This window comes from Pseudomonas sp. MH10 (assembly GCF_034353045.1).
In the GTDB taxonomy this organism is placed as follows: domain Bacteria; phylum Pseudomonadota; class Gammaproteobacteria; order Pseudomonadales; family Pseudomonadaceae; genus Aquipseudomonas.
In genome coordinates this window covers 4,067,106-4,297,791 of the sequence record NZ_CP133783.1, presented here as the reverse complement: position 1 = coordinate 4,297,791, position 230,686 = coordinate 4,067,106, and the positions used below count along the sequence as shown (strand labels likewise).

201 protein-coding genes, 2 tRNA genes and 7 pseudogenes (2 of these 210 only partly in view) are annotated in these 230,686 nt (G+C 56.2%); 115 read left to right on the top strand and 95 right to left on the bottom strand.

What is annotated here, in order from left to right:
- The 3 genes in view from trpC to RHM59_RS19155 are tightly spaced (at most 32 nt apart) and all read right to left on the bottom strand, a layout consistent with a single transcriptional unit that may run on beyond the window.
- A protein-coding gene (trpC, locus tag RHM59_RS19165; RefSeq protein ID WP_322285220.1) for an indole-3-glycerol phosphate synthase TrpC crosses the window boundary here: on the bottom strand, positions 1 to 361 show its start. It extends 464 nt beyond the left edge of the window; 361 of the gene's 825 nt are visible here — the first part of the coding sequence; it begins with the start codon at positions 359 to 361; its stop codon lies beyond the left edge, outside the window.
- Entirely contained in the window at positions 358 to 1,407 is a 1,050-nt protein-coding gene (trpD, locus tag RHM59_RS19160; RefSeq protein ID WP_322286727.1) for an anthranilate phosphoribosyltransferase, read from the bottom strand. Before trpD ends, trpC begins: the two co-directional genes overlap by 4 nt.
- A gap of 32 nt (positions 1,408 to 1,439) precedes the next feature.
- Entirely contained in the window at positions 1,440 to 2,039 is a 600-nt protein-coding gene (locus RHM59_RS19155; RefSeq protein ID WP_322166361.1) for an aminodeoxychorismate/anthranilate synthase component II, read from the bottom strand.
- Between the two features lie 407 nt (positions 2,040 to 2,446).
- Here RHM59_RS19155 and estP point away from each other — a divergent pair, with 407 nt between their 5' ends.
- Positions 2,447 to 4,387, top strand: a complete 1,941-nt coding sequence (estP, locus tag RHM59_RS19150) for an esterase EstP (protein WP_322285219.1) — start codon at positions 2,447 to 2,449, stop codon at positions 4,385 to 4,387.
- A gap of 117 nt (positions 4,388 to 4,504) precedes the next feature.
- Here estP and trpE read toward each other — a convergent pair whose 3' ends face one another.
- The 3 genes from trpE to rpe form a co-directional block, all read right to left on the bottom strand.
- A complete protein-coding gene (gene trpE / locus RHM59_RS19145; RefSeq protein ID WP_322285218.1) occupies positions 4,505 to 5,980 on the bottom strand; it encodes an anthranilate synthase component I in 1,476 nt (491 codons plus the stop codon).
- 68 nt (positions 5,981 to 6,048) lie between these two features.
- Positions 6,049 to 6,867, bottom strand: coding sequence for a phosphoglycolate phosphatase (locus tag RHM59_RS19140; protein WP_322166364.1), 819 nt, complete (start codon positions 6,865 to 6,867; stop codon positions 6,049 to 6,051).
- Complete coding sequence (gene rpe, locus RHM59_RS19135; protein ID WP_322285217.1) at positions 6,864 to 7,538, bottom strand: ribulose-phosphate 3-epimerase; 675 nt, start codon at positions 7,536 to 7,538, stop codon at positions 6,864 to 6,866. The genes RHM59_RS19140 and rpe overlap by 4 nt, the downstream gene beginning before the upstream one ends.
- Before the next feature lie 416 nt (positions 7,539 to 7,954).
- Between rpe and RHM59_RS19130 the strand changes: the two genes are divergently transcribed.
- Both RHM59_RS19130 and RHM59_RS19125 read left to right on the top strand, forming a co-directional pair.
- A complete protein-coding gene (locus RHM59_RS19130; protein ID WP_322285216.1) occupies positions 7,955 to 10,435 on the top strand; it encodes an N-acetylmuramidase family protein in 2,481 nt (826 codons plus the stop codon).
- On the top strand, positions 10,425 to 10,934 hold the full coding sequence (locus RHM59_RS19125) for a hypothetical protein (protein ID WP_322285215.1): 510 nt from the start codon (positions 10,425 to 10,427) through the stop codon (positions 10,932 to 10,934). Before RHM59_RS19130 ends, RHM59_RS19125 begins: the two co-directional genes overlap by 11 nt.
- An 842-nt stretch (positions 10,935 to 11,776) precedes the next feature.
- Here the strand turns inward: RHM59_RS19125 and RHM59_RS19120 are convergent.
- The 9 genes from RHM59_RS19120 to RHM59_RS19080 all read right to left on the bottom strand — a co-directional run bounded on the left by RHM59_RS19120 (position 11,777) and on the right by RHM59_RS19080 (position 23,787).
- Positions 11,777 to 13,207 carry a hypothetical protein gene (locus tag RHM59_RS19120; RefSeq protein ID WP_322166369.1) on the bottom strand — a complete coding sequence of 477 codons (1,431 nt, stop codon included), beginning with the start codon at positions 13,205 to 13,207 and terminating at the stop codon, positions 11,777 to 11,779.
- Between the two features lie 84 nt (positions 13,208 to 13,291).
- Complete coding sequence (locus RHM59_RS19115) at positions 13,292 to 14,440, bottom strand: iron-containing alcohol dehydrogenase (protein WP_322285214.1); 1,149 nt, start codon at positions 14,438 to 14,440, stop codon at positions 13,292 to 13,294.
- Between the two features lie 170 nt (positions 14,441 to 14,610).
- Positions 14,611 to 15,984 carry a sigma-54 interaction domain-containing protein gene (locus tag RHM59_RS19110; protein ID WP_322285213.1) on the bottom strand — a complete coding sequence of 458 codons (1,374 nt, stop codon included), beginning with the start codon at positions 15,982 to 15,984 and terminating at the stop codon, positions 14,611 to 14,613.
- 99 nt (positions 15,985 to 16,083) lie between these two features.
- Positions 16,084 to 16,908, bottom strand: a complete 825-nt coding sequence (locus tag RHM59_RS19105) for an ABC transporter permease (protein ID WP_322166373.1) — start codon at positions 16,906 to 16,908, stop codon at positions 16,084 to 16,086.
- Between the two features lie 11 nt (positions 16,909 to 16,919).
- The gene (locus tag RHM59_RS19100; RefSeq protein ID WP_322166374.1) at positions 16,920 to 18,167 is read right to left on the bottom strand and encodes an ABC transporter permease; all 1,248 of its coding nucleotides are present in this window, start codon (positions 18,165 to 18,167) and stop codon (positions 16,920 to 16,922) included.
- 89 nt (positions 18,168 to 18,256) lie between these two features.
- Positions 18,257 to 19,303: an ABC transporter substrate-binding protein gene (locus tag RHM59_RS19095; RefSeq protein ID WP_322166375.1), complete on the bottom strand. Its 1,047-nt coding sequence runs from the start codon at positions 19,301 to 19,303 to the stop codon at positions 18,257 to 18,259.
- A 64-nt stretch (positions 19,304 to 19,367) separates the two neighbouring features.
- On the bottom strand, positions 19,368 to 20,492 hold the full coding sequence (locus tag RHM59_RS19090; RefSeq protein ID WP_322166376.1) for an ABC transporter ATP-binding protein: 1,125 nt from the start codon (positions 20,490 to 20,492) through the stop codon (positions 19,368 to 19,370).
- A 260-nt stretch (positions 20,493 to 20,752) separates the two neighbouring features.
- Entirely contained in the window at positions 20,753 to 21,382 is a 630-nt protein-coding gene (locus RHM59_RS19085) for a response regulator transcription factor (protein WP_322166377.1), read from the bottom strand.
- Positions 21,379 to 23,787, bottom strand: a complete 2,409-nt coding sequence (locus tag RHM59_RS19080) for a PAS domain S-box protein (RefSeq protein ID WP_416195101.1) — start codon at positions 23,785 to 23,787, stop codon at positions 21,379 to 21,381. Before RHM59_RS19080 ends, RHM59_RS19085 begins: the two co-directional genes overlap by 4 nt.
- Positions 23,788 to 23,954: 167 nt before the next feature.
- On the opposite strand from RHM59_RS19080, the gene RHM59_RS19075 reads away from it, so the two are divergent.
- A complete protein-coding gene (locus RHM59_RS19075) occupies positions 23,955 to 24,932 on the top strand; it encodes an alpha/beta hydrolase family protein (protein ID WP_322285211.1) in 978 nt (325 codons plus the stop codon).
- A 311-nt stretch (positions 24,933 to 25,243) separates the two neighbouring features.
- Here the strand turns inward: RHM59_RS19075 and RHM59_RS19070 are convergent, their stop codons facing one another.
- Genes RHM59_RS19070 through RHM59_RS19060 form a run of 3 tightly spaced genes read right to left on the bottom strand, consistent with a single transcriptional unit; the run spans position 25,244 to position 27,725 of the window.
- Positions 25,244 to 26,011, bottom strand: coding sequence for a TerB family tellurite resistance protein (locus RHM59_RS19070; RefSeq protein WP_322285210.1), 768 nt, complete (start codon positions 26,009 to 26,011; stop codon positions 25,244 to 25,246).
- Positions 26,012 to 26,680: an N-acetylmuramate alpha-1-phosphate uridylyltransferase MurU gene (gene murU, locus RHM59_RS19065; RefSeq protein ID WP_322166381.1), complete on the bottom strand. Its 669-nt coding sequence runs from the start codon at positions 26,678 to 26,680 to the stop codon at positions 26,012 to 26,014.
- 19 nt (positions 26,681 to 26,699) lie between these two features.
- A complete protein-coding gene (locus RHM59_RS19060; protein ID WP_322166382.1) occupies positions 26,700 to 27,725 on the bottom strand; it encodes an aminoglycoside phosphotransferase family protein in 1,026 nt (341 codons plus the stop codon).
- Positions 27,726 to 27,855: 130 nt separating this feature from the next.
- Between RHM59_RS19060 and RHM59_RS25570 the strand changes: the two are divergent.
- The 12 genes and pseudogenes from RHM59_RS25570 to RHM59_RS19005 all read left to right on the top strand — a co-directional run.
- Positions 27,856 to 28,051, top strand: a pseudogene (locus RHM59_RS25570) (hypothetical protein); the annotation flags it as partial.
- A gap of 71 nt (positions 28,052 to 28,122) precedes the next feature.
- Positions 28,123 to 30,669 (top strand): annotated as a pseudogene (locus RHM59_RS19055) (LPS-assembly protein LptD); the annotation flags it as partial.
- The gene (locus RHM59_RS19050; RefSeq protein WP_322166384.1) at positions 30,650 to 31,990 is read left to right on the top strand and encodes a peptidylprolyl isomerase; all 1,341 of its coding nucleotides are present in this window, start codon (positions 30,650 to 30,652) and stop codon (positions 31,988 to 31,990) included. The pseudogene RHM59_RS19055 and the gene RHM59_RS19050, both read left to right, overlap by 20 nt.
- The gene (gene pdxA, locus RHM59_RS19045; RefSeq protein ID WP_322166385.1) at positions 31,987 to 32,973 is read left to right on the top strand and encodes a 4-hydroxythreonine-4-phosphate dehydrogenase PdxA; all 987 of its coding nucleotides are present in this window, start codon (positions 31,987 to 31,989) and stop codon (positions 32,971 to 32,973) included. Before RHM59_RS19050 ends, pdxA begins: the two co-directional genes overlap by 4 nt.
- Positions 32,973 to 33,779: a 16S rRNA (adenine(1518)-N(6)/adenine(1519)-N(6))-dimethyltransferase RsmA gene (gene rsmA, locus RHM59_RS19040; protein ID WP_322166386.1), complete on the top strand. Its 807-nt coding sequence runs from the start codon at positions 32,973 to 32,975 to the stop codon at positions 33,777 to 33,779. The genes pdxA and rsmA overlap by 1 nt, the downstream gene beginning before the upstream one ends.
- A gap of 145 nt (positions 33,780 to 33,924) precedes the next feature.
- Positions 33,925 to 34,305, top strand: a complete 381-nt coding sequence (apaG, locus tag RHM59_RS19035; protein WP_322166387.1) for a Co2+/Mg2+ efflux protein ApaG — start codon at positions 33,925 to 33,927, stop codon at positions 34,303 to 34,305.
- Entirely contained in the window at positions 34,305 to 35,186 is an 882-nt protein-coding gene (locus tag RHM59_RS19030) for a symmetrical bis(5'-nucleosyl)-tetraphosphatase (RefSeq protein WP_322184707.1), read from the top strand. The genes apaG and RHM59_RS19030 overlap by 1 nt, the downstream gene beginning before the upstream one ends.
- Before the next feature lie 36 nt (positions 35,187 to 35,222).
- Positions 35,223 to 35,552, top strand: coding sequence for a thiosulfate sulfurtransferase GlpE (glpE, locus tag RHM59_RS19025; protein WP_322166389.1), 330 nt, complete (start codon positions 35,223 to 35,225; stop codon positions 35,550 to 35,552).
- A gap of 279 nt (positions 35,553 to 35,831) precedes the next feature.
- Positions 35,832 to 37,754 carry a PrkA family serine protein kinase gene (locus tag RHM59_RS19020; protein WP_322171194.1) on the top strand — a complete coding sequence of 641 codons (1,923 nt, stop codon included), beginning with the start codon at positions 35,832 to 35,834 and terminating at the stop codon, positions 37,752 to 37,754.
- 139 nt (positions 37,755 to 37,893) lie between these two features.
- Positions 37,894 to 39,165, top strand: coding sequence for a YeaH/YhbH family protein (locus RHM59_RS19015; protein ID WP_322166390.1), 1,272 nt, complete (start codon positions 37,894 to 37,896; stop codon positions 39,163 to 39,165).
- The gene (locus tag RHM59_RS19010) at positions 39,162 to 40,724 is read left to right on the top strand and encodes a SpoVR family protein (RefSeq protein ID WP_322166391.1); all 1,563 of its coding nucleotides are present in this window, start codon (positions 39,162 to 39,164) and stop codon (positions 40,722 to 40,724) included. The genes RHM59_RS19015 and RHM59_RS19010 overlap by 4 nt, the downstream gene beginning before the upstream one ends.
- 116 nt (positions 40,725 to 40,840) lie before the next feature.
- Entirely contained in the window at positions 40,841 to 42,070 is a 1,230-nt protein-coding gene (locus RHM59_RS19005; protein WP_322166392.1) for a multifunctional CCA addition/repair protein, read from the top strand.
- A gap of 89 nt (positions 42,071 to 42,159) precedes the next feature.
- Here RHM59_RS19005 and folK read toward each other — a convergent pair whose 3' ends face one another.
- Both folK and folB read right to left on the bottom strand, forming a co-directional pair.
- Positions 42,160 to 42,666, bottom strand: a complete 507-nt coding sequence (gene folK, locus RHM59_RS19000; RefSeq protein WP_322166393.1) for a 2-amino-4-hydroxy-6-hydroxymethyldihydropteridine diphosphokinase — start codon at positions 42,664 to 42,666, stop codon at positions 42,160 to 42,162.
- A complete protein-coding gene (folB, locus tag RHM59_RS18995; RefSeq protein WP_322166394.1) occupies positions 42,657 to 43,010 on the bottom strand; it encodes a dihydroneopterin aldolase in 354 nt (117 codons plus the stop codon). The genes folK and folB overlap by 10 nt, the downstream gene beginning before the upstream one ends.
- 74 nt (positions 43,011 to 43,084) lie before the next feature.
- Between folB and plsY the strand changes: the two genes are divergently transcribed.
- Positions 43,085 to 43,654 (top strand): glycerol-3-phosphate 1-O-acyltransferase PlsY, encoded by a 570-nt coding sequence (plsY, locus tag RHM59_RS18990; protein ID WP_322166395.1) that lies wholly within the window; start codon positions 43,085 to 43,087, stop codon positions 43,652 to 43,654.
- A gap of 34 nt (positions 43,655 to 43,688) precedes the next feature.
- Here plsY and tsaD read toward each other — a convergent pair whose 3' ends face one another.
- Positions 43,689 to 44,714: a tRNA (adenosine(37)-N6)-threonylcarbamoyltransferase complex transferase subunit TsaD gene (gene tsaD / locus RHM59_RS18985; protein ID WP_322166396.1), complete on the bottom strand. Its 1,026-nt coding sequence runs from the start codon at positions 44,712 to 44,714 to the stop codon at positions 43,689 to 43,691.
- A 196-nt stretch (positions 44,715 to 44,910) separates the two neighbouring features.
- On the opposite strand from tsaD, the gene rpsU reads away from it, so the two are divergent.
- The 5 genes from rpsU to RHM59_RS18960 all read left to right on the top strand — a co-directional run bounded on the left by rpsU (position 44,911) and on the right by RHM59_RS18960 (position 53,335).
- Positions 44,911 to 45,126 (top strand): 30S ribosomal protein S21, encoded by a 216-nt coding sequence (gene rpsU, locus RHM59_RS18980; RefSeq protein WP_002551877.1) that lies wholly within the window; start codon positions 44,911 to 44,913, stop codon positions 45,124 to 45,126.
- 375 nt (positions 45,127 to 45,501) lie between these two features.
- Entirely contained in the window at positions 45,502 to 47,448 is a 1,947-nt protein-coding gene (gene dnaG / locus RHM59_RS18975; protein ID WP_322285209.1) for a DNA primase, read from the top strand.
- Positions 47,449 to 47,515: 67 nt separating this feature from the next.
- Positions 47,516 to 49,366 (top strand): RNA polymerase sigma factor RpoD, encoded by a 1,851-nt coding sequence (rpoD, locus tag RHM59_RS18970; protein WP_322166398.1) that lies wholly within the window; start codon positions 47,516 to 47,518, stop codon positions 49,364 to 49,366.
- 133 nt (positions 49,367 to 49,499) lie between these two features.
- Positions 49,500 to 53,243 carry an EAL domain-containing protein gene (locus RHM59_RS18965; RefSeq protein WP_322285208.1) on the top strand — a complete coding sequence of 1,248 codons (3,744 nt, stop codon included), beginning with the start codon at positions 49,500 to 49,502 and terminating at the stop codon, positions 53,241 to 53,243.
- 15 nt (positions 53,244 to 53,258) lie between these two features.
- Positions 53,259 to 53,335 (top strand) — tRNA-Ile (locus RHM59_RS18960).
- Between the two features lie 411 nt (positions 53,336 to 53,746).
- Here RHM59_RS18960 and RHM59_RS18955 read toward each other — a convergent pair.
- A complete protein-coding gene (locus RHM59_RS18955; protein ID WP_322166417.1) occupies positions 53,747 to 54,448 on the bottom strand; it encodes a GntR family transcriptional regulator in 702 nt (233 codons plus the stop codon).
- Between the two features lie 179 nt (positions 54,449 to 54,627).
- Between RHM59_RS18955 and RHM59_RS18950 the strand changes: the two genes are divergently transcribed.
- The 5 genes from RHM59_RS18950 (at position 54,628) to RHM59_RS18930 (ending at position 60,940) form a co-directional block, all read left to right on the top strand.
- Positions 54,628 to 55,461 carry a fumarylacetoacetate hydrolase family protein gene (locus RHM59_RS18950; protein ID WP_322166418.1) on the top strand — a complete coding sequence of 278 codons (834 nt, stop codon included), beginning with the start codon at positions 54,628 to 54,630 and terminating at the stop codon, positions 55,459 to 55,461.
- 80 nt (positions 55,462 to 55,541) lie between these two features.
- Positions 55,542 to 56,462: a VOC family protein gene (locus tag RHM59_RS18945; protein ID WP_322184701.1), complete on the top strand. Its 921-nt coding sequence runs from the start codon at positions 55,542 to 55,544 to the stop codon at positions 56,460 to 56,462.
- Positions 56,463 to 56,575: 113 nt separating this feature from the next.
- Positions 56,576 to 58,195, top strand: a complete 1,620-nt coding sequence (locus RHM59_RS18940; RefSeq protein ID WP_322285207.1) for a bifunctional 3-(3-hydroxy-phenyl)propionate/3-hydroxycinnamic acid hydroxylase — start codon at positions 56,576 to 56,578, stop codon at positions 58,193 to 58,195.
- A gap of 68 nt (positions 58,196 to 58,263) precedes the next feature.
- Complete coding sequence (locus RHM59_RS18935) at positions 58,264 to 59,625, top strand: outer membrane beta-barrel protein (protein ID WP_322166421.1); 1,362 nt, start codon at positions 58,264 to 58,266, stop codon at positions 59,623 to 59,625.
- A gap of 58 nt (positions 59,626 to 59,683) precedes the next feature.
- Entirely contained in the window at positions 59,684 to 60,940 is a 1,257-nt protein-coding gene (locus RHM59_RS18930; RefSeq protein WP_322285206.1) for an MFS transporter, read from the top strand.
- 25 nt (positions 60,941 to 60,965) lie between these two features.
- Here the strand turns inward: RHM59_RS18930 and RHM59_RS18925 are convergent, their stop codons facing one another.
- Positions 60,966 to 61,865 (bottom strand): LysR substrate-binding domain-containing protein, encoded by a 900-nt coding sequence (locus tag RHM59_RS18925; RefSeq protein WP_322285205.1) that lies wholly within the window; start codon positions 61,863 to 61,865, stop codon positions 60,966 to 60,968.
- A gap of 113 nt (positions 61,866 to 61,978) precedes the next feature.
- On the opposite strand from RHM59_RS18925, the gene RHM59_RS18920 reads away from it, so the two are divergent.
- The 4 genes from RHM59_RS18920 to RHM59_RS18905 all read left to right on the top strand — a co-directional run bounded on the left by RHM59_RS18920 (position 61,979) and on the right by RHM59_RS18905 (position 66,818).
- On the top strand, positions 61,979 to 62,554 hold the full coding sequence (locus tag RHM59_RS18920; protein WP_322166424.1) for a nuclear transport factor 2 family protein: 576 nt from the start codon (positions 61,979 to 61,981) through the stop codon (positions 62,552 to 62,554).
- 113 nt (positions 62,555 to 62,667) lie between these two features.
- Positions 62,668 to 64,002, top strand: a complete 1,335-nt coding sequence (locus tag RHM59_RS18915; protein ID WP_322285204.1) for an MFS transporter — start codon at positions 62,668 to 62,670, stop codon at positions 64,000 to 64,002.
- 54 nt (positions 64,003 to 64,056) lie between these two features.
- Positions 64,057 to 64,452, top strand: a complete 396-nt coding sequence (locus tag RHM59_RS18910; RefSeq protein WP_322285203.1) for a hypothetical protein — start codon at positions 64,057 to 64,059, stop codon at positions 64,450 to 64,452.
- A 653-nt stretch (positions 64,453 to 65,105) separates the two neighbouring features.
- On the top strand, positions 65,106 to 66,818 hold the full coding sequence (locus RHM59_RS18905; RefSeq protein ID WP_322285202.1) for a GGDEF domain-containing phosphodiesterase: 1,713 nt from the start codon (positions 65,106 to 65,108) through the stop codon (positions 66,816 to 66,818).
- A gap of 15 nt (positions 66,819 to 66,833) precedes the next feature.
- On the opposite strand, the gene RHM59_RS18900 is transcribed toward RHM59_RS18905, so the two are convergent.
- Together RHM59_RS18900 and RHM59_RS18895 are read right to left on the bottom strand one after the other, a co-directional pair.
- Positions 66,834 to 67,145 carry a cupredoxin family copper-binding protein gene (locus RHM59_RS18900; RefSeq protein ID WP_322166429.1) on the bottom strand — a complete coding sequence of 104 codons (312 nt, stop codon included), beginning with the start codon at positions 67,143 to 67,145 and terminating at the stop codon, positions 66,834 to 66,836.
- 10 nt (positions 67,146 to 67,155) lie between these two features.
- On the bottom strand, positions 67,156 to 68,121 hold the full coding sequence (locus RHM59_RS18895) for a metallophosphoesterase family protein (protein WP_322285201.1): 966 nt from the start codon (positions 68,119 to 68,121) through the stop codon (positions 67,156 to 67,158).
- Positions 68,122 to 68,277: 156 nt separating this feature from the next.
- Here RHM59_RS18895 and RHM59_RS18890 point away from each other — a divergent pair, with 156 nt between their 5' ends.
- The 14 genes from RHM59_RS18890 (at position 68,278) to RHM59_RS18825 (ending at position 82,212) form a co-directional block, all read left to right on the top strand.
- Complete coding sequence (locus RHM59_RS18890) at positions 68,278 to 68,790, top strand: sigma-70 family RNA polymerase sigma factor (protein ID WP_322286726.1); 513 nt, start codon at positions 68,278 to 68,280, stop codon at positions 68,788 to 68,790.
- Positions 68,783 to 69,538, top strand: a complete 756-nt coding sequence (locus tag RHM59_RS18885) for an anti-sigma factor family protein (RefSeq protein WP_322285200.1) — start codon at positions 68,783 to 68,785, stop codon at positions 69,536 to 69,538. The genes RHM59_RS18890 and RHM59_RS18885 overlap by 8 nt, the downstream gene beginning before the upstream one ends.
- A gap of 36 nt (positions 69,539 to 69,574) precedes the next feature.
- Positions 69,575 to 70,222: a glutathione S-transferase family protein gene (locus RHM59_RS18880; RefSeq protein ID WP_322285199.1), complete on the top strand. Its 648-nt coding sequence runs from the start codon at positions 69,575 to 69,577 to the stop codon at positions 70,220 to 70,222.
- Positions 70,223 to 70,573: 351 nt separating this feature from the next.
- Complete coding sequence (locus tag RHM59_RS18875; protein ID WP_322285198.1) at positions 70,574 to 71,341, top strand: class II aldolase/adducin family protein; 768 nt, start codon at positions 70,574 to 70,576, stop codon at positions 71,339 to 71,341.
- A 46-nt stretch (positions 71,342 to 71,387) separates the two neighbouring features.
- Positions 71,388 to 71,849, top strand: coding sequence for an Lrp/AsnC family transcriptional regulator (locus RHM59_RS18870; protein WP_322166436.1), 462 nt, complete (start codon positions 71,388 to 71,390; stop codon positions 71,847 to 71,849).
- A gap of 231 nt (positions 71,850 to 72,080) precedes the next feature.
- Positions 72,081 to 73,760: a flavin monoamine oxidase family protein gene (locus tag RHM59_RS18865; RefSeq protein ID WP_322285197.1), complete on the top strand. Its 1,680-nt coding sequence runs from the start codon at positions 72,081 to 72,083 to the stop codon at positions 73,758 to 73,760.
- Between the two features lie 11 nt (positions 73,761 to 73,771).
- Positions 73,772 to 74,572: a carbon-nitrogen hydrolase family protein gene (locus RHM59_RS18860; protein ID WP_322285196.1), complete on the top strand. Its 801-nt coding sequence runs from the start codon at positions 73,772 to 73,774 to the stop codon at positions 74,570 to 74,572.
- 65 nt (positions 74,573 to 74,637) lie between these two features.
- Positions 74,638 to 76,971 carry a pyrroloquinoline quinone biosynthesis protein PqqF gene (pqqF, locus tag RHM59_RS18855; RefSeq protein ID WP_322285195.1) on the top strand — a complete coding sequence of 778 codons (2,334 nt, stop codon included), beginning with the start codon at positions 74,638 to 74,640 and terminating at the stop codon, positions 76,969 to 76,971.
- Between the two features lie 208 nt (positions 76,972 to 77,179).
- Complete coding sequence (pqqA, locus tag RHM59_RS18850) at positions 77,180 to 77,254, top strand: pyrroloquinoline quinone precursor peptide PqqA (protein WP_003422658.1); 75 nt, start codon at positions 77,180 to 77,182, stop codon at positions 77,252 to 77,254.
- Positions 77,255 to 77,310: 56 nt separating this feature from the next.
- Complete coding sequence (gene pqqB / locus RHM59_RS18845; protein ID WP_322166440.1) at positions 77,311 to 78,222, top strand: pyrroloquinoline quinone biosynthesis protein PqqB; 912 nt, start codon at positions 77,311 to 77,313, stop codon at positions 78,220 to 78,222.
- Between the two features lie 8 nt (positions 78,223 to 78,230).
- Positions 78,231 to 78,986 carry a pyrroloquinoline-quinone synthase PqqC gene (pqqC, locus tag RHM59_RS18840; RefSeq protein WP_322166441.1) on the top strand — a complete coding sequence of 252 codons (756 nt, stop codon included), beginning with the start codon at positions 78,231 to 78,233 and terminating at the stop codon, positions 78,984 to 78,986.
- Positions 78,983 to 79,258 (top strand): pyrroloquinoline quinone biosynthesis peptide chaperone PqqD, encoded by a 276-nt coding sequence (pqqD, locus tag RHM59_RS18835; protein ID WP_322184686.1) that lies wholly within the window; start codon positions 78,983 to 78,985, stop codon positions 79,256 to 79,258. Before pqqC ends, pqqD begins: the two co-directional genes overlap by 4 nt.
- A gap of 7 nt (positions 79,259 to 79,265) precedes the next feature.
- Positions 79,266 to 80,402, top strand: a complete 1,137-nt coding sequence (gene pqqE / locus RHM59_RS18830) for a pyrroloquinoline quinone biosynthesis protein PqqE (protein ID WP_322286725.1) — start codon at positions 79,266 to 79,268, stop codon at positions 80,400 to 80,402.
- Complete coding sequence (locus RHM59_RS18825; RefSeq protein WP_322285194.1) at positions 80,368 to 82,212, top strand: S9 family peptidase; 1,845 nt, start codon at positions 80,368 to 80,370, stop codon at positions 82,210 to 82,212. Before pqqE ends, RHM59_RS18825 begins: the two co-directional genes overlap by 35 nt.
- 22 nt (positions 82,213 to 82,234) lie before the next feature.
- On the opposite strand, the gene RHM59_RS18820 is transcribed toward RHM59_RS18825, so the two are convergent.
- From RHM59_RS18820 to RHM59_RS18810, 3 genes are all read right to left on the bottom strand, one after another.
- Entirely contained in the window at positions 82,235 to 82,396 is a 162-nt protein-coding gene (locus RHM59_RS18820; RefSeq protein WP_322166444.1) for a YqaE/Pmp3 family membrane protein, read from the bottom strand.
- An 84-nt stretch (positions 82,397 to 82,480) separates the two neighbouring features.
- Positions 82,481 to 83,110, bottom strand: coding sequence for an aminotransferase class III-fold pyridoxal phosphate-dependent enzyme (locus RHM59_RS18815; RefSeq protein ID WP_322285193.1), 630 nt, complete (start codon positions 83,108 to 83,110; stop codon positions 82,481 to 82,483).
- Positions 83,107 to 83,805, bottom strand: coding sequence for an MOSC domain-containing protein (locus RHM59_RS18810; RefSeq protein WP_322166446.1), 699 nt, complete (start codon positions 83,803 to 83,805; stop codon positions 83,107 to 83,109). Before RHM59_RS18810 ends, RHM59_RS18815 begins: the two co-directional genes overlap by 4 nt.
- Before the next feature lie 103 nt (positions 83,806 to 83,908).
- On the opposite strand from RHM59_RS18810, the gene RHM59_RS18805 reads away from it, so the two are divergent.
- Entirely contained in the window at positions 83,909 to 84,826 is a 918-nt protein-coding gene (locus RHM59_RS18805) for a LysR family transcriptional regulator (RefSeq protein ID WP_322285192.1), read from the top strand.
- A 251-nt stretch (positions 84,827 to 85,077) separates the two neighbouring features.
- Here the strand turns inward: RHM59_RS18805 and RHM59_RS18800 are convergent, their stop codons facing one another.
- From RHM59_RS18800 to bioB, 10 genes are all read right to left on the bottom strand, one after another.
- The gene (locus tag RHM59_RS18800; RefSeq protein ID WP_322285191.1) at positions 85,078 to 86,856 is read right to left on the bottom strand and encodes an acyl-CoA dehydrogenase C-terminal domain-containing protein; all 1,779 of its coding nucleotides are present in this window, start codon (positions 86,854 to 86,856) and stop codon (positions 85,078 to 85,080) included.
- Positions 86,857 to 86,980: 124 nt separating this feature from the next.
- Positions 86,981 to 88,777 carry an acyl-CoA dehydrogenase C-terminal domain-containing protein gene (locus RHM59_RS18795; protein ID WP_322285190.1) on the bottom strand — a complete coding sequence of 599 codons (1,797 nt, stop codon included), beginning with the start codon at positions 88,775 to 88,777 and terminating at the stop codon, positions 86,981 to 86,983.
- 89 nt (positions 88,778 to 88,866) lie between these two features.
- On the bottom strand, positions 88,867 to 90,156 hold the full coding sequence (locus tag RHM59_RS18790) for a diguanylate cyclase (protein WP_416195028.1): 1,290 nt from the start codon (positions 90,154 to 90,156) through the stop codon (positions 88,867 to 88,869).
- A 216-nt stretch (positions 90,157 to 90,372) separates the two neighbouring features.
- Positions 90,373 to 92,178, bottom strand: a complete 1,806-nt coding sequence (locus RHM59_RS18785) for a phenylacyl-CoA dehydrogenase (protein WP_322166450.1) — start codon at positions 92,176 to 92,178, stop codon at positions 90,373 to 90,375.
- Positions 92,179 to 92,435: 257 nt separating this feature from the next.
- Positions 92,436 to 92,771 carry a pyrroloquinoline quinone biosynthesis protein PqqE gene (locus tag RHM59_RS18780; RefSeq protein WP_322285189.1) on the bottom strand — a complete coding sequence of 112 codons (336 nt, stop codon included), beginning with the start codon at positions 92,769 to 92,771 and terminating at the stop codon, positions 92,436 to 92,438.
- Between the two features lie 944 nt (positions 92,772 to 93,715).
- Entirely contained in the window at positions 93,716 to 94,396 is a 681-nt protein-coding gene (gene bioD / locus RHM59_RS18775; protein ID WP_322166452.1) for a dethiobiotin synthase, read from the bottom strand.
- Positions 94,397 to 94,411: 15 nt separating this feature from the next.
- Positions 94,412 to 95,233 (bottom strand): malonyl-ACP O-methyltransferase BioC, encoded by an 822-nt coding sequence (gene bioC / locus RHM59_RS18770; RefSeq protein ID WP_322285188.1) that lies wholly within the window; start codon positions 95,231 to 95,233, stop codon positions 94,412 to 94,414.
- Positions 95,226 to 95,972, bottom strand: a complete 747-nt coding sequence (locus RHM59_RS18765) for an alpha/beta fold hydrolase (RefSeq protein ID WP_322184680.1) — start codon at positions 95,970 to 95,972, stop codon at positions 95,226 to 95,228. The genes bioC and RHM59_RS18765 overlap by 8 nt, the downstream gene beginning before the upstream one ends.
- Positions 95,965 to 97,155 (bottom strand): 8-amino-7-oxononanoate synthase, encoded by a 1,191-nt coding sequence (gene bioF / locus RHM59_RS18760; RefSeq protein ID WP_322184678.1) that lies wholly within the window; start codon positions 97,153 to 97,155, stop codon positions 95,965 to 95,967. Before bioF ends, RHM59_RS18765 begins: the two co-directional genes overlap by 8 nt.
- A gap of 121 nt (positions 97,156 to 97,276) precedes the next feature.
- Positions 97,277 to 98,335, bottom strand: coding sequence for a biotin synthase BioB (gene bioB, locus RHM59_RS18755; protein ID WP_322285187.1), 1,059 nt, complete (start codon positions 98,333 to 98,335; stop codon positions 97,277 to 97,279).
- A 100-nt stretch (positions 98,336 to 98,435) separates the two neighbouring features.
- On the opposite strand from bioB, the gene RHM59_RS18750 reads away from it, so the two are divergent.
- The 3 genes from RHM59_RS18750 to rarD all read left to right on the top strand — a co-directional run bounded on the left by RHM59_RS18750 (position 98,436) and on the right by rarD (position 101,285).
- Positions 98,436 to 99,170 (top strand): ComF family protein, encoded by a 735-nt coding sequence (locus RHM59_RS18750; protein ID WP_322285186.1) that lies wholly within the window; start codon positions 98,436 to 98,438, stop codon positions 99,168 to 99,170.
- Between the two features lie 155 nt (positions 99,171 to 99,325).
- Positions 99,326 to 100,300 (top strand): serine/threonine protein kinase, encoded by a 975-nt coding sequence (locus RHM59_RS18745; protein WP_322184671.1) that lies wholly within the window; start codon positions 99,326 to 99,328, stop codon positions 100,298 to 100,300.
- Between the two features lie 85 nt (positions 100,301 to 100,385).
- Positions 100,386 to 101,285, top strand: a complete 900-nt coding sequence (gene rarD, locus RHM59_RS18740; protein ID WP_322184669.1) for an EamA family transporter RarD — start codon at positions 100,386 to 100,388, stop codon at positions 101,283 to 101,285.
- A gap of 379 nt (positions 101,286 to 101,664) precedes the next feature.
- Here rarD and RHM59_RS18735 read toward each other — a convergent pair whose 3' ends face one another.
- Positions 101,665 to 102,183, bottom strand: a complete 519-nt coding sequence (locus RHM59_RS18735; RefSeq protein ID WP_322166460.1) for a glycine cleavage system protein R — start codon at positions 102,181 to 102,183, stop codon at positions 101,665 to 101,667.
- Positions 102,184 to 102,496: 313 nt separating this feature from the next.
- Here RHM59_RS18735 and RHM59_RS18730 point away from each other — a divergent pair, with 313 nt between their 5' ends.
- Positions 102,497 to 104,674, top strand: coding sequence for a malate synthase G (locus RHM59_RS18730; protein WP_322285185.1), 2,178 nt, complete (start codon positions 102,497 to 102,499; stop codon positions 104,672 to 104,674).
- 103 nt (positions 104,675 to 104,777) lie between these two features.
- Here RHM59_RS18730 and RHM59_RS18725 read toward each other — a convergent pair whose 3' ends face one another.
- On the bottom strand, positions 104,778 to 105,224 hold the full coding sequence (locus RHM59_RS18725; protein ID WP_322166462.1) for a response regulator: 447 nt from the start codon (positions 105,222 to 105,224) through the stop codon (positions 104,778 to 104,780).
- Positions 105,225 to 105,473: 249 nt separating this feature from the next.
- On the opposite strand from RHM59_RS18725, the gene RHM59_RS18720 reads away from it, so the two are divergent.
- Together RHM59_RS18720 and RHM59_RS18715 are read left to right on the top strand one after the other, a co-directional pair.
- Positions 105,474 to 107,408: a putative nucleotidyltransferase substrate binding domain-containing protein gene (locus RHM59_RS18720; RefSeq protein ID WP_322166463.1), complete on the top strand. Its 1,935-nt coding sequence runs from the start codon at positions 105,474 to 105,476 to the stop codon at positions 107,406 to 107,408.
- A complete protein-coding gene (locus RHM59_RS18715) occupies positions 107,405 to 108,112 on the top strand; it encodes a 3'-5' exonuclease (protein ID WP_322166464.1) in 708 nt (235 codons plus the stop codon). Before RHM59_RS18720 ends, RHM59_RS18715 begins: the two co-directional genes overlap by 4 nt.
- A 459-nt stretch (positions 108,113 to 108,571) precedes the next feature.
- Here RHM59_RS18715 and RHM59_RS18710 read toward each other — a convergent pair whose 3' ends face one another.
- Positions 108,572 to 110,800: a TonB-dependent siderophore receptor gene (locus RHM59_RS18710; RefSeq protein WP_322285184.1), complete on the bottom strand. Its 2,229-nt coding sequence runs from the start codon at positions 110,798 to 110,800 to the stop codon at positions 108,572 to 108,574.
- A gap of 254 nt (positions 110,801 to 111,054) precedes the next feature.
- On the opposite strand from RHM59_RS18710, the pseudogene RHM59_RS18705 reads away from it, so the two are divergent.
- The 13 genes and pseudogenes from RHM59_RS18705 to RHM59_RS18645 all read left to right on the top strand — a co-directional run.
- A pseudogene (locus RHM59_RS18705) lies at positions 111,055 to 111,180 on the top strand (RNA polymerase subunit sigma); the annotation flags it as partial.
- A 5-nt stretch (positions 111,181 to 111,185) separates the two neighbouring features.
- Positions 111,186 to 111,458: pseudogene (locus tag RHM59_RS18700) on the top strand (TonB-dependent siderophore receptor); the annotation flags it as partial.
- A 74-nt stretch (positions 111,459 to 111,532) separates the two neighbouring features.
- Positions 111,533 to 112,672: a PepSY domain-containing protein gene (locus tag RHM59_RS18695; protein WP_322285183.1), complete on the top strand. Its 1,140-nt coding sequence runs from the start codon at positions 111,533 to 111,535 to the stop codon at positions 112,670 to 112,672.
- Positions 112,669 to 112,866: a hypothetical protein gene (locus tag RHM59_RS18690; protein ID WP_322285182.1), complete on the top strand. Its 198-nt coding sequence runs from the start codon at positions 112,669 to 112,671 to the stop codon at positions 112,864 to 112,866. The genes RHM59_RS18695 and RHM59_RS18690 overlap by 4 nt, the downstream gene beginning before the upstream one ends.
- Before the next feature lie 177 nt (positions 112,867 to 113,043).
- Positions 113,044 to 115,185, top strand: a complete 2,142-nt coding sequence (tssI, locus tag RHM59_RS18685) for a type VI secretion system tip protein TssI/VgrG (RefSeq protein ID WP_322285181.1) — start codon at positions 113,044 to 113,046, stop codon at positions 115,183 to 115,185.
- Entirely contained in the window at positions 115,182 to 115,733 is a 552-nt protein-coding gene (locus RHM59_RS18680) for a DUF4123 domain-containing protein (RefSeq protein WP_322285180.1), read from the top strand. Before tssI ends, RHM59_RS18680 begins: the two co-directional genes overlap by 4 nt.
- A 1-nt stretch (position 115,734) precedes the next feature.
- On the top strand, positions 115,735 to 119,433 hold the full coding sequence (locus tag RHM59_RS18675) for a hypothetical protein (protein ID WP_322285179.1): 3,699 nt from the start codon (positions 115,735 to 115,737) through the stop codon (positions 119,431 to 119,433).
- Positions 119,430 to 120,494 carry a hypothetical protein gene (locus RHM59_RS18670; protein ID WP_322285178.1) on the top strand — a complete coding sequence of 355 codons (1,065 nt, stop codon included), beginning with the start codon at positions 119,430 to 119,432 and terminating at the stop codon, positions 120,492 to 120,494. Before RHM59_RS18675 ends, RHM59_RS18670 begins: the two co-directional genes overlap by 4 nt.
- Positions 120,491 to 121,564: a hypothetical protein gene (locus RHM59_RS18665; RefSeq protein WP_322285177.1), complete on the top strand. Its 1,074-nt coding sequence runs from the start codon at positions 120,491 to 120,493 to the stop codon at positions 121,562 to 121,564. The genes RHM59_RS18670 and RHM59_RS18665 overlap by 4 nt, the downstream gene beginning before the upstream one ends.
- Entirely contained in the window at positions 121,561 to 122,229 is a 669-nt protein-coding gene (locus RHM59_RS18660) for a hypothetical protein (RefSeq protein WP_322285176.1), read from the top strand. The genes RHM59_RS18665 and RHM59_RS18660 overlap by 4 nt, the downstream gene beginning before the upstream one ends.
- Complete coding sequence (locus RHM59_RS18655) at positions 122,226 to 123,212, top strand: hypothetical protein (protein WP_322285175.1); 987 nt, start codon at positions 122,226 to 122,228, stop codon at positions 123,210 to 123,212. The genes RHM59_RS18660 and RHM59_RS18655 overlap by 4 nt, the downstream gene beginning before the upstream one ends.
- Before the next feature lie 77 nt (positions 123,213 to 123,289).
- On the top strand, positions 123,290 to 124,363 hold the full coding sequence (locus RHM59_RS18650) for a hypothetical protein (protein WP_322285174.1): 1,074 nt from the start codon (positions 123,290 to 123,292) through the stop codon (positions 124,361 to 124,363).
- A gap of 81 nt (positions 124,364 to 124,444) precedes the next feature.
- Complete coding sequence (locus RHM59_RS18645) at positions 124,445 to 125,074, top strand: glutathione S-transferase family protein (protein WP_322184638.1); 630 nt, start codon at positions 124,445 to 124,447, stop codon at positions 125,072 to 125,074.
- Between the two features lie 204 nt (positions 125,075 to 125,278).
- On the opposite strand, the gene RHM59_RS18640 is transcribed toward RHM59_RS18645, so the two are convergent.
- Together RHM59_RS18640 and RHM59_RS18635 are read right to left on the bottom strand one after the other, a co-directional pair.
- The gene (locus RHM59_RS18640) at positions 125,279 to 125,779 is read right to left on the bottom strand and encodes an ATP-dependent zinc protease (RefSeq protein ID WP_322166477.1); all 501 of its coding nucleotides are present in this window, start codon (positions 125,777 to 125,779) and stop codon (positions 125,279 to 125,281) included.
- Between the two features lie 144 nt (positions 125,780 to 125,923).
- Positions 125,924 to 126,454 carry a DUF2780 domain-containing protein gene (locus RHM59_RS18635; RefSeq protein WP_322285173.1) on the bottom strand — a complete coding sequence of 177 codons (531 nt, stop codon included), beginning with the start codon at positions 126,452 to 126,454 and terminating at the stop codon, positions 125,924 to 125,926.
- A 222-nt stretch (positions 126,455 to 126,676) separates the two neighbouring features.
- On the opposite strand from RHM59_RS18635, the gene RHM59_RS18630 reads away from it, so the two are divergent.
- The 3 genes from RHM59_RS18630 to RHM59_RS18620 all read left to right on the top strand — a co-directional run bounded on the left by RHM59_RS18630 (position 126,677) and on the right by RHM59_RS18620 (position 128,817).
- Complete coding sequence (locus RHM59_RS18630; protein ID WP_322285172.1) at positions 126,677 to 127,267, top strand: fasciclin domain-containing protein; 591 nt, start codon at positions 126,677 to 126,679, stop codon at positions 127,265 to 127,267.
- Between the two features lie 240 nt (positions 127,268 to 127,507).
- Positions 127,508 to 128,146, top strand: a complete 639-nt coding sequence (locus tag RHM59_RS18625; protein WP_416194826.1) for a sigma-70 family RNA polymerase sigma factor — start codon at positions 127,508 to 127,510, stop codon at positions 128,144 to 128,146.
- Positions 128,143 to 128,817, top strand: coding sequence for an anti-sigma factor domain-containing protein (locus tag RHM59_RS18620; protein ID WP_322166481.1), 675 nt, complete (start codon positions 128,143 to 128,145; stop codon positions 128,815 to 128,817). Before RHM59_RS18625 ends, RHM59_RS18620 begins: the two co-directional genes overlap by 4 nt.
- 80 nt (positions 128,818 to 128,897) lie before the next feature.
- Here the strand turns inward: RHM59_RS18620 and fdhA are convergent, their stop codons facing one another.
- From fdhA to RHM59_RS18580, 8 genes are all read right to left on the bottom strand, one after another.
- On the bottom strand, positions 128,898 to 130,097 hold the full coding sequence (fdhA, locus tag RHM59_RS18615) for a formaldehyde dehydrogenase, glutathione-independent (protein ID WP_322166482.1): 1,200 nt from the start codon (positions 130,095 to 130,097) through the stop codon (positions 128,898 to 128,900).
- Positions 130,098 to 130,243: 146 nt separating this feature from the next.
- Complete coding sequence (gene purU / locus RHM59_RS18610; protein ID WP_322166483.1) at positions 130,244 to 131,101, bottom strand: formyltetrahydrofolate deformylase; 858 nt, start codon at positions 131,099 to 131,101, stop codon at positions 130,244 to 130,246.
- Positions 131,102 to 131,218: 117 nt separating this feature from the next.
- Positions 131,219 to 131,851, bottom strand: coding sequence for a sarcosine oxidase subunit gamma (locus RHM59_RS18605; protein WP_322285171.1), 633 nt, complete (start codon positions 131,849 to 131,851; stop codon positions 131,219 to 131,221).
- Between the two features lie 192 nt (positions 131,852 to 132,043).
- Entirely contained in the window at positions 132,044 to 135,061 is a 3,018-nt protein-coding gene (locus tag RHM59_RS18600; protein WP_322285170.1) for a sarcosine oxidase subunit alpha, read from the bottom strand.
- Positions 135,058 to 135,372: a sarcosine oxidase subunit delta gene (locus tag RHM59_RS18595; RefSeq protein ID WP_322285169.1), complete on the bottom strand. Its 315-nt coding sequence runs from the start codon at positions 135,370 to 135,372 to the stop codon at positions 135,058 to 135,060. The genes RHM59_RS18600 and RHM59_RS18595 overlap by 4 nt, the downstream gene beginning before the upstream one ends.
- Positions 135,373 to 135,386: 14 nt before the next feature.
- Positions 135,387 to 136,637: a sarcosine oxidase subunit beta family protein gene (locus RHM59_RS18590; RefSeq protein WP_299833178.1), complete on the bottom strand. Its 1,251-nt coding sequence runs from the start codon at positions 136,635 to 136,637 to the stop codon at positions 135,387 to 135,389.
- A gap of 15 nt (positions 136,638 to 136,652) precedes the next feature.
- A complete protein-coding gene (gene glyA, locus RHM59_RS18585; RefSeq protein WP_322166488.1) occupies positions 136,653 to 137,906 on the bottom strand; it encodes a serine hydroxymethyltransferase in 1,254 nt (417 codons plus the stop codon).
- 767 nt (positions 137,907 to 138,673) lie between these two features.
- Positions 138,674 to 139,402 (bottom strand): TraX family protein, encoded by a 729-nt coding sequence (locus RHM59_RS18580; RefSeq protein WP_322285168.1) that lies wholly within the window; start codon positions 139,400 to 139,402, stop codon positions 138,674 to 138,676.
- Positions 139,403 to 139,496: 94 nt separating this feature from the next.
- Between RHM59_RS18580 and RHM59_RS18575 the strand changes: the two genes are divergently transcribed.
- The gene (locus RHM59_RS18575; RefSeq protein ID WP_322166491.1) at positions 139,497 to 140,540 is read left to right on the top strand and encodes a low specificity L-threonine aldolase; all 1,044 of its coding nucleotides are present in this window, start codon (positions 139,497 to 139,499) and stop codon (positions 140,538 to 140,540) included.
- 133 nt (positions 140,541 to 140,673) lie between these two features.
- On the opposite strand, the gene RHM59_RS18570 is transcribed toward RHM59_RS18575, so the two are convergent.
- Complete coding sequence (locus tag RHM59_RS18570; RefSeq protein ID WP_322166492.1) at positions 140,674 to 140,976, bottom strand: cell division protein ZapA; 303 nt, start codon at positions 140,974 to 140,976, stop codon at positions 140,674 to 140,676.
- Positions 140,973 to 141,206, bottom strand: coding sequence for a hypothetical protein (locus RHM59_RS18565; RefSeq protein ID WP_322166493.1), 234 nt, complete (start codon positions 141,204 to 141,206; stop codon positions 140,973 to 140,975). Before RHM59_RS18565 ends, RHM59_RS18570 begins: the two co-directional genes overlap by 4 nt.
- A gap of 243 nt (positions 141,207 to 141,449) precedes the next feature.
- On the opposite strand from RHM59_RS18565, the gene RHM59_RS18560 reads away from it, so the two are divergent.
- A complete protein-coding gene (locus RHM59_RS18560; RefSeq protein ID WP_322184626.1) occupies positions 141,450 to 143,075 on the top strand; it encodes a methyl-accepting chemotaxis protein in 1,626 nt (541 codons plus the stop codon).
- 98 nt (positions 143,076 to 143,173) lie between these two features.
- On the opposite strand, the gene gbcB is transcribed toward RHM59_RS18560, so the two are convergent.
- Complete coding sequence (gbcB, locus tag RHM59_RS18555) at positions 143,174 to 144,274, bottom strand: glycine-betaine demethylase subunit GbcB (protein WP_322166495.1); 1,101 nt, start codon at positions 144,272 to 144,274, stop codon at positions 143,174 to 143,176.
- 349 nt (positions 144,275 to 144,623) lie between these two features.
- On the opposite strand from gbcB, the gene gbcA reads away from it, so the two are divergent.
- From gbcA to RHM59_RS18535, 4 genes are all read left to right on the top strand, one after another.
- A complete protein-coding gene (gbcA, locus tag RHM59_RS18550; RefSeq protein WP_322166496.1) occupies positions 144,624 to 145,922 on the top strand; it encodes a glycine-betaine demethylase subunit GbcA in 1,299 nt (432 codons plus the stop codon).
- 525 nt (positions 145,923 to 146,447) lie between these two features.
- Entirely contained in the window at positions 146,448 to 147,212 is a 765-nt protein-coding gene (locus RHM59_RS18545; RefSeq protein ID WP_322166497.1) for a transporter substrate-binding domain-containing protein, read from the top strand.
- 59 nt (positions 147,213 to 147,271) lie between these two features.
- On the top strand, positions 147,272 to 148,420 hold the full coding sequence (locus RHM59_RS18540; protein WP_416194737.1) for a methyltransferase: 1,149 nt from the start codon (positions 147,272 to 147,274) through the stop codon (positions 148,418 to 148,420).
- A gap of 430 nt (positions 148,421 to 148,850) precedes the next feature.
- Positions 148,851 to 148,926: transfer RNA gene (locus RHM59_RS18535), tRNA-Thr, on the top strand.
- A gap of 189 nt (positions 148,927 to 149,115) precedes the next feature.
- On the opposite strand, the pseudogene RHM59_RS18530 reads toward RHM59_RS18535, so the two are convergent.
- Positions 149,116 to 149,307 (bottom strand): annotated as a pseudogene (locus RHM59_RS18530) (tyrosine-type recombinase/integrase); the annotation flags it as partial.
- 7 nt (positions 149,308 to 149,314) lie between these two features.
- Here RHM59_RS18530 and RHM59_RS18525 point away from each other — a divergent pair.
- Both RHM59_RS18525 and RHM59_RS18520 read left to right on the top strand, forming a co-directional pair.
- A pseudogene (locus RHM59_RS18525) lies at positions 149,315 to 149,494 on the top strand (terminase); the annotation flags it as partial.
- Positions 149,491 to 149,922: pseudogene (locus RHM59_RS18520) on the top strand (tyrosine-type recombinase/integrase); the annotation flags it as partial. The pseudogenes RHM59_RS18525 and RHM59_RS18520, both read left to right, overlap by 4 nt.
- Before the next feature lie 9 nt (positions 149,923 to 149,931).
- On the opposite strand, the gene RHM59_RS18515 reads toward RHM59_RS18520, so the two are convergent.
- Entirely contained in the window at positions 149,932 to 150,828 is an 897-nt protein-coding gene (locus RHM59_RS18515) for a hypothetical protein (RefSeq protein ID WP_322285167.1), read from the bottom strand.
- Positions 150,829 to 150,902: 74 nt separating this feature from the next.
- On the opposite strand from RHM59_RS18515, the gene RHM59_RS18510 reads away from it, so the two are divergent.
- A complete protein-coding gene (locus tag RHM59_RS18510; RefSeq protein WP_322285166.1) occupies positions 150,903 to 151,625 on the top strand; it encodes a restriction endonuclease in 723 nt (240 codons plus the stop codon).
- Positions 151,625 to 151,849 carry a restriction endonuclease gene (locus RHM59_RS25565; RefSeq protein ID WP_369124689.1) on the top strand — a complete coding sequence of 75 codons (225 nt, stop codon included), beginning with the start codon at positions 151,625 to 151,627 and terminating at the stop codon, positions 151,847 to 151,849. Before RHM59_RS18510 ends, RHM59_RS25565 begins: the two co-directional genes overlap by 1 nt.
- 114 nt (positions 151,850 to 151,963) lie before the next feature.
- Here the strand turns inward: RHM59_RS25565 and RHM59_RS18505 are convergent, their stop codons facing one another.
- The 5 genes from RHM59_RS18505 to RHM59_RS18485 all read right to left on the bottom strand — a co-directional run bounded on the left by RHM59_RS18505 (position 151,964) and on the right by RHM59_RS18485 (position 156,265).
- Positions 151,964 to 153,343 carry a hypothetical protein gene (locus tag RHM59_RS18505; RefSeq protein WP_322285165.1) on the bottom strand — a complete coding sequence of 460 codons (1,380 nt, stop codon included), beginning with the start codon at positions 153,341 to 153,343 and terminating at the stop codon, positions 151,964 to 151,966.
- Between the two features lie 898 nt (positions 153,344 to 154,241).
- Positions 154,242 to 154,529: a type II toxin-antitoxin system RelE/ParE family toxin gene (locus tag RHM59_RS18500; protein WP_322166502.1), complete on the bottom strand. Its 288-nt coding sequence runs from the start codon at positions 154,527 to 154,529 to the stop codon at positions 154,242 to 154,244.
- Positions 154,519 to 154,758, bottom strand: coding sequence for a type II toxin-antitoxin system RelB/DinJ family antitoxin (locus tag RHM59_RS18495; RefSeq protein ID WP_322166503.1), 240 nt, complete (start codon positions 154,756 to 154,758; stop codon positions 154,519 to 154,521). The genes RHM59_RS18500 and RHM59_RS18495 overlap by 11 nt, the downstream gene beginning before the upstream one ends.
- A 566-nt stretch (positions 154,759 to 155,324) precedes the next feature.
- The gene (locus RHM59_RS18490; RefSeq protein WP_322184610.1) at positions 155,325 to 155,666 is read right to left on the bottom strand and encodes a hypothetical protein; all 342 of its coding nucleotides are present in this window, start codon (positions 155,664 to 155,666) and stop codon (positions 155,325 to 155,327) included.
- A 218-nt stretch (positions 155,667 to 155,884) separates the two neighbouring features.
- Positions 155,885 to 156,265 carry a hypothetical protein gene (locus RHM59_RS18485; protein WP_322285164.1) on the bottom strand — a complete coding sequence of 127 codons (381 nt, stop codon included), beginning with the start codon at positions 156,263 to 156,265 and terminating at the stop codon, positions 155,885 to 155,887.
- Between the two features lie 294 nt (positions 156,266 to 156,559).
- On the opposite strand from RHM59_RS18485, the gene RHM59_RS18480 reads away from it, so the two are divergent.
- The 5 genes from RHM59_RS18480 (at position 156,560) to RHM59_RS18460 (ending at position 161,556) form a co-directional block, all read left to right on the top strand.
- Positions 156,560 to 156,832: a hypothetical protein gene (locus tag RHM59_RS18480; RefSeq protein ID WP_322166506.1), complete on the top strand. Its 273-nt coding sequence runs from the start codon at positions 156,560 to 156,562 to the stop codon at positions 156,830 to 156,832.
- 429 nt (positions 156,833 to 157,261) lie between these two features.
- On the top strand, positions 157,262 to 158,278 hold the full coding sequence (locus tag RHM59_RS18475; RefSeq protein ID WP_322285163.1) for an iron ABC transporter substrate-binding protein: 1,017 nt from the start codon (positions 157,262 to 157,264) through the stop codon (positions 158,276 to 158,278).
- 130 nt (positions 158,279 to 158,408) lie between these two features.
- Complete coding sequence (locus RHM59_RS18470; RefSeq protein ID WP_416194828.1) at positions 158,409 to 159,911, top strand: ABC transporter permease; 1,503 nt, start codon at positions 158,409 to 158,411, stop codon at positions 159,909 to 159,911.
- Complete coding sequence (locus RHM59_RS18465) at positions 159,908 to 160,960, top strand: ABC transporter ATP-binding protein (protein ID WP_322166508.1); 1,053 nt, start codon at positions 159,908 to 159,910, stop codon at positions 160,958 to 160,960. Before RHM59_RS18470 ends, RHM59_RS18465 begins: the two co-directional genes overlap by 4 nt.
- A gap of 122 nt (positions 160,961 to 161,082) precedes the next feature.
- A complete protein-coding gene (locus RHM59_RS18460; protein WP_322285162.1) occupies positions 161,083 to 161,556 on the top strand; it encodes a DUF805 domain-containing protein in 474 nt (157 codons plus the stop codon).
- A 56-nt stretch (positions 161,557 to 161,612) separates the two neighbouring features.
- Here RHM59_RS18460 and RHM59_RS18455 read toward each other — a convergent pair whose 3' ends face one another.
- The 7 genes from RHM59_RS18455 to RHM59_RS18425 all read right to left on the bottom strand — a co-directional run bounded on the left by RHM59_RS18455 (position 161,613) and on the right by RHM59_RS18425 (position 170,583).
- Complete coding sequence (locus RHM59_RS18455; RefSeq protein ID WP_322285161.1) at positions 161,613 to 162,581, bottom strand: zinc-binding alcohol dehydrogenase family protein; 969 nt, start codon at positions 162,579 to 162,581, stop codon at positions 161,613 to 161,615.
- Between the two features lie 128 nt (positions 162,582 to 162,709).
- Positions 162,710 to 163,492: a helix-turn-helix transcriptional regulator gene (locus tag RHM59_RS18450; protein WP_322166511.1), complete on the bottom strand. Its 783-nt coding sequence runs from the start codon at positions 163,490 to 163,492 to the stop codon at positions 162,710 to 162,712.
- Positions 163,493 to 163,657: 165 nt separating this feature from the next.
- Complete coding sequence (locus RHM59_RS18445) at positions 163,658 to 164,929, bottom strand: OprD family porin (RefSeq protein ID WP_322166512.1); 1,272 nt, start codon at positions 164,927 to 164,929, stop codon at positions 163,658 to 163,660.
- Positions 164,930 to 165,137: 208 nt separating this feature from the next.
- Positions 165,138 to 165,341, bottom strand: coding sequence for a hypothetical protein (locus RHM59_RS18440; RefSeq protein ID WP_322166513.1), 204 nt, complete (start codon positions 165,339 to 165,341; stop codon positions 165,138 to 165,140).
- A gap of 142 nt (positions 165,342 to 165,483) precedes the next feature.
- Positions 165,484 to 166,590: an agmatine deiminase gene (gene aguA / locus RHM59_RS18435; protein WP_322285160.1), complete on the bottom strand. Its 1,107-nt coding sequence runs from the start codon at positions 166,588 to 166,590 to the stop codon at positions 165,484 to 165,486.
- Between the two features lie 5 nt (positions 166,591 to 166,595).
- Entirely contained in the window at positions 166,596 to 167,474 is an 879-nt protein-coding gene (gene aguB / locus RHM59_RS18430; protein ID WP_322166515.1) for an N-carbamoylputrescine amidase, read from the bottom strand.
- Positions 167,475 to 167,670: 196 nt separating this feature from the next.
- Complete coding sequence (locus RHM59_RS18425; protein ID WP_322285159.1) at positions 167,671 to 170,583, bottom strand: aminotransferase; 2,913 nt, start codon at positions 170,581 to 170,583, stop codon at positions 167,671 to 167,673.
- Between the two features lie 311 nt (positions 170,584 to 170,894).
- On the opposite strand from RHM59_RS18425, the gene rfbB reads away from it, so the two are divergent.
- From rfbB to rfbD, 4 genes are read left to right on the top strand one after another with little or no spacing between them, the layout of a single operon-like run.
- Entirely contained in the window at positions 170,895 to 171,977 is a 1,083-nt protein-coding gene (gene rfbB / locus RHM59_RS18420) for a dTDP-glucose 4,6-dehydratase (protein ID WP_322184606.1), read from the top strand.
- Positions 171,974 to 172,849, top strand: a complete 876-nt coding sequence (gene rfbA, locus RHM59_RS18415) for a glucose-1-phosphate thymidylyltransferase RfbA (RefSeq protein ID WP_322285158.1) — start codon at positions 171,974 to 171,976, stop codon at positions 172,847 to 172,849. Before rfbB ends, rfbA begins: the two co-directional genes overlap by 4 nt.
- Positions 172,846 to 173,391, top strand: a complete 546-nt coding sequence (gene rfbC, locus RHM59_RS18410) for a dTDP-4-dehydrorhamnose 3,5-epimerase (RefSeq protein WP_322166519.1) — start codon at positions 172,846 to 172,848, stop codon at positions 173,389 to 173,391. Before rfbA ends, rfbC begins: the two co-directional genes overlap by 4 nt.
- Positions 173,388 to 174,281: a dTDP-4-dehydrorhamnose reductase gene (gene rfbD, locus RHM59_RS18405; RefSeq protein WP_322285157.1), complete on the top strand. Its 894-nt coding sequence runs from the start codon at positions 173,388 to 173,390 to the stop codon at positions 174,279 to 174,281. The genes rfbC and rfbD overlap by 4 nt, the downstream gene beginning before the upstream one ends.
- Positions 174,282 to 174,426: 145 nt before the next feature.
- Here the strand turns inward: rfbD and RHM59_RS18400 are convergent, their stop codons facing one another.
- Complete coding sequence (locus tag RHM59_RS18400) at positions 174,427 to 175,371, bottom strand: GlxA family transcriptional regulator (RefSeq protein ID WP_322285156.1); 945 nt, start codon at positions 175,369 to 175,371, stop codon at positions 174,427 to 174,429.
- A 194-nt stretch (positions 175,372 to 175,565) separates the two neighbouring features.
- On the opposite strand from RHM59_RS18400, the gene choX reads away from it, so the two are divergent.
- From choX to RHM59_RS18380, 4 genes are all read left to right on the top strand, one after another.
- Positions 175,566 to 176,513, top strand: coding sequence for a choline ABC transporter substrate-binding protein (gene choX / locus RHM59_RS18395; RefSeq protein ID WP_322166522.1), 948 nt, complete (start codon positions 175,566 to 175,568; stop codon positions 176,511 to 176,513).
- 96 nt (positions 176,514 to 176,609) lie between these two features.
- Entirely contained in the window at positions 176,610 to 177,497 is an 888-nt protein-coding gene (locus RHM59_RS18390; RefSeq protein WP_322166523.1) for a 3-keto-5-aminohexanoate cleavage protein, read from the top strand.
- Positions 177,498 to 177,655: 158 nt separating this feature from the next.
- The gene (locus RHM59_RS18385) at positions 177,656 to 178,621 is read left to right on the top strand and encodes an L-carnitine dehydrogenase (RefSeq protein WP_322285155.1); all 966 of its coding nucleotides are present in this window, start codon (positions 177,656 to 177,658) and stop codon (positions 178,619 to 178,621) included.
- A 154-nt stretch (positions 178,622 to 178,775) separates the two neighbouring features.
- Complete coding sequence (locus tag RHM59_RS18380) at positions 178,776 to 179,246, top strand: thioesterase family protein (protein WP_322166525.1); 471 nt, start codon at positions 178,776 to 178,778, stop codon at positions 179,244 to 179,246.
- 63 nt (positions 179,247 to 179,309) lie between these two features.
- On the opposite strand, the gene fba is transcribed toward RHM59_RS18380, so the two are convergent.
- The 7 genes from fba to tkt all read right to left on the bottom strand — a co-directional run bounded on the left by fba (position 179,310) and on the right by tkt (position 185,806).
- On the bottom strand, positions 179,310 to 180,374 hold the full coding sequence (gene fba, locus RHM59_RS18375; RefSeq protein ID WP_299828244.1) for a class II fructose-bisphosphate aldolase: 1,065 nt from the start codon (positions 180,372 to 180,374) through the stop codon (positions 179,310 to 179,312).
- Positions 180,375 to 180,499: 125 nt separating this feature from the next.
- A complete protein-coding gene (locus RHM59_RS18370; protein ID WP_322166526.1) occupies positions 180,500 to 180,826 on the bottom strand; it encodes an MliC family protein in 327 nt (108 codons plus the stop codon).
- A 53-nt stretch (positions 180,827 to 180,879) separates the two neighbouring features.
- Positions 180,880 to 181,077, bottom strand: coding sequence for a hypothetical protein (locus RHM59_RS18365; RefSeq protein WP_322166527.1), 198 nt, complete (start codon positions 181,075 to 181,077; stop codon positions 180,880 to 180,882).
- 98 nt (positions 181,078 to 181,175) lie between these two features.
- Entirely contained in the window at positions 181,176 to 181,400 is a 225-nt protein-coding gene (locus RHM59_RS18360; protein ID WP_322166528.1) for a hypothetical protein, read from the bottom strand.
- A 29-nt stretch (positions 181,401 to 181,429) separates the two neighbouring features.
- On the bottom strand, positions 181,430 to 182,593 hold the full coding sequence (locus tag RHM59_RS18355) for a phosphoglycerate kinase (RefSeq protein ID WP_322166529.1): 1,164 nt from the start codon (positions 182,591 to 182,593) through the stop codon (positions 181,430 to 181,432).
- A gap of 15 nt (positions 182,594 to 182,608) precedes the next feature.
- Positions 182,609 to 183,664, bottom strand: a complete 1,056-nt coding sequence (epd, locus tag RHM59_RS18350) for an erythrose-4-phosphate dehydrogenase (RefSeq protein ID WP_322166530.1) — start codon at positions 183,662 to 183,664, stop codon at positions 182,609 to 182,611.
- A 144-nt stretch (positions 183,665 to 183,808) separates the two neighbouring features.
- The gene (gene tkt, locus RHM59_RS18345; protein WP_322166531.1) at positions 183,809 to 185,806 is read right to left on the bottom strand and encodes a transketolase; all 1,998 of its coding nucleotides are present in this window, start codon (positions 185,804 to 185,806) and stop codon (positions 183,809 to 183,811) included.
- Between the two features lie 245 nt (positions 185,807 to 186,051).
- On the opposite strand from tkt, the gene RHM59_RS18340 reads away from it, so the two are divergent.
- From RHM59_RS18340 to RHM59_RS18325, 4 genes are all read left to right on the top strand, one after another.
- Positions 186,052 to 187,071: a metalloregulator ArsR/SmtB family transcription factor gene (locus RHM59_RS18340; protein WP_322166532.1), complete on the top strand. Its 1,020-nt coding sequence runs from the start codon at positions 186,052 to 186,054 to the stop codon at positions 187,069 to 187,071.
- Complete coding sequence (gene metK, locus RHM59_RS18335) at positions 187,068 to 188,258, top strand: methionine adenosyltransferase (RefSeq protein WP_322285154.1); 1,191 nt, start codon at positions 187,068 to 187,070, stop codon at positions 188,256 to 188,258. Before RHM59_RS18340 ends, metK begins: the two co-directional genes overlap by 4 nt.
- A gap of 195 nt (positions 188,259 to 188,453) precedes the next feature.
- Positions 188,454 to 190,130, top strand: a complete 1,677-nt coding sequence (gene ligB, locus RHM59_RS18330; RefSeq protein WP_322285153.1) for an NAD-dependent DNA ligase LigB — start codon at positions 188,454 to 188,456, stop codon at positions 190,128 to 190,130.
- A 39-nt stretch (positions 190,131 to 190,169) separates the two neighbouring features.
- Complete coding sequence (locus RHM59_RS18325; protein WP_322184600.1) at positions 190,170 to 190,580, top strand: DUF1090 domain-containing protein; 411 nt, start codon at positions 190,170 to 190,172, stop codon at positions 190,578 to 190,580.
- Positions 190,581 to 190,687: 107 nt separating this feature from the next.
- Here RHM59_RS18325 and RHM59_RS18320 read toward each other — a convergent pair whose 3' ends face one another.
- The 3 genes from RHM59_RS18320 to RHM59_RS18310 all read right to left on the bottom strand — a co-directional run bounded on the left by RHM59_RS18320 (position 190,688) and on the right by RHM59_RS18310 (position 192,463).
- A complete protein-coding gene (locus RHM59_RS18320; RefSeq protein ID WP_322171254.1) occupies positions 190,688 to 191,140 on the bottom strand; it encodes a cytochrome c in 453 nt (150 codons plus the stop codon).
- 86 nt (positions 191,141 to 191,226) lie between these two features.
- On the bottom strand, positions 191,227 to 191,613 hold the full coding sequence (locus RHM59_RS18315) for an MAPEG family protein (protein ID WP_322166537.1): 387 nt from the start codon (positions 191,611 to 191,613) through the stop codon (positions 191,227 to 191,229).
- Positions 191,614 to 191,623: 10 nt separating this feature from the next.
- Complete coding sequence (locus tag RHM59_RS18310) at positions 191,624 to 192,463, bottom strand: DMT family transporter (RefSeq protein WP_322171257.1); 840 nt, start codon at positions 192,461 to 192,463, stop codon at positions 191,624 to 191,626.
- 225 nt (positions 192,464 to 192,688) lie between these two features.
- On the opposite strand from RHM59_RS18310, the gene RHM59_RS18305 reads away from it, so the two are divergent.
- Entirely contained in the window at positions 192,689 to 193,852 is a 1,164-nt protein-coding gene (locus RHM59_RS18305) for an MFS transporter (protein ID WP_322166538.1), read from the top strand.
- Positions 193,853 to 193,907: 55 nt separating this feature from the next.
- Here the strand turns inward: RHM59_RS18305 and cysQ are convergent, their stop codons facing one another.
- Positions 193,908 to 194,702, bottom strand: coding sequence for a 3'(2'),5'-bisphosphate nucleotidase CysQ (gene cysQ / locus RHM59_RS18300; RefSeq protein ID WP_416195100.1), 795 nt, complete (start codon positions 194,700 to 194,702; stop codon positions 193,908 to 193,910).
- Positions 194,703 to 194,752: 50 nt separating this feature from the next.
- Positions 194,753 to 195,319, bottom strand: coding sequence for an ADP compounds hydrolase NudE (gene nudE / locus RHM59_RS18295; RefSeq protein ID WP_322166540.1), 567 nt, complete (start codon positions 195,317 to 195,319; stop codon positions 194,753 to 194,755).
- 99 nt (positions 195,320 to 195,418) lie between these two features.
- Between nudE and yrfG the strand changes: the two genes are divergently transcribed.
- On the top strand, positions 195,419 to 196,081 hold the full coding sequence (yrfG, locus tag RHM59_RS18290) for a GMP/IMP nucleotidase (protein ID WP_322166541.1): 663 nt from the start codon (positions 195,419 to 195,421) through the stop codon (positions 196,079 to 196,081).
- A gap of 147 nt (positions 196,082 to 196,228) precedes the next feature.
- On the opposite strand, the gene lysM is transcribed toward yrfG, so the two are convergent.
- On the bottom strand, positions 196,229 to 196,675 hold the full coding sequence (lysM, locus tag RHM59_RS18285) for a peptidoglycan-binding protein LysM (RefSeq protein ID WP_322166542.1): 447 nt from the start codon (positions 196,673 to 196,675) through the stop codon (positions 196,229 to 196,231).
- 162 nt (positions 196,676 to 196,837) lie between these two features.
- On the opposite strand from lysM, the gene RHM59_RS18280 reads away from it, so the two are divergent.
- The 3 genes from RHM59_RS18280 (at position 196,838) to RHM59_RS18270 (ending at position 200,992) form a co-directional block, all read left to right on the top strand.
- The gene (locus tag RHM59_RS18280; protein WP_322166543.1) at positions 196,838 to 197,725 is read left to right on the top strand and encodes a LysR family transcriptional regulator; all 888 of its coding nucleotides are present in this window, start codon (positions 196,838 to 196,840) and stop codon (positions 197,723 to 197,725) included.
- A gap of 94 nt (positions 197,726 to 197,819) precedes the next feature.
- Complete coding sequence (fdhD, locus tag RHM59_RS18275) at positions 197,820 to 198,659, top strand: formate dehydrogenase accessory sulfurtransferase FdhD (RefSeq protein ID WP_322166544.1); 840 nt, start codon at positions 197,820 to 197,822, stop codon at positions 198,657 to 198,659.
- Entirely contained in the window at positions 198,656 to 200,992 is a 2,337-nt protein-coding gene (locus tag RHM59_RS18270; protein ID WP_322184598.1) for an FdhF/YdeP family oxidoreductase, read from the top strand. The genes fdhD and RHM59_RS18270 overlap by 4 nt, the downstream gene beginning before the upstream one ends.
- A 104-nt stretch (positions 200,993 to 201,096) precedes the next feature.
- Here the strand turns inward: RHM59_RS18270 and RHM59_RS18265 are convergent, their stop codons facing one another.
- Both RHM59_RS18265 and RHM59_RS18260 read right to left on the bottom strand, forming a co-directional pair.
- A complete protein-coding gene (locus RHM59_RS18265; protein WP_322166546.1) occupies positions 201,097 to 201,528 on the bottom strand; it encodes a thioesterase family protein in 432 nt (143 codons plus the stop codon).
- A 31-nt stretch (positions 201,529 to 201,559) separates the two neighbouring features.
- A complete protein-coding gene (locus tag RHM59_RS18260; protein WP_322184597.1) occupies positions 201,560 to 203,494 on the bottom strand; it encodes a RecQ family ATP-dependent DNA helicase in 1,935 nt (644 codons plus the stop codon).
- Between the two features lie 204 nt (positions 203,495 to 203,698).
- Between RHM59_RS18260 and RHM59_RS18255 the strand changes: the two genes are divergently transcribed.
- Positions 203,699 to 204,442 carry a hypothetical protein gene (locus tag RHM59_RS18255; RefSeq protein WP_322166548.1) on the top strand — a complete coding sequence of 248 codons (744 nt, stop codon included), beginning with the start codon at positions 203,699 to 203,701 and terminating at the stop codon, positions 204,440 to 204,442.
- Between the two features lie 209 nt (positions 204,443 to 204,651).
- The gene (locus RHM59_RS18250) at positions 204,652 to 205,782 is read left to right on the top strand and encodes a hypothetical protein (protein ID WP_322166549.1); all 1,131 of its coding nucleotides are present in this window, start codon (positions 204,652 to 204,654) and stop codon (positions 205,780 to 205,782) included.
- Positions 205,783 to 205,888: 106 nt separating this feature from the next.
- Here the strand turns inward: RHM59_RS18250 and RHM59_RS18245 are convergent, their stop codons facing one another.
- Both RHM59_RS18245 and hslO read right to left on the bottom strand, forming a co-directional pair.
- Positions 205,889 to 207,433 (bottom strand): phosphoenolpyruvate carboxykinase, encoded by a 1,545-nt coding sequence (locus tag RHM59_RS18245; protein ID WP_322184596.1) that lies wholly within the window; start codon positions 207,431 to 207,433, stop codon positions 205,889 to 205,891.
- 175 nt (positions 207,434 to 207,608) lie between these two features.
- Positions 207,609 to 208,511 (bottom strand): Hsp33 family molecular chaperone HslO, encoded by a 903-nt coding sequence (gene hslO, locus RHM59_RS18240; protein WP_322166551.1) that lies wholly within the window; start codon positions 208,509 to 208,511, stop codon positions 207,609 to 207,611.
- Positions 208,512 to 208,620: 109 nt separating this feature from the next.
- On the opposite strand from hslO, the gene RHM59_RS18235 reads away from it, so the two are divergent.
- Entirely contained in the window at positions 208,621 to 209,436 is an 816-nt protein-coding gene (locus RHM59_RS18235; RefSeq protein ID WP_322166552.1) for a phosphatase PAP2 family protein, read from the top strand.
- Here RHM59_RS18235 and RHM59_RS18230 read toward each other — a convergent pair.
- The gene (locus tag RHM59_RS18230) at positions 209,433 to 209,840 is read right to left on the bottom strand and encodes an RNA-binding S4 domain-containing protein (RefSeq protein WP_322166553.1); all 408 of its coding nucleotides are present in this window, start codon (positions 209,838 to 209,840) and stop codon (positions 209,433 to 209,435) included. The genes RHM59_RS18235 and RHM59_RS18230 overlap by 4 nt on opposite strands.
- 121 nt (positions 209,841 to 209,961) lie before the next feature.
- Here RHM59_RS18230 and RHM59_RS18225 point away from each other — a divergent pair, with 121 nt between their 5' ends.
- Genes RHM59_RS18225 through rimK form a run of 3 tightly spaced genes read left to right on the top strand, consistent with a single transcriptional unit; the run spans position 209,962 to position 212,145 of the window.
- Positions 209,962 to 210,744, top strand: coding sequence for an EAL domain-containing protein (locus tag RHM59_RS18225; RefSeq protein ID WP_322166554.1), 783 nt, complete (start codon positions 209,962 to 209,964; stop codon positions 210,742 to 210,744).
- Between the two features lie 16 nt (positions 210,745 to 210,760).
- Entirely contained in the window at positions 210,761 to 211,243 is a 483-nt protein-coding gene (locus RHM59_RS18220; protein WP_322166555.1) for an ATP-dependent zinc protease, read from the top strand.
- The gene (gene rimK, locus RHM59_RS18215; protein ID WP_297835389.1) at positions 211,240 to 212,145 is read left to right on the top strand and encodes a 30S ribosomal protein S6--L-glutamate ligase; all 906 of its coding nucleotides are present in this window, start codon (positions 211,240 to 211,242) and stop codon (positions 212,143 to 212,145) included. The genes RHM59_RS18220 and rimK overlap by 4 nt, the downstream gene beginning before the upstream one ends.
- A 125-nt stretch (positions 212,146 to 212,270) precedes the next feature.
- Here the strand turns inward: rimK and RHM59_RS18210 are convergent, their stop codons facing one another.
- Both RHM59_RS18210 and ompR read right to left on the bottom strand, forming a co-directional pair.
- The gene (locus RHM59_RS18210; RefSeq protein ID WP_322166556.1) at positions 212,271 to 213,584 is read right to left on the bottom strand and encodes an ATP-binding protein; all 1,314 of its coding nucleotides are present in this window, start codon (positions 213,582 to 213,584) and stop codon (positions 212,271 to 212,273) included.
- A gap of 173 nt (positions 213,585 to 213,757) precedes the next feature.
- Complete coding sequence (ompR, locus tag RHM59_RS18205; RefSeq protein ID WP_322166557.1) at positions 213,758 to 214,498, bottom strand: two-component system response regulator OmpR; 741 nt, start codon at positions 214,496 to 214,498, stop codon at positions 213,758 to 213,760.
- Between the two features lie 240 nt (positions 214,499 to 214,738).
- On the opposite strand from ompR, the gene RHM59_RS18200 reads away from it, so the two are divergent.
- The 3 genes from RHM59_RS18200 (at position 214,739) to gshA (ending at position 219,233) form a co-directional block, all read left to right on the top strand.
- Entirely contained in the window at positions 214,739 to 217,063 is a 2,325-nt protein-coding gene (locus RHM59_RS18200; protein ID WP_322166558.1) for a Tex family protein, read from the top strand.
- Positions 217,063 to 217,446, top strand: coding sequence for a PaaI family thioesterase (locus tag RHM59_RS18195; protein WP_322166560.1), 384 nt, complete (start codon positions 217,063 to 217,065; stop codon positions 217,444 to 217,446). Before RHM59_RS18200 ends, RHM59_RS18195 begins: the two co-directional genes overlap by 1 nt.
- A gap of 200 nt (positions 217,447 to 217,646) precedes the next feature.
- Positions 217,647 to 219,233, top strand: a complete 1,587-nt coding sequence (gshA, locus tag RHM59_RS18190; protein ID WP_322184593.1) for a glutamate--cysteine ligase — start codon at positions 217,647 to 217,649, stop codon at positions 219,231 to 219,233.
- Between the two features lie 93 nt (positions 219,234 to 219,326).
- Here gshA and argA read toward each other — a convergent pair whose 3' ends face one another.
- Together argA and argE are read right to left on the bottom strand one after the other, a co-directional pair.
- Entirely contained in the window at positions 219,327 to 220,625 is a 1,299-nt protein-coding gene (gene argA / locus RHM59_RS18185) for an amino-acid N-acetyltransferase (protein ID WP_322166562.1), read from the bottom strand.
- 131 nt (positions 220,626 to 220,756) lie between these two features.
- Positions 220,757 to 221,914 carry an acetylornithine deacetylase gene (gene argE, locus RHM59_RS18180; protein ID WP_322184592.1) on the bottom strand — a complete coding sequence of 386 codons (1,158 nt, stop codon included), beginning with the start codon at positions 221,912 to 221,914 and terminating at the stop codon, positions 220,757 to 220,759.
- A 161-nt stretch (positions 221,915 to 222,075) separates the two neighbouring features.
- Here argE and RHM59_RS18175 point away from each other — a divergent pair, with 161 nt between their 5' ends.
- Complete coding sequence (locus tag RHM59_RS18175) at positions 222,076 to 223,443, top strand: inorganic triphosphatase (protein ID WP_322285152.1); 1,368 nt, start codon at positions 222,076 to 222,078, stop codon at positions 223,441 to 223,443.
- A 297-nt stretch (positions 223,444 to 223,740) separates the two neighbouring features.
- Here RHM59_RS18175 and RHM59_RS18170 read toward each other — a convergent pair whose 3' ends face one another.
- Entirely contained in the window at positions 223,741 to 224,211 is a 471-nt protein-coding gene (locus tag RHM59_RS18170; RefSeq protein ID WP_322285151.1) for an Lrp/AsnC family transcriptional regulator, read from the bottom strand.
- A 129-nt stretch (positions 224,212 to 224,340) separates the two neighbouring features.
- Here RHM59_RS18170 and RHM59_RS18165 point away from each other — a divergent pair, with 129 nt between their 5' ends.
- The 5 genes from RHM59_RS18165 to RHM59_RS18145 all read left to right on the top strand — a co-directional run bounded on the left by RHM59_RS18165 (position 224,341) and on the right by RHM59_RS18145 (position 228,497).
- Positions 224,341 to 224,688 carry a hypothetical protein gene (locus RHM59_RS18165; protein WP_322166565.1) on the top strand — a complete coding sequence of 116 codons (348 nt, stop codon included), beginning with the start codon at positions 224,341 to 224,343 and terminating at the stop codon, positions 224,686 to 224,688.
- Between the two features lie 116 nt (positions 224,689 to 224,804).
- Positions 224,805 to 226,589, top strand: coding sequence for a GspE/PulE family protein (locus tag RHM59_RS18160; RefSeq protein WP_322285150.1), 1,785 nt, complete (start codon positions 224,805 to 224,807; stop codon positions 226,587 to 226,589).
- Positions 226,590 to 226,725: 136 nt separating this feature from the next.
- Complete coding sequence (locus tag RHM59_RS18155) at positions 226,726 to 227,646, top strand: SPFH domain-containing protein (RefSeq protein ID WP_322166567.1); 921 nt, start codon at positions 226,726 to 226,728, stop codon at positions 227,644 to 227,646.
- Positions 227,647 to 227,655: 9 nt separating this feature from the next.
- Positions 227,656 to 228,105 (top strand): NfeD family protein, encoded by a 450-nt coding sequence (locus RHM59_RS18150; RefSeq protein WP_322285149.1) that lies wholly within the window; start codon positions 227,656 to 227,658, stop codon positions 228,103 to 228,105.
- A gap of 71 nt (positions 228,106 to 228,176) precedes the next feature.
- Positions 228,177 to 228,497, top strand: a complete 321-nt coding sequence (locus tag RHM59_RS18145) for a DUF2388 domain-containing protein (protein ID WP_322166569.1) — start codon at positions 228,177 to 228,179, stop codon at positions 228,495 to 228,497.
- Between the two features lie 75 nt (positions 228,498 to 228,572).
- On the opposite strand, the gene gcvH is transcribed toward RHM59_RS18145, so the two are convergent.
- The 3 genes from gcvH to RHM59_RS18130 form a co-directional block, all read right to left on the bottom strand.
- The gene (gene gcvH / locus RHM59_RS18140) at positions 228,573 to 228,956 is read right to left on the bottom strand and encodes a glycine cleavage system protein GcvH (protein WP_322166570.1); all 384 of its coding nucleotides are present in this window, start codon (positions 228,954 to 228,956) and stop codon (positions 228,573 to 228,575) included.
- A gap of 45 nt (positions 228,957 to 229,001) precedes the next feature.
- Complete coding sequence (gene gcvT, locus RHM59_RS18135) at positions 229,002 to 230,084, bottom strand: glycine cleavage system aminomethyltransferase GcvT (protein WP_322166571.1); 1,083 nt, start codon at positions 230,082 to 230,084, stop codon at positions 229,002 to 229,004.
- A 154-nt stretch (positions 230,085 to 230,238) separates the two neighbouring features.
- Positions 230,239 to 230,686, bottom strand: partial view of an iron ABC transporter permease gene (locus RHM59_RS18130; RefSeq protein ID WP_322285148.1) — the end only. 1,169 nt of this gene lie beyond the right edge of the window; only the last 448 of its 1,617 coding nucleotides appear in the window; the start codon falls outside the window, past its right edge — the gene reads right to left on this strand; its stop codon occupies positions 230,239 to 230,241.

The following is a 230,686-nucleotide window of genomic DNA, read 5'->3' as shown; positions in this document are numbered from 1 at the left end:
TCACCGGCAGGGAGCACGCCGCGCGGGCTTGTTGCAAATACACGTCGGCGCCCTGAAAGAAATCGACGTCGGTCAGCACCGACAGGCACGTAGCGCCACCGGCCTGATAGCTCTTGGCGATTTCCGCTGGAAAGAACTTTTCGCGGATCACGCCTTTGCTCGGCGACGCTTTCTTTATTTCGGCAATGACCGCAGGTTGTTTCTTCTTCGCCTGCTTGATCAGCGCATTGGCGAAACCCCGTGGCGCATCGGCCAACGCCGCTTGGCGCTCTAGCTCAGCGAGACTGACCAAAGCGCTGCGCGCGGCGATTTCTTCGACCTTTCGGGCGAGAATCTTTTCCAGAACCGTCGGCACACTCATCCTTCGTTCTCCTGTCTGAATACCGCAGTAAAGGCACCCAACTCTTCCAGTTTTTCCCGGGCCAGCCCGGTGTGCAGCGCATCGTGGGCCAGCTCTACGCCTTGTTTCAGCGTGTAGGCATGATCCGCCGCATAGAGCGCGGCGCCGGCATTGAGGACGATCATTTCGGCGGCTTTCTGACCGTTTTCAGTCTTGCGCCGACCCAATGCATCGCGAATCAACTCCAGCGAAGCAGCCGGGCTTTCCACGGTCAGGCCAAACAGACTTTGGCTTTTAATGCCCAGGTCTTCCGGCTGCACCCAATATTCGGTGATCTCGCCATTCTTCAGCTCGGCGACAAAAGTCGGTGCTGCCAAACTGAATTCATCCAGACCGTCTTGAGAGTGCACGACCAAGACATGCTTGCTGCCCATGCGCGACAACACTTCGGCCAACGGCCGGCATAACGCTTGGCTGAACACCCCAACCACCTGATGGCGGACACCAGCCGGATTCGTAAGCGGGCCGAGCATATTAAACAGGGTGCGCAGACCGAGGTCGCGTCGTGGGCCAGCAGCGAACTTCATCGCGCGGTGGTGGGACTGAGCGAACATGAAACCAATGCCAACGCTATCAATGCAGCGAGCGACTTGCACCGGGGTCAAGTTCAGATAAATGCCAGCCGCTTCGAGCAAATCAGCGCTGCCGCTTTTGCCGGATACTGCGCGGTTACCGTGTTTGGCCACCGTACAACCCGCTGCCGCAACCACAAACGCCGAGGCGGTGGAGACGTTAAAAATATTGGCGCCATCGCCGCCGGTGCCGACCACATCGACCACACCGTCGAGAGTCTTGAGTTCAACCTTGTCGGCCAACTCACGCATAACGGTGACCGCGCCGACGATCTCGTCGATGCTTTCGCTCTTCATGCGCATGGCCATCATGAATGCGCCGATCTGCGCCTCAGTGCATTGGCCGGTCATGATTTCACGCATGACGTCGCGCATTTCTTCCGTGCTCAAATCCAGCTGGTTAACGATACGACCCAGCGCGCCTTTGATATCCATAGCCATAACCTTACTCATAACCTTGAAGCCTCTTAAACCTGGCGAGTGCCGCCGGTTTGTTTGAGGAAGTTGGCGAACAGCTCATGGCCCTGCTCGGTCAGAATCGATTCGGGGTGGAATTGCACCCCTTCGACATTCAGCGTCTTGTGGCGCAAGCCCATGATTTCATCAACCGAGCCGTCTTGGAGTTCGGTCCATGCCGTCAACTCAAGGCACGCGGGCAATGTCTCGCGTTTGACCACCAGCGAGTGGTAACGGGTGACCGTCAACGGATGATTCAAGCCTTCGAACACACCAAGGTCTTCATGGATCACCGGACTGGTCTTGCCATGCATCACCTGCCGAGCACGCACCACGTCACCGCCAAACGCCTGACCAATGGCCTGATGCCCGAGACAAACACCGAGCAATGGCAACTTGCCGGCGAAGTGTTTGATCACTTCCAGCGAAACGCCCGCTTCAGTTGGGGTACAGGGGCCAGGGGAAACCACGATGCGTTCGGGGTTCAAGGCTTCAATTTCGGCAATAGTCAGCTCGTCGTTGCGGATCACTTTGACCTCTGCACCCAACTCACCCAGGTATTGCACGACGTTATAGGTAAACGAATCGTAGTTATCGATCATCAGCAGCATGTGATTAACCTCTTGAAGTACTGACTTTTAAAGCAACCCCTGGACGTTATCCGCTGGCTCGGCGCATGCACGCTGGTCACTGAAATCCATCCAGCGCAGGTGCTTTGGCAAGTCAATCGAAGGGCTGTAGGTACAAGTCCGGCGTGGCCGGGAGGACACAGTCAGGCGCGCCAACGCCAACGGGCGTGAGCCTTGATAACGCGCATCAAGAATTTACTGACGATTAACAATGGAGGAGGTCTCATTTTCATACGTCCGGGCACATTAGCTTACCCAAGCACCGGGTGCAATATCGCCGTAGTGACGGGCCATTGAGCATTTAGCAACGACGTGAGGCGCAAGGCGGCCAAAGCTTTGCTACTTTCGTAGAGGTATAACTAAAACAACGACAAAAGGGGATCATAACAATGAATAAACAGGCGCTGTCCCTGCCGTTCGCCGCATGTATTCTTTCCCTGGCTTGCTCTCACGCTTTGGCAGCCCCTTCTCCCTACTCCACCATGTTGGTATTTGGCGATAGCCTGAGCGATTCAGGGCAATACCCTGACCTTACCGGCCCAAATCTCTCAGGTTTGCGTTTCACCAACCGCACCGGCCCAACGTTTCAAGACGGCAGTGGCGAGGCCTATGGACCGGTTTCGACCACGTTGCTCGGTGTGAAGCTCGGTATCGCGCCCCGCGACCTCTTGCCATCCACCTCACCGGTCAACGCCCTCCTCGGTTTAAAGGACGGTAATAACTATGCCGTCGGGGGTTATCGAACGGACCAGATTTATGACTCGATCACTTACACCTCTGAAGTGGCGATTCCTGATGACCAGCCCGGCGGCGGCACGGTATTGCGCAGCAAGGACGGTTACTTGGTGGCGAACAACTTCCGCGCCGACCCCAACGCGCTGTATTTCCTGTCCGGTGGCGGCAACGACTTTTTTCAAGGACTGGTCGTCGATGCCACCTCCGCAGGCGTTTCGGCAGACCAACTGGCGAACAGTGCCCAGGCCCTGCAGCAAGCGGGCGCGCGTTACATCATGGTCTGGCTGTTACCTGACCTTGGCTTGACACCCGCGTCGTTTGGCACGCCAGCGCAAACGCCCAGCTCTCAGTTGAGTGCCGCGTTCAACTCCGAACTGGTTAATCGCCTGTCCCAGATCAACGCCGAAATAATCCCGCTGAACATTCCGCTGCTGATTCAGGAAACCTTGGCCAACCCTGCACGGTTCGGCCTAGATGCCAGCCAGAACCTGGTTGGCACCTGCTTCAACGGTGATGGTTGTACGGAGAACTTGGCCCACGGCCTAGACAGCGCAACACCTGATCCCACCAAGCTGTTGTTCAACGACAGCGTGCACCCGACGATTGCCGGGCAGCAGTTGATCGCCGATTACGCCTATTCGTTACTGTCTGCGCCGTGGGAAATAAGCCTGCTGCCGGAGATGGCCCTCGGAACGTTGAATGCCCATCAAGATGAACTGCGCAGCCAGTGGTTGGCCGACGAGGGTAACTGGCAAACCGTTGGGCAATGGCGCGCCATCGTTGCCGCTGGCGGTGAGCGCATGAACTTCGACGACCAGAACAGCGCCGCCAGTGCAAACGGTCATGGTTACAACTTGACCGTCGGTGGCAGCTATCGATTTGCCGACGATTGGCGTGCGGGGGTTGCGGCAGGCTTCTACCGGCAACGGCTGGAAGCAGGCCCCCGAGATTCCGACTATTCACTCAACAGCTATTTAGCCACTGCGTTCCTGCAATACCACGCCACCCACCTGTGGGCAGACGCAGCGCTGACCGGCGGCAAACTCGACTATCAGGACGCCAACCGTAAGTTCGCACTGGGCGTAGCCGAAGGCGAAGAGAAAGGCGATACCGATGGCAAGTTGTGGGCGTTCAGTGCTCGCTTGGGTTTCGACCTCGCCCACGTCAGTAGCGCTTGGCACTTGTCGCCGTTCATCAGCGCCGACTATGCCCATGTCGTAGTGAATGGCTATTCGGAAGACAGCGACCGCTCTACAGCGCTGACCTTCGATGATCAGCGACGCAATTCCCGGCGTCTCGGTGCAGGGCTTCAAGGCAAGGTTCAGGTAACGTCGTCGACACAACTGTTTGCTGAAGCAGCCCATGAACACGAGTTCGCCAATAATCAGCAGGACGTGACCATCGCGCTCAACAGCCTGCCAAACATCGACTTCACGCTGAACGGTTACAAACCAGAAAGCAGCATCAACCGCGCCAGTCTTGGCATTAGCCAGAAGCTGACTCAGGAGGTGTCATTGAGGGCGAATTACAACTGGCGCAAGGCCGACGACGTGACCCAGCAAGGGGTTGGTTTGGCGGTGAGTGTGGACTTTTAACAGAGAGGATTTCAGCCTTTGGGACCGAATTTATTCGGGAAACAGGCGGCGTGGTCCGTGTGACCCGCCGCGTTGTTGCTTTCCCGAATGAATTCGGTTCCACAGGGAATTGGGGTATTAAGGCTCCTGCTCAGCCAACGCTACGGCGCGGAACATCGCCCGGCGTTTGTTGAGGGTTTCTTCCCATTCAAGCCTTGGCACTGAGTCGGCAACGATACCGCCCCCAGCCTGAACGTGCAGTTCGCCGTTTTTGATCACTGCCGTGCGGATCGCAATGGCGGTGTCCATATTGCCGTTCCACGCGAGATAACCTACGGCGCCGCCGTACACTCCACGTTTTACCGGCTCAAGTTCGTCGATGATCTCCATGGCACGGATTTTCGACGCACCGGACAAAGTTCCCGCAGGCAGAATCGCGCGCAGAGCGTCCATTGCCGTCAGACCACTTTTCAGCTGCCCGGTCACGTTGGAGACGATGTGCATAACGTTGGAATAACGCTCGATGACCATCTTTTCGGTCAGCTTGACCGAGCCGATTTCCGACACCCGACCGGTATCGTTGCGCCCCAAGTCGATCAGCATCAGATGCTCGGCGATCTCCTTGTGGTCAGACAGCAGGTCCAGCTCCAGCGCCAGATCTTCTTCTTCGTTGGCGCCGCGCGGGCGCGTGCCAGCAATCGGGCGAACGGTGATCAGATTATCTTCGACCCGCACCAGCACTTCCGGCGAACTGCCCACCACGTGGAAGTCACCGAAGTTGAAGAAGTACATGTACGGCGTTGGGTTGAAGCAGCGTAACGCACGATACAAATCAATCGGCGCCGCTTTGAAATCAATCGACATGCGCTGTGACGGAACCACTTGCATCACGTCACCGGCAAGGATGTATTCCTTGATGGTATCCACTGCCCGCTCGTAATCCGCTTGGGTAAAACTGGAGCGGAAGATCGGGTCTGGCGCTTGCGGGCGGGTCAGGTCCAGCCCGCGACGGGGCGTGATCGGCTGACGAAGTTTTTCCATCAGCTCTTCAAGGCGCGCCTGACCGTTTTCGTAAGCGTTGGCCTCAGCCGGATCGACCAACACAATCGCGTGCATCTTGCCCGCCAGGTTGTCGAACACCACCACGGCGTCGGACACCATCAGCAAGATATCCGGTACCCCCAATGGGTCCGGGTTCGGGCATTTGCCCAGGCGTTTCTCGACATAGCGCACGCAGTCGTAGCCGAAATATCCCACTAACCCGCCGTTGAAACGCGGCAGTCCGGGGATAGTTGGTACGTTGTAGCGCGCCTTGAACTCTTCGACAAAGGCCAGCGGGTCTTCGCTTTCCAAGTGTTCGATTTCAACACCGTCCAGGGTCACGCTGATCTGTTCTTCGTGAACACGCATCACCGTACGGCATGGCAAGCCGATGATGGAATAGCGCCCCCACTTCTCGCCGCCTTGTACGGACTCCAGTAAGTAGGAGTTTGGCTGGTCGGCCAGTTTCAGGTAGATCGACAGCGGGGTGTCGAAGTCGGCAAGGGTTTCGTAGGCAAGCGGGATACGGTTGTAACCGGCAGCAGCCAAACGCAGGAATTCTTCGCGGATCATGATCAGCCTCGTGGCTTGAGGTAAACGGTCAGGTGTGCAAACGCGCCGGGGAGCCGGCCAGAATCAAGTCAGACGCGCCAACGCCAACGGGCCAGAGCCTTGATGACTTTCATCCAGAGTTTGCAGGTAACCACCACGATGGAATCTCTTTTAGGGGGGCAATTGAGGTCGGCCAACGTTAGCTCAGCCGCCGGATCTAAGCAACCGGGGAGCAGCTTGCGCAGGTCGTCGATGACCAACGCCGGCAATTCTTCTTCAATAGGCCGGCCGTGGTTGTAGCCATAACTTAGTGCTACACACGCAACGCCAGCCGCTTTCGCCGCCAGCACATCGTTGCGCGAGTCGCCGACAAACAGCGATTGGGAAGCCGGAACACCGGCCATCTTCATCACGAAAAACAAGGCCGCCGGATCAGGCTTCTGTTGTGGCATGGTGTCACCGCCAATGATCCAGCGGAAAAAACGCCCCAATTTCAGCTCGTCCAACAGGGGCGCGACGAAGCGCTCCGGCTTATTGGTGATCAGGGCCATCTCAACACCCTGCTTCTGCATCCACTTCAAGGTCTCGCGTACGCCGGGGTAAACCCTTGTCAGCGCATGACTGCCGGCATAGACCTCCATGAAAATCGCCAACGCAGCCTCGGTGTCGGCTTCACTGACGGCCGAATGGTCAAAATCATTGGCCAGCGCCCGGCGTACCAATACCCGCGCGCCGTTACCGATCCAGACTCGCACCGATTCGATACCGACCGGGGAACGTCCCAACGTGAGCAGCATGCTATCGACGGCGGCGGCCAAGTCGGGCACTGAATCGACCAACGTTCCATCCAGGTCGAACATTACCAACTTGGGCAAACGGCCGGGAAACAGCTGCTCGAAGCCACTCATGGACGAGCCAACGCCAATTCTGCACGCATTTTCTGAATGACTTCCTTGTAATCCGGAGCATTGAAAATCGCTGAACCGGCTACGAAAGTGTCAGCACCGGCAACGGCGATTTCCCGAATGTTATTCACGTTCACACCACCATCGATTTCCAGGCGAATGTCATACCCCGACGCCTCAATCAACGCCCGCGCTTCACGGAGTTTGTTTAGGGTGCCGGGAATGAACTTCTGCCCGCCAAAACCTGGGTTGACGCTCATGAGCAAGATCATGTCGACCTTGTCCATCACGTACTCAAGCAGGTTAAGCGGCGTGGCCGGATTGAACACCAGCCCCGCCTTGCAGCCACCTTCACGAATCAACTGCAATGAGCGGTCTATGTGCAGCGTGGCTTCTGGGTGAAAGGTAATGTACGTGGCGCCGGCTTCAATGAAGTCGCCAATGATGCGATCGACCGGGCTGACCATCAAATGCACATCAATCGGCGCAGTGATGCCGTACTTGCGCAGCGCGGTACACACCATTGGCCCGATGGTCAGGTTCGGCACGTAGTGATTGTCCATCACATCAAAGTGCACGGTGTCGGCGCCAGCGGCTAAAACAGCGTCCACTTCCTGGCCCAGGCGGGCGAAGTCGGCGGAGAGAATCGAAGGAGCAATAACGAAGGGCTGCATGACGCACCTTTTGAGCATAATCACGGTGGCGCGCATTGTACCTCATGAGTGATCGCCGGCACCTGAAGCAGTGCAAGAGCCGATGAATGCACTATCGACACGCGCTTATCTGTTGGGAGTCGCTCCACAGGAGCAAGCGAATGGTACGGAGGATAGAAACCGCTTTCTTGGCCTTTTCGCTGTAGCCGTATCCTTTAAGCAATTACCCACGGGTAAGCGGGAATTGCCCTACGCGACTGGTCGGTTGCGGACTATATATATCTATTTTTTGCTACTGGACACTCGTCGGGCCTCTCCCCCATGAAGACCGGCCCATGTCCAATATTCCAAAAACCAGCGTCAGTGAACTCTTCCAATTCCCGATCCGCAAGGCGGATGGCAAACCCTTTGCTGACGCCGAGCAACTGCATCAACTGTTGGAGAAAGAAACGTCGGGGTTCTACTTATTGAGCAAAAGCGGCTTCTGGCACGGCGGTATTCATATCAGCAATGAAAGCGCCCCGCACTGCGTCCACAACGAACCGGTGCGCTGCATCGCCGACGGTGAAGTGGTCGCTTACCGCTTGAATGCCGACTACCTCGATTCCCAGTTCGAACAGGACGCAAGTTGCCTGCAACTGAAATACTCCACCTCGTTTTGCTTGGTCCGCCACACTTATCAGTCACCGCCCAATCCCGAAGAAGGGCCCGACCACGGCAAGCAAAACAGCCTGACCTTTTACAGCCTGTACATGCACCTGCTGCCCTTTGAGCGCTATCCGAATGATGACCCGACCTACGCCAACCGCGTGCAAGTCGGTTTCGGCGACCGCGCAGCCCGCAATGTGCCCTTGGGTGAACCCGGCAGTAAAAAGATCGGGGTGATCCTCGCTGGCAGCGTGTTCGACATTCTTGAAGAGCGAGAAGGCGCCGAAGGCTATCGCTTTGCCAAAGGCCGCCTTGTCTGGGCACCACCCGACGGTCCATTCAAACCCGGTGCAGAACTCTGGTTCGCCAGCCACCAACACGGGCAACCCATCACCCCAGATAACTGTCGGTTGCTGTTGGCCAAGGTGCTGCCACCTGCGCGAGCCCGACCTGTGTATTGGCAAGGCATGGTTGAAGCCCGCGTGCGGCAGTTCCACGGGTTGGACATGCATCGCGCGCCTGAGAATAACGAACCGGGCGCCAGCTACGGCGTGCGGGAACAGTTACCCTCGGGCTATACCTTTCGTTTTGATAACGCACACACCGTGTTGGTCAACGCACCGGATGGCACCCGACGGCCCATGGCGCGCTGCACCATTGCCCCGACCACCATCAGAGGCGAGCCTCTCATTCAAGCGTTTTGGGCCTACGTGGATGAGATTGAGCTGGAGTTTCCGCGCACTGAGCCGGTCGGTCTGGACAGCGTTATCGTTCCCGAAAAACCGATCCCGATCAAAGCTGGCGCCCCGGTGGGCTACCTTGGGTTGTACGAAACACCCGCCGAAACCGGCAAGACATCCAAACACCAAGTGCATTTGGAAGTCTTCACCTGCGACCCGAACCTCGACGCTTTTCTCAGCAACGAAGCCGGTCTCAAACACGGCAAGCAATACCTCCACGTACCCAAACTGCAACCGGACATCGTGGCCCAAGACACCGAAAGCGAGCTCCGGAGATTTCTGTTTCAAGACCATGTGTTTGACCTGAACAAGTTGCCGGTCGTAAAAGACAAAGACGGCGCCCTGGCCTACAAGATTAACGTCCAGGAAAAGGTCCCTACCCCCAAAGCGCCGATCCGTAATTTTGAAGCATTGATCAGTAAACAAGGAGTACAGGACGGCACAACCAAGGCCCAGATCGTCAGTCAACACGACTTCAAGGCGCTTGGCTTCAAGATCGTTGAGCAAGGTGCCAATAGCTGCAGCCCTTTGATTTCGGGGAAGGTGTGTAATTTCTATAAACACCTGCACGCTTTGGCCGACGTCAATCACGACGGAAACGTCAGCGCTGAAGAACTGCGGCTGACACTGAGAAACCCCGCGTTCAGAAATCGCTGGTCAAAACTCATCACCCACCACCACACCGAATGGCAAACCACCGCCGACGCTGCCAACTGGCAAGCGTTTCGGGACCGTCTGAGTCACGACCCTGAGTGGCTAAGGCATGAGAGTGAGCGGATTAATAATTTGGTGTTTTGGGATGAAGTGGCGGAGAAGGTTGGGCTGCCGGAGGATGGGCGGGTTTCTTATTTTCATCCGGTGGAGTTTGTTGGGTGCCTGCAAAATAGAAAATTGCATCCGGTAATTTCAATAAATAATCGAAATATAGAAATTTCGTTTCTTGATTTTTATGACAACTCAGTAATAGATGAGGAAGATTATATTAATGCTGCAACAAGACTTCGCTGTGAAGTTGAAGCAATAAAAGCTGTAGCCATTACAGAAACAGGCAGCTCAGGTAGCTATTTTATTAATGGGCGTGACGATAAAGTTCCAACAATACTGTTCGAAAGACACTATTTCCATAGGCTCACCGGAGGCCGATTTGGTGAGACGCATCCTGAAATCTCCCAAAAAACAGGGGGAGGATACGGCCGTTTTTCCGCTCAATACGAAAAGTTGCTAAGCGCTTACTCCTTGGATCCGAACGCTGCCCTTAAATCGGCATCTTGGGGGAGGTTTCAGATTATGGGAGATAACCATTTGCGCGCCGGATACTGTACCGTCGAGGCATTCGTAAATGATATGGGATTGTCCGAGAGGAAGCACTTGGAAGCTTTTGTTAACTTTATCTTATCTGACCCTGTACTTTCGGCTGCCATTATTGAAAAGGACTGGTTGAAGTTTGCTAGAAAATATAATGGCGCCAATCAGGTCGGTTATGATGGCAGGATATCGGAAAACTATGAGTTAATTAAAAATGCAAAGTAAATATCATTTGAGCATTTTGACTGCGGGGCTAATATTCTGCTCAGGCACAAACGGATTGGAACAAAAGATATGCACCGGGCAAAGTGTTTCTATATTCCAGTGTGAGATCAGCAATGGAAAGAATTTAGCGTTGTGTGGTGTCTACGATCAATTAGCTGGGCTTCAAGGTCTTCAATATGTATTTGGTAAAGCGAATGATGTGGAGTTGATTTATCCTGTTGGAAAGGTTACGACAGGAGATTTCAAATTTAATTATTATTTTAGATCTGGAGTTGAATACTTAAAGGTTAGCTTCCGCAATGGATCAGTCAAATATAGTATTTTTAGCAATTCGGACCAGAATCAACCTCCGGGCAATAGTTCCGGAATCGAAGTGTTTGACGATCAAAAGCATTCGTCTGAGGTTCAAATTTTATGCAGTAAAATATATGCAAATAAATTGCGAAATCTTTCGAGATTGAAGTGCGATGAAGACGATGCTCTAGGCTGCAACAACTAACCCTGCTACCGAAGGCTAAATCGCCGAATGGTAACCATCGAGCAGGTGGATCGGAGACTACCCACGCCCAACAGCAACATTTATTTGATATTACATGTCCAGATTACGTAATCGCGCTATCAACAATTACAACAGATGGACAGCTGGCGAGGAGGCACGCTCTGAATGGGATAAGCTCCTGCCTACCATCAAAGATATCTTAGTCGACTTCGTGTACCAAGGTTTCACAATAGTATCGAAGATTTGATAACTTATATCGAAAACACCCCTACACTAAAGCAATATAAGCCCGGGCGACAACGGGCTAATTACCTTCGGAAAAATCGAGGAGCCAACTTATAATGCGTATCAAATTATATTTGATCGATGGCGCTTTTTTTTGCAGTGGCGTATCCCGCTTTCGGTTCAGACTTTGAAAGCGAGGCCTGCAAGAATGTAATCAATAGTTGGCAGTTTTGACCTGCGCAGTGGCGAAAAAGACGAGGCCAATAGCAGGCTCAAAGAAAGCTATCAGGAGCTTACAGTCAGAGTTAAATCACAATATAAAAATCATCCGAAATCAAGATTATTTATCAATGATAAAAAATCTCAACTGGCATGGATACCTCTAAAAGACAAAATTGTGCGCTTGGGGGGGTTGAGATAGAGACAGATAGCTAGGCATACAACTGCACCTCAAGAATGAGTGACGAGCGACGATATTACTTGAATGCAATTTCTCCCATGCTGCCGTAGCGTCTATCACCGACCTTGTTAACCGGTTATACGGACGCACCCCCAACACGTTGGCTCCTACAGGGGATCGTGCTTATCTGTAGGAGCCAACGTGGCGAAGGGTCAGTTCAATCACCCACTGTCTCAGGCACCGCACGCACAACCGGCTTCACCACCACCGGCTTGGCATCAACCGCGCCGACATCCTTGGTAAAGGTCTTGTCGTTCTCGCCCTTGAAGAAGTTTTTACCGTAAATCAGCAGGCACAGCACCACGCCGATGGCGAAGGCCCAACTGGCGCCTTTGACTGCCAACACCGCGCCGATTACCCCGGCTATCCCGAGGTCACGCTGGCTGCGGGCTTCGAGGATGCCCAGACGCACGCTGACATAACCTTGAATCAACAAGGTCAGCGCCAGCGCCACGCCCAAAATGGGTTGCACCAGTGTCACCACCGGCAGCAACAACAGACCAGTATTGGTCCCCCAGCGAAAGGAGCCGACGCCGCCGTAAATCGACTTCATCGCCTTCGGCCCACCTTTGAAACGCTCGATCACCACCACCAACATGGCCGCCCATTTCGGCCCGCACATGGCCACGTCTGGACCGAATACGCTCATCAACGCGTTACGCGCTCCGAATATCAGGTGCGCACGGTCGGGGTTGTAGTCCACGTTTTCATCGGTTCGAATCTGCTGCGCTTCGTCGAGCAGCACCTTGGCGCTGAGCACGTCGCCGAAAACGATGATGTACACCGCCAACATGGTCGGGAACGCGGTAATGAACATCGACAGCGGCGGCATACCCAAGCCAAAGATCGTGTAGTTATTCCACAGCCCCATGAAGTCAGGTTTGCTGAAGCCCCACTGAATGGTCGGCCATGGCGCTTCATGGAACAGCGGCGCGATGACCACCGCCAGCAAGATGATCGGCAAAATGCCGAGCTTGGCGAAATTCCACCAGAGTTTGTTGCGCAGTTTCAGCGCTTGGAAGTGCTGGGAGAAGATCAGGTAGAACGCGATACCGATGGTGATCGAGATAGTCCACGGCAGTACGTCGAACTTGCCGCCGACCTGAAACACCGCGCTGACCGCGCTCAAACCGGCGCCCATGATGATCCCGGATTTGATCGCCGAGGGCACGTAAGCCACCACCTTCTTCGCCATCCCTGTTGCCCCTAGGGCGATGGAAAACACCCCGAGCATCATCTGAAACGCAATCAATGCGTGCACACGCTCGGGCCCCATCGGGAAATGCGCGCAATAAGCCATCAACAACGGCACCGCTGGCGTGATCCAGCCGGGCACGGTCGGGTCACCCAATAGATGGTGAGTGAGGTACAGCAGCCCATTGAGCATGACCACCGCCAACGCCACTTCAAAAGGCATGCCCAGCAGTTCGGTCATCAGCGGGATGGCTGCCAAGTCCACCGCGCACATCAACAAGCCTTGGAGGTAGTCCGGCATCTCGAAGTTGTAGTGAATGAACGGCAAACGCACTTTGAACGGACCCAGCGGGATGTACGGGCTTTCGAGACCCGGTTCGGAAAGGTTGGACATGAACGGCACCTGTCTTATTGGTTTTAGTTGCGGTGTACGGCAGACGCCCGAAGCCAAGGGCTCGGGCGTCATTCGGGCGATCACTCAGTAAGCGGCGCGGTAGATTTTTTCGATGTCGGCGGCGGTGAGTTTGCGAGGGTTATTGCGCATCAACCGGTCGATTTTGCTGGCTTCTTCAGCCATGGCTGGAATGGCGTCTTCTGGCACATTGAAGGCGCGCATCCCAGATGGAATGTCCACGGCGATGCACAAATCGGTCATGGCCTGAACAGCTTGATCGGCGGCGTCTTTGTCGCTGAGGTGCGCCGTCCGCACGCCCATGGCTTCGGCGATATCGCGGAAGCGTTCGACGCAGGCCATCTTGTTCCAAGCCATGACGTACGGCAGCAACAAGGCATTGCTGACGCCGTGGGCAATGTTGAAACGCCCGCCCAACGGATACGCCAGCGCATGCACCGCGCCGACACCGGCATTACCAAATGCCATGCCGGCCATCAGGCTGGCGGTGGCCATGTCTTCGCGGGCGGCCAGGTTGGTCGGGTTGGCGTAAGCCTTGGGCAGCGCCTTGGCGATCAGCTTGATCGCACCAATGGCCAGCGCGTCAGTAATCGCCGAGCTGTTGACCGATAAATACGATTCGATAGCGTGGACCAACGCATCAACACCGCTGGCCGCCGTCACGCTACGAGGGCAGCTCAGGGTCATGATCGGGCTGACCAACGCGACGTCCGGCAGCAAGTAATCGCTGACGATGCCTTTTTTCAACTGCGCTTGTTTGTCCGAGAAGATCGCCACGTTGGTCACTTCAGAACCGGTGCCGGCCGTGGTCGGAATCGCAATCAGCGGCGGGCCTTTGCGCTTGACTTGATCGACGCCGAACAGCTCGGTCAACGGTCCATCGTGGTTGGCAAAGGCTGCGACGCCCTTGGCGATATCAATGGCGCTGCCGCCGCCGATGCCGATCAAGCCGTCATGGCCGCCTTCGCGGTAAGCGCGAGTGCAGTCTTCAACGATGGAGATTTCCGGCTCGGGTTTGACCTGATCGAAAATGCCGTAGCGGCGGTCGCCAAGGTGGGCGAGAGCCAAATCGACAGTACCCGATTTAACCAAGATGGCATCGGTAACGATCAGCGGGTTGTTGATATTCAAGCGGGTCAGCTCAGCGGCCAGTTGCTCAATAGCAGCGGGACCGGTGATCAGTTTGTTGGCGATTTTGAACGCAGAGATACTCATCGGCTCGTCCTTTATTAGTTGTTTTGCGCGAGGGCGTGCCGGATGAATTGCGAAAGCTGTGCCAAAACCCGCAGAACCCCGCAGGACAAGGGTTCGCGCAAATAACAGACCACCAGAAAGGACGACAGCGATTAGCTTTCTAATCGCTAAAAGGGCCGTTGATTGGAATTCTAATCAGAACGTTCCCAACGCTTCATCTTCTGCACCACGGTTGCCTGGCTGACGCCCAGTGCTTTAGCGGCTTGCCGCGTGGTCTTGTGTACTTGCAGCGCGGTACGAATGGCGGCGCGCTCGGCATTTTCCAGCACCTTTCGCAGTGGAAGGCGGCTGTCATCGGTGTGCAGGGGATTGAGGTTGAGGATTTCTTCGGGCAAGTCCAGTGCTTCGATGATATCGGCATGACTGGTAACCACCAGGCGTTCGACGATATTGATCAGCTCCCGAATATTTCCCGGCCATGCGTAATCGCATAGCACATCGAAGGCTTCGAGGCTCAATTGCACCTGCCGCTGATAACGGGCGTTAAAACTGTCCAGGTAGTAATGCAACAGCGGTGCAACTTCTTCACTGCGCTCGCGCAACGCCGGAATCACAATGGGCACTACGTTGAGCCGGTAATACAAATCGGCCCGGAAGCGCCCTTCTGCTACCAGTTGTTTGAGGTCGTGATGGGTGGCGCTGATGATGCGAACGTCCACTTCCTTGAGCTCCAGACCGCCCACCGGGATAAAGCGATTCTCTTCGATCACCTTGAGCAGTTTGACCTGCACCGCGAGCGGTAAATCGCCAATCTCATCGAGAAACAAGGTGCCGTGGTGGGCTAATTCCAGCAAACCGCGCTTGCCCTTGGGACCAGCGCCGGTGAACGCACCGGGGGCGTAACCGAACAGTTCGGCTTCGATCAGGTTTTCCGGCAACGCACCACAGTTCAGCGCCAAGAACGGCTCTTTGGCGCGGTCGCTGGCGTTGTGGATAAAGTGTGCGACCAAGGTTTTACCAACGCCGGTTTCGCCTTGAAGCAACACCTTTACCGAACTGTTGGCGACTTGCCGGGCCAAGGCGAAAACTCTGCCGGACACTTCTTGATCGGCCATCAGCGGCGAGTGCAGCAGGTTATCGCGCTGACCGGCGTGAAGTTTGGCGGTGCTGTTACGTAGTTGCTTGAGCTGTTGCAGCTCCTCGCGCTCGTGCTTCATACGCAGCAATTCGGTCATGTCCCGCACCGTACTGACGACATAGCGAATGCTTTGGTCTGCGGCGAGAATCGGCGTGGCGCTTACAAGCAATTTCTTGCCCTGATGCAGGCTTTGCATCACCGACATCGGCTTGCCTTCCTGCAACACGCGCAGTGACGCCGACTGGGAAATCACCCCTTCCTTGACCAGCTCCTGCATCGGTCGACCAATCAAGTCCGCGCTGTTGAGACCTGTCAAACGCTCGTAGGCCTTATTGACCTTCAGCGTCTTGCCGTCGCCGTCCGTGATGTAGACACCATCGTGCAACGCATTGAGCAGCTCTTCGAAACTGGCGTCGTTGACGTTCACCTGAGGCTCCATGGCGCGGACGGAAAGGTGAGGATGTTACCTCAACCTTTCGCCAACAACTTGGCTTCTACAGAGGCGAAGCGTTTATACAACGACGACTCAAACCTCCTGCGTCCTCATTTTCTCACTGCGACCACGCAGCCATTCCAGCACCAGCAACAGCACCACCGAGAACGCAATCAGCAGCGTAGCAGCAGCGGCAATCGTCGGGCTGAGGTTTTCGCGGATGCCGCTGAACATTTGCCGAGGCAAGGTGGCTTGTTCGGGACCGGCGAGAAATAGCGTGACCACCACTTCATCGAACGAGGTCGCGAACGCAAACAATGCCCCGGAAATCACCCCCGGCGCGATCAATGGCAAGGTCACGCGACGGAACGCCGTCAACGGTGAGGCGCCCAGACTCGCGGCGGCTCGTACCAGATTATGGTTAAACCCCTGCAAGGTCGCCGACACCGTAATGATCACGAACGGGACACCCAATACGGCGTGGACCAAGATCAACGAGATGTAGCTGTTGCCTAAGCCCAGCGGCGCAAAGAACAGATAGCTAGCAACGCCGACAATCACCACCGGCACGACCATCGGCGAAATCACCAGGGCCATGACCAACGCTTTGCCGGGGAAGTTGCCACGGGTTAAACCGATGGCGGCCAAGGTGCCGAAGCCCATGGCCAGAACCGTGGCAGCCGGGGCGACGATCATGCTATTCCTCAGCGAACGCATCCATTCTGCCGAGGTAAAGAAATCCTGATACCAGTGCATGGAAAAGCCTTGCAGTGGATAGACCAGAAAACTTCCAGAGTTGAACGACAGCGGAATGATCACCAGCACCGGCAACACCAGAAACAGCAGCACCAGCCCGCAAAGAATGCGCAGAACGTAAAACCAGATCCGCTCGATGGGCGACGTGTAAGGGCTCAGCATGTTGACTCTCCTCAGCTCAAGCGCATACGGCTGGCGCCGACAAGCCAGCTATAAATCAGATAAAGCACGACGGTCGCCATTAGCAGCAAACCGCCCAGCGCCGTGGCCATGCCCCAGTTAATGCTGGTGTTGGTGTAGAAGGCGACGAAGTAGCTGACCATTTGATCGTTGGGGCTACCGAGCAGTGCCGGGGTGATGTAGTAACCAATCGACAAAATGAACACCAGCAGACAACCCGCGCCAACACCAGCGTAGGTCTGCGGGAAATACACCCGCCAGAAACTGATCATTGGGTGGCAACCCAGGGAGATTGCGGCGCGCATGTAGGTGGGTGAAATACCCTTCATCACGCTGTAAATCGGCAAGATCATGAACGGCAGCATGATGTGCACCATCGAGATGTATACCCCAAGTCGGTTGAACACCAACTCCAGCGGTTTATCGATAATGCCCATAGACATCAACGCGCTGTTGATCAATCCGCTTGATTGCAACAACACGATCCAGGCCGCGACTCGGACCAGAATTGACGTCCAAAACGGTAACAGCACCATGATCATCAGCAGGTTGCTTTGTCTTGATGGCATGTTCGCCAGCAGGTAGGCCAGGGGATAGGCCAACAACAGGCAGACAATGGTGATCACCAGACCCATCCAGAAAGTGCGGGCGAAAATGTCGAGGTAAATCGCTTGATCAGGGGTCGCGGGCGCCACTTCACCGAGGTCATCGATGCGATGGTCAACGGCGGCCAACAAGTAAAAGGGGGTAACACTACTGGTGTTACGACGGATCGCTTGCCAATACGCGGGGTCACCCCAACGCTCATCGATCGCTTCCATCGCGTCTTTATAAGAAGCCGGTTCGGTGGCGAACGGCAAGGCGCGGGACGTTTTGGTCAGCAAGCTGCGATAGCCGGCTAGTTCCATGTTCAGCCGCTTGGACAGATCGCCCAGGGTTTGATTCTTGCGGGCATCCGCCAGGTCGATGCTCAGTGCTTTATATACCGGTTCCGAGGGCAGGCTTTTGCCGTCCCATTGCGCAACGGCGGCAACGGTGTGCGGCATGGCGTTGACGACTTCAGGGTTACCGACGCTCTTGTACAGCAGCGCAACAATCGGCACCAGAAACACCAGCAACAGAAACAGCACCAATGGCGCGATCAATGCCTGAGCCTTCCAGCGATTAACCCGTTCTGCACGAGCCAGACGCTGTTTCAGGGTGGGGCTGGCGCCTTCGGTGAGGGGCACTGCGATGGCCATAACGAACTCCGAAAATCTTTGAACAATGGATGCGGCCCTCCACCTTGCGAGGGAGGGACCGCACCTGGATCTAACTCAACGCAAACTGCTTACTTGGCAGCCCACGCAGTGAAACGCTGCTCCAGTTGCTCACCGTTGTCAGCCCAGAAGGCGACGTTGATTTGCACTTGGTCCTTGATGTTTTCCGGGGTGGTCGGCATATCTTTCAGAATGCCTTTGTCCAACAGCGGTACGGCGGTGGTGTTGGCCGGGCCGTAGGCAATGTTTTCGGAAAAGGTCTTCTGCTGTTCCGGGCTAAGCGAGTAAGCGAGGAACTTTCTTGCCGCATCGGCACGGGATTTCTCCAGGCCTTTTGGAATCGCCCATGAATCGAAATCGTAGACGCCGCCGTTCCACACCACTTTCAGGTTGCTTTCTTTTTGCACTGCAGCGATACGGCCGTTGTAGGCCGAGCTCATGACCACGTCACCCGACTTGAGGAACTGTGGCGGTTGAGCGCCGGCTTCCCACCATTGGATGGAAGGCTTGAGTTCGTCGAGCTTTTTGAACGCGCGGTCCTGACCGTCTTTACCAGCCAGCACTTTGTAGACGTCTTTCGGTGCAACACCGTCTGCCATCAGAGCGAATTCAAGGGTGTACTTGGCGCCCTTACGCAGGCCACGCTTGCCTGGGAATTTCTTGGTGTCCCAGAAATCGGCCCAGCTGGTTGGCGCGGTGGTCAGTTTGTCAGCGTTGTAAGCCAACACGGTAGACCATACGAAGAAGCCTACGCCGCAGGTCTGAATAGCGCCTGGCACGTAGTCTGATTTCTTGCCTGGAAGGCTGGCCGGATCGATATCTTCGTACAAGCCTTCGTCACAACCAAGCGACAGCTCAGGCGATTCGACTTCTACCAAGTCCCAGGACACACTTTTGGTGTCGACCATGGTTTTGATCTTGGCCTGCTCGCCGTTGTATTCACCCGCAATGATCTTGCCGTTACCGGCCTTTTCCCACGGAGCGTAGAAGGCTTTTACCTGGGCGTCCTTGTTGGCACCACCAAAGGAAATAACGGTCAGATCCGGTCCTGCCGCCATGGCATTGGCCGCGCACATCATGCCTAGCGTAATAGCGGTGAACTTCAAAGATTTAAGCATTTATTGTTCTCTCCACAGTGTGCAGTGTTGGTTATACCTGGGGCGATTCATTCGCCTCTGACAGTTAAAGCGCTTCCAGCAAAGGATCGAGTGCGCGAACGTGCTCGATCTGCCATCCAATTGGCACAACATCGCCCACAGTCAGCCCCGGATCGAGTTCCGCGACTGGCTGCTTAACGAAGAAGTCTGTTTTTCCTGCAACTTCCAAACGCACACGAACGTGGTCGCCCAGATAAATGAATTCCGCGACGCGGCCAGAGAATCGGTTTACGCAGTTTTCACTGTGGCCGTTCACGCGGACACGCTCAGGGCGCACCGACAAGGTCACCGGATCACCGATTTCGCCGACATTGACCGCCAACGCTTCGACCTTCTCGCCACGGGCCAGGGTCACGACGCAGCGATCACCGGAACGGCTGACCAAGTGGCCGTTGAGCCGATTGTTTTCGCCAATGAAGTTAGCAACAAAAGTGTTTTTCGGCTCTTCATAGAGCGTGCGGGGCGGTGCGATTTGCTGGATTTCACCCTGATGGAATACCGCCACCCGGTCCGACATGGTCAGCGCTTCGCCTTGGTCGTGGGTCACGTAAACCACGGTGACGCCGAGACGCTGGTGAAGGTGCTTGATTTCCATCTGCATGTGTTCACGCAGTTGCTTATCCAAGGCACCCAACGGCTCATCCATCAGCACCAACTGCGGTTCAAACACCAACGCACGGGCCAACGCGACACGCTGTTGTTGACCACCGGAAAGCTGCGCCGGGTAACGATGGGCGAAGGCGTCGAGTTGGACCATGCTCAAGGCGCGCTTGACCCGATCACTCAGATCAGACTTGTTAAATCCACGCACCGACAACGGGAACGCGAGGTTCTCCGAAACCGTCATGTGTGGAAACAGCGCGTAGTTCTGGAACACCATGCCGATGTCGCGTTTGTGTGGCGGAACGTTGTTGATCGCACGCCCCGCCAGTTTGATTTCGCCCGCAGTGGGCGTTTCAAAACCAGCCAACATCATCAGGCTGGTGGTTTTGCCGGACCCGGAAGGCCCGAGCAGCGTGAGGAACTCGCCTTTACGAATTTCCAGATTGAGGTCTTTGACGATCAGGTTTTCGCCGTCGTAGCTTTTCTGTACTCCACGGAAGCTGACCAGAACATCACTCAACCCAGCGCTTGAATCGACGTCGCTCATTACCCACACCTTTGTTTTGTCTGCCGTGGGTCAAGACTAGATCAGGCTGTAGTTCCGGCAAATCGGCGAGCAAGAGAGATTGCTGTAGGGATTGCCCTACAGTGATGGCGCAAATAAGCATGTCTACTCGCGGGCACCTGTAGGAGCCAACTTGTTGGCGAGTGTTTAGCCTTGTCTCAGGCAGGTCCTCTCGCAAACAAGTTAACTCCTGCAGAAAAGCGCTAGCACCTTTAAGGGTCGTTTTTAGACATGCCCCCCAGTTACAACAACTTATGCTCCAGCGCATATTTCACCAAATCAGCCAACGACGTGATGTGCAGCTTCTGCATCAACCGCGCTTTGTGGGTGCTGATGGTTTTGCTGCTCAGGGCCAGTTGCTGGGCGATGTCATTGACGTTGGCGCCTTGGGCTAAACGTTCGAACACTGAGAACTCGCGCTCCGACAATAACGAGTGCAACGGTCGGTTATCGGTCAGGCCGACTTCGAAGACCATGCGGTCCGCAAGGTCTGGATCGATGTATCGCCCACCGGCAGCGACCCGGCGAATGGCCGTCAGCAGCAACGCGGGGTCGCTGTCTTTGGTGGCATAACCGGCAGCACCAACTTTCAGTGCTCGCGCCGCCATCTGTGCTTCATCGTGCATCGACAGCACCAAAATCGCCGGCGGATTGTTGAGCGCACGGATCCGTGGGATGGCTTCGAGGCCGTTGACGCCGGGCATTGAAATATCCAGCAGCACCACTTCGCATTCCACATGGCGCAAAGCTTCCAACAACTGTTCGCCGTTGCTGGCCTCGCCCACGACCACCAAGTCCTTCGCCAACCCGATCAGCTGTTTGAGCCCTTCGCGGACGATGGCATGGTCTTCGGCTACTAATACACGGATCACTGTTCTCGCTCCTGCCCAACGGTTTTAGATAATTCAACGGCCAGCGGAATATAGGCGCGCAAGGTTGTGCCCTCACCCGACTCGCTCTCTAGCTGCAATGTGCCGCCCAGCATCAGCACCCGCTCTCGCATACCCACCACGCCAAACGAGGTCGGCCTACCCTGCTCAGGTACAAAACCGCGCCCATCGTCGGCGACGGTCATGCACAACACGCCATCTTCCAGCGTCAGGCTCAGCTCAACCGTGTGTGCCTCGGCATGTCGCATCACGTTCGTCAGCGCTTCCTGAAGAATACGAAACAAGCCGATGGCCTTGGCATCGCTCAGCGCCGGCAGGTTGTCCGGGACCTCTACCAGGCAGGGAATCTGGGTTCGGGCTTCGAACCGTCGCGCTTGCCACTCAATGGCTGACGCGATGCCTGCGTCGAGAATCGGCGGACGCAATGCGGTGGCCACGTCGCGCACCAACTGGAACAGCTGGGATATCAGCCGCTTCATGCTGTTCAGTCGGTCATGCAGGCCAGGATCAAGGTCAGCGTAGGCCAATTCGCACATGGAGGTTTCCAGCTTGAGCACGGTCAGCATCTGCCCGAGCTCGTCATGCACTTCACGGGCAATCCTCGCCTTCTCTTCTTCGCGCACACTTTCCAAGTGCGCCGACAACTCGCGCAACTGCTCGCGGGAGCTGGCCAACTGCAACTCGATAAGCTTGCTGTCGGTAATGTCCCAAACAATGCCATCCCACACCATCCGGTCATCGTCCAGGCGGCGAGCGATGGCCTTGATTTCCGCCCAACGCTCGTCACCCTCCCGGGTCAGAATCCGCCCCTGCCAGGACCAATCGCTGTCGCTGTCCAAGGATTGATCTTGCACCACGTGGTAACCGACCCGGTCATCGGGGTGCACCAAACTGCGCAATCCCATGCTTGGGTCACGCAATGCAGCGGGTGCATAACCCACTAGGGTTTCACTGCCCTCGCTAATGTAGGCGAATTCCGGTTCGCCGCCGACTTGAGCGCGCTCCAGGCGAAATACCAGCCCCGGCACGTTAGCCGCGATGCCCTGCAACCGAGCTTCGCTTTCCTGCAGCGCCGCCACGGCACGTCGTCGATCGGTGACATCGGTGAGGAATACGACCAAATATTCGGCGTCCCTGAAGCGCATAAAGCTGAGAGAGACATCAACCGGCAAAAAGCTGCCGTCGGCGCAGATGCAGTTGGTTTCAAAGCTCTGCGGGCTTTCTTCGGTGGAGCGAGCGCGCTTCCACAGGTTCAGCCAACGGTCCATGTGTAGACCGGGTTCGAAATCGATCAGCGGCCGATCAACAACTCCGCCCACGGCATACCCCAGCATCGCCTCGGCGGCATGATTGGCGTAGCGCACATGGCTGTCCCAATTGACCCAAAGAATGCCAACGGTGCTTTGGTCGATGGAAAACTGCGTCAAGCGAAGGGCTTTTTCGCTGGCTTGACGCCGTGCGATGTCTTCACGGGCGGCGCCAAGGCTGTGCTCCAATGCGTGTTGCTGACGACGCTGCCAGATGACAATCGCAAAGCAGGCGAGGAACAGGACGGTTACCAGCAACGTCAGGTTTTGCCAAAAGCCGGGAGACTCGCTCAACCGTGGGTATTTAGGCTGCATCCAGCGCGAGTGAAGTTGTTCAAGGTCACGGGCTGGGATCGCATGCAGGGCGGCCGTAACAATGCCCGCCAACTCTGGCCAGTCTTTACGCGACGCGACGCGCAACAACTGGGGCAAGCCAATGTCACCCACCACCGCGAGCCCGATAAAATCCGGTTCGACTGACAGCCGGCTTAGCTGCGCCTCGTCGACTACGGCGTATTTGGCCTGTTGGCTCAGCAGCAACTGCAACGCTTGACGCTCCTGCGGAACACCCTGCAGGTTGAGATGGGTGTAGGTGCTGCGCAGATAGTCGGCTACCAGGCTGGGCATTCGTACTGCCACCCGATCACGGTTGTCGAGTTTTTCCAGATCGACCCCGCCCCCGCCGCTGCGCTCACCCACGATCAGATTCGGCACGCGCATGTAAGGGTCGGAAAACAGCCACAACCGCAAACCAGCAGGCGTTTGAGTCAAACCGGGCGCCAGATCGACAGCACCTTGTTCGAGCGCAGCATCCAGCGCCGCTTGATCGGGGTAATTGCGCCACAGCAATTCTACCTGCAAGGTTTTTTCCAGCGCCTTCATCAGGTCGACGTTGGCACCGGACAATAACTGCAGTCGTTTATCCACCTGGGCATAGGGCGCTTGCAACACCAGCCCAATGCGCAACTGACCTCGCTGATCGAGCCAGGCACGTTGCTCCGGGCTCAATACCGCAGCGGCCGCAACCGGCGGGGGCGCGGCATGAACCAGAAACGGCAGGCCCGTCATGAGTAGACTCATAACGTAAAAAAAGCGTCGGCCCACCCACCAAGCGCGCATCAATCGAATCATAAACGTGTCATTCCATTGCTCCATGAATTACTGCCTTGCTGCGGTACCGCCCAAACGCCTGACAAACGCTGATCAACCCATTAGGCTGCCAGCACGTTTCTGGCCTGGAATATCCGATGTCCTACACCTTTCGCGCATCGCTTCCTACATTGTGCTTGGCGCTGATTCTACCGTGCGCTCTGCCCGTGATGGCGGCTAGTCCAGCACCCGACAAAGATTCGGCCACTAAAACCGCGCCGCCGCCGGAACGTCAACTGCTGCTTGAGCGCAGCCAGGAGGACGCGGCAGCCCTGCAACGGCAACTTCCGCCAGCAGAGGTGCAGCAATTACAAGCGGGTGACGAGACTTTTCTAGCCTTGTGGAAACCGGCCAACATCGATCAGCCCAAGGGCGCGGTGATTATCATCCCCGGTGCAGACGAGTCAGCCGATTGGCCCCAAGTAGTCGGCCCATTGCGACGCAGATTTCCTGATGAAGGCTGGGGTAGCTTAAGCCTCACACTGCCAGATGCGCCAAACAGCGGCAGTTTGCCGCGGGTTGAGGAGACCGTAGCTACGGCACCGGCTAAAGACGCCAAAGTGGTCGCAGCGCCAAAAAGTGCGGAACCCGAGAACACTGCCGAAGCCGATGCGGCTGCGAGCGTGGCCCGTGCGGCGGCGGCGGATGAGCAGGCCAAGGCCGAAGCAGAGCGGATTTTCGCCCGCATCGAAAGTGGCGTCGCGTACGCACAACAGCAAAAAGCGCGCAGCATTGTGTTGCTCGGGCATGGCAGCGGGGCTTATTGGGCTGCCCGTTTCTTGGGTGAACGGCCTTCGCCGCTGATACAAAAACTGATATTGGTCTCAGCGCAAGAGCCTCTGAACGCCAAGCCATCTTTGAGCGAGTTGGCGACCACGCTCAAAGTCAAAACCGCTGATTTCGTCTACAAGGATTTCGCGCAAAACCTTGATGCCGCGCAGCAACGCCTACAGGCGAGCAAACGCTCGAAAAACATCAACTATACCCAAGTAGCCCTGACCACACTGCCGGGAGATAACGCAGCACAACAGGAACAACTGTTCCGCCGCGTTCGGGGATGGTTGGAGCCTAAATAACTGGGCACCCAGTTCCCTGGGTCACGCATTCGACGCCGCACTGTTTGCCCCGTGTCAGAACTGAAGCCTTCCCGATAAATTCGGTCCCGCCGTTTTGACGCTGCACGGATTTTTTTAGGAGCTGCCGAAGGCTGCGAACGGATGTTTGGCCTTGTGTCCCACCCACCCCTTCAAGTCTAAACATACAAGTAGGCTTGCCAACGAAAGCGTCAATGCGGGCGACCCAGGTTTCAGGTCGACATCAGCGGCGCGATTACCGGCCTCTTCGCAGGCAAGCCTGCTCCCACAGTATCTACGATGGCTTGTGTTCCCTACCGAAAGTCCCGCCGCTCACGAATCAAGGTATAGGCCTGGTGCAACTCTTGAGTTCTGTCGGTCGCCTCTCTTACCTGCACAACATCGGCACCATTGCCTGCAGCTTTGTCGGGATGATGGCGACTGAGTAGGCGTCTGTAAGCATGCTTGATCTGAGCAGGCTCCGCATCCGCCTCCACGCCCAGCAAACGCAACGCTTCTTGATAAACGTCAACGCTGACGGCGAGCGGCTTTTTCAGCGGGTCGTATTCGCTGGCCAGTGCTTGAACTTTTATTGCCGTCCAGCCTAGCCACTTGCCCCACAGCACAATCAACTCGCGCTCCTCCCGCGAAACCTTGCCGTCGGCCCAGGCCATGCGCCAGCACGCACGCAATAATCCTTCGGCCGCATGCGGCTGGGTTTTCAGTCGGCGCAAATAGCTGCGTAGCCGGTCACGTCCTTTTTTGCCGCGATTGAACGCTAGAATTGCACGCTGCTGAGCCGGTTCACTCAAGTCCATTCGACGCATTTCTTCGCGCGCCTGCTGGATGTGACCATCGACAACCCGACCATCGTTCTTCGCCAAACGACCGAGCAGAATGAACAGCAGCTCGTCATCACGGGGTACAGCGCGGCCCCCTAGGCGCTGACGCAAATGGGCCCAACTGTGCAGCGCCAAACGTCGGTCCAACGCCTGACCGAGCAGCGCACCGAGCAGCGCTCCCGGAATACTGGCAATGGCAAACCCGGCACCCGCACCGATCACGGTACTTGGCCACAGCATCTAGCGACTCACCGCAAGCAATCGCTCAACTTCGGCAAGGCGTTCATGGGTTCCGACATCAACCCAGCGGCCGAGGAAATGCTCACCCGAGACCAAGTCATGGGCCATGGCCGATCGCAACAAAGGCGCCAACTTGAAAGCCCCCGCCTCGCAACCATCGAAGAGCTGCGGATGCAGAATGGCCATGCCACTGTAGGTTAACCTCGGAGCGGTCTGACTGGGCTCAACTCGGCCTTCCACCAGCGCAAAATCCCCGGACAAGTGATGTGCGGGATTGTCCACGAGCACCAAGTGCGCCAATCCGGCAATGGGACGATGCAACTTCACAAAGTCGTAATCGGTCCAGATGTCGCCGTTGACGACCAAAAACGGCTTGTCGCCGAGCAAGGGCAAGGCGCGAAAAATCCCGCCTCCGGTTTCCAACGGCTCGCCTTCTGGCGAATAGCTAATGCTCAGTCCGAACCGCTCCCCGTCGCCGAGGCAGTCCTCGATCTGCTGGCCGAGCCAGGCATGGTTTATCACAACCTCGGTAAAACCCGCCGCGTGCAAGGCCCGCAGGTGGTATTCAATCAATGGCACATCCCCGGCACGCACCAACGGCTTGGGCGTATGCAGGGTCAGCGGGCGTAGGCGTTCGCCCTTGCCCGCGGCGAGAATCATCGCCTTCATGCGTTCAATACCTTCATCTTCATACAACAGCTCCAACGGGTTGACGCAGGCTTGCCAACAGCGCTCCCAGCTCAGCCAACTCCGGTCGTCGTGCCAGGACCGCTTCTATATAAGCAAAGAAACGGGGCACATCGGCCAGGTAGCGGGGTTTGCCGTCACGGTGGCAAATACGCGCAAAAATACCGATCACCTTCAAATGCCGCTGCACGCCCATCAAATCGCTGGCCCGCAGAAATTCCTCAAACGTTTCTTGCACCGGAATACCCACCTTCGACGCGTCCTGCCAATACTTCAGCAGCCACCCCTGCACCCGCTCCTCGGGCCAACTCAGAAATGCATCCTTGAACAGACACGTCACATCGTAAGTGACCGGCCCATAGACCGCGTCCTGAAAATCCAGCACGCCGGGATTAGGTTCACTCAACATCAAATTGCGTGGCATGTAGTCGCGGTGCACCAATACCTTGGGCTGCGCTAATGCACTGTCGATCAAGCAGTCGCTGGCTCGTTGCCACAACGCCAACTGCGCCACGTCCATTTCGATTCCCAGATGACGCTTTACGTACCATTGAGGAAACAACTCAAGCTCGCGACGCAGCAATGCAACGTCATAACTGGGCAGCGGCGCGTCCATGGGCAACTGCTGATAGGCCAACAACGTGTCGAATGCATCGGCGAACAATTCGTCTGCATTTTGCGCATTGATCACATCGAGATAGGTCTTGCGACCCAGGTCGTTGAGCAAAAGAAAGCCGCGCCTAAGGTCTTCGGCATAAATTTTCGGAACATTAATTCCTGATTTACTTAATAAATCGGCGATATCCACGAACGGTTTGCAGTTTTCCTGGGGAGGAGGAGCATCCATGACAATAAAAGTTCGTCCGGCACCCTCCCAACGGAAATACCGTCGAAAACTGGCGTCACTACTGGCCGCAGTCAACGTGGCCGGGGGTACGGCGCCCCAACCTTGAGCTGTAAACAGCGCTGGCAACTGCTCATCGAGCCAAACTTTCAGGTGTTGCAGGCGTACATCTTGATCTGGCATTACAAGGGTCTCCGACGGCGCTAGCCGTCAAGCGGGTCATGCTTTATTATCCGACATCTTTTTCAGCCCATCGAGAGGCGTGCGGCCCCCCCGCGAGGCCGATGGCGCGCAGGAAGCCCGGATTAATAAGATGGCATTGAAATCCCACGCGTTTCGTAAAAAATTTCCGTTGCTCATAACCGGCAGTTTGCTGGCGATGCAACCTTTAGCCACCCAATTCGTGGTTGCCGCGGAACAGTATGACTGCTCAGTCTCTGCTTCGGGCACCTGGGATTGCGCGCCGAAAGTGAACGCTGTTCAGCTGCCACCGCGCCCCGTGCATAGCGTGGACGGTATCAGTACGAACGGCCAAAGCCCTCCGGACGGCGGCTCAACGGGTGGCGAAAAAGCCCCCATCACGCTTGTTACCGAAGCCAAAGGCTATGGTTTGAAGTCGCGCAGTGCTGACTACAGCCACCTCGATTGGGTTCCTCGAGAAAAACTGACCCCTGCGCAATTGGCTGAAACCGGCCCTTATTGCTCGGGTGCGTACGTCGAGCCGATCCGTCCTGGCATGAACGACAAGACGAAAATGAGCGACGCGCCGATGTTTGTCGGTGCCAAAGCCTCTCGTTATGAGCAGGAAGCTCAGGTCGCGACGCTGGCCGGTGACGTTGTATTGCGTCAGGGCAGCATGCAGGTCCAGTCCCAAGAAGCCAGCCTGTATCAAGCAGAAAACCGTGGCGAACTGAACGGCGATGTCCGTTTGCGTCAAAACGGTGCCTTGATAGTCGGCGACCACGCTCAGATTCAGCTCGATACGGGTGAAGCCCAAATCGACAACGCCGAATACGTGATGCACAAGTCCAACGTGCGCGGTAGCGCTCTGTACGCCAAGCGTGCCGAGAACGCGATCATCCGCCTCAAGGACGGTACTTACACCACCTGCGAACCCAACAGCAACGCTTGGGAAATCAAGGGCAATAACATCACGCTGAACCCGGCCACCGGCTTCGGTACAGCGACCAACGCCACACTGCGGGTCCACGACGTACCGGTGTTCTACACCCCGTATATCTACTTCCCGATCGATAGCCGTCGCCAGTCAGGTTTCCTGCCACCGTCCGTTTCAAGTGGTGGTAATTCAGGCGCAATGTTGGTCACGCCGTACTACTTCAACCTGGCGCCGAATTACGATGCCACGTTGTATCCGCGCTTCATGACCAAGCGCGGCACAATGCTCGAAGGCGAGTTCCGCTACCTCACCAAGTCGAGCGAAGGCACGATTGGGGGCGCGTTCCTCAACGACCAGGACAATGATCGTAAGCTGCAGACTGACGCCAAAGACACGCGTTGGATGGTCCATGTTCAGGAGAAAAGCGGTCTTAACTCTCGCTTGACTACTGACGTCGATTACACCGACATCAGCGATCCGTACTACTTCCAGGATCTGCAAAGCGATGTCATTGGTGTCGAGAAGCGCGACTACATCAACCAGCAAGGTGCAGTGAACTGGCGTGGTGATAACTACACCGCTCGCTTGAACCTGCAGGGTTACAAGCTGGCCAGTGTTTCCGACATCACGCCGTATAACCGTCTGCCGCAGATTACCTTTAATGGTGCGCTGCCTTATCACCCAAGCGGATTGGATTTTGCGTATGAAACAGAAGCCGTGCGGTTTGAACGAAACCTGCAAAACGGTGACTATTTCGACAAAGATGGTTTCGGCACATCTCGACTAGATAACAACGTTTTTGGCCTCGCTCGAGCAGAAGGCGACCGTCTGAACCTTGCGCCGTCCATGAGCCTGCCGATGAGCTGGACTTACGGCTTTATCACGCCGAAGCTCAAGTACGTGTATACCAAATATGATCTGAATTTAAGCGGTCTAGGCCAGCAACAGATTATCGATGGCCAAACGGCCGCTGCAGCAGCGAACACTAAGTACTTGAGTGGCCAGTTCAATAGCTCTATTGACCGTAGCATTCCGGTCTTCAGCGTTGACAGTGGTCTGTACTTCGACAGAAATACCCAATGGTTTGGTAAAAACTATCGCCAGACCCTGGAACCTCGCCTGTTCTACCTGAACGTGCCGTACAAAGATCAGAGTGACATCCCGATTTTCGACTCGGGTGAAACGACGTTCAACTACGGATCACTGTTCCGCGACAACCGTTTCGTGGGTACCGACCGCATCGGCGACGAGAACAAACTGTCCCTGGGTATCACTAACCGATGGATTGAAGACAACGGCTTTGAACGCCAGACCTTCAGTATCGGTGAAGCGGTGTACTTCAAGGATCGCAAGGTACAATTGCCGGGCATCGATTACGCCACTCGCGCGGACTCTACAGCCGGCCGTTCACCTTACGCCCTTGAGTACGCTTACCGCTTCAACCACGACTGGCGTGCAACATCCGATTTCAACTGGGATCCGGACAGCAAAAAAACCCGTTCTGGCAGTGCGATGATGCACTACCAACCTGAAGACAACCCAAACAAGGTTGTTAACATCGGCTATCGCTATCGCAACGACCAGATTCGCTACGACCAGAACACCGGTACGTGGAAAGTGGGCGGTGGGGATCTCGGCACACCAGGGCAACCGGGTTACATCAAGGATTACTACAAGATTCAGCAGCATGACTTCTCGGTCATCTGGCCGGTTGCTCCGCAGTGGAACGTAATCAGCCGCTGGCAGTTCGACTACAACCGCAGCCGTACGCTTGAAGCCTTTGGTGGTTTTGAATATGACAACTGCTGCTGGAAACTGCGTTTGATCGACCGCTACTGGGTTGACTACAACGAATTCAGCCAGGACATCACTCAGAACGAAAAAGGCGACCACGGCATCTTCTTACAAGTCGTGCTGAAAGGACTTGGCGGTGTTGTTGGCCAAAAAGTTGAAAGCTTCCTCGACAAAGGCATCCAAGGTTATCGTGAACGTGAAGACCAAGCTTTCTAACTGTCTGCGCCCACTGATGTTGGGCGCGTTACTCCTGGGCACCTCGGCGCACGCCGAGGTGCGGTCCCTCGACAAGGTCGTGGCCATCGTCGATAACGACGTGATCATGCAGAGCCAACTGGACGAACGTGTCAAGGAAGTACAGCAAACCATCGCCAAACGTGGCGGCGGTGTGCCTCCAGCGAACGTGCTGGATTCGCAAGTGTTGGAACGCCTGATCGTTGAGAACCTGCAGCTGCAAATCGGCGATCGCTCCGGTATTCGGATCACCGACGAAGAGTTGAATCAGGCAGTAGGCACTATCGCCCAGCGTAACAACATGTCGGTGGATCAATTCCGCGCAGCCCTGACCCACGACGGCTTGTCTTATAACAACGCTCGTGACCAGATTCGTAGGGAAATGATCATTAGCCGCGTACGTCAACGTCGTGTGGCTGAACGTATCCAAGTGTCAGAGCAAGAAGTGAAAAACTTCCTCGCTTCCGACATGGGCAAGATGCAAATGTCCGAGGAATATCACCTCGCCAACATCTTGGTCGCCACCCCGGACAGTGCCTCTTCGGACGCCATCCAGGCTGCGGCCCGTCAAGCTCAGGATATTTACCAGCAGCTCAAACAAGGCGCTGACTTCAGCCAACTGGCCATCGCCAAATCCAAAAGCGATAACGCCTTGGACGGCGGTGATATGGGCTGGCGCAAAGGCGCTCAACTGCCACCACCCTTCGACACCATGCTCAGCAACATGGCGATTGGCGATATCACTCAGCCCACGCGCACTCCCGGCGGTTTTATTATTTTGAAACTGATGGAAAAACGCGGTGGCCAGGGTCAAGCACAGATGAAAGACGAAGTTCATGTTCGCCACATCCTGATCAAGCCGAGCGAAATTCGTAGCGAAGACGAGACCCATCGCCTCGCCGAGCGTCTGTATGAGCGCATCAAAAATGGCGAAGACTTTGGTGAGCTGGCCAAAAGCTTCTCTGAAGATCCGGGCTCGGCACTCAACGGTGGTGACCTGAACTGGGTCGACCCGAACCAATTGGTACCGGAATTCCGCGCCGTCATGGCCGACAGCCCGGTAGGCGTGTTGTCCAAACCGTTCAAGTCTGCTTACGGCTGGCACATCCTGGAAGTCCTTGGCCGTCGCGCTACCGACAGCAGTACAGAAGCGCGTGAAGAGCAAGCGAAGACAGCGCTGCGCAACCGTAAATATGATGAAGAGCTGCAAACCTGGCTGCGTCAGATTCGTGACGAAGCCTACGTTGAAATCAAGCTTCCTGCTGCTGATCAGCCCGACCAGGCTGACCAGGTCACAAAGTGAAAGCAAAGCGCTTCGCTCTGACACCCGGCGAGCCGGCCGGCATAGGTCCAGACCTGTGCCTGTTGCTCGCCTCGCAACCTCAGCCGCACCCCCTGATTGCCATTACCAGCCACGACCTACTCATCGAGCGGGCCGTGCAACTGGGTGTGGCTGTCAATTTATTGCGGGTAACGCCTGATGCCTGGCCTGACCTGCCCGCCCCGGCTGGCAGCCTGTATGTATGGGACACCCCGCTGAATGCAACCGTTGTCACCGGAGAGCTGAACAAGGCCAACGCAGCGTTCGTGCTGCAAACCTTGACCCGCGCCGGACAAGGCTGCATCAATGGCGACTTTGCCGGGATGATTACTGCTCCGGTACACAAGGGTGTGATCAACGAATCCGGGATCGCTTTTTCAGGCCATACCGAGTTCCTGGCCGAGCTGACTCACACCGAACAGGTCGTGATGATGCTCGCCACCGGTGACTTGCGCGTTGCGTTGGTGACGACCCACCTGCCGTTGCGCGATGTCGCCGACGCAATCACCTCCGAGCGCCTCGAGCGGGTCACACGAATCCTGCATGCCGATCTGGTCAATAAGTTCGGCATCGCCCAACCGCGTATTCTGGTCTGCGGTCTTAACCCCCATGCAGGGGAAGGCGGTCACCTGGGCCGTGAAGAAATCGACATTATCGAACCTACCTTGGAGCGCCTGCGCGGCGAGGGCCTGAATTTACGGGGTCCATTACCTGCCGACACTCTGTTTACCCCCAAATATCTGGAGCACTGCGATGCAGTGCTGGCGATGTACCACGACCAAGGTTTGCCTGTACTGAAGTACAAAGGTTTTGGCGCCGCCGTCAACGTGACCCTCGGCCTGCCGATCATCCGCACGTCGGTGGATCATGGCACCGCATTGGATCTGGCTGGCAGTGGCAAGATCGATACCGGCAGCCTGAAAGTCGCCCTGGAAACCGCCTATCAGATGGCCGAGACTCATTAATGACCGAGTTATTTCAACACAAGGCGCGCAAGCGTTTTGGACAAAACTTCCTGCATGACGCTGGCGTGATCGACAAAATCCTGCGAGCCATTCGTGCTAAACCGGAAGACCGTTTACTGGAGATTGGTCCGGGCCAAGGCGCTCTGACCGAAGGCCTGCTGAGCAGCGGGGCGCAACTGGACGTGGTTGAGCTGGACAAGGACTTAATCCCGATCCTGATTCATCAATTCGGCAGCAAGCCCAACTTTCATTTGCATCAGGGCGATGCGTTGAAGTTCGACTTTACCAGCCTGAATGCAGCACCCAGTAGCCTGCGCGTGGTGGGTAACCTCCCGTACAACATCTCGACACCTCTCATCTTTCTACTGCTGCAAAACGCAGGTTTGATCCGCGACATGCATTTCATGTTGCAAAAGGAAGTGGTCCAGCGCATGGCCGCGGGTCCTGGCGGTGGTGATTACGGCCGCTTGTCGATCATGGTTCAGTACCATTGCCGAGTTGAACACCTGTTCAACGTCGGGCCCGGCGCATTCAATCCGCCGCCGAAAGTCGACTCGGCCATTGTTCGCCTAGTGCCTCATGAAGTCTTGCCGCACCCGGCAAAGGATCACCGTGCCCTTGAACGCGTTGTCCGCGAAGCCTTCAATCAGCGCCGCAAAACCCTGCGCAACACCCTCAAAGCGCTGCTTACCAATGACGAGATCATTGCTGCCGGCGTCGACGGCAGCCTGCGGCCTGAACAACTGGACCTTGCAGCGTTCGTCCGCCTGGCGGACAAACTGAGCGATCAACCTATCGCAGAGTAGAGTCCAAGGCGTCTTGGAGACCATTCACAGGCACATTGCTAGTAAGGATGGTTTTTTATCTCGGCTATTTATGCCGAGAATGCCCTAAACTGAATTTCTCCGGTATTGTCCGGCTTTTTCCGCTTTTGCTTTTAGGGCCCATTGCATGTCCGATCCTCGCTATCAAGTCGACGTCAGCGTCATTACGCGCTTTCTCGTAGAGCAGTCGCAACCCGAGCAAAATCGTTTCGCGTTCGCGTACACAGTCACCGTGCACAACAGCGGAGAGTTACCGGCCAAGTTGCTTTCACGGCATTGGGTAATCACCGACGGTGACGGTCATGTCGAGGAGGTTCGTGGCGATGGCGTAGTCGGTCAGCAACCCCTGATCAAATCCGGGCACAGCCATACCTACAGCAGCGGCACCGTCATGATGACCAAAGTCGGCAATATGCAGGGCAGTTATCAAATGCTGGCCGAAGACGGCAAGCGCTTCGACGCCGTAATTGCACCCTTCCGCCTCGCCATGCCCGGCGCCCTGCACTGATGGCGGTGTATGCCGTCGGCGACCTACAAGGTTGTCTGGAACCGCTGCAGTGTTTGCTTGAACACGTTGCCTTTGATCCGAGCAAGGATCGCCTCTGGCTGGTAGGGGATTTGGTCAACCGTGGCCCGGCGTCGCTGGAGACCTTGCGTTTCCTCTACGGCATGCGCGATTCGCTGGTATGCGTTTTGGGTAACCACGATCTGCATTTGCTGGCTGCCGCTCACAACATCGAGCGGCTAAAAAAGAATGACACGTTGCGCGAAGTGCTCGAAGCGCCGGACCGCACTCCGTTACTTGAATGGCTGCGCCAACAGAAACTGATGCATTACGACCCGGTCCGTAAAATTGCGATGGTTCACGCGGGTATTGCGCCGCAATGGACGCTGAGCAAAGCCCTCTCGTATGCCCAAGAAGTTGAAACCGCTCTGCGCGATGACAACCTGTACGAGCCGTTTCTCGATGGTATGTACGGCAATGAACCCGCTAAATGGCAGCCCAGCTTACAAGGCATAACTCGCCTACGGGTCATCACCAACTATTTCACCCGCATGCGCTTTTGCACCAGCGACGGCACCCTCGACCTTAAAACCAAGGAAGGTGTCGGTACCGCTCTTCCAGGTTATGCCCCTTGGTTCAGCCACCAAGAACGCAAGACCCGCGGCCAGAAAATAATTTTTGGCCATTGGGCAGCACTTGAAGGTAAATGCACCGAGCCCGGTCTATTTGCCCTCGACACCGGGTGTGTCTGGGGCGGCGCAATGACGCTGCTTAACGTCGACACGCTAGAGCGCCATAGCTGCGAGTGCGACGCGAAAGGGCTGGCCGATGCCAATCCCGTGTCATCAAAGCGTGTTGGTCTACACATTATTAGCAAGGGTTAGAATCCACTTCTTGCGCAGTCCTCAGGAGCCCCGGCCATGACCGAATTCAAACGTATCCCCCCTGCACAAGCCCACTCGCTGCTTGAAGACGGCGCAGTGCTGGTCGACGTCCGCGATCAACAAACCTTCGCGGCCAATCACATTCCTGGCGCGCAGCATCTGGACAACCATTCCATCGCCGACTTCATCGCCAAGGCAGATCTGGATAAACCGCTGGTTGTGGTCTGCTATCACGGCAACTCTAGTCAAAGCGCCGCCGCCTACCTAGTCGGTCAAGGTTTCTCTGACGTTTACAGCATGGATGGCGGTTTTGAATTGTGGCGAAACACCTACCCGGACGAAACCGCTCAGGGCACGTTGGAATAATTTTTTTATCCCCGCCGATCCCGCGCCCTGAGCGGGCTCGCGAGCAAACGGACGAACGGTTAGCCCGACTAATCAATCAATACTCGTGGATGTCTGTGATTCCGAACTATCCTTAGCCTAGGCCATCCGAATCAGGGGAGAGCCGGTACACCGGCGCGCGGGTCATCGGTGGTAACTTTATGGTGTTCTGGGGGGTAAATGGCAGCTGGAGTTTTCAGCTGCATGCCAGCATCGACTGACGATCCGCCGCCGGCTCAACGTATCGAGCGAGGTGACGTCATGAGTATTTTTAGCCACTTCCAACAACGCTTCGAATCAACACGTCAAGAAGAGCTCTCGCTGCAGGAGTATCTTGAGCTTTGCAAAAGTGATCGTAGTGCCTACGCCTCTGCGGCAGAACGTCTTCTGCTGGCCATTGGTGAACCCGAGTTGCTCGATACGTCGGCCAACTCTCGGCTGTCGCGCATCTTTTCCAATAAAGTGATTCGTCGCTACCCAGCGTTCGAAGACTTCCATGGCATGGAAGAGTGCATTGACCAGATCGTCTCTTACTTCCGCCACGCTGCTCAGGGCCTGGAGGAGAAGAAACAAATCCTCTATCTGCTCGGCCCGGTGGGCGGCGGTAAGTCCTCGCTGGCAGAAAAACTCAAACAGCTGATCGAAAAAGTACCGTTCTACGCCATCAAGGGTTCTCCGGTATTTGAATCTCCGTTGGGCTTGTTCAATGCCACCGAAGATGGCGAGATCCTCGAAGAGGATTTCGGTATTCCCCGACGCTACCTCAGTACGATCATGTCGCCGTGGGCGACCAAACGTCTGGCTGAGTTCGGGGGCGACATCAGCCAATTCAAAGTGGTCAAACTGTACCCATCGATTTTGAATCAAATTGCCGTAGCGAAAACCGAACCCGGCGATGAAAACAACCAGGATATTTCTGCGTTGGTCGGTAAGGTCGATATTCGCAAATTGGAAGAATTCCCACAAAACGACGCCGACGCTTACAGCTACTCGGGCGCACTCTGCCGGGCTAACCAAGGCCTGATGGAATTCGTCGAAATGTTCAAGGCGCCGATTAAGGTCTTGCACCCTCTGCTTACCGCCACCCAAGAAGGTAACTACAACAGCACCGAAGGGCTCGGGTCGATCCCGTTCACCGGCATCCTGTTGGCCCACTCCAACGAATCGGAATGGCACAGTTTCCGCAATAACAAGAACAACGAAGCCTTCATTGACCGGATTTACATCGTCAAAGTGCCGTACTGCGTACGGGTCAGTGATGAAATTAAAATTTATGACAAGCTGCTCTTCAACAGCTCCCTGGCCAAAGCCCACTGCGCGCCCGACACCCTGAAGATGCTCGCGCAATTCACCACGCTGTCACGTCTCAAGGAGCCTGAGAACTCGAACATCTATTCGAAGATGCGCGTTTACGATGGCGAAAACCTGAAAGACACTGATCCGAAGGCCAAATCGATTCAGGAGTACCGCGACAACGCAGGCGTGGATGAAGGCATGAATGGCCTGTCAACGCGCTTCGCGTTCAAGATTTTGTCGAAAGTCTTTAACTTCGATCCGCACGAAATCGCGGCCAACCCCGTGCATCTGCTGTACGTACTGGAACAACAAATTGAGCAGGAACAGTTCCAGGCCGAGACCCGTGAGCGGTACCTGCGCTTTATCAAAGAGTATTTGGCGCCGCGGTACATCGAGTTCATCGGCAAGGAAATCCAGACCGCATACCTGGAGTCCTACAGCGAATACGGACAAAACATTTTTGACCGCTACGTGCTTTATGCAGACTTCTGGATTCAGGATCAGGAATATCGTGATCCTGAAACCGGTGAAATTCTTAACCGAGTTGCGCTGAACGAGGAGCTGGAAAAAATCGAGAAACCGGCTGGCATTAGTAATCCGAAGGATTTCCGCAACGAGATCGTTAACTTCGTGCTGCGTGCCCGCGCCAATAACAACGGCAAAAATCCTACCTGGCTCAGCTACGAAAAATTGCGGGTCGTCATCGAGAAGAAAATGTTCTCGAACACGGAGGATCTGCTGCCGGTCATCAGCTTCAACGCCAAGGCCAGCAAAGAGGATCAGCAAAAGCACAACGATTTCGTTACTCGGATGGTCGAGCGTGGCTACACCGACAAACAGGTACGGCTGTTGTCTGAGTGGTATTTGCGGGTCAGGAAATCGCAGTAAGGCAGCGGCAAGCGACACCTTGCAAGCCACAGGCACGCGCATGCGGGCGTGCTTGCGGTCATTGCGGTTGACCGCTTGTCTTTAAGCTTCCAGCTCGCAGCTTGAAGCTTGTAACTTAATGCTGCCCGGAGGGCCACGTATGAGTTATGTGATCGACCGACGTCTCAATGGCAAGAATAAAAGCACGGTGAACCGCCAGCGCTTCCTGCGGCGTTACCGTGATCACATTAAAAAAGCAGTCGAAGAAGCCGTCAGCCGCCGTTCCATCACCGACATGGAACACGGCGAACAAATCAGCATCCCCGGTCGGGATATCGATGAACCGGTTCTGCATCATGGTCGCGGCGGCAAACAAACCGTTGTCCACCCCGGCAATAAAGAATTTACCACCGGCGAGCACATTGCCAGGCCTCAAGGTGGCGGTGGCGGGAAAGGGCCTGGCAAGGCGAGCAATTCCGGCGAAGGCTCCGATGAGTTCGTGTTCCAGATCAGCCAGGAAGAATTTCTCGAGTTCATGTTCGAAGACCTTGAGCTTCCCAACCTGGTAAAGCGCAACCTAACCGGTACCGACACGTTTAAAACCGTGCGGGCGGGCATCAGCAACGAAGGTAACCCGTCGCGCATCAACATCATCCGCACCCTGCGGTCTGCCCATGCACGGCGCATCGCACTCTCTGGCAGCAGCCGTGCTAAATTGCGTGAATCAATCACCGAGCTGGAACGCATGAAGCGTGAAGAGCCGGACAATTTCGGCGATATTCGCGACTTGGAAGCTGAAATAGAACGGTTGAAAACCCGTATCCACCGGGTCCCTTATCTGGACACTTTCGATCTCAAATACAACCTGCTGGTCAAACAGCCGAGCCCCAGCTCCAAAGCCGTCATGTTTTGCCTAATGGATGTTTCCGGCTCCATGACTCAAGCGACCAAGGACATCGCTAAACGTTTTTTCATTCTGTTGTATCTATTCCTCAAGCGTAACTACGACAAAATCGAAGTCGTGTTCATTCGCCACCACACCAGCGCCCGCGAAGTGGATGAAGAGGAGTTTTTTTACTCACGAGAAACCGGCGGCACCATTGTTTCCAGCGCACTGAAACTGATGCAGGAAATCATGGCCGAGCGCTACCCCACCAACGAATGGAACATTTACGCGGCCCAGGCTTCCGACGGCGATAACTGGAACGACGACTCACCGATCTGTCGCGACATCTTGGTCAAGCAGATCATGCCCTTCGTGCAGTACTACACTTACGTGGAAATTACCCCACGCGAACATCAGGCGCTGTGGTTCGAATATGAACGTATCAGCGACGAATTCCCCGACACGTTTGCCCAGCAACAGCTGGTATCTGCCGGTGATATCTATCCGGTATTCCGAGAACTCTTCCAGCGCAGGTTAGTGACATGACCGCTAGAGAGCAGAAGCGTCAACCGCTGTCCACGGGTTCAGAATGGACGTTCGAGCTGATCCAGGCCTACGACCGGGAAATCAGCCGCATTGCCGAACGTTATGCGCTGGACACTTACCCCAACCAGATCGAGGTGATCACTGCCGAGCAGATGATGGACGCTTATGCGTCTGTCGGCATGCCGCTGGGCTATCACCATTGGTCCTACGGCAAACACTTCCTCAGTACCGAGAAGTCCTACAGCCGAGGCCAAATGGGCCTGGCGTACGAGATCGTGATCAACTCCGATCCCTGCATCGCTTACTTGATGGAAGAGAACACCATCTGCATGCAGGCATTGGTGGTGGCACACGCCTGTTACGGGCATAACAGCTTCTTCAAGGGCAATTACCTGTTCCGCACCTGGACGGACGCCAGTTCGATTATTGATTATCTGGTGTTCGCCAAGCAGTACATCATGCAGTGCGAGGAACGCCATGGCATTGATGCAGTGGAAGATTTACTGGATTCCTGCCACGCACTGATGAACTACGGAGTTGACCGATACAAACGTCCCTATCCGATTTCTGCCGAGGAAGAACGCCGTCGGCAGAAAGACCGTGAGGAACATTTGCAGAAGCAGATCAACGATCTGTGGCGCACCATTCCGAAAAGCGCAGATAAAAATAGCGACAAGGATAATGCTCGCTTCCCCGTCGAACCTCAGGAAAACATCCTCTATTTCATCGAAAAACACGCGCCACTGCTTGAACCGTGGCAGCGTGAAGTGGTGCGGATCGTTCGCAAAATTGCGCAGTATTTTTACCCACAGCGTCAGACTCAGGTCATGAACGAGGGCTGGGCAACCTTCTGGCACTACACGCTAATGAATGATCTCTACGATGAAGGCCTCGTCACCGATGGTTTCATGATGGAGTTCCTGACGTCGCACACCAGCGTTGTTTATCAGCCCGGCTTCGATAGCCCCTACTACAGCGGTATCAATCCTTACACCCTAGGGTTCGCAATGTACCGGGATATTCGACGCATTTGCGAGCATCCCACAGATGAAGACCGGCACTGGTTTCCGGACATCGCTGGCAGCGATTGGCTGGCCACGATCAAATTCGCCATGAGCAGCTTCAAGGACGAGAGTTTTATCCTGCAGTACCTGTCGCCCAAGGTGATTCGCGACCTCAAGCTGTTCAGCATCATGGACGACGATCAGAAGGATGACCTGCTGGTTCCGGCCATTCATAACGAACCCGGCTACAAGACGATTCGTGAAACCTTGGCAGCTCAATACAACTTGGGAAATCGCGAACCTAACATACAGATTTACAGCATTGATCGGCGCGGTGACCGCTCGCTGACGCTACGTCATCAGCAGCACGACCGTAAACCGCTGGGCGACTCCACTGACGAGGTGCTCAAACACCTGCACCGCTTATGGGGCTTTGATATTCACCTGGAGACGTTACAAGGCGATCAGATCATGAAAACCCATCACGTCCCACCGAGAGGCGAACACGCCGATAGTGAATATCCCCGGCTCGATTTGGCGGTCGTTCACCTATAAGACTTGAGTTGCGAGCTTCAGGCGCCAAGCCTCAAGCGTGTAGCTCGCTCTTTTCACTTTTGCCTCCGTAAGTAACGACTCAAAGGTTTATCCTGTCGCGCTTACGGAGGTTTTTTATGCAGATTTATAAAGTAGGGGGCGCGGTGCGGGATCGCCTTCTCGGTAAAGCGGTCGCCGACATTGACTGGGTCGTCATCGGGGCCACTGCCGATGAAATGCTTGCTGGCGGGTATCGCCCGGTTGGCTCGGACTTTCCAGTGTTCTTGCATCCCAAGACCGGGGAGGAATACGCCCTCGCCCGCACTGAACGCAAAAGCGGCGTTGGCTACGGCGGCTTCACCTTTCATGCGAGCCCCGAGGTCACACTTGAAGAAGACTTAGTCCGTCGCGACTTGACCATTAACGCGATTGCCGAAGATGGCGAAGGGAATTTAACTGACCCTTACCACGGCCAAGAAGACCTAAAAGCCCGTATTTTACGCCACGTTTCTCCGGCATTCGCCGAAGATCCATTGCGGGTACTGCGTGTCGCTCGCTTCGCAGCACGTTACGCCCCAGACGGTTTCACCATAGCGCCCGACACCTTGTTACTGATGCGACAGCTCAGTGAGTCGGGCGAATTGCAGGCATTGACGGCGGAGCGTAGCTGGAAAGAAATCTCCCGCGCGCTGATGGAAAATCAGCCACAGGTGTTCATTCGGGTATTGCGCGAATGCGGCGCACTGGAGGTGCTATTTCCTGAGGTAGATGCGCTATTCGGCGTACCGCAGCCAGCCGCTCATCACCCCGAAATCGATACCGGCGAGCATATTCTTAGCGTCCTTGAACAGTCGGCTGCTCACCAACAGCCGTTGAGCGTGCGCTGGGCTTGTCTCCTGCATGACGTGGGCAAAGGGCTGACACCCGAGAGCGAATGGCCACGGCATATTGCGCACGAACACACCGGGCTGCGCCTGATAAAAGCCGTGAACACCCGCTTCAAAGTGCCGCGCGATTGCCAGGAGCTGGCGCTGCTGGTCGGTCAGTACCACACCCATGGTCACCGAGCCCTTGAGCTAAAGGCTTCAACCTTGCTTGAGCTGCTGCAAAGCTTCGATATCTACCGTCGGCCACAGCGCTTTGAGGAGTTTATTGCCGCCTGCGAGATGGATGCGCGAGGTCGCCTGGGGTTCGAGCAGCGCGACTATCCGCAGGCGGACTATCTGCGCGGTGCCGCTGACGCAGCGCGAAGGGTGACTGCGCAGCCGTTGCGTGATCAGGGTTTTGAAGGGCCGCAGCTGGGTGAAGCACTAAAGCGTGAACGCCTGAACGCAGTCAAAGCCTACAAAAGCTCTCAAAATCTGTAGAAGCCCACGTTTTGGCGAGACGGTTTATTTGAAACAAAACGCCGCCTATTCGCCAACAAGTTGGTTCCTACAGGGTGTTGTCAGACGAATCAGGGGGTCAATTGCTGCCCGCGCCACTCAAACGAAACAGGCGCTAATGCCTGGTCGATATTCGCCTCTCGCCACAACGCCTCTAGCGTCTTGTTGACACCCGGGTGCACACGCTCCGGCGCTATCAACGACAGTGGCCATAGCACAAATGCATTTTTGAGGATTTCCGCACGAGGCAGAATCAAACCATCGAAATTGCCGACCAGCTCACCAAAAAGCAGCACGTCGATGTCCAGTGGCAAGCCCTTGCGCTCAGGGGCATAACGGCCATTGTCCGCCTCGATGAATTTCAAACGACGGTCCAATTCCATCAGCGGCAGATCGGTATACGCCGTAACCACCAGATTGAAAAATGGACCGCTTTTGATCCCCACAGGCTGGCTTTCAAACACCGGGGAACAGGTCATGCCCTGCAAAAAACTGTCGAGTGCCTCAAGCCCTGCGTGCAGGTTTTTTTCACGCTCGATATTGCTACCGAGGCCAAGGAATATCTGAGTTAGCGGCATCCGCGCTCGATCTCCACGCCCACACCAGACGCTGCCGAAACGGCGCCGGGCTTGGTCAATTTGAGGTGCATCCAAGGGATTTGAAACTCACTCATCAGCACCTCAGTAAGACGCTCGGCGAACGTCTCCACCAACTGAAATTGTGCCTGCTCGGCGAAGGCCTGTATTCGCGCTGAAACGCTGGCGTAGTCGAGCGCCTTGCTGAGGTCATCACCTGCCGCAGCAGGCCGATTGTCCCAGGCGAAGCTCAGGTCGAGACGCAGGCATTGGCGAATGCCACGCTCCCAGTCGTAGGCGCCGATGACCGTATCGACTTCCAGACCCTCGATAAAAACTCTGTCCAAGCACTGTTCTCCGCTGCACGACAAGGGCGCGATGCGCCGTTAGAATCAGGGCAAACTCGCCCGGAGTGGTTTGCATGTTTTGGTTACTGGCGATTCTCGCCTACCTGCTTGGCTCACTGTCCTTCGCCATCTGGCTCAGCCAACTCACCGGCAGCCCAGACCCCCGCGCCAGTGGTTCGGGTAACGCCGGCGCGACCAACATGTTGCGCCTGGCGGGGAAAAAACTTGCGGTTTTAACTCTCATCGGCGACCTGTGCAAAGGCTTGCTGGCGGTTCTCGCTGCCAAACTGCTAGGGCTCGACCTGCAAGAACAAGCATGGATAGGACTGTGTGCGGTACTCGGTCATCTTTTTCCGGTGTACTTCCGCTTTCGCGGCGGAAAGGGCGTTGCTACAGCTGTCGGCATGTTGCTGGGACTCTATCCACCCGCCGCAGCCCTCGCGATATGCGCCTGGCTGCTGGTAGTGTTCCTGACCCGTACCAGCTCACTCGCCGCGCTGATCGCGCTCCCACTGACCTTGCCGGTACTGGCATGGCAGGAGCCGCAAGCGCTGCTCCCAATGAGCTTCCTGACCGTGCTCATCGTATGGCGCCATCGCGGTAATTTACGCGACCTGCTTGCAGGGCGCGAACGGCATTTCTGAATGTGTCGGATGAACCGGGCTCATGCCAACCCCCTCACAAACCCGTCAACTGCTCCATTGGCCACCGCGCCTGCACGCTGATGCTCAAATCCTCTTTTTGCCCAGCCTGTAAACGCTGGCACCCGGCGAACGCAATCATCGCGCCGTTATCGGTGCAGAACTCAGGCCGCGCATAGAACACCTCGCCATGAAGCTCGCCCAGCATTTTCTCCAGCGACACGCGCAATGCCTTGTTGGCACTCACGCCGCCAGCGATGACCAGCCGCTTTAGACCCGCCTGCTTGAGGGCTCGTTTGCACTTGATGGTCAAAGTCTCTACCACCGCATGCTGGAAGGCCAGGGAGATGTCGCAACGGGTTTGCTCACCGTCGTCCCCAGCGCTTTGGCGTTGCTGCCAAGTGTTCAGGGCGGAGGTTTTCAAACCACTGAAACTGAAATCCAGCCCCGGCCGATCGGTCATGGGCCGCGGAAATACAAACCGCCCCGGCACACCCTGACTGGCCAGCCGCGCGATTTCCGGACCGCCTGGGTAATGCAGACCCATCATCTTCGCGGTCTTGTCGAACGCCTCACCCGCAGCATCGTCCAGCGTCTCGCCCATCAGCTCGTACAGGCCAATGCCGTCCACCCGAACCAACTGGGTATGACCGCCCGACACCAACAACGCGACGAACGGAAATTCCGGCGGTCGCTCTTCCAGCATGGGTGCCAGCAGGTGTCCTTCCATGTGGTGCACGCCCAAGGCGGGAATGTCCCAGGCAAACGCCAGCGCCTGAGCGCAAGAAGCGCCCACCAAAAGAGCGCCCACCAGACCCGGACCTGCCGTATAGGCAATGGCATCGATATCGGTCGCCACACAGTCGGCGTCAGCCAATACCTGACGGATTAATGGCAGCATTCGCTTGACGTGATCCCTCGACGCCAGCTCGGGCACAACGCCACCGTAGGCGCGATGCAAATCAATCTGGCTAAATAATGCGTCAGCCAGCAGACCTTTTTCACTGTGGTAAAGTGCGACACCCGTTTCATCGCACGATGTCTCTAATCCCAGTACTAGCATGGGTTTGCGCCTTGTAGAGGCTGAATTGAAGGGGCGCATAATAAGCGTCGCTCCAAGCGCCGACCAGCGCTTTTCGATCAGAGGCTTTGCATTCCTCTCAATGAGGGGTTAACATCCGCAACCCTTAAAAACCGACGTACTTAAGTGCAGTTTTGCACCAGACGTTGACCCCGGTAATGAAAGAAGGTAGCTCTGGATGCCAGCCGTCAAAGTTAAAGAGAACGAACCCTTCGACGTAGCTCTGCGTCGTTTCAAGCGCTCCTGCGAAAAAGCCGGTGTTCTGGCTGAAGTTCGTAGCCGCGAATTTTACGAGAAGCCGACTTCTGAGCGTAAGCGTAAAGCAGCAGCCGCTGTTAAGCGTCACGCCAAGAAAGTACAGCGCGAACAGCGCCGCGCCGTTCGTCTGTATTAATTTACAGACAACCGTCGCAAGCTTCTGCCACGCCCGGCCTTCAAAGCCGGGCTGCCGGCAGTTGCATAACAAGCCTCATGCTTCACTGACAGAGGCTGTCTAAGCCGCAGGTGCATGCCAACTGCGACTCAGACAAATCCCGTCAAGACACGTCAGCTCTGATTTCCGACAAGGATTCAGGTTGTATTGATCACGTCTACACTGACGACGACCAATGCACATGACGAGCACGCCTAATTGATCTTCGTAAGGAGTTCAATCAGGCAGCGTCTCCCAATGTCAGCTTAGTGAACACACTGGCCCGCAATGGCCGCTGTTGTTACGTTTTAGTTTCGCCACGATTTTTCTGGCGGGCAGTCTGATGATGAGAACGCCATGGCAGGGCTAATTCCCCAAAGCTTCATTGACGACCTTCTGAACCGCACCGACATTGTCGATGTTGTCAGCTCACGTCTACAATTGAAGAAAGCCGGGAAGAACTACAGCGCCTGCTGCCCGTTCCACAAAGAAAAAACCCCATCGTTCAGTGTCAGCCCCGACAAACAGTTTTATTACTGCTTTGGCTGTGGCGCAGGCGGCAATGCATTGGGCTTCATGATGGACCACGACAACCTGGATTTTCCTCAGGCCGTCGAAGAACTTGCTAAAGCCGCCGGCATGGAAGTGCCGCGCGAACAGAGCGTCAAAGGGCAAAAGCCTCGTCAGCCGACCGACTCACCGCTTTACCCTCTGCTAACGGCGGCCGCCGAATTTTATCGTCAGGCCTTGAAAAGCCATCCGACGCGCAAAGCCGCCGTGGATTATTTGAAAGGTCGCGGCCTGTCCGGTGAAATCGCTCGCGATTTCGGCCTTGGCTTTGCTCCACCCGGCTGGGACAACCTGCACAAACACTTGAGCAGTGACACGCTTCAGCAGAAGACCATGATCGATGCGGGCCTGCTGATCGAAAATGCCGAGACCGGCAAACGCTACGACCGCTTTCGTGACCGCGTGATGTTTCCCATCCGCGACAGTCGCGGACGCGTCATCGCTTTTGGCGGCCGGGTATTGGGCGATGACAAGCCCAAGTACTTGAACTCACCGGAAACACCTGTATTTCATAAAGGACAGGAGCTGTACGGCCTTTATGAAGCACGGAAGTACAGTCGTAACCTTGATGAAATAATCGTCGTCGAGGGCTACATGGACGTCATCGCCCTCGCCCAACAAGGCTTGCGCAATGCCGTTGCTACGCTTGGCACCGCGACCAGCGAAGACCACTTGAAAAAGCTTTTCCGGGTCGTGCCTAACGTACTGTTTTGTTTTGATGGCGACCAGGCAGGCCGTAATGCCGCTTGGCGAGCGCTAGAGGCAGCACTGCCCAGCTTGCAGGATGGACGCCGGGCGCGTTTTTTATTTCTGCCCGAAGGTGAAGATCCAGACACGCTGGTCCGCTCCGAAGGGACAGACGCGTTCAAGGCGCGAATCAATCAGCATGCACAACCGCTGGCTGACTATTTTTTCGAGCAGCTGACCAAAGAGGCCGATCCGCGCTCGCTGGAGGGGAAAGCCCACATGGCAACCCTGGCCGCGCCGCTGATCGACAAGGTACCGGGCGCAAACTTAAAAACGCTCATGCGTCAGCGCCTGACTGAAATTACCGGGCTCAACACTGAGGCCATGCATCAACTGGTACAGAGCGCGCCGCAAGAAGCACCTCCCAGTTATGACCCGAACATCGATTACGACGCTATACCGGATTACGCTGACTTTCAGCCAGCCAGCACTTATGACGCTCAACCTGACTGGACCAAGAAAGCCGGCGGTCAGAAAAAGTGGGAAAAGAAACCTTGGGACAAGAAGGGTAAACGACCCGACTTCGAACCCCGAGGCCCTCGTACGCCAGCGACGGTAGAACCGCCGACACTCACCGCATTGAGAACACTTCTGCATCATCCGCAACTGGCCGAGAAAGTCGAAGATGCCAGCCACTTTGCTGCAGAAGATCATATTTACGCGCAATTACTGGTCGCTCTGCTGGAAGCACTGCAGAAAAATCCGAAGCTGCGTTCACTTCAATTGATTGCGCGTTGGCATGGCACAGAACAAGGCCGACTGTTACGCGCATTAGCAGAGAAAGAATGGCTGATTGAGGCCGATAACCTTGAACAACAGTTTTTCGACACTATAACTAGCTTATCCGCCCGCCAACGCGAGCGCAGCCTGGAACATCTGATCAGGAAAGCACGGCAATCCGAACTGAGCGCAGAAGAGAAAGTTCAGCTACGTGATCTATTAATTCGTAATGTTCCTGCACAAAACCCGACCTCAACTGGCGCGTGAGGTCATAGCTCGGGTATAATCCTCGGCTTGTTTTTTGCCCGCCAAGACCTTCAGTGGATAGGGTGTTATGTCCGGAAAAGCGCAACAGCAGTCTCGCCTCAAAGAGTTGATTACCCGAGGTCGTGAGCAGGGTTACCTGACTTACGCGGAGGTCAACGACCACCTGCCCGAAGATATTTCAGATCCGGAGCAAGTGGAAGACATCATCCGCATGATTAACGACATGGGGATCAACGTATTCGAGAGTGCCCCGGATGCGGATGCACTCCTGTTGGCTCAAGCTGACACCGATGAGGCGGCCGCAGAAGAAGCGGCCGCAGCATTGGCGGCAGTTGAGACCGACATTGGTCGCACCACCGACCCCGTGCGCATGTATATGCGTGAAATGGGTACGGTCGAGCTTCTGACCCGTGAAGGCGAAATTGAAATCGCCAAGCGTATTGAAGAAGGCATCCGCGAAGTGATGGGCGCAATTGCGCACTTCCCTGGCACGGTTGACCATATTCTTTCCGAGTACACACGTGTCACGACCGAAGGTGGACGCCTTTCTGACGTTCTGAGCGGTTATATCGACCCGGACGACGGCATCGCGGCTCCCGCCGAGGTCCCACCTCCTGTAGATCCCAAAGCGGCGAAGCCAGAAGGCGACGACGAAGAGGAAGAAAAGGAAGAGGGAGCAACCGAGGAAGAGGAAGAAGTCGAAAGCGGCCCTGACCCGATCATCGCAGCAGCGCGCTTCGGTGCGGTTTCCGATCAAATGGAAATCGCCCGTAAAGCGCTGAAAAAGCATGGTCGTGGCAGCAAGCAGGCTACTGCCGAACTCATCGAGTTGGCCATCCTGTTCATGCCGATCAAACTGGTTCCTAAACAGTTTGAAGGTTTGGTCGAGCGTGTTCGCAGTGCACTAGAGCGCTTGCGTGCTCAAGAGCGAGCGATCATGCAGCTGTGCGTACGTGATGCACGTATGCCTCGCGCCGATTTCCTTCGCATGTTCCCGGGCAACGAAGTCGACGAGAGCTGGACCGACGCACTGGCTAAAGGCAAAAGCAAATATGCTGAAGCCATTGGCCGTCTGCAAGTCGATATCCAGCGCTGCCAGCAGAAGCTGACCGCACTCGAAACCGAAACAGGTTTGAAGATTTCCGAGATCAAGGACATCAACCGTCGCATGTCGATCGGTGAGGCCAAGGCCCGCCGCGCGAAGAAAGAGATGGTTGAAGCGAACTTGCGTCTGGTGATCTCAATCGCCAAGAAGTACACAAACCGTGGCCTGCAATTCCTCGATCTGATCCAGGAAGGCAATATCGGTTTGATGAAAGCGGTGGACAAGTTCGAATACCGTCGTGGTTACAAGTTCTCGACTTATGCCACCTGGTGGATCCGTCAGGCGATCACTCGCTCGATCGCCGACCAGGCCCGCACCATCCGTATTCCGGTGCACATGATCGAGACGATCAACAAGCTCAACCGTATTTCCCGGCAGATGTTGCAGGAAATGGGTCGCGAACCGACCCCGGAAGAGCTGGGCGAACGCATGGAAATGCCTGAGGATAAAATCCGCAAGGTATTGAAGATCGCTAAAGAGCCGATCTCCATGGAAACGCCAATTGGTGATGACGAAGATTCGCACTTGGGTGACTTCATCGAAGACTCGACTATGCAGTCGCCAATCGATGTTGCCACGGTCGAAAGCCTCAAAGAAGCGACGCGCGAAGTGCTCTCGGGCCTTACCGCTCGCGAAGCCAAAGTACTGCGTATGCGCTTCGGCATCGACATGAATACTGACCACACGCTGGAAGAGGTTGGTAAACAGTTTGACGTAACGCGTGAGCGAATCCGTCAAATCGAAGCCAAGGCACTGCGCAAGCTGCGGCACCCGACGCGAAGCGAGCACCTGCGCTCGTTCCTCGACGAGTAAGTAGACAGGCAACACCAAACCCCCGGCTTGCCGGGGGTTTTGCGTTATGCAGAATTAACTTTTCGTGCGCCTTCTTACCGGCTTGGGCCCGACTACACTCGTCTCACTCCTGACTGCCTGGATTGAGAACGCCATGTCACGACTGTCGGCCGTTATTTTTCTCTACATGATTGGCACGACGGTAACGGCTAACGCGCTGACGCTTTCAGATGAGGAGCGAAACTGGCTTGGCTCACACAAGGAACTTCGTCTGGGCGTCAACGGTACATGGCCGCCATTCGAGTTTCTCGACGCACAAGGTGACCACAGAGGGCTCGCGTCGGAATATGTAGCGCTCATTGAAAAACGCCTTTCCATAACGTTTAAGCCCGTTACGTCAGAGAATTGGAGTCAGGTACTCAATAGAGCCAAAGCGGGCGACATCGATCTATTGCCCGGTGTTATGTCAACGCCAGAGCGGCAGCGATACTTGTCATTTACCCTTCCCTACCTCGATTTCCCGATTGTTATCCTCGCTCACGAACACCGGATGCACCCGCACAACGTAAAAGAGTTACACGACCTGAAGATTGCCGTCGTTAAAAACGGTGCTCCCCATGAACTGCTTCGCACACAACACCCCGAACTTAATCTGATTCCCTTCCCCAACGTCAGCTCTGCCCTGCAGGCCTTGGCCACAGACGAGGTTGACGCGATAGTGGGTGATCTGGCGTCCAGCGTCTGGAGCCTGCGCCAGCTCAAACTGGACGGCATTTATGTCAGCGGCGAGACGCCCTATCGTTATCAACTGGCTATGGCCGTTCCGCAAAGCCAGCAAATATTGGTCGGCATTTTGAACAAGGTGTTCGCTGAGCTAAGCCCTTCGGAAGTTGATGCCATCCAAGAGCGCTGGGTCGGAAGTTCATTTGATCACCCCCAGTTTTGGCAGGATTTTCTGTTCTATGGCCTTCCCGGCCTGTTGTTACTCTCTACCGTACTGGCAGTGGTCATTCGCATCAATCGCCGATTGAGCACAGAGATCGACCGGCGGGTCACGCTTGAACAAGACCTGCGAACCAGCGAATACCATTATCGAGGCCTCATTGAGAGTCTTTCAGCCATCGCGTGGGAAGCCAATGTCAGTGATTACACGTACAGCTACGTTTCGCCTCACGCGGTAGCCTTGCTTGGCTACCCACTGGCTCAATGGCTGAACCCCGGCTTTTGGCGAAGCATTGTTCACCCCGTCGACATACTCCAAGCGGAGCGATTCTGCGACCAGCAAACCCGCCTCGGCCGTGGCCATAGCCTCGACTACCGGGTGTTTCGCGCCGACGGTAAAGTCATCTGGGTCCGCGATATCGTCAGTTTGATCCACCACGACCAAACCATGGTAAAGCGCGGTTTGATGATCGACATTAGTGAAACCAAGCAAACCGAAGATGCCCTTCGCCTGTCCGAAGGAAAATTCGCCTCGGTATTCACGCAATGCCCTGACATTCTGCTAATCGCTCGGCTGTCCGACGGCTGCGTGCTCGAAGCGAACAAGGCATTTGAAGAGCAGATTGGGCTTAATGCAGACCAGATCATTGGTCGAGCCGCTACCGACCTGAACATTTGGGGAATACCCGGTATTGGTCCGAGCCTGCTCACGCGCTTGCAAAGCGGCAGCATTCGCAACCTGGAAATGCCTTTTCGGCGGGTCGATGGCCGTATGTTCACCGGCCTGATTTCAGCCGAAACCTTTGATCTGGACTCGACGCCGGCACTGGTGGTGGTGGTGCGCGATATCAGTCCGCTTAAAGAAGCCCAGCAACAGCTGCAAATTTCAGAGGAAAAATTCGCCAAAGCCTTTCACTCGTCCCCGGACGGAATGCTCATCACCCGTCAGAGCGACGGCCTATTAATTGAGGTCAACGACGGTTTTACTCGACTTACCGGTTATATCAGCGCGATGTCCCTCGACAACTCGACCATCGACCTTGGCATCTGGGTGGATTTGAAAGAGCGTGATCAGATGATCAAACTGCTCAAGCGCGACGGCTTCGTGCGCGACTTCATCAGCCATATCCGTCGCAGGGATGGTCAGATCAGGTTGTGCGAAGTTTCCGCCAGACCATTACCGATTGGCGGTGAAGAATGCATGCTGACCATTGCTCGGGACATCACCGAGCGCCAGCAAATGCAGGAGAAGCTGCAACTGGCAGCCACCGTATTTGAAAGCACCGCTGAAGGGGTATTGATCACCGACACCCAGCAACGCATCAACGCGGTCAATCGCGCCTTTTCGGAAATCACCGGCTACAGCGAACAAGAAGCTCTCGGCCAGACGCCGCGACTGCTTGCCTCAGGCCAGCATGACAGCGCGTTTTATGCCGCCATGTGGTACCAGCTCAACGCCGAAGGGCATTGGCAGGGAGAAATCAGTAATCGTCGTAAGGACGGCGAGCTTTACCCCAGTTGGTTGACCATCAGCGCAGTGCGTAACCCGGAGCAGGTTATTACGCACTTCGTCGCCGTGTTCGCGGACATCTCCAGCCTTAAACACGCCCAAGCGAGCCTCGACTATCAGGCGCATCACGACCCACTCACCGGCCTCCCCAATCGCACCCTGTTCGAAAGCCGCTTGCAAACCGCGCTCGGCCACAGCCACGATGCCATTGGCCAAGGCGCCGTTCTATTTCTTGATCTGGACCGCTTCAAACACATCAATGACAGCCTGGGTCATCCGGTGGGCGATCTGTTGCTCAAAGGCATTGCCCTACGCCTCAAAGAGCAACTACGCGACGTTGATACCGTCTCACGGCTGGGTGGCGATGAGTTCATCATTCTGTTGCCCGGCCTGCTGCATGCCAATGACGCAGAAACCGTCGCGAACAAGCTTTTGGCTGGCTTCAACGCACCGTTTCAAGCGGGCGAACATGAGTTTTTCATCAGCGCAAGCATCGGCACGTGCCTGTTCCCTGCGGACGGCTCCGACGTTGCGACGCTGATCAAAAATGCCGACGCCGCCATGTACCGCTCCAAAGCCAAGGGCCGCAACCGGGTAGAACGCTATACCCGTGATCTGACCTCTCAGGCCAGCGAGCGGATTGCACTGGAACATGAACTCAGACGCGCCATTGAGCGCAACCAACTGAGCCTTTACTACCAGCCGAAACTCAGCCTGATATCACAACGCTTGGTCGGCGCCGAAGCGCTCATCCGCTGGCGTCACCCCACGTTCGGCGACGTCCCACCCGAACACTTCATCCCGCTGGCCGAAGAAAACGGCACGATCATGCAAATCGGCGACTGGGTACTTGAACAAGCCTGCCGCCAGCTGTGCGAGTGGAACAAAACCTACCAACCGTTTGGCCCTCTCTCGGTGAACCTGGCGGGCGCGCAATTGCGCCAACCCAATCTCCTGCGTCGCATCGAACAGCTGCTTAAAGAATGCGACCTACGCCCCGGCTGCCTGCAGCTGGAAATCACCGAAAACTTCATCATGAGCCAAGCCGAAGAAGCCCTGGCCGTGCTGCACAAACTAAAGAAAATCGGCGTGCAACTTGCCATCGACGACTTCGGCACCGGCTATTCATCGCTCAGCTACCTCAAACGCCTGCCGCTGGATATCCTCAAAATCGACCAGTCATTTGTCCGAGGCCTACCCGACGACCCCCACGACGCTGCCATCGTGCGCGCAATCATCGCCCTGGGCCGCAGCATGCAACTGACCGTGATTGCTGAGGGTGTTGAAACGATTGAGCAGCAACAATTCCTGACCCTTGAGGGATGTGAGCAGATCCAAGGCTTCATCGTCAGCCAGCCCCTCCGCGCCGAAGAATTCTGCGCGAGGTTTCTTCTTATGAACGTTTCGGACTTTTCGGATAGCACAGCCGAGAAACCATCGCTATAATCCGCGACCTACTGAGGGCCTATAGCTCAGTTGGTTAGAGCAGGGGACTCATAATCCCTTGGTCGTAGGTTCGAGTCCTACTGGGCCCACCATCTTCAAGGCCACGTCTTACGTGGCCTTCGTCGTTTCTGGCGTTCGCTGAATCTGAGCGGAAAAACCGTAAAGAACGCAAAACGTCCACAAAACGTCCACACTTGAAAATTCTCACGCGGAAAAAACTTCCAAATTTTCGAGGCGCTCACCACTTTTCGGTTCTTCTTTTTCACCCCCCATGTAAAAGGCAAAGCTGCCTTCAATAAATCCTCAAGAACTTTAGCAATCGGTACCGACCGGTTCTTACTCGACTTCATTTTGGTGTAGTGCACCAGTCCATGGCGCACCTGGGCGCATGCAGAGTCTGCTACGGCAATGGCTGCGCAAAAAATGGCTTACGCCTAATTAACGTAAGCCATTTTTTATTCGTTTCTCCCATCAATCCAGCAAGCGTCGAGAAGATGTCAGTGCTACCCCAGTAACGCATGCTTGAGCACTGAATCCGTTGTGGTCTGATAGTGACTGGACAGCAGCTCACAGGCCTTGTCGATGTCTTTGGCCAGCACTGCGTCCATCAACTGACGGTGTTCGTTGGGCACATCGCGTGCGCTGCTGTCGGCGTAGTGCATCGACAAAAAACGATAGCGGGCCGTCTGATCTCTCAAGGACGAGCACAGGCGCAGCAGCGTGGGCGAGTTGCAACTGGAGATCAGCGCCTGATGAAAAACTTCGTGAGCGTTTTCCCATTCGGGCTTGAGCAGTCGCTCCGGGCCTTCAACCATCGTCAGACGATCCAGTCGATGGTGGGCCGCAAGAACGCGGCTCTCCCACTCCACATCGCCCTGACGAATCGAATCGGCCAGCGTCTTGCACTCAATGTGCAGTCGAGCGGCGGTGATGTCGGCAATTTCTGCCGCAGATATACGGCCGACACTGAAACCTTTTTGATCGGCCGCCGAGACGAAGCCGCTGCTCGCAAGGCGCGACAGCGCTTCACGCAACGGGATGACCCCACCCTCATAAGATTCTGCCAACTCCTTGAGGCGCAGGCGACTGCCTGGCGCTAACTGGCCGTTGATGATGTCCTGACGAATCCGGGCTTCCAACTGCGAAGCCATGGTGCGCTTTTCAGGGGGATCAGCCGATTGCCAGGTAATTAGAGGGGAATTCACGGTCGACTCCGTCTTCACATGTCTGTGCGGATAATACACAGGGCTGTTAATTTATCAAATTCCATAAAATATATATTTTATTGTTGACGATATATTTTTTTGGCTCTAGCTTTGTAACCACATAGTCGGTGCTGCCCTTCATGACCGACGCTTACTAAAACCAATAAGAGAAATCTTTCATGCGTTACGTTAGCTTCCTCAATCAAGGTCAACCTGTCCTAGGTGTCGTCACTGCAAGCGGCGTACGCGTACTGGGAACCGAATCTCTAGAATCGTTGTTAGCGCGCGGCGTCGATCTGAGCACCTACGGTGCCGACGCCAGCGGTGAATTGGTCAACATTGCTGAAGATGCGTATCTGCCATTGATGCAGCGTCCGACCAAAATTGTTTGCGTGGGCCTGAACTACGCCGACCACACGAAAGAGTCCCCTTACGCACAACCGACCTACCCGACATTATTCCCTCGTTGGAATTCCAGCCTTACGGCCCACAACAAGCCGCTGATTCGTCCGCGAATCTCCGACACCCTCGACTACGAAGGTGAAATGGCTGTGGTGCTTAAAAGCGGTGGGCGTCATATCTGCAAGGAAGACGCACTCGATCACGTCGCCGGTTATGCGCTTTTCAACGAAGGCTCGGTACGTGATTATCAATTCATTTCGCCCCAGTGGACTGTTGGCAAGAATTTCGATAACACGGGCGCATTCGGACCGATACTAGTAACGGCCGACGAGCTACCTGCCGGGGGCAAAGGCTTGTTGCTCGAAACGCGCGTCAACGGCAAGGTTGTACAGTCGGCCAATACCACGGACATGCTGTTCGACGTCGCCACAATCATCTCGACGCTGAGCGAAGCAGTAACGCTCGAAGCTGGCGACGTGATTGTCAGCGGCACCCCCGCCGGGGTCGGTTTTGGTATGAATCCGAAGGTCTACCTGAAAGCGGGTGATGTGGTCGAGGTATCGATCGAAGGCATCGGCAAACTAGTTAATCCAGTCATTGATGAAGTCTGATACCTAACACTGATTTGAACTCAGCTCAGGGCTGATATTGCCCTGCGCCCCACAATAAGAAAAATTTAATGGAGGCAATCATGAGCGTGTCCCATGGTGTGCATTCAATCGATCATTACGCGTTGAACGTTCCGTCACTGGCCGAAGCCTACCAATTCTTCAAAAGCTTCGGCCTCGATGTTCAACGTGAACCCAATCAACTCCTATTGAAAGCAATTGACGGCCATGTCTCGGCAAAAATATTCCCCGCCGCGTCCAAGTCGCTCGCGTATCTGAGTTTCAACTGCTACGAGCAGGATTTCAGCGCCATACGTCAGCAGATCGAAACCGCTGGTGGACGTTTTGCAGACCGTCCCGAACCAGGAATTTGGTTCCATGACCCTGACGGTAACCTGTTGCAGGTCAAGGTCGGCGAAAAAACCATGCCAAATCAAAAGTCCGATCACCAAAACACTATCACCCCGCCCAACCGCCGCGGCGCAACGACCCGCGACGCCATGGTACAAATCCGGCCTCGCCGCTTGTCCCATGTTCTGTTGTTCACTCCCAATGTGCTTGGCGCGCTGCATTTTTACGAGCAGGCCCTGGGCTTGAAGCTCTCAGACAAGTCGATGGACATCATCGCCTTCAGTCACGCACCCCACGGTTGTGACCACCATCTGGTGGCGTTCGCCAAGAGTAGTGCCAAGGGCTGGCACCACGCGGCATGGGAAGTGGACAGCATCGACGAAGTCGGCGCAGGCGCGTCGCAAATGGCGAAGGCGGGGCACACCAAGGGCTGGGGCACAGGTCGTCATTGCTTGGGCTCGAACTACTTTCACTACGTGCAGGATCCGTGGGGCTCGTTCTGCGAGTATTCGGCAGACATGGATTACATTAGCGAAGGCGTTGAATGGCCTGCCGGCGACTATCCGCCGGAAAACTCGCTGTACCTCTGGGGGCCAGACGTGCCGGACAACTTCATTTTCAATACTGAAGCGGATACCCCGGCACCTGCCTGAGTCGCTCGGCTCTTATTAAAAAATTGACACTCCTGCATTGCGCTAGCCTCCCCGCTCGCGCGACGGGTCCGGCCCTGCCCGGAAATCATTGCGAAGTACACGAGGCACAGATCATGAATCAGCAAACTACAGTCGATATTGCCATTGCCGGATACGGCCCAGTTGGCCAGACGCTGGCCATCCTGTTAGGCCAAATGGGCTACACGGTCGCCGTATTCGAACGCTGGCCCGCGCTATATCCGCTCCCGCGTGCAGTATTTTACGATCATGAAATTCGGCGAATCTTCCTCTCTATGGGACTTGGCGAGGAACTGGCAAAAATCTCTCAACCTTCAGCACGCTATCAGTGGTTCAACGCTGATTGGAAGGTCTTGGTAGAGATAGATTGGTCCGCCGAATCGATCAGTGACGGGCCGTTCGGTTACTTGTTCAATCAACCATTGTTGGAAGCTGCCCTGGACCGCAAAGCCAAAAGCATCGGCAATGTGCAAGTCCATCATGGTTGGGAAGCGACAGCGCTGAAACAAGATAACCACGGCTGCGACATGGTTCTTAATCGGGTTATTCGCCAAGACGGTAAGTTTTTACTCGGTGAAGAACAGCAAAGTGTTCGGGCGCGCTATGTGATCGGCGCCGACGGCGCCAACAGCTTCGTGCGCCAGTCGCTAGGCATTGAATGGCAGGATCTGGGCTTTCAGGAAGACTGGCTGGTGGTCGATCTGCAACCCAAGCCCGGTGTGCCACTGGATGTTCCGGATATCGGCCAGTGGTGCAACCCCGAACGCCCCACCACAATGGTTCCCGGCGGACCTGGTTATCGGCGTTGGGAGTTTATGCGTCTGCCCCACGAAGCCATTGAAGACCTTCAAGATACCGACAAGGTCTGGTCGTTGCTGTCGCGCTGGGTCACGCCGGACACTGCAACCTTGGTGCGCCACGCGGTCTACCAGTTTCGTTCGCGAATTGCCTCCAATTGGCACAGCGGTCGGGTGATGTTGGCTGGCGATGCGGCCCACGTGATGCCGCCGTTCATGGGCCAAGGTATGTGCTCGGGAATCCGCGACGCATGGAACCTATCCTGGCGGCTCGATTTGCTGATGCGCGGCTTGGCCGATGAAACGCTGTTGGACGGCTATACACTTGAGCGCAAACCGCAGATCCGCGCCGTTATAGAAGCGTCCATGGCGATGGGAAAAGTTGTCTGCGTATCAGACCCGGTCGAGGCGGCCGAGCGCGACGCGGCCTACCTGAGCGGTAATGTTGCGCCGCTGCCGCCGTTCCCGGGTTTGACCGATGGACTACTGCCAACGGCTGGCCCATTGCGCGGCACGCTTGGAGTGCATGGATCAATCGAGATCGGCGGGAAGGTCAGCCGCTATGACGACGTCATCGGACGCGGTTTTCACTTGCTGGTGAGTGGCGAGCTTGACCCTTTGGTGCTGCTCAGTTCGGAACAGTCGAGATTTATTAGCGACTACGATCTGAAGATCGTTCGACTTGCACAAACGGCGGACAGTAGCCAAGGCATCTATCGAGACGTCTCTGGAAAATACCTGCGATTCATGGCAGAGGCCGGACTCGAAGCCCTCATCGTGCGACCTGACTACTACTGCTATGGCGGCGTGGCAGCGTTGTCGGCGCTGCCACAATTAATCGACACCCTGCGCGATCAGCTACAAAGCAGCGGCCAGCAAACCCGTACCAACAACGACACAAAGACCTGTCACGCCTGACACCTGTTTTCCGGGGGCATGGATGCCCCGACCTCCCAAACTCTGACAACAAAAATAAGAGACAGATAATGATCAACATCAAGGTGAAAACGCTTGGTGCGGTTCTGGCCGCCTTTGCAACGCTTAACGCTCACGCCGCCCAGATCCCTGAGACAGGTGAAGGCACGGTATTTCGAAGCCTTTTTGGTGACACCTTGGAAAAGGATTATGGGGTTGAGGTTTCTGGCCTGTTTGACGTTGCTTACTCTCGTAACAATCGCTCGACCCATGCTGAGCGTCAGCAAGGCTTAAGCAATCTTCCTGTCGTTGGTTTCGCGGACGAGGGCCTGGAATGGGGGAGCTTGCATCTATTCATCGACAAGCCACTGAAGGGCAACATGGTGCCACGTATCACACCGTTGCCAGGGCCATCGCCGAGCGAAGCATCTTTCGGATTTACATTCGAATTGAACTACGGGCGTAATGCCCAATTCGCTCGCACTACAGGCTGGGACATGCACTGGGATGTCAACTCGCCTGGTGATACCAACCTTGCCAAGGCCCAGCGAGACAAACAAAAATTCCTCGCGATTCCCAACATCGCTGCCACCGCCTATCTGCCTTATGGTCCTGGTATCACGGCCATGGCTGGGATATTCGGACCGGCCATGGGCTATGAAATCCCGCCCAACATTCGCGCTGCTCGTAATCCGTTTGCGAGCAAGACCTATGCCTTCGTTAGCGAGCCGGGAACTGTCAGTGGCGTACTCCTTGGCACTCGCTTGTACAACGGCAAATCATCAATTCTCGGCGCCGAACTAGGGGTAGTCCAAGGGTGGAACAACCTGAGCGATAACAACAAACAGAAGTCGGTGATGGGGGCCTTGCGTTGGCGCACATCAGACATGCAAACCTGGGTCGACTATGAGTTCATCCTCGGCGATGAACAGAATGACACGTCCAACGACGTACAGGCTCCAACGTCGCGCCTGATATCGCCAGAAGGTCAGTTCAAACAACAACACTCGCTCAACGGCTGGCACCGCTTCGACTCAAACTGGTCGATGGGCGCCGAGGTCGTTTATGGCCATCAGGAGGGTGACGGCAAGGCAACAACCATCGACATCATTAACGGCCCTGGTTTTGATGGCGCCCATTGGTGGGGAGCCAACGCGGTACTCACCTATCAGCAACGCACGGATCTCTCCTACTCGGTACGAGCCGAGCATTTTGCCGATCCTGATGGGTTCATCCTGCTGCCGGTATCCACTGCTCGCGGCAATTTCAACTCCCTCACCACGGGCTTGCGCTATGACCTGAACAAGTACGTCTCGTTGCGCCCGGAAGTGCGTTACGACGTATTTGATGGCAATACAAACGATCACCCTTTTGGCGCAGGTCGCAACAGTACGCAGCTGACGGGTCTTGTTGAAGCGCTGTTTTATTTCTAAACCCTTGGCGGCCAAATTACCTAAGGCCGTTAATCTCAATTACATCTGAGTAGCAACCATGAATAACAATAAGCATGCGTGGGATGTGCGGTACGAGTTTACAGCGGTCGCCCTCTTGGCCTTAGGCTTCGGTCTTGTGGGGCTAGACCGATTCATCATCCTGCCGCTATTCCCGGTGATGATGAAAGACTTGGGCTTGAACTATCAGGACCTGGGGAACGTGACCGCAATACTCGGTTTGGCCTGGGGCATTTCTTCGATTTTCATGGGGCGGCTATCTGATCGTATCGGTCGGCGCAACGTGCTGATTCCAGCAGTACTGGTATTTTCACTTCTTGCGGGCCTCTCGGGCCTGGCGACCGGTATGGGCGGGTTATTGCTGATACGGGCGATTATGGGCATCTCCGAAGGCGCCTTTACTCCAACTGCGTTAGCGGCTACGGCGGAGTCGTCCCATCCGCGACGTCGGGGGATGAACATTGGCATTCAACAGGCGTTCTTTCCAATCCTGGGTCTTGGCCTTGCGCCAATTCTCGCCACCCAATTGCTAACGATAGTACCGTCCTGGCGCTGGGTGTTCATGATAGTTTCACTGCCAGGTTTCCTATTAGCATTGGCTATGTACTTTTACTTGCGGGAAACCCGAGCGATCACGCCCAAGAAATCTGGAATCAGTTCTGCAGTCAAGCACCCGAGCTGGCTGGATGCGCTGCGCTATCGCAACGTATTGCTGAACATTGTCGGCATGTTTTGCATGCTGACCTGCCTGTTTGTGATTAGCGTGATGATGCCTAACTACCTGATGGACTTTTTACACCTCCCAGTGCAGCAAATGGGCTTCGTCATGTCGGCCATCGGTTTGGGTGGTTTTCTCGGGCAATTGATCATGCCTGCCGTGTCGGACCGCATCGGTAGTAAACCAGTGGTTCTCGTATCATTCATCGCCACCGGTGTGTTTCTCTGGTGGCTGATGGGTACAGGCGCCGAACCGGTAAAGTTGTTCGCGCTACTGTTTCTGACGATTTTCTTCAACTTCAGCATGATCTGCATGACGGTCGGGCCACTCACCAGCGAGTCCGTTCCGGCCGCGCTGACGTCGACCGCTACAGGATTAGTAGTGGGAATTGGTGAGATTTTTGGCGGCGGGGTCGCTCCTGCTATTGCGGGATATATCGCTCAGCACCACGGGATCGAAAACACAATGTACCTGGCACTCGGTGCAGTGCTGGTTGGATTGCTAGTCGCAACATGTTTACGGGAAACCGCACCGGCCAAAGTGGCCGAGCCTCCCGTCGAAGGAATAGATCGTGCGTAAAAATCCGCTCTTCGCGAGATGAGCGCTATTGGGTTGCTGTCAACTTTCCACCTTGATGTGCAACCTTCAGGAACGCACGCACGGCACCACCAATTTCGTTGACGCGGCTAATGAGCAACAAGTCGGTGTGGGGTTCTATGTCTTCGAATGTCCGGTAGACCAGCCCGGGAATGTTTACCTGCATCAAGGGCGCGGGGACCATTGCTACCCCCATGCCGGCGGCAACTAACGCGAGCACGCTCAAGGTGCTGGTAGTGCGCTGAACCTTCGGCTCCCGCCCCAATGCGTTACGCAGACCGGCCAGCATGTATTCATCTGCTCCGTGATCGGCATAGATTATCAACGACTCCGCCCTCAACATCGGCACGCGCAATGTTGGCTGGTTCGCCAATGGATGGTCTTCAGGCAATGCAACCACCAGCGGCCAAGTCCCAATGCGCTCAAACAACAAAGCGTTATTTAGGGCCTGACCGCCATGACTTGGCGCATATCCCAGATCCAGCTGCCCGTTTTGTATCGCCTCGACCTGCTGCTGAGGCGCCAGCTCGCGCAAGATAATCTCAGCATCCGGATAAGCTTTGCTAAAGGCGCGAACGTCGGCCATCAACCGACCGCTGAACACGGCGTTGCCGGCAAAACCGATTCGCACACTACCTATCTCTCCACGTAGCGAGCGCTGCACCACCCGTTGCGCATGCGCTGCCTGATCAAGAGTGCGCTGTGCTTGGGCACGCAATAGTACTCCGGCTTCTGTGAGTTCCACGCGACGGCTCGTGCGCAAGAATAAAGCCCCCCCAAGTTCCTCTTCCAGGCCACGTATCTGCATGCTCAGGGCTGACTGAACAATATGCAGACGTTGAGCAGCCCGACCGAAATGCCCCTCCTCGGCGACGGCGAGAAAATAACGCAAATGACGCAAGTCCATAGGTCTCCTTATCCATCAGAAATAGTGATCAATCGTTCATATCAATCTATTTGAAGTTATCTGTCCAGAAGAAGAAGCTGACGCTCACATTCACCACCTGCCAAGGTCACCGCATGCAGACTTACCTAGAAGACCGCCTTCAAATTACCGACCTGATTACTGGCTGGATACATCGCGATTTGGGCCAATGGGACCAACTGGCGAACTTGGCCCATCCTGACGGAACCATCGAAATCACTTGGTTTGAAGGCCCGTTTGCCGAGTTCGTCGAAGGGTCAAAGCGCATGGGCAAGTCAGACTTGCGTACCAAGCATCTGATTGGCACGCCAGTGGTGAGCCTCAATGGCGACAAGGCCATTGTCGAAACCAACGCGGTGATCGTTGCCGATAACACCCGGCTGAACCTAGGTTGCAGTGCACACAACCGTTTCTATGACCTGGTCGAGAAGCGCCAAGGCTTGTGGAAGCTGGTCAAGCGTCAAAGCATCTATGACATGGCGAGCTTCACCTTCCCTCAAGGCTTAGTCGAGATTGACCATGAAACCGTGGCGCGCTACCCGCGTGAATATGCGCCGCTTGCCTACCTTCTGGAAAAAAGCGGCTTTGCGCCCAATCGGGTATTCGCCACGCGCGGCAGCGATCTGGAACTGACCATGCGAGCCGAGGCCAGCGCGTGGCTCGCTGACTGATAAGCCACTGTCACCGACATTACAACTGAGATTTTTCCGCACCGACCGCCACATCGACCTTGCGTCCCGAACAGCTCCACTACCAAAAATAATTACAACAGAGGTATTCGCTCTTGAACAATCAACTCGACATCTGCGCGATCTTCGAAAGGAGCCGCTTGAGCGCCTTTCAGATGCTTGTGCTTGGTCAATGCTTCTTGTGCATGGCCGTTGATGGGTTCGACATTCAAGCCATGGCCTACGCGGCACCAAGCCTCATCGCTCAATGGGGTATCCCTATAGCTAACTTGGGACCGGTGTTCAGCATTAGCATGTTAGGCATGTTGATCGGCTCACTCGCTCTGGGTGCGATCGCCGATCGCGTCGGTCGACGGCCAGTACTGGTTAGCGCCTCGCTGACGATGGCGGTTCTGATGTACTTGACCGCTCAAACCACGACGGTGGACGGACTCCTCGCACTGCGCTTTTTTACCGGTATCGCCATGGGGGCAATCGTGCCTAACGCCGCCACTCTGGTGACGGAGTATGCCCCTGGGCACAACCGCGTGATGCTGTTGACACTGGTGTCTTCTGGACTGGTCGTGGGTGGTCTCGTCGGTGGCGCGCTCGCTGCTGCACTGATTCCGCAATATGGCTGGCAAGTGGTGTTCTATTTGGGCGCCTTTGCTCCTTTGTGTGTGGGCGTAATAATGCTCTTCGCACTTCCAGAATCGCTGCAGTGGTGCGTGTTGCGCGAACGCCAACTTGACCGTGTCAGGGCCATCCTCACACGGATCGAGCCCGGCCTGCGAATCAATGAGCAAACGAGATTACTAATCGCCGAACCGCGCAGAAAAGGCCTGTCGCTTGCTCACTTGTTTGCGGATGGCAGGCTGCCGGGCACGCTGTTGCTGTGGCTGATCAACTTCATGAACATGCTTTGCATTTACTTTCTCGCCTCATGGACACCCGTGTTGATGAGCGGCGCAGGCCATACACCCTCGCAAGCTGTGTTGGCGGGAACCTCCATGTGGCTGGGTGGCTTGGCAGGCGGTTGGCTACTGGGTTGGTTTGTCGACCGACACGGTTTCGGCGCCGTACTGGTTCCGACCTTTATTGTCTCTGCCGTGGCCATTGTGCTGTTCAGCCACCACTACAACTCAATCAACCTCGCTTACCTGACCATAGCCGTTGCCGGCTTCGGCATCCTCGGCGGCCAGGCGGCACTGAATGCCATGACTTCCACCTTTTATCCGACTGCACTGCGCGCAACCGGCACGGGTTGGACGCTGGGACTCGGTCGCCTAGGGGGCATTTGCGGTCCTTTCGTAGGTGCCACGCTGCTGCATCTGCAATGGTCGACGAGTGAACTGTTGGTGGCTGCAGCCATTCCCGCCAGCATCGCAGCCATCGGCATTATCGGCTTCTGGCGCCTGAATCGAACAACGGCTTTACCCATGCCCAACTAAAGCTCCAAGCAGTGGCCAGCGGATCGCCGCGCCAATAAAAACAAAAGAAAACGCATGAAGAACATCGTGGTCAGATCGTTTGGCACCGTTCTGTTCGTCTTTGCAACGGGTCATTGCCTGGCGAGCGAGCCCGTGGAGCTCGGAGAAGGTACCTTGTTTCGCAGCCTGTTCGGCGACTCTTTGGAACGCGACTACGGCATCAAGATATCCGGCCTGCTGGATGCTGGTTTTTCACGCAACAACAACTCATCTCATAAAGACCGCGAGTCAGGGCTGACCAACACTCCGGTCGCCGGGTTCGGCGACCAAGGTTTTGAACTGGGCAATATTCACCTGTTCGCCGACAAAGCGCTAAAGACCAATTTTATCCCGTGTGTCACACCTCTGGCTGGATCGACTACGAGTTCCTCGTCAGTGATTCAGAGAACGAGTCGCAGTGATATTACCTGAATGACCTCTAGACCAGGCACGGCTAAAAACCAGTGCCAAGCGTACATACCCATGCACTTCGTTTAGCACCCAAATCTGCGCAAAGGCGAAGCGAAGAAGCGATCCACTCGTTCGTGAGGGTCTGTCTCCCCATCAACCGGTGCCGCCAAGCTCTGTGCCCGCCTCGCAACACACCCCTCAGTCACCCAGGAGTATTTACAGGCATCACTGCTGAGTCCTGCAGCGATGTTGAATAACCGTTACTAGGACTGTCCAAACCGCTAACCGGAGCCGTCATTATTAGCGCGCGATATCCTATTACAAAAAAACCGATAGCACGCTATTCGACTGAATAGACAACGTGAAATATGAAAAAAACATCGAGCTTTCTTTTTACTTCGACCTGCAATCGTATTTTTAAGGCATTATGCTATCAATGGCGAATTAACTAATTCGCTGGATCTCTAAACGTTATTTCGTTCGAAACATTTTTTCTAAGCAGTGCAAAACCAATAACTAACATCACCTGATAAGCAAAAAATCTAAGGAGTGGATCGGAGGGGCCGTTACAACATATGCAGTACGCTACAAATTACATAACATCGTCAGCGCCTCTGAAATATTTTGACTTAAACGCCACACGATAGCAGCAGTTCTCTCCGGAGCTTATCGACATGGGTTATATCAAGAAAAGGACGCTGGGAGGGTCATACGGCCTGCCTAGCATTTTCAATCACTGGATACCCGATATATCCCCTCGCATCAGGCGCCTAGGGTTGGCAGTGATTTTGCTTTCCTACCTAGCTGCCTCCACCCATCTCTACCTAGCAGGCGGAGTCCGTTTAGGTTATCCGTCGCTCATGATGGTTCCGGTGCTACTCGCCAGCTTGTTATTTGGCGTGCCGGGCGTCTTGCCAAGCGCTCTACCGGCGGCATTGCTAATAACCGCCCTTGGCTCGCAATTTAGCGACGGTGCAGCTTGGGTAACCGAGCTGCCCTTTAGATCGCTGCTGTACGTTCTAATTGGCATGATGGTTGCCATCCCTATACATATCTATGCGTTCTACAGCAGAAAGTTAAACTACGTAATGAGGCATGACCCAGGCACCGGATTACCGGGGCGTCGCGCACTGTTTGAAACACTTGATCAGGTCTTTAAGAGCCCGCTTCAACTAAAGACTAAGAATGGCTTGGCGGTCATCTCAATTAATAACATACATGATATAAGCCGCACGTTCGGTTATGAGGCTGCCGACACACTAATTGCGGCGTTATGGGAGCAACTTATTGACGCGTTTGAATCCCACGCAACCGTCTACCACTATAACCGGGACTGCCTTGCTGTACTGTTTTTTAGTTCGGATGAAAACCTGACAAAACAAACGCGAACCGTGGAATGTATCTTTGAGCGATCCATCATATATGAAGGCTTGCCCATCCATTTTGATGCACATATAGGCTATGCCCGGCTCTCGGGCGATGACCGACGCGAGGTCGTCAATCGAGCAGAGTCAGCCAGCGAATATGCCCGAGAAATGGGCATGAGGTCAGCGCTCTATACGTCGGCCATGGCGCTGGACAAGCGTCAAAATTTGATTCTTATGGGCGGCCTGTTGGACGCGCTGCACTCTGCGGAGTTAACGCTGCACTTCCAACCAAAAATAAATTTGAAAACCGGCCAATTGGTTGGGTTTGAAGCCTTGTCACGCTGGCAACATCCAACGTTGGGTAACGTCCCCCCTGATCGTTTTATTCCGTTAATCGAACGAACAGCATTGATCCATGCGTTTAGCCTTTGGGCAATAGAAACAGCGTTGATCAAATTCAACAGTTTTAAAAAACAGGGGGTGCTGACGGTCGTCGCCGTCAATTTGTCGAGCCATAATCTGATCAATGACGAATTTCCTAAGCAGGTTATTCATCTGCTTGATAAATACAACGTAGACAGCTGTTACCTGGAGTTTGAGATTACCGAGTCGGAAATAATGAGAAATCCTGAGAAAGCCATTGAGGTGCTCAAGGAATTGAGCGGTATGCCCATCAGCATTTCCATTGACGACTTCGGCACTGGGTATTCCTCGCTCGCCTATCTACACAAATTGCCCGCCACCCAAATCAAGATTGACCGCTCCTTCATTCAGGACATTAATCACGACTCTGGCCTGCGAAAAATTGTTTCTGCGGCGATTGTCCTGGCTCATAGCTTAGGCATGAAAGTAGTGGCAGAGGGCGTAGAGACAGAGGATCAATACCGATTACTTGAAAGGCTGGGTTGCGACAGCGCCCAAGGTTATCTCATCGCTCGCCCTATGCCAGAAGATCAAATATTGAAGTGGTTTGAGCAGTGGGTCGCGCCTTCTTTAACAGCCGATCTTTATGAAGCCTAACGGCTGCATCACGTATCAATCGACCACAACCCTCCCAATCATCTGCGGATGCAGCGTGCAGAAGTACTCAAACACTCCCCTTACCTTGAACGTGTACGAGTACTGGTCCCCCGTATCCAATGCCGCCGAATGAAACGCTTTGTCCACACCCACAATGGTGTGCGGCACCTGGTCGTCGTTGATCCAGGTGACTGTCGTGCCGGCTGGCACGGTCAGGTCTTTGGGTGAGTACAGGAACGTTTTGATATCGATCTGTACGTCCTGCGCCGACGTCGGGATTGACGTCAGCACGCAGGTTAAAGCGAGAATAGGTGCGTAGCGGTTCATGGGCAGACCGTTAGATTAGGGTTGAGTTGATGAGCGCCAAGGGATGCTCGCCTTGTGTGGCCGACACCTCGGTGACGCCCAAGTAGTTGCGCAGTTGGTCAGCAGCGACGGTCATTGGACCTGGGGCTGGCGCGCTACCGGGAGCCGGTTGAGGGTAAGCAGTCGAGCGGGCAGTATGAAAAGTGATATTGCCTTCGACTTTCTGGATGACTTGATGGATATGCCCGTTGAGTACCGTCACCGAGCCATATTTTCGCAGCATCGCGATGGCCTGATCGCCGTCTTCGGTGCCCCAACCCCATGGCTTATAAATCGTCCAGAGCGGGATGTGGGTGAACACGACGATAGGCGTACTGACTGACACTGCGTTGAGGTCATCAGCCAGCCATTTCAATTGGTCGGCACCGAGCGTCGCTTCATGACCCGCTTGGAAGTTGAACACATTGATCAGCGCGATGAAGTGCACCCCATGGTCATCAAAGCTATACCAACCGTTGCCTTTAGTGCCTTTACCGTAACGCTCCAGATAGGCTTTCCCTCCACCTTCGTCGAGGGTGTCGTGCTCGCCGGGCACGTAATGCACCGGGGACGGCAAGCCTTTTAACACTTGGTCAGCGGTGTCGAATTCGACGGGCTTGGAGAGGTGCGTGATGTCACCGGTGTGCAAAATAAGCGCTGGTTTTTTCGGCAGCGCGATCACCTTATCGATGGCCTGCTGCAATGTGTCGAGGGGCGCCGGATTGGCTTCTTTGTTGAAGCCGATATGCGAGTCGCTTATTTGCACGAAATGGAAGTCGTTGGCCAATGACGTTCCGCTAAGTTGGGTGCTCGCGTCATCCAGCGCAAAGGCACGGGGGATGCCGCCGCTCATGACCCAGAGCACCCCCGCACCCGCCCACGCCGAACATTTCAAGAGCTCTCTTCGCCCCAGTGTGTTGCGCTCGTCGTGACCCTGAACGTTCGGACCAGTTTTCATAAAGACTCCGTAGATGTGCTTAGCTTGACGAAGCTGTCAGGTCTATAACGGGCGCGGGAGCCTCTTTATTCCACGATCAAATATATTTCTCTGAGCGGGAATAAACCGAGTCGAATCGGAGTTTAAAGAGAGATGAGTCGGGGTCAAAAAGTCGACATGACGCGGTTTGATGAGTTATTAGCGCCGCATATGGATGCGGCCTATAACCTTGCGCGGTGGCTCACCGGCAATGAAAGCGCCGCCCGCGATGTCGTGCAGGAAAGCGCCTTGAAAGCCTTTAAATTTCTTCATCGCTTTGAAGATGGAAACGCCAAGGCATGGCTGCTGACGATTGTCCGCAACGAGAGCTTTAACTGGCTTAAAGCCTCGGCAGGTCATCGCTGGATCGCCATCGGCGACGATATCCCGGAAGACGACAGCGCCCTTGCCCACTCTGATACCCCGGAACTCAGCGCCATCCACACTCAAGATGTCGCCCTTCTTCAGCGGGCACTCGAAGCGCTGTCACCGGTGTTTCGGGAGGTGATTATTTTGAAGGAGCTTGAAGACATGCCCTACAAAGACATCGCCAACGTCACAGATGTACCGATCGGCACGGTGATGTCGAGGCTGGCAAGGGCGCGGGCGATGCTCAAAACTCAATACATGAAGTTATGCTGCCATGAGTGAAATGAACTGCGACGTCTGCCGCCAATGGATGACCGGCTATCTGGACAATGAACTGGACCCGTCCACACGCAAGTGCTTTACCGAGCACCTGACACACTGCGCCGACTGCAAGCAGCGTCTCGAAGCGCTGAGCCTCCTGAGCGCTGCGGTGAAAACTCACCTTCCTTATTTCACCGCCCCCACTTCTCTGACTCATAGCCTGCGGTCCCGTCTTGAGACCACGGCGATGATCCAGGATGACTTTTGGCACAGGCTACGACTCTGGATCGCTCCGGCGTTGTCAGCTGCTTTCTTTGCTGCAGCGTTGTTCCTCTATGTCACAACGCCGTCGATTGACGACAGCTGGACCGATGAAGCCGTGTCCAGCCATGTCCGTTCGTTGATGGGCGAACATTTGATGGACGTCGCGTCCTCCGACAAGCACACGGTGAAGCCGTGGTTCACGGGCAAGCTCGACTTTTCTCCACCGGTTTACGACTTCTCAGCCCAAGGTTTTCCACTGCTGGGCGGTCGGCTGGATTACCTCCAGCATCAAACCGCCGCTGCGCTTACTTACCGGCATGACAAGCACATCATCAACACCTTCGTGGTGCCAACGGCGGAAGCTGATAGGCCGCCGCATACGCAAACCAGACGCGGCTATAACATTGTGTCCTGGCGGCAGAATCATATGCGCTTCATCATCGTGTCTGATTTGGACAAAGGCGAACTGGAAACCTTCAGCCAGCTCACTCGAACGGGTCTGTAGTCGACAAACACGCACCGCAGTTACCAAGGAATCAAAATGCCCCACCCGCTTCTGAAACTCTATGAATCCCAAAGCTCTCCCAACTCCCGTCGTGTGCGGATATTCCTTGCCGAAAAAGCCATCGATATCGAATTGATCCCGGTGGACATTGCCGCCAAAGCTCAATTTTCGCCTGAGTACACCACCATCAATCCACTCAACGTCGTCCCTACGCTGATGCTGGAAGACGGCACCAGCGTAGGCGAAGTACCCGCGATCTGGCGCTATCTCGAAGAGGTTTATCCCGATAAACCGCTGCTGGGCGTTGACCCAAAAGACAAGGCGTTAGTCGCCATGTGGGAACGATGGGCCGAGCGCGAAGGTTTTGCGACGGTCATGGAGGCCGTGCGCAATTGGGCGCCAGGTCTGGCCGGGAGAGCGCTGGCAGGTCCCCATGCGTATGAGCAGATACCAGCGCTGGTTAAGCGCAACGAGGCGCGGCTCGGCCATTTTTATCGGGATTTGAATAAACGGCTGGAGACGGTAGCGTACTTGGCGGGGGATCAGTTTTCGGTAGCAGATATCACAGCGGTGGTCGCCATTGACTTCGCCGTGGAGGCCCTTGAATTGGACCTGCCAGAGGACCTACCAGCGTTGCGGACCTGGTACGCAACGGTGTCTGTTCGCCGGAGTTTGAGTGCCTGAATAAACGATAATTTTGTTGGCGCTGCCGAAGGCTGCGAAGCCCGTAGGGCTCTGCGATTTCATTGACACGGTGATAGCAAGCAGCCGCAGATACTGTGGGAGTAGGCTTGCCTGCGAAGAGGCCCGTAATCACGCCGCTGATGTCGACCTGAAACCTGGGTCGCCTGCATTGACGCTTTCGTTGGCAAGCCAACTCTCACAGAGTCTTCGGCAGATACAAAATGGTATGCACATATCGCAGCCTTGGGCAGCGCCTACAAGTCCGGTGTTTGCTCCGTGACAGCCCAGCGGTGTACAAGCCCGATCACATTGATACAAGCTGGCGCACGAAAACACCGCTTCGGAGGCATCATGGCAAACGTTTACCGCGAAGAAGAATGGCGACTCAGGCAAGAACTGGCCGCCTGTTACCGCTTGATCGCCCATTACCGAATGAGCGACCTGATTTCGACGCATATTTCCGTCCGTATTCCAGGGCCGGAGCATCATTTTCTGATTAATCCCTACGGCCTGTTCTTCGAGGAAATCACTGCCTCGAACCTAGTAAAAATTGATTTGCAGGGCGCTAAAGTCGAAGACTCACCGTTTCCGGTGAATCCGGCCGGTTTCGTGATTCACAGCGCCATTCACTGCGCTCGTGAAGACGCTCACTGTGTGCTGCACACGCATACCAAAGCCGGTTGTGCGGTGGCCGCGCAGGAGTGCGGTTTGTTGCCTGTGAATCAAATCTCCTTGGAGTTTTATGGTCGCGTCGCCTATCACGAGTACGAAGGCATAGCGCTAAACCTCAGCGAACAGCAACGGCTGGTGACCGATCTGGGCGATAACGCCGTTATGATCCTGCGTAATCACGGTTTGCTGACGGTTGGCGAGAGCGTTTCGCAGGCCTTTCTGCGCATGTATTACCTGGAAAAAGCCTGCGACATTCAGATCGCAGCCCAGGCCGGTGGCGCATTGAGCATTCCGTCGCATGACGTTTGCCGCCGCACAGAGCAACAGTTCAACGCGCCGGGCAAAGACGTTGCCGAAGGTGAGCTAAGCGACCCGGACGCCAATCGACTGGCCTGGGCCGCGCTGCTGAGACTGGTGGACCGGATCGCACCTGATTATAAGAATTGAACGTTGCAGGTAACATGCTCGCCCCGCCGTACCGATGGAGATGACCTTGCCCGATAGCCGCCCACTCGCTCTTGACGAAATCGACCGCCAATTGATCGCGGCACTCCAGATCAATGCCCGCGAAAGTGTCGCGATGCTTGCCCGGCAGTTGGGTATAGCGCGAACCACCGTGACCTCGCGCCTGGCGCGCCTGGAAAAATCCAAAGTCATCACCGGTTACGGGGTGCGTTTGAGTCAGCGTGTGATCGATGGCGGGTTGCAGGCCTACGTCGGTATTACGGTGCAACCGCGTTCGGGCAAAGAGGTGCTGCGTCGGTTAAGCGCCATCGCTCAGGTTCAGCAACTGTGCGCGGTGAGCGGCGAGTTCGATTATGTGGCGTGGCTACGCACCGACTCACCTGAACAACTGGATCAACTACTGGATTTGATCGGCAGCGTCGATGGCGTGGAAAAAACCACGACCTCGATCATTCTCAGCAGCAAGATTGATCGCGGCCAGCCAGTTTGACCCTGTGATGCCAAATCACAGTAGAAGCCAGCGTGTTGGCGAGGCATCAAGACTGCACACCCCCGCCAGGCCACCTCGCCAACACGTTGGCTTCTACAGGATTGCAATATGACCACCCTGTTCGTCATAACGCAGCATATCCATCTAAAACGACAACACTTTGCGTCTTATTAACGCGTTCACTCTTATCTAAACTGTCCTTTTTTGTGTTCCCGCCGAGCAAGGTCAGTCATGAACAATAATCGCCATCCTGCAGACGGTAAAAAACCCATCACCATGTTCGGTCCGGACTTTCCTTTCGCGTTTGACGACTGGATCGAGCACCCGGCTGGGCTGGGCAGTATTCCGGCAGAGCATCATGGCGCGGAAGTGGCGGTGGTTGGCGCGGGCATCGCGGGGTTGGTTGCAGCCTACGAGCTAATGAAGCTGGGCTTCAAACCGGTTATTTACGAAGCGTCGAAAATGGGCGGGCGGCTGCGCTCGCAGGCCTTTGCTGGCACCAACGGCATTGTCGCCGAGCTGGGCGGCATGCGTTTTCCAGTGTCCTCTACCGCGTTCTATCACTACGTCGACAAACTCGGTCTGGAATCAAAACCCTTCCCGAACCCGCTGACTCCCGCGTCCGGCAGCACGGTGATCGACCTGGAAGGCACCACCTACTACGCACAAAAACTGTCGGATCTTCCTGCACTGTTCCAAGAAGTCGCTGACGCGTGGGCCGATGCGCTGGAAGCCGGCTCGCAATTCGCCGAGATCCAGCAAGCCATCCGTGACCGTGACGTCCCACGCCTTAAAAGCCTGTGGAATACGCTGGTTCCACTGTGGGACGACCGGACGTTTTACGATTTCGTCGCCACCTCCAAAGCCTTCGCCAAACTGTCCTTCACCCACCGTGAAGTGTTCGGCCAGGTAGGCTTCGGTACCGGCGGCTGGGACTCGGACTTCCCTAACTCGATGCTGGAAATCTTCCGCGTGGTCATGACCAACTGCGATGATCATCAGCACCTGATCGTTGGCGGCGTGGAGCAAGTGCCACTGGGCATCTGGCGTCATGTGCCGGAGCGTTGCGTCCATTGGCCGGAAGGCACCAGCCTGGCGTCGCTGCACCGTGGCGCGCCGCGTTCCGGGGTGAAACGCATTGCGCGTGCTGACGATGGCCGTTTCGAAGTCACCGACACGTGGGGCCACACCCTGCATTACGCCGCCGTGCTGACCACCTGCCAAAGCTGGCTTTTGACCACCCAGATTGAATGCGAAGAATCGCTGTTTTCACAGAAAATGTGGATGGCACTGGACCGCACGCGTTACATGCAATCGTCGAAGACTTTCGTCATGGTCGACCGGCCATTCTGGAAAGACAAAGACCCGGAAACTGGCCGCGACCTGATGAGCATGACCCTCACTGACCGCCTGACCCGTGGCACCTATCTGTTTGATAACGGCGACGACCAGCCGGGCGTTATTTGCCTGTCCTACTCGTGGATGAGCGACGCGTTGAAGATGCTGCCGCACCCGGTAGAGAAACGCGTGAAGCTGGCCCTTGATGCCCTGAAGAAAATCTATCCGAAGGTGGATATCGCTTCGCGGATCATCGGCGAACCGATCACCGTGTCGTGGGAAGCTGATCCGCATTTCCTGGGGGCCTTCAAAGGCGCCCTGCCCGGCCACTACCGCTATAACCAACGGATGTTTGCGCACTTTATGCAGCAGGACATGCCCGACGAACAGCGCGGGATTTTCATCGCCGGCGATGACGTCTCATGGACCCCCGCGTGGGTCGAAGGCGCGGTACAGACGTCGCTGAATGCAGTGTGGGGCATCATGAAGCACTTCGGTGGCAGCACTCATCCCGAGAACCCAGGGCCTGGCGATGTGTTCAACGACATTGGTCCTATCGCGTTGGCAGACTGAGGAACACCTTCATGCACATTGCCTTGTACCAATGCCCGCCGCTGCCGCTGGATGTCAGCGGCAACCTTGCACGCCTGGAACTGAAAGCGTCGCAAGCAGCGGCCCAAGGCGCAGATTTGCTTGTATTGCCAGAGATGTTTCTGACCGGGTACAACATCGGCGCCCAAGCGGCATTTTCCTTGGCCCAAGCCCGTGACGGCGAGTCGGCGCAGCAGATCATGGCGATTGCACAAGAAACTGGCATCGCGATTGTGTACGGCTACCCTGAGCGATCTAGCCATGGGCAGATTTACAACGCGGTGCAGTTGATCGACGCGCAAGGGCGAAGCCTCTGTCATTACCGTAAGACCCATCTGTACGGAGACCTCGATAAGTCGATGTTTGCCGTGGGCGGTGATGAGTTTCCGGTGGTCGAATTGAACGGCTGGCGTCTCGGGTTGTTGATCTGCTATGACCTGGAATTCCCGGAAAACACTCGACGCCTGGCCTTGGCCGGTGCTGATTTGATCGTGGTGCCGACCGCCAACATGAAACCGTACGACTTTGTAGCTGAAGTCACGGTGCGCGCTCGTGCGTTTGAAAACCAATGCTACGTCGCATACGCCAATTATTGCGGCAGTGAGGGCGCTATTCATTACTGCGGTCTGAGCAGCATTGCGGCCCCGGATGGCTGTCGAATTGCTCAGGCCGCAGAAGATGAAGCGTTGATCATCGGCGTGCTGGACCGCCAGTTGTTGAACGATTCCCGAGCCATCAACACCTACTTCAGTGATCGACGTCCAGGGTTGTACACCGTGTTGAGTCGCGGCTGATTGTCCTAAGCCGAAACATTTCCGCTAGCATGTTGGCTTGCCTCGCTAAAACGCCGGAAGCCTGAATGCCTGCGCTCACAACTCCCAATGTCGAACACCTGACGTTGCCCAACGGGTTACACGTGGTGCTTCGCCATGCGCCACGATTAAAACGCTGTGCGGCGGCGTTGCGGGTAGCGGCGGGCAGTCATGATGTACCGACGCAATGGCCGGGTCTGGCGCACTTTCTCGAGCATTTGTTTTTCCTGGGCACAGAGCGTTTTACCGCCGACGACAGTTTGATGGCCTTCGTTCAGCGTCATGGTGGGCTGGTGAACGCCAGCACCCGGGAACGTACCACAGACTTTTTTTTCGAGCTGCCACAGTCGGTGTTCGCCCAAGGCGTGGAGCGCCTGTGCGAGATGCTCAGCCACCCGCGCCTTGCGTTAGCCGATCAACGACGGGAACGCGAAGTGCTGCATGCAGAGTTCATCGCCTGGTCGCAGGACACCGAAGCCCGATATCAAACGACATTGCTGCAACCGCTGTCAGCGCGTCATCCGTTGCGGGCATTTCATGCAGGAAATCGCTACAGCCTTCCCGTGCCGCGCCAGGCTTTTCAGCAGGCGTTGCAGGACTTTTATCGGCACTTTTATCACTCCGGACAAATGATCTTGAGCCTTGCGGGTCCGCAATCATTGGATGACCTGAGGGCGTTGGCAACTGGCTATGGCAGCCTCTTTGTCAGCGGAGAAAGGTCTGCTCAAACGCCCCCGCCGCCCTTGCTGGAAACAGCACCCACTGCGCAGCCCATTACCGACCCGCGCCGGCTGAACTTGATTTTTGCGTGTGAAAACCTGCCTGAGTCGGGTCTCGAAGCGATGAGATATTTCCAGACATGGCTGACCGACCCACAACCCGGCGGATTGCTTTTCGAGCTGCGCGAACGCGACGTGATCGACTCGCTCAAGGTCGAATCGCTGTACAGTTTTGAAGATCAGCTGCTGCTGGGTATCGAGTTCACGCTAACCGAAAACGGCGTTCACCAACGCGGCGTTGTCGCTGAATTGTTTTTTGACTGGCTGGGGTTTTTCGAATCCAACAGTGGCGATCCGAAACTGTATGAGCAATACGCGCTGCTGCAAGATCGACGACGGGCGGCCGGTGGTGCGCTGGCGATGGCGCAGTGCTTCAACAACCGCTCAAATCCCTCGCCAGACACATTGAAATCACTGCTCGCCCAATTACAGCCCGCGAACCTGCTTCATCCCCTGGCTGTGGATAACTTGAGCACTCAGCACATCGCTTGGCGCCTGCCTGCGCCCAATCCTTTTTTGCGCGCCGACATTGGCGATGGCGCGCAGGGTGCGGTTTTCCTGCGTTGGCGATTGACCTCGGCGCATTCTAGGCTGTGGCAGATGCTCAACGACAACCTGCGCTCAGTCATCACAGCGGCACAACAGGCGGGCGTCGATCTCGCCTTCAGCCAATACGGCCGCTTTTGGCAACTCAAGCTAAGCGGCACTTCGGCACCCATGCCTCTTGTCATCCGGCACGCCCTGGATGTGCTGACCGTGCCCAAGCCTGAAACCTTGGCGCGCTTGGGGCAACTTCGTCCTGAGCCTGCGTTGATTCCAATCCGCCAGTTGCTCAAGCGGCTGCCGGAGGCCTGTTTGAGCGCGGTAGATTGGGTCGACAACGATAACAACGACGTGTCGACGATTTTGGCTGGCGCGCGATGGACGACGTTTTCCGTCGGCTTATCCGAAGAAACCAAAGTCGCACTGAACGTTGAACTGCGAAGGATGCCGGGTGGAGCCGTTGATCAACTCCTTAAGGCCGCTAACGTTACCCACGGTATGCACCGAGTGAACGGTGTATCTGACGCTTGCGAAACTGCTGTGCTTTTATTCTGCCCAGCGCCTAGTCAGCGCGTGGAGGATGAAGCGGCGTGGCGGCTGTTGGCGCACCTCGGGCAAGCGCCCTTCTATCAACGGCTGCGAGTGGAATTACAATTGGGCTATGCGGTATTCAGCGGCCTGCGACAAATCGCTGGCCAAGCAGGTTGGTTGTTTGGGGTGCAGTCGCCCAGTGCGTCTACGGAAGAAATCGTGGGTCATCTACAAGCATTCATCAGGCGCCTACCCGCATTAATCCAAGCCGCGGATTTGACGTCCCAGCGCCAAGCGTTGGCCGCCCAGTTCGACATCGCCACCATGGACCCCCTTCAAGCCAGCGAATGGCTCTGGCAAGCGCACATGGCCGGGCATGGCGCCCGTTACCCAGAACAGCTGCAAACCGCGCTTCTTCGCCTTGAAAAGCACGAACTGCTCACCGCCATTTGTCGGTTAGTAGGGGCCGCCGACGGCTGGCTATACCTAAGCAATCGCCAAATCGCGCTGCAAACACCCTTCCTCTAGGAGACATCCGCCGAATCGGGGTTATGGCGAAAGCCGAGAGTGCCAGGCGGACCTATAATTACCGATCTCGCAACGGCGTTTATCGAGGATGACGGCGCAGATTAAACACGCTTTTATTAAGATAGCTGCCTAACCATCTGAACGTCTTCGCTTGGCGAGTGACTAATGTGGGTCATCAACCGCTGTATATGCCTGGAAGGAGTCTCCTATGTCGTGGACTAAACCTGCTTACACTGATCTGCGTATCGGTTTCGAAGTCACCATGTACTTCGCAAGCCGTTGATTCTGACGCGGTGCAACGCCTCGGTTCGCCGGGGCGTTTTTATTCATGGAGCGTAAATGTTCATACAGATTCTAGGTTCTGCGGCTGGCGGCGGTTTCCCTCAGTGGAACTGCAACTGCGCTAACTGCGCGGGCTTTCGCGACGGTAGTCTGCGGGCTCAAGCGCGCACCCAATCGTCCATTGCCCTGTCCGATGACGGCGTGCATTGGGTGTTGTGCAACGCCTCCCCCGATATCCGCGCACAATTGCAGGACTTTAAGCCGATGCAACCGGGCCGGGCCCTGCGGGACACAGGCATCAGCGCGATCATTTTGATGGACAGCCAGATCGACCACACCACTGGCCTGCTCAGCTTGCGCGAAGGCTGCCCGCATCAAGTGTGGTGTACCGACATGGTTCACGAAGACCTGAGCAGCGGTTTTCCGTTATTTCCGATGCTGACCCACTGGAACGGCGGCCTAAGTTGGAACCGCATCGCACTGGAAGGCAGCTTTGTCATCCCGGCCTGCCCAAACCTGCGCTTTACGCCATTCCCTCTAAGCAGCGCAGCGCCGCCGTATTCGCCGCACCGTTTCGATCCGCACCCCGGCGACAACATTGGCTTGATCGTCGAAGACCTGAAAACCGGCGGCACGCTGTTCTATGCGCCGGGGTTGGGTAAAGTCGATGGAGCCCTGATGCAGCAAATGGCCGCTGCCGACTGTCTGTTGGTGGACGGCACGATGTGGAACGACGATGAAATGCAACGTCGCGGCGTCGGCACCCGCACCGGGCGTGAGATGGGCCATATGGCGCAAAGCGGTCCCGGCGGGATGCTTGAGGTGTTGGAGCAATTGCCCGACCAACGCAAAGTGCTTATTCACATCAACAACACCAACCCGATCCTGGATGAAGACTCCCCGGAGCGCGCTGAGTTGGTCCGCCGTAACGTTGAAGTTGCCTACGACGGCATGAGTATCGAGCTTTAGGAGCCTGCATGAGCGACGCCACTGCATTGTCACCCGCTGAGTTCGAGGCCGCCCTGCGCGCCAAGGGTGCCTACTACCACATTCATCACCCGTTTCATGTGGCGATGTACGAAGGCCGTGCAACCCGTGAACAGATTCAGGGCTGGGTCGCCAACCGCTTCTATTACCAGGTCAATATCCCGTTAAAAGACGCCGCGATTTTGGCCAACTGCCCGGACCGTGAAATTCGCCGGGAGTGGATTCAACGTCTGCTCGACCACGATGGCGCCCCCGGTGAAGACGGCGGCATCGAAGCGTGGCTACGTTTGGGGCAAGCGGTGGGGCTGGACCCAGACCAATTGCGCTCGCAGGAATTGGTGCTGCCCGGTGTGCGATTTGCCGTCGATGCTTACGTCAACTTCGCCCGCCGCGCTAATTGGCAGGAAGCCGCGAGCAGCTCATTGACCGAATTGTTCGCGCCGCAGATTCACCAATCGCGCCTGGACAGTTGGCCGCAGCACTATCCGTGGATCGACCCCACTGGCTACGAGTATTTCCGTACTCGTCTGAGTCAGGCGCGACGTGATGTCGAGCATGGTCTGACCATCACCTTGCAGCACTACACCACCTACGAAGGCCAGCAGCGAATGCTGGAAATTCTTCAGTTCAAATTGGACATTCTGTGGAGCATGCTCGATGCCATGAGCATGGCCTACGAACTGAACCGTCCGCCGTACCATAGCGTTACCGATCAACGCGTCTGGCATAAGGGGATCGCCCTGTGAGCTTTAATCGACATCTGATTCCGCGCTGGCGCCAGGGTTATCGCTACCAGTTTGAACCGGCGCAAAACGGCCACGTGTTGCTGTACCCGGAAGGCATGATCAAGCTCAACGAGAGTGCCAGCGCCATTGGTGGCCTGATCGATGGCGAGCGAAATGTCGAGGCGATCATCGGCGCGCTGGATCAATTGTTTCCTGGCTTTCCAGAGCTCGGTGCCGACGTCGAGCAGTTTATGGAGGTCGCCCGTGCTGAACGCTGGATCGAACTTGCCTGACACCTCTGTGCGGATTGCGCCGACACCCGAAACCGGCTTGCCGTTATGGCTGCTGGCCGAGCTGACTTACCGTTGTCCGCTGCAATGCCCGTACTGCTCTAACCCGCTGGATTTCGCGGCGCAAGGTCAGGAGCTAACCACTGAACAGTGGTTCAAGGTAATGCGTGAAGCCCGGGAAATGGGCGCGGCGCAAATCGGTTTTTCCGGCGGCGAGCCCTTGGTGCGCCAAGACTTGGCCGAGCTGATTGCCCAAGCGCGGCGACTCGGCTTCTACACCAACCTGATCACATCGGGTATCGGCCTCACCGAACAGAAAATCATCGATTTCAAAAAAGCCGGGCTGGACCATATCCAGATCAGTTTCCAAGCCAGTGACGAGCAAGTGAACAACATGCTCGCGGGGTCGAAAAAGGCCTTCGCGCAAAAGCTGGAAATGGCCCGGGCAGTGAAAGCCCATGGTTACCCGATGGTGCTGAACTTCGTCACCCATCGGCACAACATCGACAAAATCGACCGCATCATCGAGCTGTGCATCGCACTGGAAGCGGACTTCGTTGAGCTGGCCACCTGTCAGTTCTACGGCTGGGCGAAACTCAATCGCGAGGGCCTGCTGCCGACCCGCGACCAACTGGTGCGCGCCGAACGTGTCACCAATGAATACCGGGCGAAGCTCGCCGCCGAAGACCATCCATGCAAACTGATTTTCGTCACCCCGGATTATTACGAAGAACGCCCGAAAGGCTGCATGAACGGCTGGGGCAGTGTGTTTTTGACCGTGACCCCAGACGGTACCGCCCTGCCCTGCCATGGCGCGCGACAGTTACCGATTCAGTTTCCCAATGTGCGCGAGCACAGCATGCAGTACATCTGGTACGACTCGTTCGGCTTCAATCGTTTTCGCGGTTATGCCTGGATGCCCGAACCCTGCCGCTCCTGCGACGAGAAGGAAAAAGACTTCGGTGGCTGCCGCTGTCAGGCGTTTATGTTGACCGGCGATGCGAGCAATGCCGATCCGGTTTGTGGGAAGTCTCCCCATCACGGGATCATTACTCAGGCCCGCGAAGAAGCCGAGTATGCTACCCAAACCATTGAGCAGTTGGCCTTCCGTAATGAACGCAACTCCCGGCTTATCATCAAATCCTGAACCCTTTAGCGCCGCCCAGGCCGTTGCTGCGGGCGTCGATTTCGCAGAATTGGCCGTCAATGCGGCGGGCTTGTTCTGGAACGAATACCGCCCCGAAGACGCAGCCTCAAGAGTCTGGCGCTGGCATCTAGGCCGTGCGCAATGTCTGACGCCCGAGGGTTTCAGCGTGCGCAGCCGGGTTTATGAGTACGGCGGAGGTTCGTTTTGTTTGAGCGACGATGCCGTTTTGTTCGTCAACGAAGCAGATCAACAGCTGTATCGCCAAGAATTCGATGCCCCGACACCTAAACTGCTTAGCCACGGCAACCGACACTACGGTGACCTGCGGTTCGCCCACGGCTGGGTATATGCCGTCGAAGAAGAGGGCGACGTTCACCGCTTGGTGGCGTTCGATGCACTGAACGGTCAACGCCAATTGCTGGTTGAAGGCGCCGATTTTTACGCCGCACCCACGCTCAGTCCAGATGGTCAGCGCTTGGCCTGGATCGAGTGGCAGCGCCCGCATCAGCCGTGGACCTCAACCCAATTGATGTGCGCTGAACGTCAAGCTGATGGACAGTGGGCTAAAGCGCGATGTGTCGCCGGAATGGGCGCCGAAGAGTCAGTGCAGCAACCGTGCTTTGACGCAAAAGGACAGCTGTTTTGCCTGACGGATCGCGGCGGATTTTGGCAACCCTGGGTCGAAACACCCAATGGCCTGACTGCGCTTCCCGCTGCTGTGGCGGATCATTCACCTGCGCCGTGGCAATTGGGCGGCAGCACGTGGTTACCGCTTGCAGAGCACAGTTATTTGGCAACTTGGTCCGAAGAAGGCTTTGGGCAACTTGCTCTTCGCGCTGCCGACGGCTCGACAGAGGATTTCACCGCAGACTACAGCCGCTTTCGTAGCTTGGCAGTGGACGATCAGTTCATCTATTGCGTCGCGGCCTCGGCGGTCAGTCCGTCAGCCATCCTCGTTATTGATCGGCAGAATCATCAGGTTCAACTACTGGCCGGTGGCATTGCGCCGCTCCCAGCGGAACGCATCACCCGCCCACAGGCCCTGCGTTATCCCAGCGGAAGCGGCGAAGCACACGGTTTCTTTTATCCCGCGATGAATGGAGTGGAGGTGCCGCCTTTGGTGGTGTTTATCCACGGAGGCCCAACCTCGGCGTGTTATCCGGTGCTGGACCCACGCATTCAGTATTGGAGCCAGCGCGGATTCGCCGTTGCCGATCTCAACTACCGGGGCAGCACCGGATATGGCCGCGCTTATCGCCAAGCCTTGCATCTGAACTGGGGCGATGTCGACGTAGAGGACGCCTGCTCGGTGGTGGCTTACTTGGCCGAGCGTAAGTTGATAAACCCGGATCAAGCCTTCATTCGCGGAGGCAGCGCGGGCGGCTATACCGCCTTGTGCGCGCTGGCCTACCACCAGGTATTTCGCGGCGGCGCCAGTTTGTATGGCGTCAGCGACCCCATCGCGTTGGCGCGGGCCACGCATAAATTCGAAGGTGATTACCTGGACTGGCTGATCGGCGATCCCGATAAAGACGCCGAGCGTTATAAGGCCCGCACACCGCTACTGCATGCCAACCAAATCACAGTGCCGGTTATCTTCTTCCAAGGTGAACTGGACGCGGTGGTCGTGCCGACGCAAACCCGTGACATGCTCAAAGCACTGCTCGACAACGGCATTGCCGCTGAGGGCCACTTCTACCCGGATGAACGCCACGGCTTTCGCAAAGCCAATAATCAAGCCCATGCGATGGAACAAGAATGCAATTTCTATCGGCGGTTGATAGACAGCAAAGAGCACAGTTTTATTTGACCAGGTCGGTAAATCCACACCATCAATCGCGCTTGGCGATGATGTACACCGCGTGGATGACGCCGGGGAAGTAGCCCAGCAGTGTAAGCAGGATATTCAACCAAAAGGCACCGGCGAAGCCGACTTGTAGGAACACGCCCAGCGGTGGCAGCAAGATGGCGATGATGATGCGGATGATATCCATAAACACGACTCCCGATTAGGTTGGCTTGGTCAGCCACTCAGCTAATCGACCTGTGGCCAGTCACAGGGTTCAACGCAGTCGTCTTCAAGCCGCAACAGCGCCCCAATGTTGCGGTACGGATACTGGAGAATGCTTGTCAGCCACACGAGTACCACGTGACAAAACCGCCGCGCCTTTCCTACCACCTTCTGAAACACTGCTCAGCACCACAATATCGGCCCGAATGGCGTAACGGTCCTCACACAGCAACGTCTCGTAACGACCTAGACCGGTACGGGTTTCGTCGAGGATCAGCAGGATTTTCAACTCGCGGCACAGCTGCGCCACACCTTGGAAATACGTGAAGGTCGCCGCCATGTCAGCATCGCGGCTAAGGCGGGGCTCAAGGACGATGGCGACCGTCCGGGAATCCACTGCGGCATGCAACGCCGCCAGATCATTGAGCGAAGCACTCATAGAGTCGTCGCACGTAGAGACGATACCCACCGCACCGTGCCGATGTTGCTGACCCCATTTCCGGGTCAAGCCGATGGCCACTTCTCTGGCCTGGGCACCCGTATCGACGAGGTGAACCTGATCGTTGCTCGTACTCCGGCGTAGCAGCTCAGTGAGGCTTGGGCCTGCGTCATCGTCGCTAATATCCCGCTCCGAGCCGGCAGACGGGGTCGGCGCGGCCACCCCGCGGCGATTGAACAGCAATTGGAACAGGCTCATGCGCGCAGCCCTTCCAGCGGCAGACCAAGCAAGCGCTCTGACCAGTCTTCAACCCGACCGGTGCGCAAACGCTTGATCGCTATGTCACGCCAGCGCGACGACAGCGCTGGGCAATCCACCAGCTTCTTCAACCCGGCATGCTCCAGCGGCTCAGTGTAAAAAGTGCGCAAGGCCCACGCCACGGTCAAGCCGGGATAGCTCCGCTGTACCAGCTCGAAGGGATCACTGTCGCTGACGAAACCGGGTTTGAGTACGCGGTAAAACCAGCCGCAACGGCCAGTGTCTTGAGCCTCTTGTGGCATATTTTCCAGGCCCCAGCGATGGGTCAGGCGATAGCAGGGAGAGCGTGGCTGACTGATCTGTACCAACGCGCCGCCCCAACGAAAGATGTCACCCAAACAGGCGTGCTCTTCGGTGATGCCGTGGGTCGAAAGGTTTTCGCCGAACGCTGGCGCACTCCAATCGATGTTCGGGTAAAGCTTGCGCCAGTAAGCGTAATGTTCAGCAGGGTAATGGTGCAGAGCGCGTTCTGGACCGGTGTGAAAGCGCGGATCACCGTGTTCGTCGCTGCCCAAGCCTTGCGGCCAGAGCCAGGTGCGACGTTCCAGTCGCTGCTTATCGATGTCAGTTACCAATCCGTGGTCGAGGTTTTTCGCTTTCCCTATGTAAACACCGTCGACACATATGCTGTTCATTACTATTTCTGGGCCTGTAAGCCTTGAGGAATAAGGCTAGACTAAGCCCTCACCATGGCCCGAGGCCATTTCGTTTTAGTAACACTTTCGATAAGATTTACTTATGGATTTTCGACAGCTGCGTTATTTTGTCGCGGTGTATGAAGAAGGCCACGTTGGACGCGCCGCAGAGCGCCTATCGCTGTCGCAACCTGCGCTTTCGCAGCAGATTCGTCAGCTCGAACACAGCCTGGATGTCAGCCTGTTTGAACGTACGAGCAAACGTCTGTTGCCGACTTTGGCCGCTCATACGCTGTACAACCACGCCCTGCCACTGCTCGACGGCATGCAACAGGCTCGCGATGCGCTGCGTAATTTCCGCGGACAGTCGGTCCGAACGCTGGCGATTGGCGTACTGCAGACCGTGCTGTATCTGGTGCCGCAGTTACTGGAGCAACTGCGCAAGGCGCAGCCGCATCTGGTGGTGCACATCTACGAATTGTCCGGGCTAGAGATTGAACGGCGTTTGCTCAATGGCGCGCTGGATATCGGCATCAGCTTTTTGCCCGCCCATCAACCCGGCCTGCACAGCTTGGTGCTGTACGAAGACGAACTGCAACTGGTGGTTCCGGTCGATCATCCACTGCGCGAATTTAAGAAGGTGTCGGTCAGTCAGGCAGCGGAGCTACCGATGCTGTTATTGGGAGAAGAGTATCAGGTGCGGCAGATCTGGCAGACGCAGTTGGCCAACCTCGGGCGTCGCCCCCACGTGCAAGCGGAACTCAACAGTATGGCAGGCATACTCGACAGTTTGCTCAATACGTCGCTAGCAACGGTATTGCCAGGGCGGGTGCAGCGGGTTCAGGGGAGCAGTTGGTTATTGTGGAAACCGCTGACCGAGCCGCGCGTGCCGCTCAAGGTCGGGCTGGTGTATCGCGATGCGCAACGGCATCAACCGGCGCTGGAACTGTTACGGACGCTTTTAGAGGACAAAAGCGCGGGTCGTCCGGGTGTGCCGGGAGCGCTGGACGTTATCATTTGACGCACGCCAAGTTAAATCGCGCACAAAAAGAAAACCCCGCCGAAGCGGGGTTTTGCAGACTGTTTCCCTGACATCCTTTTCGCCCCACCATCCTGGCAGGCATCCCTACGTGTCCATGTTGTGTTTTTTGCGCTTCCTGCGCTACGTCCCTGTTAAGTAGATTAACCATGGATCCAGCCAAGCGATAGGGTCAAACGGCAGCACGTCATGTAAGCATATGCTTACATGACGTCGGACCGGTCCCACACCCTTTAGAACTGAGAAGCATCCAGCAAGAACAACGACTCGCTACCCGCTTTGACCGATGCACTCAACGAGTGGATGCGCGGCAGTAGCCGTGCGAAGTAGAAGCGTGCGGTGCCCAGCTTGCTGGCGTAAAAGTCTTCCTGGGATTCCTTACCCAGTGCCGCCCGGGCCATGAGCGCCCACATGTAGGCATAAGCGGTGTAGCCAAACGCATGCAAGTACTCAACGGAGGCAGCGCCGATTTCATTGGCGTCGGTCCTGGATCGATCCAATACCCACGCCGTCAGTTCGTCAAGATTGTCGAGCGCTGCGTTTAACGGCCCAGTGAACTCAGCCATCTCCTTGCCAGCCGTGGCCGTGAATTGGCGAATCTCATCGGCGAACAACGCGTAGTACGCACCGCCATTCCCGACGATTTTGCGCCCAACCAAATCCAGCGCTTGAATGCCGTTGGTGCCTTCGTAGATCTGAGTGATCCGCACGTCGCGGACCAGTTGCTCCTGACCCCACTCCCGAATGTACCCGTGGCCGCCGAATATCTGCTGACCATGCACCGTGGTTTCCAGTCCAAGATCGGTGAGAAACGCTTTGGCGACAGGCGTCAGCAGCGCGACTAGATCGTCGGCACGTTTACGCGCGATCGGGTCTTCACTGAATTTCGCAGTGTCCAGTTGCATCGCCACGTAGGTGGAAAACGCGCGACCGCCTTCGTTGGACGCTTTCATGGTCAACAGCATGCGACGCACGTCTGGGTGAACGATGATCGGATCGGCCACTTTGTCCTTGGCCTGCGGCCCGGTCGGCGAACGGCTTTGCAAACGATCCCGCGCGTATTCGATAGCGTTCTGATACGAGCGCTCGCCAGACGCCAGACCCTGGATGCCCACCCCCAGACGCTCGTAGTTCATCATGGTGAACATCGCCGCCAAGCCACGGTTGGGTTCGCCAACCAGATAACCTACCGCCTCGTCGAAGTTCATGACGCAGGTGGCCGATGCCTGGATGCCCATTTTGTGTTCGATGGACCCACAGGTGACCGGGTTGCGCGCGCCCAGACTGCCATCGGCATTGACCATAAACTTGGGCACCAGGAACAGCGAAATACCCTTCGGTCCCGCAGGCGCATCCGGGAGTTTCGCCAGTACCAGGTGAATAATGTTTTCGGTCAGGTCGTGCTCGCCACCGGTGATAAAAATCTTGGTGCCGCTGACTTTGTAAGAACCATCGGTTTGCGGTTCGGCCCTGGTGCGAATAATCCCCAGGTCGGTGCCGGCGTGGGATTCAGTCAAGCACATGGAGCCCGCCCAAAGGCCAGAGTACATGTTGGGCAAATAGGTTGCCTTCAACGCTTCGCTGGCGTGGGTGTTGATCGACACACAGGCGCCGGAGGTCAGCATGGGGTACAAGCCAAATGCCAGGCTGGAGGAGTTGATCATTTCCTCGACTTGAGCCGAAACAGCCTTGGGCATGCCCATCCCGCCAAACTCGGGATCGCCGCCCACGCCAACCCAACCGCCGTCGGCATAGGTCTGGTAAGCCTGTGGGAAACCTGCCGGTGTGGTGACGACGCCATCGCTCCAATGGCACCCTTCTTCATCGGCGCTACGGCTGAGCGGGGCGATACTCTTACTGGTGACTTTGCCCGCCTCTTCGAGGATTGCCTCTACGGTCTGGGCATCGACTGTTTCGGCCAGTGCCGGCAGTTGAGCCCAGAGTTTGGCCACCTCAAAAACCTCATTGAGGACGAAACGCATATCGCGCAGGGGCGCTTTATAGTCAGCCATGGCAAACCTCGGAAATTGAGTCGTAGAACGAAGATTCCGAGTGTACCCGAACATCATTTGCGACACATAGGGTCAGTACGTGACTATAAACATATTTATAGTCACGATAAGATTCAGAAATTCGCTACAGCGCAAACATCTCTGCGGGCAACTGCATCAGGCAATCACTGCCCGCCTCAATGGCTGCCTGATGCGCGGTGGTGCGCGGCAGCAGGCGCTTGAAATAGAACTCACACGTGGCCAGTTTGCCTTGGCAATACGCCGAATCGCCGCTGCCATCCTCCAATTGGGCTTGAGCGACCAACGCCATGCGCAACCACAGGTACCCGAGAATGATGTAGCCGCTGTACATCAGGTAATCCAACGCCGCCGCGCCCACTTCGTCAGAGTTTTTCATCGCGGCCATGCCGATCTTGGTAGTCAGTTCACCCCATTGTTTATTCAAGGCATCAAGCTGACTGACGAACCCCTTGAGCTGCGGATGCTGGGCATTGGCTTCACAAAACTTATGCACGATTTTGGTAAAGCCTCGCAGCAACTTACCTTGGCTACCCAGTACTTTGCGGCCAAGTAAATCCAGCGCCTGGATGCCGTTGGTGCCTTCATAAATCGGCGCGATACGGCAGTCACGCACTAATTGCTCCATACCCCACTCACGAATAAAACCGTGCCCGCCAAAAACCTGCATCCCGAGGTTGGTCACCTCCAGACCCGTTTCGGTCATGAATGCCTTGCAGATCGGCGTGAGGAACGCCAAGAGGTTTTCCGCCTCTTCGCGCTGACCCGCGTCACTGCTCATGTGAGCGGTGTCGAGCATCTGCGCGGTGACGTAGGTCAATGCGCGATTGCCTTCGTTGAAGGCTTTCATGGTCAGCAACATGCGACGAACATCGGGGTGAACGATGATCGGGTCAGCCACCTTGTCCGGCGCCTTGGGACCCGTCAGTGAACGCATTTGCAGGCGCTCATTAGCGTATTTGATTGCGCCCTGAAAACTGGCTTCGCCCAGACACAAACCCTGCATGCCAGTGCCCAGGCGTGCGTGATTCATCATGGTGAACATGCAATTGAGGCCCTTGTTGGCCTCGCCAATCAGGTAACCGGTGGCGTTATCGAAGTTGATCACGCAGGTCGCTGAAGCCTTGATGCCCATCTTGTGTTCGATGGAGCCACACGACACACCGTTGCGCTGGCCGGCATTGCCCGCCGCATCAGGTAGAAACTTGGGCACGATAAACAGCGAGATGCCTCGGGTTCCAGCCGGCGCATCCGGCAGTTTGGCCAAGACCAAATGGACGATGTTCTGGCTCATGTCGTGCTCGCCAGCCGAGATGAAAATCTTGCTGCCCGAAATACCGTAGCTGCCATCGGCTTGCGGCACTGCGCGGGTTTTGATGATGCCCAAGTCGGTACCGCAATGGGCTTCGGTCAGGCACATGGTGCCGGTCCATTCGCCTTCGGTGAGTTTGGTCAGGTACGTCTGCTTCTGGTCTTCGGTGCCGTGGGTATGAATGGCCGACATCGCGCCGTGGGTCAGCCCTGGGTACATGCCCCACGAGGTGTTGCTGGAGGCGATCATTTCGCTGATGACCAGCCCCAACGACAGCGGCAAACCTTGTCCGCCATAGGCCGGGTCCGCCGCGAGGCCGTGCCAGCCGCCTTCGACGTATTGCGCAAACGCTGCTTTGAAACCCTTGGGCGTGGTGACGACGCCATTGTCGAAATGGCAGCCTTCCTCATCACCGGAACGGTTCAGTGGCGACAGCACTTGCTCGCAGAATTTGGCGCCTTCTTCCAAGATCGCACTGACCATGTCTGGACTGGCGTCATGGGCACCGAGCGCTTGGTAATGGGCAGGAAAGTCGAAAACGTTGTCGATCAAGAAGCGCATGTCGCGCAGGGGGGCTTTGTACTCAGGCATGGTCGTTTCTCCGGCAGCAGATGACCCAACCTACTGCGCGAAGACGGCCCGAACAATCACAGTCCAGACGCTGAATACAGGCTCATAACTTAACTGGCAGCGCCGGCCATGCGCACTGCACCGCGACGATTCTTACCATGGGCGACCACGCAATTTCGCCCTGCGCCCTTGGCACTGTAGAGCGCTTCGTCGGCTGACTTGAGCACTTCCTCGGGCGTACGTTGCTCCATCTGCCGCTCGGCGACGCCGATGCTGATGGTGACCGACACACTTGAGGCCCGTGCGCCGCTTCTGCGCTGGCGCCCTTGCTGGTCGTCATTCGGGCGATCCTGATTGCGCAGTTGAATGCTGTAGATGGCGATGGACTCGCGGACCATTTCCAGATGCGGCATACACTCCTCCAGCGTCTGCCCGGCAAATACCAGCGCGAATTCTTCGCCGCCATACCGGTAAGCTCGACCGCCGCCGGTCACTTTCGACAGCTTGCTCGCCACCAGTCGCAGCACTTGATCGCCAACATCGTGCCCGTGGGTGTCGTTGAATTTTTTGAAGTGGTCAACGTCGCCCATGGCCAGCACGTAATTGCGCCCCAACCGTTGCAGACGCTCATTAAGTGCGCGGCGTCCCGGCAGCCCGGTCAACTCATCGCGGAACGCCATTTGATACGCTTCATGAGCAACTGCGGCCGCAATCATCAGCATCACCTGACTGCACATGATGTTCAGGGTGAACGGCAAGATGAAGGTTTTCGGCAATGCCCAAAACAGGCCAATCAAACCGACGATTTGCGCCGCGTGCAACGGCCGAGGTTTGCGTACGTACTGCACGATCAACAATAGGAAGCTGAGAAAGAAAACCGGATAAGCCAGCTGAATCAAGCTCATCCAATTGCCGTGCAAGGCTGGCCAGCGGATCTCTGCCAGCCAATTCAGTAGCGCCTTGGGGAAGCTTTGTTCCAGCGCCAGTGCGACACTGCCGAAGGCAAGTAACACGGCAAACCGGGCAATCATGTCACGGAACAAATGCGTGCGTTCCTCCCATCCTGCGAACAAGCCATAGAGCAATGGAAGCAACAGGCAGCAGAGATGGAAAACCACAGCGGCGTCTTCACGCACTTTGCCGTAATCGCGGTAATAGTCGGTTTGGGTATCGAGCAGAAAGTAGGCGGTGTACACGGTGATCATCAAAAACAGCTCGCGCTGGCGACGATAAACCGCGCAATACGCTCCGCCCAACAGCAGCACCAATGTCGGCAGGACATTGAATAGCGAGGTGAAGAAGACATTCAGGTCTTTTACATACGCGGCCGCGAGCCCCGCCAACAGCAACAGCAGCGAGGGAAGAAAATGACTGAAACGTGCGCCCGAAAGAAGCTGCAAAAGGGGATGGCTCCTGCCCGACATGAAACGATACATGGCATTGTGCCTGTGCCGTTTCAGTTAAGCACTCAAATGGCTCAAATACGTGACTAATCCTCTTTAACGGCCGCAAACCCAAGAAGTTGATGGGAGGGCCCGCCCAGACGCTTAACCGTCAGGCACAAAAAAGCCGCGTCCCAACATGGGAAGCGGCTTTTTAGAAGTGACGCGCGGGTTTTAGTAACCCAGCGCGAAGTTCTCTTCTTTCATGTCCATCAAGTTATTCGCGCCCGACAACATGGTCACCACGTGAGTGCGAGTGCGCGGCAAGATGCGCTGGAAGTAGAAGCGCGCTGTTTGCAGCTTGGCCGTGTAGAACGCTTCTTCGGTGGTACCGGCAGCCAGTTTTTCAGCAGCCAGTCGCGCCATGTCAGCCCAGAAATAAGCCAGGCAGGCATAACCGGAGTACATCAGGTAATCCACCGAAGCGGCACCGACTTCTTCACGGTCTTTCATAGCGGCCATACCGACCTTCATGGTCAACTCGCCCCATTCTTTATTCAGCGCAGCCAAGGGCTCGACGAACTCTTTAACCGCTTCATTGCCTTCGTTGGTCTGGCAGAACTTGTGGACGATCTTGGTGAAGCCTTTCAGCGCTTCGCCTTGAGTCATCAACACTTTGCGGCCCAACAGGTCCAGCGCCTGGATACCGGTGGTGCCCTCGTACAGCATCGAAATACGGCTGTCGCGGACGTTCTGCTCCATGCCCCACTCAGCAATAAACCCGTGGCCGCCGTAGATTTGCACGCCATGGTTAGCCGCTTCGAAGCCCACTTCAGTCATGAAAGCTTTGGCGATCGGCGTCATGAACGCCAGCAGGCCGTCAGCTTGCTTCTTCTGCTCAGCGTCTTGACCGTATTTAACGATGTCGACCAGCTTGGCAGTGAAGTAAACCATTGCACGGTTGCCTTCGGCGAAAGCTTTCATGGTCAACAGCATGCGGCGTACATCAGGGTGAACAATGATCGGGTCTGCCGCTTTCTCTGGCGCTTTCGGGCCAGTCAGCGAACGCATCTGCAAGCGATCACGGGCATATTTCAAGCCACCCTGAAAGCCGATCTCGGCGTGGGCAAGGCCCTGAAGTGCAGTTCCCAAACGCGCGGTGTTCATGAAAGTGAACATGCAGTTCAGGCCTTTGTTCGGCGCGCCGATCAAGAAGCCCGTGGCTGCATCGAAGTTCATCACGCACGTTGCGTTACCGTGGATACCCATTTTGTGTTCCAGGGAACCGCAGCTGACCGCATTGCGAGCGCCAACGCTACCGTCAGCGTTTGGCATGAACTTCGGCACGATGAACAGCGAAATACCTTTAGTGCCCGCCGGTGCATCCGGCAGGCGGGCCAGCACGATATGGACGATGTTGTCGGCCATGTCGTGTTCGCCAGCAGAAATGAAGATCTTGGTGCCGGTCACTTTGTAGGAGCCGTCAGCTTGCGGTTCGGCCTTGGTGCGCAGCATGCCCAAGTCGGTACCGCAGTGCGATTCGGTCAAGCACATGGTGCCGGTCCATTCGCCCGAAACCAGCTTGGTCAGGTAAGCCTGTTGCTGTTCTTCAGTACCGTGCTCGGAAATGGTGTTCATCGCGCCGTGCGACAGGCCGGGGTACATGCCCCACGACCAGTTGGCTTCGCCGACCATTTCACTGACAGCCAGGCCGAGTGACTCTGGCAGGCCTTGACCGCCATGGGCCACGTCGTGCGCCAAGCTAGGCCAGCCGCCTTCCACGAATTGCTGGTAAGCCTGCTTGAAGCCCGTCGGGGTTTTCACGCCGGACTCGCTCCAGGTGCAGCCTTCAGAGTCGCCGACACGGTTCAACGGTGCCAACACCTGCTCACAAAACTTGGCGCCTTCTTCAAGAATGGCGTCAACCATGTCTGGAGTAGCGTCCTGGCAAGCCGGCAGGCTTTGATAATGCGCTTCGTAGCCGAGCAACTCGTCACGAACGAAGCGAATATCACGCAAGGGGGCCTTGTAGTCAGGCATAGCGATAACCTCTGCTGAGAATCCTGGAGCGAATGATCGGTCGATCAAACAGTTGTTTGAAACATACGTTTACGCCTAAACCTTGTCAAGCGCAGCGCACGCGCCGTTCATCGTCAAGCACTCTACAACGCCCACGCGAACACCGCAGCCATGGCACAGAGCACGCTTTTTAGCAGATGAAGTTTAGTTGAGCGCTAGGCAGAGGCGGGGATTGAAAGGGAATCAAGGTGCGACGTTGCACACCGATCAGGCAGAAATCAGGCGTGGGTGTCGATCAAGGTGCCGAGCACTTCGTCAGAAGCTTTAGCCACTTTTACACCCAGCTCGGACTGGATTTTAGCCAGAGAAAGCTCCACCGCGCTGCCCGCCAAGTCAGTTTGCTGACTGCGATCAACCGAATGCAGGCGCTCGACTTGCTGGTTCGACGATTGACTCTTTGCGGAAGAATCACCGGTACTGGTGGATACGCTGCTGGATGAGTCGCTGGAGACACTGGCGTCGGCAATCTGTGTAGCCGCGTGGTCAAGGCGCGCGAGCCCGGCCTGAATCAGGGTAACCCCGGACACAAAAGCACTGTTGCTGGAAATTTGCATGGCATGAACCTCAGTTCATATAACGAACACGAGTCATTGAAGCAGACCAAGCCGCAAAAGACCCGACAAAAAGACTAATGGCAATTGGCCGGGTGATAGTTAGAACAGACAGCCACCTTAGAGCCCGCGTGTTGGCGAGAGGCTGGATGACTGTGCAGTTCACTGTGTGGGACCGAATTTATTCGGGAAGCGGTAGACCTGACACACCGAGTCAACCCATTCGCGAATGAATTCACTCCCACAGATTCTTGAACAATGCACACGTTTCTGTAAGAGCTGCCGAAGGCTGCGATAGGTCCGAAGGACTTTCGCCAACAAGTTGGCTCTCTTATCAAACTAGTTTTTAGTCTTTTTAAAACAATGGGTTGGCGCTGGGGTTGGCGTATATATCCGGCCTTTGTGGTTGCTGAGCTTATGGTTTCGCTTTTACAGCGAGTCACCTTTTTCAAACGTCGGAGCGCCGAACCGCAAAAAGGTAACCCAAAACGCTCGCCCCACCATGCGGGCCCTCGCTTAGGCTCGGTCTTCCCTCACTCCGGCGTCGCTCCGGGGGTCGCCGTGAGCGGCCGTCCCTGGCCGCGCACGGCTTACTCGGCATCCTTGCCTCGTTACCCCCTGCGCAACACCTGCGTTCGGCCGCATGGTTTCACGGGGCCTCTTTCCGCAATTCGTTATTCAATTCACTGGCGATCTACAGGGAGGCGGCCATCTGTAGATAACCACTTGTTGGCGAAGGTCCTTCGGCCCTTGTCGCAGCCTTCGGCAGCGTCTACAAATGTGTGCATTGCGCGAAAAACCGTGGGACCGAATTTATTCGGGAAGGCTTCAGTCCTGACACGCTGCAACCTCAAACCACACAAAGTGCCAACCAGTTTGCTGCGCGACAGCGCGGCTGTCGAAGACGTGGCGGACCCTCCTACAGAGTCGTGCCACGACAACGCTTACTAATCCAACAACTCCAAATGCAGAAACTCCGCCACTGCTTCCGCCGTCGGTTTCTTCAATCGTGGCACCCGGCCCAAACAGGGCGCGGGCAGGCGTTCGGCCAAGGTGGCAAGATTCTCTTCCAGACGCGACGTCTTGCCGTCAATGATGTTGGCCACCCACCCCGCCAACTGCAAACCGTCCCGGGCGATGGCTTCGGCGGTCAGCAGCGCATGGTTGATGCAGCCCAAACGGACACCAACCACCAGAATCACCGGCAGTTGCAACGCCACCGCAAGGTCGGACAGGTTGGCCTGGTCAGCCAGCGGTACTCGCCAGCCTCCAGCACCTTCGATCAGGGTGAAGTCCGCGCTTTTATTCAGCACGTTGCGCATGGGTTCAAGTAGCGATTGAACGGTCAGCGCGACACCCGCTTCTCGCGCAGCAAGGTGCGGGGCAATGGCGGGTTCAAACGCTATTGGATTGACTTCGTTGTACGTCAGCTTCACCGAACACTCCGCCATCAGCGCCAACGCGTCGCTGTTGCGCAAGCCATCCGGTCCGGCAACGCAGTCGGAAGCGACTGGTTTACCCGCCGCCGTGCTTAAGCCGGCCTGTCGGGCCGCATGCAGCAGCCCGACTGCAATTGTGGTCTTGCCGACGTCCGTATCGGTGCCCGTGATGAAGTAAGAACTGCTCATCTCAGTGCCTGCCCTTCATGGTTTTTCCAACACCGCGTAGACCACTTGGTAAGTGGCCGGCAGCCCTTCGCTATGGCGAAACCGTTCGTAAGCGTCGATCAGCCCCATTATGCGCGCACGACCGGTCAAACCGCCGGGCCGGCCAGGATTTAGGTTGTGTGCGCCCAAGGCTTTTAATTCATGGGTCAGGCTGCGGACATCCGGGTAATGCAGCACATGGGGCTGCACGTCGAGACTGCGAACCCGCAACCCACTGGCGGCACAAAGCTGGCGGTAATCGTCGAATTGACGGAAGCGATTGACGTGGACCATTCCGTCTACCGCCTGCCAACTCTCGCGCAATTCATACAACGTACCGACGCATAAACTGGCAAACACCATCACGCCGCCCGGTTCCAATACACGCCGCGCTTCGCTGAGCACCGCGCCGAAATTTTCACACCACTGGACCGCCAAGCTGGAAAAAATCACTCCGCAAGAGTGGTCTGCCAGCGGTATTTGCTCGGCATCGCCCGTTACAAAATGCTGGGCACCACCCAAAGGACGCGCATGGCGCAGCATGCCTTCGGCGATATCCAGGGCAACGCCTACGCTCCCGTCGAACGTTTGCGCCAGAATGCGGCTGAAATAACCCGTGCCGCTGCCAAGGTCTAACCAGCGCGACGGTTTCAATTCAGCGGGCAAACGTGCCAGCAGTTCGCTTCCGACCGCGCGTTGTAACTCGGCCACGCTGTCGTAACTGGCGGCGGCGCGGGAAAAAGACGCCGCTACCTGACGCTTGTCGGGCAACGCGCCGGTCTCGACGCTGGTTTTTTTGAAGAAGGACAAATCAGTCATCACCGGACTCGTGTAAAAACGCCTGGATTGCCGCAGCAACACCGTGTGGGTTTTCCAGAATGAACGCGTGGCTGGCCTGTTCGATCAAGCCGATTTCCACATCGGGCAGCACACTCAGTAGATCGCTTGCAGCCTCGGCCGGCACCAGCGCATCAAGCCCCGCAAACAGATGCAGTTGGGGCCCGCGATAGGCTTGCAGCGCTTTACGGGTATCGAGTTGTGCCAACAATTTCAAGCCATGCAGCAGCGCGTCGGGCGAAGTGTGCGGTGCGGCAGCGTTTAACAACCGGGCCAAACCACGAGGGTCTTCGGCGCCTTGAACGCACAGCAGGCTGAAACGTTTTAGTGTGCCCTGCGGATCAACCGAGCACCCGGCGAGAAACGCATCGAATGCCTCGGGCGACATCGCATGGGGCCAGTCGCTACGAGAAACGAAGGAGCTGTTACTGGCGAACGTCAGCAGACCACAGCAACGATCGGCACGACGCGCGGCCAGTTCCGTCGCCAACATCCCACCTAAAGACCAGCCCCCGAGCCAAGCATTGTCGGGCAATGTGGCATCGAGTTCATCAAGCACTTCGCTCAGCTCGATGTCGCCGAAAGCCGACAATTGGACATCGGGCAACGGTTCGATTTCTACCCGCAAATGCTCGTCGAGACCGCGCAACGCAGCGGCCAACGGCTCTAACGGTGAGATCCCTAAACCCCAGCCTGGTAGCAAAATCAGACGATCACGCATGGTCCGCTTCCACCAATTCGTGTTCACCGAGCAGCGGATAACACTGCGCCAATGCATTCAACAATAGCTGCACTTGCGCTTCGCTGTGGGCGGCGGACAAGGTGACACGTAAACGCGCACCGCCGGCAGGGACGGTTGGCGGGCGAATAGCGGTCACCAGCAGGCCACGATCACGCAACATCTGCGACAGGCGTAAAGCGCGTCCACTGTCACCGATAAGGATTGGCTGAATCGGCGTGAAGCTGTCCACCAGTTGCAGACCGATCTGTTGGGCTCCTTGGCGGAACTGCTGAATCAGACGTTGCAGGTGCTCGCGACGCCAATGTTCGCTGCGCAGAATTTCAAGGCTTTTTAGCGTGGCGCAGGCCAGCGCAGGCGGTTGGCTAGTAGTGTAAATGTAGGGCCGGGCGAACTGGATCAGGGTTTCGATCAGCTCTTCGCTGCCCGCGACGAAAGCGCCCGCCGTGCCAAAGGCTTTACCCAGCGTGCCGACCAATACCGGTACGTCTTCTATGCTCAAGCCAAAATGCTCGACAGCCCCGGCGCCGTTGGCGCCCAGCGGGCCAAATCCGTGGGCGTCATCCACCATCAGCCAGGCGCCTTTAGCTTTTGCCGCCTGGGCCAGCGCTGGCAGGTTAGCCAAATCGCCGTCCATGCTAAACACGCCATCGGTGACCACCAACGTATTGCCGCTGGCCTTCTCTAAACGTGAGTCGAGGCTGTTGGCGTCGTTGTGCAGATAGCGAGAAAACCGTGCGCCGCTGAGCAAACCAGCGTCCAGTAAAGAAGCATGATTTAGTCGGTCTTCGATGACCGAATCACCCTTCCCGACCAGCGCCGTGACCGCACCAAGGTTGGCCATGTAGCCGTTGGAAAACAGCAACGCACGAGGACGACCGGTCAAGTCGGCCAAGGCCTCTTCAAGTTCGTGGTGCGGGCTGCTGTGGCCGATCACCAAGTGCGAAGCGCCGCCGCCCACACCCCAGCGATCCGCGCCGGCTTGCCACGCGGCAATGACTTCAGGGTGATTGGCCAAGCCGAGGTAGTCGTTGTTACAGAACGCCAACAGCGGCTGACCATCGACCACCACTTCAGGGCCTTGGGGGCTTTGCAGCAATGGACGATGACGGTAAAGCTGTTCAGCGCGACGAACAGCCAGACGCGTGCGGAGATCGAAAGACATGCAGGCCTCATGGGTGTTTGGGTAGCGTTCCTGTAGGAGCCAACGTGTTGGCGAAGGCCTTGCGCGGCGTATCAGACACGCCGCCTCGCCAACGTTGGCTCCTACAGAGGTAAAGGCAAAATCAGACCGCAGTAGCGTCGTAAAACATTTCGCTGCTCTTTTGCTCGATCAACGCCTGCTCGATAGCGGCCTGATGCACTTCGTCTGAATGTTCCACCCCGGCTTCCGGAAGGATGCCCAGACGCGAGAACAGCTGCATGTCCTTGTCGGCTTGTGGGTTGGCAGTGGTCAGCAACTTGTCGCCATAGAAAATTGAATTGGCACCGGCGAAGAACGCCAGCGCTTGCATCTGTTCATTCATCGCTTCGCGGCCAGCGGACAGGCGCACGTGGGACTGCGGCATCATGATGCGCGCCACCGCCAGCATCCGAATGAAGTCGAACGGGTCGATGTCTTCGGCGTTTTCAAGCGGCGTACCGGCCACCTTGACCAACATGTTGATCGGCACCGATTCAGGATGCTCCGCCAGGTTCGCCAGTTGCATCAGCAGCCCGGCACGGTCATCAAGGCTTTCACCCATGCCCAGAATCCCGCCGGAACAGATCTTCATCCCCGACTCACGCACATAGGCCAAGGTCTGCAGACGCTCGCTATAGGTGCGGGTGGTAATGATGCTGCCGTAGAACTCTGGCGAGGTGTCGAGGTTGTGGTTGTAGTAATCCAACCCTGCGGTGGCCAGTGCGGCGGTTTGATCCTGATCGAGACGCCCCAAGGTCATGCAGGTTTCAAGGCCCATGGCTTTAACGCCTTTCACCATTTCCAGCACATACGGCATGTCTTTGGCAGACGGATGCTTCCAGGCCGCGCCCATGCAGAAACGCGTGGAGCCGATGGATTTAGCGCGTGCGGCCTCTTCCAGGACTTTCTGCACTTCCAGTAGCTTCTCTTTCTCCAGCCCGGTGTTGTAGTGGCCGGACTGCGGGCAGTATTTGCAATCTTCCGGGCAGGCCCCGGTTTTGATCGAGAGCAGCGTCGACACCTGAACCCGGTTGGCGTCGAAATGAGCGCGGTGCACGGTCTGCGCCTGAAACAACAGGTCATTGAATGGCTGCACAAACAGCGCTCTGACCTCGGCTAAAGTCCAGTCGTGACGCAGGGTGGCGGTGATGCTGGCGCTCATTGGGCGGCTCCTTGTTTGTTCTTGGCTTGAGCGACTGAGCGCGGATAAAACACACGGTCATTCGGACTACACGGATGTTCGGCATATTTAAGGAAGAGCCATGCGCTGTCAACCACAGAGCACTCATCAGGTTTACATCTGGTTAAAAAACAAACAAACATGTTTATTGTGCGACGAGACCACAGACGCGTTATTTCCTATCTGTACCGGCTGTGAAACTGACCTGCCTTGGCTTGGAGACAGCTGTGAACGTTGTGCGCTGCCTATGCCAATGGCAGGCCTGACGTGCGGTCAATGCCAACGACAGCCGCCTGCGTTCAGCGAAGTCGTGGTGCCGTGGGGTTACGACTTCCCCATCGACAGCCTGGTCACACGCTTTAAACATCAAGCCAAATGGCCCATGGGTCGGCTGCTTGCGCAGTTGCTCGGGCAAGCTCTGCAACACCGCTTTGCTGAGGGCCTTGCGCGCCCGGATTGTCTGCTGCCGGTGCCGCTTGCGAGTAAACGACTACGGCAGCGAGGTTATAACCAAGCCGAGATGCTGACCCGCTGGCTAGGCACGCAACTGGACTTGGCATCCGACGAGCGTTTGTTGCTTCGGGTACTGGAAACCCCAGCGCAGCAAGGATTGGACGCCAAAGCCCGTCAAAGCAATTTGCGCAAAGCGTTTGCCATCAGTCCCGGAGCACAGATAAAGGGCAAACATTTTGCGGTGGTGGACGATGTGTTAACCACCGGCGCAACGGTGAACACCCTGTCGCGCTTGCTCATGGACGGGGGAGCAAGGCGGGTGGATATTTATTGCCTCGCGCGAACGCCAAAGCCTCAGGACTGATGCATGGCCAAGTCCCAACCTGTTTGCGGGGCTGACTTCTTCGCCAACACGTTGGCTCCTGCAGCCTCGGGCAAATCAGCGAATGTGTCAGGCGCAGCCTCATTGCGCTAACATATCGGGCCCGACGCGGCAGCCTGCTGCGCGCAGGAGTAAGCATGGCCCACCCGTTTGCAACACTCACGCCTGACTTGGTGCTCGATGCTGTCGAAAGCATTGGCTTTCTCAGCGACGCCCGCATCCTTGCGCTCAACAGTTACGAAAACCGTGTGTATCAAGTCGGCATCGAAGACGGCGAGCCGCTGATCGCCAAGTTCTACCGGCCGCAACGCTGGACCAATGAAGCCATTCTCGAAGAACACAGCTTCACCTTTGAGCTGGCTGAAGTTGATGTGCCAGTGGTTGCCCCCCTCGTACACAACGGCGAAACCCTGCACGAACATGCCGGCTTTCGTTTCACCTTGTTCCCACGCCGTGGCGGTCGGGCGCCAGAGCCGGGTAATCTGGATCAACTGTATCGCCTCGGGCAACTGCTCGGTCGCCTGCATGCGGTAGGCGCCACCAAGCCGTTTGAGCACCGCCAAGTGCTTGGTGTTAAAAATTTCGGCCACGACTCATTGGCCTTTCTGCTGGAAAACAACTGTATTCCGCGCAGTTTGTTGCCGGCGTATGAGTCAGTCGCCCGCGACTTGCTCAAGCGCGTCGAAGACGTTTACGCCGCCACGCCGCATAAAAATATCCGCATGCACGGCGACTGCCACCCCGGCAACATGATGGCCCGGGATGAAATGTTCCACATCGTCGACCTTGATGACTGCCGCATGGGTCCTGCGGCCCAAGACATTTGGATGATGCTCGCCGGTGATCGTCAGGAATGCTTGAGCCAGTTGTCCGAGTTGATGGACGGCTACAGCGAATTCCACGACTTCAATCCCCGCGAACTGGCGTTGATCGAACCGCTGCGCGCCCTACGCCTGATGCACTACAGCGCATGGCTCGCCCGGCGCTGGGACGACCCGGCCTTCCCGCACAGCTTTCCGTGGTTCGGTACCGAGCGTTACTGGGGCGATCAAGTGCTGGCATTGCGCGAACAATTGTCGGCACTCAACGAAGAACCACTAAAGCTGTTTTAGCCCTCGACCCAAGCGCCGCAGCCTCTGAGCAACGGCGCTCGCTTAAAGAAACTTCGCCTGATCATTCGCTGCGTAAGGAACATGCATGCACGCCGTTAACCCGCGTCGCGGGTACATTCTTGGCCTCACCGCCTACATCACTTGGGGCTTGTTCCCGCTCTATTTCAAAGCCATCGCCGCCGTCCCGTCAGTGGAGATTATTGTCCATCGGGTGCTGTGGTCAGCGTTGTGCGGCTCGTTGCTGCTGATGGTGTGGAAACATCCCGGTTGGTGGCGTGAGCTGCGCGACAACCCAGGTCGTTTGGCCATCCTCACGTTGAGCGGAAGCCTGATCGCAATCAACTGGCTGACCTACGTGTGGGCGGTGAATAACGGGCGGATGCTTGAGGCCAGTCTCGGCTACTACATCAACCCGCTGGTCAATGTGTTGCTGGGCATGCTGCTGTTGCGCGAACGCTTGCGTCCCTTGCAGTGGATGGCAGTAGGTCTGGCGGCGGTGGGCGTTGCCCAGCAAGTGTGGCAAGTCGGTAGTCTGCCGTGGGTTTCGCTGGTGCTGGCGTTGAGTTTTGCCTTCTACGGGCTGATCCGTAAACAGGCGCCGGTCGCCGCATTGCCGGGGTTGGTGGTGGAAACCTGGTTGTTGGTGCCACTGGCCATGGGCTGGATGTTGTTCAACCCGGCGGCCGCCAGCGCGCAAGCCAGCTTTTGGACCACCTCCGAAGCCTGGTGGTTGGCCGCTGCCGGGCCGATAACGGTCATGCCGCTGATTTGCTTCAACGCTGCCGCGCGGCATTTGCCTTACACCACACTGGGCTTCCTGCAATACGTAGCCCCCACGTTGGTATTGGCGTTAGCCGTGATGGTTTACGGTGAACAACTTTCGAGCACCACGTTGCTCGCGTTTGCGTTTATTTGGGCGGGATTGGCGGTCTACAGCGTCGATATCTGGCTGAGGTCTCGACGAAGCGCGCTACAGAATAACTGATCAAAAAACGCACAACTTGCTGTAAGCCACGTCGCCCGTGGCTTATAGCAATCTCTCCAGAGGTTATCCACAGCCTCGTTCAACCTATTTGTGCACAACCTATTGAAACTGTTGGTTTTTTGATCGTTTGCCGGCGAGCCTTTACCCACATGGCCCGCAGCACTGTCTCCCCAGGTTATCCACAGGCAGGTGCAGGTATAACGTGGATAACCTTTTCTGCTTGAGCGCGCTTGTCCGCGATCGGCTGCATAGCAGTCGTCAATCGAACAGCTCAGTTCTTCAGCTGAAATAGCCTCGGCAATTGGGAACGCTTCGCGCTCCATCGCGGGCAAGCGCGCTCCCACAGGTCAAATATCGATGTGCCTAAAAGGCCGCGTCTTTATTCTTCGGTTTTCAGCACCAGCTCTACCATCAGATCGTCTGCCAAGGTTTCCAAGCGCTTTTGCAGCACTTCCAGCGACAACGTCAGCGGCACACCTAGAATCGCTTCGGCATGGAACAGCAACTCGCTGCTCATGGGTGCCGGGCTCACGCTGGTGACCAATCGCTCAAGGTTGACGCCTTGCTCTGCCAACACCCGAGTAATGTCACGGACGATGCCGGGGCGGTCATTACCCACCAACTCCATCGCAATAGGTTTCCAGACGCAGGACTGCTCGATTTCACTTTGAGCGACCAGCACCCGAATGCCGTGAGCGGACAAGGCTTGTAAGGCGTCCAGCATTGCATCGTGGGATTCGGCAGGCACGCCGACTCTGACTACCCCGGCAAATTGCCCAGCTAAACGTGACATCCGGCTTTCCAGCCAATTACCACCATGCCCAGCGATGCACTCGGCGATGCGTTCAACCTGGCCCGGCTGATCCGGGGCAAATACGGTGATGACGAGATGATCCACGGTCAATCCTCTTATTCTGAAGGCGCCCACACGGTGATAGATGCAAACCGCTGGGGGGGTCGGATCAGTATAGGCACGTGGCATACCCAGCAGGGTGAAACTAATCGTGTACCGTTTTAAGAATTATCTGGAACAATCCTCGTTATTTTTGAGAACATCTTGTTCCCCTAGTGACCGGCACTTAATTGTGGGTCGCCCAATGACGTTATTAGCCAGATTTTCACAACCCAATGCTTCATGTAGTATGCCGCAGCGCGCACTACATAACGTTTGATCGATGAAAAGCTAACCGCTGAGCAGAGTGAGGCAAGCAATGACTGAACACTTTCAAGTCGGTGGCCTTCAGGTCGCCAAAGTCCTGTTGGACTTCGTCAATAACGAAGCCATCCCAGGAACCGGCCTTGATGCCGCCACGTTCTGGACCGGCACCGAAAAGCTCATCAACGAGCTTGCGCCGAAGAACAAAGCCCTACTCGCCAAACGTGACGATTTCCAGGCGCAGATCGATGCCTGGCACCAATCCCAAGCAGGCGCTGCCCACAACGCAGCGGCTTATAAAGCCTTCCTGCAAGAAATAGGTTACCTGTTGCCAGAAGCAGCGGATTTCCAGATCACCACGCAAAACGTCGACGATGAAGTTGCCCGCATGGCGGGTCCACAGTTAGTGGTCCCGGTCATGAACGCGCGCTTCGCACTCAACGCCTCCAACGCACGTTGGGGTTCGTTGTACGACGCTTTGTACGGCACCGACGCTATCAGCGAAGCCGATGGCGCGGAAAAAACCAAGGGCTACAACAAAGTTCGCGGCGACAAGGTCATCGCATTCGCCCGCGCCTTCCTCAACGAAGCCGCGCCATTGGCTGCGGGCTCTCACGTCGACTCAACCGGCTATAAGGTGATTGACGGCAAGCTGGTCGTCGCCCTTAAGGGCGGGAGCAATACTGGCCTGGCTGACGACGCGCAATTGATCGGCTTTCATGGCGAAGCGTCGGCGCCCACCGCCCTCCTGCTTAAACACAACGGCCTGCATTTCGAGATCCAGATCGACGCCGACAGCCCCGTCGGCAAGACCGATGCGGCGGGCGTCAAAGACGTGCTGATGGAAGCCGCGCTGACCACCATCATGGACTGCGAAGATTCTATTGCCGCTGTCGATGCTGACGACAAAGTCGTGGTGTACCGCAACTGGCTGGGCCTGATGAAAGGCGACTTGGCCGAGCAAGTATCAAAAGGCGGCGAAACTTTCACCCGCACCATGAACGCCGACCGAACCTACACCACACCCAACGGTGGCGAGGTCAGCCTGCATGGCCGTTCATTGTTGTTCATCCGCAACGTCGGTCACCTGATGACCATCGACGCGATTCTCGACAAGGACGGCAACGAAGTCCCAGAAGGGATTCTCGACGGCTTGCTTACCAGCCTGGCCGCTATCCACAGCCTCAACGGCAAAAGCCAGCGCACCAACAGCCGCACGGGCTCTGTCTATATCGTTAAACCGAAAATGCACGGCCCGCAAGAAGCAGCGTTCACTAACGAGCTGTTTGGTCGCGTTGAAGACGTGCTGAACCTGCCGCGCAACACGCTCAAAGTCGGGATCATGGACGAAGAGCGCCGCACCACGGTCAACCTTAAGGCCTGTATCAAGGCTGCGACTGAGCGCGTGGTGTTCATCAATACCGGTTTCCTTGATCGCACGGGCGATGAAATTCATACGTCCATGGAAGCAGGCCCGGTTGTGCGCAAAGCACAGATGAAAGCCGAGAAGTGGATCAGCGCCTACGAAAACTCAAATGTCGATATCGGCTTGAGCTGCGGCCTGCAAGGCCGTGCGCAAATCGGTAAGGGCATGTGGGCCATGCCTGATCTGATGGCCGCGATGCTTGAGCAGAAAATTGCTCACCCACTGGCGGGTGCAAACACGGCGTGGGTGCCTTCGCCAACGGCTGCTGCGCTGCACGCGTTGCACTATCACAAAGTCGATGTGTTCGCCCGCCAGGCCGAATTAGCCAAACGCGTTCCCGCTTCGGTCGACGACATCCTGACCATTCCGTTGGCGCCGAACACTGACTGGACGCCCGAAGAGATCCAGAACGAACTGGACAACAACGCTCAGGGCATCTTGGGTTACGTGGTGCGCTGGATCGATCAGGGCGTTGGTTGCTCGAAGGTGCCGGACATCAACGACATTGGCCTGATGGAAGACCGCGCAACGCTACGGATTTCCAGCCAACACATCGCCAACTGGTTGCGCCATGGTGTGGTCAACGAAACCCAAGTGGTCGAAAGCCTCAAGCGCATGGCACCGGTAGTCGACCGGCAGAATGCCAACGACCCGCTGTACCGCCCGCTGGCGCCGGATTTCGACAGCAACATTGCGTTCCAGGCGGCGCTTGAATTGGTGATCGAGGGGACTAAACAACCCAACGGCTACACCGAACCCGTGCTGCACCGTCGACGTCGTGAGTTCAAGGCAAAAAACGGGCTGTAGGTAAACGACCCTCGCGGTCTATCGTGATCCCGAGGTGCTGCATTCGCGAATGAATTCGCCCCCACTGAGATTTCTGTGGGGGCGAATTCATTCGCGAAACCTTTCAACTGATCCTCAACTCCCGCCGGACCAGTTCCAGCACCCGCTGGGTATCAATCGGCTTTAGCAAAAAATCCACCACGCTCAAATGCATCGCCTCAATAGCGTCTTCAACCTCGGCATCGCCCGATACGATGATGATGGGCAAGGCTGCCATCGGCGATTCCCGCACTTGACGAATCAGATCCAAACCGTTGCACGGTGCCATGCGCAAGTCAGTGATCAATAGCCCGATGGACCTGCGGTGCTCAAGCAAACTCATTGCCGAAACGCAATCTGAAGCCGTGATGCAACTGACGCCATTCGAACTGAGAAATTCGGCCAACAGCTCTCGTGCGTCTTTATTGTCATCGACGATAAGTACTCGTTGTTGCTCAAGCGGATCGGACGTTTGCATCGCGTCGTTGATCGCTTCGCGCTCTTCATCACTTAACAGGTCAAGCTCAGTCATACAGGTCTCATTGATTCCCCACACTGGTAGGACAGCGAATCAAACATCATGCGCTGTACGCTTCGTCGGCTTTGTACCTGATCCTCGCGCAAAACTCACGCGAAAATCCGAGCACTTGAGTCGGGTATTTTCACTCTAGTTCATTAACGCGATCCTAGACTTACGTCCAATGGGCACTTTCTCGTTAGCGGCCGACCATGACTCTCGAAAACCGACTCTAAAAATTGTTCTACATAAGCGGTCATGGTCATGCGTAAGGCAGATGCTTTCAATCAGGCAGGCAAGACAGCGGTGCTGCAAAACATACACGGCACTATTCAATTCCTGCAAAAGTTCCCACCTTTCAACCAGATGGAAAACGCGCACCTCGCGTATCTGGTCGAACAGTGCCAACTGCGTTTTTACGCGGCCGACGAATGCATCATCAAACCCACCGACGGCCCGGTAGAACATTTTTACATCGTCAAAACCGGCCGAGTCGTGGGCGAACGTACGCACCCTGCGAAAAGCGAAACCGAGACCACGTTCGAAATTTCCACCGGAGAGTGTTTTCCGCTGGCTGCGCTGCTGGGCGAACGCGCCACGCGCACCGAACATCTCGCGGCCGAAGACACCTTCTGCCTGCAGTTGAACAAATTAGCGTTCATCAAACTGTTCGCGCTCTCCAGCGAGTTTCGTGACTTCGCCTTACGGGGTGTCAGCAGCCTGCTGGAGCAGGTCAACCAACAAGTCCAGCAACGCGCCGCAGAAGCACTCGGCACTCAGTATTCGTTGAATACTCGCCTCGGCGAACTGGCGATGCGTCACCCCGTGACCTGCAGCCCGGACACTCCGTTGCGCGAAGCGGTCAAGCTGATGCATGAGCAACAGGTCGGCAGCATTGTGATTGTCGATGAGCGCAAGGCGCCGCTGGGCATTTTCACCCTGCGCGACCTGCGCCAGGTCGTGGCCGATGGCACGGGCGACTTCGGTTTGCCCATCGAAAAAAACATGATTCAGAAACCATTTTTTCTCAGCCCCGATGCCAGCGCATTTGATGCCGCTATCGCGATGACCGAACGGCATATCGCTCATGTCTGTCTGGTGAAAGACCAGCGTCTGTGTGGCGTGGTGTCCGAACGCGATTTGTTTTCTTTGCAGCGCGTGGACCTGGTTCATTTGGCGCGGACCATTCGCAGCGCGACGAAAATTGAAAGCCTGGCCAACCTGCGCGGCGAAATTGTGCAACTGGTCGATCGGATGCTGGCCCACGGTGCTTCGTCGACGCAGATTACCCAGATCATCACCCTGCTCAACGACCATACGGTGTGCCGGGTCATCGAACTGACGGTGTTGGAAAAAGGCGACCCCGGTATTCCATTCAGCTGGCTGTGTTTTGGCAGCGAAGGTCGCCGCGAGCAAACGCTGTATACCGATCAGGACAACGGCATCTTGTTTGAGGCCAATGACGCAGCCGAAGCCGCGGCCATCCGGGCGAAGTTGCTGCCCTTGGCGCAACAGATCAATCAAAGTTTGGCGCAGTGCGGATTTACCCTGTGCAAAGGCAACATCATGGCCGGCAACCCCGACTTGTGCCTGTCGCGCTTGGAATGGTCGCGACGTTTTGCTGCCTTCATTCGAGAAGCCACGCCGGAAAATCTTCTGGCTTCCAGCATCTACTTTGATTTGCGGGTGGTGTGGGGCGATGAGCGCAGCGTTGATCAACTGCGGCGCGGGATTCTCGACCAAGTGGCTGACAACCGATTGTTTCAACGCATGATGGCCGATAACGCGCTTCGTCAGCGGCCGCCAGTCGGGCGCTTTCGAGATTTTGTACTCGCTCGCAAAGGCGGCGAAAAAGCCACGTTGGACTTGAAAGTCCAGGGCCTGACGCCGTTTGTTGATGGCGCACGCCTGCTCGCCCTGGCCAATGGCGTTGAAGCCAACAACACCCTTGAACGCTTGCGCCAGTTGGTCGACAAAGAAGTTATCGAGCCGCTGGACGGCGCCGCTTATGAAGAGGCGTACCATTTCATTCAGCAAACCCGGATGCAGCAACACCAATTGCAAAGTCGACAAAACCTGCCCTATTCAAATCGCGTCGACCCGGACATTCTCAACCACTTGGATCGGCGTATTTTGCGCGAGTCACTGCGTCAGGCTCAACGCCTGCAAAGCAGCCTGACATTGCGCTATCAGTTATGAATTTATTCGCCTGGTTACGCAGTGCTAGACCCACCCTCGACGCCCGCCAACAGCAGCGTCTGGACAATCTGGCGACCTGTGCGTCCGTCAATGACGACCCCTTGCGTCAACAGCGATGGGTGGTGCTTGACCTGGAAACCAGTGGCCTGAACCTTAACCGTGACGTGGTGTTATCCATCGGCGCGGTGGTGATCGAGGACGGTGGCATCGACTTTGGCCAACAATTCGAACGCACGCTGCTGCGCCCGGATCACAAACTCAGCCCCAGCGTGTTGTTGCATGGCTTGGGCCCCAGCGCCATTGCCGCTGGCAGCGAACCGGTGGATGCCTTGTTGGACCTGATGGAATTTGTCGGCAACAGTCCGCTGATGGCTTTTCACGCTTCGTTCGACCAACACATGCTGAGTCGTGCGTTGAAAGACAGCCTTGGGTATCGCTTACAGCACCGCTTTTTCGACGTGGCGCAGATGGCACCGATGCTGTTTCCTAACGCAAATATTCGACACGCCGGCCTTGATGACTGGACCGCGTTTTTTGGCTTGCACGCGGACGAGCGCCACCATGCCAGCGCCGACGCCTTGGTCACTGCCGAATTGGCACTGATCCTGTTCAGCCATGCCCGCAAGCAGCAAATAGACAGTTCAGCGCGCCTGGAACAAAGCCTCTGCCACTGGCGCCGTCGCCAGCAGTCACATTCGTTCTGACCTTCCCGCCGCTTTCAAATTTGTCTCTGGGCAATCCATACAAACTGGGTGGCACTTTGTTTGGCTTGAGGCTGCAGCGTGTCAGGAATGAAGCCTTCCCGAATGAATTCGGCCCCACAGTTTTTCGAGCAATGCACACATTTTGTAGGAGCTGCCGACGGCTGCGAAGCCGGTACGGCGCTTGGATTTTACTGATACCCGTTGCGAGCAAGCAGCCGTAGATTCTGTGGGAGCAGGCTTGCCTGCGAAGAGGCCCGTCATCGCGCCGTTGAGCCGCTGAGGTCGACCTGAAATTTGGGTCGCCTGCAATAACGCTTTCGTTGGCAATCCAACTCCCACGGAGGAGACTTCGGCAGACAGGAAAGGGTAGGCACGGAAAGTCTTATCGCAGCCTTCGACAACTCCTGCAGGAGCCAAATTGTTGGCCCCTACAGAGTTCTGAGCTGCGATGTCGCGTTATCAGAAATCGATTGAGCCCGACAACTTCACCAGACGCGGGTCGCCTTGGGTCAGGTAGCCACCCAGTGCTGAAGCCCAGTAATCCTTGTTCGCAACGTTCTCGACAGTGGCACGTACGGTGACATCACGCTGATCGACTTTGAAGTTGTAACGAGCACCAACATCGAAGCGGTTCCATGTCGGTAGGCTGAGGTTGTTGGCCGCATCGGCGTATTGACCGCCAGTGCGCAGCATCAGCCCGTTCAGGGAAACACCCTGCAAACCAGGCACGTCCCAATCAACTGAGGCGTTGAACTGGAAGGTTGGAACACCGATGGCGCGATGGCCGTCGTTGGTCCCGCCCTGAGTGTCCTGCAACTCGGTTTCCATGCGCGTCAAACCGGTGAGCAAACGCAGCCCTTCAATCGGCTCGCCGAACACATTCAGCTCAACCCCTTTGTTGATCTGCTCACCGTCATGAACATAGACAGCGGTAGTGGGGTTAACCAGTTGAGAATAACCGGCGCTCGGCTGGGAGATTCGGTAAACACCCAGGCTTGCCCCATAGGTGCCCATGTCCAGTTTTACGCCCGCTTCCGTCTGTTTCGAACGTGCCGGGGCGAATACTTGGGTGCCATTGATAACCTTCGCCCCACCTGCCGATGTCGGCGCAGTAGGCCCTTGCGCCAACCCTTCGATATGGTTGGCATAGAGAAACACATGCTCCCACGGCTTGATCACAATCCCGTAAACCGGCGTGGTAATCGATTCATCGTAGAACGCTGTGCGACTGCTGTCGCCGTAGCTATAACCTTCTACGATCAGCTCTTGGCGGCGCACGCCCAGCGTCAGCAGTACCCGATCATCGATAAAGCCCAGCGTGTCGGACACCGCACCACTGCGAACGATGGTTTTGCCAACAACATTTGGATCGCCCAGATCGCCTCCAGCGAAGTTGCCCACTGGCTCAGGTGGATTAACCGGGTCATAGATATTGGTGGCGTGTGCCGTCAGGTCAAAATTGTAGGCGCTGCGCTGTGAAGTCCAGATGCCTGCCAGGCCGAAGTTGAGCTTGTGGCTAACAGAACCGGTCTGAAACGCACCGTTCAAGCCAGCCATGGCACTGGTGTTGTCTTCGATGTGCGGGATGAACGACCCGGTGACCTTGGCATTGCCGTTGTTGCCAATCAAGGTGACCGAAGAGTAGTCACCCGTTTCACGGGTATGTTTCTGGCCGGCTGCGGCGTACGCCGTCCAGTTATCGTTCAAGTCGTATTCGGCGCGCATCATGCCGAAGGTGTCTTGGATCTCGGTGTAACCCCATTTAGGGTTGTAATTGGTGGTGGACGAAGGGGCGTCAGGTATATGGGTCGCAGTGCCCAGAAACACTGTGTTTCGGCCTCCGTTGACGCGCTCGCTCTGGTAGGCGAAGTCGCCGGAGACACGCAGTGCGTCGCCGCGATAATCCAGGCCAATGGAGAACAGTTTGGCGCGATTGCTTTCGTCGTCGATGGCGGTGTCGCCTTCGCGCTGCGCCAAATTCACCCGTGCGCCAAATTGATTGCCCTCACCAAAGCGCTGACCCAAATCCAAGTGTTCGCCAATCCGACCGTCAGAGCTGATGTCCGTGCTCAGGCGGCGCAGCGGAACATCGTCCGCGCGTTTAGGTTGCAAGTTCACACCGCCGCCGATACCGGAGCCGGTCGGGGTTACGCCATTGATAAACGCGTTGGGGCCTTTGAACACTTCTACGCGCTCTAGCGCATCGGTGGAGATGATCTGACGCGGCAGCACGCCATACAAACCGTTGTAAGAGATGTCGTCGGAGTTCAGCGGTAAACCACGAATCACGAACACCTGCGCCTGGTTGGCATAGCCGCTGGCCTGACGAACCGATGAGTCGTTCAATAGAACGTCGCCCACTGTTTCGGCTTGCTGGTCGCGGATCAGTTTTTCGGTGTAGGACGTCGTGCTGAACGGGACGTCCATGATGTCCTGGTTACCCAAAACACCCAATTGCGCGCCACGGGCGACTTGCCCGCCTGCATACACCGCAGGGAGGTCGGTTGTCGGCGCAGTGGCCTGCGCATCAATGTTTACGTCTCCCAACACAACTGCGCCGCTCCCTTGAGTAGTGCCCGCATCCTGCGTCTTGTCGGTAGTCGCACCTTGAGCACTGATCGTTAGCGAGCAGAGCAAGGCAAGTAAGGTCGGGCGCAAGGGAAAGCCTGGTTGAGCGGGAGTGAGCATGGTCGATCCTGAGGGAGGGGCCGTTGAGCATTTAGGGAAGAGGACGACAAGCAGTGAGAATGACTGAGCAGCCTGAGCAGCCTGAGCGGGACAGTAATGAGAATGATAAGTTCTATCATTATCTCTTGCAAACATTTTGTAATACTTAACCCCCTGCAAGACCCTCCGATGAGCGCTAATTGCTTCCCACACCGCGCTCTGACACAATCGCGAAATATTCTCGTTAGTATCAGGGTTATCATCCGGGGCCGTACGTGTCGTCAGTCCAAAGCCGTCATACCGAGCGTGTCAGCACGCTGTATCGCGATCATCGAAGCTGGCTGCTGTCTTGGCTGAAGCACAACATCGCCTGCCCCCATCGCGCCGAAGATTTAAGCCAAATTTCGATGGCTTCGGCATGGGCGCTGGCGTGCGTTATGTCGGCGACACCTACGGCAACGCTGCCAATACCTCCGACGCCCACGTCAGCTCGCACACCCTCTACGACGCTGCGGTGCATTACGACCTCGGCCGTTTGAACAACAGCCTCAAAGGCGTCTCGGTGGCAGTCAACGCAAACACTGTGTTTAACAAAGATTACCTGTCGACCTGCGATGGCACGTGGTGTTACTACGGCGACCAACGCAACGTGCTGGCCAGCCTCAACTACAAGTGGTAACGATCCTCGGGCTTTAAACCGAGCGCGTAAAACAGGGCCACTTAAGGCAGTGGCCCTTCGCTTTTGGAAAAAACATGAAAAGCCAAACCATCCGCCGCTGGTCTACCGTCCACACCTGGACCAGCCTGATCTGCACCGTGTTTCTGCTGATGCTGGCAGTCACCGGGTTGCCACTGATTTTTCACCATAAAATTGATCATTTATTAGGCAACACCCCCGAATTCAAACAGATGCCGGCCAATACGCCGTCGCTGAGTCTGCAACAGCTGGTCCTCGCCGCCGAGGCGCATCGCCCGGGCGAAGTCATGCAATATTTTGGCTGGGACGATGACACCCCTAACGCCGTGACCGCGATCATGGCCACCACCGCCGAGACTGAACCGAACGCGTCCCACACCTTTGTGCTCGATGCCCGCACCGGCGAAGCCTTAGAAAAAGCCTCGGCCAACGGCGGCTTCATGATGATCATGCTGCGCCTGCACACCGACATGTACGCAGGCCCGTGGGGCATGCTGTTTCTCGGCGCGATGGGGTTGTTGTTCGTCGCCGCCATTGTCTCGGGCGTGGTGCTGTATGCGCCGTTCATGCGCCGCTTGAAATTTGCCAGCGTGCGCCAGACCAAATCCAGCCGCGTGCGCTGGCTCGACCTGCATAACCTGATTGGCGTCGTCACCCTGACCTGGGCATTGGTGGTCGGGGTGACGGGCGTGTTCAACGCCTGTGCCGACCTGGTGATCACCGCATGGCGCAACGACAGCCTGGCCGCCATGATCGCGCCCTACCGCGACGCCCCGCCCTTGCTGAGTCGCGCGCCCGCCACCCGCTTGCTGGACATCGCCGAAGCGGCTGTTCCCGGCATGGAAGCAGATTTCATTGCGTTCCCCGGCACTCGTTTTTCCAGCGAACACCACTACGCCGTGTTCATGAAAGGCGCCAGCCACCTGACATCGCACCTGTTGACCCCGGTGCTGATCGACGCCAGCGACTTGCACGTCACCGCCATCGTCGACCGCCCGTGGTACATGGACGCCCTCCTCATGTCCCAACCGCTGCACTTCGGCGACTACGGCGGCATGCCGATGAAAGTGTTGTGGGCCGTGCTGGATGTGCTGACCATCATCGTCCTCGGCAGCGGCGTGTACCTGTGGTGGGTTCGACGCCGGGCTACGACCTTGGTTCGTGTCGACACGTCTCAGGCGCAGACTGCCCGATGAAGGCTAAACATACGAGCAACTGGAGCGTGTTTGCGCACCCGATCTGGATGGGCTTACTGATGGCGGCGGGGCTTTTTGCTGCGTTGCTCGGCAACGGGGCGTGGGACATGTTGTCGTGGGTCGGGATGGGGATTCCGGCGGTGTTGAGTGTACGAGGGTTGTTTTCCCGGTATGGGAAGGTTCGCTCGCGCTAGAAATCCAGTACTTGGGTTTCGGCTTAATAGGGTTGTCTTAGCCCCCGAACGTTAAGCGTGGGCAACCACCTACAAGATGGCCGGAGGCGTCCTACACCAACTGTGGGATGCGCCCGATATACATCGCCGACATCGCCTCGCAGAGTTGCCGCATCTTTTGATGCGGAGAATCTGCCAATGCCTCAGGCCGCCGTCCCAACCTTCACGCTGAGTGTGAAAGGTCTTGAAAATCCTTCTTTGCAAGTGCTCGCGTTTGATGGCGCGGAAGCCGTCAGCACGCCTTACGCCATCACCGTCGAACTGGTCAGTCGGTCGTCTGGTATTGAGCTGTCGGACCTGCTGCACAAGGCGGCTTTCCTTGGTTTTGGCCCGGACGGCGAAGGCATTCACGGGCATATTCACTCCATCCACAAAAGCGATTCCAACGCCCGGCTGACCCACTACGTCGCGGTGCTCAAACCCTCTCTCGCGTACTTGGAACACAGCAGCCACCGCCGCTCGTTCCAGCAGATGAGCGTGCCCGCAATTATTCTTGAAGTGCTCAAAGAACACGGCCTGTTTGACGGCCTGGACGTGCAATTCGACAGTGGCGTGACCCGCGCTCCGGTCCGTGACTATTGCGTTCAGTACGACGAAAGCGACCTGCACTTCGTCAATCGGCTGTGCGAAGAAGACGGCTGGTTTTACCGTTTTGAGCATTCGGCTGACGGCCATCGGCTGATTTTCGCCGATGACGAAGTGATGTTTCCCCATGCGGCGCGGCGGACGCTGCCGTTCAGGCCGCTGAACGGCATGGTGCCCGACGAGTATTCGATAAATACCTTCGGCGTGCGCTTGGCCGCGCGTACCAGCCACGTGGTGCATCGCGATTACGATTTCCAGAAAGCCGGTTATTTATTGGAAAGCGCTAGAAGTCCGCAGGCGACCCCAGCCCAAGTCCAAAGGGGTGAGGCCCTGCATGTCGATCCCAAGCTTGAGCATTACGTCTATCCCGGCCGCTTTCTGGAGGACGATCACGGCAGACGATTATCCAACCGTGACCTGGAACGGCACCGCACGGATTTCCAACTGGCCGACGGCGGCAGCGATCACCCGGTGTTGCGCAGCGGGACGGTGATCCAGCTGGAAGACCATCCGCAGCTGAAATGGAATAACCCGTGGGTGCTGATTTCGATCAAGCACGAAGGCCGCCAGCCGCAGGTGTTGGAAGAATTGGGCGCCGACGCCCCGGTCGCCGCCGGGAAAATCGCTCAGGGTTATCGGAATTCCTTCACCGCCATCCCGGAAACCATCCAGTTTCGCCCCGCCTTGCGCCACCCCAAACCGCTGATTCACAGCACCCAAACCGCTAAGGTCACTGGCCCGGAAGGCGAAGAAATCCACTGCGATAAATTCGGCCGGGTAAAGGTCAAGTTTCACTGGGACCGCCGCGAGCTGAATGACGAAACCACCAGTTGCTGGGTGCGGGTGGCGTCGAGTTGGGCGGGCAACAGTCATGGTGCCGTGACCTTGCCCCGGGTCGGCATGGAAGTGTTGATTTCTTATTTGGAAGGCGACGCGGACCGGCCGATTATCATGGGCTGTTTGCCGAACAGTCTGAATCCGGTGCCGTATGAGCTGCCGGCGAACAAGACCAAAAGCGTGTTCCGCAGCCGCAGCTCCAAGGCAAGCCAGGGCTTCAACGAAGTCGCCTTCGAAGACCGTAACGGCGCTGAGTTGGTTTACCTGCGCGCCCAACGTGACATGGAGCAACTGATCCAGAACGACAGCCGTCTTGAAGTACGCGGTCAGCGGCTGGAAACGGTCAAGGGCAACAGCGTTTCAGTGCTAGAAGCTGAGCACCATCAAGCCATCACGGGCGACCGCAAGGTGCAGTTATCAGCGGGGAGTCATTTGCAGGTGGCGGGGTCCAGTCATACCCGCGTGACCGGCGCCTTGGTGATCGACGCTGGGCAAGACGTGCACTACAAATCCAGCGCGAACTTCATCGTCAACGCTGGCGTCACCCTGACCTTGGCGGCGGGTGGGCAACATCTGGTTATTACGCCTGCGGGGATATTTTCCAGCGTACCGATCTTGCTGGGAGGTGCGCCGCTGCCGGGTATGCCCGCGATGCCGCTGGCACCGGCCGGTGTTGATGGGCTGGAGGCTGAAATGCTCGCCCCAGTCGTTCAGACCGATCCGGCTGTTCAGCAGAAGCTTTCTGGCAACGACACGATTATCGAATTGTGCCAAAAGCCTAAAAACGGCACGCCTATGGACTGCCCGCTTTCAGATTGTCCTTGCCGAGAGGCCATGAGCAAAGGGGCGCACGCATGAGCATCTGGATGCTGCTGGAACCTAGAAAATCGCTGCTGGCCGAGCTTTTTCAGCACGTCGACCATCCGGAATTTACGCCGCTATTTGCATCGACAGAGATGGCTGCATACGTGGAATTTAGTCCGTTGTTAGTCGCGGACGAGAGTAGACAGGCGCTCTCGCGCTCAGTACGACTGGCGCCTGGTGACTGGCCGGGGCTGATTATCGAAAGCGAGCATTCTTGCGAAGCGTTGCTTGCACACTTGCGACACATCCTCATCGTCCGCTTTGATCAGACCCGCACCGGGATGCTGCGCTACTGGAATCCCGCTGTTGCAGAACGGCTCTTTTCAGCCTGTACCGAGGAAAATATTGCCAGCTGGCTTGGCCCGATTGACCGCGTGCATTGGTACTCGGCCGACGCGACTGAATGGCAAACCCGCAACACCCCCCATGCAGCTTCATGGCTCCCGACCGGCACCCCCTCTTTGTTATCGATCAGCGTCGAGCAAAGCCGATCACTCAACCAGCCACTTCAATCAACGATTTCCAACGGACAGGAGTCCTGACATGACGCAGAGCACACTGAGCAGCGGCCCTTGCTGCGAAGTCAACAAGCTGATCGTGCAGGTCACCGGCAACGGTCATCCAGATACCCAGCGGTTGGCGTTTTATGAGCACGACAGTTTGAAACGACTGGATGCCCTGACTGATTCGGACCGCCCTGAAACCTTAACCGGCGAGTACTTACTGAACAGCGCCTTGCATGTCTGGGCCTGGTCCAACACCTTCAAACACCGCTTGTGGTTAGAGATCGCCAGCGTCGACGGCGCACCGATTCGGGTGCCGCTCCCTGAAGTCTCGATCACCCCACGTCAGTTCGACGGTCAATGGAATCAGATCATCCCGGTCGTGCCCTTCGTCGCGCTGCCCGGTGTCAACAGCACCCACGATAACGGCACCCCGGTGTTGTGCCGCGCTGGTTTCATCTACGTGTTCCTCAACGGTCGAGTGTGGCGCGAGCTGGAAGTGCGGGTCGACGATGAACGGACCACCTACCACGACGTCGATTTCAATGAATACCGCATGGGGGACGAAATCGAACCCCGTTCACGGCTCGCGACTGGGCAAGCACTGGAAGATATCTGGCTGCCGTCTAGCTGGAATAACCTGCCGGTAGCGCCCCAACTGTGCTTCAGCGAAATCCAATTGTCCGGTCCGCGATTGCGCTGTCTGGAGAACGACTCGGCGCTGCGCAGACAACGCTGCCAAAGCCCGAACCTGAGAAGTTCTCTTGCCACGTTCGAGCGGCTTTTTCACAACAAACCTGATGGCACTGCAATGCTTGAGGCATTTGGTGCACTTAACGCTCACGATAAAGTGCGCCCTCAAGCCGCCGCCGATGCTCACGTCAGTTGGCTAAATTACGACACTCACGCATTTCCAGTCAGCAGGGTCGCGCCACAACGAGCACGCCAGCCAGGTTATGAGTGGCTGCTGGACCAACCGGCCCGTTATCTGTGTGACTTGAGTGGACAGTTTCCGGTTCGGGCGCTGAGCGAAGCGCATGCCCACGTCACCCGCTCTGAGCGCGGCGAGACGGCCTACCAAGCGACGTCCCTCGAAACCGGCGCGTGGGCGCATTGGATAGGAGAACTGTGTACGCCGCAGCTTGGCGACGAGCTCTGGCACGAACAGCCAGAAGTCCCGGACGTGCTGCACCGCGCACGCCAACGCAATCTGTACGGCGTTATGCTGCAAGACCCACATTATCGGCTGCGCCACCTGCACACCCGGGTCAATGATCAACAGAACCTGCTGCAACTTTGCGCCGCCCGCGCCAGCCGCCACGCGCATCACGCCAGTGCCTTGCTGGTGCAACAACTGGTCGTACCAAGCACCCTGGGCGGCGGTATCAATCCGCTGCATAAACAGCTCAATGCACTGAAGCTTCAAGGTCGGATCGACGTCAATCGGTTCACCGCCAGCGGTGAACGCCAGCAGCTCTGGCGGTCGCTGGAGATGAGCCAGGCACTGCTGAGCGAATGCCTGACAACCCGACGAACCCAACAGACCCTTGCCGATCACCTGAGCTTGGAAGGCTTCGATTATGTCGCCGCGCTGCATTTTGTCAGTCAACTGTTTGCCAGCTTGGCGACCCGGCCCTCTCAGACCGACCCCCTGGCAGTCAATGGTGAGGTCGGCGACGCCGTGACGGGTCTGAGCAAAAGCGGCTCAGACCCCAGCGACGGACAACGGCTAATCCAACACATTGCCAACGATGAAACCCATCCGCTGCATCGGATGTTATGGCCAGCGCTTGAGTCCCAGGATACGAACGCACCCTATGTTCAATCCGCCGTCCCAGACATCAACAGTGGCGATGGGCTGTTTCGGCCCAATGCACTGCTGGCCGCTGTCAGTTGTGAGGTCATTGACCCGAAGCAACTCAATACGCTCGACGCTTATTTACTGGCCGGTTTGGTGGAAAGCGGCAGCCTCAACAACACCCTCACCGGCACCCTAAAAGCAGCGGCCGCCGCGCTGGGAAATCTTTTTGAAAACCTGCAAGGCTCGGTGGATACCGCAGAGCGCGCGGTGCAGGCAGCACGAAATATTCCAATATCGACCACATCCCCAGCCCCAGTAGTAAACCTGACGCAGCAAAAGCGAGCCGTGGCGCAACTGCGCAGCATGCTGCCGGGTGGTTTCGGTGCCCTGCACTTCCTCACCCATCAAGAGGCCAGAAACAAGAATCTGTACATCTTTGGCTTGACCGACCTGCCGAAAATCCCGGAGCGCCTGCGCAGGCCGAGCCTTGACTATCGATCCGCGTCCGACATATCGATGGTTGAACCTCAGCACTATCGCAACGGCGGCGACCTACACCCCAACACGATCGTCATTGCCATGCCCCGCGAGCATCGGGTTGCCCAGCTAGTTAGTAGCGTGAACCAACGAGTAAATGCGGCGTGGCAGGAGAATATGGCCGAACAAGAAAAGGTCAGGGGCAATGCGATTCAGCAGGCGGTTAAACACCAACAGGCATTGAAGAGCGAGTGGATGTACAAGGCGCTGAACTCCACACCGTTTGCCGCGATGGTGGGGATGTTGGAGGTTTGGAATTTGAGGAATGAGCTGGAGGCGTGGGACAACACAACGCGAGAAAAAGGGAAACTTAGGACATTTGGAGGAGCAGGAGGAGCTGCGGTTGATTTATTGATCGCAATGGAAGCGTTGACCGTAAAACTAGCTGGGAGCCAATCAATTCTCGCAGCGGCCAATAAAACCCTTTTCGTCATTCCCAAAGCATTTAGCACGCAAGTGCTGGGTGCAAAGTTCGCCCAGCGTTTAGTCAACAAAATAACCGCCAGTCTGCTCGCTAAAATTACAGCCGGATCAATCTTCGTCGGCCTCAACCTGTATGACGCGTGGTATGCCCATCAATGGGGAGATGATGCCAAGTGGGGCCACCTGCTGATGGCCGCCGGTGGACTAACCGGTATCGCAAGTACGATGACCGTCGGTGGGGCCACGCTCCTTGGATTAGGCCCTTTGGGCTGGATTACCCTGATATTTGTCAGCATCGGTCTCAGCTTGGTGTACTGGCTGGGTTCGACCCCCATCGAAGACTGGTTAAGCGCAGGCCCCTTCGGTCCAAACGCTGATCGCGCACCCCATCTCCAATCGCCGGAACCGGCCTTCTACTACTTGGTCAGCCTAATCGCCGACATTCGTATCACCGTTGAACGCAACCCGGAATACACCGTCCCCGCCTACAGCGAACACTACAATCCGGTACCCAAGTATGTGCGTGAAGCAGACACGCGCATTCGAATAGAAAGTAACTTGCCCGGCCTCCTGACGGGACCTGGCGACCTCAGCACCAAAGCATCGTGTGCGCTGATGATGGTCCGTCGATTCCAGACTCGCTTTGATGGCTCCCCTCGCGTAGAAACCCAGCTATATCCCGAGACCAAACCGATTACGTATCGGCGGACAATTAACGGCTTAGAAATATTCATCGTGACACCGTGGGAGAGGTACGCCGAAACAGCTCGCTCTAACGATGCAGTGTCGGCGCATATCGAATGGCAAGTCCGTGCACAATTGACATTAAGCGATGGCGATTCGTCGTGGGTATTCCCGGCGCCAAAGCCTAAAGACCCGACGCCGTTCAATTCCACCCACGCAGCACCTAACTTCAAGGAAGTTGGACAACTCTACTGGGCAGATGAAACCACCCATAAGGCAAGGGGCGACAAATGAAGTCGCTCAACTCGCCTTACTACGCAGCGACAGCGTATCGAGTAGATTGCATCCCCAAGCAACAACCATCAGTTGAGCGCTCATGGATACGGCGCTTTTCCAAGGTGCGTTTGCCGTGGGGATTTACCCAGGAAGTTGCTCTGGATGACTTTTTGATAGAAGCGTCACCTGAAGAGCTTCGAAGGGTAGAAAAATGCCTGCAGGAAAGAAAGGAGAAGTTGGCTTTAGGTACTTATGTACCAGCGCCATACGAGCACGTGGACTTCCATGATAGGCACGACCAAGAACGCTTCAGGCTTTCGTTATGGTCTAAACGATCACATTTTTGGATATATTTAACCGGAGGAGGTCGGGCGCTATTTTATCTAGCATTAGTAGTATCTGTTATGACTTATTTCATGGCGCTATATGCAAGCAGTGATACATGGCAGCAAATAACAAAAGATAGCCTTCAAATATTTTCTATATGGGTAGGCGCTCCTCTTCTTTGCTGGGTTCTCGGCTCATTAGTCATTCGCTTCCTCCCCCACCTCTGGGTCAAACCCTCCCGAGGCCCCATCTGGGAAATCAACCGTCGCACCGGCCTTGTCACCCTTTTCGATTACGACAACAACGGCGAATACAAAAAGAACGGCACCATCGGTGAACTCACCGCCCCGTTTTACGAGTTCGATGCTTACATCGCTACCATCCCGGATCGTCAGGGTTTAGTGACGAACGTGCTGTACATCGCCCACCGCTACCGCGATATCGTGATTAACTTTCGCCCTTTGCTGGCACCCGGCGAAGGTCAGTTCTGCTGCGCGTTATGGGACTTTTTACAAAACTACATGGACACCAGCCGCCCGCTACCGGACTTGCCGCGCTATGAGCAATACCGTCATCTCGACCCAACAACGGCTGAATACGACCATAGAGTAGGTCGCAATTCAAGGTTTTGGATCGATATGGACGATGCCACGTTCAAGCAAGAACTCTATGACATGCGTGGCAAGATCGATCAGATCGACACCTTCCAGCGCCCGAACCTGATGGCGCGGTATGTGGAGTATGTGGATTGAATACCCCAGATTTGATAACGCCTTATTACGCGGCTACTGCATACCGATCAGACCGTATTCCTAAGCAACCACCTTCGGCAGAGCGCTCGTGGATTCGACGCTTTGCAAAAATGCGTTTGCCGTGGGGGTCAGCGCAAGAAGTCGCGCCCGATGACTTTTTAATTCGGCGCAAACCCAGCAGCCTGCGATTTCAGGAGGAAATGAACAAAGAGCGCGAAGAAAAGCAAAAGTTGGGCACTTACATTCCCGCTCCATATGAGCATGTCGACTTTCACGATCGACACGATCATGAAAGTTTCAGATTCTCATTATGGTCAAAACAATCACAGTTTTGGATCTATCTATTAATCTTCGGAAAATGGGGATTTATTTTACTGGCCCCCATATATGTATTTGCCGTATTAGTAGTAGTTTCAACACCATACAAGCCTTACTTAGAGGAATTGGTCAGCGTAGTACTGGAGACCTATTACGTATTTCTTTTGCCGCAGCTCGTATGCTGGGGTGTTGGGGCGTTTGTGATCAGCTACCTCCCCCACCTCTGGGTCAAACCCTCCCGAGGCCCGATCTGGGAAATCAACCGCCGCACCGGCCTTGTCACCCTTTTCGATTACGACAACAACGGCGAATACAAAAAGAACGGCACCATCGGTGAACTCACTGCGCCGTTTTATGAGTTCGATGCCTACATCGCGACCATCCCGGATCGTCAGGGTTTAGTGACGAACGTGCTGTACATCGCCCACCGCTACCGCGATATCGTGATCAACTTCCGGCCCTTATTCGCTCCCGGTGAAGGCCAGCTGTGCTGTGCCCTGTGGGATTTTCTGCAGAACTACATGGACACCAGCCGCCCGCTGCCAGACTTACCGCGATACGAACAATACCGACACCTCGATCCAACAACGGCTGAATACGACCGCAAAACCCGCCGCAATCCTAGGTTCTGGATCGATATGGACGATGCTACCTTCGACCAAGAACTCTACGACATGCGCGGCAAGATCGATCAGATCGACACCTTCCAGCGCCCGAACCTGATGGCGCGGTATGTGGAGTATGTGGATTGAGTCCCTCGAATGCCATGTGGATTAGTGCTTGGCTTAGTGCGGGGCCCTTCGGCCCTAACAGTGATCAAGCGCCCCATCTGCAAGCCCCGGAAAATGCGTTCTACTACTTGGCCAGCCTGTTTGCCAACATTCGCATCACTGTTGAAGCCAACCCGGAATACAGCCTCCCGGCCTGCATCGAGAGCTTTAATCCGGTGCCCATGGATATACGCGCATCCGATACGCGCATCCGAATCGAGAGCAACCTGCCCGGCCTATTGACCGGACTGGGCGACCTCAGCACCAAAGCCTCGTGTGCGCTGCTTAAAGTTCGCCGATCCCGCGTTCGCTTAGATGGGCCGCCTCGCGAAGAAACCCACCTATTTCCCGAGGCCAAGCCTAAGGCGTACCGGCCGAAGCCCGATGGAATGGAAATATTCTTGCAAACACCTTGGGAAACGCTGGTTGAAGTTTCACGCTCAAACGACACCGTGTCGGTTCACACACAATGGCAAGTCCGTGCCCAACTGACACTAAGCGATGGCAGTTCATCCTGGGTATTTCCCGCACCAAAGCCCAAAGACCCAACCCCTTTCGGCGCGGCCCACGCCGCACCCAACTTCAAAGAAATCGAACAACCGTTCTGGGCAGATGAAACCACCCATAAAGCGCAGGACGACCAATGACTGCAATAAATTCGTCCTATTACGCCGCCACCGCATACCGCTCTGACCGGATGCCCAAACAACCACCTTCAGCAGAACGCTCGTGGATACGGCGCTTTGCTAAATTTCGCCTCCCCTGGGGGCTAACCCAAGAGGTTGCGCTGGACGACTTCTTGAGCGAAGCCGCGCCGGAAAAATTACGTCGAGTGGAAAAAGCCGAGCAAGTAAAGAAAGAAGAATTAGCATTAGGTACTTACATTCCAGCTCCATATGAGCATGTAGACTTTCATGATCGGCACGATCATGAAAATTTCAGGTTTTCGTTATGGTCAAAACGATCACAATTTTGGGCATACCTATTCATATTTGGGAAAGGTTTTTTTCTTTTTTTACTTCCGCTGAGCGTATTTGCATTCATCGCTGTTGGACTATCTATTAACGAGTCCTGGAGCTACCTAGCAAAAGATCTAATTCTGGGATTTTATTCTTGGCTGTTAGGTATTCCTCTTCTGTGCTGGGCACTCGCTTCAATAGTCATGCGCTATTTCCCTAAACTCTGGGTCAAACCCTCCCGAGGCCCCATCTGGGAAATCAACCGCCGTACCGGTCTCGTCACACTCTTCGATTACGACAACAACGGCGAATACAAAAAGAGCGGCACCATCGGTGAACTCACCGCGCCGTTTTACGAGTTCGACGCTTACATCGCGACCATCCCTGACCGCCAAGGTTTGTCGATGAATGTGCTGTACATCGCCCACCGCTACCGCGACATCGTCATCAACTTCCGGCCCTTATTCGCTCCCGGCGAAGGTCAGTTGTGCTGCGCGTTATGGGACTTTTTACAAAACTACATGGACACCAGCCGCCCGCTACCGGACTTGCCGCGCTACGAACAATACCGACATCTCGACCCAACAACGGCTGAATACGACCGCAAAACCCGCCGCAATCCAAGGTTCTGGATCGATATGGACGATGCTACCTTCGAGCAAGAACTCTAAGACATGCGCGGCAAGATCGATCAAATCGACACCTTCCAGCGCCCGAACTTGATGGCGCGGTATGTGGAGTATGTGGATTGAAGACTGACGTTTTGGAAACGACTTACTACGCCGACACGGCTTATCGCTCAGATCGGATTCCCAAGCAAAAACCATCTGCTGAGCGTTCATGGATATGGCGCTTTTCCAAGGTGCGTTTGCCGTGGGGACTAACTCAACAAGTTGCACCCGATGATTTTTTGACAGAGGCGTCACCTGAGGATCTCCGACGGGTAGAAAAAGGCTTGCAGGAAAAAAAGGAAAAGGTGGCTTTAGGTACTTATGTACCAGCGCCATACGAACACGTGGACTTCCATGACCGGCATGATCATGAGCGCTTCAGGTTTTCGTTGTGGTCAAAAAGATCTCAGTTTTGGATCTATCTAAACCTATTCGGAAAGTGGGGATTCATTATCATACTTCCCGTGTATTTAATGACTATCTTCGCTGGTGCCACTAAATCTAGACACCCCTATCTAGACGCATTAGTTTCGTTATTCGAAGCATCAGCGCATGTACTTCTACTGCCGCAACTTTTCTGCTGGGCAATCGCCGCCCTAGTCATTCGCTTCCTCCCCCAACTCTGGGTCAAACCCTCCCGAGGCCCCATCTGGGAAATAAACCGCCGCACCGGTCTCGTCACTCTCTTCGATTACGACAACAACGGCGAGTACAAAAAGAACGGCACCATCGGTGAACTCACCGCGCCGTTTTATGAGTTCGACGCCTACATCGCTACCATCCCGGATCGTCAGGGTTTAGTGACGAACGTGCTGTATATCGCCCACCGCTACCGCGATATCGTCATCAACTTCCGGCCCTTATTCGCTCCCGGTGAAGGTCAGTTGTGCTGCGCGTTATGGGACTTTTTACAAAACTACATGGACACCAGCCGCCCGCTGCCAGACCTGCCGCGCTACGAACAATACCGACATCTCGACCCAGCAACGGCTGAATACGACCGCAAAACCCGCCGCAATCCAAGGTTCTGGATCGATATGGACGATGCTACCTTCGAGCAAGAACTCTACGACATGCGCGGCAAGATCGATCAAATCGACACCTTCCAGCGCCCGAACTTGATGGCGCGGTATGTGGAGTATGCAGATTAATTACGGGCAGACCACTCGCCCAGATTGCCACCCAGCAAAGCGCCGACTAGTCTACTCACCTGATTCTTCCGAGGATTTTCCATGCCCGCTCCCAGCTGCACGCTGTTCTACAACATGGCATCGCCCTTCGCCCGCAAGGTTTTGATCTTTTTGCATGAGACCGGGCAATTTGATCGGGTGACGTTGCAGCAGACCCTTCCCACTCCAGTAAGCCCGGATGCAGCCCTCTGTGATGAAAACCCGGCGGGCAAGCTGCCGGCGTTGCGCTTGGCGGACGGCAATGTGATTGATGACAGTCGGGTGATTCTTGATTACTTCGATTATCAACATACTGGCAACCCGTTGATTCCCCGTGAAGGCTCTGCGCGCTGGAGACGTTTGACCTTGGCGTCGCTGGCGGATGCAGTGCTGGATGCAGCGCTGTTGATTCGCTATGAAACATTCTTGCGCCCCCCGGAAAAGCACTGGGATTTGTGGCTGGATAATCAGGCAGAAAAGATCCAGCGGACCCTCGCCTATTTTGAGCAGGATGCGGTTGCCGAACTCAACGCGCAGTTCGATATCGCCAGCATCAGCGTGGCAGCGGCGTTGGGTTATCTGGATTTCCGTCAGCCTGATTTGAACTGGCGCAGCAGTTACCCGCGTTTGGCCAATTGGTATGCCGACGTGAGCACGCGGCCGTCGATGTTGAGCACACAACCGCCTGCATAAAATCTCAACCTGCTAGACCGCACTGCCGCGCAGCAAATTGGGGGTGCACTTCGTTTGGCTTGAGGTTGCAGCGTGTCAGGACTGCAGCCTTCCGAATAAATTCGGTCCCACCGTTTCTCGGGCAACGCACACAGTTGTATGAGCTGCTGAAGGACCTTCGCCAACAAGTTGGCTCCTAAAGACTGCGGAGCGTGTCGTTACACCTCAACAATCAGGCTTATCCGCTGTGTAACGCCGAGCCGGGTTCACCGCCGCGCCGAACTCGCGCAGGGCTTTGGCGCCGATCAGCAGTGGGTAGTTGAAGTGGCTGCGGTCTACAAGATTGACCTCTACTGTCCGTTTGGAATTGCCCAGGCACAGCTCAAGGTCCACAACCGGGCGCTTGGCCGGATCGACCAACTCGTCTTCATCGTCACCATCAAGGCGGCCTTTGATTCGGCTGATTCGCGAGACTTTATGTTCGTAAACCTTGTCGCTGGCATCTTTAGTGGCCAAGCGAAAACGCACCCAGTCTTCGCCGTCACGCTTGAACAGCTCGATATCTTTGGCCGACAGCGAAGCCGTCAGCGCACCGGTGTCCATTTTGGCCTTGAAGACTTCGCCGATTTCCGGCACACCGATGTACTCATAACGACCATACAACGTTGGCTCTGAAGCCATCACAGGCAGCGCGAGCACAGTCAACAAGGCCAGGATCGATTTCACGTAGGGGGTTCCTCAGAATGGATGAAGCCTGCAAGCCGCCAGTGCTAATGGACGCCAGCATAAACATTTTTGCGTGAAACATTCGTAAATGACCGCATCGCCGCGGTGCACGGCGATGCGTTAAACAGAGCGACTGGCTGCCCCCTAGCTTCCGACACCCCAGATACTGCTCAGGCTCTTCAGCACGGTGCCGCTGGTGCCTTGGTCGCCCAGGTACTTCAGGATCAGGGGCGCAAACTGGCTCGCGGTATCGCCGCTGATGCCCAACTTGCTGAACGCCGAGTTCACGTCGGTCATGCTCTGGACGTTGCCCAACGCGCCTGCAGCAGATGAACCGCCCGCATTGCCCATCAGACTGCTGAGTGCGCCAGCACCGGAAAGTTGATCAAGGCCCGGAACAGACTTGGTCAGCGATGAATAGTCACCGCCGCTCAACTTGTTTTTGGCTAACCCCATCAAAGCGCCCGTACCGCCGACCGCTTGCGTCGGAGTTACGTTCAATTGACTGCCCAATGTACTGAGCAAACCAGACGCTTGAGGCGTGGAGGCCGCGCTCTGATTAACCCCAGAGGAGCCGGAAACAGCGCCAGCCACGTCACTGAGGCTGAAGGCGAATACCGGGGCCGCGACCACGGTCATAAGGGTAGCGAGTGCAACAGCGCGTTTGATTTGCATCGATGTAACTCCTTGATTCATGCCCGGTCATCGCCGGTAGAAAACTGCCGTTTTGACCGCAGCAGTCCCAAAATTGTTCCCCAGGGCGTTAGCGACGCTCCATTCCTTGGGAACATAAAAAAATATAGTTCATGGGCGTGCATCCACAACGGCAGGTGCTGCGTATATCAAGCACGGACAGATGCTCTGGCCGACTTTTTCTAACCAATAAGGAACACCCCAATGACACGCACTTCGATTAAGGCGCCAATGATTGCCAGCCTCCTGACGCTGGCGTTGTCCACCGGTTTTATGTTTTCAACCGTGCAAGCAGCTGATATGTCGCACATGGTAATGGTCGGCGGTATGGGGATGTCACCCAGCAAAACTATTGTCGACAACGCCGTTAACTCTGCAGACCACACCACCTTGGTCGCTGCCGTGAAAGCCGCAGGCCTTGTGGATACGTTGAAAAGCAAAGGCCCGTTCACCGTGTTCGCCCCGGTCAACTCGGCGTTTGCCGCGCTGCCCGCCGGTACGGTAGACACCCTGCTCAAGCCTGAAAACAAGGCCATGCTGGCCCACATCCTGACTTACCACGTAGTTGCCGGTAACCTGGACATGGATGAACTGAGCAAGCGTATCCAGGCCGGTGGCGGTAAAACTGAATTGACCACCGTCAGCGGCGGCAAGCTGTGGCTGATGATGAACGGCCCGCACAACATCATCATCAAGGATGAAAAAGGCGGTGTTGCCGACATCAGCACCTACGACGTTATGCAGTCCAATGGCGTGATTCACGTCATCGACAAAGTGCTGATGCCGAAGAACTGATGCCGCCACTCTGTAGGAGCGCGCTTGCCCGCGATGGATCGCGAAGCGGTCCCAATGGATTCACTCGGTTTTAACTGAAAGAACTGAGTCGTTGGTTTTACGACTGCTTCGCAGCCGATCGCGGGCAAGCGCGCTCCCACAGTTGTTGTTAGATGTGCAGCGTCGCAGACGTGGCGGCCCGTTCCCCAGATCATGGATGCTAAACCACAGCGCAAACTCTCCTATGAAGTGAGCATTAAGGTGAATGGAACAGCGAAAAAGCCTGAACTACCCTGCCATGGAGTTGCCAAAGAGCATGGTCAGCACCTTTATCTTGTCTGGAGATCCACTATTTCTTCTGTCGATGCCGATGAACTCAGGCACCTATTGGCCGAATGCTCGCTGGGCAGTCGCCGATCCTTTGAGAACCTGTACCGCCGTTCTTCCGGGCGTTTATTCGCTGTCGCCTTGCGTTGCATGAACCGCAACGACCTGGCTGAAGAGGTCCTGCAAGAAGCCTTCGTCCGTATTTGGCATAACGCCTCACGTTACGACTCTAATGTGTCGGCGCCGATGACGTGGATGGTCAATATCACCCGCAATATGGCGATCGACCAGTTGCGCAAACACCGGGAAGTACCGTTGACCGATGATCAGGCCGCCGCGCTGATAGACGAAGGCCCGACGGCTCACGAACAGCTCGACAGCCAGCGCGATGCCAATGCGTTGCAGCGCTGCCTGGACACCCTTGATGGGATGCAGCGCAAATCGATCATTACGGCGTATTTCCATGGAGTGTCCCACGCTGATCTCGCCTCGCAATTAGCTGCGCCCCTTGGCTCGGTTAAGTCGTGGATTCGCCGAGGCATGGAGCGCCTGCGCAGGTGCCTTGAATCATGAATTATCAACAACCCGCACTGCGCCGCGCCCTCGCTGCGGACTACGCCATCGGTTTGATGTCCACCGCCGCGCGCCTTCGTTTCGAAAAGTTGCTGCTGGAGGATCCGGCGTTACGTGCGGAATTGGGGAATTGGCAGACCACTCTTGCCAGCCTTACTGATCCGTTGCCCGAGCAGCCCGCGCCCGCACACGTCTGGCAGGCCATCGTGGCGCGAATCGACCCGCAAACGCTGCACGTGCCGGAGAAGCGCCCGTTCTGGAGTTGGCTGCGTATCGCGGCCATCGCCTGTTCGTTGATGGTCGCGATCATTGTCGGTGTGCTCTACAACCGCGACACCCTCACGTACAACGCCACCTTGACGGCCGCCAACCAACAACCAGCGATCAGTGTTCATGCTTACAACCGACACCTGGAAATCGAGCCGTTGGCGTTGGCCTCCGTTGAACCGGGCCGCAGCCTTGAGCTATGGGCCATCCCGGCAGACGGCAAACCGGTTTCCCTCGGTGTCTTGCCCGCTAACGTCAAAGGTCGGCTTAACTTGAGCGAAAGCCAACAGCAACTGCTGAGTAAGCCAGTCACGTTGGCGGTCAGTCTTGAACCCACCGGAGGTTCGCCGACCGGGCAACCGACCGGACCGGTCTTGTATAAAGGGGCATTGGCGGGGCTTTGATAGCCGTGAGGTCAAGGAAGCGAGATCTGCGGGCACAAAAAAGGGCACCATCAGGCGCCCTTTTTGTTACCGGTCAAACCTTACGCCGCGCTGAACAGCTTGTGCGGATCGATCACGAATTTCTTCGGTACACCTGCATCGAACTCGCCGTAACCGCGTGGGGCTTCGTCGAGGCTGATGACTTCAACACCCACGATGTCAGCGATTTTGATGCGGTCCCACATGATGGCTTGCATCAGTTGGCGGTTGTACTTCATGACCGGAGTTTGGCCAGTGTGGAAGCTGTGAGACTTAGCCCAACCCAAGCCCAGACGAATGCTCAGGCTGCCCATTTTTGCAGCGGCATCCACAGCGCCTGGATCTTCCGTCACGTACAGGCCCGGAATACCGATTTTGCCGGCAACGCGAACCACGCCCATCAATGAGTTCAGTACGGTTGCTGGCGCTTCGTGTTTGGCACCGGCATGACCGTGACCCCGCGCTTCAAAGCCCACGGCGTCAACGGCGCAATCCACTTCAGGCTCGCCCAGCAGGGCGGCAATTTGTTCGTGCAGCGGAGTGTCCAACGACAGGTCAGCGATTTCAAAGCCCTGAGCCTTGGCGTGAATAAGGCGAATAGGGTTCACGTCGCCGATGATTACCACCGCAGCACCCAGCAACCGCGCCGAGGCAGCAGCCGCCAGACCGACAGGACCGGCACCGGCGACATACACCGTGCTGCCCGGACCAACGCCGGCAGTGACTGCGCCGTGATAACCGGTCGGCAGAATGTCGGACAAGCACGTCAGGTCGCGGATTTTTTCCATCGCAGCGTCGCGATCTGGCAGTTTCAGCAGATTGAAATCGGCGTACGGCACCAGCACGAACTCAGCTTGGCCTCCGACCCAATCACCCATGTCGACGTAACCGTAAGCACCGCCCGGACGCGCCGGGTTAACGGTCAGGCACACGCCAGTGTTCTGTTCTTTACAGCTGCGGCAACGGCCACACGCCACGTTGAACGGAACCGACACCAAATCGCCGACTTTGAGGTTTTCAACGTCGCGACCGGCTTCGATCACTTCGCCAGTGATTTCATGACCCAGCACCAGACCAGTCTGCGCCGTGGTCCGGCCGCGAACCATGTGTTGGTCTGAGCCGCAAATGTTGGTCGATACCACACGCAGAATCACACCATGGTCGATACGTTTGCCTTGCGGGTTTTCCATTTTCGGGAAAGGGATTGTTTGTACTTCGACTTTGCCGCCGCCGAGATACACCACACCACGATTACCAGACATGCTTTCACCTCGCTATTGTTGTTATGTAGCGGTGTAAATACGTTGCCAATCCTGACAGCGCATTCATGACACTTAGGCGGCGCGGCCTTCGCAGGCAAGCCTGCTCCCACAGGAGCAGGTTTGCCCGCGAAGGCCCCACCTCGGTGTTACAAAACCACTGTCCTATTGGCGTTCAAAAACACCCTTCGTTCGATGTGATAACCCACTGCCTTGGCCAATGTCTGGGCCTCGACGTCTCGGCCTTTGGCGATGAGGTCTTCGGGATAGTGGCTGTGATCGACCGCTTCGACGCCCTGGGCAATGATCGGGCCTTCGTCGAGGTCGTTGTTGATGTAATGCGCGGTTGCACCGACCAGTTTCACGCCCTTGTTGTAAGCCTGATGGTACGGTTTTGCGCCTTTGAAACCGGGCAGTAACGAGTGGTGAATATTGATCGCCCAGCCGTCGAGACGACGGCACAGCTCAGGCGATAGCACCTGCATGTAACGCGCGAGCACCACCAATTCGGCGCCTGTTTCCTGAATCACCCGCCACACCTGACGCTCTTGCGCGGCCTTGTCATGGGGATCGAGGGCGAAGTGGTGATAAGGCACATCGTGCCAGCGGGCCAAGGGTTCCAGGTCAGGATGGTTGGACACTACGGCAACGACGTCCATTGACAATTGCCCGATGCGTTGACGGTAAAGCAGGTCGTTCAGGCAGTGATCCGCCTTGGAAACCATGATCACCACTTTGGGCCGATAGTTCGGCGCCGTCAGCTCGAACGCCATCCCGAAAGCCTCACCCCGCGCGGCCAACCCTGCGCGGAATGCTTCCTCATCGAAGCCGTCCGGCTGGCGAAACTCAACGCGGATGAAGAACCGGCTCGACAGCCGGTCATCGAAGGAGTGGTGCTCGGTGACGTAGCAATTCTGCTCGTACAGATAGCGGGTCACCGCGTCCACCGTGCCTAAAACGCTCGGGCAGTCGGCAGTCAGAATCCATGTGTCGGGGGCGCGGCTCATTGTCTGTTCCTTGTTTGCAAATTGACCCGTGGGACCGAATTCATTCGGGAGTGGAGCGCCGCGGTGCATCAGTCAAACCAGTTGCCCGCTTCCCGAATGAATTCGGTCCTACAGTGATTAGCCTTGAATACTCAACCCATACTCAGCGCTGGCATCTTGCAGCCACATCCACCAGTAATCGGAGAACGAGCGGCGGATGACCAATTCCCAGGTGTCTTCGCCGGTATGACGAATCACCAACTGCGACTTGGCGAACACGGTGCCTACAGCTTTACCCACCGGGAAGTTATTCGGGTGCACGTCGTAGCTGGTGGATTTCATCAGCAGTTCGCGAACTTTCGGCCCAGTGAGTTCCAGCAAGCTTTGCCCACCGCTCACGTTGATCACGGCGATGTGATGCCCGACCAATGCTTCGCGCAGACGCTGCTCAGCGCCCAGTTCTTCGCCGCTGGGAACAATCAGCAGCCATTCATCTGGACCCAGCCATTGCAGCGAGCTTTCGCCGCTGATAACGACTTTTAGCGGACCCGGCAATTCCATACCCAAGGCTTGGTGTACGCCTGCGGCGAACGCTGCGTCGTGGCCATCGCCACGGAGGGTCAGGTGACCCAGCAATTTTTTCTCGCGCAGGGTCACCCCAGGGTTATTACGACCCTTGCCGACCAGGCTGCCGAGGTCGGCATGAAACAACGGTGACTCGGCTTTTTCACCGGTCGTTGGCCGTTGTTGGTAAACGTTGGCTGTGGTCATAGAGCACCTTTTCAATACTTTCCGCTGTTGAACACGACGTCTGTGTTGTGGCTAATGCCCCTTCGCAGGCAAGCCTGCTCCCACAGAGGTGGTGTCAGACATAACATGTGTGAATGCCTGCGATCCTGTGGGAGCAGGCTTGCCTGCGAATCAGACACGAGGTGTCCCAGACAAGCCGCCCCACCGAAATCGTCAAACGTTCTGCTGTTCGCCTTTGGGATCGAAGAACACCGAGGAGCAAATTTCGGCTTCAATCACGCTGCCATCGGCCAACGGTGCGAACACCCTTTCACCCATGCGCTTGAGGCCGCCGGTCACAACACCCAGTGCAAACGAATAACCCAGCGTGCCATTGGTGTAACTCGAGGTCACGTGCCCAACCATGGTCATCGGGATCGACTGTTTAGTGTCGAACACCAACTGCGCACCTTCTGGCAGCCATTTGGTCGGATCGATCGGCTTGAGCCCCACCAACTGCTTACGTTGATCACGCACGCAATCTTCGCGGTTCATGCCACGCCAGCCCAGCCACGAGAACGGTTTGGTCCGACCCACACACCAGCCCATGTTCAAGTCGTCCGGGGTCATCGAGCCGTCGGTGTCTTGGCCGACGATGATGAAACCCTTCTCGGCCCGCAGCACGTGCATGGTTTCGGTGCCATACGGGGTCAGGTTGTACTGCTTGCCCGCTTCGATGATTTTTTCCAGAACGCCCATGGCGTAGTCGGCCTGGATGTTTACTTCGTAAGACAGCTCACCGGTGAACGAGATACGGAACACCCGAGCCGGTACGCCACCGACCAAGCCTTCTTTCCAGGTCATGAACGGGAAAGCGTCCTTCTCCAGATCGATTTCGGTGACTTCGCTGAGCAGCTTGCGGCTGTTCGGGCCAGACAAGGTCAGGGTTGCCCAATGGTCAGTTACGGACGTGAAGTACACCTTCAGGTCTGGCCATTCGGTCTGCTGATAGATTTCCAGCCATTGCAGTACGCGTGCAGCGCCGCCGGTGGTGGTGGTCATCAGGAAGTGGTTATCGGCGAGGCAAGCGGTAACGCCGTCGTCGAAGACCATGCCGTCTTCTTTACACATCAGTCCATAACGCGCCTTGCCCACGTCGAGCTTGGTCCAAGCGTTGGTGTAGATGCGATTGAGAAACTCACGAGCATCCGGTCCTTGAATGTCGATTTTGCCCAGAGTAGACGCATCCAGCAGGCCAACGCTGGCGCGCACGGCCTTGCATTCACGGCTAACCGCTGCGTGCAGGTCTTCACCGTTTTTCGGGAAATACCACGGACGCTTCCATTGACCGACGTCTTCGAATTCGGCGCCATTTTTAATGTGCCAGGCGTGCAGCGCGGTGAAGCGCACAGGCTCGAAGATGTGGCCGGCGTGACGGCCGGCGATGGCGCCGAAGGTCACCGGGGTGTAGTTCGGGCGGAACATCGTGGTGCCCATTTCGGTGATCGACATGTTCAACGAGCGGGCCGCAATGGCCAGGCCGTTTACGTTGCCGAGCTTGCCTTGGTCGGTACCGAAACCCAGTGCGGTGTAGCGTTTGACGTGTTCAACCGACTCGAAGCCTTCGCGGGTCGCCAGTTCAATGGCGGCGGCGGTGACGTCGTTTTGCAGGTCGACGAATTGCTTCGGCGCCCGTGCAGTGGCTTTTTCATGCGGGACCTGGAACAGCGCCAGTGTCGGCTCTTCCAAACGGGTCAGCGCTTTGGGCAGTGTGCCTTCAACGATCTTGAAGCCCGCTTCATTGGCTGCGCGAGCGCCGCCTTCAAAGCCATCGGCCAAGGCATCAGCCAAGCCGAACACGCCGTTGATGCCGCCAACGCACACGCGTTTTTGTGGTGCTTCGCCCGGTACGAAACCGAGGATGTCTTCACGCCAGATCGGCTTGCCGCCCAAATGGGAGGCCAAGTGCACGATGGGGCTGTAGCCACCTGAGCTGCCGACCAAGTCGCAATCAAGCCACTCGCCAGGGCTGGCCACGCGATGGCCTTTGACGTCGATGGCGGCAATCCGCGCTGCAGTCACCCGCTTAGTACCACGCACTTCAATCACGGCGCTGGAGGTCAGAATCCGAATGCCTTTGGCCCGTGCTTCTTCAACCAACGCGCCACGTGGATTGCTCCGGGCGTCAGCGATGGCCACCACTTGCAGGCTGGCGTCGAGCCAATCCAATGCAACGCGGTAGGCGTAATCGTTGTTGGTCGACAGCACCAGTTTTTTGCCCGGTGCCACGCCGTAACGACGCACGTAGGTGGAAACAGCGCCAGCCAGCATGTTGCCCGGCACGTCGTTGTTGCCGTAAACAAGTGGACGCTCGTGAGTACCGGTCGCCAACACAACGCGTTTGGCGCGAACCCGGTGCATACGCTGACGTACTTGGCCGATGGGCGCTCGGTCACCGAGGTGATCGGCCAAGCGTTCGTGAATGGTCAGGAAATTATGGTCGTGGTAGCCGTTGACGGTGGCGCGTGGCAACAGGATCACGTCCGGCAGGCTTTTCAGCTCAGCCATTACGGTGGCGACCCATTCGGCTGCGGGTTTGCCATCCAGGCTTTCACGGCTGTCGAGCAGACTGCCACCGAATTCTTCCTGTTCATCAGCGAGGATGACCCGAGCGCCGCTGCGACCGGCAGCCAACGCAGCAGCCAGACCGGCAGGTCCCGCGCCCACAATCAGCACGTCGCAATGATGGTTCATCGCATCGTAGGTGTCCGGGTCGTTTTCGGTCGGCGAACGGCCAAGACCTGCGGCCTTACGAATGTACTTCTCGTAGGTCATCCAGAACGATTGCGGGTACATGAAGGTTTTGTAGTAGAAGCCCGGCGGCATCAGCTTGCCGCCGACTTTACCGAGAATCCCCATCACGTCGGTGTTTACGCTTGGCCAGCCGTTGGTGCTGGTGGCGACCAAACCCTGGTACAGCGCTTGTTGTGTGGCGCGCACGTTGGGGATTTGCGTGGCTTCGGTCGAACCGATCTGCAACACCGCGTTCGGCTCTTCGGAGCCGGCGGCGAAAATCCCGCGAGGACGCGAATATTTGAAGCTACGGCCAACGATGTCGACGCCATTTGCCAGCAATGCTGCGGCCAGTGTGTCGCCTTCGAAACCCTGATAACTCTGACCGTTGAAGGTGAAGTTCAGCACCTTGCTACGGTCGATACGGCCACCGTTAGGCAGGCGATTGTTCTGGCTCATGCCTTGTCTCCCAATACCGGAGTAGCCGCTTTAGCGGTGAACTGCGGTTTCTCGCCGATCAGGTAAGTCTCGAGAATTTCGTAGGTCACGGTGTCACGGGTCGCATTGAAGTACTGACGGCAACCGGCAACGTGATCCCACAGCTCGTGGTGTAAGCCGCGTGGGTTATCGCGGAAAAACATGTAATCGCCCCACTCAGCATCGGTGTAGGTGTTTGGGTCCAACGGACGCGGGATATGAGCCTGGCCCGAGGCGTGGAATTCCTCTTCAGAGCGCAGTTCGCCACAGTGAGGACAGAAGATGTGCAACATAGGTATTTCTCCTGTTAGTGGGCGACTGCCGCGGCGCCGTGTTCGTCGATCAGCGCACCGTTATGGAAACGGTCGATGGAAAATGGTTTTGCCAATGGGTGCATTTCGCCTTTCGCGAGGCTGGCAGCGAACACGTTGCCTGAACCTGGCGTGGCTTTGAAACCACCAGTGCCCCAACCGCAGTTGAAAAACATGTTGCCCACCGGGGTTTTCGAAATGATCGGGCAAGCGTCCGGCGTGGTATCGACGATGCCGCCCCACTGACGGTTCATGCGCACACGGGACAACACCGGGAACATCTCGACGATGGCCTGAATCGTGTGTTCGATCACCGGGTATGAACCGCGTTGACCATAGCCAACCCAACCGTCGATACCGGCACCGATCACCAAGTCGCCCTTGTCGGACTGGCTGATGTAGCCGTGAACCGCGTTGGACATGATCACGCTGTCGATAATCGGTTTGATCGGCTCAGACACCAACGCTTGCAGCGGGTGAGATTCGATTGGCAGGCGGAAGCCCGCAAGTTTGGCCATGTGTCCGGAGTTACCGGCGGTCACCACACCGACGCGCTTGGCGCCGATGAAGCCTTTGTTGGTTTCTACGCCGATGCACACGCCGTTTTCCTTACGGAAACCGATGACTTCGGTTTGTTGAATCAGGTCGACACCCAAAGCGTCAGCGGCACGGGCAAAACCCCAGGCTACGGCGTCGTGACGGGCAACGCCGCCACGGCGCTGAACGGTGGCGCCGATGATCGGGTAACGGGTGTTTTTCGAGCAATCCAGGTACGGGATTTCTTCCGCAACTTGTTTCTGGTTCAGCAACTCGCCGTCCACGCCGTTCAGACGGTTGGCGCTGACTCGGCGTTCCGAGTCGCGCATGTCTTGCAAGGTGTGGCACAGGTTGTAGACGCCGCGCTGGGAGAACATCACGTTGTAGTTGATGTCCTGCGACAGACCTTCCCACAACTTCATGGCGTGTTCGTACAAATGCGCCGATTCGTCCCACAAGTAATTGGAGCGAACGATGGTGGTGTTGCGCGCGGTGTTGCCGCCACCCAACCAACCTTTTTCGACCACAGCCACGTTAGTAATGCCGTGCTCTTTGGCCAGGTAGTAAGCCGTGGCCAGACCGTGCCCGCCGCCGCCGACGATAACCACGTCGTAGACTTTTTTCGGGGTCGGCGTGCGCCACATTTTCTGCCAGTTTTCATGATGGCTGAGGGAGTGCTTGAAGAGGCCGAAGCCTGAGTAATGCTGCATGGATCTACTCCTGACTCAGCGATAAACCGGGAAATCGGTGCACAGCGCTGCAACTTGACTGGCAACATTGGCCTCGACATCGGCATCGCCGAGGTTGTCGAGAATGTCACAAATCCAGCCGGCCAATTCAACGCATTGGGTCACTTTGAAACCGCGCGTGGTCACTGCCGGGGTGCCAATACGAAGACCAGAGGTGACGAACGGCGATTGTGGATCATTCGGTACCGAGTTTTTGTTCACGGTAATGTGCGCGCGGCCCAAGGCTGCGTCGGCTTCTTTACCGGTGAGGCCCTGACGAATCAGGCTGACCAAAAACAGGTGGTTGTCGGTGCCGTCGGAAACAACATCGTAGCCACGGTCCATGAACACTTGCGCCATGGCCTGGGCGTTGTCGATCACTTGTTGCTGATAGACCTTGAAGCTAGGCTCCATGGCTTCTTTGAAACACACGGCCTTGGCCGCGATCACGTGCATCAGCGGGCCGCCTTGGCCACCTGGGAATACCGCCGAGTTGAATTTTTTCTCAAGTTCTTCATTGGCTTTAGCCAGGATCAAACCGCCACGTGGACCGCGCAGGGTTTTGTGCGTGGTGGTGGTCACGACGTCAGCGTACGGCAGCGGGTTCGGGTACAGACCCGCAGCCACCAGACCGGCCACGTGGGCCATGTCAACGAACAGGTAAGCGCCCACTTTGTCGGCGATGGCGCGAAAACGTGGGAAATCCAGAGTCTTCGAGTAAGCCGAGAAACCGGCGATGATCATTTTCGGCTTACATTCGATGGCGATGCGTTCTACTTCGTCGTAGTCGATCAAGCCGGTCGTGGTATCGATGCCGTATTGCACAGCGTTATACAGTTTGCCGGAGAAGCTGACTTTGGCGCCGTGGGTCAAGTGACCGCCGTGGGCCAGGCTCATGCCCAGCACGGTATCGCCTGCATTCAACAGGGCCAGATAAACAGCGGCGTTGGCCTGGCTGCCGGAGTGCGGCTGAACGTTGGCGTAATCGGCGCCGAACAATTGCTTGGCGCGTTCGATGGCCAGCAGCTCAACTTTGTCGACGTGTTCACAGCCGCCGTAGTAACGCTTGCCGGGGTAGCCTTCTGCGTATTTGTTGGTCAGGCCGCTGCCTTGGGCTTCCATCACACGCTTGCTGGTGTAGTTTTCCGAAGCGATCAGCTCAATATGGTCTTCCTGGCGCTGCTCCTCGGCATTCATCGCTGCCAACAGTGCATCGTCATAACCTTGGATTTGGTCTAGCTTGCTGAACATCGCGGTTCTCCCAGCGGCGGCGCTGCGCCTGGCTTATCGATAGGGCTTGTAGAGCGCCCTTTGGATGCGATGGTAGGTCCGACGCAGACAGGCCAAATGCCTATGGACGCCACGCAAAGGTGCGTTTACGACATGAGTTGGCGCGCAGAGATAATTGGCAACTAAAGATGTAGGGGCACCTGCCCCCGTTGGATCGCTAAGCGGTCCCAAATGCTGAATTCAAGGTTTACGACCGCTTCGCAGCCGATCGCGAACACTTTCGCTCCTACGTCCCAATCTGCAGGAACTGCCGAAGACTGCGATGAATATCAGGTGCCTACTCTTCCAGATCCGCCGAAGCCCCCCGTGGGAGTTGGCTTGCCAACGAAAGCGTCATTGCGCGCGACCCAGGTTTTTCGGCTGAAATCGGCGGCGTGATGATGGGCCTGTTCGCAGGCAAGCCTGCTCCCACACATTCGGCCATCGCTGAGTTCGTGCGGACCCAAATCACCCTGTGGGAATTGGCTTGCCAACGAAAGCGTCATTGCGCGCGACCCAGGTTTTCCGGCTGAAATCGACGGCGTGATGATGGGCCTCTTCGCAGGCAAGCCTGCTCCCACACATTCGGCCATCGCTGAGCTCGTGCGGACCCAAATCACCCCGTGGGAGTTGGCTTGCCAACGAAAGCGTCATTGCGCGCGACCCAGGTTTTCCGGCTGAAATCGACGGCGTGATGATGGGTCTGTTCGCAGGCAAGCCTGCTCCCACAGAATGTACGGCGGCCCCACCTACAGCTCTGCTAGTCGCCGCACGGCCAATAACACTAAAAAATGCACAGGATAGATCGCATATGCCCAGCGGCGCATGGGCCAAATCGCGATAGGTGGGTGGGAACGCAAGATCGCCAGCCCCATCAGCGGTGCAAATAAGCACGCGATAATCCCGCCAATCGATATCGGGTCACCCCAACTGGCGCCGGCAAACATTTCCGGCCAGGCATTGCTCGCCAGACATACTGCCCCCGGCAACAGCGCGGCGTACCAAGGCCGGTGCAGGACCCATAAAACCGACAACGGCAACAGTGCACCATAAAAGCCGAACATCAACTGCTCGCGAAAAACCCACCCCAGCAGCAATGCCAAGCCTGCCAGCACCGACGCCGAAACCGTGCGATCAATCCAGCCCCGCGCCACCAGCAGCCCTACGGCCAACGTCGGCATCACGCTCAACGTCGTTGCATCAGCCGACATGTACAGGCGATAGGGCAGTTCCGCCACACAGGCAAACACCACCATCCATCCCAAATAACGCCACTGCATGCCCTGCCCCGGACCTTTACGCGCAAGATTGACGGCAATCGCCAGGCAAAACCACGCAAAGGCCATCCGTCCGGGCACATACAGAACGTTCAGCGACCAGCCCAAGTAGCGCAGATGATCGAGCACCATGCTCAGCATCGCCAGCCACTTCAAAAGGTCCAGCGCAGCGTCTCTTGGCTCCATTTTCGACAGCTTCATAACACTCCTAGGGCCAGCTAAACAGAACAACCCATGACCTGAGCCCGCAATCTTCGTTAAAGTGCGCACCATCTTCGATCACAGGGAATCGGCCATGACAGATAAAAGCCAGCAGTTTGCCAGCGACAACTACTCAGGGATTTGCCCCGAGGCCTGGGCTGCCATGGAACAGGCCAACCACGGCCATCAACGAGCGTACGGCGATGATGAGTGGACCGCTCGCGCGTCGGATCATTTCCGCCAATTGTTCGAAACCGACTGCGAAGTGTTTTTCGCCTTTAACGGCACCGCCGCTAACTCCCTGGCGTTGTCGTCGTTGTGCCAGAGTTACCACAGCGTCATCTGCTCGGAAACCGCCCACGTCGAAACCGACGAATGCGGCGCGCCGGAGTTCTTCTCTAACGGTTCCAAGCTGCTGACTGCCCGCAGCGAGAACGGCAAGCTGACCCCGGAATCGATTCGCGAAGTCGCACTCAAGCGTCAGGACATTCACTACCCCAAGCCCCGCGTCGTGACATTGACCCAAGCGACTGAAGTCGGCAGCGTTTATCAAATCGAAGAACTCAAGGCCATCAGCGCCACCTGCAAAGAACTCGGTCTGCACCTGCACATGGACGGCGCGCGGTTTTCCAATGCCTGCGCCTTCCTTAACTGCACGCCTGCCGAGCTGACGTGGAAAGCCGGGATTGATGTGCTGTGTTTTGGCGGGACTAAAAACGGTATGGCGGTGGGCGAAGCCATTCTGTTTTTTAACCACACGCTGGCTGAAGACTTTGACTACCGTTGTAAACAAGCCGGGCAGCTAGCGTCGAAGATGCGCTTCCTTTCAGCTCCGTGGGTCGGCCTGCTGGAAAACGACGCATGGCTCAAACACGCGCGTCATGCCAACCAGTGCGCGCAACTGCTCGCGGAGTTGGTGAAAGACATTCCCGGCGTGGAATTGATGTTCCCGGTGCAGGCCAATGGCGTGTTCTTGCAGATGTCAGAGCCGACGATCAAGGCGTTGACCAACAAGGGCTGGCGCTTCTACACGTTTATAGGCGACGGCGGCGCAAGGTTCATGTGTTCGTGGGACACCGAAGAAGACCGCGTACGTGAATTGGCGGCGGACATTCGGTTAGTGATGCAGGCGGGATAAATGCAGATTGGTGGCTTTTCTGTGGGACCGAATTTATTCGGGAATTGGGCGGCGCGGACTGTCGGTAACACCGCGTTGTTTCCTTCCCGAATGAATTCGGTCCCACAGAGTTGCACCGCATTACCGGCTCGATTCAGCCTTGGGCAATGGTCTTGGAAATCACTTCAACCGTGGCGCTGACTTGCTCTTGATAACGGTTGAGTTCCTTTTTGTGCCGCTGCTTGAGTTCGACTTGCTGCGAACACAGGTTCAACGCGGCCAGCACCAGCAGCTTGTCACCGATCAAGCTCGGGTATTTGCGCTTGGTGTCTGCCAGCGCTTGCTTGAGCATAACGGCGGCTTCCAGCAGGGTCTGCTCTTCTCCAATGGGTGCTTTGATCGAATAATCGTTGCCCAGAATCGAGACGACTTTGATCCCGTCCCTGTCGGTACTCATGCGCTGACAGCGGTAACGCGGGTGGCACGGTCAACCAGTGCCTGAATCCGGGCGGCAGTTGCGCCCTGTTTTTCTTCTTGCTCCAGCATATTCAATTGAAGACTGTCGTTCTCATCCTTCACTTGCGCCAGCGCTGCATTTAATTGCGAATTAGCAGTTTGTAGTGCCTGATTCTGCTGCACCAGGTCACCGACCAGTTGTTCCAATTGACTCAGGGATGCTTCCAACATTTTGATTTCTCGAGCAAATTTCAAGGGGCGCACACGATAAAGAAAACTTACCCCACCGTATACGCATAACGAGTGTTACTGACTGCATTTTTGCGGTCTGGTTCCTGCGAATCGCCGGACCTATTCGAAAGACAACAAATACTCGGTTAATACCCTCAAGACTTTAGTCTTGTGTCCGATAGGTGATACAGGCTGCTCTCTATTTGCTCTCGCTGCGCGGAATGCGCGCCTCCTGGAAATCCTATGTCCCTTCGAAATATCAATATCGCACCGCGCGCATTTCTCGGGTTTTCCTTGATCGGCGCACTGATGCTGATCCTGGGTGTTTTCGCCCTGACGCAAATGAGCAGAATCCGCGTGGCGGGCGAGGTCGTCACCCACAACACCCTGCCCAGTATCAGAAACCTGGACAAGCTGATTGAGCACAGCGTCCGTTTGCGCGTGCTGTCTTATCGCCTGGCGCAAAACCGCGATCCTGCCACCCAAGATAAAATCTTAGACTCGATGACCAAACGCGATCAGATGGTCACCGAAGCCCAAGCCAGTTATGAAAAACTGATCAACGGCGCTGAAGAGCAAGGCATCTATAACCAGTTTCTGCAGTTGGTCTCTCAGTACCGCCAGCTTGAAGACCGCATGCGAGCCCTGAGCCGGGCCGACAAGCTCGAAGAACTGAATGTTCTGCTCAGTGTTGACCTTCAAAACAACTCGGACCAGATGAACGTCGTGCTGACGAAACTGGTTGATATCAATACCCAGCAAATGGCCACCGCCAATCAGGAAGGGGCCGATCAATATTCGCTGGCGTTCAATATGGTGGTCGGGCTGCTCATCATCGCGACTGTCCTGACGATACTGTTCGCCTGGCTGCTGACCAACAGCATTACGCACCCGGTCTCGGAAGCTTTATTGGTCGCCGAAGACATCGCGGAAGGTAATCTGACGCGTCAAATCAAGGTTGAAGGCAGTGACGAAATCGGTCGCCTGCTGAAAGCCATGCAAAAGATGCAGGCCAAACTGCGGGACACGCTGAACCACATTTCAGGCTCCGCCACCCAGTTGGCGTCGGCGGCAGAAGAGCTAAACACCGTGACCGATGAAAGCGCTCGGGGTTTGGCACAGCAAAACAAAGAAATTGAACAAGCGGCGACGGCAGTCAACCAAATGACCACCGCCGTGGAAGAAGTCGCGCGTAATGCCGTCAGCACCTCCGACGCCTCGAAAGATGCCACCACGTCGGCAAGCGATGGCCGTGAATTGGTCATGGAAACCGTGGGCGCTATCGAGCGCATGAGCGGCGACGTGCAAAGCACCGCAGAACTGATCGGCAACCTGGCCAATGAATCCCGTGACATCGGCAAGGTGCTGGACGTTATTCGCGGCTTGGCCGACCAGACCAATTTGCTGGCGCTCAACGCCGCCATCGAAGCCGCACGCGCCGGTGAGGCCGGTCGTGGTTTTGCGGTAGTAGCCGACGAAGTTCGCGCATTGGCGCACCGCACGCAGCAGTCCACCAGCGAAATCGAACGGATGATCGGCAGCATTCAGGGCGGTACGGAGCAGGCGGTGAACTCCATGCGCAACAGCACCGAGCGTGCCGAGTCAACGCTGAACATCGCTAAAGGCGCAGGCCTGGCGCTGGACACCATCAACGCCGCCATCGTGCAGATTAACGAGCGCAACCTGGTGATCGCCAGCGCGGCGGAAGAGCAGGCACAAGTCGCCCGCGAAGTGGACCGTAATCTGGTGAACATCCGCGACCTGTCAGTGCAATCGGCCACCGGTGCGACCCAGACCAGCTCCGCCAGCAGCGAGCTGTCGCGTCTGGCCATCGACCTGAGCAGCATGGTTCAGCGCTTCAGGCTGTAAAAATCTGTAGGGGCCAACGTGTTGGCGAGGCGGTTTAGTATGTTTAACCGCATCAAGCCTTCGCCAACAAGTTAGCTCGTACAGAGGTGTGCTTCCGATCAGAAATCGATCCGCACATCGCCCTTTGGCACGCTACAGCACGACAAGATGTAGCCTTCGGCGACGTCTTCGTCGGTGATGCCGCCGTTGTGTTCCATTTCCACTTCTCCGCCAAGTTTCATTACCTTGCACGTCCCGCAGATGCCCATGCCACAGGCTTTCGGGATCAGCAGGCCGAGTTTGGCAGCCGCGGCGTGGACGGTTTCGCCTGGCGCAACACGAATGCTTTTGCCGGACGAAAGGAATTCCACCTGATGCAGGTCCGCCACATCGAGTTCCGGCGCATCGGCGGCAATTTCGGCTTGCTCAACCGCATCGGCACGGGCTTCCGGTGGCGTCGCACCGAATGACTCTTCGTGATACTGAGCCATGTTGAAGCCGTTGGCTTCCAGCAGGCGCTTGACGGCGGTCATGTAGGGCGTAGGCCCGCAACAGAACACTTCACGATCCAGAAAGTCAGGAACCATCAATTCCAGCATCTTCTGGTTCAAATAACCGCGATAACCGGCCCACGGCTCGCCCAGACCGTGCTTTTCACAAATCAGGTGCAGGCTGAAGTTGTCGATCCGCGACGCCATGTGTTCCAGTTCACGGTGGTAGATGATGTCTTTCGGCGTGCGGGCGCTGTGGACGAAGACCATGTCGACATTGGCGTTGGTGTCGTAGAACCAGCGGGCCATGGACATCACCGGGGTAATACCGACCCCGCCGCTGAGGTAAAGAATTTTCGGGTTCGGGAAGTCCATGGCATTGAACAGCCCCACCGGACCGTGTACTGCCAACTCCTGACCTTCGTGCAGCGTGTCGTGCAGGTAATTGGAGACCTTGCCGCCGGGCACGCGTTTGATGGTGATCGAGAAGCTGTAGGGCACCGACGGTGAGCTGGAAATGGTGTAGGAACGCATCACCGGCACACCGTCTATCTCCAACTCCAATGTCACGAACTGACCGGGCTTGAAAAAGAACATGATCGGCTGATCAGCCATAAAGCAGAAGGTTCGCACGTCCCAGGTTTCCTGGATCACCTTGACGACGCGCACAGGGTGGCGGCCATTAGCCCATGTCTGGGTATTTACCGGATTAAGGAAAGTGTTGGACATGCTTATCTCCACGGTCGAATGTCGACCTTATGGTGCGGATTCTGCGTAAGGCGCCGTGTGGCCACTTACCTATCTGCGACATCGACGTACTTATCGCAACCAGCCCCCAACGACTGGGGTTAGCGCGTCGGAAACGGATTCGGCCATGTCGCCCATGGATAAGGATCAGTCAGCGACCGACTGCACACTCGGCGTTAAGAATTTGTGAGTTTTTTTATAAGAAACCTGTAAGAACGCCATTCATAAAGCATGGGCGGTAATCGTACCGACACCCTGCGTGCTACTGCTACAAACAACCGTATTAGCCCTATTCGCCGACCGCTCGAAAACGGTCATGAGGACTTGAAAGATGGACGTCACCGCAACCTTGAGCTTGGGCGATCCGCTGGAACCCGCACGTAAGGCCACCGCCGAAATGCTGCAGAACCGCGAACGCACGTTTTCGCTACCGCAGCCTTTCTACAGCGATGAACGGCTTTATGAAATCGACATGCAGGAAATCTTTCAAAAAGAGTGGTTGATCGCGGGCATGACCTGCGAGATCCCGACCAAGGGTAATTACCTGACTTTGCAGATCGGCAAGAACCCGATCATCGTGATTCGTGGCGCTGAGGGGCAGGTCTACGCGTTTCACAACGTCTGCCGTCACCGCGGCTCGCGTTTGTGTACCGCAGAAAAAGGCAAGGTTGCCAAGTTGGTATGCCAATACCACCAGTGGACGTACGAGCTTGATGGGCGCCTGTTGTTCGCCGGCTCCGAAATGGGCGACGACTTCGACATGAAGCAGTACGGCCTCAAGCCAGTGCACGTGAAAACAGCGGGCGGTTATATCTTCATCAGCCTGGCTGAAAAGCCATCAGCCATCGACGACTTCCTGCAGACGCTGACTCATTACATGGAACCGTATGACATGGAGAACACCAAGGTGGCGGTGCAAACCACCTTGATGGAGAAGGCCAACTGGAAACTGGTGCTGGAAAACAACCGCGAGTGCTACCACTGCAACGCGGCGCACCCAGAGCTGCTGAAAACCCTGCTGGAGTGGGACGACGTCACCGACCCGCGCGCCAACCAGGCGTTTAAGGATCACGTTGCTACGTCTGCCGCCGCGTGGGAAGCCGAGAAGATTCCTTTCGCCCACGCCAGCTTCGGCCTGCGTAACCGCATCGTGCGCATGCCATTGCTCAAAGGCACGGTGTCGATGACCTTGGACGGCAAACAGGGCAGCAAAAAGCTAATGGGCCGGATCCAGAATCCTGACTTGGGCTCGATGCGCATCTTGCACCTGCCGCACTCTTGGAACCACTGCATGGGCGATCACATCATCGTCTTTACCGTATGGCCACTGGGCGCGCAGGAAACCATGGTCACCACCAAGTGGCTGGTCCACAAAGACGCAGTAGAAGGCGTGGATTACGACGTCGCACGCATGCGCGAAGTCTGGGACGCCACCAATGACCAGGACCGTCGTCTGGCCGAAGAAAACCAACGCGGCATTAACTCCACCGCTTACCAACCAGGCCCGTACTCGAAAACGTATGAGTTTGGTGTGATCAACTTTATCGACTGGTACAGCGCCCGGATGCTCGAGAACCTCGGCGCAGCACCCGCACCGTATTTGAAAGGTGTTGCGGTTAATCACGAGTAAGTCCACCAAACTCTGTAGGAGCCAACGTGTTGGCGAAAAATTTTTCGCGGCGAGTCAGCTTTGAGACTTCGCCAACAGGTTGGCTTCTACAGAGTCCCGTATTGATCAAAGATCAACCACTACCCGCCAACACCAACCCCGCCGCCCTCCGCAGCCTTTAGCCAACAACTTATCCACAGACCCACCCACAGCAATTGTGGGCAAGTAGGATTTTGCCTGTGGAAAAACCCAAGAAAAACCGTGACTTATCCAAAAGTACACTTAGGGAACACTATTGATCATTTTTTGATCATGCGACGCTAAGCCACATGGGACGTGGCCTAGAGAGGACCGTGAACATGTTATCCACAGAAGCGCCAACAGAGATTGTGGGCAAGTATTTCCATACCAACGATTGTTTTGCAGGCACCCCCCGCCTGTGCAACTTTTACACGGGGTTTCCATCAACAATAACGCCGCTCTAACCCGCATTTACGATAATGTTGCGCCTATTCCAACGCCGGCCACCGCTCACGGAGCAACCGAATGAAGACCTGCAAAAAGTTCCTCCTGGCCGCCATCGCCACGCTGGCGTTCGCGACCGGTGCGGTTGCTGCGGACAAAATGAAAATGGGCGTACAGGCCGCCTACCCACCCTTCAACAGCAAAGACGCCAGCGGCCAGGTCGTGGGCTTTGACGTCGATATCGGCAATGCCCTGTGCGCAAAAATGAAAGTCGAGTGCGACGTAGTGACTTCCGATTGGGACGCCATCATTCCGGCTCTGAACGCTGATCAGTTCAATTTCCTGGTGTCGTCGATGTCGATCACCGAGGAGCGCAAGCAACTCGTCGATTTCACCGACCCGTATTACTCCAACAAGCTGCAATTCATTGGCCCCAAGGCCGCTGAATTGAACATCGAAAAAACCACCCTCAACGACACCCTGAACGGCAAAACCATCGGCGCCGCACGCGGTACGGTGGCGGCGGCCTGGCTAAACGACAACCTCGGCGTTGGTGCCACCATCACGTTGTATGACACCCAGGCAGACGCCTACGCCGACCTGAGTGCCGGCAACCTGGATGCCGTGCTTGCGGACAAATTCGTCAGCTATGAATGGCTCAAAAGCGAAGCGGGGGCATCCTATGAGTTCAAAGGCGCGCCCGTCGTCGATAACGACAAGATTGGCATTGCCGTGCGCAAAGGCGACCCGCTACGCGAACAATTGAACGCCGCGCTGAAAGACATCATCAACGACGGCACCTACAAGAAAATCAACGACCGCTATTTCCCCTTTAGCATTCTTTGATCGGCGTACTTCAGGGCGACCAGATTCGTAAGCGGTTTCGCGAACTTGACGATTTTCTGGTGGCCCATCAAACCCTCTGGCGGCCACGACCGTTTACTCACCGCGAGCTGCCGTGGGAGTCTGAGCACGCCGAGTTGGCGGCATGGCTGCGTTCGCGCTCACTGGAAGACGCCGAAGCCGCTCACAACCATCCACAACGTCTCCTCGCCCCGGCCCCGTTCGCACAATTGGCAGCTCAATCCATTGCGCTGGGTGACATTGGCGAATTGCCGACCACCGCGCTGGTTCCGGTTCCAGCACATAGCGGCGCCGACGTGCCGGGGCGTAAGTGGCAGCAGATCCAGGCGTTCGCCGACGCCCTGAGTTTTCGAAACGCCCCGGAGCATTGGCTCGACTGGTGCGCGGGCAAAGGCCATCTCGGACGGCACCTGGCACATCGCGGCCAAGCGTTGACCTGCCTGGAACACGATCCGCTGCTGGTGGACGCTGGCCATCAACTCAGCCAGCGGCTGGGGATCGATGCCGAGCATCGGCAACAAAACGTCCTGGCCGCCGATGCCGCTGATCATGTTCACCGTCGGCATACGCCCGTGGCCCTGCACGCGTGTGGCGACCTGCACGTGCAACTGATGCGCCTCGCCGCCGACGCCGGTTGCGGGCAACTCGCCATTGCGCCGTGCTGTTACAACCGCATCAGCACCCCCGAATATCAAGCGCTGTCAGCCCAGGGCAAGGCGTCGGCGTTGCGTCTTTCCCTTGCGGACCTGAGCCTTCCGCTCAGCGAAACTGTCACCGCCGGTGCGCGCGTACGCCGACAGCGCGACACATCAATGGCCCGCCGCCTAGCCTTTGACCTGCTTCAACGAAAGCTGCGCGGCATCGATGCTTACCTGTCGACGCCATCACTGCCGGTCGCGTGGCTGGATAAGCCGTTCTCCGACTACTGCCGCGAGCTGGCTGCACTGAGGCATTTACCGGCAGTGGGTCAGCACGATTGGGCAGCGTTGGAAGCGGCTGGATGGCAACGCTTGGCCAACGTGCGCAACCTTGAACTGGTTCGCGGATTGTTTCGCCGACCGCTGGAGTTGTGGTTAGTGCTCGACCGCGCTGGCTATTTGCAAGATCGCGACTACGCTGTGCAGCTTGGGACTTTCTGCGAGACCCGCATCACCCCCCGCAACCTGATGCTTCTCGCCGAACGCCACTAGGGTGAAATTAAACACATCATCCTGTGGATAACTCTGTTGATGAAAATTTGACCTTTGGAAAAAAAACATAGCTAGCTCGCTAATTTTTTTGCTGCCCACATTTTGACCGCCGAATAAATTCGCGCAAAAACAGCAGGTTGCGGCTGTTCCAATCCGGCTGGGGAAATAACCCGTTTTTGGCGTCAATTCTTACTTCGCTTGTGCATAAAGATTGGAGCTAAACCGAATAGCGCCCTCGTGCTGACGTGCTTGAACAAAGCGGACGCTTCGCCGCTAGCCATTTCGGTCCCCACGGGCTTAAGAATGGGCGTCGCGCAGGACATCCAGGGTGAAAACCAAACGCAAAATGCCGATCCTGTATTTTTCTATGCGAATCAGTCAGCTAGGGGTTTACAACCCTAAAAAACTGGATATACTCTGCGCCCATCACGCCGGTATAGCTCAGTTGGTAGAGCAACTGACTTGTAATCAGTAGGTCCCGAGTTCGACTCTTGGTGCCGGCACCATATCTCAAAGCCCCGCTACGCGGGGCTTTTTGGTTTCTGGGGTTTAAGAAACCCACGCTTGTTTCCGCTTAACCGTCCACAAAGTGTCCACACTTGGTAGACGCCCCAGATTAGAGGCGTCGGTTGATCAATGCCTGGCCGATCCCCATAACCTCTTTCAGACCTGTGTCCGATTCCGACCATCCGCCATTATTCTTTCTGCGAAGTTTTAGATATCGCGAGTGGATTCAGCAAAACAACATCCGCCAAATGCCCAGGGCTGAAATGTGCGTACTTCATCGTCATGGTCAACGATGCGTGCCCCAGGACGCGCTGTAGGGTCAAGATGTCTCCGCCATTCATCAGGTAATGGCTTGCGAAGGTATGTCGCAACACGTGTGCCACCCCTGACACCGCGCTGTCTGGTCCCGCTAACGCACAAAAACACTTGGCGTTGATGATCTCGGCACTCGCCGAGGACTGCGCTCGCCTGTCGGGCCTGAACTCCATGGAGGCGCGTCAGCGACTGAAACGGGACGAGCTGCTGCCCAAATACCGGGACTATGTGCAGCGCTACCGGGACTCAAAGCCGTGGCCCTGCTTGAACAGATCCACGTCCTCACCGGTAAATTCGACCTGGTGTTTGCAGGCGATGCCAAGCCCTGGAAGCCCATGCCTGAAAACCCGGTGAACAGCGCACTCAGAAAAATGGGCTATGACACCAAAACCGAAATCTGCGGGCATGGGTTTCATTCGATGGCCTGCAGTGCGCTGATTGAATCAGGACTGTGGTCCGAGACAGCTATCGAACGGCAGATGAGTCACAAGGAACGCAACAACGTCCGCGCCGCCTACATTCACAAGGCTGAGTTCATCGAGGAGCGCAGGCTGATCATGAACTGGTGGAGCCGGTATCTGGAGGCCAACCGGCAGGAGCATGTCACTCCACACGAGTTTGCAAACCAGACCGGGACGAACGTCACGCGGCTCAAGGCGAAAAGCCGCTTGAGGGAGTAGGCCGTTAGCCTACTCCTCGTCCTGCCCACCAACGTACGCTTTGTACGCCTGCCTTTCATGAGTCGGCTTGGACGGAAATGCCAACTGAATCTGCCTACTTTTCACCATTCCATTCAGGTACTGCTGACGGAGGGCATCTGGACTGCGCTTTACCAAATTAGCCAACACGTTGAACGTCAGATAGTGCTCCTTGCATAGGGTGATAATCACCTGTTGCATACGATCCTTTTGCATGCGCTCTCGATTGCGCGGCTCCTCAGCCAGTATTTCGAGCTTTTCTCGAAACCCTGCATCAAGCCTGTCCAAAGCATCGATCAGCGGCGCGTCAATATGATCGCTCAACAAGCAGCCATCATCGTTTCGCTGCATATCCAGCTCGACCTTATGTTCGGAGCTACCTGCGTTATGTTCGGAGCTAGCCCTGTTATGTTCGGAGCTGCCGGCGTAATGTTCGGAGCTCTGTAGCGGACCTGCGAACACTTGCTCCGGCGTAGGCAGTTGCTCACCTGGCAGGTGATAAATCATGCCCCGTGAGCGCCCGTCGGGCACAAGGAATCCCTCGCGTACCAACCGCGTAAGCAGTTGGCTCAAGTCATGAGCATGAGTATCACAAATCTCAAGGAGACGATTATGGCTGACCACCCGCTCAATCGCGGCCGTGGCCAAAATCAACCTGGCAGTATGTTCCAAGCTCTCGAAACGAACCCCAAATCGCTCTCGTAACTGCTCCACCACCCGTTCAGGAAGCAAGTCCAACATGCGAAGCTCAAGAAGGGTTTGCTCGGGCTCGGGCTTTTCATAAAGGGCTGGCGGTCGCCAATGCTGGCTGCGCCACCCGCTGTAGATTTTTGGAACCCCAGAACCACCACGCTCGCCAAGACCGATAAGAAGAAACATTTGGTGCATTAGCCTGTTCCGGCAATCGCTGGTACCACCTTTCAGGAAACAACTCCATCGGCAAAACTAGTCTGTGGAAAGCTATGCTACTAAGGCTTGACGAAAACATAATAAAAAACACTAAAATAATTTATACTGTTCTGCACCATGAAAAATTTCCCGACATAGAAAATAACGTCACATTAGTAATCCTTGAGGATCTTAGTCTAGACCACACTATAAGCTCAAAAGAAAAAATAAATCAGCTCATACAAAAATACCCCCAAAAGCAATTTTTACCAGTAGGTGCATACAAAGATTTTTTGGAGAGCTTCTCCCCGAGAGAGCATATACATTTAGAATCTTTGCACGCCAACGAATCTATTTTGTTTATCTTGGAGTTCCTATCAGAGAGAATGCCAAAAAATGAATTAACGAAAATCACAGCTTTCACTCAAGGAAACCTCTTTCTACTTAGATTAGTCGCTCAATATTTAAACAGCAACGCCTATAACTCGAGCGAGATCTCAGAAGTTATAAACCAAGGAATAAGCTACAAGAGTGGATTTAGTGATTCTGAATTAGCAGTTCCTACCAATTCAGAAAAACTCATTCAGCTGTCTACTGATATCCGGCTTGTAAACAAAACGATACTTGAGAGAGTTAGGCAAAATCCGGAGGGTATGTACAAACTCACCTCTCGAGAATTCGAAGAAATGGTTGCCGAACTAATGATCAAACGAGGCTTCGAGGTTAAGCTGACAAAAAAAACAAGAGATGGGGGAAAAGATCTAATTATTGCCAACCACATGGACGTAGAAATTTGATGTACTATGTTGAGTGCAAAAAATATGCACCGACCAATCCAGTTGGTGTAAATCTTGTACGCGAACTAGTTGGCGCCATGTCTGCCGATAGAGCCACGGCTGGAATAATGATCACATCATCCTATTTCTCTCCTGACGCCATCAAATTTTCAAAAATATTTCAACACCAACTAGGCTTGGTAGACTTCATACAACTGAAGGAATGGTTGAAAAAGTATGGATGAACTGGCAAGCATAAATACTATTAGATACAGCATACCAATACATCCACTCCATACATCAATATTAAGATCCAATAAATACTTCGAGACTCTTAAATTCACGAACACCTGTAAGTATCACACCCTCCCTGTCGTCAAGAACATCTTCTGCTTAGAACCAGGAAATTTAGGTTCCCAATCTTTATCTCTAGCATCTCCAACATAGTGATATTCCGTCCCGGATATTATAATCTGAACACCTGTTGCACGTGAAAACACTTTAAGCGCATCAATATAGCGTCCTAGATCAACCCCATGCATTTCATGTTGCTTTGGAGTATCGAAGATGATGAACGATACTTTCCTTCTTTTAGAAAGCTCAAAACACTCCAGAAGCGCCGCATGATACGCAAGAATCACACGGAGCCGAGTACTCCCACCTAACTGAGCTAATCTCTCGTTGCCTAAAATTGGTACGAAATCCCCCTCAAATTTTATATCGCTAGAAACATTATTTGTATCTAGGATATCCATCCACTTAAGCATATTCTCTCTCAGCACACTTCTAAACCTGATGATGAGAGGACTACCTTGCCCAGTTTTTTCGAGCTCTTCCCTTCGGTTAATAGCTTCATCTTGAGCTGATAAAGCTCTAACATAACGATTTGAAATATCTTCGATCGACTCTAAAGATTTTTTATCCTGCTCCAGACCAAATATCCTCGACGTAATTTGGGTAATAGCCTCAACCAGCGCTTTTATATCTGAAGTATTAACCAAAGAATTTCGTCGTTCAGTAAGGCTTTGAGTCTGAGCTACTAACTCACCCCGGCGCAGATTTAATTGCTCACTCCTCCCACGCCCGATGTCAACATTGCGCTCCAGATCTTTTAACTGATCCTTTAAATAAAGTAAATTTTTCCCGTAAGAGTCAGAGCTGGATGAAAACAATTGACAGCCAGGAGAGTTGCAGATCTCCTCAAAAGAAGAAAATACTCTTTTCGCTTCTTCATTCAGGCTCAATGTATTGATTTCGGTTTGAATCTCTGCATGAATTCTTTGAAAGCTGCGGTCACGCTTTGAGATATCTAGCTCCCGATCTAGAGACCGGATGGTTTCGTTATTCGACCCAATCAGTTCATCAATAGCGTCTGTGGAGGCAGTTTTATCTGCAGTACCGCTTTTTAGCTCTTCAAGCCTTTGGTACAAAGACTTGAGTTCCACATCTATTCCTAACGGATCCATAGATCCGTAGACATCTTTTGCTGACTCATATTCTTTTTTTAGTGCATATACTTGCTTATCGCGCTGTTCGAGTTCACGCTTGGCGTCAATCAGTTTCTTCTTCGCATCAAATGCGTTCTTCGGCGCCACGCCCAAAATAATTCGAATAGACTCGGAAAGCTGATCCTTTATAAAGGAAGCACTAGGGCTATAATACTTACGATATCCCTCCTCCTGATAAATAATAGATAGGGAGCAAAGCGGAGAAGTACGGCTGTGCTGCTTTTTTTTCATCACTAGAGACGAATGTAGGTATATCGAACCCTAACAACTCAAAAAGATATTTAGAGTAGTCAAGCTCATTTGAAAATTCGTGCTTAACTCCTGCAAATCGGTTAAAACAACATCTAGTCCCGGTTTAAAATTACGACGCACAACATAGTTAAAATTATTGATTTCAAATTCTAACTCTGCACACAGACAGTTCTCGAGTATGTCATCTCGAAACTTACTTGGGTACCCTAGACTTACCAGAGACCTTCTTTCCAATCACGAAATCGTCATGGTAATCGCAAAAAATTCTATCAACCTCACCGCCCTCCAAAATCTCTAAGGCGGCGAGCGCGGCAGCTCGTATCTGAGCCCTATATCTTAAGAAGGTATCTCTACCAACTTGTTCGCGAGGCTTTGTTGAGTAAAAATCTTCAGTACTTTTCATGAAGTATCTACGAGTCCCTTCTCAGCTGAAATATCTTTCTCAAGTTTGGCTAGCGCATTCCATCGGCCAGTTACATATCTTTTGATGACTCCGACATGCGAACAATATTACTGGCCAGTAAGCTGAAATTTTTATTAGATGAGCTGGACCTTTTTCGGCTCCAACCACAAAGCACCGCCTACTGATTAGCTCACCAGTAGTCGAAAAGTGGATCCACATCACAGGAAGGAACTCCCGAGTTTGAATCCGTTTAAGTCCATAACTAGCTGATTTATTTATGGTTACGGATTGGGGTACGCCAAATTTTCCATTGAATTCCAGTCCCGCGGAAAACCTAGCCCCGCACCTAATTACCGTTCGTCTGGTGCCGCCATCGCGTTCCACTGAATGCTACGGAGCCCCACTCCCGTAATCATGCTCGCATTTTCACACAGCCTGACTCGGCGGGCTTTTCACTTATACGTTGCGTACTCGCTAACTTAACCGCTCAGCCGCTTTGCGATAAACCTGCTCACGCTCGCGCTTATCGACGGCCACCACGAACACCATGACCTCTTGGTCGATTACTTGATAAACCAGCCGATAGCCGCTGCTGCGCAGCTTGATCTTGTAGCAGTCAGGCAAGGCATGTAGACAGTTGGATTCAATGCGCGGATTGACCAGAATCGTGGCCAGCTTCTTCTTGAGTTGCTGGCGAACGGTATCCCCCAATTTGTGCCACTCCTTTAACGCCCGCGCATCGAATTCGAGGCTATAGGTCATCTAGTGAAACCTTAACCCGCTGGGGATTAGCCAGCCGCTCGCGAACCGTTGCGATCAAGGCTTCATCGTCCTCGGTCATCAGGATGGGCTTGAACGGTAGCTGACCGCGCTCTGCTACGTACTGCAAGGCTTGGCGCATCAGCTCAGAAGGGGTGACGCCGAGTTTTTCCAGCTCGTGGTAAGCACGCGCTTTGAGGTCGTCGTCGATACGGACATTGATGGACGCCATGGGATGGCCCTCACTGTAATGACATTAGTCTTTACAGTGAGGTAAAAACCTCATTTGGGCAAGCCTACAAACGGTTGGTTTTTACACAACTCACAGGGTTACGTGTGTCGCTCGCAGCTCTACGTACCGAGCACAGCACATGCTCACAGCTTACCAGTCCCCGATTCGATTCCACTGAAAGCCATAACTAGCTGATTTATTTATAGTTACTAGTTGGGGTACGCCGAATTTTCCAGCGAATTCCAGATCCGCAGAAAACCTAGCCTCGCCGCAAGCTACCGTTCGTCTGGTACCGCATCATACGCAGTAACTAGAATGGCTCACCGCAAGGTGGGCCTTTTTTGTGTGCATCGCTTTTCCCTGCATGTATTCGCGCGCCCCAGCGAACCGCGCTTCGCCCGCTGGAGAGCCTTCAATCTTAATGGCGGCACTTGGCAGATACCAAAAACCCGACCCGCGACTCGCGACTTGGCGAGGCTCTTGGATGGAGGGATACCCTGGGGATCTATTTCCCTAATATGCTTATGCCGACGCAATTGGTGAACGTTATTGCCAATCTATGAAGGTTACAAAATCAACTTAAGTAGACGGTCATTACGCAGGCGTTCGCTGCAAATAACGGGTCCAACAGCGTCCCGAAGAGCATTTTGCTTCTCTTCGCGAGTCGGATAAATCGGATGCCGGTAAGCAAGGTCGACGATCTTTTTTGTTTCAAGTCTCAGTTTCTGATCCTGCGCTTGACTGTCCACGACTTGGTAAACGCGGGCTTTGGGCATTCCGGCTTGCCTAGCCCTCATGAAGCCAGTCATAAGCTTGTTGTTTCTGCTGCATGGATCAGTGTTTTTGACTTCGCTTGCGTGCACGGCGAATGAAATCGACAAGGCTGCCAACAGGAATATCACTCTCATTTGCTACCCTCTCGCAGATGAAGGCGTTTTAGCACCACCTTAAGATTTGGCCATCGCCCGTACGGATGACTCCGACAATAAAAAACCCGACTCAGTGGCCGGGCTTTTTGCTGAATACCCTAGATGCGTACAGGGCAGATGGCGCGGGATAACCTCGCCCTTTTGCCCATCATTGTCAACGTGAACCTCAGACGGCATCGCCGACCGGTTGCTCCCCGTCACTCCGCCCCGACAAAATAATCGGGCCGCTTCGCCGTCTGCGAAATCACTCTATAAGTCTTGTCATCCGTAGCCCCCAGCAACTTTCTGCCATCCTTCAATGTTACCCAAAACGTAATCTCGGTCTCCTTACCTGCCAGAATTACCCCCGCCGCTGCGCCGAAAGGGCCTAGCACTAATGCGCCAGCCAGCCCGAGGCTAATGGCGTCTTCTATCTTTTTGTTTGATCCGGTGGTGGCGATTTCCAGGGATTTTACGGATGAAATCGGAATCGTGATTCCGGGCCAGGGATGGAGGGAGGTTTCGACGGTGATGACGCCGGCTTGGTACTCGCCCTCACCTTGGAGGAAGTCGCCTGCCAGAACTTTGATCTTGGCCATATTTATATCTCTCCTGCAGTCAGACAGAGAATTTTTAAGCTAAATATTGGCGCCCGATTTTCGTCATGGTCAACGGATGATGGACGAACTGTAACCCGGATAAACCGACGGTCGTGACTAACCGTTTCAGCGGCGCACAGATGTGTAACGGGTTAGGACGAACGGCAGTATGAGTGAACGGTTTTGTACTAATTTGAACCTGTGTACGGATCGTTTTAAATGAATTTCCATATTGAAAACTTCAGTTGGCAGCTTCTTCCGGCAGTAGGCTGATTACTGTGAATGGAGCTTTTTATGACTGCCGCTTTTGTGTTCGACCCGAATGCCGTTTATGACGTTAAAAACCCTGACGACGCGCATCCGATATGGCGCATTCAGGATCGAAAGGTTTATGCGTACCTTGAGCATGATCCGCGGCGTGACTGGAGCGGTGATATCGGAATTTTAGTGCTGTGCTTGCCCCGGCGCTTGGTTGATCACGATGGTCGCGATCTGGCGTTTATCGAAGGGAAGAACGTGCGATGTGTGGATGGGCGGGAGTTTTCGCTGGTGGTTGCGCGGGGGTAGATGTCCGGCCTGGGATGCTCATTGTGCAGGAGCTGCCTAGGGCTGCAATAAGGTCGGCATGATCTTCAACCAGCAGGCAAGTCGCACCCATTATCAGAGTTTTGCTCATCTGACTTTCGTCACCTCTGTATGACGTGGAAGCAGACACGACTCAAACCTGAGTCCAGCCGCCCTCTACCGGGGTATCTGCGCCGTTGCGACCGGCGTCGTGAATGGTCTGTACATGCAGGCCGCAGAAGTTCTCTCGAGAATTGAATGGACATTGCCAAGGGCGCAATGGCGTTCCGGCCAACACGAATTTCACTAAACCTGTGTTCAGATGCAAGCGCTGATGTTAATGCAAGCAATTCTTATTGCTGTATGATCGGCATGCCTGAAAATAGGGAACTCCCTACAGGCGCTTTTCTAATTTTGCGGAGCTGCCTCACGATGACTTCCCGTACCCCTTCTTTTGCCAAATTGGCCTTGCTGGTGACGTCCTTAATGGCCGCCGGCAGTGTGTTTGCCGCGCCAAGCGCTGACGGCATCACGGTTTACAACGCCCAGCACGAAAGCCTGACCCAAGCGTGGGTTGACGGTTTCACCCACGACACCGGCATCAAAGTGACCGTGCGCAACGGCGACGACAGTGAATTGGGCAACCAGATTATTCAAGAAGGTGCGGTCTCCCCGGCTGATGTGTTCTTGACCGAAAACTCACCGGCCATTGTGATGGTTGATAACGCCGGCTTATTCGCGCCGATCGCGCCGACCACGTTGTCTCAAGTGGACTCGGCCTACCGCCCAGCTCATGGCAAGTGGATTGGCATCGCCGCTCGCTCGACTGTTTTCGTGTACAACAAAGACAAAATGACCGCAGCTGACATGCCTAAGTCGCTGCTTGATTTGGCAAACCCAAGCTGGAAGGGCCGTTGGGCGGCATCGCCTTCTGGTGCAGACTTCCAAGCCATCGTCAGCGCCCTGCTTGAGCAGAAAGGCGAAGCAGCGACGCTGGATTGGTTGAAAGCGATGAAAACCAACTTCACCGCGTACCGTGGAAATGGCTCGGTGCTGAAAGCAGTGAACGCCGGTCAAGTCGACAGCGGCTTGATCTATCACTACTACCCACTGGTGGACCAATCGAAAACCGGTGAGAACAGCAATAAAGTCGGCCTGTACTACTTCAAACACAAAGACCCAGGCGCGTTCGTCAGCATCTCGGGCGGCGGTGTTCTGGCGTCCAGTAAACACAAAGAAGAAGCCCAGGCTTTCTTGAAGTGGGTCACCGGCAAAGACGGTCAGGCCATTTTGAAAAACGGTAAGTCGTTTGAATACGCCGTGGGCAAAGGCGCAGAATCCAATGCCAAACTGACCCCGCTCGCCGAACTGGATGCACCCGTCATTGACGCGTCCAAACTCGACAGCAAAAAAGTGGTTGAACTGATGACTAAAGCCGGGCTGCTGTAACGTTATGGCGGAGCACATTTCAAGTGTCGCAGTCGAGGCGTCGGAAGTTGCCGGAGTGACTCTCAACGTCATTCCGGCCTGCGCCCATAAAGGACGGCCCCGCTCACCCGTCGGCCGTCCTGCTACATGGATTGTTGTGGCGTCTGTTCTGGTTTCATTGTTGGCCTTGTTGCCTCTCGGATTCGTTGTTGGCATTTCCTTCCAGACCGGCTGGGCCACTGTCGTGGAGCTGGTCTTTCGACCCAAAGTCGGTGAATTGCTGGTTAATACCGTGTTGCTGGTCGTGCTCACGGTGCCGTTATGCGTTGCGCTCGGTGTGGCGCTGGCGTGGTTGACCGAGCGCAGCGACCTGCCTTTTCGACGCGCATGGTCTTTACTCGCGGTCGCCCCCCTCGCCGTGCCAGCGTTTGTACACAGTTACGCATGGGTCAGTCTCGTGCCATCGATTCACGGGCTGTTTGCCGGGGTATTGGTTTCGGTCATCGCCTATTTTCCTTTCCTTTACCTGCCAGCTGCTGCGGCGTTACGACGCCTGGATCCAGGTATCGAGGACGTTGCGCAATCGCTGGGCTTAAAACCCTGGGCGGTGTTCTTGCGCGTCGTACTGCCGCAACTACGCCTGGCGATTTGGGGCGGGTCATTACTGGTCGGGCTGCACTTGCTGGCCGAATACGGTCTGTACGCCATGGTGCGTTTTGACACCTTCACCACGGCGATTTTCGATCAGTTCCAGTCATCCTTTAACGGCCCTGCCGCAAACATGCTGGCCGGCGTGTTAGCGCTGTGTTGCCTCGCGATGCTGACTTTTGAATCGGCAACCCGTGGCAAGGCCCGTTATGCGCGGGTCGGCTCGGGCAGCGCGCGTCCGCAACGGATCTGCACCCTGAACCGCAAAACCACTGCCTTGGCGCTGCTGTTGCCGATTGCGGCGACTGCGCTAGCGCTGGGCGTGCCACTGATTACGCTGGGTAAATGGCTGATCGCTGGCGGCGCTGGCGTATGGCGGATGGACACTCTTCTTCCGGCGCTGGAGCAAACGTTGGTGCTGGCCAGTACCGGCGCGATCCTTACCACCTGCGCGGCAATCCCCATTGCATGGCTGTCGGTTCGCTCTCCGGGACGCTTGCATCGTCTGCTGGAAAGCTGCAATTACATCACCAGTTCGTTGCCCGGCATTGTCGTCGCCTTGGCGTTGGTGACCGTTACCATCAAGTTCGCCCGACCGATTTATCAAACGGCAATCACCGTTCTGCTGGCCTACGTGCTGATGTTCTTGCCAAGGGCGTTGGTCAACCTGCGCGCGGGTATCGCGCAAGCACCGGTGGAGTTGGAAAACATGGCCCGCAGTCTTGGCCGCTCACCGCTTCAAGCGCTGTGGGTGATTACCCTGCGCCTTGCCTCACCCGGTGCCGCCGCCGGCGTCGCGCTGGTGTTTCTCGCCATCACCAATGAACTGACCGCCACCCTGCTGCTCGCACCAAACGGCACGCGCACACTGGCGACCGGTTTTTGGGCCATGACCAGCGAAATCGACTACGCGGCGGCGGCGCCGTACGCACTGATCATGGTCCTGCTGTCGCTTCCGTTGACGGCGCTTCTTTACTATCAATCCAAACGCACGGCAGGCCGATGAGCTCTCTTGAATTAAACGCTGTCAGCAAATCCTTTGGCTCGCTGCCGGCTGTGGATAACGTCAGCTTGTCGGTGCCCGAAGGCAGCCGCACCGCCATTGTCGGCCCTTCCGGCTCCGGTAAAACCACGCTGCTCAGGATGATTGCAGGCTTTGAGTTTCCCGACTCTGGCAGCATCACGCTGAACGGCACTCCGCTGGTGGACGGCCCGATTGAAGTGCCGGCTCATCAGCGTTTGATCGGCTACGTCCCACAGGACGGCGCGCTGTTTCCGCACATGACGGTCGCCGCCAACATCGGCTTCGGATTGCCCGGTAACGCCGCGTCGAAACAGCAGCGCATTCACGAGTTGATGCACATGGTTGCCCTCGACACCCGCATGCTGCCGCGCTGGCCCCACGAATTATCCGGCGGTCAACAGCAACGCGTCGCCCTCGCTCGCGCCTTGGCCCAACGACCAAAATTGATGCTGCTGGACGAACCATTTTCCGCCCTCGACACCGGCCTGCGCGCCTCCATGCGCAAGGCCGTGGCCAAGCTGCTGTCGGACGCGGGCGTGACCACCATCCTCGTGACCCACGACCAGGCCGAAGCCCTCTCTTTCGCCAACCAGTTGGCGGTCATGCGCCAAGGCAAGCTGATCCAGGTCGGCGCACCCATGGACCTTTACCTGCGCCCTCGCGACGAAGAAACCGCGCATTTTCTCGGCGACGCGGTGGTATTGCCCGCCACGGTTGAAGGGGGATGGGCGACGTGTGAACTGGGTCAGGTTTCAGTGGCGAACAGCGCGTTTCGAGGTGCCGGGCGCATCATGCTGCGCCCGGAACAGATTGAACTGTCGGCGTCACATGAATCAGGCGAAGGGTGTTTGGGTGTTGTTACCGAGAGTGATTTTGGCGGCAATGCGTGCTTGCTGACGGTCCGGCTGAAGACGGCATCGCCAGCCCGTGAATTGTTAGTTCGCAGCTTGAGCGTTCATGCGCCTATGGTGGGGAGCACGGTTGAGATTAGGGTTGTCGGACGTGGACATGTGTTGGGCGGGGTTCGGTAAATAGTAGGCATCTCAGTTATCAGGAAAATTATCGAATTGAGCAACACGCGATTGCGAATGTGCTGATATGCCACTATCGTGGCGGCCTGTTTTAGCCAGTCAACAACACAAAGGAGTTGTATATGAGCATGGTGCGCTGTCATGGCTGCAATAAGGAAATTCACACGTCGGCACTGGCCTGCCCAAACTGTGGCGCCCAGCAGGCGAATCCGTACAGCATTGGCACAGCCAATCTTGAAATAAATGCTGTAGACAGAAAACGCGGCTTCTTTGATTGGTATCTGGACTGCCTAAAGCAATACGCAGTATTCAGCGGCCGAGCAACTCGCCAAGAGTATTGGATGTTCATTTTGGTGAACATCATCATCAGCATCGCAGTAATGGTCGTCGCACGTTTTTTACATGCCCCGTTATTGGCGACCCTCTATGACCTCGCCTTGTTTATTCCCGGCTTGGCAATTGCCGTCCGCCGACTTCACGACACGGATCGAAGCGGCTGGTGGATTCTTCTGCCTTTCGTCAATATCGTCTTCCTGGCGTTGGCGGGACACCCGGAAAACAATCGATTCGGTCCAGGTCGCAAGATGGTTGCCTGACCTTTAGCCCGAAACACCTGAACAAGGCCCACCAACTGCTGGGCCTTGTTTCTGGCTCAGTTACTTCGAAACACAAACACCACCTTATCCGCACCGCCCTTATTCACTTCCTCATACCGTGCCAATCCTTCGCTCAACGACGACTCAAAAATCCCGGTAGGCAACGGCATTAAGCCCTCATCAAAGAACCGCCCGAACTGATTGAGCATCCCGGCGCAGGCTTCAGTTCCGTAGAGCAGCGTGTTGATCCCCACTACCGAACCACCTTTGCGATACAGCGCCAGGGTCGGCATCTGCACCTGACCGTCCACCGGGGCCGCGATGATGGCTATACGGCCGAAAGTGGCCAAGGCAGCAACGGCAGCAGGAAGCCAAAAACCCGTGGTGTCGAAGATGACGTCGGCACCGCCGGGGAAGACCGCGTTGACTTGGGCGCCGAGGTCTTCAGGTTTGTCCAAGAGGATGGCGTCGAAACCGTCGGCTTTCAGTACGCAGATCTGCTCAGGTCGACGCACCGCACCGAGTACCTGAGCGCCGAGAACTTTACCCAACGCCAGGGCGGCGCTGCCAACTGCGCCGTTGGCACCAATCACTAACAGCCGAGTACCAGTCTCGACGAGGCTGCGCTCCAGGGCGTTCCACGCAGTGGTCAATGGCACGCCGAGGCTGGCGGCCTGAACGAAACTCAGGGCTTTAGGTTTTGGCGCAACGCCTTTGGCCGGTAGGGTCAGGTATTCAGCGTGGGAGCCGTCGCGAAAGAGGCCCGGTTCTTTGCCGGTGCCCCAAACTTCCTGGCCGAGCATTTCCTGCGGGCCTTCGATAACGACGCCCGCAAAGTCACGGCCGGGAATGCGCGGCATCGTGGTGTAGGGAAAGCGCCCGAGAACGTTTTTCACATCACTGGGATTGAGCCCGGCAGCCTTTACCTGGACCAACACTTCGTTTTCAGCAGGCACGGGCTGGGGAACATCTATGTACTGCAAGGCGGAAAGGTCGCCGGTCTTGGCAAATTGCAGGGCTTTCATGATGACTCCGGGGGCCAAGCGCCCGTAAAGGACGCCACTGTGGTGAGGATCCCAGAGTGTAGGTATGGCCTTAAAAGCCTGTCGGCCAAGTGCTTTCGAATCTCTGCCAAAAAGGCGCCGGCCCGGCGCTATGCCATGCGCTCGCCGATTGGGTACTGAGATGGGCTGACCCCGAGTTCACGTCGAAACATGTCGCTAAAGCTACTGGGCGAATACCCTAGCTGACGCGCAATCACGCTAATCGGCACGCCTTGAATCAGCTCGGCCACCGCAGTTGCCAGTTGCACCTGTCGCCGCCATTCAGCGAAACCCATGCCTAGCGCGCTCTGAAACAACCGAGCCAATGTGCGCACGCTGGCGCCAGCATTTTCAGCATGTTGCTCGAAAGGGACGTCCAGCGATGGTGAACTCATGACCGCCTGGCACAGGTTGATCAAGCGCCGATCAGAGCTGTCCGGCAGGGGGATTTTCAGCAACGTCCGCTTGGCGCGCTGCAACTCCAGCAGCGCAAGGCCAACCACGGCTTCGTAGTAATCAAGGCCTTGTTGGTCAGGGCCTTGCTCCACCAAGTTGAGGATCAGCTCACGCAACAGCCGTCCGACTTCGATGACCTGCACGGTATTCTCCAGCGTCGCGGCAATCGCTGGACGCAGGTAGATGTTGCGCATCTCAAGGTCCGACACCACACGAATTCCATGCACCACCCCCGGCGGCAACCAGACCGCGCGCTGCGGCGGCACCACCAAGGCTTCGTTGGGTGTTTCGACCCACATCACCCCGGACATCGCGTACAACACCTGTCCCCAAACATGCTCATGCGGCTCGATGTAAAGACCACGCGGATACGTCCGCGCCAACGGCTGCACCGGCACGGCGATGTCACTGAGATCAGGGGGCGTAGCAAGGGCCATTGCGGTGACTGGCGAATGAGAGGTCAGCGCATGGTAGCGATGGCAGGCAGAGAAGCCAATGCGGGGCGTACGCCAAACAACTGTAGTAGCCAACTTGTTGGCGAGACTGACATTGCCTCGCCAACAAGTTGGCTACTACAGGGATTGGTTTAACTCACTCACACATCAAAAAATGCTGATCGGATAGTCCACGAAGACACGGGTTTCGTTACCTTCGCTGTTGTAGGCACTGGCGTTGTCAGAGACGCGCAAGAACGAGTTCCGCAAACGTACTGACAGGTTTTTCGCCGGGCCGCTTTGCACGACGTATTTCAATTGGCTGTAGATTTCGCGCTCTTCGCCGTTGCCTCGGCCGGTGCCGTCGTCGATGTTGGTGCCGCGAACATAGGCCGTGTGGTACGTCAGGCCGGGCAGCAAAAGGCCACCGAGGTCGATGCCGTAGCCCAACTGCCAAGAGCGCTCGTCTTTGCCGTTGAAGTCGGACCAGTACGAGTTAGCGAGGTAGATGGAGTTGCCACCGTCACCCGTGCCGCCCGCGTTGCGATAGCCGCCGTACGTGTAACCGGTATCGCCCGTGCTGCGCTGATGGGCGATGGTGAACGAGTGGATGCCCCGAGCGTAAGTCGCGGCCAAGCTCCAGATTTTGTTGTCGCGTGCGTCATCGACGGCGAAATCTTTGTCCAGCTTGGTTTTGTAGCCGTTGAAATCGAACGTCAGCGACTGGTCTTTCTCAATGGCAAACACGTAGTTCAGGTTGATGTACTGCTTCTTCAACACGTCTTCGTCGTTCGAGCCGTAAAACGCAGCGCTGAACGCGTCAGTGAACTTATAACTACCGCCATAGACATTGATCGACTTCAGGTCACCGCTGTCACGACCTTCGGCGCTTTTACGCGACTCAGCCGTGAAGTGACCCGCGTTCAACTCAAGTCCGTTGATTTCTTTGGAGGTGATGAACGTGCCGGTGTAGCTCTCGGAGAGCAGGCGCGAGTTGTCGTAACTCAGCACCGGCAGTTCCGGCATCTGGTCGCCGTACTTGATCACGGTGTTGGAGAAGCGGGCCTTGATTGCGCCGCCAGCTTTAGACAAATCGTCAGCGGCATTGCCGTTGCTGTCTTTCTTGAAGAAGTCGATACCGCCCGCGCCGCTGCTGCCTTTTCCGCCGTCAAGGCGTAAGGCGTACTCAGCGAAAGCATCGACACCAAAGCCGATGGTGCCTTGAGTGAAACCCGACGCGAAGTTAGCGGTTGCCGCTTGGCCCCACTCGGATTTGTCTTGCTGGCCGTCTTTGTAATCACGGTTGATATAGGCGTTGCGCAACGCCAGGTTCAGGCTGCTGTCGTCGACAAAGCCCTTGGAGTCATCTTGCCCACTGGCCATTGCCTGAGTGGCGCACATGACGCTAAACGCGACCATGCCAATACGTAGCTTCAACATCTTGTTTTCCTTATTACGAGTTGATCACGCGCTGTGGCCAAGGCCAAACAGGAGTTTGCGGCCTTTACATCGAGTCAAAAAAGACAGACTCGGAAGGCCCGCACGAAATCATCGCAGTGGACTACTGATGCTACGTACATGGCGGCTGGCCACAGGCGGGGGACGAATCCTAGCGGTGGGTCGCCCAGGGTGTCAATTTTTGCAGCCTTTAGCGATCCAGAATCCGGATCAATGCCTCAAGCTCTGCGTCGCTGATCAGCCCGATGGGATAGCGCGCCATGAGCAGTTGTCGAGAGTCGATTTTTGGAACCAGCGGTGATTGGGTTGTCCTTAACCAGTCCGCCATCATCTGGGGCGATTCGCTACTTGCAGACACACTGCGAGCTGACTGCTGCCCGATACCTGCGTTCATGTTGGACAACCTCTTGAGCCTTGAGCAGCTAATTTACCCGTGCTTTGTGACAGCCCTGCTAAAGGCCATACAAGCCATCAAAATGGCGCCAATAAAAAAGCCCACCATCGGATGAGCTTTAGATAGCAAGAACAAGACCAACTCAAACTTTGTGCGGCGCCGGTTGCTGCTGGGTCAAGCAGTGGATATTGCCACCGCCCAGTAACAGTTCGCGGCCTGGCACCATGACCACCTCATGTTCGGGGAACAACTGCTGAAGGATTTCACGCGCGACTTCATCGAGCGGGTCGTCGAACCGTGGCGCAATCAGGCCGCCATTGACGATTAGAAAGTTGACGTATGAACCGGCCAGACGCACCAAAGGGTTGCGCTCCTGACTACCGTGCACCTGATCGACACCCGCGCATTCTTCCTCGGTTGCAAACAGCGGACCGGGAATCGGCATTTTGTGCACGATCAACGGTCGGCCTTTCGCATCACGGCTGTTTTCCAGGACGCCCATGGCCGCTTGGCAACGTAGGAAGTTGGGATCTTTCGGGTCATCCGTCCAAGCAAGTAACACTTCGCCAGGCTGCACGAAGCAACAGAAGTTATCCACATGACCGTCGGTTTCGTCGTTGTATAAACCTTCTGGCAGCCAGATGATTTTCTCAACCGACAGCTGATCCTGCAGCACGCTCTCGATCTGTTCGCGAGACAGGTGTGGATTACGGTTGCGGTTGAGCAGGCACTCCTCAGTGGTGATCAGCGTGCCTTCTCCATCCACATGGATCGAGCCACCCTCAAGCACGAAACCCTCTGTTTCGTAACGCGGACACCGTTCGATTTCCAGAATCTTGGTGGCGACTTGCTCATCAAGGTTCCACGGCGCATACAACCCACCATCAAAACCGCCCCAAGCATTGAAATCCCAATCAACGCCGCGCACTTCACCTTTGTTGTTGATGACGAAGGTGGGGCCGGTGTCGCGCACCCAGGCATCGTTGTTGCTGATTTCCACCACGCGGATGTTCGGCATATCGAGGTGCGCACGAGCGTTGTCGTATTGCGCCGCTGAAACGCCCACGGTCACCGGCTCGAAACGAGCGATGGCTTTGGCCACGGCCACGTGCGCGTGCTGGACAGGCTTGCCGCCCAAACGCCAGTTGTCCGGCCGCTCAGGCCAGATCATCCAGGTCTGGGTTTGCTGCGCCCATTCGGCGGGCATATAGAAGCCATCAGCGCGCGGGGTACTTTTCAGCGTCGTCATGGCGATCAGGACTCCAAAGAACCGTCGAGGGTTTTTATCGCGCCGTACAGGTTAGGACGACGATCACGGAACGTGCCCCATGCGCTGCGGATGTGTTCAAGCTCGTCTAGATCGAAGCTGTGAACAATCACCCCTTCTTCGGTTTCATTGAGTTCCGCGACTTTCTCACCGAACTGGTTGGCAATAAACGACGAGCCATAAAAGGTGATGTCGTAGCCGTCTTGCTCTTCATTGCCGATACGGTTGCTGGCGACCAGCGGCATCAAGTTCGCGCCGGCATGGCCCTGCTGCACACGCTGCCAGTGATCCCGGGACGTGATGGTTTTGTCGTGGGGTTCGCTGCCGATGGCCGTGGGGTAAAACAGAATGTCGGCGCCAAGCAATGCCATGCACCGGGCGGTTTCCGGGAACCACTGATCCCAGCAAATACCGACGCCAATTTTCGCGTAGCGGGTCTGCCAGACCTTGAAGCCAGTGTCGCCCGGATTGAAGTAATACTTTTCGTGATAGCCAGGACCGTCCGGGATATGGCTTTTGCGGTAAATCCCGAGGTTGGTGCCGTCGGCGTCGAGAATTACGACGCTGTTAAAACGTGCGCGGCCAGCCAGTTCAAAGAAGCTGATCGGCAAAACGACCTGCAATTCTTTGGCGATTTTCTGGAAGTGCTTGATCGCGACGTTGTCTTCCATCGGCGTCGCCAGCTGCAAGTAGTCCGGGTTCGGCTTCTGACAAAAATACGGGGCTTCGAACAGCTCCTGAATCAGGATGATCTGCGCGCCCTTGGCCGCAGCGTCGCGTACCAGTTTTTCGGCGGTCTCGATGTTGGCTTCCAGGTCCCAGGAACAAGCCATCTGGGTGGCGGCGACGGTAACGATACGGCTCATGGAACATTCCTCCTGGGCAAAATATGACGGGATCATCACCTTAGCAAACAGCCCGTGACAATATGGAAGACTTTATAGCCGATAAAAATCGGCATATAAAGTCATAAATATCGTGAATCGACAATAAAACACATTTTTAACAGATAAAAATCTGTCATCTGTAGGAGCCAACTTGCTGGCCCCTACAGATAGTGCGTCAGCCCAGCTCATCCAACACCTTGGACACGGTCTCAACAAAGAATTCCACGCTGTCCCGAGTGGTACACATCGGCGGCTTGATCTTGAGGATGTTCAAATAATCCCCCGTAGGCTGCATGAATATCCCCAATTCACGCAGCCGCTCACACAGGTAAGTCGTTTCTTCGGTGGCAGGTTCGAGGGTGTCACGATTGCGGACCAACTCTACCCCCAAATAAAACCCCGATCCGTGCACCGCCCCCACCAATGGATGTTTATCGATCAATGCTGTGAGGCGGCTTTTAAAATGATCGCCGACGACCTTGGCGTTCTCCCACAGCTGTTCCTTGTCCATCACGTCGAGAACAGCCAACCCGATACGACAGCTGACCGGGCTACCGCCCGAAGAGGAAAAGAAATAACCCTCAGCCTCCAGCGCTTCAGCGATCTCTCGGCGCGTAATCACCGCGCCTAACGGATGACCGTTGCCCATGCCTTTGGCCATGGTAATGATGTCCGGGATCACGCCCTGCTCTTCAAAACCCCAAAAAAAATCACCCAAACGGCCGTACCCAACCTGTACCTCGTCAGCGATGCACACGCCGCCTTGCGCGCGAACCTTGGCGTAGACCTGCTGCAAGTAACCCGGAGGCAGCGAGATTGCGCCCGCATTGCCGTACACCGGTTCGCAGATGAAGCCCGCGACCTGACGTGTTTGCTCGGCGAGTTTGGCCAGGGTGAGTTCAACGCTGCGCACGTAGTCCGACGCGCTGTCGTCACCTCGAAACTCACCCCGATAGGTATTTGGCGCCGTGACCGGATGCACCCAATCAGGCCGCGTGCTCAGCGCTTGCGGGTTGTCGGCAATCGAGGTGGAAATTGCATCCGTCGCCACCGACCAACCGTGATACGCCTCCAATACGCTGAGCATGTCGCGTCCGCCGCTGTAGGCCCAGGCCAGACGAATCGCCAAATCATTCGCTTCAGTGCCGCTGTTAACCAGAAATACCCGGTCCATGGCGTCCGGCGCCAGCTCAAGCAAGCGCTCGGAAAACTCAGCGATGGCGGCATAATGAAAACGCGAATTAGTGTTCAGTAATGACCATTGTTTAGCGGCCTCGGCAGCCATGCGCGGATGACCGTGGCCCAGCACCGCAACGTTATTAAGCATGTCCAGATAAGACCGACCCTGCATGTCGATCAGGTGATTGCGCCAGCCGCGTTCGATCTGTGGCGGCGCTTGGTAATAGTGCTTTTGTGAGCGCGCGAAACTGGCGTCACGTCGCGCCAACAGTCCCCTGGCGTCTGGAATCGGCGGCGCATCGCACTCAAAACCCAGCAGTGCTGCGGGCGAAGGGCACATCGCTCGCCATGCCGGAACCCAGGCAGGAGCGCAAAACAGCGGCGGGCTAAGTTCGGCACTACGGCACAGTTGGACCATCAACGAACCGCCGCCCTCGCCCAATGCCTGACCTGCACACACGGTCGCGCCTGAAACCATCGATGAGGCCAACCCCCACAGCCGCACCGTCATCTCGTCGTTTACTAGCCAAAAACCGGCGTCGGCGGCCAAGCGCACGGTTCCGGCGAACGGCGCATGCACCGAAGTCCCCACCGGTAAGTGCAATTGGACATGCAAAGCGAAGGTGTCGGGAGCTTTGGAGGCATTAATCTTGGTACGTGATAGCCGGTACTCGCCGTAGCGAGTGGCCGCCAAACCGGTCTTAATCCCTAAGTCTGTCAGCAGTCGTTCATCAATGCCGCTCTGCTCCCAGTTACCGGCGTCGAAATGCGGACTGAGCACGCCCAAATCGATTCTCGCGAATTCGCGCCCGTTCAAACTCGGCAGCAATGGCTGGAACGTCGGCATATCGGCGTTAAGCAACTCAACGCCGACAGCCTCCAAAATGGCCGCTTCCATCAACTCAAGCGGTACCGAGGTCGCCAGATCGAAAATGGCCCACTCACTGTGGAGATTGGCCTGTATATAGCTATTGCCCGGTTCAACGCTGGCTTGCTGTTCACTGCTCAACACCAGAATCGCAGCACGGCAAACGATCAATGGCCACAGCGCCTGCAACTCTTCTGATTGCAGCGGATTGACTGCCTGATAAGCCTCAATCGCAGGGAGGATATACAGCGGATCACCGTCGGCATGCTGCAACAGTGCCGCACAGGTCACCGACAAATCCGCCACTCGCCACGTCGTGACCACATCGCCAAAATCGATCAGCCCCTTTAGCTGCCACTGACGCTGCCCATCGCGTTTCCAGACCACGTTGTATTCAGTGATATCGAGATGAACCGCCTGCACCGGCAGCTTCACCAACAACGGTCGCAATCGTCGCTGTGCCTGCCTCGTTACCTGATCGATTAAATCCCGCTCTTCGGGGTTTTTAATCACCGGCAATAGATGCTTGATCAGGGCCTGGGCATGTCGCGGGTCCCACTGCAGCGTGCGCTCCAGCCCCGGATGCTGAAAGTTTGCCAGCGCCCGATCGACGCGGGCGCACAGCTCACCGAGACCCACCACCACATCGCTGCTCAAGTGTGAGACGTGCCCCAAGGACTGGCCGTCGATGAATTCAAGCACGCGGACATGTACCGCTTGGCCCGCGACCTCAACCGACAACAACTCGTTGCCGTCACGCGCAGGGATCACGTGGGGCACTCGAATCCCGGACGCCGCAGCCAAATGGGCCAGCGCCGCATGCTGCGCCTGAAGCTCCAACGGCAAATAGTCACCGTGGCAAATTTTCAGGACATAACGCCCCGTATCGCAGTCGAGTAGGTAGTTACGGTCTTGCTGGCTGCCCAGCTCTTTGAGGGTTCCGCTCAATCCGTAGTGCTGAGCAAGCAAGTGTCCCGCCTGTTCGGCACTGACCTCGGGGCACGGCAGAGTGGATCGGCGAATAAGCGCGGCGAGCGGCATACAGAAATATCCATGGGCTTTGTTTGCTGCTTATATCGCCTGCTGAAGCGGTAATGCGCAAGAGGGAGGTTTTTGACCTAATGCTTGGGCGATGCGCACGATAGAAGAATATAAAATTCATACCAGATAAATCAGAATGTTAGGAATAACAGCCCGTAACGCGGCGGTTTTATGACGCATTTGCCCACCCTCATCATTTATATTCATCACTTTCCCCGCGTTTCTCGATCAATCGCACTTGCACACGCCGCCCGCTGTCTACAAGCTGTGTTTCATCCGCTTAACGTCTACCCAAGGAAGAAGGCAATTCCATGAAGATACTTGTTACCGGAGGCGCTGGCTTCATCGGCTCCGCCCTCATCCGACACCTCATCGAGAACACTGATCATGACGTGCTCAATTTTGACAAACTGACCTACGCGGGCAATCTTGAATCGCTGCAAAGCATCGTGACCAACACCCGCTACGAATTCGTTCAGGCCGACATCATTGACCAAGTCAAAGTGCTGTCTGTACTGAATCGCTTTAAACCGGATGCAATCATGCATTTGGCGGCTGAATCCCACGTCGACCGTTCTATTGATGGTCCGTCGGAGTTCATTCAGACCAACATCGTCGGCACCTACAGCCTGCTTGAGGCCACTCGGTCTTACTGGAGCAAGCTGTCTGAAGCCGAACGTGCAGCGTTTCGCTTCCATCATATTTCCACCGATGAAGTGTACGGCGACCTGCACGGTGTCGACGATCTGTTCACCGAAACCACGCCCTACGCACCCAGCTCGCCCTATTCGGCCAGTAAAGCGGCGTCCGACCACTTGGTTCGAGCCTGGCACCGCACCTATGGCTTGCCAGTGGTAATTACCAACTGCTCCAACAACTATGGCCCGTTCCATTTTCCAGAAAAGCTGATTCCACTGGTCATCCTCAACGCCTTGGCCGGAAAACCGCTGCCGGTGTACGGCAATGGCCTGCAAGTGCGTGACTGGTTGTTCGTTGAAGACCACGCCCGTGCACTGTTCAAAGTGGTGACCGAAGGTGCGGTTGGCGAGACCTACAACATTGGTGGTCACAATGAGCAGAAAAATATCGATGTGGTGCGTGGCATCTGCGCGCTGCTGGAAGAGCTCGCGCCGGAGCGCCCTGCTGGCGTGGCCCATTTCGCTGACTTGATCACGTACGTGACCGACCGGCCGGGCCACGACATGCGCTACGCCATCGACGCCGGAAAGATTGAGCGCGAGCTAGGCTGGACCCCGGAAGAAAGCTTCGAATCAGGTCTGCGTAAAACCGTGCAATGGTATTTGGATAACCTAGAATGGTGCCGCAGAGTTCAAGACGGCAGCTATCAAGGTGAACGACTGGGCTTCACTGACCTCAAGGATCTAATCGCATGATGAAGGGCATCGTACTGGCAGGAGGTTCAGGCACGCGCCTGCACCCCATCACCCTCGGCGTATCCAAACAGCTGTTGCCGGTTTATGACAAACCCATGATCTATTATCCGATTTCGGTGCTGATGCTGGCTGGCATCCGCGAAATTCTGGTCATTTCTACCCCGGCGGACTTACCGCAGTATCGCAACTTGCTGGGTGATGGCAGCCAGTTTGGCGTGCATTTTCACTACGCTGAACAGCCTAAGCCTGAGGGCTTGGCCCAAGCCTTCTTGATCGGCGAAGAATTCATTGGCACAGATCCGGTTTGCCTGATCCTGGGCGACAATATCTTCCACGGCGCGCATTTCAGCGAGCAATTGCAGAGCGCCGCCGAGCACCCTGAAGGCGCGACAGTCTTCGGTTATTGGGTCAAAGATCCCGAGCGTTTCGGTGTGGTCAATTTCGATGAACAGGGCCGCGCGCTGTCCATCGAAGAGAAACCGAAACACCCTAAATCCGCCTACGCGGTCACGGGTCTGTATTTTTATGACAACAGCGTCATCAAGATTGCCAAAGCGGTAAAACCGTCGCCACGCGGCGAGCTGGAAATCACCGACATCAACAACGCTTACCTCGAACGTGGCGACTTGCGCGTCAAGCGTTTCGGTCGGGGCTTTGCGTGGCTGGATACCGGCACCCATGACAGCCTGCTGGAAGCCTCGCAATATGTTCAAACCATTGAGCACCGCCAAGGTCTTAAGGTTGCCTGCCTGGAAGAAATTGCTTACCAGAACGGCTGGATAGACCGCGAACATTTGCTTGAACGTGCCGACGCTTTTGGCAAAACCGGCTACGGCCAGTACTTGTTCAAGCTTGCTGAGGAACCGCAATGAATGTAGTCGCCACTGAGTTACCCGGCGTCCTGATTCTTGAACCCAAGGTATTTGGTGACGAGCGCGGTTTTTTCTATGAAAGCTTCAACGCACGAGCGTTCGAAGAAGACACGGGTGTAAAAGCCGAGTTCGTTCAGGACAATCATTCACGCTCGCAAAAAGGCGTGCTGCGAGGGCTGCACTATCAGTTAGAGCACACCCAAGGAAAACTGGTGCGAGTAACTGCTGGGGAAGTGCTCGACGTTGCAGTGGACATACGCCGCAGCTCGCCTAACTTCGGACGCTGGGCGACGGTTCTGCTTTCAGCAGAGAACAACCGCCAGCTCTGGATTCCCGAAGGCTTTGCCCATGGGTTTGTGGTGCTAAGTGATCACGCCGAGTTCCTTTACAAAACCACTGATTATTACCAACCGAGCAGCGAGCGGTGTATCCGTTGGGATGATCCTGACTTAGGGATTGATTGGAAGCTCTCCAGCGCCCCAACCTTGTCGGCCAAGGATCAATTGGGCAAGAGCCTGAAAGACGCGGACGTATTCCCATGAATACGTCTTCGTTAGAACCGTTAAGAATTCTAATCAGTGGTCAGCACGGCCAAGTCTCAAGTGAATTGCAAAAAAGCCTCGTCGGTCTTGGCGAATTGCGGATCTTGGGTCGCGATCAGTTGGACTTGGGCCATCCCGAAACCATCCGCGCGCAGGTAAACGCTTGGCGTCCAGACCTGATCATTAACGCCGCCGCCCATACGGCGGTCGATCAGGCTGAAAGCGAGCCGGAGCTGGCATTCGCCATCAACGGCACCGCCCCCGGCGTTTTCGCTGAAGAAGCGAAAAAGCTCGGCATACCGCTGATTCACTACTCCACTGACTACGTGTTCGACGGCAAAAAAGCCTCGCCCTATACCGAACAGGATGTGCCCGATCCGCTGGGCGTTTACGGCAAAAGCAAGCTGGTCGGTGAGCACGCCATCGCAGCCGTCGGTGGTGAGCATCTGATCCTGCGCACCAGCTGGGTGTATTCGCTGCACGGACGTAACTTCCTGCTGACCATGCAACGCCTGATGCAAGAGCGTGCGGAGCTGCGCGTTGTGGCCGATCAGATCGGGGCACCGACTTGGGCGGGCACCATCGCCCACAGCACACGGTTGTTGATTGATCGTTGGCGTGATGGAAACGCCGGCGCTTGGGGCACCTATCACCTGACAGCGGCTGGCGAAACGTCTTGGTTCGGGTTTGCCCAAGCGATTGGCGAGCAGTTAATCGCGCAAGGCAAACCGTGCGCAACGCTGGAACCGATTCCCACTAGCGCGTATCCAACCCCCGCCCAGCGCCCCCAAAACTCTCGCCTCGATTGCAGCCTTTTACAGCGTGAATGGCAGGTATCGATGCCCGATTGGCACGGCGCGATGCTGGAGTGCTTAGCGGGCCAACGCTAAGGCAAATAAGGCAAATAAGGCGAGGCGACGAAACCTGAAGCCGATGGATGGGTTCACTGCCTAAATCCGATTATCTTACGACTGTAATTTATAGTTAAACCTGTGATTGATTATAAATCGCTGTCCAACCGCTTCTAATTTTTCGCTAAGCCTTCAAACGCTGCCGATCCTCTCGCGGACACCTTACAAACCGCCCTTTATAGCTGCGGGTAAAATAAGACGGCGATTCGAAGCCGCAGGCGATGCTGATTTCTAGCACGCTCATGTTGGTTTGGCGTAGCAGTTGGCGGGCTTTTTCCAGGCGCAGGCCGAGGTAGAAGTTGCTTGGCGTGTCGTTCAAATGCAGCCGGAACAACCGCTCCAACTGCCGACGGGTGACTTGAATCCCTTCGGCCAACTGCAAGGTGCTGAGCGGCGGTTCAGTGTGAGTTTCCATTTCACCGATGACCTGCACCAGCTTCTTGTTATTGACGCCGAAGCGCGTCGCGATCTGCATGCGTTGGTGGTCTTTGCGCGGGCGAATGCGGCCGAGCACGAATTGTTCTGACACTTTGATCGCCAGCTCCGGCCCGTGGGCTTGGCCAATGAGGTCGAGCATCATGTCGATGGACGCTGTGCCGCCCGCCGAAGTAATGCGGCGCCGGTCGATTTCGAACAATTCCTGAGTCACCACCAGCTGTGGATACGATTCTTTGAACGCGTCCAACGCCTCCCAATGCAGGGTCAGGCGATGGCCGTCAAGCAGCCCCGCTTGGGCCAGGACAAAACTGCCGGTGTCGATGGCGCCCAAACTCACGCCGTCGTGATCGAGTCGGCGCAGCCAGTGTTCCAACGCGGGCGTACAACACTGCAGCGGTTCGAACCCTGCGACCACCCAGAGCGTTGCGCCCTTTTTCAGCGGTTCAAGCGCAGCGTCGGCGTTGACCGACATGCCGTTGCTTGCGATCACCGCTCCGCCATCGATGCTCAGCACATGCCAGCGGTACAACTCGCCACCAAAACGATTGGCCACCCGCAGCGGTTCAACGGCCGAAACAAAGCCCATGATCGAGAATCCGGGCATGAGCAAAAAGTAGTAATCCTGTGACATCGGGCGCACTCATCGGGGCAGCGTAAATACCACATACGCCCGTTGGCTCAGGACAGCAAGAGGACAGGTCGCTGCTGTGCAAGAGTGAGTCGCTGCTGTGCGTTTTTGCGGGGCCATGGCTGCGTAACGTGGCCTCACTGCGCGCAAAGACGCCGGGCCATCCCTATAACAACAATCTGCCGAGGAAAACCACAATGAAACGACTGATCAGCACCTGTTTGCTGGCGCTCACTAGCAGCACCTTCATCGCCGGCAGTGCCCTTGCAGCAGATGCGCCCGAATGCCAAAACGTACGTCTTGGGGTGGTTAACTGGACCGACGTCATGGCCACCAGCAACATGACCCAAGTGTTGCTCGACGGCCTGGGCTACAAGACCAAGCAGACCAGCGCCTCACAACAAATCATTTTTGCCGGTATCCGCGACCAGCGTCTGGACATGTTCCTGGGCTACTGGGACCCGATAATGAACCAGACCATTAGCCCGTTTGTGAAAGCTAATCAAATCCGCGTACTGCCTTCACCGAGCCTTAAAGACGCCCGCGCTACATTGGCGGTGCCGACTTATTTGGCCGACAAGGGCCTGAAAACCTTCGCCGACATCGCTAAATTCAAGAAAGAGCTGGGCGGAAAAATCTACGGGATTGAGCCCGGTTCAGGCGCCAACACCCAGATCAAGGAAATGATCGCCAAGAACCAATTCGGGCTTGGTGACTTCCAGCTGGTTGAATCAGGCGAAGCGGGAATGCTGTCAGCGGTCACCCGCGCGGTGAACCGCAACGAAGCTATTGTCTTCTTCGGCTGGGCGCCGCACCCAATGAACGTTAACCAGAAGATGACCTACCTGACCGGTAGCGAAAACGCATTAGGCCCGAACGAAGGCGAAGCCAAGGTCTGGACCGTGACCGCGCCGGACTACGCCCAACGCTGCCCGAACGTCAACAAACTGCTGACTAATCTGACGTTCACCGCCGAAGACGAGAGCCGGATGATGCAACCGCTACTCGACCACAAAGACGCCACAGCGTCGGCCAAACAGTGGCTCAAAGATCACCCACAAGACCTGCAACGCTGGCTCGCCGGGGTGACCACTTTTGACGGCAAAGACGCTGCCGCCAATGTGCAACTGACCAGCAACCCTTGATCTGATCCTGTTTTACCGAACCGCAGCCGCCTTGGTGGCTGCGGATCGGGCAATAACATCCTCAAACTTTTAAAACCGCCTGTAAGGAACTCTCAAATGAACCATGACGTCATCATCACCTGCGCACTCACCGGTGCTGGCGACACGACCGGGAGAAGCCACCTTGTCCCGATCACCCCGAAACAAATCGCTGCCGCTGCAGTTGAAGCCGCCAAAGCCGGTGCAACCGTGGTTCATTGCCATGTGCGCGACCCGGAAACCGGCAAGTTCAGCCGCGACGTAGCGCTGTACCGCGAAGTGATGGAGCGCATTCGCGAAGCCGACATCGACATCATCGTCAACCTCACGGCGGGCATGGGCGGCGACCTGGAAATCGGCGCTGGCGAAAACCCGATGGAGTTTGGCCCGAACACCGATTTGATTGGTCCCCTAGCCCGTCTGGCGCACGTTGAAGCGCTGCTACCGGAAATTTGCACCCTCGATTGCGGCACCCTTAACTTCGGCGATGGCGACACGATTTACGTCTCCACCCCAGCCCAATTACGCGCTGGCGCCAAACGCATTCAAGAGCTGGGCGTGAAAGCCGAGCTGGAAATTTTCGACACCGGTCACCTGTGGTTCGCCAAGCAGATGATCAAGGAAGGTCTGCTGGATAACCCGCTGTTCCAGCTGTGCCTAGGCATCCCATGGGGCGCACCGGCCGACACCACCACCATGAAAGCCATGGTCGATAACTTGCCGGAAAACGCCGTGTGGGCAGGCTTTGGGATTGGCCGCATGCAAATGCCGATGGCGGCCCAAGCGGTGTTGCTCGGCGGCAACGTACGGGTCGGCCTGGAAGACAATATCTGGTTGGATCGCGGCGTACTGGCCAGCAACGGCGCATTGGTTGAGCGCGCATCCGAAATCCTCAGCCGCCTGGGCGCCCGGGTCATGACCCCGGCGCAAGGCCGCGTCAAAATGGGCCTGACCAAGCGCGGCTGATTATTTCGATAACGACCCAGACCCACTGCGGGAGCGAATTCATTCGCGAATAGGTCGGCACATTCAGCATCTTCAGTGCCGCAAAACCGATTCCCGAATGAATTCGGTCCCACAGGATGTTCACCATTCGAATACAGAATTCTTTCAGGAACATGACGATGACTTTTATCACCGACATCAAAACCTTTGCCGCCCTTGGCAGTGGCGTTATCGGCAGCGGCTGGGTTTCCCGGGCATTGGCCCACGGCTTGGACGTTGTGGCTTGGGACCCGGCGCCGGGCGCAGAAGCCGCATTGCGTAAGCGCGTGGCCAATGCCTGGCCCGCGTTGGAGAAAAATGGCTTGGCACAAGGCGCTTCGCAAGACCGTCTGCGCTTTGTCGCGACCATCGAAGCGTGCGTTCGTGATGCCGACTTCATTCAAGAAAGCGCGCCTGAACGTCTGGACCTGAAACTTGAGCTGCACGCCAAAATCAGTGCCGCAGCCAAACCCAACGCCTTGATCGGCTCTAGTACCTCCGGCCTGCTGCCGAGCGATTTCTACGAAGGCGCTACTCACCCCGAGCGCTGCGTCGTCGGTCATCCGTTCAACCCGGTTTACCTGCTACCGTTGGTTGAAGTAGTCGGCGGCAAACATACGTCGCCTGAAGCAGTGCAAGCTGCCATCACGGTTTATAAATCCTTGGGCATGCGCCCGCTGCACGTGCGCAAAGAAGTGCCGGGCTTCATTGCCGACCGTTTATTGGAAGCGCTGTGGCGTGAAGCCTTGCACCTGGTTAACGATGGCGTCGCCACCACTGGCGAGATCGATGATGCAATCCGGTTTGGAGCCGGTCTGCGCTGGTCGTTCATGGGTACGTTCCTGACCTACACGCTCGCAGGCGGCGATGCAGGGATGCGGCACTTCATGGCTCAATTCGGTCCGGCGTTGAAACTGCCATGGACCTATTTGCCCGCACCGGAACTGACCGACAAGCTGATCGACCATGTGGTCGACGGCACCAGCGAACAGCTCGGCGACCACAGCATCGCAGCCCTTGAACGCTACCGCGATGATTGCCTAATGGCGGTGCTAGAAGCGGTGAAAGTCACCAAAGCCAAGCACGGGATGGCGTTCAGCGACTAATGCAGACCGGGATAAATCATCCGACATTGCACTAACCCTGTGGGAGTCGGCTTGCCGACGAAGGCGGTGGATCAGGCTCCATCGAGTCAGCCATCGCTGGCAAGCCTGCTCCCACAGGTTTTGTGTTCTGTTCCAGACTGATGGGATTTGAACCATGCCGACACTCACCACCTACAAAACCCCGATCCTCGCCGATTGGGTCGATTACAACGGGCATCTGCGTGATGCGTTTTATCTGTTGATCTTCAGCTACGCCACCGATGCCTTCATGGATCATTTGGGTCTGGACAGCGATAACCGAGCAAACAGCGGCCACTCGTTATTCACGCTTGAGTGCCATCTGAATTATCTGCACGAGGTAAAGCTCGGGGAAGAGGTCGAAGTCCGCACGCAAATCGTCGGTCACGACCGTAAGCGCGTGCACCTTTATCACAGCCTGCACAAACCCGGCAGTGACGATGCGTTGGCCGCCAACGAACAAATGCTATTGCACGTGGAATTGGCGGGGCCACGTTCGGCGCCTTTCAGCGAATCAGCGCTCAAGACCCTGCACGCCATGGCCGAAGAACAGAAGGACTTGCCAACGCCGATCTGGATCGGCCGGGTCATCGCCCTTCCCGCTTAATTGCCCTGTAAGAGCCATAAAAAAACCCGCATCGCTGCGGGTTTTTTTTCAATCAACCAGAACTCAGTTGACCTTGGCCTTCAACTCACCAGCCGCGTAACGCTGGTACATCTTTTCCAGAGAGATGGGCTTGATTTTCGAGGCGTTGCCAGCGGTGCCGAACGCTTCGTAACGGGCGATGCAGATGTCGCGCATGGCAATGATGGTCGCGCCGAAGAATTTACGCGGGTCAAATTCGCTCGGGTTGGTGGCCATCAAACGACGGATCGCGCCGGTGGAGGCCAAACGCAGGTCGGTGTCGATGTTGACCTTGCGCACGCCGTATTTGATGCCTTCGACGATTTCTTCAACCGGTACGCCGTAGGTCTCTTTGATGTCGCCGCCGTATTCGTTGATGATTTTCAGCCACTCTTGCGGCACTGAAGACGAACCGTGCATGACCAGGTGAGTGTTCGGAATACGCGCGTGAATCGCCTTGATCCGATCAATCGCCAAGGTGTCGCCGGTAGGCGGTTTGGTGAACTTGTATGCGCCGTGGCTGGTACCGATGGCGATGGCCAGGGCATCGACCTGGGTCTTCTTCACGAAGTCAGCCGCTTCTTCCGGGTCGGTCAGCAGTTGGCTGTGATCAAGCACGCCTTCTGCGCCAACGCCGTCTTCTTCGCCCGCCATGCCGGTTTCCAGAGAACCCAGGCAACCCAACTCGCCTTCAACCGAAACACCACAGGCGTGAGCCATGGCCACGGTTTGCTGAGTCACGCGCACGTTGTACTCATAGTCCGTCGGGGTCTTGCCGTCTTCGGCCAGTGAGCCGTCCATCATTACCGAGCTGAAGCCCAGTTGGATGGAGCGTTGGCAGATGTCAGGGCTGGTGCCGTGGTCCTGGTGCATGACCACCGGGATGTGCGGGAATTCTTCGATTGCCGCGAGGATCAAATGACGCAGGAACGGAGCGCCTGCGTATTTACGCGCGCCGGCCGAAGCCTGAACGATCACCGGGGAATTGGTCTTGTCAGCCGCTTCCATAATGGCGCGCATCTGTTCCAGGTTGTTGACGTTGAAGGCGGGGACGCCGTAGCCGAATTCGGCCGCGTGGTCCAACATCTGGCGCATGCTGATAAGTGCCATTTTAGGTCTCTCTCCCGGTAGGGTCGTTAATTCGTGCGGGCCTGCCTGATCGGCGGCTGCGGTTCAATTTTTTGCGCATGTTACACGTAAGCGCACTTACTCGGTCCTCAAGCAACTGGCGCGCTTTAAAGCGCCTTGCAACCGCGACCGATCAAATCATTGGTGGCAACCCAGTAAACCAGGCCTTCATCACCCTTAATGTGAAACGCCAGCACTCCATCGCTGTATAGCTCACCTGAAGAGCCCGGCTCAGGCTTTAAACGATAGACCTTGTCACTGCCCAGCAGGCGAAGATCAATCTCACTTTTTGCACTGTCGGCATAATGCCAGAGCAACGCAGCCTTGCTGTCACACACCCAATTGGTCCAGGTGTCCGATTCAGGCGCTTTCGGGTTCATGCTGGCGCAACCGCCAAGTGCTGCAAGTGTCGCGAGGGCGATAAGGCCTTTCATTCCATCTCCTGGTCGCCCCATGAAGCCTGACAAATGCCAGTCACTTCGGTCGATCAGGGGCAATTCTGTTCTTGATTGCGATCATCGGTCGGCTCACCCGTGGCTTGCTCCTCGACCCGCTGATCATTTTGGGTCGTTGGGACGGTAACCTGCGCGGGCACTAAGACCTCGCAGGCCCGTGAGTGCGAGCCCGAACCGCTACAACCGGCCAATACCATACAACCGAACAGCGTGATGACAGCAACTTTCATGGCGAAACTCCTTCTTCTAAAAAGCAATCACTCCTACAAAGACCACCGCCAATCACCAACGTTGCTAACCCCGCCGTCAAACCCGTAAAAACGGGCGTTTAACGACATCCTGTCTCCGTTCCTCTAGGCGCAGCGTCGTATTTGTCCAGCGCTTCCTGACCGCCACGGGTGTAAATGATCGGCACCGTTTCCGCTTGCCAGCCAGCCTGGTAACAACTCATGTGCAACACTTTAGGCGCAACAGGAACCTCATCGGCCTCCGGTGCGCTGGCACAGCCGACCATTAGGCCGGTGATGATAAACAGCGGTAAACCCCTGACCATGTTGCTCCCCTCTACCAACGCTGATTTTTTCAGCCCTTGGCACGTTGCTCCAACATTTCAACGGCGGGCAGCACTTTACCTTCTACAAACTCAAGGAACGCGCCACCACCGGTAGAAATGTAGGAGATTTGATCTGCTATGCCGTATTTATCGATGGCCGCCAACGTGTCACCGCCGCCAGCGATGGAGAATGCCGAACTTTCAGCAATGGCCTTGGCCAGGGTTTTGGTGCCTTCACCGAACTGATCGAACTCGAACACGCCCACTGGGCCGTTCCACAGAATAGTCTTGGATGTCTTCAACAGCTCGGCAAAGTGCGCGGCAGTTTGCGGCCCAATGTCGAGAATCATGTCGTCATCGGCGACCTCACCCACCGGTTTCACCGTTGCCACTGCGCTTTCTGCGAACTGCTTGGCGACCACTACATCGGTGGGCAGCGGCACGCTGACCTTGGCAGCAATGGCACGCGCAGTGTCCAACAAGTCGGGCTCGTACAGCGATTTGCCCACGTTGTAACCGGCAGCCGCAAGGAAGGTGTTAGCAATCCCGCCACCGACGATCAGCTGATTGCAGATCGCGCTGAGGCTGTTGAGCACATCAAGCTTGGTGGAGACTTTGGAGCCGGCAACAATGGCCGCCATTGGTTGGGCCGGGGCGCTCAGGGCTTTGCCCAAGGCATCCAGCTCGGCGGCCAACAACGGACCGGCCGCTGCCACTTTGGCAAACTTCGCGACGCCGTGGGTCGAACCTTCGGCGCGGTGCGCGGTGCCAAAAGCGTCCATCACGAACACATCGCACAAGGCCGCGTATTTGCGCGCCAGCTCGTCGGTGTTTTTCTTCTCGCCCTTGTTAAAGCGCACGTTTTCGAACAGCACGATGTCGCCGGCCTTGATCTCGAAACCGTCCAGATAGTCAGCCACCAACGGTACTTCACGGCCCAAGGCTTTGCTCAGGTAATCAGCGACAGGCTTAAGACTGTTTTCAGCCGAAAATTCGCCTTCGGTTGGACGACCCAGGTGCGAGCAGACCATGACGGCGGCGCCCTTCTCCAGCGCCAACTTGATGGTCGGCAGAGAAGCCACGATTCGCGCGTCACTGGTTACCGCGCCGTCTTTCACCGGGACATTGAGGTCTTCGCGGATCAGTACACGCTTACCTTGCAGGTCGAGGTCGGTCATTTTCAACACGGTCATGAGGCAATCCCTGTTTTATTGTGGGTGATGCACAGCGCTCAGATAGTGATCCGCAACGTCGAGCATTCGATTGGCAAAACCCCATTCGTTATCGAACCAAGCCAGCAAATTCACCAGCCGGGGGCCGGAAACGCGGGTCTGGCTGGCATCGACAATGGCCGAATGGGGGTCATGGTTAAAATCACAACTGGCATGCGGCAGTTCGGTGTACGCCACCAGCCCTTTAAGCGGGCCGCTGGTAGCGGCCTCGCGCAGGATCCGGTTGATCTCGGTGGCATCGGTATCACGCGCGACTTGCATCGTTATATCGAGGCACGAGACGTTAACGGTCGGCACACGCACAGCTTTGGCCTGAATTCGCCCGGCAAGTTCCGGCAGCAGCCGTTCGATGCCGCGCGCCAGACCAGTGGACACCGGGATAATCGACTGAAACGCCGACCGCGTGCGCCGCAGGTCTTCGTGGTGATAGGCATCGATCACTGGCTGGTCATTCATCGCCGAATGAATCGTGGTGATCGTGATGTATTCCAGCCCGAGGGCCTGATCCAGTAAGCGCAGCAAGGGCACGCTGCAATTGGTGGTGCAGGAGGCCGCAGACACCAGCAATTCATTGCCGGTCAGTTTTTGCTGATTGATGCCGTAGACGATGGTGGCGTCGACATCCGCTTCGCTGGCCATCGGCTGTGAGAACAGCACGCGGGGCGCACCGGCATCGAGAAAACGCTGACCATCGGCGCGCGTGTGAAACGCGCCCGAGCATTCAAGCACCAGATCAACGCCCAGCCCGGCCCAGTCGATGCCTTCCGGAATCGCGCTGCGCAGGACTTTGATGCGGTGATCGTTGATGTGCAGGCGATCGCCTTCGACCCGCACTTCGCCTGGAAAGCGGCCGTGGGTGGAATCGAAGCGCGTGAGGTATTCGAGACTGGCCATGTCGGCCAGGTCGTTGATGGCAACCACTTGAAACCCAGCCTTCGCCCCTCGCTCACACAGCGCACGCAAGACACAGCGACCGATGCGACCGTAGCCGTTGAGAGCAACTTTGTAGAGGCGTGGTTGTGGCTGAGGCATGGGGATTCTCGCAGGCGGGTATTGGACCTGTGGGAGCAGGCTTGCCTGCGAATTAGACGACGCGATAAATCTGGGTGTATCGCATCAAGCTATTCGCAGGCAAGCCTGCTCCCACAGGTGTGTGGCGATGCCGTAAGACCGTGTTTAGTCTTCCAGCAGCTCTTCAGCCGTGCCCAGGATGTTTTCCAAGGTGAAGCCGAACTCCTCGAATAAGGCTGGCGCGGGCGCCGACTCGCCGAAGGTGGTCATGCCGATGACACGGCCTTCCAAGCCCACGTATTTGTACCAGTAGTCCGCGTGAGCCGCTTCGATGGCGATACGCGCGCTGACTTGCAGCGGCAGCACGGCTTGTTTGTACATGGCGTCCTGAGCTTCGAAGACGCTGGTGCACGGCATGGAAACCACGCGCACGTTGCGACCTTGGGCAGACAGTTGATCGTAAGCCTCCACCGCCAGACCCACTTCAGAACCGGTAGCAATCAAGATCAATTCCGGCTCGCCAACGCAATCGCGCAGCACGTAACCGCCACGGGCAATGTCTGCCAGCTGGGTTGCATCGCGGGATTGGTGGGTCAGGTTCTGACGGGAGAAGATCATTGCCGATGGCCCGTCGTTACGCTCAATGGCGTATTTCCAGGCCACTGCCGTTTCAACGGCATCGGCTGGGCGCCAAGTGTCGAGGTTTGGCGTGGTGCGCAGGCTGGTCAATTGCTCGATTGGCTGGTGCGTCGGGCCGTCTTCGCCCAGACCGATAGAGTCGTGGGTGAACACGTAAATCACTCGCTTCTTCATTAACGACGACATACGCACCGCGTTACGGGCGTATTCCATGAAGATCAGGAAGGTAGCGCCGTATGGAACGAAACCGCCGTGCAGCGCGATGCCGTTCATCATGGCGCCCATGCCGAACTCGCGTACGCCGTAATGCAGGTAGTTACCGTTGGCGTCTTCGCCGGTGATGCTCTTGCAGCCTTTCCAGATGGTCAGGTTGGAACCGGCCAGGTCAGCCGAACCGCCGAGGAACTCAGGCAGCAACGGGCCCAGCGCGTTCAATGCATTCTGGCTGGCTTTACGGCTGGCGATGGTCTCGCCCTTGGCGTTGACTTCAGCGATGTAAGCAGCGGACTTCTCGGCAAAATCAGCCGGCAACTCACCGCTCATGCGACGAATCAGTTCATTGGCCAATTCAGGGAAGGCGCCAGCATAGGCAGCGAACCGCTGATCCCACTCGGCTTCAACCGCCAAGCCGGATTCCTTGGCGCTCCATTCGGCATAGATTTCAGCCGGAATTTCGAAAGGACCGTAGTTCCATTTCAGCGCGGCGCGGGTCAAGGCGATTTCTTCGGCACCCAGTGGAGCACCGTGGCAATCTTCCTTGCCTTGCTTGTTTGGCGAACCGAAACCGATGGTGGTCTTGCAGCAGATCAGCGTTGGCTGAGCGCTTTTACGAGCGGTTTCGATAGCGATCTTGATTTCATCAGCATCGTGACCGTCGACGTTACGGATCACTTGCCAGTTGTAGGCTTCGAAACGCTTTGGCGTGTCGTCGGTGAACCAGCCTTCAACTTCGCCATCAATCGAGATGCCGTTGTCATCGTAGAACGCGATCAGCTTGCCCAGGCCCAAGGTACCGGCCAACGAGCTGACTTCGTGGGAAATACCTTCCATCATGCAGCCATCACCCAAGAACACGTAGGTGTGGTGATCAACGATGTCGTGGCCCGGACGGTTGAACTGTTCGGCCAGCACTTTTTCGGCGAGGGCAAAACCAACGGCGTTAGCCAGACCTTGGCCCAGTGGACCGGTGGTGGTTTCAACGCCAGGGGTGTAGCCATATTCCGGATGGCCCGGTGTACGGCTGTGCAGTTGACGGAAATTCTTCAGGTCATCAATCGAGAGGTCATAACCGGTCAGGTGCAGCAGCGAGTAAACCAGCATCGAACCGTGGCCGTTGGACATGATGAAGCGGTCACGGTCGGCGAACGACGGGTTGCTCGGGTTGTGCTTGAGGAAGTCACGCCAAAGCACTTCGGCGATATCCGCCATGCCCATAGGGGCACCGGGATGGCCGCTGTTGGCTTTTTGCACGGCATCCATGCTTAGGGCACGAATGGCATTGGCACGCTCACGACGGCTGGGCATCGCTGATCTCCTGGGGCTGAAAAGAATGGGATCGGAAAAAGGTGAGCATTTTCCCTCACGCACTGCCTGGGGGCAATGACAGAACGTGCTTTTCCTGTAATTCAGCCCTTCTGTCGGGCTTCGCGGCTCTCTAAAGGCGCGGCGTGGCGAAAGGCTAGTCGTGAATCGCCTTCTATCGACCAATATCAAAACTTTTTGATATAGCACTTGCGAGCTGAACGGTCGCTCTCTAGACTGCCAGCCCTATGAACTTACGCGTGCCTGCCATTCGCCATGAATACAGTGACGACCTGGCCGCCTTGTGCAAAGCCGGGGGCGATCCGCTGCGACTCAATGTGCTGCGAGCCCTGGCCAACGATTCATTCGGTGTTCTGGAGCTGGCGCAAATTTTTGCCATCGGCCAATCCGGCATGAGCCACCATTTAAAGGTGCTGTCTCAAGCGGAGCTGGTGGCCACGCGCCGCGAAGGCAATGCGATTTACTACCGCCGCGCCCTGCCCCACATCGGTCTCCCGGGCGGCAGGTTGCACGCGGCGTTGCTCGACGAAGCTGACGATTTGACCTTGCCGGGCGAAGTCCAGGCGCGTATCAGTTTGGTGCACCGACAACGCGCCGCCGCCAGTCAGGATTTCTTTGCCCGGGTCGCAGAAAAGTTTCGCGCCCAGCAGGACTTGATTGCCGGCTTGCCTCAGTACCGCGACAGCCTGTTGTCTCTGTTGGACAAACTCAGCTTTGGCAGCGATGCCACCGCGGTTGAAGTCGGTCCCGGTGACGGCGGATTCTTGCCCGAGCTGGCGCGGCGTTTTCGCCATGTCACCGCACTGGATAACAGTCCGGCGATGCTGGAGCTGGCCCGTCAAGTGTGCGAGCGCGAGGCACTGGGCAATGTCGAGTTACAGCTGGCCGACGCCTTGGGCAACGCCGATGTTCGCGCCGATTGCGTGGTACTGAATATGGTACTTCACCATTTCGCCGCGCCAGCCGAAGCCCTTAAACAATTGGCCCATCTGGTGAAACCAGGCGGTAGCTTGTTAGTGACAGAGTTGTGTAGCCACAACCAGAGTTGGGCCAAGGAGGCCTGCGGCGATCTCTGGTTGGGCTTTGAACAGGATGATCTGGCCCGTTGGGCCATCGCTGCGGGACTGGTTCCCGGGGAAAGCCTCTATGTAGGCCTACGTAATGGTTTCCAGATTCAGGTTCGCCACTTTCAGCGACCGACTGGAAACACTCACAATCGGTACAATTCAGGAAATCCGTCGAGATGAGCGAATACTCCCTTTTCACCTCCGAATCCGTGTCTGAAGGGCATCCGGACAAAATTGCTGACCAGATCTCCGATGCGGTTCTGGACGCCATTATTGCCGAAGACAAGTTTGCCCGCGTGGCCTGCGAGACACTGGTGAAAACCGGCGTAGCGATCATTGCTGGTGAAGTGACCACTTCTGCTTGGGTCGACCTCGAAGACATCGTCCGCAACGTGATTCTCGATATCGGCTATAACAGCTCCGATGTCGGCTTCGACGGCGCGACGTGCGGCGTGATGAACATCATTGGCAAGCAGTCTCCTGACATCAACCAAGGCGTTGACCGTGCCAAGCCAGAAGATCAGGGCGCTGGCGACCAGGGCCTGATGTTTGGCTATGCCAGCAACGAAACCGACGAGCTGATGCCTGCGCCCATCGCGTTTTCGCACCAATTGGTCAAGTGCCAGGCCGAAGCCCGTAAATCTGGCCTACTGCCTTGGCTGCGCCCGGACGCCAAATCCCAGGTTACCTGCCGCTATGAAAACGGCATCGTGGTCGGGATTGACGCGGTAGTACTGTCGACTCAGCACAACCCAGAAGTGTCCTACGCCGATCTGCGCGAAGGCGTGATGGAACTGATCGTCAAGCACGCGCTGCCTGCTCACCTGCTACACAAAGACACCCAGTACCACATCAACCCGACTGGCCAGTTCATCATTGGCGGACCAGTGGGTGACTGCGGTCTGACCGGTCGCAAGATCATCGTCGACAGCTACGGCGGCATGGCCCGTCACGGCGGCGGCGCATTCTCCGGTAAGGACCCATCCAAGGTTGACCGTTCGGCAGCCTATGCGGGCCGTTATGTAGCGAAGAATATCGTTGCGGGTGGTTTGGCCGAGCGTTGCGAGATTCAGGTTTCCTACGCCATTGGTGTTGCTCAACCGACGTCGATCTCGTTGAACACCTTCGGCACCGGCAAGATCAGCGACGACAAGATCGTTAAACTGGTCCGCGAGCATTTCGACCTGCGCCCTTACGCGATCACCACCATGCTCGACCTGCTGCACCCGATGTATCAGGAAACCGCAGCGTACGGCCACTTTGGTCGCACGCCGGAAACCAAAACCGTGGGCAACGACACGTTCACCACGTTCACTTGGGAAAAAACCGACCGCGCTGACGCCCTGCGCGCGGCTGCCGGTTTGTAATACTCGATAAAAAGCCCCAGTCGACGCGAGTTGGCTGGGGCTTTTTTGTGTCTGGGACATGACTTCATCTGTGTGGCCTGATGATGTTTAGGGTGCGCAAAAGATTTCTCCGTAAAACCCCGTAACCACTCAAACCCCCACCACTGAGCCCCAGCAGCTAGCCTCCCCAGCACCCTTTTAAGCAAGGATGCTTCGATGCTGCGTTTATTTGCCGGCTGCCTGCTCACCCTCACCTGCCTGACCGCCAACGCCACTCCTTGCCCGGACTGGGCCGCCACCAAAGCCGAAAACGAGATTTCCACCCTGCAGCAACAGATTCGCCAGTGGGACGACAGCTATCACCGCCTTGGCGTTTCGTTGGTACCCGATGAACTTTACGACCAATCTCAAGCACGCCTGGCTCGGTGGCGAACGTGCTTTACCCTCGCGTCCACCTCCGATCACGATCCGCTTAAAACCGCAGGCGGACCGACCACGCACCCGATCCCGCACACAGGCCTGAATAAGCTGCCCACCGAAAGCGCCGTGCAAAGCTGGCTGATGAACCGCAAGGATGTGTGGATTCAGCCAAAAGTCGACGGTGTGGCGGTCACGCTGATCTATGAGAAAGGCGAACTCAAGCAAGCGATCAGTCGCGGCAATGGACTCAAGGGGCAGGACTGGACCCAACACGCACGGCTGATGCCTGCAATACCAAACCATCTACCGATTCCGAAAGACGTAGTGCTGCAAGGCGAGTTGTACTGGCGTTTGCACGATCATGTGCAAGCCAAGGCTGGCAGCCTGAATGCGCGAAGCAAAGTCGCCGGGCTGATGGCGCGCACCACCATCAAGGACGCAGAAGCGCAGAATGTGGGCCTGTTCGTTTGGGATTGGCCAAACGGCCCCGCGTCGTTGCCCGACCGATTGGCCGGACTAACCGCCATGGGTTTGGGCGACAGTGCAGCCTTTAGCCAGCCGCTGAACAATTTTGACCAAGCAAAAGCCTGGCGCGAGCATTGGTACCGCACGGCACTGCCGTTCGCCAGCGATGGTGTAGTGATGCGCCAAAGTCATCGGCCACCCGCACAACGCTGGCAGGCCAAGGCGCCTTACTGGATCGCAGCCTGGAAATATCCCTATGCTCAAGCCTTGGCGCAAGTGCGTAAGGTTAATTTCACTATCGGACGAAGCGGTCGAATTACCCCCGTGCTGGACCTCGAACCCGTCAAGCTGGACGACCGACAGATCAAACGCATCAGCATCGGCTCACTGCAACGCTGGAAGCAAATGGACATACGCCCCGGCGATCAAATCTCGATCAGCCTCGCGGGATTAACCATTCCGCGCCTGGACAGCGTGATCTCACGCAACACTGATCGTGCAGCACTTAACGTTCCCCTGGCGGCCGACTATCACCCCCTGAGTTGCTGGCAGCCAACCCTCGGCTGTGAAAGCCAGTTTCAAGCCCGATTGGCCTGGCTTAGCGGCAAGAACGGGTTGGCACTTACTGGTGTTGGCCCTGGGACCTGGAACTCGCTGCTCGCCGCCAAACGAATCGATGGCTTGCTCGACTGGATGACACTTGATGCGACAGAGCTTGTTAACATTCCCGGCTTTGGTGAGCGCAGCAGCGCTAAACTGCTCGCCAGTCTTCAGAGTGCCCGGCAACAGCCGTTTCATCGCTGGCTCAAAGCACTCGGTCTACCGCCCACCGCCAGCGTTGATCTCGGCAACCAATGGAGCCAGTTGGCGACGAGAACCACTGACCAATGGCAAGCTGAGCCAGGCATCGGTCCGGGGCGGGCTGCGCAGCTCACTGCTTTTTTCAACGACCCGCACGTCCAGGCATTGAGTGAACAATTGCGAAATCATGGGATTGACGGCTTTTAGGCCAATTGCTTTTTTAGGGATATTTCCAAGGGAGTTCATATGAAACGCTTGTCACCGCTGCTCCTATTCGCCGCGTGCAGCTTGTTGGCTGTGCCCGTATTGGCCGCCGACGCGCCGCCACTGAACGGTTGCGCCGCCAAGCGTCAGGCCATCAGTACTCAGATTGAACAGGCCAAAGCCAACGGCAATAGCGCTCAGCAAGCCGGGCTGGAAAAAGCATTAAGCGAAGCTACCGCTAACTGCACCGACGCCTCGCTTCTCAAACAGCTTGAAACAAGAGTGTTGGACGCCAAACACGAAGTGGCCCGTCGTCAGTCAGATTTGGACCGTGCGATGAGCAAGGGCGACCCGGACAAAATCAATACACGCAAAGACAAGCTCGCCCAAGCCCGCCAGGAATTGAAGGACGCCCATGCGGAGCTGGAGAAGATTGAGCCGGATGACGATTGATCCCGTTTGCCGCAACCATAGGAGCCAACGTGTTGGCGAAGCGGCGTACCCGTCACACCGCGGGTTTGCCCGCCAACATGTTGGTTCTAAGGGGATTGATGTGGATCTTAGTGATCGCGAAACTCTTTATGGCACGCCTCGCAGGCGTCCTGCACTTTCTGCACCGCAGGATTGAGGTTGCTGGCGCTGAAGGGCTTGGCATTGGTGGCGATTACCAACTCACCGGTTGCTGATTCAAGCGAGCGAGCCAATTGTTGAAAGCGTGCCTGTTTCTCCCAAACGTCATTCTTGGCGCTGCTGTGCGACGACTCTTCCTTGACCGAAGGGAAATGCTTCCATGGCTCATGGGACAGACTGTCGAGCTTGATCGCGCCGTCGGTGAACAGCTGACCATCAAATACGACGCGTCCTTTGAGCATGCCACTCAGGTTTTCGCTGGTCTTCAACATCTGTTTGAAGATCGCCTTGCGCTGGCCCAACGGTGAGTTCGGATCAACACCACCGCAAGCGCTCAATGTCAGGCAGGCCAGCAATACTACGGAAAGTCTTTTCAAGGTTATGACGGCTTCAGCTAGGGAAACGGTCGCCAGTATCCTCGGCTCATCGCCAAAGGCCAAGCGCACCGTTGCCGCAGTCGGCTCGTCATTTAGGCTGAAATAAAGAAAAGCGCAGCAACGATTCCCATGCCGATGGCCCAGAACAATGACCGCAAGGGCGCCCAATCAGCCAGATAACAAATGATGTACAGCAGACGACTGGTGATGAATAACACCGCCAGCACATTGATCGTCACCATCTGCGCGTGCCCGACGTACTGCGAAATGATCACTGCTGCCGCAAACGCTGGCGTAACTTCAAAGCTGTTTCGTTGCGCAGAATCCGCACGCTTGGCGAAACCTTGTAAGTTCTCTAAAAATGCGCGCGGGTCGTGGTTCTGCCGAGCGCCAAATTGGCCGCCGCTGAATTTGGCGACGCCTGTGCATAAATACGGCAGGAATATCGCAATAAATACGCACCAGAAAGCAACGGTCATGAGTCCATCCTTATAGTTTTAATTTCATTAAAAGCATCCCAGACAACACTAGCCCACAGGCTATGAGTCGGGGCCGACCAAAAGGTTCTTTCAGGTAACGCATGCCTAACAGCACCACCAACACCACGCTGACTTCGCGCAGGGCTGCCGCCTCCGCCACCGAACCAATTTGCATGGCCCATAGCACCAGGGCGTAACTGAACAACACGCACAACCCGACGCTTAACCCCAACCGCCATTGCTCACGCCAAAACGCAGTAAACGCAGAGCGCTTGTTGCACACCGCCAGCACTGGAAAAGGCCAAGCACTGATCAACGTCAACCACACCAGATAATCCAGCGCACCGGCGCCGCGCTTGAGTGCTTGGCCATCGATCCAGGTGTAGCAACCGATGCACAGACCAATCAAGCCAACCACCGGCAGCATCGACCAAGGCAACCGTTCGCCACCGCCACCGTGCCACAGCAAGCAAACCATGCCGCACGGAATCAGCAAGATGCCGAGGATTTGTTGGGCGCTCAGTTGCTCCCCCGCAAAGAGCAGCGTTAACCCCAACACCACCAACGGCGACAGCCCGCGCATCAACGGATAGACCAAGCCCAAATCTCCGACCCGGTACGCCCTGATTAACAGAGCCCGATAAACCAGCTCGAACGCCGCTGAGGCCAGCAGCCACGGCCAGACCTCAAGGGGGGGTGGGGTAACAAAAGCCACCATCAACACAGCGAACACCAGCCCCACAGCGTCCATGCTGGCGATGACCAGAAGGCGCTCGCCGCTGAACTTGATCAAGGTATTCCAGGTGGCATGCAGCACTGCCGCAATTAACACTAGAGCCGTTGCCAGCACTGGGGCTTCCTTGTTAAACAGGGTTATAGAAAAGCGTCCGCTGAGGATTCGATTCGCCATATTTCAGTTGCTGCATATACTAACCACTATTACGCCGTACCCAGTTGCGCACTCAAACTATTCTAATAAGCCTGCGTTTATGCACTCGTCGATCACCTGATCGAGTGAGCCGGTCGCATGCGTGTGCTTGCTCAGGCGTCAAGGTTACACACGGGAAATAGACACATGCCACTCGCCTTGCTTGCACTGGCCGTTGCCGCATTCGGCATTGGCACCACTGAATTTGTGATCATGGGATTGCTGCCCGATGTCGCCGGCGACCTGCACGTCAGCATTCCCCGCGCTGGATTGCTGATCACCGGCTACGCGCTTGGCGTGGTGTTTGGCGGGCCGATCCTTGCGGTCGCTACTGCCAACATGCCGCGCAAAGCCACCTTGCTCGGCATGACGCTGATGTTCATCCTTGGCAATATTTTGTGTGCGCTGGCGCCGACCTACGCTGCGCTAATGGCTGCGCGGGTCATTACCGCCTTGTGCCACGGTGCCTTTTTCGGCATCGGCTCGGTAGTGGCCGCCGGCTTGGTCGCGCCGAACAAACGGGCGCAGGCCATTGCGCTGATGTTCACCGGCTTGACCTTGGCTAACGTCTTGGGCGTACCGCTGGGCACGGCACTTGGTCAATACGCGGGCTGGCGATCAACGTTTTGGGCGGTCTCGGCGATTGGCATGGTGGCGGTCGTGGCGCAGATGATCTGGCTGCCGAACCACATCGCCATGGAAGAAACCAACCTAGCCATCGAGTTTCGCGTCCTGGGCAAACCCAATGTGTTGCTGGCATTGGCGATGAGCGTGCTGGCGTCGACCAGTCTGTTCAGCGTTTTCACTTATATCGCGCCGATTCTGCACGACGTGACCGGTGTCGGCCCCCGCGGCGTGACCCTCATGCTGCTGCTGTTTGGATTGGGGCTGACCGGCGGTAGCATGCTCGGCGGCAAGCTGGCTGATAGCCGTTTGTTGCCCTCGCTGGTGGGAATGTCAGTGGCGGTAGTGTTGGTCGTGGCGCTGTTCAGCCAGACCGCGCATTCGGTGATTCCGGCCGCGATCACTCTATTGATATGGGGTGTGGTAGCGTTCGCGCTGTGTCCGATCTTGCAGCTGCTGATTATCGATCAGGCCAGTGACGCCCCGAACTTGGGGTCGACGCTCAACCAAAGTGCTTTTAACCTCGGCAATGCGGCGGGCGCCTGGGTCGGCGGCCTGGTGGTCGGCAGCGGCTCGAACCTGGCCGACTTGCCGTGGACCGGCGCTGCCCTCGCCGTACTGACCGTGCTGACCGCGCTGTTCTACATCTACCTGCAACGGCGTCATGCCCAGGCGGTGGGTGTTTGATAGCCGGCGCCTCCAAAGAAACTGTACAGTCTGCCTTTCACCAACAAGACGGTATCTACAGATTTTGTTTGGCCAGCTCCAACAGTTTCCCGCGCCATGCTGCTTTAGCAGGCAAGGCCAGAAAAAACGGGTTCAGCAGCGATTCACGTGGCGGGTAGCTGAACACTTCACCGGACAGGTCGAGCACTTCGCCGCCCGCGCCTTCAAGCACCCCTTGAGCGGCCGCAGTGTCCCATTGCGAGGTGGGCGCCAGTCGCGGGTAGCAATCGGCGGCGCCTTCGGCCAACAAACAAAACTTCAACGAGCTGCCGATATTCGTCAGTTGCAACTCGCCCAGGCTTTGCGACAACCCGGCCAACAAACGCTCCTGCTCCGGGCTGGTATGGCGACGGCTGGCGACAACGGTGAACGCTTCGTCTGCCGCCAGTACCTCACGCACCTTGATCGGCATCAGATGGTGTTCATCATCACTGCGCCATGCTCCCAAACCCGCACCGCCAAAATAGCAGCGGTTATTGGTGGGCATCGACACTACGCCAAACACCACACGGCCGCGTTCAATCAGGGCGATATTGACCGTGAACTCTTCGCTGCCAGAAATGAATTCCTTGGTCCCATCCAACGGATCGACCAGCCACCAACGCTCCCAGGTGGCACGCTCGCTCAAAGGAATGTCGGCGTCTTCTTCGGACAACACATGGATGTCCGGCGCCAATGCCTGCAAGCCAGCGACCAATAGGTGATGAGCGGCCAAATCCGCCGCCGTCACCGGTGACTCATCAGCTTTGGTGACCACTGCAACGTCCGCGCGCCAATGCGGCAGGATCACTTCACCGGCACGTCGCACCATCTCTATAACGGGCGCCAACAACGGATGGGGCAAGTTAGAAAACACGTTAGTCACGGCTGAAAGTCCCCGCGCTGGGTCAACAAGTCCCGCACCAGGTACAGCGCGGCCAAGGCACGTCCTTCGCTGAATTGCGGGTGTTGGATCAAGCTGGACAGCTCGCGCAAGTTGACGCGATCAACCCGCATCGGCTCGGGTTCGTCTCCCGGCAAGGATTCTTCATAAAGGTCAGTGGCCAATACCACTTGAATTTTCTGACTCATATAGCCGGGCGACAACGACAGCTCGGTCAAGTGCTCAAGCTGGCGAGCGCCATAGCCCGCCTCTTCCTTTAGCTCGCGATTGGCGGCAGCCAAAATGTCTTCACCCGGTTCGATCAGACCTTTAGGCAGGGAAAGCTCGTATTCGTCGATCCCGCCGCAGTACTCCTCGATCAACACCGCGTGGTCGGAATCGAGCATCGCAACGATCATCACGGCGCCATATCCGGGGCCCCGGCTAACCAGACGCTCGTAAGTGCGCTCGACCCCGTTGGAAAAGCGCAGTTGCAGCTCTTCAACGCAGAACAAACGGCTACTGGCGACGATTTCGCGGGCGAGGACGGTGGGTTTCTGGCGCATGACGGGCTCCTTGGCGTGGACGGGGTACTATACCGTGGCTTTTCCGATTGTCTGTGTCGGAAATGACAACGCTATTCATTCACTGCACGAGAATCTCAAATGCCTTCTTTACCCTGGCGCGACATTGATACCGTTCTGCTCGATATGGATGGCACCTTGCTCGACTTGCATTACGACAACCATTTCTGGATGGAACACTTGCCACAGCGCTATGCCGACCTGCATGGGGTCAGCCGAGCCATGGCCGAACTGGAAATACAGCCGCTGTTCGAAAAGAATGCCGGTACGCTGAATTGGTACTGCCTGGACTTCTGGAGCGCCGAGCTGAAGCTGTCGCTGCGAGACCTGAAGCTGGAAACCGCCGACTTGATTTCCCTGCGCCCTGACGCTGAAACCTTTCTGGCCGCGATCAAAGCTGCGGGCAAACGGGTGATCATGATCACCAATGCGCACCGCGATTCGCTGTCATTAAAGATGGAGCGCGTCCAGCTAGCGCCCTACTTCGAACGCATGATCAGCTCCCATGATTATGGTTTCCCCAAAGAGAACCCGCAGTTCTGGGCCGCGCTACACGCCGACATAGACTTCGAGCCAAGCCGCAGCCTGTTTATCGACGATACCCTGCCGATTCTGCGCAGCGCTCAGCGATTCGGCATTGCCCACCTACTGGCCGTCAGCGAGCCCGACAGCCATAAAGGTCCGAAGGACACCGAAGAATTTTCCGCCGTCGGGGATTACCGGGAATTGATCGTCGGGCTTTGAGCAGTCCTGTAGGAGCGCGCTTGCCAGCGATCGGCTGCGCAGCAGTCGTAAACCCGCGACTCGATTCTTTCAGTTGCAATGGGGTCGTCGGTTGGGACCGCTTCGCGCTCCATCGCGGGCAAGCGCGCGCCTACATTTAGCTAGAGATTACTCAGGAATCCGTAGCGATTGCCCCGGATAAATCTTGTTTACGTCTTTGAGCATGGGTTTATTGGCGTCGAATATCTTTTGATACTTGTTGGCATCTCCATACACCCTTTTCGAGATGGCACTGAGTGTGTCGCCTTTCTGTACGGTCTCGAAGCGCGATGCTGTCGTAGGTGCTGCTCCGGCGGCGAGGGTCATCTGGTCATCGACTTTTTCTACTCCTTGAATATTACCCAGCGTCACCAAAATCTTCTCTTTTTCCTCTTGGCTAGCCGCCTCGCCAGTTGCTGTTACCGTGCTGCCATCGACGGTGGTCTGGATATTGGGGTTACCCAAGCCCACGTCAGCGATATGTTTTTTTAGCACTTCATCGGCATTCGCGTTGCCTGGCGTTACTGCATCAAGAATCTTTTCTCCTGCTTCTTTCAGAAAACTAAAAATACTCATGCTTATTCTCCTTGCGTTTTTAGAAGGACGAACGTCATGTCCGCGTTGATAACTTTAGTTCGAACAGACGGGTCAGCCGAGGGTTCCGACCAATTGCGGTTCACCCATCCGATAGCCAGAGCGCGCTAGAATCAGCCGCCTGCTAAACGCATCGGAGTGAAGATGGACATCAAACAGCTCAAATTCCTCATCGCCCTCGACGAGACCCGACATTTCGGCCAAGCGGCGGCACGGTGTCACATCACTCAGCCGACCCTGTCCATGCGCCTGCGTAGCTTGGAAGAAGAGCTGGACTTGCCGCTGGTCAATCGGGGGCAGCGCTTTGAAGGTTTTACCGCGCCGGGTGAACGAGTGCTCGCGTGGGCCAGAACGGTATTGGCCGCTTATGAGGGGTTACAGGCCGAAGCCGCTGCGTGCCGGGGGCATCTGGTCGGGACGCTGCGGCTGGGCGTGGTGCCGCTGTCGAGTTTCGATCCGATGGTGTTGATGCAGCGCCTGCACACCTTGCATCCAAATTTGCGCTTCGAATTGTCGTCACTCAGTTCCGAACAAATACTGGAGCAACTGGCGAACAATCAGCTCGATTTGGGCGTGTCGTACCTAGAACGACTGGACAGCGAGCGTTTTGATTCTTTGTCTCTGGCGCAAACCCGTATGGGGCTGTTGTATGACCAGCGGCATTTCAACTTTGGCGATGAACCCCTGAGCTGGGAAAGCTTGATCGAATTGCCGCTGGGCCTGTTAACCAGCGGTATGCATTTTCGTCAGTCCATTGATCACAATTTCCACAGCCGTGGCCTGAACCCATTACCGATGTTGCAAACCGACGCAGTGCACCAACTGCTGCAAGCGGTGCACGGCGGATTTTGTTGCGCGATCATGCCCCTTGAAGGCGGCTTCGAAACGCTGACCCAACACTTACGCCTACAACCGATTGCCAATGCGCACACCTTGGCGCGGCTGGGTTTGCTCATGCGCCGCAGCGCACCACGGTCAGCATTGGCCGAAGCGTGTTTTGCCACTTATCAAAGCATTCTTGATGCGCCTTGATCGACGCCATCTATCAACGCATTGGTAGTAGCGATTAGACGCCATTCAGCAGCGGGCATAGGCTAAGGCATACATAATATGCCGGTACTTTCCCATGCCTTCCAAGCGCACGGTCAGCACGGCGCTAGCTTTGCATTCGCCTGCGCCTGCCGCCAGTCAGTCCTACAGCTACTCGAACCTTGAGCGCGAAGACTCCGCTCGCACCGAACTCGCCGAAGAAGTGGCTTTGGCCATCGCCTACAACGGCATTAGCCAGGCCGTGATGCTGGTCACACCGAGCGATCTGGAAGACTTCATCGTGGGATTCAGCCTGGGCAGCGGCATCATTGCCTCGCCTGACGAAATCTACGATGTGAAGCTCAGCGGTTCAGGTTCAGCGCAGCACGCGCAGGTGGAAATCGCCAGCCGTGCGTTCTGGAACCTCAAGCAACAGCGACGCCAACTCGCCGGCACCAGTGGCTGCGGACTGTGCGGCGTAGAAGCGGTGGAACAAGCCCTGCCGGAACTCACGGTGCTGCCCGGTGCGCCTTTGCCGCCGGCGGTCTGGCTGGAAGGACTGCGTCAACGTATCGGCGCGTTCCAACCCTTGGGCCAGCATTGCGGCGCCGTCCATGCGGCCTTGTTCATGAACAGCAACGGCGAGCTGTTGCTGGGCCGCGAAGACATCGGCCGGCATAACGCTCTCGACAAACTGATTGGCGCGTTGATCCGCCAGAACATTTCCATGACCGGCGGACTCGCCATTGTCACCAGCCGATGCAGCCTGGAGTTGATCCAGAAAGTGCTGCGAGCAGGCATTCAGACGCTGGTCAGCCTGTCTTCGCCCACTGGCCTCGCGGTGCAATGGGCACGTCGACACAACCTCAATTTAATTCACCTGCCGCAGCACAGCGCGCCGCGTGTATTTAGCCCTGCGATGGAGAATCAAGCGTGAGCAGTCATCACCAAGCCGACAAAGTTCCGGTCAAGCGCTACAAGCCGTACAAAGGACCGGCCGGTGGTTGGGGCGCGCTCATGAGCGTGACGCAAGCATGGCTCACCAGCGATAACGCGCTGAAGAACATCCGCATGATGCTCAAGACTAACCAGAACGGCGGCTTCGACTGCCCCGGCTGTGCGTGGGGCGACTCGCCGGAAAGCGGCATGGTCAAGTTCTGCGAGAACGGCGCCAAAGCGGTTAACTGGGAAGCCACCAAACGTCGTGTCGACGCCTCCTTTTTCGCCCGTTACAGCGTCAGTGCCCTGCGCGAGCAAAGCGATTACTGGCTTGAATACCAAGGCCGCTTAACCGAGCCCATGAGCTACGACGCCGAGACCGATCGTTACAAACCGATCAGTTGGGAAAACGCCTTCGCCTTGATCAGCCATCACCTGCGCAATCTGCCGAGCCCGGACATGGCCGAGTTTTATACCTCGGGCCGAGCCAGCAATGAGGCGGCCTATTTGTATCAGCTGTTCGTACGTTCTTTCGGCACCAACAATTTTCCTGACTGCTCGAACATGTGCCATGAAGCCAGTGGCGTCGCCTTGGCGCAGAGCGTGGGCGTAGGCAAAGGCACCGTAACCTTCGCCGACTTCGAACACGCTGATGCGATTTTTATCCTAGGGCAAAATCCCGGTACTAATCACCCGCGCATGCTCGAACCCCTGCGTGAAGCGGTCCTGCGTGGCGCGCAAGTGGTGTGTGTTAACCCGCTGAAAGAGCGTGGTCTGGAACGCTTCCAACATCCACAACACCCACTGGAAATGCTCAGCAACGGTTCAGAACCGACCAGCACCGCGTACTTGCGCCCGGCATTGGGTGGCGACATGGCACTGCTGCGAGGAATGGCCAAGTACCTGCTGCAATGGGAGCGTGAGGCTCAGGCGGCCAACGCGCCACCGGTCTTCGACCATGATTTCCTCAACGAACACACCGACGGTGTGCTCGATTACCTGGCGTCCATCGATGACACGTCCTGGGAAGAGATTGTTCAGCAGTCAGGCTTGCCGTTAACCGACATCGAAACGGCTGCCCGGATGTACGCAAAAGGCACAAAAGTCATCATGTGCTGGGCGATGGGTATCACTCAGCACCGTCACTCAGTGCCAACCATCCAGGAAATTGCCAACCTGATGCTGCTGCGCGGCAACATCGGCAAACCGGGCGCCGGCCTGTGCCCAGTACGTGGCCACAGCAACGTGCAAGGCGACCGGACCATGGGCATCAATGAGCGTCCACCGACGCTGTTCCTTGATGCGCTGGAAAAACGCTTTCAGTTCAAAATGCCGCGTACCAATGGTCACAACGTGGTTGAAGCCATTCACGCAATGCTTGATGGGCACTCCAAAGTATTTATCGGCCTGGGCGGCAACTTCGCCCAAGCCACCCCGGACAGTTCGCGTACCGTTAAGGCGCTGGGCAAATGCGACCTGACCGTGCAAATCAGCACCAAGCTCAACCGCAGCCACCTGACCCACGGCAAACAAGCGTTGATCCTGCCGTGCTTCGGCCGTACCGACATCGATATTCAGGCTGACGGCCCGCAAGCGGTGACCGTTGAAGATTCGTTCAGCATGGTCCATGCGTCAAATGGCCAACTGCAGCCGCTGTCGAAACAGATGCGTTCGGAACCCGCGATCATCGCAGGGATTGCGGCGGCAACCCTGGGCACCAAACCCGTGGATTGGTTATGGCTAACTGCCGATTACAGCCGAATTCGCGACCTGATTGCCGACACGATTCCCGGCTTCAAAGACTTCAACGAGCGCGTGAAGCATCCAGGCGGCTTCTACCTTGGCAACGCGGCAGGTGAACGACGTTGGAACACCAAAACAGCCCGAGCGAACTTCAGGGCCAACGTCCTGCCCGTGGATCTGGTGCATGAAAACGTTCGAGCGACGGGTCAGATTCCGGACTTGATCATGCAATCGATGCGCTCCCACGATCAGTACAACACCACCATTTATGGATTGGACGACCGTTATCGCGGGGTCAAAGGTCAGCGTGACGTGTTGTTCGCCAACGAAGCCGACATCATTCGCCTGGGCTTTAAACCGGGACAAAAAGCTGACCTGATTTCAATTTGGAATGACGGCCTGGAGCGTCGCGTCAAAGGCTTCACGCTGCTGGCGTTCGACATCCCAGCTGGGCAAGCCGCCGCTTACTACCCGGAAGTGAACCCGCTGGTCCCCCTGGAAAGTGTCGGGGATGGCAGCAGTACGCCTACGTCCAAGTTCGTCGCCATCCGCTTGGAAACAGCCAGCGCCAGTGCCCGAATTTTGTAGGATTAAACGCCCCGCTATCGCGCTGTAAACACCGCCCTTTGTAGGAGCCAACTTGTTGGCGAGGCGGTGTATACCGTGACGCCGCCCGGCCAACAAGTTGGTTCCTACAGGACTAATTGCTCCAACGCCTCGCGCAGCTTATCTGGGATCGGCACCGGGCGATTCGATGCCCGATCCACAAACACATGGACGAAACGCCCTGCCGCGCAGGCTTCGTCTTCCCCTGCCTTGAACACCGCCAATTCATACTGAACCGAGCTATTACCCAGCTTGCCAACGCGCAGGCCGACGTCGATCAAGTCCGGGAAAGCTATCGACGCGAAATAATCACACGACGAACTGACCACAAAACCCACCACGTCACCGTCATGAATAGTCAGACCGCCACGCTCGATCAAATAGCTATTCACCGCCGTGTCGAAATAGCTGTAATAGGTCACGTTATTCACATGCCCGTAGATGTCGTTATCGTGCCAGCGGGTGGTGATCGGCTGGAAATGACGATAATCAGCGCGTTGCGGGTTTTGCTCGGTCATAAGCAGACTCTAGTGATGGAAGAATGCAGCCTTATTCAATCATTGCGCCCCGCGTCCACTCCCGTACCTGCGCATAAGGGTAATTTTCCAGCGCCGCAAATCCCTTGATCCCCCGCGCTTTGAGTTTGGTGAACAGCGGCATGCTGATACCGCAGAGGAATCGGGTCAGGCAGTCAGCACTAGGATCGTAGCCGGTGTAATCCAAATGCCGGCGCAGAAACTCAGCGCACAGGTCATCGAAACTTTGTTCAGCCAGGGCAGGCAATGCGGGCGGCGAAGGCAGTCGGGCTATATTTCCATGACACACCGAACAATGCCCGCACTGCTCGGGCGCCTGGAGATCGCCGAAATACTCAGCGAGCCGATGACTCAGGCACCGCTCGGTGGCGAACAGATCAAGCATGGCGTGGATGCGCGCCACTTCAGTGGTTTCATGCTGTTTGAAATACTCATGCAACTCATGGCCCAGCGCGTCGGGGTCGAAATTCATATCGAGCAAGCTGTAGACCTCGGTCATCAACTTGCTTTCTAACTCGATCCAGCCTTTTTCCTGAAAGTAATCCAGCGCAGTAACCACTCGCCCACGCTCGGCCTGATGCTGCTGATACAAGGCCTCAAAGTTAACCGTGGCCCAGGTTCTTGCCTGATAGGAGGTCTCGATAATGGCTTCGACAAACTGACGCCGCTCTCCTTCAAAACGTTGCAACAGAAGCTTCGGCTCCATCAGAAACTTGAAACGGTATTCAGCGAAATAAGCGAAGCGTGGCGCAATGATGCCGCGCAGCTCAAGTTGCACCAGCAAGGTCTTTAGTGGCAGTTGGCGAATATTGCTCTGATCAGCCAAGGGGCCCAGTAGCAACTCCCACTGCCCGTCGTTGGCTGCATTCAGTAACTCATCGATGACATGCCGAATGCCAAGGTATTCCGGCGTATCGCCGTAAACGAAATTCTCCAGGATGTTCAAGCTGTCACGGTTAGCCAGCACCAAGCAGTCCGAGGGCGCACCATCTCGCCCTGCGCGGCCGATTTCCTGGCTGTAGTTTTCAATGGATTTCGGCAGATCGAAATGAACGACGTTACGGATATCGCTCTTGTCGATCCCCATTCCAAACGCGATGGTGGCAACGATGCAATTCAGTCGCCCGCCCATGAATTGCCGCTGAATTGACTCACGCTTATCGTGGGGCAGACCGGCATGGTAGGCACTGGCCGCCAAGCCGTTCTGAGTCAAATGCTCAGCAACGTATTCAGCGGTTTTCTGTAACGTGACATAAACAATAGTGGGCTGGCCCACACGCGAACCCAACCACTCAACCAATCGTCTCCGCTTGTCTCGACCCATAGCCGGCTCAACCAATAGGTTGAGATTGGGGCGATAAAACCCGGTCGTCACCACGTCCTCCGGAGCGATGGCGAATTTGGCCTGCATATCGGCGATGACATTCGGCGTCGCGGTAGCCGTCAGCAACAACGCTTGCGGGATATTGAATTGGCGTTGATAGTCCGGAAGCTTGAGGTAATCCGGCCGGAAGTTATGGCCCCACTCAGATATGCAGTGTGCTTCGTCGATGACCAACAGCGAAATCGGCACCTGTTCGATGAAATGTCGAAAGCGCTCGTTCTTTAAACGCTCCACAGAAATCATGAGGATTTTGAGTTCGCCGGATCGGGCTCGCGCCATAACCTGCGCGGTACTGTCACGACTTTGTGCCGAATCGATACTGGCTGCAGCAATGCCGTGGCGCTGCAAGAACGCTAACTGATCCTGAATCAACGCCAACAGAGGCGACACCACCAGTGTCAGGTGAGGCAGCATCAGCGCGGGTAGCTGATAGCACAATGACTTGCCCGACCCCGTTGGAAAAATCGCCGCCGCCGAACGCCCGGCTAACACCGCTCCAATCGCAGTCTCTTGCCCAGGCCGAAAATGCGAATAGCCAAACACGTGTTCAAGACGCTCATGCATACGCTGCCACTCCATTGACTGCCAGATAGGCGCCAGACCATAACCCTAAGCTGTGAAGTGCATATAGCGCTTGGGATTTTTGGATCGTCTCGGGAAGTTTCATCGCATTCTCTGACCGCACCATGCTGGCAAAATGGCATAGGCCGGTTTACCCTTCCCGCACGATACACCAGAGCATTATGGCTACACCGCAAAGGAAGCAGCATGGAAGATCAAAAACGACCGGAAGATGATGGTCTGACACACATTCAACGCTTAAATCCTGAGCAATTCGACATCGTGCTCGGCTCACCCCTCGGCAAACGCAAGGTGGTGCGCCCTGCATCGGCTGGCTCGCGGGGTCGTAACCTTATCATTCTTGCCGTCTTGGGCCTTGCTGCCTATGCACTGGCTACTCTATTTCATACGAATAAACCCACCAAAAGCGTCGTGATTGCCGAACCTGAGCCCGCTGAAACAATGGCTCCTCTCGAAGACGCCGTGCCTGTAGCCGTCGTTAAAAGTGCGGCTGAGCCTCGACCAACCCCCATGAACGAAGCGCACCCTACGCCTGCGCCTATCGAGCGTCCAAACACTACTTTGCCAGCGCAGGGCATGGTCTCGCAAAGTTACATGGCGGGCTTCAGAGCCGACCTGCAACACAACAACGCTCCACAACGAACTGTGAAAGTAGAAATCGTTACTGCCAACCTCCGCGAATGGGATGGCCGCAATCGCTACCGCTCGCAGTGGAAGGTCTACAACAACCATATTGAAGACGACAGCGTCTGTTTTAACTTCCCTGGCGCGACCGTTGAACACCGCGAATGCCGCAAAGCGGCGCAGGTGTTCTTCAAGGAACAATGTCGCGAATGGACCAAACGCTCGGACAGCGACCGAGAAGCACAGAGCAAGGCTACACAACAGCGGTATTGCGGGGCCGCAGGGACTTTTAACCCTGCGGGCTGAACACTAAAAGCCTCTTTAAAACACCAAATTCTGCCAGAATCCAGCATTGCCTATCGGTTATACCGCACTGTAAAGACGTTAAATCCTACAGACTTAACTAAACAACTAACTTCAATTTTTTATTAAAACATCCGGCAATAAACCTCAACATGACAACCAACTAAAATTGTTTATTCTCGCCTTTCAATCCACACAGCGAGACTAACACCATGAGTATTTTTACTGTCTATTTTTGCGGCACAGGGTCGACCAATTTCGACACCATCAATAAAAGTTATTGGGACGGCGAGCTGATTTCAAGCTTGGCCGCTAACAACGCGGGTAGAGAGTTTGTCGATTGGACAATTATTGACGGGCCTGGAAGCGGTAACCTCCAAGCCGATGACATGTTTACCAAGTCCAAAGAATATGGGCTGTCCGGCACGCTCTTCGGCAAAGGTTGGCATGAGAACGTCTTACATGCGGCGCACCTGATCAAAGGGAAATGTGATTGGCAGCGTACTGAACTGACGGCCGCAAACTACAAAGTCCTCAAAGCCGCCGGTATTCCAATCGAAGAGGTTCAAGTCACCGGCTCTTATTTATGGAGAAAATATAACTATGGCGACCGAAAACTTACGCCTCAACAACTTCAGGAGCAAATAATCAAAATCTTCCGACAGGGCGGCATTATTCCCACCCAGGTGAACTTGGTTGGCTGGAGCCGTGGCGGCGTTAGCTGCCATATGCTTGCTAACGCGATGTTGGCGGACAGTCAGCTCAAGCATATCAAGGTGAATATCTTTGCCGTTGATCCAGTGCCCGGAGCGCTCAATTTCCAAGGGGAAAAAGTAACCTTGGGTAGCAACGTCGCGGAGTACGTAGGCTTCTACGCCAGGGATGAACGATCCAAAGGTTTCTCCTGCGTGATCCCTACGACCCACCCATCCACTCGAGTCCATATCTATCCAATGGCGGGCCGCCACGCAACGCTCGTCGGTAATGCGGCTCTGAATGGCTCGGAAGGACCAAAGATGCTGCATGAGCCCGGGAGGATCGTCAGGCACTTCGCTGAAACATGCTTAACGCGCTGGGGGGTGAATCAGAATAAAAAATTAAACTTAGGCGCAGCCGAAATTGCTAAATTCCACGACGCTATCGTTCGCGGCGAGCAGCATTACGTTGCGATGCGCAAACAGTCCTATACCGCGATTACCGAGCAGGAAAAGAACCAACGGTATGTCACGTTCGGGGCTCACGGCGTGCACTTCACCGCGATTGAAGGCGACCAGTTCAAACCGGCCAAAGGCCTTGCTGGCAGCCTTTCCGCTACCAATGAAACGTACAAAGATCTACATTGATTGGTTTAGACACGCTAAACATGTTGTATATGCGACATTGAAAGACCCCGAATTTTTCAAAAAAAAACCGCCCTTTAAAGGCGGTTTTTTTTGATATCACCACTAACTATATTTTTGGACCGGCTGCTTTAATCGCATCGCTTACATCGAACTTCTTGAAGTTCTCAACAAACAATCCGGCCAATGCTTTAGCCGCTTCGTCGTACGCCGCTTTGTCCGCCCAGGTGTTGCGTGGGTTGAGCAGCCCTGTGTCTACGCCCGGTACCAGTTTCGGCACGTCGAGGTTAACGGTAGCGAGGTGTTCGGTTTCTGCGCCGATCAATGCACCGCTTTGGATGGCCGCAATCACACCGCGCGTAGTCGGGATGTTGAAGCGCTTGCCAACGCCGTAGCCGCCACCGGTCCAACCGGTGTTAACCAGGTAAACTTTCGAGCCGAAACCGCGAATGCGCTTGATCAGCAATTCAGCGTATTCGCCCGCTGGACGTGGGAAGAACGGCGCACCGAAGCAGGTTGAGAACGTCGACTTGATGCCGCTGCCTGAACCCATTTCTGTAGAGCCGACCAACGCGGTGTAGCCCGACAAGAAGTGGTAGGCCGCTTGTTCTTCGCTGAGGATCGACACTGGCGGCAATACGCCGGTCAGGTCGCAGGTAAGGAAGATCACAGCATTCGGCTCGCCACCGAGGTTTTTCGGTGCGCGTTTCTCGATCAGTTCACGCGGGTACGCGGCGCGGCTGTTTTGAGTCAGGCTGTCATCGGCGTAGTCGGCTTTCTTGGTCACCGGGTCGATGATCACGTTTTCCAGCACAGCGCCGTGCTGAATAGCTTTCCAGATGACAGGCTCGTTCTTCTCGGAGAGGTCGATGCACTTGGCATAGCAACCGCCTTCGATGTTGAACACAACCCCTACGCCCCAGCCATGTTCGTCGTCGCCAATGAGGTAACGGCTTTCATCAGCGGACAGGGTGGTTTTGCCGGTGCCGGACAGGCCGAAGAACAACGTGACGTCGCCCTCTTCGCCCATGTTGGCAGCGCAGTGCATTGGCAGCACGTCGACCGCTGGCAGCAGGAAGTTCTGTACCGAAAACAACGCCTTCTTCATTTCACCGGCGTAACGCATGCCGGCGATCAGCACTTTTTTGGCTGCAAAGTTGAGGATCACAGTGCCGTCAGAGTTGGTGCCGTCGCGCTCAGGTTCGCAGACGAACTCTGGGGCATTAATGACTTGCCATTCAGTTTTGGCGGCAGGGTTGTACTGTTCCGGATTGATGAACAGGCAACGCCCAAACAGGTTGTGCCAGGCAGTACCAGTAGTCATTTTCACAGCGAGGTAGTGCGCTGGATCAGAGCCTACATGGACGTGGGAAACGAAACTCTCGCGCTCACCGAGGAATGCTTCAACGCGATTCCACAGGGCATCAAACTTGTCAGCAGGGAATTTACGGTTGATCGGGCCCCAGGCAATAGCGGCCTGAGTGCTTGGCTCTTCAACGATATAACGGTCTACCGGCGAACGACCCGTGCGATGGCCTGTTTCCACGACCAGCGCGCCGGTATCGGAAAGCTCGCCTTCACCGCGGTTCAAGGCTTCTTTAACCAGATCATCGATGCTGAGATCGGTGTATACGGCATTATTAGCTTGCGTCATGAGGTTCCCCGTCGGCCCAGGCCGGTGCTCCAAACATTTTGTAGTAGAAACTCTGACACTACTACAGCGGAAAAAGTGGGCCGGATTATGCCAGAACTGCTTAAAAAAGGTAGAACCCTCCTGTCAGAACGGCGATAACGCGGCCCTACGGGCGTTTCAGGACATTTAGCCCGGTTTAATGCCGCGTATGAGACGGCGAATCCACACCACCGCCGGCAAATATCTGCGCCACGTCAGTGGCATCGAACAGGTAGCGCTGATTGCAGAACTGGCAGTCGATTTCGATGGCACCGTTGTGCTCGATCACCAGTTGCTGCGCATCCTCCACACCGAGGCTGACTAAGGCGTTGGCCGAACGCTCGCGGGAGCAACTGCAACGAAATTGCAACGGCTGGATGTCGAACATGCGCACTGCGTCTTCGTGAAACAAACGATGCAGCACAGTTTCATTGTCCAGGCTGAGCAACTCTTCAGCCGTCAGGGTTCCAGCCAGTGCAGTCACGTGTTGCCAGCTGGCATCGCGGTCTTCGGGATCAGTCAAACGGTCGGCAGGCAATTGCTGCAACAACAGGCCCCGTGCCCGAGAGCCATCGGCATTGAGCCAGAAGCGTGTTCCCAACTGCTCAGACAAAGCAAAGTACGACGTTAGGCTTTCAGACAAATCGGCACCGTCCAACGCCACGGCGCCTTGGTAGCGCTTGCCCTGACGTGGATCGATGGTCAACGTCAGAATGCCATCCGGCATCAAGTCGCGCAGCCCGGCACCCGGTACGATCTGGTCTTCCTCGTAGCGAGCGATGCCACGTATTTCGCGGTCGCTGGAACATTCGACCATCAGCATTGGAACCGCGCCGCTGGAATTGGCTTGCAGCACCAGCAATCCATCAAATTTGAGCGTGCCCACCAGCAGCGCCGCAGCCGCGAGCATTTCGCCCAGCAATTGTGCAACGGGCTCTGGGTACGGATGTTTAGCCAACACCTCGGCGTAACTGCGCTCAAGCGCCACCAGCTCTCCGCGAACGTCGCTTTCATCAAAAATAAAACGCTGTGTGTAATCAATATCCGGAAAATCATGCATAAGGAAAGGTATCTGAAGTGATGACAAAGTAATGACAAGCGCTTATAAAGCGCCGCCTGACATCTAGCAATTTTTTTGCTGCCGTAAGCATGCCAATGGGGCGCATTTTATGAACAATTCCGATCTCTTCCAGGCCAGGTGGAACATCAGCCGACTGCTGTTGTGCAATCTACTCGCTCTGGCGCTGATGTGTTTTTGGCTATGGCCCACTGGCCACGCCGTTTTCACCCAATTTGACGAGTGGCTTTTTCATCTGCTGAATCACCCGCTGGCCGAGAGCACAGTGTGGCTCTACATTTGGACAGTCGCCAGTATGCGACCCTTCGATATCATCGTTGGCCTGATTTTACTGACGCTGCTGATCAAAGGTGACTGGGTGTTCGAAGCCATTCACGTCCGTCAGGCCTTCTTTGGCTTTCTTGCGATCCTTATCTTGCTGCTGATCATTCGTACGATTTTTGAAAAAAGTGTCAAGCACATGGGCTGGCAGCACAGTAGCCCGTCCGTGGTGCTTCCAGGTGCGCTCAGCATGAGCGCTTTTTTCCCCAACCTGCCCGAAGCGCTGGACTTGAAGGACAGTTCGAACCAAAGCTTCCCTGGCGACCACGCCTCTGTGTTACTAATCTGGGCACTGTTCATAACCCTGTTTAGCCGGACCAACGGTCAACGCTTGGTCATCTGGGGCTTGGCATTCCTGTTCATGCTGCCGCGCTTGGTCGCCGGTGCTCACTGGGGGCAGGACGATTATATTGGCGGCGCTGCGATGGCCGCACTGGCATTGGGCTGGGGCTATTACACGCCGCTTGCCGCCCATGCCTCACGTTTCTTGCTTCGCGTAACGGAGTCCCTGTTCAAGCCGTTGAGCTATTTGCCGGTGATCAAGCACATGAGCGTCGTAAGGTTTCCAACCGTCCGAGGCCGCTAATCATCACTGCCTGAACCGCGAAACTGATGGAGCTGCCGACGCTGTTTCTTGGTCGGTCGCCCGTCGGTGGTGATGCCGAGGCTACCTGCCTTGCGCAACGCTGCCGCGCGCTCACGTTTGACGATGCTTTCCGGCGTTTCGGTGTACAGGGCGTGCGCCTCAGGCGCACCTCGCCGTACCGCCGATAACGCTTGAACCACTACCGAGCGCTCATCGAACCCTGCTCGAATCTGGTATTCGTCCCCTAAACGCGGCTCCTTGCCGGGCTTGCATCGTTCGCCCCGCCAATGGACCTTACCGCTTTCAATCGCGGCCTTGGCCAAGGCTCGTGTTTTAAAAAAACGCGCAGCCCAGAGCCATTTGTCCAGCCGAACTTTGTCGTCCTCTTCCTGTTTTTGTGCCATAAGAACTCCTTAGTAAAGTGACAACCGGAACTGTACTACGTGACGTATAGCAGGCGTCAAACCGATCCCCGGACTAGAATGCTCAACCCATTGACGGTCCCCTTGGCGCTAGGAGTGCTACGTGACTGAATTTCCGATTTCGCTGACCCATCCTAAAGTTGGATGCGAAGGCTGCCAAAACAGCGCTGAGCTGGATTTCGACTTTGCATTTGCCTACCAACCCATCGTCGATCTGCGTGATTGCTCAGTCTTCGCCCACGAAGCTCTAGTGCGAGGTATACATGGCGAAGGGGCGATGTCCATTTTGAGCCAAGTCAACGAGCAGAACCGCTACCGGTTTGACCAGCGTTGCCGCACTGAAGCGATAGCCGGCGCGGCGCGATTGAAGATGCGTGAGCACCTGTCGATCAACTTTTTGCCAAACGCGGTGTACCGCCCGGAACTGTGTATTCGCAGCACCCTTGAGGCAGCAAAAACGCACAATTTCCCGCTAAGCCAACTGATTTTCGAAACCGTTGAAAGCGAGTATTTAGATAACAATCGCCATTTGACCAACATTCTGCGTGAATACCACGAGTTCGGCTTCAAGACGGCCATTGACGACTTTGGTGCGGGTTACTCCGGGCTGACATTGCTAGCAGACTTTCAGCCTGACCTGATCAAACTCGACATGGCGCTGATTCGGGATATTCATCTGGATCGCCCTCGACAGGCTATTGTTCGAGGCGTTGTCACAATGTGTGCAGAGTTGGGCGTTACAGTCATTGCCGAAGGCATCGAGCATGTCGAAGAGCGTGATTTTTTGTCCGACTGCGGGATATTCCTTATGCAGGGCTATTTGTTCGCCAAGCCTGCATTCAAAGCCTTGGCCCAGATCAACCCTGGCGCTTGGCAGGCAGTTTGAAACGTACGGAATCGCTTTGAAAACATTTGATCATTTGACGGTCGTTGGCCTTCGCGAGTGGGTGGCGCTGCCCCTTCTAGGCGTGGCCGGCTTACGCGCGAAAATTGATACCGGGGCCAGTACATCCAGCCTGCACGCGACCGAGATCGAACCCTTCGAACGCGATGGCGAGAAATGGGTACGCTTCAACGCGCACCTCGGCACAGTGGTTCAGTTGCGCCACCGCCGATGCGAAGCGCTGCTGGTTGCCATGAAAACCATAAAAAGCTCCAACGGACACACGCAGGTTCGTTACGTCATCCGCACAACCTTGGCGCTAGGTGATCGGGTCTGGCCGGTGGAATTCACATTGGCCTGCCGCCAAGCCATGCGCTACCGCTTGCTACTCGGCTCCAAAGCTTTGATCGACGGCCATTTGGTGGTCAATCCGGGCATTACATACGTTCAAGAAAAGCCGGTATTTCCGGCCTCTATTATCTCTGTCACAGGTGTTGCATGAAGATCGCTGTGCTGTCGCGTAACCCGCGTCTGTATTCCACACGTCGTATGGTCGAAGCCGGTACCGCCCGCGGCCATGAGATGGTGGTGATCGACACCCTGCGCGCATATATGAACATCGCCAGTCATAAGCCGCAGATCCACTATCGCGGCAAGCCGCTGGAAGATTTCGATGCGGTGATCCCGCGAATCGGTGCTTCGGTGACGTTTTATGGCTGCGCTGTGCTGCGCCAGTTTGAAATGATGGGCGTATTTCCGCTCAACGAGTCAGTGGCCATTGCGCGCTCGCGGGACAAGTTGCGTTCGCTGCAATTGCTCTCACGCCGAGGTGTTGGTTTGCCCGTCACTGGGTTTGCTCACTCACCCGATGACATTCCGGACTTGATCCGCATGGTCAATGGCGCACCACTGGTGATCAAGGTCCTGGAGGGCACCCAAGGCATTGGCGTGGTGCTGTGTGAAACGGCCACTGCGGCGGAATCGGTGATCGAAGCGTTCATGGGCCTTAAACAAGACATCATGGTCCAGGAGTACATCAAGGAAGCAGGCGGCGCGGATATTCGCTGCTTTGTCGTGGGTGACAAAGTGATCGCTTCGATGAAACGCCAAGCCAAGCCGGGAGAGTTTCGCTCGAACCTGCACCGTGGCGGCAGCGCCAGCCTGATCAAGATCACACCCGAAGAACGTATGACCGCCATTCGCGCGGCCAAAGTGATGGGGTTGAGCGTCGCTGGCGTAGATATACTGCGCTCCAATCACGGTCCACTGGTTATGGAAGTGAACTCATCACCGGGACTGGAAGGCATCGAAACCACCACCAACAAAGACGTGGCAGGGATGATCATCGAGTACCTGGAGAAGAACAGCGGCCCGCACATGACGCGGACCAAAGGGAAGGGTTGATAGGGTCACCGGAATTGTGGGACCGATTCATTCGGGAAAGCAACACCTCGGCGCCCCAGACAACCGCGCCGACCGCTTCCCGAATGAATTCGGTCCCACAGAAACTTCGATTTGCACACTTCAGCTTAAACCGCGTCCCTCGGTAACATCAGACCCAGCGGCAGACGCACCCTGGCTTCAAGGCCACCTCCTGAACGATTTCGCAGCTCTACATTGCCACCGTGCATAGCGGCGATTCGCTTGACGATTGCCAGTCCCAAACCCGTGCCTTTCCCGCTGCGCGCTCGGTCGCCACGTATAAAGGGATTGAAGATGACCTCCAACTCTGACGGATCGATGCCCATGCCGCGGTCCAGCACACTCAGCACAACGTAAGGTGCATTGACGTCGCCCGATACGTAGGCGGCGACTTCTATTCCATTACCTGCGTGATGCATCGCGTTGCCAATCAAGTTGTTCAGCAGCCGTTTAAGCGAAACCCGGCGTAGCGGAAATGGCGGGATCGGTTCCAGGCACAAACGAATTTGCTCGGTGGGATGATTGAAAGGGGCTACCACCTCCCGCACCAAGTCACTCAAGTCGACTTCTTCGATTTTTTCGTCGCGTCCGTCACGAATGAATGCCAGAAACTGATCGAGAATCGCGTCCATGTCCTCGATATCGCGAACCATTCCCTCCGTCAGCTCGTTTTCGTCCGTCATTAACTCCAGCGACAGCCGCAAACGGGTCAAGGGTGTTCGCAGGTCGTGAGAAACCCCGGCCAACATCAACTCCCGTTCCTGCCCCGCCTGCTCAACGTCTTCGGCCATCTGGTTGAAAGCGCGGTAGACCTCGGCCATCTCACTGGGTGTATCGCTGATCGGCAAACGCACGCTACGCCCCTGGCCCAACTGGCGGGCAGCAAACACCAAACGCTTGAGCGGCTGATTAAGTTGCCTGACGAAAATCCAAGCCGATGCCGTGGATAACAAACCAATGGCAAGGAACCAACCCAGTACGCTCCAGATCTTCTGGCCTCGTAATGGATGCGGGTACAACGGTACTTTCAGCCAACCGTCACCCAGGCTCGGGGCTCGAACCCAAAGCGCCGGTGGCGCATGCACCCGCAAGCGCACCTCGGTGTCCGCACCCAACTCAGCCTGCATTTGCCGTTGATAAATTTCACTGTAAGGCCAATGTTGTTCGCCCTCCGGCACACCGCCGCCCACCACGCGAATCAGCCCCGCAGCTTCGGCAATTGCCCCACGGTCTTGCTCATCAGCAGCCCAATAGGCACGTAACGTCAGCGCGACACCGTGGCTGTATTGTCTGTCGACCAGAACGTCCTCGTTCATCAGTAGATAAACCAGGGTCAGTGCCTTGGAAAACAGCACGACAATTAGCACCAGCCATAGGGTGCGAGAGAAGAAACTTTGCGGGAACCAGAGCGGCGTTTTCATGGCAGTAGCTACACACTTTGCAGGTGCGAGCCAGGCTCGCAGAAATGGCGAATCGCGAACGGCGTCAACTGCGTGAACGCACGCACCAAAACAGTCGATAGCCCTTAAGAGGGCTATCGACTGTTGGGGCGAGGATTCGGCGTGCTGAGCAGCTCGCTCCTACAAAATGCAGATCACTTGTTTCCAGCACCATCGGGAACGAATACGTAACCCACACCCCAGACTGTCTGGATATAACGAGGCTTGGACGGATCCGGCTCGATCAGGCGACGCAAGCGTGAAATCTGCACGTCAATGGAGCGCTCCAGCGCATCCCACTCGCGACCACGGGCCAGGTTCATCAATTTGTCGCGGGTCAATGGCTCGCGGGCATGCATGACCAACGCCTTGAGCACCGCGAATTCGCCCGTGGTCAGCATGTGCACTTCATCGCCGCGCTTGAGCTCGCGGGTGGCCAGCGACAGCTCGTAGTCACCGAAGGTGACGGACTCGTCTTCACTGCCAGGGGCGCCAGGCACCGGCGTAGTCTGACGACGCAGCACAGCTTTGACCCGCGCCATCAGTTCATCGGGGTTGAATGGCTTGGACAGGTAATCGTCAGCACCCAACTCCAGACCGCGGATACGACTCAACTCATCACCCTTGGCAGTGAGCATGATGATAGGAACCTGATTGTTGGCAGCGCGCAAGCGGCGGCAGGCAGAAAGCCCGTCTTCGCCAGGCAACATCAAATCCAGTACGACCAGGTGAAAAACCTCTCGAGCCAGCAGGCGGTCCATTTGCTCGACGTTCGCTACAGCACGCGCGCGATAACCTTTGCTCGTAAAAAAACGCTCTAACAGGCTGCTTAACCCTGGGTCGTCGTCAACGATGAGGATTTTTTCCCCTTCAGCAGTTTGTGCAATGCTGCTCATTAGATGCTCCTTTGATCTCGGCGCGCATTATGGCGTAGCCACCGAGTTACGTACTGTAAGCATTGTTAGCAGATTTTTCCTGCGCCGCCAGCAACGGCTGCTCACGACGCCCGTTAAAGGCTCCAATCCCCCTAATCGTAGATCGCCGGGTATAATGCGCCGCCGCGAAGTCAGGCAACTCTGGCCGACGCCGCTTGTAAACAGTCGTATATTTTTGTTCACAATTTGCCAGGTGGTTTTATGGACAGCATCAACAGCCGCATCGCCGAGGAACTCGGCGTACGCCCACAGCAGGTCGCAGCGGCCGTCGCTCTGCTCGATGAAGGCTCAACGGTGCCCTTCATCTCTCGCTACCGCAAAGAAGTGACCGGCAGCCTCGATGACACTCAATTACGTCATCTGGAAGAGCGCCTACGCTACCTGCGTGAACTTGACGAGCGACGCATCAGCATCCTCGCCAGCATTGAAGAACAAGGCAAGCTGACCCCGGAGCTGGCGCGCGATATCAAACTTGCTGACACCAAAACCCGCCTCGAAGATTTGTATTTACCCTACAAGCAAAAACGCCGCACCAAGGGACAAATCGCCCTGGAGGCCGGTCTCGGCGAATTGGCCGATGGCCTGTTCAACGACCCAAGCCTGACGCCTGAAGGCGAAGCCGCCCGCTTTGTCAGCGCCGAAAAAGGCGTCGCCGATGTGAAAGCAGCGCTCGAAGGCGCCAAGTACATCCTGATGGAGCGTTTTGCCGAAGACGCCAACTTGCTCGACAAATTGCGTAGCTTCCTCAAGCAGGAATCGGTGATCAGCGCCCGCGTGGTGGCTGGCAAAGAAGAAGAAGGCGCGAAATTCCGCGATTACTTCGAACACGACGAACCCCTGAAAAGCATGCCATCGCACCGTGCCTTGGCTATTTTTCGCGGGCGTAACGAAGGCTTTCTCAGCGCCTCGCTGAAGGTCGGCGATGAACTGCCGGGCGCCATGCACCCCTGCGAAATGATGATCAGCGAACGCTTCGGCCTGCAAAACCAGAATCGTCCTGCTGATAAATGGCTGGCCGAAGTGGTGCGCTGGACCTGGAAGGTCAAGCTCTACACCCACCTGGAAACCGATTTGCTGGGTGAGTTGCGCGAAGGCGCGGAAACCGAAGCCATCAACGTGTTCGCGCACAACTTGCATGACTTGCTGCTGGCCGCACCCGCCGGCCCTCGCGCCACGTTGGGCCTTGACCCTGGCCTGCGCACCGGCTGCAAGGTGGCGGTGGTCGATGCCACTGGTAAGTTACTGGATTACGCCACGGTTTATCCCCATGTGCCCAAGAATCAGTGGGATCAAACCATTGCCGTGTTGGCCGCACTGTGTGCCAAACATGCCGTGGATTTGATCGCCATTGGCAACGGCACCGCCAGCCGGGAAACCGACAAACTGGCCGCCGAACTGATCAAAAAATACCCAGGCCTGAAAATGACCAAAGTGATGGTCTCAGAAGCCGGCGCTTCGGTGTATTCAGCCTCAGAACTGGCTGCCAAGGAATTCCCGGACTTGGACGTGACCATCCGTGGCGCCGTGTCGATTGCCCGGCGCTTGCAAGACCCGTTGGCTGAACTGGTGAAAATTGATCCGAAATCCATCGGTGTCGGCCAGTACCAGCACGATGTGTCGCAACTGAAACTTGCCCGTGGTCTGGATGCCGTGGTTGAGGACTGCGTGAATGCCGTTGGTGTTGATGTGAACACCGCGTCGGTGGCCTTGCTAGCGCGTATTTCTGGCCTCAACTTTACGCTGGCACAAAATATTGTCGCCCACCGCGATGAAAACGGGGCGTTCAAGACCCGCGCCGCGCTGAAGAAAGTCAGCCGGCTTGGCGAAAAGACCTACGAACAAGCTGCTGGCTTCCTGCGTGTGATGAACGGCGAAAATCCACTGGATTCCTCCGCTGTTCACCCGGAAGCGTATCCGTTAGTGAAGCGAATTGCCGCCGAAACTGACCGCGATATCCGGTCGCTGATTGGAGACGCCAGCTTCCTCAAGCGTCTGGATCCGAAAAAGTACACCGACGAAACCTTCGGCCTGCCTACCGTGACCGACATTCTGCAAGAACTGGAAAAACCAGGCCGTGACCCGCGACCCGAGTTCAAGACCGCTGAGTTCCAGGAAGGCGTCGAAGAACTCAAAGACTTGCAGCTGGGCATGATCCTCGAAGGCGTGGTCACCAACGTGACCAACTTTGGCGCATTCGTCGATATCGGGGTCCATCAGGACGGTTTGGTGCACATCTCGGCGTTATCGGAGAAGTTCATCAAAGACCCACGTGAAGCGGTGAAAGCAGGCGATGTGGTGAAGGTCAAAGTCATGGAAATTGATATCCCGCGCAAACGCGTCGGGCTGTCGATGCGCATGGGTGATACCCCCGGCGAGAAAATTGATGGCGCACGCGGCGCACGTCCAGGCTCAGCGGCACGCTCACAACAGAGCACATCGCGCAAAGAAGCCCCGGCCGCAGTGGCCCCGGTCAATCACGCCATGGCGTCTTTGTTCGCCAACGCCAAGCAGTTGAAGAAGCGTTGATGGAGATCCCGGAAGGTCTTACCCAAAGCGCATTTTTCAATACGCTCGGCTGTCGACTGGTTCGCCTGGACGACGGCATTGCGCACGTCGCGCTGCCGCTGGAACCTCACCTGCGCAATCGCGGCAACGTAATGCACGGCGGAGCAATCTTCAGCCTGGTCGATATCACCATGGGACTGGCGTGTTCCAGTTCCCACGGTTTCGATCAGCAAAGCGTCACCATCGAATGCAAGATCAACTATGTGCGCTCGGTTTCCGAAGGCGAGGTGCTGTGCATCGCCAAGGTGCTGCACGCCGGCAGACGCACGCTGGTGGTCGAAGCGGAAGTGGTCCAGGGCGACAAACTGATCGCTAAAGCACAAGGTACGTTCGCCGTCATCTAGCTCTCGGGCGTGGATTTGAGTTAATTTCGACACTGCGTAAACAGAGTCGGAATTTTCAGCCTGCTGTGCGGCCAAATCGTGCAACAGGGCTTCGGCGGTCCAAACCATAACTAGGCGACGACGCCAGTTCTTCTCTTCACCCTTGTAGACGGTCATCTCCACCCCCATATTGGGGCGACTGACGCGTGAAGGAATCTAACTTGAGCGAACTTCTCAACCGCCGCCTGGCTCTGCTTAGCGAGCCTACTCACCTCTCCTTACTGGAGCAGTGCCTGCACGGTATTGAGCGTGAATGCCTACGCGTAACGGACCAGGCACGACTGGCGCAGACCCCGCACCCTGAAACATTGGGTGCCGCGCTGACCAACGAGCAAATCACCACGGACTATTCCGAGTCATTGCTGGAATTCATTACTCCGGCACTGTCGGACCCGGCTGACACGCTGGACAGCTTGGACAAGATCCATCGCTATGCTTACAGCAAGCTCGGCGCCGAGTACCTGTGGAGCCCTTCAATGCCGTGCCCATTGCCGGCCGAAGAAGATATTCCGATTGCCTACTACGGCACGTCGAACATCGGTCAGCTCAAGTACGTCTATCGCAAAGGCCTGGCCTTGCGATATGGCAAGGCCATGCAGTGTATCGCCGGCATTCACTACAACTTTTCGCTGCCGGAAAAACTCTGGCCCGTGCTTCGGCAAGCCGAAGACTTTGTCGGCAGCGATCGCGACTTCCAATCGTCATCCTATATCGCCCTGATCCGTAACTTCCGCCGCTACAGCTGGCTACTGATGTACCTGTTCGGCGCTTCGCCGGCCTTGGACGCAGGCTTTTTGCGTGGTCATTCGCATCAGTTGGAGCAATGGGACCCTGACACGCTGTTCTTGCCGTACGCCACCAGCCTGCGCATGAGCGATCTGGGTTACCAGAGCAACGCCCAAGCGGGTCTGACGCCGTGCTACAACGACTTGAGCAGCTACATCAACAGCCTGCGTAAAGCGGTGGCAACGCCGTATCCACCGTATGTCGAGATCGGCACCCGCAAGGACGGTGAGTGGATCCAGCTCAACACCAACATCCTGCAGATCGAAAACGAGTATTACTCGAACATCCGTCCGAAACGCGTGACCTATTCGGGCGAACGGCCGATTCAGGCGCTGATGGCCCGTGGCGTGCAATACGTTGAGGTCCGCTGCTTGGACATCAACCCGTTCCTGCCGATGGGTATCGACTTGCAGCAAGCACGCTTCATCGATGCGTTTGTGCTGTATTGCGCACTGCAAGACAGCCCGCAGTTGGCTGCTAACGAATGTACCAATGCGGAGTCGAACTTCCTGACGGTGGTCAAGGACGGTCGTCGCCCGGGTCTGGAACTGCGCCGCAATGACAGCACCATCGAGCTGAAAGCCTGGGCAAGCGAGTTGTTGGAAAAAATTGCTCCACTGGCGCAACTGCTCGATCAAAGCCATGGCGGCGAAGAGCACTCCCAATCAATTGCAGCCCAGCAAGCCAAGGTCAATGACGCTTCACTGACCCCTTCGGCCCAAGTATTGGCGAGCATGACCAGCCATTCGGAAGGCTTTACGGCATTTTCGTTCCGCCAAAGCCAGGCGCACGCGGAGTACTTCCGTAGTGAACCATTGAGCGCCGAAGATCAGGCCCACTTCGAAACGTTGGCCCGCACGTCCATTGCCGCACAGGCAGAACTGGAAAAAACCGAAGAAACCGTCGATTTCGATACCTTCGTCGGTTCGTATCAGGCGAGCATTTTGGCTATTAGTAACTGATCAAAGAGGGTGTGAGACCGAGTTTAATGGGGACGCAAACGGCGCGGTTTATCAGGTAAACCGCGCGATTCCATCCTCACCGACGATCAATAACTACAACGCCTTCTCGAAGATCTTCGAATTACGCTGATAGTTGTAGAGCGATGCCCTGGCGCTGGGCAGTCGATCAACGCTGCTGGGCTCAAATCCGCGCTCTCGAAACCAATGCGCTGTGCGGGTGGTGAGTACAAACAGGGTTTTGAGACCTTGCTCCCGTGCACGTGATTCAATCCGCTCCAACAGCACATCGCCGCGACCGCCATGGCGATACTCTGGGTTGACCGCCAAACAGGCCAGCTCGCCCGCGTCTGAGTCCGCGATCTGATACAGCGCGGCACAGGCAATGATTAACCCTTCGCGTTCAACCACGCTGAATTGCTCAATCTCGCGTTCCAGCACTTCCCGCGAACGGCGGACCAAAATCCCCTGCTCTTCCAGCGGACTTATCAAGTCGAGCAAACCACCGACGTCTTCAATCGCTGCCTCGCGCACCTGCTCGAATTGCTCTTGCGCAACCAACGTACCGCCACCGTCACGGGTGAACAGCTCCGTCAGCAGCGCACCGTCTTCGACATAACTGACGATATGGCTACGGCCAACCCCGCCGCGACAGGCTTCAGCCGCCGCCTCCAACAATTCAGCCTGATAGTTGCTGCCCAAACGCTGCATGTGCGCGGGAACCTGCTGCGGACGTAGTTCTCGCACCAAGCGGCCCTGCTCATCCAACAGCCCGCGCTCGGCACCGAACAGCAGCAGTTTGTCAGCCCCCAGATCAATCGCCGCCCGAGTGGCCACGTCTTCACAGGCAATGTTAAAAATCTCGCCCGTTGGCGAATAGCCCAGCGGCGACAGCAACACAATGGAGCGCTCGTCGAGCAAGCGGTTGATACCTTTACGGTCCACCCGGCGCACTTCACCAGTGTGGTGGTAATCCACGCCTTCAACCACGCCAAAGGGCCTTGCGGTGACAAAATTCCCGCTGGTCACCCGCAGTCGAGAGCCCTGCATCGGGGACGCCGCCAGGTCCATGGACAGGCGGGCTTCAATGGCAATACGCAGATGGCCAACCGCGTCGATGACACACTCCAGCGTCGCGGCATTGGTAATGCGTAAGTCACGATGAAAATGCGGCGTCAGACCGCGCGCCGCAAGGCGACTTTCGATTTGCGGGCGCGATCCGTGAACCAGTACCAATCGCACGCCCAAACTGTGCAACAGCACCAGGTCATGAACGATATTGCCGAAGTTCGGGTGCGCGACCCCATCGCCGGGGAGCATGACGACAAAGGTGCAATCGCGGTGGGCATTGATGTACGGCGAAGCGTGGCGAAGCCAGTTAACGTAGTCGTGCATAACGTGAAGCGCCTGTAAAAATTGGACGAAAGCGTAAGAACACACACTGCCTTGTGGTGGTTATCGTCGGAACAGGCATGGCAACACGCGCACTCTCCTTGTCGTTATTGGTCTTTGGGCGGTAGCCAGCCTCACAGAGTGGCCACCGAATTGAGGCAATAGTATTCAACCAACTGGCGCAGTAACAGCACTGTAGGCTCCAGGCGTGACATTTCTAAGTGCTCACCAGGTTGGTGAGCGCAGGCGATGTCTCCTGGGCCTAGCACCAGCGTCTCGCAACCAAGGCGCTGAAGATAAGGCGCTTCGGTGCCAAACGCTACTGCTTCAGCCTTATGGCCGGTTAAACGCTCCGCCACGCGCACCAATTCCGCATCTGCGTCTTGCTCGAACGGCGGCGCTTCCGGAAACAGCGGCGCGTAGTCGATCTGTACCTGATGCCGCTCGGCCAGCGGTTGCAGCTTCTGCAGGATGGCGGCGCGCAGCACGCGGGGGTCCATGCCGGGCAAGGGCCGCAGGTCGAATTCCAAAGAGCATTGACCACAAATGCGGTTAGGGTTGTCGCCCCCGTGGATGCAACCGAAGTTCAGGGTCGGGCTCGGAACGCTGAATTGCGGGTTGCGATAGTCGAGCTGCCATTGTTGGCGTAAGCCTTTCAACTCGGTGATGGCGTCGTACATCGCCTCCAGTGCGCTATGGCCCAGGCTTGGGTCCGAGGAGTGACCGCTGCGCCCGACAATATTAATACGCTCCATCATCACGCCTTTGTGCAGACGAATTGGCTTCAACCCGGTTGGCTCACCAATCACCGCCGCACGGCCCAGCGGACGACCGGCCTCAGCCAATGCGCGCGCTCCCGCCATGGAGCTTTCTTCGTCGCAAGTGGCTAGAACCAGCAACGGTTGTTTGAACGGTTTATCCAGCAGTGGCTGAATCGCTTCGATGACCAGTGCGAAAAACCCTTTCATGTCACAACTGCCCAGCCCCACCCAACGGCCATCGACTTCGGTGAGCTTCAGCGGATCGGTTTTCCACAACGCCTCGTCAAACGGCACGGTGTCAGTGTGCCCGGCCAACACCAGGCCACCCGGTCCACTGCCGAAACTCGCCAGCAAATTAAACTTGCCGGGGCTAACTTGCTGAATGTCGCAGGCAAACCCCAAGTCGCCCAACCAAGTCGCCAGAAGATCGATCACAGCGCGGTTGGACTGATCCAGTGCGGGCTGGGTGCAACTCACCGAAGGCGTAGCGATCAGGGCGGCAAATTGTTCTTTCATGGTCGGTAAGGGCATACAGGGTCTCCTAAAAGCGGTGCGACATTCTGTCCATCATAGGGCTATCGCGCCCCACTAATAAACCGTGACTACTCATGTCCTGTACACTGCTCGGCCTTGGCAGCCGCGTAATTGAAGGCTGCACTCCCGCTATTAGCGATTAGCTTGGATTTTCGGCCATGCAGAAAGAAACTGAAATCAAACTCCGCGTCAGCCGCGAAACCCTCGCTGCATTGCGCGAGCATCCACTACTGAAAAAACGCAACAAAAGTGGTTGGGAACGGCTTGAGCTGTTCAACCAATATTTCGACACCGCAGAACGTGATCTGGCCAACGCCAAAGTGGCTTTGCGCATTCGCAAAGATGGCGACGCAATTATTCAGACCATGAAAACGCGCGGCCAGAGCATTGCCGGTCTGTCTGAGCGCAATGAATACAACTGGGACATTCCCAAAGCCAAGCTCGACCTGAAGAAACTCGACGGCGAATGCTGGCCGCAAGAGTTGGCCGAGCTGGACAAGAAGACTATCAAGCCACTGTTCACCACCGACTTCATTCGCGAGCGCGCAGAAATCGCGTGGGGTCGTGGCAAGGCTAAAGTGGTGATCGAAGCCGCACTGGACTTCGGCAAAGTTGTGGCGGGCAAGCAGCAGGAAGAAATCTGCGAACTGGAACTCGAACTGCGTGAAGGCGAACCTGCCGCGCTGCTGGAGCTGGCCGCTGAATTGGCTGCCACACTGGCGCTGATGCCGTGCGATATCAGCAAAGCCGAGCGCGGTTATCGGCTGTTCGATGCCGACAGTTATTCGCTGAGCTTGCCTGCGCCGGAACTGAGCGCAGAAATGCCACTGGACGACGCCTACTCCGCGCTGGCTTGGCACTTGCTCGGCAGCAGCCAGCGTCTGGCGGAGCAATATCGTTTCAACGGTCACTGGCGGTTGTTGCAGGACTGGGTGGCGTTGCTGTCTGAATTGCGCGCATTGACCGGGAGCCTCGGTCAAGCCGCGCCCCGGACCTCGACGCATGAAATGCGCGTTGCATTGGATGCGCTGCTGGAAGATTGGCGCCCACTGGTTCAAGCCGGTCAGGACGATCCAGATGTGCGTAACGCCGCACACGAGCAATTTGTTGAAGAGCTGCAAGACACCCGCTGGGGCTTGTTCTCATTGAACACTTCGCGCTGGTTGCTGGCCCGCAGCTGGACCGCTGACCGCAACACTCGTGGTAATCGCCAGGGCGCTGCGCAGTTGGCCAACTGGGCACCACACCTTCTGGCGGAAGAAGCGACTTCGCTGCAATTAGGCCGCTATCAACAGCAGCCAGAAGACTTGGCGGAGCAACTGCCACGCATCGAACGCATCCAAGCCTGGCTGCACTTGGCCCGTGGCGCGCTGGACTTGCCTGAATTGGACCGTCTTTATGGCGAACTGAATAAGCTTGAGCTATTGGCCCATCAGCCGATCAGCGATGAAGTGCTGGATGCTCGGGTGCAACAGACCGTAGTGGTATTCCAAAGCCGCGCATGGAAAACGCTGTTGCGCCTTTAACATTCAAGTAGGCGATGCCGCACTGTCGCGCCGCAAACACCGGACAACTGTAGGAGCGAAGCTGGTACGACTCTTGGATTTCATTGACCCGGTTGATATCAAGCAGCCGCAGATACTGTGGGAGCAGGCTTGCCTGCGAAGGGGGCGGTAATCGCGCTGCTGATGTCGACCAGCAATTAAGGTTGCCTGCATTGATGCTTTCGTTGGCAAGCCAACTCCCACAGAAAAGTTGAACCTGGTCACCTACCGTTTAAATATCATTAATTCAATGGGTTATGCGGCGACATCAACAGCGCATCAACGCAAAATCGGTAAGCTGGTGGTTGACTTGATCTCTGACAGGGCCACGGTCGAGTTAACCTCTTGTATCCCCGGCACGAGCGACAGCTTTTCGAAAAAGAAACGCTCGTAGACTTCGATGTCCGGCGTGACTATTCTCAATAGAAAGTCCACTGAACCCATCAACACGTAACACTCCAACACCTCTGGAAAGCCGCGAATCGCTTCGGTGAACTCCGTGAAGTTGGAGCGGCCGTGGGCGTTGAGTTTCACTTCGGCGAAAATCTGCGTATTCAGGCCAATTTTTTTGCGATCCAAGAGGGTTACTTGGCGTCGGATTACACCTTCGTCTTTCAGCCTTTGAATACGCCGCCAGCAAGGTGATTGCGATAAACCCACCTGCTCCGCGATTTGCGCACTGGAGAGCGAAGCATCCTCCTGCAGCAAGGCCAGAATCTTCCGATCATAAAGATCCAACTCACTTTGCATAATTAATTCTCTATTTATCGATTGCTCGCATTAATCATTCGATTAAAAGCTATTTCGATCGATCATAGAAAAGAAATTTCTTTTCCTACATGCAAAAATTTCTCTCAACCTAAACGGGAGTGCATGAGCATGTCCAACGTTGAATCCATCACGCAGACCCCGTCACGCCCTGATGTCTGGGCAACTCATAACGCTCACGTTCGTGCGCGCTATCAAATTCTTGCCGAGGCTGAACCCGACCTGCTGTGTCGAGTGCTCAATTTGTTCGCCATGCAATACCTGATTCCGCAACAAGTCAGCGTTCTGCAGCAAGACCACATGCTGATGATAGAACTCCAGCTGGACGGTTTGACGTGGCATCGGGCTCAAGTCATTGGCGAGAAAATGCGCAGTTTGATTAACGTTTGCTCGGTGGAATTAGAACCCGCCGGGAGTCAAACCGGCGTATCGGCGCGTGTAGCCCTGACCGCTGGTTGATTCAGGGCAAACTTTCGTAACCTTTGCACTCGGTTCAGGTATCGCAGGCGCCTCGCCGCGGACTACTCTTGTCTAGCCGTTAATCGGTCAGAGCAGAACTGTCCCAAGGAGCCCGAATGTCTGTCCTCGCCTCAGTGACCCAAGACCGTCCGCTGGATCTAAACTATCTGCTGCGCGACTTGGTTGCTCAAGGTTTTACCGACCAGAATTGCGCAGAAGACGCCGTGAAACTGCGACGCACTGCCATGAATCTTCAACTGCATCCGCTGGAGTTTCTCGCGGCCCAGCAATTCGATAACTTGCAACGCCCCGGTAAAAAGCTTGATCTGGAAACCCTGACTGCTTGGCTCGCCCAGCAATCCGGGCAACCGTACATGCGGATCGACCCACTGAAAATCAATGTAGCGGCTGTCACGCCATTGATGTCGTACGCCTTTGCTCAGCGGCACAAGATTCTCGCCGTGGCCGTGGATCGCGATGCCGTGACCATCGCCAGCGCCCAGCCCTACGTCAGTGCCTGGGAAGCGGACCTGGCCCACGTCTTGAAGCTGCCCATCAAGCGCGTCATCGCCAATCCGGTGGACATCCAGCGCCTAACCGTGGAGTTTTTCCGGCTGGCGAAATCCGTCAGCGGCGCCAACGCCACCGATCAACGTTTGAGCAACATGGGCAACTTCGAACAGTTGCTCAAGCTTGGCGCCAGCGATCAGGAGCCCGATGCCAATGACGCACACATCGTCAATATCGTCGATTGGTTGTTCCAGTACGCTTTTCAGCAGCGCGCCAGTGATATCCACATCGAGCCGCGTCGCGAGCAGGGCACCGTGCGTTTCCGCATCGATGGCGTGTTGCACAATGTGTATCAATTCCCGGCACAGGTGACCATGGCCATCGTCAGCCGCCTGAAGAGCCTGGGCCGGATGAACGTTGCCGAGAAACGTAAGCCGCAGGATGGCCGGGTCAAGACCACCACGCCGGACGGTGGCGAAGTCGAACTGCGGTTGTCGACCCTGCCTACGGCTTTTGGCGAAAAGATGGTGATGCGGATTTTCGACCCGGAAGTGCTGCTGAAAAACTTCGATCAGTTGGGTTTTTCCAGCGATGACCTGCGCCGCTGGCAGGACATGACGCAACAACCCAACGGCATTATTCTGGTCACCGGACCCACCGGCTCGGGCAAAACGACGACGCTATATACCACGTTGAAAAAGCTGGCAACTTCAGAGGTCAATCTCTGCACCATCGAAGACCCCATCGAGATGGTCGAGCCTGCCTTCAACCAGATGCAGGTTCAGTACAACATCGACCTGACCTTCGCCAGCGGCGTTCGCGCCCTGATGCGTCAGGACCCGGACATCATCATGATCGGCGAAATTCGTGATCTCGAAACCGCCGAAATGGCAATCCAGGCAGCGCTTACCGGTCACTTGGTGCTGTCGACCCTGCACACCAACGATGCACCGAGCGCCATCAGCCGTCTGCTTGAGCTAGGGGTGCCGCATTATTTGCTCAAGGCGACCATCCTTGGCGTCATGGCCCAACGCTTGGTGCGCACCTTGTGCCCGCATTGCAAAGCACCGATTGAACTGGAAGAAAGCGATTGGCAAACCCTCACTCGACCGTGGCAAGCCCCCGTACCCACCGGGGCCCATCGCGCCGTGGGTTGCGCGGAGTGCCGCGACACGGGCTATCGCGGTCGAGCCGGGGTCTACGAAATCATGCTGATGTCCGATAACGTCAAAGCGCTGATTACCGCTGATCTTGACCTTACTGCCATGCGCCGCCAGGCGTTCAAGGAAGGCATGCGCAGCCTGCGCCTGTCGGGTGCGCAGAAGGTTTCATCAGGCCTGACCACACTGGAAGAGGTGTTACGCGTGACCCCCCAGAGCGAGCAAAAATAATTCAGCGGCACCCGCACCGGTAGGTATCCAAGGTAAGGTTTTGCCACATTTTGTGGCAGATCTATGCTGAGTTAAATCGCCTCTGAACCTGTATTTCTGCCTAAATGATCATCAACCATCAAAACAGGGAACCGTTATGCAAATCGGTAGTGTGCTTTTGCTTTTCGTCGCGTTGGCCATCGCCATCGTGTTCATGGGCTTCAAGGTTGTACCGCAGGGCTATCAATGGACGGTTGAGCGCTTCGGGCGTTACACCAATACGCTGAAGCCGGGCCTCAATATTATTGTGCCGGTGATGGACCGTATTGGCCGCAAGATCAACGTCATGGAAAGCGTGCTCGATATCCCTCCACAGGAAGTCATCACCGCTGACAACGCCACGGTGCAGATCGATGCGGTGTGTTTCTTCCAAGTGGTCAATACCGCGCAGGCCGCGTATGAGGTAAACAACCTCGAGCACGCGATTCGTAATCTGCTGCAAACCAATATCCGCACCGTGCTGGGCTCGATGGAGCTCGACGCCATGCTCAGCCAGCGCGACGGCATCAACGAAAAACTCCTGCGCACAGTGGATGAAGCCACCGCGCCATGGGGCATCAAGATCACCCGCATCGAAATCAAAGACATTAGCCCACCAGCGGACCTGATGGCTGCAATGTCTGGCCAGATGAAAGCCGAGCGGATCAAGCGCGCGCAGATTCTCGAAGCGGAAGGGCTTCGGGCGTCGGCCATTTTGACTGCCGAAGGCAAGAAGCAGGCACAAATCCTTGAAGCTGAAGGCGGTCGTCAAGCGGCCTTCCTTGAATCGGAAGCCCGTGAGCGTCAAGCAGAAGCAGAAGCGCGGGCGACCCAAGTGGTGTCCGAAGCCATTGCGTCAGGCAACGTTCAAGCGATCAACTATTTTGTCGCGCAGAAGTACATTGATGCACTGGGTAAACTGGCGTCGGCCAACAACAGCAAAGTGATCTTGATGCCGCTTGAAGCCAGCCAAGTAATTGGTGCGGTGGGCGGTATTGGCGAGATTGTCAAAGCCACCTTTGAAAGCAAAAAAGTTTAAGGCGTGACCATGTGGGACTACCTGCAACACCTATCGTATTGGGATTGGCTGGGGCTAGGCACTGTCTTGTTGATTCTTGAAGTCTTTGGCGCCGGCGGCTACTTGCTGTGGATTGGCGTCGCGGCAGCAGGCGTGGGCGTTCTTGGTTTTCTGATTCCGGCGATGCCATGGACGCTGCAATTTGTGTTGTTTGCCGTGCTCTCGGTACTGACTGCGGTGTATTGGTGGCAACGGCAACGCAGCGCGGTCAGGGTGTCGGATCAACCAGGGTTGAACATGCGCGGTCAGGAATTGATAGGGCGCACCTTTGTCGTTCAAAGTGCAATCGTCGGTGGTCGCGGCAAAATCAAGGTAAACGATGGGGTGTGGATGGTGGTCGGCCCTGACTTGCCGGTAGGCACCCAAGTGCGAGTGGTCAGTCAAGACGGGGCTGTTTTAAAAGTAGAAGCAGCTTCCTGAGGCGGTTATGGAACTCCAACGTGGCTTGGGCTATCCAACACTTCAGAACAACCACGTCGGAGTTACCCATCATGCGTCTCAAGTTTGCTGTAGCCACGTTAGCTCTGCTCTCACTCCCGGTCGGGTCGGCGATGGCCGACGGCTTTTGGCACGATGTGATCTCGTCAGGCGCTACAACCGGCTCCACGTACCTCACGTTCAGACACGACCGCAAATTGATCGTAGCGGCCCAAGACGATGCCGACAGTTTTGTCGCCAGCGATGGCGGTATTCGAGGTCCGTTTTTGGAAGCGGCGATGCAACAGGTACGTACAGATAATCCTGGCTTGAAAGCGACGGACATGGAATTGGCCAACGCGATCCTGGCAAAAAATTTGGTCGCAGAGCAATAACCCCATACAGCCACCTAGCTGCGCCCAAGAAAAAGCCTCGACGAGTCGAGGCTTTTTCTTGGCATCTGGAAATCGTTATTCGCCGATAGCGCTTTTATACGCAGCCGAATCCAGCAGCTTATCCAGCTCGGCCGTGTTACTTGGCTTGAGCTTGAAAATCCACGACGTGTAAGGAGCGGAATTCAACAGCTCCGGCTCGCCGCCCAAGCTCTCGTTAACTTCGACCACTTCGCCAGACAGCGGCGAGTAGATGTCGGATGCGGCCTTGACGGACTCGACCACACCAGCAGCGTCGCCTGCCGTGAAGACTTTGCCAATTTCTGGCAGCTCTACGAATACCACATCGCCCAACGCTTCTTGCGCATGGTCAGAAATACCAACGGTCACGGTGCCATCAGCTTCAACGCGCGCCCATTCATGACTCTCGGCGAAACGCAGGTCAGCGGGGATATTGCTCATATAGTCATCCTCTACATCAGGTCAGCGGAAAAACCGCCAGAGAAGTTAAATCAAGGCTTTGCCATGACGAACGAAATTAGGTTGCACCACGCGAACCGGATACCACTTGCCGCGGATCTCGACTTCAGCCCGGTCGGCGGTTGCCATCGGCACACGGGCCAATGCAATCGACTTGCTTAGCGTAGGCGAGAAACTACCACTGGTGATCTCACCTTCGCCAATTTTTGTGATTCGAACAACCTGATGCGCCCGCAAAACGCCGCGCTCCTCCAGCACTAGGCCGACCAGCTTGGATTTCACGCCAATGGCCCGCTCAGTTTCCAGAGCGCTGCGGCCGATGAAGTCGCGATCAGCGGGCTCCCAAGCAACAGTCCATGCCATGTTGGCCGCCAGAGGCGAGACCTGTTCATCTATGTCTTGGCCATACAGGTTCATGCCGGCCTCAAGACGCAACGTGTCGCGTGCGCCCAAGCCGATGGGGGAAATGCCTGCGCCGACCAAATCATTAAAAAACCCGCACGCTTGGTCAACCGGAAGAATGATTTCAAGCCCGTCTTCGCCGGTGTAACCGGTTCGAGCGATGAACCAGTCGCCCTCGCTGCACCCTTCGAAAGGCCGCAGTTGTTGGATCAATGCCCCACGCTCACCGGTCACCAGTTCGGCAATCTTGTGTCGAGCGTGAGGACCTTGGATGGCCAGCATCGCTAAATCATCGCGCTCGATCAGTTGCACGTCGACGTCAGACAGATGCGCACGCATCCAGGCCAGATCTTTTGCGCCCGTAGCGGCATTGACGACCAGACGGTAACCAGTGTCGGTGAGGTAGACGATCATGTCGTCGATTACCCCTCCGTCGCGGTTGAGCATCGCGCTGTAAAGCGCACGGCCTGGCAGCAGCAGGCGGCCAACGTCATTGGCCAGCAACTGTTGAAGCCAGGCCTTGGCCTGGCTTCCGGTGATATCGATTACCGTCATGTGGGAGACGTCAAACACCCCACAATCGCGGCGCACCTGGTGATGCTCCTCGACCTGTGAACCGTAATGCAATGGCATGTCCCAACCGCCAAAATCGACCATTTTGGCACCGAGGGCGAGGTGCATGTCAAAGAGCGGCGTACGCTGTCCCATGGGTTTCTCCTTCCGGGCGTGGCGAAGATGCGGAGAGGCGTGACCCCGGGCAAAGCCCTATAAATATGGCTTGCGCCAGGTTTCAACGACCCGTTTGGTCTGACAGACCGCTCCGATTGCGGCGCATTGTAGCCGCATGGTGATAGACCCGCACCTAGCCGATCTGACGGGCCGAACGTCTGATCAACCCGATGACTGGCACAAGCCCCACTATCACCAGTGTTAATGCCGGCATCGCGGCCCGGGCCCACTCGCCCTCGCTGGTCATTTCGAAAATCCTTACCGCCAAGGTATCCCATCCAAATGGACGCATAAGCAACGTTGCTGGCATCTCTTTGAGTGTATCGACGAATACCAACAACCCTGCGCTGAGTGCGCCGGGCAACAACAACGGCAGATAGATCCTGAAAAAAAGTCTCGGCCCGCTGACGCCCAGACTTCGCCCGGCCTCGGGCAGGGAGGGTCGAATACGCGCCAGACTGCCTTCGAGCGGCCCATATGCCACCGCAATGAAGCGCACCAGATAGGCCAGCAGAAGCGCAGCCAGACTGCCTATCAACATTGGCTTGCCGGCACCACCCAACGCTGTCGACAACGGAATG

Excerpts from the sequence above, each read along its gene's own strand:
- trpD (WP_322286727.1), bottom strand. The coding sequence starts at position 1,407 with ATGGATATCAAAGGCGCGCTGGGTCGTATCGTTAACCAGCTGGATTTG.
- RHM59_RS19155 (WP_322166361.1), bottom strand. The coding sequence starts at position 2,039 with ATGCTGCTGATGATCGATAACTACGATTCGTTTACCTATAACGTCGTG.
- estP (WP_322285219.1), top strand. The coding sequence starts at position 2,447 with ATGAATAAACAGGCGCTGTCCCTGCCGTTCGCCGCATGTATTCTTTCC.
- trpE (WP_322285218.1), bottom strand. The coding sequence starts at position 5,980 with ATGATCCGCGAAGAATTCCTGCGTTTGGCTGCTGCCGGTTACAACCGT.
- RHM59_RS19140 (WP_322166364.1), bottom strand. The coding sequence starts at position 6,867 with ATGAGTGGCTTCGAGCAGCTGTTTCCCGGCCGTTTGCCCAAGTTGGTA.
- rpe (WP_322285217.1), bottom strand. The coding sequence starts at position 7,538 with ATGCAGCCCTTCGTTATTGCTCCTTCGATTCTCTCCGCCGACTTCGCC.
- RHM59_RS19125 (WP_322285215.1), top strand. The coding sequence starts at position 10,425 with ATGCAAAGTAAATATCATTTGAGCATTTTGACTGCGGGGCTAATATTC.
- RHM59_RS19120 (WP_322166369.1), bottom strand. The coding sequence starts at position 13,207 with ATGTCCAACCTTTCCGAACCGGGTCTCGAAAGCCCGTACATCCCGCTG.
- RHM59_RS19115 (WP_322285214.1), bottom strand. The coding sequence starts at position 14,440 with ATGAGTATCTCTGCGTTCAAAATCGCCAACAAACTGATCACCGGTCCC.
- RHM59_RS19105 (WP_322166373.1), bottom strand. The coding sequence starts at position 16,908 with ATGCTGAGCCCTTACACGTCGCCCATCGAGCGGATCTGGTTTTACGTT.
- RHM59_RS19100 (WP_322166374.1), bottom strand. The coding sequence starts at position 18,167 with ATGGCCATCGCAGTGCCCCTCACCGAAGGCGCCAGCCCCACCCTGAAA.
- RHM59_RS19095 (WP_322166375.1), bottom strand. The coding sequence starts at position 19,303 with ATGCTTAAATCTTTGAAGTTCACCGCTATTACGCTAGGCATGATGTGC.
- RHM59_RS19090 (WP_322166376.1), bottom strand. The coding sequence starts at position 20,492 with ATGAGCGACGTCGATTCAAGCGCTGGGTTGAGTGATGTTCTGGTCAGC.
- RHM59_RS19080 (WP_416195101.1), bottom strand. The coding sequence starts at position 23,787 with ATGAGTCTACTCATGACGGGCCTGCCGTTTCTGGTTCATGCCGCGCCC.
- RHM59_RS19075 (WP_322285211.1), top strand. The coding sequence starts at position 23,955 with ATGTCCTACACCTTTCGCGCATCGCTTCCTACATTGTGCTTGGCGCTG.
- RHM59_RS19070 (WP_322285210.1), bottom strand. The coding sequence starts at position 26,011 with ATGCTGTGGCCAAGTACCGTGATCGGTGCGGGTGCCGGGTTTGCCATT.
- murU (WP_322166381.1), bottom strand. The coding sequence starts at position 26,680 with ATGAAGGCGATGATTCTCGCCGCGGGCAAGGGCGAACGCCTACGCCCG.
- RHM59_RS19060 (WP_322166382.1), bottom strand. The coding sequence starts at position 27,725 with ATGCCAGATCAAGATGTACGCCTGCAACACCTGAAAGTTTGGCTCGAT.
- rsmA (WP_322166386.1), top strand. The coding sequence starts at position 32,973 with ATGACCGAGTTATTTCAACACAAGGCGCGCAAGCGTTTTGGACAAAAC.
- apaG (WP_322166387.1), top strand. The coding sequence starts at position 33,925 with ATGTCCGATCCTCGCTATCAAGTCGACGTCAGCGTCATTACGCGCTTT.
- RHM59_RS19030 (WP_322184707.1), top strand. The coding sequence starts at position 34,305 with ATGGCGGTGTATGCCGTCGGCGACCTACAAGGTTGTCTGGAACCGCTG.
- glpE (WP_322166389.1), top strand. The coding sequence starts at position 35,223 with ATGACCGAATTCAAACGTATCCCCCCTGCACAAGCCCACTCGCTGCTT.
- RHM59_RS19020 (WP_322171194.1), top strand. The coding sequence starts at position 35,832 with ATGAGTATTTTTAGCCACTTCCAACAACGCTTCGAATCAACACGTCAA.
- RHM59_RS19015 (WP_322166390.1), top strand. The coding sequence starts at position 37,894 with ATGAGTTATGTGATCGACCGACGTCTCAATGGCAAGAATAAAAGCACG.
- RHM59_RS19010 (WP_322166391.1), top strand. The coding sequence starts at position 39,162 with ATGACCGCTAGAGAGCAGAAGCGTCAACCGCTGTCCACGGGTTCAGAA.
- RHM59_RS19005 (WP_322166392.1), top strand. The coding sequence starts at position 40,841 with ATGCAGATTTATAAAGTAGGGGGCGCGGTGCGGGATCGCCTTCTCGGT.
- folK (WP_322166393.1), bottom strand. The coding sequence starts at position 42,666 with ATGCCGCTAACTCAGATATTCCTTGGCCTCGGTAGCAATATCGAGCGT.
- plsY (WP_322166395.1), top strand. The coding sequence starts at position 43,085 with ATGTTTTGGTTACTGGCGATTCTCGCCTACCTGCTTGGCTCACTGTCC.
- tsaD (WP_322166396.1), bottom strand. The coding sequence starts at position 44,714 with ATGCTAGTACTGGGATTAGAGACATCGTGCGATGAAACGGGTGTCGCA.
- rpsU (WP_002551877.1), top strand. The coding sequence starts at position 44,911 with ATGCCAGCCGTCAAAGTTAAAGAGAACGAACCCTTCGACGTAGCTCTG.
- dnaG (WP_322285209.1), top strand. The coding sequence starts at position 45,502 with ATGGCAGGGCTAATTCCCCAAAGCTTCATTGACGACCTTCTGAACCGC.
- rpoD (WP_322166398.1), top strand. The coding sequence starts at position 47,516 with ATGTCCGGAAAAGCGCAACAGCAGTCTCGCCTCAAAGAGTTGATTACC.
- RHM59_RS18965 (WP_322285208.1), top strand. The coding sequence starts at position 49,500 with ATGTCACGACTGTCGGCCGTTATTTTTCTCTACATGATTGGCACGACG.
- RHM59_RS18950 (WP_322166418.1), top strand. The coding sequence starts at position 54,628 with ATGCGTTACGTTAGCTTCCTCAATCAAGGTCAACCTGTCCTAGGTGTC.
- RHM59_RS18945 (WP_322184701.1), top strand. The coding sequence starts at position 55,542 with ATGAGCGTGTCCCATGGTGTGCATTCAATCGATCATTACGCGTTGAAC.
- RHM59_RS18940 (WP_322285207.1), top strand. The coding sequence starts at position 56,576 with ATGAATCAGCAAACTACAGTCGATATTGCCATTGCCGGATACGGCCCA.
- RHM59_RS18935 (WP_322166421.1), top strand. The coding sequence starts at position 58,264 with ATGATCAACATCAAGGTGAAAACGCTTGGTGCGGTTCTGGCCGCCTTT.
- RHM59_RS18930 (WP_322285206.1), top strand. The coding sequence starts at position 59,684 with ATGAATAACAATAAGCATGCGTGGGATGTGCGGTACGAGTTTACAGCG.
- RHM59_RS18925 (WP_322285205.1), bottom strand. The coding sequence starts at position 61,865 with ATGGACTTGCGTCATTTGCGTTATTTTCTCGCCGTCGCCGAGGAGGGG.
- RHM59_RS18920 (WP_322166424.1), top strand. The coding sequence starts at position 61,979 with ATGCAGACTTACCTAGAAGACCGCCTTCAAATTACCGACCTGATTACT.
- RHM59_RS18910 (WP_322285203.1), top strand. The coding sequence starts at position 64,057 with ATGAAGAACATCGTGGTCAGATCGTTTGGCACCGTTCTGTTCGTCTTT.
- RHM59_RS18905 (WP_322285202.1), top strand. The coding sequence starts at position 65,106 with ATGGGTTATATCAAGAAAAGGACGCTGGGAGGGTCATACGGCCTGCCT.
- RHM59_RS18900 (WP_322166429.1), bottom strand. The coding sequence starts at position 67,145 with ATGAACCGCTACGCACCTATTCTCGCTTTAACCTGCGTGCTGACGTCA.
- RHM59_RS18895 (WP_322285201.1), bottom strand. The coding sequence starts at position 68,121 with ATGAAAACTGGTCCGAACGTTCAGGGTCACGACGAGCGCAACACACTG.
- RHM59_RS18890 (WP_322286726.1), top strand. The coding sequence starts at position 68,278 with ATGACGCGGTTTGATGAGTTATTAGCGCCGCATATGGATGCGGCCTAT.
- RHM59_RS18885 (WP_322285200.1), top strand. The coding sequence starts at position 68,783 with ATGAGTGAAATGAACTGCGACGTCTGCCGCCAATGGATGACCGGCTAT.
- RHM59_RS18880 (WP_322285199.1), top strand. The coding sequence starts at position 69,575 with ATGCCCCACCCGCTTCTGAAACTCTATGAATCCCAAAGCTCTCCCAAC.
- RHM59_RS18875 (WP_322285198.1), top strand. The coding sequence starts at position 70,574 with ATGGCAAACGTTTACCGCGAAGAAGAATGGCGACTCAGGCAAGAACTG.
- RHM59_RS18865 (WP_322285197.1), top strand. The coding sequence starts at position 72,081 with ATGAACAATAATCGCCATCCTGCAGACGGTAAAAAACCCATCACCATG.
- RHM59_RS18860 (WP_322285196.1), top strand. The coding sequence starts at position 73,772 with ATGCACATTGCCTTGTACCAATGCCCGCCGCTGCCGCTGGATGTCAGC.
- pqqF (WP_322285195.1), top strand. The coding sequence starts at position 74,638 with ATGCCTGCGCTCACAACTCCCAATGTCGAACACCTGACGTTGCCCAAC.
- pqqB (WP_322166440.1), top strand. The coding sequence starts at position 77,311 with ATGTTCATACAGATTCTAGGTTCTGCGGCTGGCGGCGGTTTCCCTCAG.
- pqqC (WP_322166441.1), top strand. The coding sequence starts at position 78,231 with ATGAGCGACGCCACTGCATTGTCACCCGCTGAGTTCGAGGCCGCCCTG.
- RHM59_RS18825 (WP_322285194.1), top strand. The coding sequence starts at position 80,368 with ATGAACGCAACTCCCGGCTTATCATCAAATCCTGAACCCTTTAGCGCC.
- RHM59_RS18820 (WP_322166444.1), bottom strand. The coding sequence starts at position 82,396 with ATGGATATCATCCGCATCATCATCGCCATCTTGCTGCCACCGCTGGGC.
- RHM59_RS18815 (WP_322285193.1), bottom strand. The coding sequence starts at position 83,110 with ATGAGCCTGTTCCAATTGCTGTTCAATCGCCGCGGGGTGGCCGCGCCG.
- RHM59_RS18810 (WP_322166446.1), bottom strand. The coding sequence starts at position 83,805 with ATGAACAGCATATGTGTCGACGGTGTTTACATAGGGAAAGCGAAAAAC.
- RHM59_RS18805 (WP_322285192.1), top strand. The coding sequence starts at position 83,909 with ATGGATTTTCGACAGCTGCGTTATTTTGTCGCGGTGTATGAAGAAGGC.
- RHM59_RS18800 (WP_322285191.1), bottom strand. The coding sequence starts at position 86,856 with ATGGCTGACTATAAAGCGCCCCTGCGCGATATGCGTTTCGTCCTCAAT.
- RHM59_RS18795 (WP_322285190.1), bottom strand. The coding sequence starts at position 88,777 with ATGCCTGAGTACAAAGCCCCCCTGCGCGACATGCGCTTCTTGATCGAC.
- RHM59_RS18785 (WP_322166450.1), bottom strand. The coding sequence starts at position 92,178 with ATGCCTGACTACAAGGCCCCCTTGCGTGATATTCGCTTCGTTCGTGAC.
- RHM59_RS18780 (WP_322285189.1), bottom strand. The coding sequence starts at position 92,771 with ATGCAAATTTCCAGCAACAGTGCTTTTGTGTCCGGGGTTACCCTGATT.
- bioD (WP_322166452.1), bottom strand. The coding sequence starts at position 94,396 with ATGAGCAGTTCTTACTTCATCACGGGCACCGATACGGACGTCGGCAAG.
- bioC (WP_322285188.1), bottom strand. The coding sequence starts at position 95,233 with ATGACTGATTTGTCCTTCTTCAAAAAAACCAGCGTCGAGACCGGCGCG.
- RHM59_RS18765 (WP_322184680.1), bottom strand. The coding sequence starts at position 95,972 with ATGCGTGATCGTCTGATTTTGCTACCAGGCTGGGGTTTAGGGATCTCA.
- bioF (WP_322184678.1), bottom strand. The coding sequence starts at position 97,155 with ATGTCTTTCGATCTCCGCACGCGTCTGGCTGTTCGTCGCGCTGAACAG.
- bioB (WP_322285187.1), bottom strand. The coding sequence starts at position 98,335 with ATGAGCGCCAGCATCACCGCCACCCTGCGTCACGACTGGACTTTAGCC.
- RHM59_RS18750 (WP_322285186.1), top strand. The coding sequence starts at position 98,436 with ATGCGCTGTCAACCACAGAGCACTCATCAGGTTTACATCTGGTTAAAA.
- RHM59_RS18745 (WP_322184671.1), top strand. The coding sequence starts at position 99,326 with ATGGCCCACCCGTTTGCAACACTCACGCCTGACTTGGTGCTCGATGCT.
- rarD (WP_322184669.1), top strand. The coding sequence starts at position 100,386 with ATGCACGCCGTTAACCCGCGTCGCGGGTACATTCTTGGCCTCACCGCC.
- RHM59_RS18730 (WP_322285185.1), top strand. The coding sequence starts at position 102,497 with ATGACTGAACACTTTCAAGTCGGTGGCCTTCAGGTCGCCAAAGTCCTG.
- RHM59_RS18725 (WP_322166462.1), bottom strand. The coding sequence starts at position 105,224 with ATGACTGAGCTTGACCTGTTAAGTGATGAAGAGCGCGAAGCGATCAAC.
- RHM59_RS18720 (WP_322166463.1), top strand. The coding sequence starts at position 105,474 with ATGCGTAAGGCAGATGCTTTCAATCAGGCAGGCAAGACAGCGGTGCTG.
- RHM59_RS18715 (WP_322166464.1), top strand. The coding sequence starts at position 107,405 with ATGAATTTATTCGCCTGGTTACGCAGTGCTAGACCCACCCTCGACGCC.
- RHM59_RS18710 (WP_322285184.1), bottom strand. The coding sequence starts at position 110,800 with ATGCTCACTCCCGCTCAACCAGGCTTTCCCTTGCGCCCGACCTTACTT.
- RHM59_RS18695 (WP_322285183.1), top strand. The coding sequence starts at position 111,533 with ATGAAAAGCCAAACCATCCGCCGCTGGTCTACCGTCCACACCTGGACC.
- RHM59_RS18690 (WP_322285182.1), top strand. The coding sequence starts at position 112,669 with ATGAAGGCTAAACATACGAGCAACTGGAGCGTGTTTGCGCACCCGATC.
- tssI (WP_322285181.1), top strand. The coding sequence starts at position 113,044 with ATGCCTCAGGCCGCCGTCCCAACCTTCACGCTGAGTGTGAAAGGTCTT.
- RHM59_RS18680 (WP_322285180.1), top strand. The coding sequence starts at position 115,182 with ATGAGCATCTGGATGCTGCTGGAACCTAGAAAATCGCTGCTGGCCGAG.
- RHM59_RS18675 (WP_322285179.1), top strand. The coding sequence starts at position 115,735 with ATGACGCAGAGCACACTGAGCAGCGGCCCTTGCTGCGAAGTCAACAAG.
- RHM59_RS18670 (WP_322285178.1), top strand. The coding sequence starts at position 119,430 with ATGAAGTCGCTCAACTCGCCTTACTACGCAGCGACAGCGTATCGAGTA.
- RHM59_RS18655 (WP_322285175.1), top strand. The coding sequence starts at position 122,226 with ATGACTGCAATAAATTCGTCCTATTACGCCGCCACCGCATACCGCTCT.
- RHM59_RS18645 (WP_322184638.1), top strand. The coding sequence starts at position 124,445 with ATGCCCGCTCCCAGCTGCACGCTGTTCTACAACATGGCATCGCCCTTC.
- RHM59_RS18635 (WP_322285173.1), bottom strand. The coding sequence starts at position 126,454 with ATGCAAATCAAACGCGCTGTTGCACTCGCTACCCTTATGACCGTGGTC.
- RHM59_RS18630 (WP_322285172.1), top strand. The coding sequence starts at position 126,677 with ATGACACGCACTTCGATTAAGGCGCCAATGATTGCCAGCCTCCTGACG.
- RHM59_RS18620 (WP_322166481.1), top strand. The coding sequence starts at position 128,143 with ATGAATTATCAACAACCCGCACTGCGCCGCGCCCTCGCTGCGGACTAC.
- fdhA (WP_322166482.1), bottom strand. The coding sequence starts at position 130,097 with ATGTCTGGTAATCGTGGTGTGGTGTATCTCGGCGGCGGCAAAGTCGAA.
- purU (WP_322166483.1), bottom strand. The coding sequence starts at position 131,101 with ATGAGCCGCGCCCCCGACACATGGATTCTGACTGCCGACTGCCCGAGC.
- RHM59_RS18605 (WP_322285171.1), bottom strand. The coding sequence starts at position 131,851 with ATGACCACAGCCAACGTTTACCAACAACGGCCAACGACCGGTGAAAAA.
- RHM59_RS18600 (WP_322285170.1), bottom strand. The coding sequence starts at position 135,061 with ATGAGCCAGAACAATCGCCTGCCTAACGGTGGCCGTATCGACCGTAGC.
- RHM59_RS18595 (WP_322285169.1), bottom strand. The coding sequence starts at position 135,372 with ATGTTGCACATCTTCTGTCCTCACTGTGGCGAACTGCGCTCTGAAGAG.
- RHM59_RS18590 (WP_299833178.1), bottom strand. The coding sequence starts at position 136,637 with ATGCAGCATTACTCAGGCTTCGGCCTCTTCAAGCACTCCCTCAGCCAT.
- glyA (WP_322166488.1), bottom strand. The coding sequence starts at position 137,906 with ATGTTCAGCAAGCTAGACCAAATCCAAGGTTATGACGATGCACTGTTG.
- RHM59_RS18580 (WP_322285168.1), bottom strand. The coding sequence starts at position 139,402 with ATGAAGCTGTCGAAAATGGAGCCAAGAGACGCTGCGCTGGACCTTTTG.
- RHM59_RS18575 (WP_322166491.1), top strand. The coding sequence starts at position 139,497 with ATGACAGATAAAAGCCAGCAGTTTGCCAGCGACAACTACTCAGGGATT.
- RHM59_RS18570 (WP_322166492.1), bottom strand. The coding sequence starts at position 140,976 with ATGAGTACCGACAGGGACGGGATCAAAGTCGTCTCGATTCTGGGCAAC.
- RHM59_RS18565 (WP_322166493.1), bottom strand. The coding sequence starts at position 141,206 with ATGTTGGAAGCATCCCTGAGTCAATTGGAACAACTGGTCGGTGACCTG.
- RHM59_RS18560 (WP_322184626.1), top strand. The coding sequence starts at position 141,450 with ATGTCCCTTCGAAATATCAATATCGCACCGCGCGCATTTCTCGGGTTT.
- gbcB (WP_322166495.1), bottom strand. The coding sequence starts at position 144,274 with ATGTCCAACACTTTCCTTAATCCGGTAAATACCCAGACATGGGCTAAT.
- gbcA (WP_322166496.1), top strand. The coding sequence starts at position 144,624 with ATGGACGTCACCGCAACCTTGAGCTTGGGCGATCCGCTGGAACCCGCA.
- RHM59_RS18545 (WP_322166497.1), top strand. The coding sequence starts at position 146,448 with ATGAAGACCTGCAAAAAGTTCCTCCTGGCCGCCATCGCCACGCTGGCG.
- RHM59_RS18515 (WP_322285167.1), bottom strand. The coding sequence starts at position 150,828 with ATGCACCAAATGTTTCTTCTTATCGGTCTTGGCGAGCGTGGTGGTTCT.
- RHM59_RS18510 (WP_322285166.1), top strand. The coding sequence starts at position 150,903 with ATGCTACTAAGGCTTGACGAAAACATAATAAAAAACACTAAAATAATT.
- RHM59_RS25565 (WP_369124689.1), top strand. The coding sequence starts at position 151,625 with ATGTACTATGTTGAGTGCAAAAAATATGCACCGACCAATCCAGTTGGT.
- RHM59_RS18505 (WP_322285165.1), bottom strand. The coding sequence starts at position 153,343 with ATGAAAAAAAAGCAGCACAGCCGTACTTCTCCGCTTTGCTCCCTATCT.
- RHM59_RS18500 (WP_322166502.1), bottom strand. The coding sequence starts at position 154,529 with ATGACCTATAGCCTCGAATTCGATGCGCGGGCGTTAAAGGAGTGGCAC.
- RHM59_RS18495 (WP_322166503.1), bottom strand. The coding sequence starts at position 154,758 with ATGGCGTCCATCAATGTCCGTATCGACGACGACCTCAAAGCGCGTGCT.
- RHM59_RS18490 (WP_322184610.1), bottom strand. The coding sequence starts at position 155,666 with ATGAGAGTGATATTCCTGTTGGCAGCCTTGTCGATTTCATTCGCCGTG.
- RHM59_RS18485 (WP_322285164.1), bottom strand. The coding sequence starts at position 156,265 with ATGGCCAAGATCAAAGTTCTGGCAGGCGACTTCCTCCAAGGTGAGGGC.
- RHM59_RS18480 (WP_322166506.1), top strand. The coding sequence starts at position 156,560 with ATGACTGCCGCTTTTGTGTTCGACCCGAATGCCGTTTATGACGTTAAA.
- RHM59_RS18475 (WP_322285163.1), top strand. The coding sequence starts at position 157,262 with ATGACTTCCCGTACCCCTTCTTTTGCCAAATTGGCCTTGCTGGTGACG.
- RHM59_RS18465 (WP_322166508.1), top strand. The coding sequence starts at position 159,908 with ATGAGCTCTCTTGAATTAAACGCTGTCAGCAAATCCTTTGGCTCGCTG.
- RHM59_RS18460 (WP_322285162.1), top strand. The coding sequence starts at position 161,083 with ATGAGCATGGTGCGCTGTCATGGCTGCAATAAGGAAATTCACACGTCG.
- RHM59_RS18455 (WP_322285161.1), bottom strand. The coding sequence starts at position 162,581 with ATGAAAGCCCTGCAATTTGCCAAGACCGGCGACCTTTCCGCCTTGCAG.
- RHM59_RS18450 (WP_322166511.1), bottom strand. The coding sequence starts at position 163,492 with ATGGCCCTTGCTACGCCCCCTGATCTCAGTGACATCGCCGTGCCGGTG.
- RHM59_RS18445 (WP_322166512.1), bottom strand. The coding sequence starts at position 164,929 with ATGTTGAAGCTACGTATTGGCATGGTCGCGTTTAGCGTCATGTGCGCC.
- RHM59_RS18440 (WP_322166513.1), bottom strand. The coding sequence starts at position 165,341 with ATGAACGCAGGTATCGGGCAGCAGTCAGCTCGCAGTGTGTCTGCAAGT.
- aguA (WP_322285160.1), bottom strand. The coding sequence starts at position 166,590 with ATGACGACGCTGAAAAGTACCCCGCGCGCTGATGGCTTCTATATGCCC.
- aguB (WP_322166515.1), bottom strand. The coding sequence starts at position 167,474 with ATGAGCCGTATCGTTACCGTCGCCGCCACCCAGATGGCTTGTTCCTGG.
- RHM59_RS18425 (WP_322285159.1), bottom strand. The coding sequence starts at position 170,583 with ATGCCGCTCGCCGCGCTTATTCGCCGATCCACTCTGCCGTGCCCCGAG.
- rfbB (WP_322184606.1), top strand. The coding sequence starts at position 170,895 with ATGAAGATACTTGTTACCGGAGGCGCTGGCTTCATCGGCTCCGCCCTC.
- rfbA (WP_322285158.1), top strand. The coding sequence starts at position 171,974 with ATGATGAAGGGCATCGTACTGGCAGGAGGTTCAGGCACGCGCCTGCAC.
- rfbC (WP_322166519.1), top strand. The coding sequence starts at position 172,846 with ATGAATGTAGTCGCCACTGAGTTACCCGGCGTCCTGATTCTTGAACCC.
- rfbD (WP_322285157.1), top strand. The coding sequence starts at position 173,388 with ATGAATACGTCTTCGTTAGAACCGTTAAGAATTCTAATCAGTGGTCAG.
- RHM59_RS18400 (WP_322285156.1), bottom strand. The coding sequence starts at position 175,371 with ATGTCACAGGATTACTACTTTTTGCTCATGCCCGGATTCTCGATCATG.
- choX (WP_322166522.1), top strand. The coding sequence starts at position 175,566 with ATGAAACGACTGATCAGCACCTGTTTGCTGGCGCTCACTAGCAGCACC.
- RHM59_RS18390 (WP_322166523.1), top strand. The coding sequence starts at position 176,610 with ATGAACCATGACGTCATCATCACCTGCGCACTCACCGGTGCTGGCGAC.
- RHM59_RS18385 (WP_322285155.1), top strand. The coding sequence starts at position 177,656 with ATGACTTTTATCACCGACATCAAAACCTTTGCCGCCCTTGGCAGTGGC.
- RHM59_RS18380 (WP_322166525.1), top strand. The coding sequence starts at position 178,776 with ATGCCGACACTCACCACCTACAAAACCCCGATCCTCGCCGATTGGGTC.
- fba (WP_299828244.1), bottom strand. The coding sequence starts at position 180,374 with ATGGCACTTATCAGCATGCGCCAGATGTTGGACCACGCGGCCGAATTC.
- RHM59_RS18370 (WP_322166526.1), bottom strand. The coding sequence starts at position 180,826 with ATGAAAGGCCTTATCGCCCTCGCGACACTTGCAGCACTTGGCGGTTGC.
- RHM59_RS18365 (WP_322166527.1), bottom strand. The coding sequence starts at position 181,077 with ATGAAAGTTGCTGTCATCACGCTGTTCGGTTGTATGGTATTGGCCGGT.
- RHM59_RS18360 (WP_322166528.1), bottom strand. The coding sequence starts at position 181,400 with ATGGTCAGGGGTTTACCGCTGTTTATCATCACCGGCCTAATGGTCGGC.
- RHM59_RS18355 (WP_322166529.1), bottom strand. The coding sequence starts at position 182,593 with ATGACCGTGTTGAAAATGACCGACCTCGACCTGCAAGGTAAGCGTGTA.
- epd (WP_322166530.1), bottom strand. The coding sequence starts at position 183,664 with ATGCCTCAGCCACAACCACGCCTCTACAAAGTTGCTCTCAACGGCTAC.
- tkt (WP_322166531.1), bottom strand. The coding sequence starts at position 185,806 with ATGCCCAGCCGTCGTGAGCGTGCCAATGCCATTCGTGCCCTAAGCATG.
- RHM59_RS18340 (WP_322166532.1), top strand. The coding sequence starts at position 186,052 with ATGAACTTACGCGTGCCTGCCATTCGCCATGAATACAGTGACGACCTG.
- metK (WP_322285154.1), top strand. The coding sequence starts at position 187,068 with ATGAGCGAATACTCCCTTTTCACCTCCGAATCCGTGTCTGAAGGGCAT.
- ligB (WP_322285153.1), top strand. The coding sequence starts at position 188,454 with ATGCTGCGTTTATTTGCCGGCTGCCTGCTCACCCTCACCTGCCTGACC.
- RHM59_RS18325 (WP_322184600.1), top strand. The coding sequence starts at position 190,170 with ATGAAACGCTTGTCACCGCTGCTCCTATTCGCCGCGTGCAGCTTGTTG.
- RHM59_RS18315 (WP_322166537.1), bottom strand. The coding sequence starts at position 191,613 with ATGACCGTTGCTTTCTGGTGCGTATTTATTGCGATATTCCTGCCGTAT.
- RHM59_RS18305 (WP_322166538.1), top strand. The coding sequence starts at position 192,689 with ATGCCACTCGCCTTGCTTGCACTGGCCGTTGCCGCATTCGGCATTGGC.
- cysQ (WP_416195100.1), bottom strand. The coding sequence starts at position 194,702 with ATGGTGCGACGTGCCGGTGAAGTGATCCTGCCGCATTGGCGCGCGGAC.
- nudE (WP_322166540.1), bottom strand. The coding sequence starts at position 195,319 with ATGCGCCAGAAACCCACCGTCCTCGCCCGCGAAATCGTCGCCAGTAGC.
- yrfG (WP_322166541.1), top strand. The coding sequence starts at position 195,419 with ATGCCTTCTTTACCCTGGCGCGACATTGATACCGTTCTGCTCGATATG.
- lysM (WP_322166542.1), bottom strand. The coding sequence starts at position 196,675 with ATGAGTATTTTTAGTTTTCTGAAAGAAGCAGGAGAAAAGATTCTTGAT.
- RHM59_RS18280 (WP_322166543.1), top strand. The coding sequence starts at position 196,838 with ATGGACATCAAACAGCTCAAATTCCTCATCGCCCTCGACGAGACCCGA.
- fdhD (WP_322166544.1), top strand. The coding sequence starts at position 197,820 with ATGCCTTCCAAGCGCACGGTCAGCACGGCGCTAGCTTTGCATTCGCCT.
- RHM59_RS18265 (WP_322166546.1), bottom strand. The coding sequence starts at position 201,528 with ATGACCGAGCAAAACCCGCAACGCGCTGATTATCGTCATTTCCAGCCG.
- RHM59_RS18260 (WP_322184597.1), bottom strand. The coding sequence starts at position 203,494 with ATGCATGAGCGTCTTGAACACGTGTTTGGCTATTCGCATTTTCGGCCT.
- RHM59_RS18255 (WP_322166548.1), top strand. The coding sequence starts at position 203,699 with ATGGAAGATCAAAAACGACCGGAAGATGATGGTCTGACACACATTCAA.
- RHM59_RS18250 (WP_322166549.1), top strand. The coding sequence starts at position 204,652 with ATGAGTATTTTTACTGTCTATTTTTGCGGCACAGGGTCGACCAATTTC.
- RHM59_RS18245 (WP_322184596.1), bottom strand. The coding sequence starts at position 207,433 with ATGACGCAAGCTAATAATGCCGTATACACCGATCTCAGCATCGATGAT.
- hslO (WP_322166551.1), bottom strand. The coding sequence starts at position 208,511 with ATGCATGATTTTCCGGATATTGATTACACACAGCGTTTTATTTTTGAT.
- RHM59_RS18235 (WP_322166552.1), top strand. The coding sequence starts at position 208,621 with ATGAACAATTCCGATCTCTTCCAGGCCAGGTGGAACATCAGCCGACTG.
- RHM59_RS18230 (WP_322166553.1), bottom strand. The coding sequence starts at position 209,840 with ATGGCACAAAAACAGGAAGAGGACGACAAAGTTCGGCTGGACAAATGG.
- rimK (WP_297835389.1), top strand. The coding sequence starts at position 211,240 with ATGAAGATCGCTGTGCTGTCGCGTAACCCGCGTCTGTATTCCACACGT.
- RHM59_RS18210 (WP_322166556.1), bottom strand. The coding sequence starts at position 213,584 with ATGAAAACGCCGCTCTGGTTCCCGCAAAGTTTCTTCTCTCGCACCCTA.
- ompR (WP_322166557.1), bottom strand. The coding sequence starts at position 214,498 with ATGAGCAGCATTGCACAAACTGCTGAAGGGGAAAAAATCCTCATCGTT.
- RHM59_RS18200 (WP_322166558.1), top strand. The coding sequence starts at position 214,739 with ATGGACAGCATCAACAGCCGCATCGCCGAGGAACTCGGCGTACGCCCA.
- RHM59_RS18195 (WP_322166560.1), top strand. The coding sequence starts at position 217,063 with ATGGAGATCCCGGAAGGTCTTACCCAAAGCGCATTTTTCAATACGCTC.
- argA (WP_322166562.1), bottom strand. The coding sequence starts at position 220,625 with ATGCACGACTACGTTAACTGGCTTCGCCACGCTTCGCCGTACATCAAT.
- argE (WP_322184592.1), bottom strand. The coding sequence starts at position 221,914 with ATGCCCTTACCGACCATGAAAGAACAATTTGCCGCCCTGATCGCTACG.
- RHM59_RS18175 (WP_322285152.1), top strand. The coding sequence starts at position 222,076 with ATGCAGAAAGAAACTGAAATCAAACTCCGCGTCAGCCGCGAAACCCTC.
- RHM59_RS18170 (WP_322285151.1), bottom strand. The coding sequence starts at position 224,211 with ATGCAAAGTGAGTTGGATCTTTATGATCGGAAGATTCTGGCCTTGCTG.
- RHM59_RS18165 (WP_322166565.1), top strand. The coding sequence starts at position 224,341 with ATGTCCAACGTTGAATCCATCACGCAGACCCCGTCACGCCCTGATGTC.
- RHM59_RS18160 (WP_322285150.1), top strand. The coding sequence starts at position 224,805 with ATGTCTGTCCTCGCCTCAGTGACCCAAGACCGTCCGCTGGATCTAAAC.
- RHM59_RS18155 (WP_322166567.1), top strand. The coding sequence starts at position 226,726 with ATGCAAATCGGTAGTGTGCTTTTGCTTTTCGTCGCGTTGGCCATCGCC.
- RHM59_RS18150 (WP_322285149.1), top strand. The coding sequence starts at position 227,656 with ATGTGGGACTACCTGCAACACCTATCGTATTGGGATTGGCTGGGGCTA.
- RHM59_RS18145 (WP_322166569.1), top strand. The coding sequence starts at position 228,177 with ATGCGTCTCAAGTTTGCTGTAGCCACGTTAGCTCTGCTCTCACTCCCG.
- gcvH (WP_322166570.1), bottom strand. The coding sequence starts at position 228,956 with ATGAGCAATATCCCCGCTGACCTGCGTTTCGCCGAGAGTCATGAATGG.
- gcvT (WP_322166571.1), bottom strand. The coding sequence starts at position 230,084 with ATGGGACAGCGTACGCCGCTCTTTGACATGCACCTCGCCCTCGGTGCC.